Origin of the sequence: Asanoa ferruginea, from assembly GCF_003387075.1 — a bacterium.
Lineage (GTDB): Bacteria > Actinomycetota > Actinomycetes > Mycobacteriales > Micromonosporaceae > Asanoa > Asanoa ferruginea.
This window is the reverse complement of record NZ_QUMQ01000001.1, coordinates 1-226,573: the sequence shown is the minus strand read 5'-3', so window position 1 is coordinate 226,573 and position 226,573 is coordinate 1. Positions and strand designations below refer to the sequence as shown.

General features: G+C 71.1%; 215 protein-coding genes, 3 tRNA genes, 3 pseudogenes and 1 riboswitch (1 of these 222 cut by a window edge). Of the genes and pseudogenes, 116 read left to right on the top strand and 105 right to left on the bottom strand.

The annotated features are described in order from the left end of the window. Positions 1-122, top strand: partial view of a hypothetical protein gene (locus DFJ67_RS01075; RefSeq protein WP_147315374.1) — the end only. 397 nt of this gene lie to the left of the window's left edge; only the last 122 of its 519 coding nucleotides appear in the window; its start codon lies beyond the left edge, outside the window; it ends in the stop codon at positions 120-122. A gap of 5 nt (positions 123-127) precedes the next feature. Here DFJ67_RS01075 and DFJ67_RS01070 read toward each other — a convergent pair whose 3' ends face one another. Continuing rightward, positions 128-349: a DUF397 domain-containing protein gene (locus DFJ67_RS01070; protein WP_116066141.1), complete on the bottom strand. Its 222-nt coding sequence runs from the start codon at positions 347-349 to the stop codon at positions 128-130. 102 nt (positions 350-451) lie between these two features. Here DFJ67_RS01070 and pepN point away from each other — a divergent pair, with 102 nt between their 5' ends. The 12 genes and pseudogenes from pepN to DFJ67_RS01010 all read left to right on the top strand — a co-directional run bounded on the left by pepN (position 452) and on the right by DFJ67_RS01010 (position 14,804). After that, positions 452-2,935 (top strand): aminopeptidase N, encoded by a 2,484-nt coding sequence (gene pepN / locus DFJ67_RS01065; RefSeq protein ID WP_116066140.1) that lies wholly within the window; start codon positions 452-454, stop codon positions 2,933-2,935. Positions 2,936-2,953: 18 nt separating this feature from the next. Further along, positions 2,954-3,562 carry a nicotinate-nucleotide adenylyltransferase gene (gene nadD / locus DFJ67_RS01060; protein ID WP_275407700.1) on the top strand — a complete coding sequence of 203 codons (609 nt, stop codon included), beginning with the start codon at positions 2,954-2,956 and terminating at the stop codon, positions 3,560-3,562. A 77-nt stretch (positions 3,563-3,639) separates the two neighbouring features. After that, positions 3,640-4,059, top strand: coding sequence for a ribosome silencing factor (rsfS, locus tag DFJ67_RS01055; protein ID WP_116066139.1), 420 nt, complete (start codon positions 3,640-3,642; stop codon positions 4,057-4,059). Further along, the gene (locus tag DFJ67_RS01050) at positions 4,056-4,679 is read left to right on the top strand and encodes a histidine phosphatase family protein (protein WP_116066138.1); all 624 of its coding nucleotides are present in this window, start codon (positions 4,056-4,058) and stop codon (positions 4,677-4,679) included. The genes rsfS and DFJ67_RS01050 overlap by 4 nt, the downstream gene beginning before the upstream one ends. Positions 4,680-4,840: 161 nt before the next feature. Then, positions 4,841-7,390 carry a galactose oxidase family protein gene (locus DFJ67_RS01045; protein WP_203784401.1) on the top strand — a complete coding sequence of 850 codons (2,550 nt, stop codon included), beginning with the start codon at positions 4,841-4,843 and terminating at the stop codon, positions 7,388-7,390. A 56-nt stretch (positions 7,391-7,446) separates the two neighbouring features. Continuing rightward, a complete protein-coding gene (locus DFJ67_RS01040) occupies positions 7,447-8,289 on the top strand; it encodes a DegV family protein (RefSeq protein WP_116075448.1) in 843 nt (280 codons plus the stop codon). Positions 8,290-8,553: 264 nt separating this feature from the next. Further along, entirely contained in the window at positions 8,554-9,324 is a 771-nt protein-coding gene (locus tag DFJ67_RS01035; RefSeq protein ID WP_409362997.1) for a helix-hairpin-helix domain-containing protein, read from the top strand. Further along, the gene (locus tag DFJ67_RS01030; RefSeq protein ID WP_409362996.1) at positions 9,321-11,942 is read left to right on the top strand and encodes a ComEC/Rec2 family competence protein; all 2,622 of its coding nucleotides are present in this window, start codon (positions 9,321-9,323) and stop codon (positions 11,940-11,942) included. Before DFJ67_RS01035 ends, DFJ67_RS01030 begins: the two co-directional genes overlap by 4 nt. Positions 11,943-12,035: 93 nt before the next feature. Continuing rightward, positions 12,036-13,046: pseudogene (gene holA, locus DFJ67_RS01025) on the top strand (DNA polymerase III subunit delta); the annotation flags it as partial. Positions 13,047-13,192: 146 nt separating this feature from the next. Beyond that, on the top strand, positions 13,193-13,900 hold the full coding sequence (locus tag DFJ67_RS01020) for a hypothetical protein (protein ID WP_116066136.1): 708 nt from the start codon (positions 13,193-13,195) through the stop codon (positions 13,898-13,900). A gap of 83 nt (positions 13,901-13,983) precedes the next feature. Next, entirely contained in the window at positions 13,984-14,307 is a 324-nt protein-coding gene (locus DFJ67_RS01015; RefSeq protein ID WP_116066135.1) for a hypothetical protein, read from the top strand. Between the two features lie 35 nt (positions 14,308-14,342). Then, entirely contained in the window at positions 14,343-14,804 is a 462-nt protein-coding gene (locus DFJ67_RS01010; protein WP_116066134.1) for a heme-degrading domain-containing protein, read from the top strand. A gap of 43 nt (positions 14,805-14,847) precedes the next feature. Here the strand turns inward: DFJ67_RS01010 and DFJ67_RS01005 are convergent, their stop codons facing one another. The 7 genes from DFJ67_RS01005 to lepA form a co-directional block, all read right to left on the bottom strand. Beyond that, positions 14,848-15,072 (bottom strand): hypothetical protein, encoded by a 225-nt coding sequence (locus tag DFJ67_RS01005; RefSeq protein WP_116066133.1) that lies wholly within the window; start codon positions 15,070-15,072, stop codon positions 14,848-14,850. Between the two features lie 126 nt (positions 15,073-15,198). After that, on the bottom strand, positions 15,199-16,029 hold the full coding sequence (locus DFJ67_RS01000) for a carbohydrate ABC transporter permease (protein WP_116066132.1): 831 nt from the start codon (positions 16,027-16,029) through the stop codon (positions 15,199-15,201). After that, positions 16,026-17,018 (bottom strand): carbohydrate ABC transporter permease, encoded by a 993-nt coding sequence (locus DFJ67_RS00995; protein WP_239097606.1) that lies wholly within the window; start codon positions 17,016-17,018, stop codon positions 16,026-16,028. Before DFJ67_RS00995 ends, DFJ67_RS01000 begins: the two co-directional genes overlap by 4 nt. Then, positions 17,015-18,307: a sugar ABC transporter substrate-binding protein gene (locus DFJ67_RS00990; protein WP_116066130.1), complete on the bottom strand. Its 1,293-nt coding sequence runs from the start codon at positions 18,305-18,307 to the stop codon at positions 17,015-17,017. The genes DFJ67_RS00995 and DFJ67_RS00990 overlap by 4 nt, the downstream gene beginning before the upstream one ends. A 150-nt stretch (positions 18,308-18,457) precedes the next feature. Then, positions 18,458-18,745: a GlsB/YeaQ/YmgE family stress response membrane protein gene (locus DFJ67_RS00985; protein ID WP_116066129.1), complete on the bottom strand. Its 288-nt coding sequence runs from the start codon at positions 18,743-18,745 to the stop codon at positions 18,458-18,460. A 70-nt stretch (positions 18,746-18,815) separates the two neighbouring features. Beyond that, a complete protein-coding gene (locus DFJ67_RS00980) occupies positions 18,816-19,328 on the bottom strand; it encodes an NUDIX domain-containing protein (protein ID WP_116066128.1) in 513 nt (170 codons plus the stop codon). Then, positions 19,325-21,205, bottom strand: coding sequence for a translation elongation factor 4 (gene lepA, locus DFJ67_RS00975; RefSeq protein WP_116066127.1), 1,881 nt, complete (start codon positions 21,203-21,205; stop codon positions 19,325-19,327). Before lepA ends, DFJ67_RS00980 begins: the two co-directional genes overlap by 4 nt. Before the next feature lie 78 nt (positions 21,206-21,283). Here lepA and DFJ67_RS00970 point away from each other — a divergent pair, with 78 nt between their 5' ends. The 3 genes from DFJ67_RS00970 to DFJ67_RS00960 all read left to right on the top strand — a co-directional run bounded on the left by DFJ67_RS00970 (position 21,284) and on the right by DFJ67_RS00960 (position 23,372). Continuing rightward, on the top strand, positions 21,284-22,267 hold the full coding sequence (locus DFJ67_RS00970) for a phosphotransferase (protein WP_116075442.1): 984 nt from the start codon (positions 21,284-21,286) through the stop codon (positions 22,265-22,267). 137 nt (positions 22,268-22,404) lie between these two features. After that, the gene (gene rpsT / locus DFJ67_RS00965; protein ID WP_116066126.1) at positions 22,405-22,671 is read left to right on the top strand and encodes a 30S ribosomal protein S20; all 267 of its coding nucleotides are present in this window, start codon (positions 22,405-22,407) and stop codon (positions 22,669-22,671) included. A gap of 68 nt (positions 22,672-22,739) precedes the next feature. Next, positions 22,740-23,372 carry an MOSC domain-containing protein gene (locus tag DFJ67_RS00960; RefSeq protein ID WP_116066125.1) on the top strand — a complete coding sequence of 211 codons (633 nt, stop codon included), beginning with the start codon at positions 22,740-22,742 and terminating at the stop codon, positions 23,370-23,372. 1,044 nt (positions 23,373-24,416) lie between these two features. On the opposite strand, the gene DFJ67_RS00955 is transcribed toward DFJ67_RS00960, so the two are convergent. The 3 genes from DFJ67_RS00955 to DFJ67_RS00945 form a co-directional block, all read right to left on the bottom strand. Beyond that, a complete protein-coding gene (locus tag DFJ67_RS00955; RefSeq protein WP_116066124.1) occupies positions 24,417-25,325 on the bottom strand; it encodes a phytanoyl-CoA dioxygenase family protein in 909 nt (302 codons plus the stop codon). A 300-nt stretch (positions 25,326-25,625) separates the two neighbouring features. Continuing rightward, positions 25,626-26,483: a hypothetical protein gene (locus tag DFJ67_RS00950; RefSeq protein WP_116066123.1), complete on the bottom strand. Its 858-nt coding sequence runs from the start codon at positions 26,481-26,483 to the stop codon at positions 25,626-25,628. Positions 26,484-26,535: 52 nt separating this feature from the next. Next, positions 26,536-27,318 (bottom strand): enoyl-CoA hydratase family protein, encoded by a 783-nt coding sequence (locus DFJ67_RS00945; protein ID WP_116066122.1) that lies wholly within the window; start codon positions 27,316-27,318, stop codon positions 26,536-26,538. Positions 27,319-27,336: 18 nt separating this feature from the next. On the opposite strand from DFJ67_RS00945, the gene hemW reads away from it, so the two are divergent. Continuing rightward, positions 27,337-28,542 carry a radical SAM family heme chaperone HemW gene (gene hemW / locus DFJ67_RS00940; protein ID WP_116066121.1) on the top strand — a complete coding sequence of 402 codons (1,206 nt, stop codon included), beginning with the start codon at positions 27,337-27,339 and terminating at the stop codon, positions 28,540-28,542. A gap of 32 nt (positions 28,543-28,574) precedes the next feature. On the opposite strand, the gene DFJ67_RS00935 is transcribed toward hemW, so the two are convergent. Further along, positions 28,575-29,141 carry a DUF4870 domain-containing protein gene (locus DFJ67_RS00935; RefSeq protein ID WP_116066120.1) on the bottom strand — a complete coding sequence of 189 codons (567 nt, stop codon included), beginning with the start codon at positions 29,139-29,141 and terminating at the stop codon, positions 28,575-28,577. A 162-nt stretch (positions 29,142-29,303) separates the two neighbouring features. Here DFJ67_RS00935 and hrcA point away from each other — a divergent pair, with 162 nt between their 5' ends. The 3 genes from hrcA to DFJ67_RS00920 all read left to right on the top strand — a co-directional run bounded on the left by hrcA (position 29,304) and on the right by DFJ67_RS00920 (position 32,271). Further along, complete coding sequence (gene hrcA / locus DFJ67_RS00930) at positions 29,304-30,323, top strand: heat-inducible transcriptional repressor HrcA (RefSeq protein WP_116066119.1); 1,020 nt, start codon at positions 29,304-29,306, stop codon at positions 30,321-30,323. A 64-nt stretch (positions 30,324-30,387) separates the two neighbouring features. Continuing rightward, positions 30,388-31,524 carry a molecular chaperone DnaJ gene (dnaJ, locus tag DFJ67_RS00925; RefSeq protein ID WP_203784429.1) on the top strand — a complete coding sequence of 379 codons (1,137 nt, stop codon included), beginning with the start codon at positions 30,388-30,390 and terminating at the stop codon, positions 31,522-31,524. 3 nt (positions 31,525-31,527) lie between these two features. Continuing rightward, positions 31,528-32,271 (top strand): 16S rRNA (uracil(1498)-N(3))-methyltransferase, encoded by a 744-nt coding sequence (locus DFJ67_RS00920; protein ID WP_116066117.1) that lies wholly within the window; start codon positions 31,528-31,530, stop codon positions 32,269-32,271. A gap of 169 nt (positions 32,272-32,440) precedes the next feature. Here the strand turns inward: DFJ67_RS00920 and DFJ67_RS00915 are convergent, their stop codons facing one another. Beyond that, positions 32,441-34,849, bottom strand: coding sequence for a beta-glucosidase family protein (locus DFJ67_RS00915; protein WP_239097624.1), 2,409 nt, complete (start codon positions 34,847-34,849; stop codon positions 32,441-32,443). 43 nt (positions 34,850-34,892) lie between these two features. Between DFJ67_RS00915 and DFJ67_RS00910 the strand changes: the two genes are divergently transcribed. The 10 genes from DFJ67_RS00910 to DFJ67_RS44520 all read left to right on the top strand — a co-directional run bounded on the left by DFJ67_RS00910 (position 34,893) and on the right by DFJ67_RS44520 (position 43,472). Beyond that, entirely contained in the window at positions 34,893-35,240 is a 348-nt protein-coding gene (locus DFJ67_RS00910) for a histidine triad nucleotide-binding protein (protein WP_409363002.1), read from the top strand. Further along, positions 35,237-36,583, top strand: a complete 1,347-nt coding sequence (locus tag DFJ67_RS00905; protein ID WP_116066114.1) for a serine hydrolase domain-containing protein — start codon at positions 35,237-35,239, stop codon at positions 36,581-36,583. The genes DFJ67_RS00910 and DFJ67_RS00905 overlap by 4 nt, the downstream gene beginning before the upstream one ends. Positions 36,584-36,681: 98 nt before the next feature. Next, entirely contained in the window at positions 36,682-37,746 is a 1,065-nt protein-coding gene (locus tag DFJ67_RS00900) for a PhoH family protein (RefSeq protein ID WP_116066113.1), read from the top strand. An 18-nt stretch (positions 37,747-37,764) separates the two neighbouring features. Beyond that, positions 37,765-38,232, top strand: a complete 468-nt coding sequence (gene ybeY, locus DFJ67_RS00895; protein WP_116066112.1) for an rRNA maturation RNase YbeY — start codon at positions 37,765-37,767, stop codon at positions 38,230-38,232. Then, positions 38,232-39,581, top strand: a complete 1,350-nt coding sequence (locus DFJ67_RS00890; RefSeq protein ID WP_116075441.1) for a hemolysin family protein — start codon at positions 38,232-38,234, stop codon at positions 39,579-39,581. Before ybeY ends, DFJ67_RS00890 begins: the two co-directional genes overlap by 1 nt. Then, positions 39,574-39,939, top strand: a complete 366-nt coding sequence (locus DFJ67_RS00885) for a cytidine deaminase-like protein (RefSeq protein ID WP_116066111.1) — start codon at positions 39,574-39,576, stop codon at positions 39,937-39,939. Before DFJ67_RS00890 ends, DFJ67_RS00885 begins: the two co-directional genes overlap by 8 nt. Before the next feature lie 70 nt (positions 39,940-40,009). After that, entirely contained in the window at positions 40,010-40,891 is an 882-nt protein-coding gene (era, locus tag DFJ67_RS00880) for a GTPase Era (protein WP_116066110.1), read from the top strand. Between the two features lie 16 nt (positions 40,892-40,907). Then, positions 40,908-41,681, top strand: coding sequence for an NAD-dependent epimerase/dehydratase family protein (locus tag DFJ67_RS00875; protein ID WP_116066109.1), 774 nt, complete (start codon positions 40,908-40,910; stop codon positions 41,679-41,681). 65 nt (positions 41,682-41,746) lie between these two features. Then, the gene (locus DFJ67_RS00870; RefSeq protein WP_116066108.1) at positions 41,747-42,943 is read left to right on the top strand and encodes an acyltransferase family protein; all 1,197 of its coding nucleotides are present in this window, start codon (positions 41,747-41,749) and stop codon (positions 42,941-42,943) included. Between the two features lie 106 nt (positions 42,944-43,049). After that, complete coding sequence (locus tag DFJ67_RS44520) at positions 43,050-43,472, top strand: CsbD family protein (protein ID WP_308442589.1); 423 nt, start codon at positions 43,050-43,052, stop codon at positions 43,470-43,472. A 32-nt stretch (positions 43,473-43,504) separates the two neighbouring features. On the opposite strand, the gene DFJ67_RS44640 is transcribed toward DFJ67_RS44520, so the two are convergent. Further along, positions 43,505-44,128, bottom strand: coding sequence for a CPCC family cysteine-rich protein (locus DFJ67_RS44640; RefSeq protein WP_409363001.1), 624 nt, complete (start codon positions 44,126-44,128; stop codon positions 43,505-43,507). A 312-nt stretch (positions 44,129-44,440) separates the two neighbouring features. Further along, entirely contained in the window at positions 44,441-45,433 is a 993-nt protein-coding gene (locus DFJ67_RS00855; RefSeq protein WP_116066107.1) for an SMP-30/gluconolactonase/LRE family protein, read from the bottom strand. A gap of 78 nt (positions 45,434-45,511) precedes the next feature. On the opposite strand from DFJ67_RS00855, the gene recO reads away from it, so the two are divergent. The 3 genes from recO (at position 45,512) to DFJ67_RS42490 (ending at position 47,449) form a co-directional block, all read left to right on the top strand. Next, complete coding sequence (gene recO / locus DFJ67_RS00850) at positions 45,512-46,288, top strand: DNA repair protein RecO (protein WP_116066106.1); 777 nt, start codon at positions 45,512-45,514, stop codon at positions 46,286-46,288. Beyond that, entirely contained in the window at positions 46,285-47,100 is an 816-nt protein-coding gene (locus DFJ67_RS00845) for an isoprenyl transferase (RefSeq protein ID WP_116066105.1), read from the top strand. Before recO ends, DFJ67_RS00845 begins: the two co-directional genes overlap by 4 nt. Positions 47,101-47,281: 181 nt before the next feature. Further along, positions 47,282-47,449 (top strand): hypothetical protein, encoded by a 168-nt coding sequence (locus tag DFJ67_RS42490; protein ID WP_170215709.1) that lies wholly within the window; start codon positions 47,282-47,284, stop codon positions 47,447-47,449. A gap of 22 nt (positions 47,450-47,471) precedes the next feature. Here the strand turns inward: DFJ67_RS42490 and DFJ67_RS00840 are convergent, their stop codons facing one another. From DFJ67_RS00840 to DFJ67_RS00825, 4 genes are read right to left on the bottom strand one after another with little or no spacing between them, the layout of a single operon-like run. Beyond that, entirely contained in the window at positions 47,472-48,092 is a 621-nt protein-coding gene (locus DFJ67_RS00840) for a GNAT family N-acetyltransferase (RefSeq protein WP_116066104.1), read from the bottom strand. 36 nt (positions 48,093-48,128) lie between these two features. Continuing rightward, positions 48,129-48,917, bottom strand: coding sequence for an energy-coupling factor transporter transmembrane component T family protein (locus tag DFJ67_RS00835; protein WP_116066103.1), 789 nt, complete (start codon positions 48,915-48,917; stop codon positions 48,129-48,131). Next, positions 48,914-50,317 (bottom strand): ABC transporter ATP-binding protein, encoded by a 1,404-nt coding sequence (locus DFJ67_RS00830; protein WP_116066102.1) that lies wholly within the window; start codon positions 50,315-50,317, stop codon positions 48,914-48,916. The genes DFJ67_RS00835 and DFJ67_RS00830 overlap by 4 nt, the downstream gene beginning before the upstream one ends. Before the next feature lie 4 nt (positions 50,318-50,321). After that, positions 50,322-50,903: an ECF transporter S component gene (locus tag DFJ67_RS00825; RefSeq protein WP_116066101.1), complete on the bottom strand. Its 582-nt coding sequence runs from the start codon at positions 50,901-50,903 to the stop codon at positions 50,322-50,324. Positions 50,904-50,972: 69 nt separating this feature from the next. Further along, a riboswitch (TPP riboswitch) is annotated at positions 50,973-51,077 on the bottom strand. A 49-nt stretch (positions 51,078-51,126) separates the two neighbouring features. Here DFJ67_RS00825 and DFJ67_RS00820 point away from each other — a divergent pair. Together DFJ67_RS00820 and DFJ67_RS00815 are read left to right on the top strand one after the other, a co-directional pair. After that, positions 51,127-51,951, top strand: a complete 825-nt coding sequence (locus DFJ67_RS00820) for an alpha/beta fold hydrolase (protein ID WP_116066100.1) — start codon at positions 51,127-51,129, stop codon at positions 51,949-51,951. Beyond that, positions 51,948-52,757, top strand: a complete 810-nt coding sequence (locus DFJ67_RS00815) for an AAC(3) family N-acetyltransferase (protein WP_239097307.1) — start codon at positions 51,948-51,950, stop codon at positions 52,755-52,757. Before DFJ67_RS00820 ends, DFJ67_RS00815 begins: the two co-directional genes overlap by 4 nt. A gap of 109 nt (positions 52,758-52,866) precedes the next feature. On the opposite strand, the gene DFJ67_RS00810 is transcribed toward DFJ67_RS00815, so the two are convergent. Further along, positions 52,867-54,090, bottom strand: a complete 1,224-nt coding sequence (locus DFJ67_RS00810) for an FAD-dependent oxidoreductase (protein ID WP_116066099.1) — start codon at positions 54,088-54,090, stop codon at positions 52,867-52,869. Between the two features lie 64 nt (positions 54,091-54,154). Between DFJ67_RS00810 and DFJ67_RS00805 the strand changes: the two genes are divergently transcribed. The 3 genes from DFJ67_RS00805 to DFJ67_RS00795 all read left to right on the top strand — a co-directional run bounded on the left by DFJ67_RS00805 (position 54,155) and on the right by DFJ67_RS00795 (position 57,410). Beyond that, positions 54,155-54,757 carry a TetR/AcrR family transcriptional regulator gene (locus DFJ67_RS00805; protein WP_170215708.1) on the top strand — a complete coding sequence of 201 codons (603 nt, stop codon included), beginning with the start codon at positions 54,155-54,157 and terminating at the stop codon, positions 54,755-54,757. A 93-nt stretch (positions 54,758-54,850) separates the two neighbouring features. Further along, entirely contained in the window at positions 54,851-55,390 is a 540-nt protein-coding gene (locus tag DFJ67_RS00800) for a DUF6328 family protein (protein ID WP_116066097.1), read from the top strand. 55 nt (positions 55,391-55,445) lie between these two features. After that, positions 55,446-57,410, top strand: coding sequence for an acyl-CoA dehydrogenase family protein (locus DFJ67_RS00795; protein WP_116066096.1), 1,965 nt, complete (start codon positions 55,446-55,448; stop codon positions 57,408-57,410). 39 nt (positions 57,411-57,449) lie between these two features. On the opposite strand, the gene DFJ67_RS00790 is transcribed toward DFJ67_RS00795, so the two are convergent. From DFJ67_RS00790 to DFJ67_RS00755, 8 genes are all read right to left on the bottom strand, one after another. Next, positions 57,450-58,103: a DedA family protein gene (locus DFJ67_RS00790; protein ID WP_116066095.1), complete on the bottom strand. Its 654-nt coding sequence runs from the start codon at positions 58,101-58,103 to the stop codon at positions 57,450-57,452. A gap of 83 nt (positions 58,104-58,186) precedes the next feature. After that, positions 58,187-58,789: a hypothetical protein gene (locus DFJ67_RS00785; RefSeq protein WP_116066094.1), complete on the bottom strand. Its 603-nt coding sequence runs from the start codon at positions 58,787-58,789 to the stop codon at positions 58,187-58,189. Positions 58,790-58,826: 37 nt separating this feature from the next. Next, positions 58,827-59,219, bottom strand: a complete 393-nt coding sequence (locus DFJ67_RS00780) for a Fur family transcriptional regulator (protein WP_116066093.1) — start codon at positions 59,217-59,219, stop codon at positions 58,827-58,829. Beyond that, entirely contained in the window at positions 59,216-59,515 is a 300-nt protein-coding gene (locus tag DFJ67_RS00775) for an ArsR/SmtB family transcription factor (protein WP_116075433.1), read from the bottom strand. Before DFJ67_RS00775 ends, DFJ67_RS00780 begins: the two co-directional genes overlap by 4 nt. Before the next feature lie 25 nt (positions 59,516-59,540). Continuing rightward, positions 59,541-60,449: a metal ABC transporter permease gene (locus DFJ67_RS00770; protein ID WP_116066092.1), complete on the bottom strand. Its 909-nt coding sequence runs from the start codon at positions 60,447-60,449 to the stop codon at positions 59,541-59,543. Next, a complete protein-coding gene (locus DFJ67_RS00765) occupies positions 60,446-61,201 on the bottom strand; it encodes a metal ABC transporter ATP-binding protein (RefSeq protein ID WP_116066091.1) in 756 nt (251 codons plus the stop codon). The genes DFJ67_RS00770 and DFJ67_RS00765 overlap by 4 nt, the downstream gene beginning before the upstream one ends. Beyond that, positions 61,198-62,130, bottom strand: a complete 933-nt coding sequence (locus tag DFJ67_RS00760) for a metal ABC transporter substrate-binding protein (protein ID WP_116066090.1) — start codon at positions 62,128-62,130, stop codon at positions 61,198-61,200. The genes DFJ67_RS00765 and DFJ67_RS00760 overlap by 4 nt, the downstream gene beginning before the upstream one ends. A gap of 60 nt (positions 62,131-62,190) precedes the next feature. Then, on the bottom strand, positions 62,191-62,448 hold the full coding sequence (locus DFJ67_RS00755; protein WP_116066089.1) for a hypothetical protein: 258 nt from the start codon (positions 62,446-62,448) through the stop codon (positions 62,191-62,193). Between the two features lie 27 nt (positions 62,449-62,475). Between DFJ67_RS00755 and DFJ67_RS00750 the strand changes: the two genes are divergently transcribed. The 3 genes from DFJ67_RS00750 (at position 62,476) to DFJ67_RS00740 (ending at position 64,911) form a co-directional block, all read left to right on the top strand. Next, positions 62,476-62,817 (top strand): antibiotic biosynthesis monooxygenase family protein, encoded by a 342-nt coding sequence (locus DFJ67_RS00750; protein ID WP_116066088.1) that lies wholly within the window; start codon positions 62,476-62,478, stop codon positions 62,815-62,817. Positions 62,818-62,842: 25 nt separating this feature from the next. Beyond that, a complete protein-coding gene (locus tag DFJ67_RS00745) occupies positions 62,843-63,436 on the top strand; it encodes an Rv0361 family membrane protein (RefSeq protein ID WP_239097308.1) in 594 nt (197 codons plus the stop codon). A 104-nt stretch (positions 63,437-63,540) separates the two neighbouring features. After that, the gene (locus DFJ67_RS00740) at positions 63,541-64,911 is read left to right on the top strand and encodes a glycine--tRNA ligase (RefSeq protein ID WP_116066087.1); all 1,371 of its coding nucleotides are present in this window, start codon (positions 63,541-63,543) and stop codon (positions 64,909-64,911) included. 151 nt (positions 64,912-65,062) lie between these two features. Here the strand turns inward: DFJ67_RS00740 and DFJ67_RS00735 are convergent, their stop codons facing one another. Then, positions 65,063-65,899 carry an ArsR/SmtB family transcription factor gene (locus DFJ67_RS00735; protein WP_239097309.1) on the bottom strand — a complete coding sequence of 279 codons (837 nt, stop codon included), beginning with the start codon at positions 65,897-65,899 and terminating at the stop codon, positions 65,063-65,065. Positions 65,900-66,152: 253 nt separating this feature from the next. On the opposite strand from DFJ67_RS00735, the gene DFJ67_RS00730 reads away from it, so the two are divergent. The 3 genes from DFJ67_RS00730 to DFJ67_RS00720 all read left to right on the top strand — a co-directional run bounded on the left by DFJ67_RS00730 (position 66,153) and on the right by DFJ67_RS00720 (position 68,883). After that, positions 66,153-66,641: a tetratricopeptide repeat protein gene (locus DFJ67_RS00730; RefSeq protein WP_116066085.1), complete on the top strand. Its 489-nt coding sequence runs from the start codon at positions 66,153-66,155 to the stop codon at positions 66,639-66,641. A gap of 11 nt (positions 66,642-66,652) precedes the next feature. Next, positions 66,653-67,444: a class I SAM-dependent methyltransferase gene (locus DFJ67_RS00725; protein WP_116075429.1), complete on the top strand. Its 792-nt coding sequence runs from the start codon at positions 66,653-66,655 to the stop codon at positions 67,442-67,444. A gap of 128 nt (positions 67,445-67,572) precedes the next feature. Next, on the top strand, positions 67,573-68,883 hold the full coding sequence (locus DFJ67_RS00720) for a hypothetical protein (RefSeq protein WP_116066084.1): 1,311 nt from the start codon (positions 67,573-67,575) through the stop codon (positions 68,881-68,883). A gap of 4 nt (positions 68,884-68,887) precedes the next feature. Here the strand turns inward: DFJ67_RS00720 and DFJ67_RS00715 are convergent, their stop codons facing one another. The 3 genes from DFJ67_RS00715 to DFJ67_RS00705 are packed head-to-tail and all read right to left on the bottom strand — an operon-like array spanning position 68,888 to position 71,612. Further along, complete coding sequence (locus tag DFJ67_RS00715; RefSeq protein WP_116066083.1) at positions 68,888-70,051, bottom strand: DUF6236 family protein; 1,164 nt, start codon at positions 70,049-70,051, stop codon at positions 68,888-68,890. Next, positions 70,051-70,572: an XdhC family protein gene (locus DFJ67_RS00710; protein ID WP_239097310.1), complete on the bottom strand. Its 522-nt coding sequence runs from the start codon at positions 70,570-70,572 to the stop codon at positions 70,051-70,053. The genes DFJ67_RS00715 and DFJ67_RS00710 overlap by 1 nt, the downstream gene beginning before the upstream one ends. A 2-nt stretch (positions 70,573-70,574) precedes the next feature. Next, positions 70,575-71,612 (bottom strand): DNA glycosylase AlkZ-like family protein, encoded by a 1,038-nt coding sequence (locus DFJ67_RS00705; RefSeq protein ID WP_116066082.1) that lies wholly within the window; start codon positions 71,610-71,612, stop codon positions 70,575-70,577. A gap of 44 nt (positions 71,613-71,656) precedes the next feature. Here DFJ67_RS00705 and dusB point away from each other — a divergent pair, with 44 nt between their 5' ends. Beyond that, positions 71,657-72,775 carry a tRNA dihydrouridine synthase DusB gene (dusB, locus tag DFJ67_RS00700; RefSeq protein ID WP_275407671.1) on the top strand — a complete coding sequence of 373 codons (1,119 nt, stop codon included), beginning with the start codon at positions 71,657-71,659 and terminating at the stop codon, positions 72,773-72,775. A 201-nt stretch (positions 72,776-72,976) separates the two neighbouring features. After that, positions 72,977-74,659 (top strand): DUF262 domain-containing protein, encoded by a 1,683-nt coding sequence (locus DFJ67_RS00695; RefSeq protein ID WP_116066081.1) that lies wholly within the window; start codon positions 72,977-72,979, stop codon positions 74,657-74,659. An 80-nt stretch (positions 74,660-74,739) separates the two neighbouring features. Here DFJ67_RS00695 and DFJ67_RS00690 read toward each other — a convergent pair whose 3' ends face one another. Next, positions 74,740-75,426, bottom strand: coding sequence for a hypothetical protein (locus DFJ67_RS00690; RefSeq protein ID WP_116066080.1), 687 nt, complete (start codon positions 75,424-75,426; stop codon positions 74,740-74,742). A 122-nt stretch (positions 75,427-75,548) separates the two neighbouring features. On the opposite strand from DFJ67_RS00690, the gene DFJ67_RS00685 reads away from it, so the two are divergent. From DFJ67_RS00685 to ppdK, 4 genes are all read left to right on the top strand, one after another. Next, complete coding sequence (locus DFJ67_RS00685; protein ID WP_203783809.1) at positions 75,549-76,127, top strand: TetR/AcrR family transcriptional regulator; 579 nt, start codon at positions 75,549-75,551, stop codon at positions 76,125-76,127. A 68-nt stretch (positions 76,128-76,195) separates the two neighbouring features. Next, positions 76,196-77,902, top strand: coding sequence for a lysine--tRNA ligase (gene lysS / locus DFJ67_RS00680; RefSeq protein WP_116066078.1), 1,707 nt, complete (start codon positions 76,196-76,198; stop codon positions 77,900-77,902). A 52-nt stretch (positions 77,903-77,954) separates the two neighbouring features. After that, positions 77,955-78,332 (top strand): VOC family protein, encoded by a 378-nt coding sequence (locus tag DFJ67_RS00675; protein WP_116066077.1) that lies wholly within the window; start codon positions 77,955-77,957, stop codon positions 78,330-78,332. A gap of 180 nt (positions 78,333-78,512) precedes the next feature. Next, entirely contained in the window at positions 78,513-81,200 is a 2,688-nt protein-coding gene (ppdK, locus tag DFJ67_RS00670) for a pyruvate, phosphate dikinase (protein WP_116066076.1), read from the top strand. 54 nt (positions 81,201-81,254) lie between these two features. Here the strand turns inward: ppdK and DFJ67_RS00665 are convergent, their stop codons facing one another. The 4 genes from DFJ67_RS00665 to DFJ67_RS00650 form a co-directional block, all read right to left on the bottom strand. After that, positions 81,255-81,626 carry a hypothetical protein gene (locus tag DFJ67_RS00665; RefSeq protein ID WP_116066075.1) on the bottom strand — a complete coding sequence of 124 codons (372 nt, stop codon included), beginning with the start codon at positions 81,624-81,626 and terminating at the stop codon, positions 81,255-81,257. A 71-nt stretch (positions 81,627-81,697) separates the two neighbouring features. Then, a complete protein-coding gene (locus DFJ67_RS00660; RefSeq protein WP_170215707.1) occupies positions 81,698-82,192 on the bottom strand; it encodes a roadblock/LC7 domain-containing protein in 495 nt (164 codons plus the stop codon). 60 nt (positions 82,193-82,252) lie between these two features. Next, entirely contained in the window at positions 82,253-83,272 is a 1,020-nt protein-coding gene (locus DFJ67_RS00655; RefSeq protein ID WP_116066073.1) for an ADAM 12 protein, read from the bottom strand. Positions 83,273-83,376: 104 nt separating this feature from the next. After that, on the bottom strand, positions 83,377-83,757 hold the full coding sequence (locus DFJ67_RS00650; protein ID WP_116066072.1) for a hypothetical protein: 381 nt from the start codon (positions 83,755-83,757) through the stop codon (positions 83,377-83,379). Between the two features lie 335 nt (positions 83,758-84,092). On the opposite strand from DFJ67_RS00650, the gene DFJ67_RS00645 reads away from it, so the two are divergent. Then, positions 84,093-84,446: a VOC family protein gene (locus tag DFJ67_RS00645; RefSeq protein WP_116066071.1), complete on the top strand. Its 354-nt coding sequence runs from the start codon at positions 84,093-84,095 to the stop codon at positions 84,444-84,446. A gap of 10 nt (positions 84,447-84,456) precedes the next feature. Then, positions 84,457-85,668, top strand: coding sequence for a deoxyguanosinetriphosphate triphosphohydrolase (locus DFJ67_RS00640; RefSeq protein WP_116066070.1), 1,212 nt, complete (start codon positions 84,457-84,459; stop codon positions 85,666-85,668). A gap of 9 nt (positions 85,669-85,677) precedes the next feature. Here DFJ67_RS00640 and DFJ67_RS00635 read toward each other — a convergent pair whose 3' ends face one another. Both DFJ67_RS00635 and DFJ67_RS00630 read right to left on the bottom strand, forming a co-directional pair. Continuing rightward, on the bottom strand, positions 85,678-85,914 hold the full coding sequence (locus DFJ67_RS00635; RefSeq protein WP_116066069.1) for a hypothetical protein: 237 nt from the start codon (positions 85,912-85,914) through the stop codon (positions 85,678-85,680). Positions 85,915-86,043: 129 nt separating this feature from the next. Further along, positions 86,044-87,102 (bottom strand): SAM-dependent methyltransferase, encoded by a 1,059-nt coding sequence (locus DFJ67_RS00630; protein ID WP_116066068.1) that lies wholly within the window; start codon positions 87,100-87,102, stop codon positions 86,044-86,046. Between the two features lie 77 nt (positions 87,103-87,179). Here DFJ67_RS00630 and DFJ67_RS00625 point away from each other — a divergent pair, with 77 nt between their 5' ends. The 5 genes from DFJ67_RS00625 to DFJ67_RS00605 all read left to right on the top strand — a co-directional run bounded on the left by DFJ67_RS00625 (position 87,180) and on the right by DFJ67_RS00605 (position 93,476). Continuing rightward, positions 87,180-88,433, top strand: coding sequence for an NAD(P)/FAD-dependent oxidoreductase (locus DFJ67_RS00625; RefSeq protein ID WP_116066067.1), 1,254 nt, complete (start codon positions 87,180-87,182; stop codon positions 88,431-88,433). 84 nt (positions 88,434-88,517) lie between these two features. Then, positions 88,518-89,054: a (2Fe-2S)-binding protein gene (locus DFJ67_RS00620; protein WP_116066066.1), complete on the top strand. Its 537-nt coding sequence runs from the start codon at positions 88,518-88,520 to the stop codon at positions 89,052-89,054. Between the two features lies 1 nt (position 89,055). Further along, complete coding sequence (locus tag DFJ67_RS00615) at positions 89,056-90,042, top strand: FAD binding domain-containing protein (RefSeq protein WP_116066065.1); 987 nt, start codon at positions 89,056-89,058, stop codon at positions 90,040-90,042. Between the two features lie 70 nt (positions 90,043-90,112). Then, a complete protein-coding gene (locus DFJ67_RS00610; protein ID WP_116066064.1) occupies positions 90,113-92,356 on the top strand; it encodes a xanthine dehydrogenase family protein molybdopterin-binding subunit in 2,244 nt (747 codons plus the stop codon). A gap of 121 nt (positions 92,357-92,477) precedes the next feature. Further along, a complete protein-coding gene (locus DFJ67_RS00605; RefSeq protein ID WP_147315373.1) occupies positions 92,478-93,476 on the top strand; it encodes a hypothetical protein in 999 nt (332 codons plus the stop codon). Between the two features lie 107 nt (positions 93,477-93,583). Here DFJ67_RS00605 and DFJ67_RS00600 read toward each other — a convergent pair whose 3' ends face one another. After that, the gene (locus DFJ67_RS00600) at positions 93,584-94,132 is read right to left on the bottom strand and encodes a DUF6529 family protein (RefSeq protein ID WP_116066062.1); all 549 of its coding nucleotides are present in this window, start codon (positions 94,130-94,132) and stop codon (positions 93,584-93,586) included. 36 nt (positions 94,133-94,168) lie between these two features. After that, entirely contained in the window at positions 94,169-94,522 is a 354-nt protein-coding gene (locus tag DFJ67_RS00595; protein WP_116066061.1) for an MmcQ/YjbR family DNA-binding protein, read from the bottom strand. Positions 94,523-94,732: 210 nt separating this feature from the next. On the opposite strand from DFJ67_RS00595, the gene DFJ67_RS00590 reads away from it, so the two are divergent. Beyond that, on the top strand, positions 94,733-97,636 hold the full coding sequence (locus tag DFJ67_RS00590; RefSeq protein ID WP_116066060.1) for an AfsR/SARP family transcriptional regulator: 2,904 nt from the start codon (positions 94,733-94,735) through the stop codon (positions 97,634-97,636). Here DFJ67_RS00590 and DFJ67_RS00585 read toward each other — a convergent pair. Beyond that, a complete protein-coding gene (locus DFJ67_RS00585; RefSeq protein WP_116066059.1) occupies positions 97,599-98,498 on the bottom strand; it encodes a hypothetical protein in 900 nt (299 codons plus the stop codon). The two genes, DFJ67_RS00590 and DFJ67_RS00585, sit on opposite strands and share 38 nt — an antisense overlap. A gap of 114 nt (positions 98,499-98,612) precedes the next feature. Here DFJ67_RS00585 and DFJ67_RS00580 point away from each other — a divergent pair, with 114 nt between their 5' ends. Beyond that, the gene (locus DFJ67_RS00580) at positions 98,613-99,230 is read left to right on the top strand and encodes a VOC family protein (RefSeq protein ID WP_116075423.1); all 618 of its coding nucleotides are present in this window, start codon (positions 98,613-98,615) and stop codon (positions 99,228-99,230) included. Here DFJ67_RS00580 and DFJ67_RS00575 read toward each other — a convergent pair. From DFJ67_RS00575 to DFJ67_RS00555, 5 genes are all read right to left on the bottom strand, one after another. Next, complete coding sequence (locus DFJ67_RS00575) at positions 99,221-99,904, bottom strand: DUF4166 domain-containing protein (protein WP_116066058.1); 684 nt, start codon at positions 99,902-99,904, stop codon at positions 99,221-99,223. The genes DFJ67_RS00580 and DFJ67_RS00575 overlap by 10 nt on opposite strands. Beyond that, on the bottom strand, positions 99,901-100,545 hold the full coding sequence (locus DFJ67_RS00570) for a hypothetical protein (RefSeq protein ID WP_116066057.1): 645 nt from the start codon (positions 100,543-100,545) through the stop codon (positions 99,901-99,903). The genes DFJ67_RS00575 and DFJ67_RS00570 overlap by 4 nt, the downstream gene beginning before the upstream one ends. A 72-nt stretch (positions 100,546-100,617) precedes the next feature. After that, positions 100,618-101,097, bottom strand: a complete 480-nt coding sequence (locus tag DFJ67_RS00565) for an HIT family protein (RefSeq protein ID WP_203783811.1) — start codon at positions 101,095-101,097, stop codon at positions 100,618-100,620. Further along, positions 101,094-102,257, bottom strand: a complete 1,164-nt coding sequence (locus DFJ67_RS00560) for a hypothetical protein (RefSeq protein WP_116075419.1) — start codon at positions 102,255-102,257, stop codon at positions 101,094-101,096. Before DFJ67_RS00560 ends, DFJ67_RS00565 begins: the two co-directional genes overlap by 4 nt. A 26-nt stretch (positions 102,258-102,283) precedes the next feature. Further along, positions 102,284-103,315 (bottom strand): winged helix DNA-binding domain-containing protein, encoded by a 1,032-nt coding sequence (locus DFJ67_RS00555; RefSeq protein ID WP_116066056.1) that lies wholly within the window; start codon positions 103,313-103,315, stop codon positions 102,284-102,286. A gap of 732 nt (positions 103,316-104,047) precedes the next feature. Between DFJ67_RS00555 and DFJ67_RS00550 the strand changes: the two genes are divergently transcribed. After that, complete coding sequence (locus DFJ67_RS00550; protein WP_147315372.1) at positions 104,048-106,876, top strand: helix-turn-helix transcriptional regulator; 2,829 nt, start codon at positions 104,048-104,050, stop codon at positions 106,874-106,876. A gap of 1,335 nt (positions 106,877-108,211) precedes the next feature. On the opposite strand, the gene DFJ67_RS00545 is transcribed toward DFJ67_RS00550, so the two are convergent. Then, positions 108,212-108,466 (bottom strand): hypothetical protein, encoded by a 255-nt coding sequence (locus tag DFJ67_RS00545; RefSeq protein WP_147315371.1) that lies wholly within the window; start codon positions 108,464-108,466, stop codon positions 108,212-108,214. A gap of 393 nt (positions 108,467-108,859) precedes the next feature. Here DFJ67_RS00545 and dnaG point away from each other — a divergent pair, with 393 nt between their 5' ends. The 20 genes from dnaG (at position 108,860) to DFJ67_RS00445 (ending at position 134,689) form a co-directional block, all read left to right on the top strand. Continuing rightward, on the top strand, positions 108,860-110,713 hold the full coding sequence (gene dnaG, locus DFJ67_RS00540; RefSeq protein WP_116066053.1) for a DNA primase: 1,854 nt from the start codon (positions 108,860-108,862) through the stop codon (positions 110,711-110,713). Between the two features lie 10 nt (positions 110,714-110,723). Continuing rightward, positions 110,724-111,257: a hypothetical protein gene (locus DFJ67_RS00535; protein ID WP_116066052.1), complete on the top strand. Its 534-nt coding sequence runs from the start codon at positions 110,724-110,726 to the stop codon at positions 111,255-111,257. Positions 111,258-111,323: 66 nt separating this feature from the next. Continuing rightward, positions 111,324-112,256 (top strand): ABC transporter ATP-binding protein, encoded by a 933-nt coding sequence (locus DFJ67_RS00530; protein ID WP_116066051.1) that lies wholly within the window; start codon positions 111,324-111,326, stop codon positions 112,254-112,256. Continuing rightward, positions 112,256-113,017, top strand: a complete 762-nt coding sequence (locus DFJ67_RS00525) for an ABC transporter permease (RefSeq protein WP_116066050.1) — start codon at positions 112,256-112,258, stop codon at positions 113,015-113,017. Before DFJ67_RS00530 ends, DFJ67_RS00525 begins: the two co-directional genes overlap by 1 nt. Positions 113,018-113,042: 25 nt before the next feature. Next, positions 113,043-113,855 carry an ABC transporter permease gene (locus tag DFJ67_RS00520; RefSeq protein ID WP_116066049.1) on the top strand — a complete coding sequence of 271 codons (813 nt, stop codon included), beginning with the start codon at positions 113,043-113,045 and terminating at the stop codon, positions 113,853-113,855. Between the two features lie 222 nt (positions 113,856-114,077). Beyond that, positions 114,078-115,256 carry an ROK family protein gene (locus DFJ67_RS00515; protein WP_116075417.1) on the top strand — a complete coding sequence of 393 codons (1,179 nt, stop codon included), beginning with the start codon at positions 114,078-114,080 and terminating at the stop codon, positions 115,254-115,256. A gap of 620 nt (positions 115,257-115,876) precedes the next feature. Continuing rightward, positions 115,877-117,427, top strand: coding sequence for a sugar ABC transporter ATP-binding protein (locus DFJ67_RS00510; protein ID WP_203783820.1), 1,551 nt, complete (start codon positions 115,877-115,879; stop codon positions 117,425-117,427). Positions 117,428-117,461: 34 nt separating this feature from the next. Beyond that, positions 117,462-118,556 (top strand): ABC transporter permease, encoded by a 1,095-nt coding sequence (locus DFJ67_RS00505; RefSeq protein ID WP_116066048.1) that lies wholly within the window; start codon positions 117,462-117,464, stop codon positions 118,554-118,556. Positions 118,557-118,653: 97 nt separating this feature from the next. After that, on the top strand, positions 118,654-119,715 hold the full coding sequence (locus tag DFJ67_RS00500) for a substrate-binding domain-containing protein (protein WP_116066047.1): 1,062 nt from the start codon (positions 118,654-118,656) through the stop codon (positions 119,713-119,715). Between the two features lie 63 nt (positions 119,716-119,778). Continuing rightward, the gene (locus tag DFJ67_RS00495; RefSeq protein ID WP_116066046.1) at positions 119,779-120,957 is read left to right on the top strand and encodes a Gfo/Idh/MocA family protein; all 1,179 of its coding nucleotides are present in this window, start codon (positions 119,779-119,781) and stop codon (positions 120,955-120,957) included. Positions 120,958-121,523: 566 nt separating this feature from the next. Then, complete coding sequence (locus DFJ67_RS00490; RefSeq protein ID WP_116066045.1) at positions 121,524-122,663, top strand: inositol-3-phosphate synthase; 1,140 nt, start codon at positions 121,524-121,526, stop codon at positions 122,661-122,663. A gap of 9 nt (positions 122,664-122,672) precedes the next feature. Beyond that, entirely contained in the window at positions 122,673-123,524 is an 852-nt protein-coding gene (locus DFJ67_RS00485; protein WP_116066044.1) for an SCO3242 family prenyltransferase, read from the top strand. Further along, a complete protein-coding gene (locus DFJ67_RS00480; RefSeq protein ID WP_116066043.1) occupies positions 123,521-124,363 on the top strand; it encodes a sugar phosphate isomerase/epimerase family protein in 843 nt (280 codons plus the stop codon). The genes DFJ67_RS00485 and DFJ67_RS00480 overlap by 4 nt, the downstream gene beginning before the upstream one ends. Then, positions 124,360-124,956, top strand: a complete 597-nt coding sequence (locus DFJ67_RS00475) for an EboA domain-containing protein (protein WP_116075413.1) — start codon at positions 124,360-124,362, stop codon at positions 124,954-124,956. The genes DFJ67_RS00480 and DFJ67_RS00475 overlap by 4 nt, the downstream gene beginning before the upstream one ends. After that, a complete protein-coding gene (locus DFJ67_RS00470) occupies positions 124,956-125,804 on the top strand; it encodes a TatD family hydrolase (protein WP_116075411.1) in 849 nt (282 codons plus the stop codon). Before DFJ67_RS00475 ends, DFJ67_RS00470 begins: the two co-directional genes overlap by 1 nt. After that, entirely contained in the window at positions 125,804-127,000 is a 1,197-nt protein-coding gene (eboE, locus tag DFJ67_RS00465) for a metabolite traffic protein EboE (RefSeq protein ID WP_116066042.1), read from the top strand. The genes DFJ67_RS00470 and eboE overlap by 1 nt, the downstream gene beginning before the upstream one ends. After that, positions 126,997-128,442: an alkaline phosphatase family protein gene (locus DFJ67_RS00460; protein WP_116066041.1), complete on the top strand. Its 1,446-nt coding sequence runs from the start codon at positions 126,997-126,999 to the stop codon at positions 128,440-128,442. Before eboE ends, DFJ67_RS00460 begins: the two co-directional genes overlap by 4 nt. After that, the gene (locus DFJ67_RS00455; RefSeq protein ID WP_116066040.1) at positions 128,442-129,509 is read left to right on the top strand and encodes a polyprenyl synthetase family protein; all 1,068 of its coding nucleotides are present in this window, start codon (positions 128,442-128,444) and stop codon (positions 129,507-129,509) included. Before DFJ67_RS00460 ends, DFJ67_RS00455 begins: the two co-directional genes overlap by 1 nt. A 184-nt stretch (positions 129,510-129,693) precedes the next feature. Next, positions 129,694-132,522 (top strand): PQQ-dependent sugar dehydrogenase, encoded by a 2,829-nt coding sequence (locus tag DFJ67_RS00450; protein ID WP_409362943.1) that lies wholly within the window; start codon positions 129,694-129,696, stop codon positions 132,520-132,522. A gap of 55 nt (positions 132,523-132,577) precedes the next feature. Then, a complete protein-coding gene (locus DFJ67_RS00445; RefSeq protein WP_116066038.1) occupies positions 132,578-134,689 on the top strand; it encodes a ThuA domain-containing protein in 2,112 nt (703 codons plus the stop codon). Positions 134,690-135,257: 568 nt separating this feature from the next. Here the strand turns inward: DFJ67_RS00445 and DFJ67_RS00440 are convergent. The 3 genes and pseudogenes from DFJ67_RS00440 to DFJ67_RS43575 form a co-directional block, all read right to left on the bottom strand. Next, positions 135,258-136,196, bottom strand: coding sequence for an endonuclease domain-containing protein (locus DFJ67_RS00440; RefSeq protein ID WP_116066037.1), 939 nt, complete (start codon positions 136,194-136,196; stop codon positions 135,258-135,260). A 100-nt stretch (positions 136,197-136,296) separates the two neighbouring features. After that, positions 136,297-136,698, bottom strand: a complete 402-nt coding sequence (locus tag DFJ67_RS43580; protein WP_239097312.1) for a helix-turn-helix domain-containing protein — start codon at positions 136,696-136,698, stop codon at positions 136,297-136,299. 107 nt (positions 136,699-136,805) lie between these two features. Further along, positions 136,806-137,279, bottom strand: a pseudogene (locus DFJ67_RS43575) (GlxA family transcriptional regulator); the annotation flags it as partial. A 97-nt stretch (positions 137,280-137,376) separates the two neighbouring features. On the opposite strand from DFJ67_RS43575, the gene DFJ67_RS42170 reads away from it, so the two are divergent. The 5 genes from DFJ67_RS42170 (at position 137,377) to DFJ67_RS00420 (ending at position 139,870) form a co-directional block, all read left to right on the top strand. Then, the gene (locus tag DFJ67_RS42170) at positions 137,377-137,913 is read left to right on the top strand and encodes a hypothetical protein (protein WP_147315370.1); all 537 of its coding nucleotides are present in this window, start codon (positions 137,377-137,379) and stop codon (positions 137,911-137,913) included. Next, the gene (locus DFJ67_RS42485; protein WP_170215705.1) at positions 137,910-138,068 is read left to right on the top strand and encodes a hypothetical protein; all 159 of its coding nucleotides are present in this window, start codon (positions 137,910-137,912) and stop codon (positions 138,066-138,068) included. Before DFJ67_RS42170 ends, DFJ67_RS42485 begins: the two co-directional genes overlap by 4 nt. Continuing rightward, entirely contained in the window at positions 138,046-138,993 is a 948-nt protein-coding gene (locus tag DFJ67_RS00430; RefSeq protein WP_116066036.1) for an aldo/keto reductase, read from the top strand. The genes DFJ67_RS42485 and DFJ67_RS00430 overlap by 23 nt, the downstream gene beginning before the upstream one ends. A gap of 10 nt (positions 138,994-139,003) precedes the next feature. Next, positions 139,004-139,348, top strand: a complete 345-nt coding sequence (locus tag DFJ67_RS00425; protein WP_116066035.1) for a cupin domain-containing protein — start codon at positions 139,004-139,006, stop codon at positions 139,346-139,348. Between the two features lie 99 nt (positions 139,349-139,447). Continuing rightward, positions 139,448-139,870, top strand: a complete 423-nt coding sequence (locus DFJ67_RS00420; RefSeq protein WP_116066034.1) for a hypothetical protein — start codon at positions 139,448-139,450, stop codon at positions 139,868-139,870. Here the strand turns inward: DFJ67_RS00420 and DFJ67_RS00415 are convergent. The 3 genes from DFJ67_RS00415 to DFJ67_RS00405 form a co-directional block, all read right to left on the bottom strand. Further along, the gene (locus tag DFJ67_RS00415; RefSeq protein WP_116066033.1) at positions 139,867-141,147 is read right to left on the bottom strand and encodes an ATP-binding protein; all 1,281 of its coding nucleotides are present in this window, start codon (positions 141,145-141,147) and stop codon (positions 139,867-139,869) included. The genes DFJ67_RS00420 and DFJ67_RS00415 overlap by 4 nt on opposite strands. Positions 141,148-141,302: 155 nt before the next feature. Next, positions 141,303-142,259, bottom strand: a complete 957-nt coding sequence (locus tag DFJ67_RS00410; RefSeq protein WP_116066032.1) for a Gfo/Idh/MocA family protein — start codon at positions 142,257-142,259, stop codon at positions 141,303-141,305. Next, positions 142,256-142,675, bottom strand: coding sequence for an ester cyclase (locus tag DFJ67_RS00405; RefSeq protein WP_203783813.1), 420 nt, complete (start codon positions 142,673-142,675; stop codon positions 142,256-142,258). The genes DFJ67_RS00410 and DFJ67_RS00405 overlap by 4 nt, the downstream gene beginning before the upstream one ends. 114 nt (positions 142,676-142,789) lie before the next feature. On the opposite strand from DFJ67_RS00405, the gene DFJ67_RS00400 reads away from it, so the two are divergent. The 3 genes from DFJ67_RS00400 (at position 142,790) to DFJ67_RS00390 (ending at position 145,698) form a co-directional block, all read left to right on the top strand. Next, entirely contained in the window at positions 142,790-143,368 is a 579-nt protein-coding gene (locus tag DFJ67_RS00400) for a TetR/AcrR family transcriptional regulator (protein WP_116066030.1), read from the top strand. 1 nt (position 143,369) lies between these two features. Continuing rightward, on the top strand, positions 143,370-144,524 hold the full coding sequence (locus DFJ67_RS00395; protein WP_116066029.1) for a glycosyltransferase: 1,155 nt from the start codon (positions 143,370-143,372) through the stop codon (positions 144,522-144,524). Positions 144,525-144,690: 166 nt separating this feature from the next. Then, positions 144,691-145,698, top strand: a complete 1,008-nt coding sequence (locus tag DFJ67_RS00390; protein WP_116066028.1) for a sugar phosphate isomerase/epimerase family protein — start codon at positions 144,691-144,693, stop codon at positions 145,696-145,698. Positions 145,699-145,753: 55 nt separating this feature from the next. Here DFJ67_RS00390 and DFJ67_RS00385 read toward each other — a convergent pair whose 3' ends face one another. Further along, positions 145,754-146,065: a hypothetical protein gene (locus tag DFJ67_RS00385; protein ID WP_116066027.1), complete on the bottom strand. Its 312-nt coding sequence runs from the start codon at positions 146,063-146,065 to the stop codon at positions 145,754-145,756. 253 nt (positions 146,066-146,318) lie between these two features. Here DFJ67_RS00385 and DFJ67_RS00380 point away from each other — a divergent pair. Continuing rightward, positions 146,319-146,394: transfer RNA gene (locus DFJ67_RS00380), tRNA-Asn, on the top strand. A gap of 3 nt (positions 146,395-146,397) precedes the next feature. Here DFJ67_RS00380 and DFJ67_RS00375 read toward each other — a convergent pair. The 12 genes and pseudogenes from DFJ67_RS00375 to DFJ67_RS00325 form a co-directional block, all read right to left on the bottom strand. After that, positions 146,398-148,416, bottom strand: a complete 2,019-nt coding sequence (locus DFJ67_RS00375) for a 1-deoxy-D-xylulose-5-phosphate synthase (protein ID WP_116066026.1) — start codon at positions 148,414-148,416, stop codon at positions 146,398-146,400. Between the two features lie 4 nt (positions 148,417-148,420). Continuing rightward, positions 148,421-149,425 (bottom strand): adenosyl-hopene transferase HpnH, encoded by a 1,005-nt coding sequence (gene hpnH, locus DFJ67_RS00370; protein ID WP_116066025.1) that lies wholly within the window; start codon positions 149,423-149,425, stop codon positions 148,421-148,423. Positions 149,426-149,428: 3 nt separating this feature from the next. After that, the gene (ispH, locus tag DFJ67_RS44635) at positions 149,429-150,400 is read right to left on the bottom strand and encodes a 4-hydroxy-3-methylbut-2-enyl diphosphate reductase (RefSeq protein WP_459348958.1); all 972 of its coding nucleotides are present in this window, start codon (positions 150,398-150,400) and stop codon (positions 149,429-149,431) included. A 123-nt stretch (positions 150,401-150,523) separates the two neighbouring features. Then, positions 150,524-150,880: pseudogene (locus DFJ67_RS44630) on the bottom strand (phosphorylase family protein); the annotation flags it as partial. Between the two features lie 44 nt (positions 150,881-150,924). Beyond that, the gene (shc, locus tag DFJ67_RS00360) at positions 150,925-152,859 is read right to left on the bottom strand and encodes a squalene--hopene cyclase (protein ID WP_116066024.1); all 1,935 of its coding nucleotides are present in this window, start codon (positions 152,857-152,859) and stop codon (positions 150,925-150,927) included. Beyond that, positions 152,856-153,866: a polyprenyl synthetase family protein gene (locus tag DFJ67_RS00355; RefSeq protein ID WP_116066023.1), complete on the bottom strand. Its 1,011-nt coding sequence runs from the start codon at positions 153,864-153,866 to the stop codon at positions 152,856-152,858. The genes shc and DFJ67_RS00355 overlap by 4 nt, the downstream gene beginning before the upstream one ends. Further along, on the bottom strand, positions 153,863-155,251 hold the full coding sequence (gene hpnE, locus DFJ67_RS00350; protein WP_116066022.1) for a hydroxysqualene dehydroxylase HpnE: 1,389 nt from the start codon (positions 155,249-155,251) through the stop codon (positions 153,863-153,865). The genes DFJ67_RS00355 and hpnE overlap by 4 nt, the downstream gene beginning before the upstream one ends. Beyond that, a complete protein-coding gene (hpnD, locus tag DFJ67_RS00345) occupies positions 155,248-156,102 on the bottom strand; it encodes a presqualene diphosphate synthase HpnD (RefSeq protein WP_116066021.1) in 855 nt (284 codons plus the stop codon). The genes hpnE and hpnD overlap by 4 nt, the downstream gene beginning before the upstream one ends. Then, complete coding sequence (hpnC, locus tag DFJ67_RS00340; protein ID WP_116075407.1) at positions 156,099-156,962, bottom strand: squalene synthase HpnC; 864 nt, start codon at positions 156,960-156,962, stop codon at positions 156,099-156,101. The genes hpnD and hpnC overlap by 4 nt, the downstream gene beginning before the upstream one ends. Before the next feature lie 205 nt (positions 156,963-157,167). Next, a complete protein-coding gene (locus DFJ67_RS00335) occupies positions 157,168-159,237 on the bottom strand; it encodes a bifunctional phosphatase PAP2/O-acyltransferase family protein (RefSeq protein WP_170215704.1) in 2,070 nt (689 codons plus the stop codon). Positions 159,238-159,366: 129 nt separating this feature from the next. Further along, entirely contained in the window at positions 159,367-160,326 is a 960-nt protein-coding gene (locus DFJ67_RS00330; RefSeq protein WP_170215703.1) for a DMT family transporter, read from the bottom strand. Between the two features lie 36 nt (positions 160,327-160,362). Further along, the gene (locus DFJ67_RS00325) at positions 160,363-161,121 is read right to left on the bottom strand and encodes an SDR family NAD(P)-dependent oxidoreductase (RefSeq protein ID WP_116066019.1); all 759 of its coding nucleotides are present in this window, start codon (positions 161,119-161,121) and stop codon (positions 160,363-160,365) included. A gap of 122 nt (positions 161,122-161,243) precedes the next feature. On the opposite strand from DFJ67_RS00325, the gene DFJ67_RS00320 reads away from it, so the two are divergent. Then, a complete protein-coding gene (locus tag DFJ67_RS00320; RefSeq protein ID WP_116075405.1) occupies positions 161,244-162,476 on the top strand; it encodes an FAD-dependent oxidoreductase in 1,233 nt (410 codons plus the stop codon). 6 nt (positions 162,477-162,482) lie between these two features. On the opposite strand, the gene DFJ67_RS00315 is transcribed toward DFJ67_RS00320, so the two are convergent. From DFJ67_RS00315 to DFJ67_RS00305, 3 genes are read right to left on the bottom strand one after another with little or no spacing between them, the layout of a single operon-like run. After that, the gene (locus DFJ67_RS00315) at positions 162,483-165,044 is read right to left on the bottom strand and encodes a DUF4062 domain-containing protein (protein ID WP_116066018.1); all 2,562 of its coding nucleotides are present in this window, start codon (positions 165,042-165,044) and stop codon (positions 162,483-162,485) included. A gap of 11 nt (positions 165,045-165,055) precedes the next feature. Continuing rightward, a complete protein-coding gene (locus tag DFJ67_RS00310; RefSeq protein ID WP_147315369.1) occupies positions 165,056-167,587 on the bottom strand; it encodes an ATP-binding protein in 2,532 nt (843 codons plus the stop codon). Between the two features lie 5 nt (positions 167,588-167,592). Beyond that, the gene (locus DFJ67_RS00305) at positions 167,593-168,069 is read right to left on the bottom strand and encodes an MOSC domain-containing protein (protein ID WP_116066016.1); all 477 of its coding nucleotides are present in this window, start codon (positions 168,067-168,069) and stop codon (positions 167,593-167,595) included. Positions 168,070-168,141: 72 nt separating this feature from the next. On the opposite strand from DFJ67_RS00305, the gene DFJ67_RS00300 reads away from it, so the two are divergent. Further along, complete coding sequence (locus DFJ67_RS00300) at positions 168,142-168,504, top strand: ATP-binding protein (RefSeq protein WP_203784316.1); 363 nt, start codon at positions 168,142-168,144, stop codon at positions 168,502-168,504. Here DFJ67_RS00300 and DFJ67_RS00295 read toward each other — a convergent pair. Both DFJ67_RS00295 and DFJ67_RS00290 read right to left on the bottom strand, forming a co-directional pair. Next, entirely contained in the window at positions 168,501-168,881 is a 381-nt protein-coding gene (locus DFJ67_RS00295; RefSeq protein ID WP_116066015.1) for a VOC family protein, read from the bottom strand. The genes DFJ67_RS00300 and DFJ67_RS00295 overlap by 4 nt on opposite strands. A gap of 5 nt (positions 168,882-168,886) precedes the next feature. Further along, positions 168,887-169,453 (bottom strand): GNAT family N-acetyltransferase, encoded by a 567-nt coding sequence (locus DFJ67_RS00290; protein WP_116066014.1) that lies wholly within the window; start codon positions 169,451-169,453, stop codon positions 168,887-168,889. A 99-nt stretch (positions 169,454-169,552) separates the two neighbouring features. On the opposite strand from DFJ67_RS00290, the gene DFJ67_RS00285 reads away from it, so the two are divergent. Both DFJ67_RS00285 and DFJ67_RS00280 read left to right on the top strand, forming a co-directional pair. After that, positions 169,553-170,212, top strand: coding sequence for a DUF5995 family protein (locus DFJ67_RS00285; RefSeq protein WP_116066013.1), 660 nt, complete (start codon positions 169,553-169,555; stop codon positions 170,210-170,212). After that, positions 170,200-170,655, top strand: a complete 456-nt coding sequence (locus DFJ67_RS00280) for a hypothetical protein (protein ID WP_116066012.1) — start codon at positions 170,200-170,202, stop codon at positions 170,653-170,655. The genes DFJ67_RS00285 and DFJ67_RS00280 overlap by 13 nt, the downstream gene beginning before the upstream one ends. On the opposite strand, the gene DFJ67_RS00275 is transcribed toward DFJ67_RS00280, so the two are convergent. From DFJ67_RS00275 to DFJ67_RS00265, 3 genes are read right to left on the bottom strand one after another with little or no spacing between them, the layout of a single operon-like run. Beyond that, positions 170,615-170,947, bottom strand: a complete 333-nt coding sequence (locus tag DFJ67_RS00275) for a GNAT family N-acetyltransferase (RefSeq protein WP_342353845.1) — start codon at positions 170,945-170,947, stop codon at positions 170,615-170,617. The genes DFJ67_RS00280 and DFJ67_RS00275 overlap by 41 nt on opposite strands. Continuing rightward, entirely contained in the window at positions 170,878-171,681 is an 804-nt protein-coding gene (locus tag DFJ67_RS00270; protein WP_116066010.1) for an ABC transporter permease, read from the bottom strand. Before DFJ67_RS00270 ends, DFJ67_RS00275 begins: the two co-directional genes overlap by 70 nt. Then, on the bottom strand, positions 171,678-172,652 hold the full coding sequence (locus tag DFJ67_RS00265; RefSeq protein WP_116075401.1) for an ATP-binding cassette domain-containing protein: 975 nt from the start codon (positions 172,650-172,652) through the stop codon (positions 171,678-171,680). The genes DFJ67_RS00270 and DFJ67_RS00265 overlap by 4 nt, the downstream gene beginning before the upstream one ends. Before the next feature lie 123 nt (positions 172,653-172,775). On the opposite strand from DFJ67_RS00265, the gene DFJ67_RS00260 reads away from it, so the two are divergent. Beyond that, positions 172,776-173,444 (top strand): VOC family protein, encoded by a 669-nt coding sequence (locus DFJ67_RS00260; RefSeq protein ID WP_116066009.1) that lies wholly within the window; start codon positions 172,776-172,778, stop codon positions 173,442-173,444. Between the two features lie 31 nt (positions 173,445-173,475). Continuing rightward, on the top strand, positions 173,476-174,330 hold the full coding sequence (locus DFJ67_RS00255) for an NAD-dependent protein deacetylase (protein ID WP_116066008.1): 855 nt from the start codon (positions 173,476-173,478) through the stop codon (positions 174,328-174,330). On the opposite strand, the gene DFJ67_RS00250 is transcribed toward DFJ67_RS00255, so the two are convergent. Beyond that, positions 174,303-174,920, bottom strand: a complete 618-nt coding sequence (locus DFJ67_RS00250; protein ID WP_116066007.1) for a dihydrofolate reductase family protein — start codon at positions 174,918-174,920, stop codon at positions 174,303-174,305. The two genes, DFJ67_RS00255 and DFJ67_RS00250, sit on opposite strands and share 28 nt — an antisense overlap. Before the next feature lie 46 nt (positions 174,921-174,966). Beyond that, positions 174,967-175,494, bottom strand: a complete 528-nt coding sequence (locus tag DFJ67_RS00245; protein ID WP_170215702.1) for an excalibur calcium-binding domain-containing protein — start codon at positions 175,492-175,494, stop codon at positions 174,967-174,969. A gap of 186 nt (positions 175,495-175,680) precedes the next feature. Between DFJ67_RS00245 and DFJ67_RS00240 the strand changes: the two genes are divergently transcribed. Then, entirely contained in the window at positions 175,681-176,418 is a 738-nt protein-coding gene (locus DFJ67_RS00240; protein WP_116066005.1) for an SDR family oxidoreductase, read from the top strand. Here DFJ67_RS00240 and DFJ67_RS00235 read toward each other — a convergent pair. After that, positions 176,415-179,660 (bottom strand): hypothetical protein, encoded by a 3,246-nt coding sequence (locus DFJ67_RS00235; RefSeq protein ID WP_116066004.1) that lies wholly within the window; start codon positions 179,658-179,660, stop codon positions 176,415-176,417. The genes DFJ67_RS00240 and DFJ67_RS00235 overlap by 4 nt on opposite strands. A gap of 208 nt (positions 179,661-179,868) precedes the next feature. Here DFJ67_RS00235 and DFJ67_RS00230 point away from each other — a divergent pair, with 208 nt between their 5' ends. The 3 genes from DFJ67_RS00230 (at position 179,869) to DFJ67_RS00220 (ending at position 184,621) form a co-directional block, all read left to right on the top strand. Next, positions 179,869-180,591, top strand: coding sequence for a DUF6293 family protein (locus DFJ67_RS00230; RefSeq protein ID WP_116066003.1), 723 nt, complete (start codon positions 179,869-179,871; stop codon positions 180,589-180,591). A 4-nt stretch (positions 180,592-180,595) separates the two neighbouring features. After that, complete coding sequence (locus DFJ67_RS43570) at positions 180,596-184,267, top strand: helicase HerA domain-containing protein (RefSeq protein WP_116066002.1); 3,672 nt, start codon at positions 180,596-180,598, stop codon at positions 184,265-184,267. A gap of 280 nt (positions 184,268-184,547) precedes the next feature. Further along, positions 184,548-184,621, top strand: a tRNA-Leu gene (locus DFJ67_RS00220). A 114-nt stretch (positions 184,622-184,735) separates the two neighbouring features. On the opposite strand, the gene DFJ67_RS00215 is transcribed toward DFJ67_RS00220, so the two are convergent. Further along, the gene (locus tag DFJ67_RS00215; RefSeq protein WP_116066001.1) at positions 184,736-185,107 is read right to left on the bottom strand and encodes a hypothetical protein; all 372 of its coding nucleotides are present in this window, start codon (positions 185,105-185,107) and stop codon (positions 184,736-184,738) included. 114 nt (positions 185,108-185,221) lie between these two features. Here DFJ67_RS00215 and DFJ67_RS00210 point away from each other — a divergent pair. After that, a tRNA-Ile gene (locus DFJ67_RS00210) sits at positions 185,222-185,298 on the top strand. A 251-nt stretch (positions 185,299-185,549) separates the two neighbouring features. On the opposite strand, the gene DFJ67_RS00205 is transcribed toward DFJ67_RS00210, so the two are convergent. From DFJ67_RS00205 to dnaK, 7 genes are all read right to left on the bottom strand, one after another. After that, positions 185,550-186,665, bottom strand: coding sequence for a hypothetical protein (locus DFJ67_RS00205; protein ID WP_116066000.1), 1,116 nt, complete (start codon positions 186,663-186,665; stop codon positions 185,550-185,552). Between the two features lie 189 nt (positions 186,666-186,854). Beyond that, entirely contained in the window at positions 186,855-188,534 is a 1,680-nt protein-coding gene (locus DFJ67_RS00200) for an FAD-dependent oxidoreductase (protein WP_116065999.1), read from the bottom strand. After that, positions 188,531-191,164, bottom strand: a complete 2,634-nt coding sequence (gene clpB / locus DFJ67_RS00195) for an ATP-dependent chaperone ClpB (protein WP_116065998.1) — start codon at positions 191,162-191,164, stop codon at positions 188,531-188,533. Before clpB ends, DFJ67_RS00200 begins: the two co-directional genes overlap by 4 nt. Further along, positions 191,146-191,451 carry a chaperone modulator CbpM gene (locus DFJ67_RS00190; RefSeq protein WP_116065997.1) on the bottom strand — a complete coding sequence of 102 codons (306 nt, stop codon included), beginning with the start codon at positions 191,449-191,451 and terminating at the stop codon, positions 191,146-191,148. Before DFJ67_RS00190 ends, clpB begins: the two co-directional genes overlap by 19 nt. After that, on the bottom strand, positions 191,436-192,374 hold the full coding sequence (locus DFJ67_RS00185) for a DnaJ C-terminal domain-containing protein (protein ID WP_116065996.1): 939 nt from the start codon (positions 192,372-192,374) through the stop codon (positions 191,436-191,438). Before DFJ67_RS00185 ends, DFJ67_RS00190 begins: the two co-directional genes overlap by 16 nt. A 4-nt stretch (positions 192,375-192,378) precedes the next feature. Next, on the bottom strand, positions 192,379-192,906 hold the full coding sequence (locus DFJ67_RS00180) for a nucleotide exchange factor GrpE (RefSeq protein WP_116065995.1): 528 nt from the start codon (positions 192,904-192,906) through the stop codon (positions 192,379-192,381). A 7-nt stretch (positions 192,907-192,913) separates the two neighbouring features. Continuing rightward, the gene (gene dnaK / locus DFJ67_RS00175; RefSeq protein ID WP_116075399.1) at positions 192,914-194,830 is read right to left on the bottom strand and encodes a molecular chaperone DnaK; all 1,917 of its coding nucleotides are present in this window, start codon (positions 194,828-194,830) and stop codon (positions 192,914-192,916) included. Between the two features lie 194 nt (positions 194,831-195,024). Here dnaK and DFJ67_RS00170 point away from each other — a divergent pair, with 194 nt between their 5' ends. Beyond that, positions 195,025-197,523, top strand: coding sequence for a winged helix-turn-helix domain-containing protein (locus DFJ67_RS00170; protein ID WP_116065994.1), 2,499 nt, complete (start codon positions 195,025-195,027; stop codon positions 197,521-197,523). Positions 197,524-197,624: 101 nt separating this feature from the next. Then, the gene (locus tag DFJ67_RS00165) at positions 197,625-198,698 is read left to right on the top strand and encodes an FUSC family protein (protein ID WP_170215701.1); all 1,074 of its coding nucleotides are present in this window, start codon (positions 197,625-197,627) and stop codon (positions 198,696-198,698) included. 36 nt (positions 198,699-198,734) lie between these two features. On the opposite strand, the gene DFJ67_RS00160 is transcribed toward DFJ67_RS00165, so the two are convergent. Genes DFJ67_RS00160 through DFJ67_RS00145 form a run of 4 tightly spaced genes read right to left on the bottom strand, consistent with a single transcriptional unit; the run spans position 198,735 to position 200,453 of the window. Next, entirely contained in the window at positions 198,735-198,965 is a 231-nt protein-coding gene (locus tag DFJ67_RS00160) for a hypothetical protein (protein WP_147315368.1), read from the bottom strand. Positions 198,966-199,019: 54 nt separating this feature from the next. Then, positions 199,020-199,577, bottom strand: coding sequence for a type 1 glutamine amidotransferase domain-containing protein (locus DFJ67_RS00155; protein WP_116065991.1), 558 nt, complete (start codon positions 199,575-199,577; stop codon positions 199,020-199,022). Positions 199,578-199,615: 38 nt separating this feature from the next. Beyond that, positions 199,616-200,053, bottom strand: a complete 438-nt coding sequence (gene trxA, locus DFJ67_RS00150) for a thioredoxin (protein ID WP_116065990.1) — start codon at positions 200,051-200,053, stop codon at positions 199,616-199,618. Positions 200,054-200,102: 49 nt separating this feature from the next. After that, positions 200,103-200,453 (bottom strand): DUF2267 domain-containing protein, encoded by a 351-nt coding sequence (locus tag DFJ67_RS00145; protein ID WP_116065989.1) that lies wholly within the window; start codon positions 200,451-200,453, stop codon positions 200,103-200,105. Between the two features lie 211 nt (positions 200,454-200,664). Here DFJ67_RS00145 and DFJ67_RS00140 point away from each other — a divergent pair, with 211 nt between their 5' ends. The 4 genes from DFJ67_RS00140 (at position 200,665) to DFJ67_RS00130 (ending at position 203,207) form a co-directional block, all read left to right on the top strand. After that, a complete protein-coding gene (locus DFJ67_RS00140) occupies positions 200,665-201,093 on the top strand; it encodes a Rid family hydrolase (RefSeq protein ID WP_116065988.1) in 429 nt (142 codons plus the stop codon). 563 nt (positions 201,094-201,656) lie between these two features. Continuing rightward, entirely contained in the window at positions 201,657-202,418 is a 762-nt protein-coding gene (locus tag DFJ67_RS00135; protein WP_239097558.1) for an alpha/beta fold hydrolase, read from the top strand. A 77-nt stretch (positions 202,419-202,495) separates the two neighbouring features. After that, complete coding sequence (locus tag DFJ67_RS44310) at positions 202,496-202,627, top strand: hypothetical protein (RefSeq protein WP_275407695.1); 132 nt, start codon at positions 202,496-202,498, stop codon at positions 202,625-202,627. Positions 202,628-202,919: 292 nt separating this feature from the next. Further along, entirely contained in the window at positions 202,920-203,207 is a 288-nt protein-coding gene (locus tag DFJ67_RS00130) for a hypothetical protein (protein WP_116065987.1), read from the top strand. Positions 203,208-203,228: 21 nt separating this feature from the next. Here the strand turns inward: DFJ67_RS00130 and DFJ67_RS00125 are convergent, their stop codons facing one another. Continuing rightward, on the bottom strand, positions 203,229-203,696 hold the full coding sequence (locus tag DFJ67_RS00125; protein ID WP_116065986.1) for a nitroreductase/quinone reductase family protein: 468 nt from the start codon (positions 203,694-203,696) through the stop codon (positions 203,229-203,231). Between the two features lie 45 nt (positions 203,697-203,741). Here DFJ67_RS00125 and DFJ67_RS00120 point away from each other — a divergent pair, with 45 nt between their 5' ends. Together DFJ67_RS00120 and DFJ67_RS00115 are read left to right on the top strand one after the other, a co-directional pair. Continuing rightward, complete coding sequence (locus tag DFJ67_RS00120) at positions 203,742-204,191, top strand: winged helix-turn-helix transcriptional regulator (RefSeq protein WP_239097559.1); 450 nt, start codon at positions 203,742-203,744, stop codon at positions 204,189-204,191. 84 nt (positions 204,192-204,275) lie between these two features. Then, positions 204,276-204,410 carry an aquaporin gene (locus DFJ67_RS00115; RefSeq protein ID WP_116065985.1) on the top strand — a complete coding sequence of 45 codons (135 nt, stop codon included), beginning with the start codon at positions 204,276-204,278 and terminating at the stop codon, positions 204,408-204,410. A 3-nt stretch (positions 204,411-204,413) separates the two neighbouring features. Here DFJ67_RS00115 and DFJ67_RS00110 read toward each other — a convergent pair whose 3' ends face one another. The 7 genes from DFJ67_RS00110 to DFJ67_RS00080 all read right to left on the bottom strand — a co-directional run bounded on the left by DFJ67_RS00110 (position 204,414) and on the right by DFJ67_RS00080 (position 210,397). Continuing rightward, entirely contained in the window at positions 204,414-205,328 is a 915-nt protein-coding gene (locus tag DFJ67_RS00110) for a class I SAM-dependent methyltransferase (RefSeq protein WP_116065984.1), read from the bottom strand. A 9-nt stretch (positions 205,329-205,337) separates the two neighbouring features. Continuing rightward, positions 205,338-205,994, bottom strand: coding sequence for a response regulator (locus DFJ67_RS00105; protein ID WP_116065983.1), 657 nt, complete (start codon positions 205,992-205,994; stop codon positions 205,338-205,340). Then, positions 205,991-207,127: a sensor histidine kinase gene (locus DFJ67_RS00100; RefSeq protein ID WP_170215700.1), complete on the bottom strand. Its 1,137-nt coding sequence runs from the start codon at positions 207,125-207,127 to the stop codon at positions 205,991-205,993. The genes DFJ67_RS00105 and DFJ67_RS00100 overlap by 4 nt, the downstream gene beginning before the upstream one ends. A 5-nt stretch (positions 207,128-207,132) precedes the next feature. Continuing rightward, the gene (locus DFJ67_RS00095; protein ID WP_116065981.1) at positions 207,133-207,852 is read right to left on the bottom strand and encodes an ABC transporter permease; all 720 of its coding nucleotides are present in this window, start codon (positions 207,850-207,852) and stop codon (positions 207,133-207,135) included. Beyond that, positions 207,849-208,742, bottom strand: a complete 894-nt coding sequence (locus DFJ67_RS00090) for an ABC transporter ATP-binding protein (RefSeq protein WP_116065980.1) — start codon at positions 208,740-208,742, stop codon at positions 207,849-207,851. Before DFJ67_RS00090 ends, DFJ67_RS00095 begins: the two co-directional genes overlap by 4 nt. Positions 208,743-208,820: 78 nt before the next feature. Beyond that, on the bottom strand, positions 208,821-209,684 hold the full coding sequence (locus DFJ67_RS00085) for a haloalkane dehalogenase (RefSeq protein WP_116065979.1): 864 nt from the start codon (positions 209,682-209,684) through the stop codon (positions 208,821-208,823). Beyond that, positions 209,684-210,397, bottom strand: a complete 714-nt coding sequence (locus DFJ67_RS00080) for a hypothetical protein (RefSeq protein ID WP_116065978.1) — start codon at positions 210,395-210,397, stop codon at positions 209,684-209,686. The genes DFJ67_RS00085 and DFJ67_RS00080 overlap by 1 nt, the downstream gene beginning before the upstream one ends. 157 nt (positions 210,398-210,554) lie before the next feature. On the opposite strand from DFJ67_RS00080, the gene DFJ67_RS00075 reads away from it, so the two are divergent. Both DFJ67_RS00075 and DFJ67_RS00070 read left to right on the top strand, forming a co-directional pair. Beyond that, positions 210,555-211,007, top strand: a complete 453-nt coding sequence (locus DFJ67_RS00075; RefSeq protein ID WP_116065977.1) for a hypothetical protein — start codon at positions 210,555-210,557, stop codon at positions 211,005-211,007. A 62-nt stretch (positions 211,008-211,069) separates the two neighbouring features. Next, positions 211,070-211,909: an SAM-dependent methyltransferase gene (locus DFJ67_RS00070; RefSeq protein WP_116075393.1), complete on the top strand. Its 840-nt coding sequence runs from the start codon at positions 211,070-211,072 to the stop codon at positions 211,907-211,909. A 52-nt stretch (positions 211,910-211,961) separates the two neighbouring features. On the opposite strand, the gene DFJ67_RS00065 is transcribed toward DFJ67_RS00070, so the two are convergent. Continuing rightward, positions 211,962-213,044 (bottom strand): glycoside hydrolase family 19 protein, encoded by a 1,083-nt coding sequence (locus tag DFJ67_RS00065; protein WP_116065976.1) that lies wholly within the window; start codon positions 213,042-213,044, stop codon positions 211,962-211,964. A 214-nt stretch (positions 213,045-213,258) separates the two neighbouring features. Here DFJ67_RS00065 and DFJ67_RS44305 point away from each other — a divergent pair, with 214 nt between their 5' ends. Next, positions 213,259-215,499 (top strand): hypothetical protein, encoded by a 2,241-nt coding sequence (locus DFJ67_RS44305; protein ID WP_147315367.1) that lies wholly within the window; start codon positions 213,259-213,261, stop codon positions 215,497-215,499. 8 nt (positions 215,500-215,507) lie between these two features. Next, a complete protein-coding gene (locus tag DFJ67_RS00055; RefSeq protein WP_147315366.1) occupies positions 215,508-216,509 on the top strand; it encodes a hypothetical protein in 1,002 nt (333 codons plus the stop codon). 226 nt (positions 216,510-216,735) lie between these two features. On the opposite strand, the gene DFJ67_RS00050 is transcribed toward DFJ67_RS00055, so the two are convergent. Then, complete coding sequence (locus DFJ67_RS00050; RefSeq protein WP_116065973.1) at positions 216,736-217,683, bottom strand: patatin-like phospholipase family protein; 948 nt, start codon at positions 217,681-217,683, stop codon at positions 216,736-216,738. A 120-nt stretch (positions 217,684-217,803) separates the two neighbouring features. Between DFJ67_RS00050 and DFJ67_RS00045 the strand changes: the two genes are divergently transcribed. After that, the gene (locus DFJ67_RS00045; RefSeq protein WP_116065972.1) at positions 217,804-218,595 is read left to right on the top strand and encodes a helix-turn-helix domain-containing protein; all 792 of its coding nucleotides are present in this window, start codon (positions 217,804-217,806) and stop codon (positions 218,593-218,595) included. Positions 218,596-219,107: 512 nt separating this feature from the next. On the opposite strand, the gene DFJ67_RS00040 is transcribed toward DFJ67_RS00045, so the two are convergent. Both DFJ67_RS00040 and DFJ67_RS00035 read right to left on the bottom strand, forming a co-directional pair. After that, entirely contained in the window at positions 219,108-220,070 is a 963-nt protein-coding gene (locus tag DFJ67_RS00040) for a LysR family transcriptional regulator (protein ID WP_116065971.1), read from the bottom strand. Positions 220,071-220,077: 7 nt separating this feature from the next. Then, positions 220,078-220,659, bottom strand: a complete 582-nt coding sequence (locus tag DFJ67_RS00035; RefSeq protein WP_116065970.1) for a TetR/AcrR family transcriptional regulator — start codon at positions 220,657-220,659, stop codon at positions 220,078-220,080. A gap of 70 nt (positions 220,660-220,729) precedes the next feature. Here DFJ67_RS00035 and DFJ67_RS42480 point away from each other — a divergent pair, with 70 nt between their 5' ends. Together DFJ67_RS42480 and DFJ67_RS44300 are read left to right on the top strand one after the other, a co-directional pair. Beyond that, on the top strand, positions 220,730-221,065 hold the full coding sequence (locus tag DFJ67_RS42480) for a DUF2218 domain-containing protein (protein ID WP_170215699.1): 336 nt from the start codon (positions 220,730-220,732) through the stop codon (positions 221,063-221,065). A 4-nt stretch (positions 221,066-221,069) separates the two neighbouring features. Next, a complete protein-coding gene (locus DFJ67_RS44300; RefSeq protein WP_116065969.1) occupies positions 221,070-221,390 on the top strand; it encodes a cold shock domain-containing protein in 321 nt (106 codons plus the stop codon). Positions 221,391-221,398: 8 nt separating this feature from the next. Here the strand turns inward: DFJ67_RS44300 and DFJ67_RS00020 are convergent, their stop codons facing one another. After that, the gene (locus DFJ67_RS00020; RefSeq protein ID WP_116065968.1) at positions 221,399-222,157 is read right to left on the bottom strand and encodes a class I SAM-dependent methyltransferase; all 759 of its coding nucleotides are present in this window, start codon (positions 222,155-222,157) and stop codon (positions 221,399-221,401) included. Between the two features lie 53 nt (positions 222,158-222,210). Here DFJ67_RS00020 and DFJ67_RS00015 point away from each other — a divergent pair, with 53 nt between their 5' ends. Beyond that, positions 222,211-225,231 carry an ATP-binding protein gene (locus tag DFJ67_RS00015; RefSeq protein WP_116065967.1) on the top strand — a complete coding sequence of 1,007 codons (3,021 nt, stop codon included), beginning with the start codon at positions 222,211-222,213 and terminating at the stop codon, positions 225,229-225,231. Here DFJ67_RS00015 and DFJ67_RS00010 read toward each other — a convergent pair. Together DFJ67_RS00010 and DFJ67_RS00005 are read right to left on the bottom strand one after the other, a co-directional pair. Continuing rightward, positions 225,186-225,950, bottom strand: a complete 765-nt coding sequence (locus tag DFJ67_RS00010; RefSeq protein WP_116065966.1) for an ABC transporter permease — start codon at positions 225,948-225,950, stop codon at positions 225,186-225,188. The two genes, DFJ67_RS00015 and DFJ67_RS00010, sit on opposite strands and share 46 nt — an antisense overlap. Beyond that, positions 225,947-226,573 (bottom strand): ATP-binding cassette domain-containing protein (locus DFJ67_RS00005; protein WP_116065965.1); only part of this gene is annotated, 627 nt, incomplete at its 5' end. The genes DFJ67_RS00010 and DFJ67_RS00005, both read right to left, overlap by 4 nt.

Sequence of the window (226,573 nt, the reverse complement as noted above, 5' to 3'; positions counted from 1 at the left end):
GCTATGACCTGCCCGACGACGAGCCGATCCTGGCGGCCACCAACCTGGCGCTGCAACTGCGCGCGCTGGCGCCGCGGATCCAGCACATGCAGCTCATCCGCGACCTGCTGGCCGCGGCATGATCAGCTCAGGCGAGGTCAAACTCGCCGTCGCGGGCACCGGCCACGAACGCGTCCCACTCGCCCTGGGTGAAGACCAGCACCGCGCCCTGCGGGTCGGCCGAGTTGCGCAGCCCGATCAGGTCGTCGACGAACGCGACCTCGACCGCGCCGTGCTCGGCGGGCTCTTCGCCGACCCGCTGCCAAATGGCGCGCGACAGGTCGAAGTCTCCCTTGGGATGGTGTGCCATCGCGCTGCTCCTCGAATGCTCAAGCCGCGGGGGCGGACCGTCAGGCTATACCGCTTCGCGGGTGGGTCGACCTGTCCACTCCACTTCGTGCACGATAGGCGGATGCGCAGCCTGACCCAGAGGGAGGCGACCGACCGGGCCGCCGCGATCACCGTCGAGTCCTACGAGATCGATCTCGACGTCACCACCGCCGACCACTTCCGGTCGATGACCACCATCCGGTTCGGTGCTGCGCATCCCGGCTCGACCACGTTCGTCGAGGTCAAGCCCGTGCGCCTGCACGCGGTGTCGTTCAACGGCGCGCCACTCGACCCGGCCGCGCTCGACGGCAACCGGCTGGCCCTGGCCGACCTGCGCGCCGACAACGTGCTCACCGTCGAGGCCGACATGGCCTACTCCAACAGCTCCGAGGGGCTGCACCGGTTCGTCGACCCGGCCGACGGCGCCGTCTACCTGCACGCGACGTCCTTTCTCGACGAGGCGCAGCGCATCTTCGCCTGCTTCGACCAGCCCGACCTCAAGGCCCCGGTCACCATGCGGGTCACCGCGCCGGCCGACTGGGTGGTCGCGGCCAACGCCGCGGTCGCGTCGTCGACAGTGGTCGGTGACACGAGAACGTGGGCTTTCGCGACCAGCAAACCGCTGGCGACCTACTTCGTCACGGTGATCGCCGGGCCCTACCACGTCGTCGAGTCCACACACGACGGTCTGCCGCTGGCCGTCTATTGCCGGGCCTCGGTGGCGCAACACCTCGACAAGGACGCCGACGAGATCTTCGAGATCACCCGGCAGTGCCTCGACCGGTTCCACGAGCTCTTCGGCTTCCGCTACCCGTTCGGCAAATACGACCAGGCGTTCGTGCCCGAGTTCAACGCCGGCGCGATGGAAAACCCCGGCCTCGTGGTGATCCGTGACGACTACGTCTTCCGGTCGGCGGTCACCGACTCCGAGCGCGAGTTGCGCGCCATCACGATCGCGCACGAGATGGCACACATGTGGTTCGGCGACCTGGTCACCATGCGCTGGTGGGACGACCTGTGGCTCAACGAGTCGTTCGCCGAATACATGGGCACCCGGGTGCTGGCCGAGGCGACCCGGTTCCGCGACTCGTGGACCACGTTCGGCATGCGGCGCAAGGGTTGGGGTTACGAGACCGATCAGCGACCGTCGACCCACCCGGTGGCGCCCACCAGCGTTCCCGACTCGGCCGACGCGTTGGTCAACTTCGACGGCATCTCCTACGCGAAGGGCGCCTCAGCGCTGCGCCAACTCGTCGCCTGGGTCGGCGACGAGGCGTTCCTGGCCGGCATCCAGGCCCATTTCGCCGCGCACGCGTTCGGCAACGCGACGCTCGCCGACCTGCTCGGCGCGCTGACCACCGCGAGCGGCCGCGACCTGTCCACCTGGGCGGAGCTCTGGTTGCGCCGGGCCGGCGTCAACACGCTGCGGGTCTCGGTCGAGGGCGGCTACGACAGCGCCGCGGTGCTCCAGTCGGGCGACGTCCTGCGCCCGCACCGGGTCGCCTTCGGCCTTTACGACCGGGCCGACGGGGTGACCACGCTGCGGCGCCGGGTCGAGCTCGACGTCGACGGTCCGCGCACCGAGGTCACCGAGCTGCGTGGCGAGTCACCCGCCGACCTGCTGTTGCTCAACGACGGCGACCTGACCTTCGCCAAGATCAGGCTCGACCAGGCGTCCGCCGCGGCGGTGCCACACGTGCTTCCCACCCTGCGCGACCCGCTCACCCGCGCGGTGGTCTGGACCTCAACCATTGATGGCGTACGCGACGCGGAGCGCCCCGTCGTCGACCTCGTCGACCTGCTGGTGGCCGCCCTCCCGGCGGAGACCGAGGTGATCGTCGTCGAAGACGCGCTGCTCCAGGCCCGCAACCTGATCGACCGCTACCTGCCGCCGGCCGAGCGTTCGGCGGCGCTGGCCCGGGTCGCCGCGGTGTGCGAGACCCTGGTCGGCATGCCCGGCGCCGGTGCCTCGCGCCGCCTGGCCGCGATGCGCGCGCTGGTCGGCGCCAGCGTCGACGCGCCGCGGCTGCTGGGCTGGCTCGACGGCGCCGGCATCCCCGACGGCATCCAGGTCGACGAGGAGCTGCGTTGGCGGATCGTCTACCGGCTCGCGGTGCTGGGCGCGGTCGACGGCGACCGGATCACGGCGGAGTTGGCCGCCGACCGCAGCGCCTCGGGGGAGGAGTGGGCCGCCCGGGCCCAGGCCGCCCGCCCCGACGCGGCGGCGAAGGCGGCCGCCTGGGAAGCCGTGATCAACGACGACCGGCTGTCCAACCGACTGGTCGAGGCCAACGGGCGAGGGCTCTTCCAGCCCGAGCAGATCGAGCTGACCGCGCCCTATGTCGCGCGCTACTTCGACGAGATGCCGGCGGCCTCGCGACGGCGCACCCCCTATGCCGCCGAGCGCCTCGCCGGCCTGGCGTTTCCCCGCTACGCGGTCGAGCAGCGCACCCGGGATCTGGCCGCGGCGATGCTCGCCCGTGACGACCTGCCGCCCGTCCTGCGCCGGGCGGTGATCGACAACGACGATGACCTTCGTCTCGCTCTGGCTGCCCGGGCGAAGTGACGGGCATACGATCCGGTGATGAACGGTGACGACGATCTCGGCGTACGCCGGATCGGGATCATGGGTGGCACTTTCGACCCGATCCACCACGGCCACCTGATCGCGGCCAGCGAAGTCGCGGACAATTTCGCCCTCGACGAGGTCGTCTTCGTCCCGACGGGGCGCCCGTGGCAGAAAGAGGCGCGCGAGGTCTCGCCGGCTGAGGACCGCTACCTGATGACCGTGATCGCGACGGCCTCCAACCCGCGGTTCCACGTCAGCCGGGTCGACATCGACCGCGACGGCCCCACCTACACCGTCGACACCCTGCGTGACATCCGTTCCATGTACGGGCCGAAGACGCAACTCTTCTTCATCACCGGTGCCGACGCGCTGGAGCGCATCCTGTCGTGGAAAGACACCGACCAGATGTTCGAGTTGGCGCATTTCGTCGCGGTCACCCGCCCCGGCTTCACCCTGAGCAAGGCCCATCTGCCGGCTGACGCCGTATCGATGATCCAGGTTCCCGCGATGGCGATCTCGTCCACCGACTGCCGCACGCGGGTCGCGTCCGGCAAACCCGTCTGGTACCTGGTGCCCGACGGCGTGGTCCAATACATTGCGAAACGTCACCTTTACCGAGCGTGATTTCGCCTCTGCTGACCGCTGGCCACCGTGCGGCATGTGAGAGGCTTGTAGGGAATGCCGTCGACCAGAGGAGAACGGTGACCGCTTCCGACCGCACGCGCGAGCTGGCGCTCGCCGCCGCGCAGGCCGCAGCCGACAAGAAGGCGCAAGACATCGTCATCATCGACGTCGCCGAGCAATTGGTGATCACCGATGCCTTCCTGATCGCGTCCGCGCCCAACGAGCGGCAGGTCCTCGCCATCGTCGATGCGATCGAGGAGGCACTGCTCAAGCTGCCCGAGAAGGCCAAGCCCGTCCGCCGCGAAGGCGAGCGCGCCGGCCGCTGGGTGCTGCTCGACTACGTCGACCTGGTGGTGCACGTCCAGCACACCGAGGAGCGCGAGTTCTACTCGCTCGACCGGTTGTGGAAAGACTGCCCGGTGATCCCGTTCGTCGACCGTGATCTGGTGCCCGCGGCCCCCGCCGCCACCGGTGGCGAGGCGAGCCCGGCCGAATGACCAGACTGCTCGTCTGGCGGCACGGCAACACCGACTACAACGCGGGCGGCCGCGTCCAAGGCCAGACCGACGCGCCGCTCAACGCGCGTGGCCGGGACCAGGCTGCGGCCGCCGCCGCGCTGCTCGCCGCCTACCAGCCCGACGCGCTGGTCAGCAGTGACCTTTCCCGGGCGTACGACACAGCTTCTGCTCTCGCGTCCTTGACCGGTCTTTCGGTTTCGGTCGACACCCGCCTGCGCGAACGCCATTTCGGCGAGTGGCAGGGCATGCTGCTGTCCGACATCAAGACCGGGCACCCCGCTGAATACGCCCGCTGGCGGGCCGGCGACCCGTCGCCCGGTTGCGGCATCGAGAGCCTCGACGACCTGTCCAAGCGGGTGCTCGAAGCGCTCCAGGACGCCGCGGCCCTGGCGCCCGGCGGCACCGTGGTGGTGACCACCCACGGCGGCGCGGCCCGGCAGGGTTGCGGTGCGCTGCTCGGCTGGCCCAACGAGGCGACCCGCACGCTCGGCTCGCTGAGCAACTGCCACTGGACCGAGTTGCGCGACCGCACCCCGCGGGTCGGCGGCACGGGCTGGCAGTTGATGGCACACAACCGGGGCGTTCTCGGCCAAAGCTGAGCCGTTCTCACGAAAGTCGGATTTGTGAGGCGATTCGGGCGCCGCGAATTCGGGTGCCCGTTTTCGGCACTTTCGGCTGATGGTAACGATCTTGCCCGGTGGGAGCCTTATGCACCAACCCAGTTACTGGGAGTTATTCGGCGTGTGACGGGGTGTCGCCGATGGAAACTTTCAAACGTCCGTTCGCCCGCAGGCTGGTTCCGATCGGGGTCCTTCTGGTCGGTCTGATCGTGGTGCCGATGCCTGGCTATGCCCGCGATCCGGCTCCGGTCCGGCCTGCCTCGGGTGTCGACCCGCATGCCGCCCACCGCGTCGCGGCGGAGCCGACCCCCGGGCCCTCGATGCCCGGAATGGTGATGAGCGAACCACCCGCCGAGGCATACGTCGCCCGCGCCGCACCGCTGCCCGCGACCGGCTGGGTCGCCACCGCCAGCGACCAGCAGGGGACCTTCCCCGCCGGCAACGTGCTCGACCGCAAGCCGGCGACGATCTGGCATTCGCGCTTCACCGCGCCGGCCACGCCGCTGCCGCACAGCATCACGATCGACATGCGCGGCGCCACCAGCATCAAGGGGCTGACCTATCAGGGTCGGCAGGACGGCTCGAAGAACGGCAACGTGGGGCGCTACTCCATTTCGGTCAGCAACAACGGGACGGCGTGGGGCTCGCCGGTGACGACCGGCACGTGGGGCGACACGACGACGGTGAAGACCGCCGTCTTCGCGACCGTCAGCGCGCGCTACCTCCGGCTGACCGCGCTGACCGAGGCGGGCAACCGCGGGCCGTGGTCCTCGGCAGCCGAGCTAACCGTGATCGGCACGCCCGCCGTCGGGCCCGCGCTGCCCCGGGCCGGCTGGACCGCGAGCGCCGGCGACCAGGCGGTGGCCTACCCCGCAGGCAACGTGCTCGACGGCAACGCCACGACGATCTGGCACTCCCTGTTCTCGCCGGCCGTGCCGCTGCCGCACGCCATCACCATCGACATGAAGGCCACCAGGCGCATCGGCGGCCTGACCTACCTCCCGCGCGCCGACGCGTCGAGCAACGGCAACGTGGGCCGCTACTCCGTTTCGGTCAGCGTCGACGGCACCACCTGGCAGACGCCGATCGCCAACGCCGCCTGGCCCGACGACAAGAGCGCGAAGACCGTCGCCTTCGCCGCGGTCGACGCCCGCTACGTGCGACTGACCGCGACCACCGAGGCCGGCAACCGAGGCCCGTGGTCGTCGGCGTCCGAGGTCGAGGTGCACGGCTCGGCACCGGCTGCGGGCGTCGGCGGCCGGTGGGGCCCGCCGATCGGCTTCCCCGCCGTACCCGTGACCGCTGTCCTGCTGCCCAACAACAAGCTGCTCACCTTCGCCGCGAACACCGACCGGAGCTTCGACAAGGTCGCCGCCACGACGATCGTGTCCATCCTGGACCTGGCCACCGGCCTGGTCAGCGCGCCGTCGACCATCAACACCCAGCACCAGATGTTCTGCAGCGGGCTGGCCATCCTGGCCGACGGCCGGGTGCTCATCAACGGCGGCAGCACCAACGGCGCGACCACCATCTACAACCCGGCGAACAACACCTGGACCAAGGGGCCGCGGATGCAGATCCCGCGCGCCTACCACAGCAGCACGCTGCTCTCCGACCGGCGGGTTTTCGCCATCGGCGGTTCCTGGTTCGACTCCGCCGGCGGCAAGAACGGCGAGGTCTTCACACCGAGCGGCACGACGGGTACGTGGGCGAAGCTGACCGGCGTGCCGGCGACCAAGGTCCTCACCGCCGACCCGGGCGGGGTCTTCCGCGCCGACAACCACACGTGGCTGTTCGCCATCTCGGGCGGCGCGGTCTTCCAGGCGGGCCCGAGCAGGCAGATGAACTGGATCACGACGAGTGGGGCCGGCACCATCGTGGGCGCCGGCAACCGGGCCGACAGCGCCGACGCGATGAACGGCAGCGCGGTCATGTATGACGTCGGCCGGATCCTGACCTTCGGCGGTGCCACGGCCTACCAGGACGTCGGCACGGTCAAGAACGTCCAGGCCACCCGGCGGGCCTACACCGTTGACATCCGGGCCGGGCGCGGCCAGCCGGTCGTCACGAGCAGGGTCGGGGATCTGGCGTACGCACGTGCGTACACCAATGGCGTGGTCCTTCCGGACGGCAGCGTGCTGGCGCTCGGCGGCCAGCAGCACCCGCAGTCGTTCACCGACACCGGCGCCGCGCTGAGCCCGGAGCTGTGGAATCCGGAGACCGGCGAGTTCAGCCTGATGGCGCCGGAGGCGGAGCCGCGCACCTACCACGGCGTGGCGCTGCTGCTGCCCGACGGCCGGGTGTTCTCGGGCGGCGGCGGGCTCTGCGGCAACTGCGCAACCAACCACGCCAACGGCCAGATCTTCACGCCGCCCTACCTGCTGAATTCGGACGGGTCCGGACGGACCCGGCCGACGATCACCGCGGCGCCCGCGACGGCGCGGCCCGGCGCGACGATCACGGTGACCACGGGTGCGGCGGTTCCGCGGTTCGCGCTCGTGCGCACCTCGGCCGTGACGCACACGGTCAACACCGACCAGCGGCGGATCCCGCTGACTTCCGTCAGCGGCACCTCGCACAGTCTGCGGATCCCGGCCGACACGGGTGTCGTGCTGCCTGGCGACTACCTTCTCTTCGCGCTCGACGCGCACGGCACGCCGAGCGTCGCCAGGTTCATCCGGATCAACTGACGGCTTTCTTCCGGCCATCGCCCGCGTGGTTGGCTGATCTCGGCTACCGTGCCGGCATGTCCGTAGCGGTCGTCACCGACTCCACCTCCTACCTGCCGCCAAACGCGCCGGCGGCGATGTCGGTGGTGCCGTTGACAGTCGTGATCAACGGCGTCGAGGGGTCGGAGGGGGTCGACGTCACGCCGGCCGAGGTAGCCCGCGCGTTGGGCGGCCGGCGGGTCTCGGTGACCACGTCGCGCCCGTCGCCGGCGGCGTTCGCGTCGCTGTATCGCCAGTTGCTGTCCGGCGGGGCTTCTTCCGTGGTGTCAGTGCACCTTTCCGCTCAGCTCTCCGGGACGGTCGAGTCGGCCCGGCTCGCCGCTGCCGAAGTCGGGCCGCAAGTGTCGGTCGTCGACGCCAAGTCGACGGGGATGGGGCTCGGCTTCCCGGCGTTGGCGGCCAGCGCGGCGGCCGCCGCGGGTGGCTCGGCTTCGACGGTGGCCCTGGCGGCGGTCACGGCCGCCTCGCGCACGTCGACGCTGTTCTATGTGGACACGCTGGAGTTCCTCCGTCGCGGCGGCCGGATCAGCGCGGCGTCGGCGCTGCTGGGCACGGCCCTGTCGGTGAAGCCGATCCTGCACATGGTCGACGGCGGGATCGTGCTGCTCGACAAGGTACGCACGGCCAGCCGCGGTCTGGCCCGCCTGGTCGACCTCGCGGTGGAGGCGGCCGGGGATGCCGACGTGGACGTGGCGGTGCACCATCTCGACGGGGCTGAGCGGGCGTCGCAGCTCGCTTCCACGCTTTCCGCGCGGCTCGGGGAGCGCCTTCAGGACCTGTATGTCACGGAGATCGGCGCTGCGGTCGCCGCCCACGTCGGGCCGGGGCTGGCGTCGGTGGTCGTGCACCGGCGGGCGTAGGTCTTTTCCACAGCTTCTTGGTTGTCCACAGGCCGCCGTCGGTCTTGGTGTCGGCGCCTTAACGTCGCCGGCGTGTCTGATGACGAGACGCTCGCCCGCCAGCGCTTGGCACGCCTCAGTGCCGGGCCCGATCCTTATACGGCGCTAACGCGTCCGCTGCGGTCGCCCTTCGAGGGCCTCGACGACCCGGCGACGCTTGCCACGACGTTTCCGCGCTCTTCGTCCCCCGAGGCCCTGGCTTCTTCTGGGCCGCCGCCTTCGCGTCTGCTGGGTGGTGGCGGGCCGTTCGACCCTGAGCCCGGTGGGCCGTTGGCTTCTTCTGGGCCGCCGCCTTCGCGGTTGGTGGGTGGTGGGGGGCCGTTTGATCCTGAGCCTGGCGGATCGTTGGCTTCTTCTGGACCGCCGCCCTCGCGGTTGCTGGGTGGTGCGGGGCCGTTTGACCCTGGGCGGCGGGGGATCAAGGCCCTCGCGGCCGTGGCCGCGGTGGTGGTGTTGGTGGCGGCCTTCTTCGCCTACCGGGCCCGGCCCAAGGTGGAGCCGGTGGCGGCGGTTTCGGCGCCGCCTGTTGTGGATGCCGCGCCTGCGAGCAGCAGCCCCAGCGAGATCGTGGTGGCAGTGGCTGGCAAGGTCCGAAAGCCCGGCCTGGTGCGGTTGCCGGCCGGCGCGCGGGTAGCCGACGCGGTCGAGGCCGCCGGCGGCACGCTGCCCGGGATGGATCTGGCGTCGGTCAACCTCGCCCGCCGCCTCACCGATGGCGAACTGGTGCTGATCGGTGTGACACCGCCGCCGGGGTCGACCGGCGAGTCACCGGGTGCCGGGCCGGTTGCCGGCGGGGCGGGCGGCGGAAAGATCAACCTCAACAGCGCGACGCTGGCTGAGCTCGACAGCCTGCCCGGAGTCGGCCCGGTGCTGGCGCAGCGGATCCTCGACCACCGCACGGCCAAGGGCGGCTTCAAGTCGGTCGGCGACCTGCGCAACGTCGACGGCATCGGCGCCAGCCGGTTCGAGGAGCTCAAGGATCTGGTGACGGTATGACCGGCGCACCGGCTGAGGCCGCGCTCGATGCGGCGGCGCCGGCGGCCGTGGGCCGGCAGCCTCCGGACCTGCGGCTCGCCGGGATGGCGCTCGGCACGTGGCTGAGCGCGTTGGGGGCGCTGTTCGCGAGTGCGCGCACGGGTGGACTGGTCGCAGCTGGAGCGGGCGCGCTCGCGGTCCTCCTGCTCCTCGGACGTCGCGCAGCAGGCGGCCACCCGACGCCCGCGTCCGGTGGACTCGGCCCGGCGAGTGGTGCTCCGGTCGAGGGGAGGGTGGGACCTTCGGCGTCGGGACGTGCGAGCCAGGCCGTCGTGGTTGGTCCCGGCGGTCTCGTCCGGTCGTTCTTCGCGGGCGCGGCGGCCACTTGCGTTCGACGAGCGGGCCTCCGCCGGCCCCGCGCTTACGACATCATGCGGCGCCTACGCGCGGGCGCCGCCGGACCCGCGGCGCACCGCATCGCCGTTGTCGTCCTGCTCGGTGTCGTCTGTGGGGCCGGCGCGACGGCCGCCCGCGTAGCCGTGCGAGACGCGCCGGCCATCACCGCGCTCACCGAGCACCGGACGTCGGTCGTGGCGGAGCTCGTCGTCCGCGACGACCCGCGGCTCGTGGCCAGCTCGAGCCGGCCGATGCATGTCGTCGCCGCGGAGCTTCGCTGGCTCCGGCCGATCGACGCCGACCAGCAGCGGATCGACGCGCGGGTCCGGGTCCTCGTGCTCGCCACCCATCCGGCCTGGGGCGCGCCGCTGCCAGGCCAGCGGGTGCGGGTGGAGGGGCGGCTCGACCGGCCGCGCGGCGGTGACCTGACCGCCGCGGTCATCTCGTCCAGCGCCGCACCGGAACTGCTCGGCCGGTCGTCGTGGGCCCAGCGGGCGGCCGGCTCGCTGCGTGCCGGCCTCCAGCGCGCCTGCCGGAACCTGCCCCCGGAAGCCGGCGGCCTGCTGCCCGGCCTCGTCCTCGGCGACACGAGCCGGTTGGACCCGGCCGTGGTCGACGACTTCCAAACCACCGGCCTTACCCACTTAACGGCCGTATCGGGAGCAAATGTCGCGATTGTGATCGGCTTCGTCCTGCTCATCACCCGCTGGTGCCGCGCCGGCCGCTGGACCTCGGCGATCCTGTGCGGGCTCGCGCTGGTCGCGTTCGTGATCCTGGTCCGTCCGTCGCCGAGTGTCGTACGCGCCGCGACCATGGGCGCGATCGGCCTCATGGCGTTGGCGAGTGGCCGGTCGCGGGCCGCACTCCCGGCCCTGGCGGCCGCGATCGTCGTGCTGGTCGTCGTCGACCCGGAACTAGCCGGCGACGCCGGCTTCGCGTTGTCGGTGCTCGCGACCGGCGGCCTGCTCATGCTGGCGCCGAAGATCCGCGACTGGCTGCGCAGCCGGCGCGTGCCACCCGGCCTGGCCGAGGCGCTCGCGATCCCGGCGGCCGCTCAGGTGACCTGCGGTCCGGTCGTCGCCGCCCTCTCGGGCGCGGTGAGTCTCGTGTCGATCCCGGCCAACCTCCTCGCCGCCCCGGCCGTGGCGCCGGCGACCGTGCTCGGCGTCAGCGCCACGATCGTCTCCGCGGTGTGGCCGTCGGGCGCCGGCTTCCTCGCCTGGGTCGCGCACTGGCCGGCGCGGTGGCTGGTCCTGATCGCCCGCTACGGCGCTGACACCCCGATGGGCAGCGTGCCGTGGCCCGGCGGTGTCGGTGGCGGGCTGCTGCTGGGTGCGTTGACCGTGGTCCTGCTGGTCGCCATGCGGCGCCGCGTGGCGCGGCGGCTGGTCGCCGTCGTGAGCGTCGCGGTCGTCGTCGGTGCGCTGCCGGTGCGGATCCTGACCAGCACCTGGCCGCCACCGGGTTGGGTGATCGTGGCGTGCGACATCGGCCAGGGCGACATGGCGGTGCTCCGCGCCGGTCCCGCGAGCGCGGTGGTGATCGACACCGGGCCGGACCCGGGCGCGGCCGACGGCTGCCTCGACCGGCTCGGGGTCCGGACCGTGCTTCTCCTCGTCATCAGCCACTTCCACGCCGACCACGCGGGCGGCATCGAGGGTGTCGGCCGCGGCCGCCGGATCGTGGCTGTCGCCACCCCGCGGCATGCGGAGCCGGTCGACGGGCGGGATCTGGTCCTGCGGGCGGCCGCCGAGTCCGGTGCGGTCCTCACGGCCGTCGACGTGGGGTGGCGGTCAACGCTGGGCACGGTCGACCTCGTGGCGTTCGGGCCGCCGGTGGAGATGACCGGAACACGGTCGGACCCCAACAACAACTCACTCGTTCTCCGGGCGACCGTCGACGGGGTGGGGGTCATGCTTCCCGGCGACGCCGAAGAGGAGGAGCAGCGGGCCACCGTCGACCGCTTCGGCGCCTCCGCGTTGCGGGCCCAGGTGCTCAAGGTCGCCCACCACGGCTCGGCCTACCAGGAGCCGGCCTTCCTCGATGCCGTCGACCCGGTGGTGGCGTTGGTGTCGGTCGGTGTCGACAACGGGTACGGCCATCCGAACCCCGCCCTCCTGGCCCGGCTGGGGCGCGACGGCGCTCGGGTGCTGCGTACCGACCTGGCCGGTGACCTGGCCGTTGTCCGGAGAGGAGGTGGTCTCGCGGTCGTGACGTCGGGCGCTCCCGGTGCACGCGCATAATCCCGTGCACGGGATGATCGACCCATCGCGGCACAGCTGATGGCGGAATGTAATTTGTCGGGATTTACGGTTGATGAGTGATCGACAACTCATATGGGTGAGGACGTTCGATCAGTCAGAGGCGCGTGCGAGTATGGCCCGGTGACCGGCGGCCTTCCCACAACACAACTCGTGCTCGGCGACGAGGAACTGCTGGTGACGCGCGCCGTCGAGAAGGCCATCGAAGCCGCTCGGGCGGCCGACGCGTCCACCGACGTCCGGCAATACGAGGCCAACGCGCTCGCCGCCGGTGAGCTGTCCGAGATGATCAGCCCGTCGCTGTTCGGCGGTCGCCGCCTGGTGGTCATCCGCAACGGGCAAGACGCCCGCAAGGATCTCGTGGCCGCGCTGCTCGATTATGCGAAGCACCCCGATCCCGACGTGCTGTTGGTCGTCACCCACACCGGCGGCGGCCGGGCCAAGGCGCTCGCGGACGGCCTGCGCACCGCCGGCGCCGACGTGGTGACCGCCGCGAAGCTCAAGTCACACCGCGACCGCGTCGCGTTCGTCCGCGAAGAGCTCAAGCGCGGCAGCACCCGCGGCTCCGAAGAGGCCGCCGAGGCGTTGCTGGCCGCCGTCGGCAACGACCTGCGCGACCTGTCGGCCGCCTGCTCGCAACTACTGGCCGACGTCGAGGGCCGGATCGACGCCTCGACGGTGGCCCGCTACTACCGCGGCCGCGCCGAGGTCACCGGCTTCACGGTGGCCGACGCCGCGATGGTCGGCGACGTGCCGGCGGCGCTCGAGGCGTTGCGCTGGGCGCTACACGTCGGCGTCGACCCGGTCCCGATCGCCGACGCCATCGCCGACGGCGTCCGCACGGTCGCCCGGGTGGCGTCCGCGGGCCGTGGCAACGCCTACCAGATGGCGAGCAGCCTGGGCATGCCCGCGTGGAAGATCGAGCGCGCGCAGCGCCAGGGCCGCGGCTGGACCCCGGAGGGCCTTGTCGTCGCGATGCGCGCCGCCGCCGACTGCAACGCCGAGGTCAAGGGCGGTGCCGACGACCGGGGGTACGCCCTCGAACGCGCCGTCTTCGCCGTCGTCGCGGCGCGCGGCGGCGGCTCCGGCCCCGACGGCCCCTCGGGCGGTTCGTCCCGTCGCGCAGGATCGGCCGACGCCGGGTCGCCGATGGACGGCCGCGCCGCCGCTCGGGCGGCGGCCGCGGGCCGCGGAGGTTCCGCCGCGGGAGACCGCAGATCTGGTGGTGGCTGATGACAGCACGACGCCTCGCGGCTCCGTTCGCCTCAACCCCGGCGGTCAGCGGCCGCCCGTTCTACGCGCGGGTGCTGCGCCTCCAGCACCTCAACCCGAGCTCGACGCTGTGCTTCGTCTTCCTGGAAGGCGCGACCGCGCTCGCGATCATCCTGGCCCTGGCCGAGCTGATCCCCCTCTGGGGCACCGTCCTGCTGCCGCTATGCATCGCCGCGATGGTCAAAATCAACGACCTGGTCGCCGGCGCCGCCGTCCGCGCAGCCGCGACGGGCCCCGGCCGCCGCCCGATGCGGCCCCTGCGACCGTTCCGCACGATCGGCCGCGCCACCGTCCCGGGCGGCGCCGGCGCCGACAAGGTCGGCCGCGTCTACCGCTCGGCCCCGGCCGAAGCGGCCGCACCGGCCGCAACCAACAAGGCCACCAAGCCGACTGACCCGACCGACCCCGTCGACCCGCACCGCGACCAGACCGCGACGGCGGAGCACGCCGGTTGGTCCGACGGCGCGCCGCCCACCGGAGACGGCCACCGCGTCATCCACGGCGGCGCGACCCCGTCGGCCACCCGCGCCACGGCGGTCAATTCGCCCCCGGTCGACCTCCACCAGAGCAAGGCAGCCCGAACCCCCACAGCCCACGACTGGGCCGCCGACGTCTGTGACACCCCAGCGCAACGCGCACGCCACGCCGCGACCCGCCGCTACGAATAGCGCCCCAGGCGCCGCCCCCGGCCGGTCAGGAGAGGCATCGACATCGCTGGTGGTTGAGGTCGGCCGGATGCCAAGATCGGTCGGTGTCGTTCTGGCAGGTCCTCTGGCGCATCGGAATTCCACTCCTCGCCCTCGCCGCCGCGGTGGTCATGGTGTGGATCGCGTTCTCCGAGAACCCAGACGACTTCTCGCGGCCACGGGGCTGGCAGTGGATCTGGGTTTTGATCTGGCTCAGGACGGCCGGTGAGGCGGCGTTCGGCGACGACCGATGGTGGTTCGAGCGGACCTGGAAAGGCGCTGCCGCGCTGATCGTCGCCGTCGCGGTTGTTGTCGGCGCGTGGCGTCACTACCGGTGGCGCAGGCTGACCCGGGCCGCGACTCCGAGCGAACCAGGCCGCCCTGCTTAGATCGTTGAGACGATCCAGGAAAGGGACGGCCAACCATGACGCCAGAGCTTCAGGAGCAGGAAGAACGACTCCGGTTCGACCGCTTTGACCATGACGATGCCTGGGAGCTCGGAAGTCGTCTGGTCGGGATGGCCCGGGAGCGCGGGCACGCGGTCACCGTCGACATCCGCCTCGGTGACCAGCAGGTCTTCCACTGCGCGCTGGCCGGCACCACGCCCGACAACGACGACTGGATCGAGCGCAAGATCCGGGTCGTCCGGCGGTTCGGGCGCAGCTCCTACCGGATCGGCCAGTCCTACCGCGACCGCGGCACCACCTTCGAGGAGCAGGCCCACCTCGACCCCGCCTTGTACGCCGCGCACGGTGGCTGCTTCCCGATCATCCTCAAGGGAACCGGCCCGGTCGGCACCGTCACCGTCTCGGGCCTGCCGCAACTCGACGACCACCGCCTCGTCGTCGAGGCCCTCGGCCTCTTCCTGGAGTCCAAGGCCGGATAGGCAGGGCAGGCGCGGCGCTGAGCACCGCGCCTGCCGCCGGTCGCTACTTGGCGATGCGGGCGAGTTCGGCGATCGCCTGCGCGGCCGTCACGTACTTGTTGCCGGCCAGGTCGCCGATGGTGTTGATGTTGAACGCCTTCTTCAGCGCCTCGGCGTCGGCGTCACTGACGCCGGCAAGCGCGGACACGGGTGCGTTGGCCAGCTCGGTCAACGGGGTCGACTCGTAGGCCTTGTCCAGCACCGCGTCCAGGTTCATGGAGATCGGCATACCTGTGTTTCCTTCCCATGGCGAAGCCGCCGGACGGCTGCCGGCGGCGGCTGGGAGATTACCCCGTCCGCTTCGAAGGATGTCGGCGTCCGCGTCGTTCTTAGTAGACGAACAACACACGAACTCTCAGCCCTTCAACGCACCCGCCGACAGGCCGCCCACCATGCGTCGTTGCACGATCAGGAAGAAGATCAGCACCGGGAGGGTGAGCAGCGTCGACGCCGCCATGACCGGGCCCCACGCGGTGTCGTCGCGGCCGAAGAAGAAGGTCATCGCCACCGGCAGCGTGTAGCGGCTCTGGTCGTTGAGGAACGTCAGAGCGAAGATCAGCTCGTTCCAGGCCACGATGAACGAGAAGATGCTCGTCGCCACCAGGCCGGGGGCCACCAGCGGGAACAGGATGCGCCGGTAGATCTGCAAGCGGCTCGCGCCGTCGATCGCGGCCGCTTCCTCCAACTCCACCGGGACCGCGGCCACGAAACCGCGGAGCATCCAGACCGCGAACGGGAGCGAGAAGCCCACATAGGTCAGCACCAGGCTGCCCAGGGTGTCGTAGAGGCCCAGCCGCTGGATCATCAGGAACAGCGGGATGACCAGCGCCTCCAGCGGGATCATCTGGACCACCAGCAGCAGGACCAGGAAGGTGGTCCGCAACCGGAAACGGAACCGGGACACCGCCGTCGCCGCCAGCAACGCGATCACACCGCTGATCACGACGGTGCAAAAAGCGACCACGACGCTGTTGCGGAAGAAGTCCAGGAAGCTGACACCGGGGATCAGGTCGCCCGACAGGATCGCGCGGTAGTGCGCGAGCGTCGGATGCCGCGGGAACGGCACCGGGCCACCGGAGAAGATCTCCGGGGTGGTCTTGAACGAGGTGGCGACCATCCACACGACCGGGAAGACCGCGAACGCCGCGACCAGCAGGCCGGCCAGGTTGAGCGCGGACCGCTTCACAGCTCCTCCTGCTTCAGCAGGGTACGCACGTACACGCCGGTGACGATCAACAGGATGACCGTGAGCACGACGGCGATCGCGGCGCCCAGGCCGTATTTCGGCGGCGGTGAGAACGCGGTCGCGTACGAGTAGATGGACAGCATGAACGTCGGGCGGTCCTGGGTGCCGCCGGCCAGCACGTACTGCTGCGTGAAGACCTTGAAGTCCCAGATCGTGGAGAGCACCACGAGGATCCCGAAGACCGGGCGCAGCAGCGGGAACGTGATCGACCAGAACGACCGCCACGGGCCGGCGCCGTCGACCCGGGCCGCCTCCAGCAACTCCGACGGCAGGCTCTTGAGGCCGGCCAGCACCGACACCGCGATGAACGGGAACGAGTGCCACACGATGACCAGCGTCAGGATCGAGAAGAACGACAGCGGCGCGTTGAACCACCCGTAACCGGTCCAGTCGGAGCGGCCGAACAAAGCCGCCGAAAGACCGTCCGGCAGCGCGTTGAACAACCAGGTGACCAGGCCATTCGTGTCGTCGAAGATCCATTTCCAGGTGATCGTGCCGGTCAGCGCCGGCGTCGCCCAGGCGAGCAGGACGCAGCCGCCGACGAACGCCGCCATCCGCTTGCCGAGCCGGTGCAGCAGCAGGCCGACCAGCGTGCCGAGCACCATCGTCAGCGCGACGTTGGCCAGCGCGAACAGCACCGTGTTGCGCAGCACCATCTGGAAGAACGGGTCGGTCAGGATCTCGCGGTAGTTGGCCAGCCCGGCCCACGGCCATTCGCGCTGGCCACGGACCTGACGCACGCTGTCGAGGTCGTAGAGCGACATCACCACGATCTGCCCGAGCGGCCACAGCAACAAGGCCGTGATCACGAGCAGACAGGGCAGCATCAGCAGGTACGGGAGGCGGCCCGGCCCCCGGCTCCATGATCGGGCCGGCGGCGCGGGCCGCTCCGGTGTCACGTCGGGAACGACGCGGGTATCGGTGCTCACTTCGCGTTGAGGATGCTCTCGATCTCGGCGGCCGCGTCGGTCGTCGCCTGGTCGACCGTCTTCTGGCCCTTGATGATCGAGGTGTTCATCGCCTGTGTCACCGTCTTGGTGCGGCTGACCTCGACCCACTTCGGCGTCATCGGGGTGAGCTTGGTGGCCTTCATGGTCGCCGCGAAGGCCGCCATGATCTTGTCATCGTTGTAGCCCGCCGCGACCAGGTCGGTGTAGACCGGGAAGAACTTGAGGCTGTCGGCCCACTTCTTGTTGTTCTGCTTGTCGAGCAGCACGGTCATGTAGTCCCAGGCCACGTCCTTGACCTTGCTGTCTTCCCAGAGCGCGATGTCGGAGCCGCCCGCGAACGCGGGTGCCGCGTTGCCGGTCGGGCCGGGGATCGGGAAGGTGCCCCAGACCTTGTCGAGGTTGGGGTCGGCCTCCAGCATGGCGGCCTGCTGCCAGCTCCCGGCGAACGCCATCGCGGCCTTGCCGGTGGCGAACTGGGTGCGCGCGTCGACCTCGTTCCAGGCGGCCGCCGCGGGCGGTGCCACCTTGTGCACGGTGACCAGGTCGGTCCAGAACTTCACGGCCTGGCGGGACTCGGCCGAGGTGTAGCCGGACTTCCAGGTGCCGCCGTTGTCGGTCGCGATCTCACCGCCGGCGCCCCAGAGGAACGAGTAGAACGGCAGCTCGGAGTTGCCCGGCAGCGCGATGCCGTAGGTGCCCGGCTTCTTGGCCTGCACCGCCTTGGCCACCGAGACCAGCTCGTCCCAGGTCTTCGGCGGTGTCACGCCGGCCTCCTGGAACCAGTCGGTGCGGTAGTAGATCGCGCGCACCCCGGCGTACCAGGGAATGCCGTATTGCTTGCCGTCGAGCTGGGCGTTCTTCACCAGGTCGGGCAGGATGTCCTTGCCCGGTGCCCAGCCGCCGAGCCGGTCGGTCAGGTCGGCGAGGGCCTCCTGCTGCGCCCAGCCCTGCGTCTCGGTGTTGCCGAGCTCGGTGACGTCGGGGCCTTCGCCGCCGGCGAGCGCCGCCTGGAACTTCTTCGGCGCCTCGAGCCACGGGATGTATTGAACGACCACGTCGGTGCCGGGATGCTTCTTCTTGAACTCGGTCTCGACGCCATCGAGGAACGTGTTCTGTGCGTCGCCGCCTTCGCCCATCATCCAGACGGTGAGCTTGGCGGGGTCCGCCTGCTGTTCGTTGCCGCTATCGTCGCTGCCGCAGGCGCTGGCGAGCAGCGCGGCCGTAAGGACCACCGTGACAACCTGGAACGGTATCCGCCTCGTCTTCACCAGGCATTCCCTTCCGCGATGGGGGTTCGGGGGATGTAGGTAACCTTCCTCGCGGCAGACTAGTACGAAAATTTCTTTTACGACAGGCCCTCAGGTCACACATAGGAAACGGGCGCCCCGAAGGGCGCCCGTCTCGGTTTGTCGCTGGTGTCAGTAGCGGCTGACCCGGCGCCGGCCGCGGCCGTACATGCTGACCGTCAGCAGCACACCGACGGCGGCGAGAGCGATCTGCAGCAGCACCTCGCGCCAGTCGACGAAGCCGCCGGTGTCGGCGAAACCGCCGGCGCGGGCAATGGCGGAGCCCAGCAACGCGGCGACGACACCGATGACCAGGGTCAGCCAGATCGGGATGTTCTGGCGGCCGGGCACGACCAGTCGGCCCAGTGCACCAATGATCAGACCGATAATCAGTGCGGTGATGATTCCACCTGCGGTCATGGCCCTTCCTCCTCCTCGGGGGGTTTGTGACGCCGAGGAAAGTTCCCGAGGGGCGGAAGAGCCAAACCAATTATTTCGTCGATAGCAACGATCGTGTCGCGTCGACGAGGGCGGAGTCCATTGTCGAGAACGCCATCTTCGGCGGTTTGGCCAGGTCAAACCAGGTCAGCTCGGTCGCCTCGGCCGGGTCGAGCCGGATCGCGGCCGGGTCCAGTGACGCGAAGTAGAAACAGTCCAGGACCGGCAAGAGCTCGTTCTGGAACTCGTACGTGCCGACGTACATCCCGATGAAGTCCTTGATCTGAACCTCGCAGCCGAGTTCCTCACGGCCCTCGCGCGCCGCGGCGTCGCGCGGGTGCTCGAAGCCGTCGCAGAAGCCGCCGGGCACCTCCCAATGCCCGGCCATCGGGTCGATTGCCCGGCGCAGCGCGAGGAACCGGCCCGCGTCGTCGACCACCAGCAGGCTCGCGGTCGGGCGGGCGTTGAGGTAGTGCTGGTAACCGCATGCCGGGCAGACGGTCGCCGGCCGGCCCGCCAGCGCGGCGCCGCAGCGGCCACAGAAACCGGCGTCGGGCCCCGTCACTTCTTCGCGGCCTTGATGTCGGCGGGCGAGTCCGAGGTCGACAGCGCGGCGATGAACGCCTCCTGCGGCACCTCCACCCGGCCGACCATCTTCATCCGCTTCTTGCCTTCCTTCTGCTTCTCGAGCAGCTTGCGCTTACGGGTGATGTCACCGCCGTAGCACTTGGCCAGCACGTCCTTGCGGATCGCCCGGATCGTCTCGCGAGCGATCACCCGGCTGCCGATCGCGGCCTGGATCGGCACCTCGAACTGCTGCCGGGGGATCAGCTTCTGGAGCTTCGACGCGATGTTGACGCCGTAGTTGTAGGCCTTGTCCTTGTGGACGATCGCGCTGAACGCGTCGACCGGCTCGCCGTGCAGCAGGATGTCGACCTTGACCAGGTCGGCCTTCTGCTCGCCGGAGGGCTCGTAGTCGAGGCTGGCGTAGCCCTTGGTGCGGCTCTTCAACTGGTCGAAGAAGTCGTAGATGATCTCGGCGAGCGGCAGCGTGTAGCGCAGCTCGACCCGGTCGGCCGACAGGTAGTCCATGCCGAGCAGCGAGCCACGGCGGCCCTGGCACAGCTCCATCACGGCGCCGACGTAGTCGTTGGGCGTCAGCACGGTCGCCCGCACCACCGGCTCGTAGACCTCGGCGACCTTGCCGACCGGGAACTCGCTCGGGTTGGTCACCGTCAGCTCGCCGCCGTCGTCCATGGTCACGCGGTAGACCACGTTGGGCGCGGTGGAGATCAGGTCGAGGGCGAACTCGCGTTCCAGCCGCTCCCGGATGATCTCCAGGTGGAGCAGCCCGAGGAAGCCGACGCGGAAGCCGAAGCCGAGCGCGGCGCTGGTCTCCGGCTCGTAGACGAGCGCGGCGTCGTTGAGCTTGAGCCGGTCGAGCGCGTCGCGCAGCGCCGGGTAGTCGGAGCCGTCGATCGGGTAGAGGCCCGAGTAGACCATCGGCTTCGGGTCCTTGTAGCCGCCGAGCGCCTGGGTGGCGGCCCGCCCGTTGATGGTGACGGTGTCGCCGACCCGGGACTGCCGGACGTCTTTCACGCCGGTGATCAGGTAGCCGACCTCGCCGACACCGAGGGCACCCGCCTTGACCATCTCGGGCGAGATGACGCCGATCTCCAGCAACTCGTGCACGGCGCCGGTGGACATCATCTTGATCCGGTCGCGGGCCTCGATCTTCCCGTCGATCACCCGGACGTAGGTGATCACGCCGCGGTAGATGTCGTAGACCGAGTCGAAGATCATCGCTCGCGCGGGCGCCGCGGCGTCGCCGACCGGCGGCGTGAACTGCCGGACGATCTCATCGAGCAGGTGCGCCACGCCCTCGCCGGTCTTGCCGGAGACGCGCAGGCAGTCTTCCGGCCGGCCGCCGATCAGGTGGGCCAGCTCCTCGGCGTATTTGTCGGGCTGCGCCGCCGGCAGGTCGATCTTGTTGAGCACCGGGATGATGTGCAGGTCGTTTTCCAGCGCCAGGTAGAGGTTGGCCAGCGTCTGCGCCTCGATCCCCTGCGCGGCGTCGACCAGCAGCACCGCGCCCTCGCACGCGGCCAGGCTGCGGGACACCTCATAGGTGAAGTCGACGTGCCCGGGCGTATCGATCATGTTGAGCACGGCGCTCTCGCCGGCCTGCTCGCCCTCGCGCACGGTCCACGGCATCCGGACCGCCTGCGACTTGATCGTGATGCCGCGCTCGCGCTCGATGTCCATCCGGTCCAGGTATTGCGCGCGCATCTGCCGCGGGTCGACCACCTCCGTCAACTGCAACATCCGGTCGGCCAGCGTCGACTTGCCGTGGTCGATGTGGGCGATGATGCAGAAGTTGCGGATACGCGCCGGGTCGGTGGCACCGATCTGGTTGGTGCCGGGGTCGAGCGTCGGTGGCACGGTGGTCCGTTCTGGTCGGCGGTCGTCAAGGTCGCTCTCTATGCTCCCATGCCCGCGCGGTAGGGCAGGATGGCCGGCATGCTCGCGCCGCCTCCGTTCGCCTACGAGGCCACCGCGGTCCGCCCCTCCTGGGAGTCGCTCGCGCCTGACCTGCGCGCGGCCGTCGCGTCGCGGCTCGGTTCCCCGGTGGTCCGGGCGACCAGCGCCGGCGCCGGCTTCACCAGCGGCTTCGCCGCGGTGCTGGAGACCGCCGCGGGGGAGCGGGTGTTCGTCAAGGCCGCCCGCGCTTTCGACCAGAGACACCTATGCGACTGGTACGCCCATGAGGCGCGAATCGTCGCCGCGCTGCCGCCGGAGGTGGCGGTGCCGCGGCTCCGCTGGACGCTGGCCACGGCCGACTGGTTCGTGCTGTGCCTGGACGCGGTCGACGGGCACACCCCGGCGCTGCCCTGGTCGGCCGCGGACCTGGCGGCGGCGCTGGACGCCTGGGCCACCGCGGCGGCCGCGCTCGCCGACCCGCCGCCGGAGTTGGTCGATCTGCGGCTGCCTTCGCTGTCGACGATGCTCCGCGAGGACCTGGCCGAGTGGAGCGGCATCGCGGCCGGTCGGGTGCCGCTGCCGGCCGGGGCCGAGCCGGCCCGCGATCACCTGGCCGCGCTGGCCGCCCTGGAGGCGACCGCCCCGGCGCTGGCCGAGACGGCCGGTGCCGCACTGATCCACTGTGACCTCCGGGTCGACAACGTGCTGATCGACGCCGGTGGCCGGGCCTGGCTGTGCGACTGGAACTGGCTCTGCCACGGCCCGGCCTGGTTCGACACGGCGATCCTGCTCGTCACGGCGTACGCCGGCGGTCTGGACGCTGATTCTCTGTGGGCCGCGCACCCGACCGCCTTCGGGGCACCGGAGGGCGCGCTCGACGCCGCGCTCGCGTCGATGTCCGGCTACTACCTGACCCGGGCCGGCGCCCCACCCAACGACGCCTCGCCGCTGGTCCGCGCGCACCAGCGCTGGCACGGCGACATGGCCCTGTCCTGGCTCCTGCGCCGCAACGGCTGGGATTGATCAAGGGCGGCGGGGGGTCTGGGCGGCCAAGGGGCGTTTTGGCCCGTCAATGGGTCCCTGGTAGTCTGGCTTTTCGCGTGTGGCGAGTTGGCCCGCGCCCAGATACCACCCAACCAGGAGCAGGACGAGGCTGTCGCGTGGCGAACATCAAGTCCCAGATCAAGCGCAACCGGCAGAACGAGAAGGCCCGGTTGCGGAACAAGTCGGTCAAGTCGTCTCTCAAGACGGCCATCCGCAAGTTCAACGAGGCCACTGCGGCCGGTGACACCGAGAAGGCGACCGCGCTGATGCGTGAGGCGTCGCGCAAGCTCGACAAGGCCGTCAGCAAGGGCGTCATCCACAAGAACCAGGCGGCCAACCGCAAGTCGGCCATCGCCAAGCGGCTCAGCGCTCCCGCCGCCTGAGACTGCCTGTTCTTCGCCGAGGGTCGGCCGCGTCCGCGGCCCGGCCCTCGTTTGCGTAGGCTCGACCGGTGGCAGGACACGTTCTCTCGGTCAACCTGGGCACCCGCAAGGTCACTGATTACGCGGACGGGCCCGGCGGTCAGACCGGCATCGACAAGACCCCGACCAGCGACCGGGTCACCGTGTCCGACGCGGGCGTCGACGGCGACTACATCGGCAACCGGCGGGTGCACGGAAGCCCGGACCAGGCGGTCTACGCGTACGCCGTGGAAGACGCCCACTGGTGGTCCTCCGAGTTGGGCCGGGAGTTCGGCGCCGGCGCCTTCGGCGAGAACCTGACCACCCGCGGCGTCGACGTCACGGGCGCGGTGATCGGCGAGCGCTGGGCGATCGGTTCGGCCCTGATGCAGGTGACCTACCCCCGCCAGCCGTGCCAGACCTTCGCCGGCTTCTGGGGCGTCCCCGACCTGGTCAAGCGCTTCACCCAACACGCCGCCCCGGGCGCCTACCTGCGGGTGCTGACGCCGGGGGAGATCGGCGCCGACGACACCGTCGAGGTCGTCCACCGCCCCGACCACGGCGTGACGCTGGGCGAGACCTTCCGCGCCTTCAACGGCCACCCGGAGTTGCTGCCCAACCTGCTGGCCGCCACCGACCTACCCGCGCCCATGCTGGACAAGATCCGCCGCCGCGTCGGCTGATGACCCGGTCGAGCGCGCGCCAGCGGTTCCGCCCCTGGCAGGTCCGCAGCGGCAATCCCGCCTAGATTTCGGCCCCGGTTCGTCGGTCCCCCGACCGATTCCGCGTCGATCGAGCCGCGATCCCGCCGCCGGGCCGACGCAATCGCAGGCGCCGCCAAGGCCCGCGAGCCCGGCGCAGCCGGCAGGCCCCCGCCGCCGCGGTAATCCCGAGTCCCGGTTGTTGGCAATTGCTCGAAACACCCGGTTGGGAAGCCGCTTCCAGCGGCGGTTCTTCGAGATCTAGGAAAACGGATGTAGCTATAGCTACATCCGTTTTCCTAGATCTAGAGATGGCGTCGGTTATTCCGGATATTTCAGGCTCGACGACCCAGGGCGCGGCCCCGCGTCCTGCGGAGCGGCGGTCTTGACCCGCGGACGTGGCAGGGGCGGGCCCCCGAGGGCGCGGCGCGGTGAGCGGCGGTCTTGACCCGCGGACGTGGCAGGGGCGGGCGCCCGAGGGCCCGGGCCGGTGAGCGGCGGTCTTGACCCGCGGATCTGGCAGGGGCCGGGCCGCCGAGGGCGCGGCGCGGTGAGCGGCGGTCTTGACCCGCGGACGTGGCAGGGGCGGGCGCCCGAGGGCCCGGGCCGGTGAGCGGCGGTCTTGACCCGCGGATCTGGCAGGGGCCGGGCCGCCGAGGGCGCGGCGCGGTGTCCGGCGATCTTGACCCGCGGACCTGGCAGGGGCGGGCCCCCGAGGGCCCGGGCCGGTGAGCGGCGGTCTTGACCCGCGGACCTGGCAGGGCGGGCCGCCAAGGGCGCGGCGCGGTGTCCGGCGGTCTTGACCCGCGGACCTGGCAGGGGCGGGCCGCCAAGGGCCCGGCGCGGTGAGCGGCGGTCTTGACCCGCGGCCCTGGCAGGGCGGGCCGCCGAGGGCCCGGCGCGGTGAGCGGCGGTCTTGACCCGCGGACGTGGCAGGGGCGGGCCCCCAAGGGCCCGGCCCGGTGTCCGGCGGGAGCAACGGTCGTGCTCCCGGCGGACCCGGGCCGGATTGATGTTTCTAGAAGATCAGCGGAGCCACGGGACGCTACGGTCGAGCAGGCCCCGCGTCTTGAGCTCCTTGCGCAGCGGGATCTCGTCGTCGATGTAGCCGTCCCAGTTGATGCCCCAGTAGTTGGCCGTGTGGCCGCCCTCGCCCAGCAGCTGGCGCTGCACCGGCGTGCGGTTCTGCCACCACTGCGAGGCCAGGTCGGGGTGCAGCTCGTCGAGCGGGCGGATCCACCGATAGGTGTAGCCGACGAAGAGCATCTTGCGGGTGATGGTGGACAGGTTCGTCGAGCGCGAGTGCCACTGGCGGCGGTCGAAGATGAACGCGTCGCCCGGGTTGGCGGTGATCTCGACGGTGCCCTCGGGGTCGGGGTTCTGCACGGTCAGGTCGGCCGGGCGGGGCAGCGAGTTCCACAGGTGGCTGCCCGGGATGACCTTGGTCGCGCCGCGGCCCTTCTCAGAGAGGTCGGAGAGGACGTAGGCCACCTTCAGCGAGAACATCGGCCGCGGGAGGTTGGGGTCCATCGTCTCCGGGTCGGAGTTCTGCCGGTAGCCGTCCTGGTGCCAGCCCCAGTAGGGCTTCTCCGGCTCGAGCGCCGGCGGGGTGACGTCGAGGTGGTTGTGGTGCGTGTAGATGTTCCAGCCGGCCAGGCCCCACATGTAGGGGAACGCGATCGGGTGGGTCAGCAGCTCGCCGAACAGCTCGTCACGGTCGAGGAAGCCGAGCAGGTGCAGCGTGCCGTCCTTGGTCGTGTTGCCGGCGGCCTTCTCCTCGGCGTAGACCCGGTCGACGGCGGCTTCCAGCGCGGCGCGGTGGTCCTCGGTCAGGACGTTGCGCAGCAACATGAAGCCCTGCTCGTGGAACTCCTTCCGGTCGACCTCGCTGATCGGCTCGTAGCCTGTGCGGCCTGCGTAGTCGAACACGTGCATTCCTCCTCGTGACGTCGCCAGGGCCGTCACTCGACCGTCGTTCGGGCCGCGGGCGGCCCCGGATGCGGCGCTGAACCCGAAGGGATTTCGCGCACCCCGGCGATGCTAGAGGCAGTTGTTGTGCCGGAAAGACTCCGTTCGGCCGAAGATCGACGGCGATCGGCGGATCGGCACGATATGGAGGGGCATCACTACGGGCGGCGATCTTAGGTCGCCCTAAATGCCCACAACCCAGACACAAGATCATACAGAAAGTGAGATAAAACTCAGTCTTGGGCGATCGGGCGGTTCACGGTCACGTCATACGTCGGCGAAGACCTCGGCCTGGACCAGGCCCGCGCCCACGCCCTCGATCGGGGACCAGCGGCCGCCGTCGGCGGACCATTCCATGCCCGCGAAGCGGACGCTCTTCACGCCGTGGTCGGTGGCGTGGGAGACCAGCCAGTGCGCGTAGCGCCAACCGGCCGTCGCGTCGGTGGCCGCCACCGCGAAGCCGGCCGCCGCCGGCACCGTGTCGACCGTGCCCCAGTCGAGTTTGAGCACCTTGGCCAGCGACGTGGCCGCCGCCGTGCCGCGCATCAGCGGCTCGCCCGGCACCGTGCAGGCGACCGCGTTGGCGGACCGGCCCAGCAGCGCCGCCGCCAGCACGCCGGCCTCGTCGGCCCACTTCTCGTAGGCCTCCGGGTAGGCCGAGCGCTGCACCCGCTGCGCCGCCTCGGTCACCCGCATCTCCTGCCAGCCGCGCACCTTCTTCAGGCCCGCGTAGAACCGGGTCGCCGAATAGCGCGGGTCGCGGATCTGCTCCGGCGTGCCCCAGCCCTGGCTCGGCCGTTGCTGGAACAGGCCGAGCGAGTCTCGGTCGCCGCCGGGCAAATTCTCCAGCTTCGACTCCTGCAACGCCGTCGCCAGGGCGATCACCACACCGCGTTCCGGGACTTTCCGGCGTACGCCGACCGCCGTGATCGTGGCGGCATTGGCCATCTGTGCGGCGTCGAGGGTGACCGGCGGGCTGTCGTCTCCGGATTGGACGGTGCAGTCGCGGGTCGCCGAGGGGAGGCTGATCTTGGGTGTCTTGAAGTCACGTGAGCTGAGGAAAACCGCGAAAGCCGCGATCAGGAAGAGCGCGACGATGCCGACAATGGGCCCACGACTTCGCACCCGCCACCTCCTTGTCGCACAGGTTACGACGGCGGGGCGACCGTGCGGAACGTCATGGCGCCGGTACCCACGCCGGGTCGCGCTTTTCCCGGAACGCGGCAACGCCCTCGCGGCCCTCCTGCGAGAGGAAGTAGCCGACCGAATGGGCACCCAGCTCGGCCGCGTCTTCCCGGACCGACGGCAGCGGGGTGCGGACCAGCAACTCCTTCGTGCCGGCCAACGCGCCCGGTGCACCGCGCACCAGGGCCGCGCAGTAGGAGCGCACCGTCGCGTCCAGCTCCTCGACGCCGACGGCGGCGGTGACCAGGCCGACCTCGACCGCGCGGGCACCGTCGAACAGCTCGCCGGTCAGGTAGAGCGCCTGGGCCGCCCGCGGGCTCAGCCGGCGGAGCACGGTGGCGGAGATGACCGCCGGGATCACGCCGAGCCGGACCTCGGTGAACGCGAACGTCGCCTCGTTGGCGCAGATCGCGATGTCGGCCGCGGCGATCAGGCCGAGCCCGCCGGCCCGCGCCGGGCCGCCGATCCGGGCGACGACCGGCTTGGGGCACTCGGCCACCGCCGCGAGCACGTCGCCGAGCATTCCGACCGGGACCTTTCCCGAGGCGTACGCCGCCGCGGTCTCCTTCAGGTCGGCTCCTGAGCAGAACACCGGGCCGGTGTGCGAGAGCACCACCACCCGCACCGCGGGGTCGGCGGCGGCCGTCGCGAGGGCGGCGGTCAGCTCGGTCATCAGCGTCGTCGACAGCGCGTTGCGGTTGTGCGGGCTGTCCAGCGTGAGGGTGGCCACGCCGCGGTCGGTCTCGACCCGTACGAGAGGATCCCCGGATGTCATGTGGCGCACACTAGTGGAATGCCCGGTCCTCTTCCCGACGGCGAACCGATGCCGCCGGACGGCGCGTTGCCCGCGTCGGCCCTGAACACGGTCGGTGCGCGCGGCTTCGGCGTCTACGTGCACGTGCCGTTCTGCGCCAGCCGGTGCGGCTACTGCGACTTCAACACCTACGCACCGGGTGACCTGCCGGGCTGGCGGCCCGAGGGCTACGCCGACACCGTGCTGGCCGAGCTCGAGCTCGCCGCGCGGACGCTGGGCGACGCACCGGCCGTCGACACCGTCTTCGTCGGCGGCGGCACGCCCACGTTGCTGCCCACCGGCGACCTGGGCCGGATCATCGAGGCGATCGACAAGATCTGGGGGCTCGCGCCGGGCGCCGAGGTGACCACCGAGGCCAACCCCGAGTCGGTGACGCCGGCCAGCCTGCGGGCGCTGCGGTCCGCCGGCTACACCCGGGTCTCGCTGGGCATGCAGTCGGTGGCGCCGGGCGTGCTGCGGGTGCTCGACCGCAAGCACTCGCCGGGCCGGGCGGCGCAGGCCGCGACCGAGGCCCGGGAAGCCGGCTTCGACCACGTCAACCTCGACCTGATCTACGGCACGCCGGGTGAGTCGGCCGACGACTTCGCGGCCTCGCTGGCGGCCGCGATCGGTGCCGGCGTCGACCATGTCAGCGCCTACAGCCTGATCGTGGAGGACGGCACCCGGCTGGCCGCCCGGATCCGCCGCGGCGAGCTGCCGCAGCCCTCCGACGACGTCGCCGCCGACCGCTACCTGGCCGCGGAAGCCGCGCTGACCGCGGCCGGCTTCGGCTGGTATGAGGTGTCGAACTGGTCCACCACGGAGGCCGGGCGGTGCCGGCACAACCTGCTCTACTGGACCGGCGGCGACTGGTGGGGTGTGGGCCCCGGAGCGCACAGCCACGTCGGCGGCGTGCGGTGGTGGAACGTCAAGCACCCGGCCTCGTACGCACAGCGGCTGGCCGACGGCGTCTCGCCCGGCGCGGGCCGGGAGGTGCTCACCGCCGACGATCGGCTGACGGAAGACGTCATGCTGAGGATGCGGCTGGCCAGCGGCCTGCCGCTCGACGTGCTCGACCCGGCCGGCCGGGCCGCCGCGGAGCGGGCCCGAGCCGACGGGCTGCTGACGGTCGACGGCGACGCAGCGGTGCTGACCCTGCGGGGCCGGCTGCTCGCCGACGCCGTCGTCCGCGACCTCCTGCCGTAGGCGACCGCGAGCAGCCGCCTACGGCAGTCGGGTTACTTGATGATGCTGATGCTCAACGGGTAGCGGTAGAGCTGCCCCTCGTTGGCCTTGACGCCGGCGATGATGCCGAAGATCACGGCGATCAGCGTGGCGATCGGGAAGATGATGAAGCCGATGGCCAGGCAGGCCGTCGCCCAACCGATGATCGAGACGACCGACCACACGATCTGGAAGTTGAGCGCCGCGACGGCGTGTGCGCGGACCGCGGGCGAGGTGTTGCCCTTGGCCAGCATGGCAACCAGCGGCGCGACCCAGCCGAGCGTGCCCGTGCTGAAGAACGCGAGCGCCGCGCCACCGAGGTGGGCGACCAGCGCCCAGGTCTTCTCTTCACTGTTGGCGTAGCCCGAAGGGGCCGCGCCACCGTAGTAACCACCCTGCTGGGGCGGGTAGCCGCCACCCTGCGGAGGCGGATAGCCCCCCGGCGGCGGGTAGCCACCGGCGGGCGGATAGGCACCGGCACCCGAAGTGGGCGGCGGGTAGGCGCCGCCACCCGAGGTGGGAGGCGGTGCGGCGTTGGGATCCGGGTAACCCTCACCGGGTGGCCGGGGCGGCTCAGTCATGCCCGACACCGTAGGGGTATCGATCAACCCGCGCCAGATGCGAGTTCTGACTTGTTGTCGACAGCTTGGCCACGGCAAACAGCGATCATCGCTTGGTGGACCGGTGCGTCGTAGACTGGCACTCGCTACAGTCGAGTGCCAGAAGGCTGGAGGGGGTGACGCATGGCTCTCGATGACCGCAAGCTCGACGTGCTCCGCGCGATCGTCGAAGACTACGTGTCAACCCAAGAGCCGGTCGGAAGCAAGGCCCTCGTCGAGCGCCACCAACTGGGCGTTTCCCCGGCGACCGTGCGAAACGACATGGCTGTTCTCGAAGAAGAGGGCTACATCCGCCAGCCGCACACCAGCGCCGGCCGGGTGCCCACCGATCGTGGCTACCGGCTGTTCGTCGACCGGCTGTCGACCGTCAAGCCGCTGAGCCCGGCCGAGCGCCGGGCGATGGAGCGGTTCCTGGTCGGCGCCGTCGACCTCGATGACGTGGTGCACCGCACGGTGCGGCTGCTCGCCCAGCTCACCCGCCAGGTCGCGGTCGTGCAATATCCGAGCCTGGCCCGGTCGTCGGTGCGCCACCTGGAGCTGGTGCCGATCTCCACGACCCGGTTGATGGTGGTCATGATCGCCAACACCGGCCGGGTCGAGCAGCGGCAGGTCGAGTTGCCCACGCCGATCGACGAGAGCCAAGTCACCACCCTTCGCCGGCTGACCAACGAGAAGCTCTGCGGATGCAAGCTTTCCGACACTCCACCGCTGGTCCAGTCGTTGGTCGAAGAGTCGTCGCCCGAGTTGCGGGCGGCCACCGTCGCGCTCTCCACGGTGTTGCTGGAGACGCTGGTGGAGCGGCACGAGGAACGTGTGGCACTGGCTGGCACAGCCAACCTGACCCGCGGCGGTCTGCTCGACTTCCAGGGTTCGCTGCGCCCGATACTCGAGGCGCTCGAGGAAGAGGTCATCCTGCTCAAGCTGATCGGCGAGGTCGAGCCGATCACCCGGGTCCGGATCGGTGACGAGAACGAGATCGACAACCTGCGGTCGACCTCGATCGTGAGCACCGGATACGGACCAGGGGTTACCGTCGTCGGCGGGCTGGGTGTGCTCGGGCCGACCCGGATGGACTACCCCGGCACCATCGCCACCGTGCGCGCCGTGGCACGCTACGTAGGCGAGCTGCTGGCCCAGAACTGACACCCACCCCCACCTGATCATCGGCGGCCGGCACAAGCGAGACGACATGAGGACTCAGAACACAGTGGCCAGGGATTACTACGGGATTCTCGGCGTCGCCCGAGATGCCAGCGACGACGAGATCAAGCGCGCCTACCGCAAGCTGGCGCGTCAGTTCCACCCCGATGTGAACCCCGATCCGGCGGCCGCCGAGAAGTTCAAGGAGATCAACGCGGCCTACGAGGTCCTCTCCGACGACCAGAAGCGGCAGATCGTCGACCTCGGCGGCGACCCGCTCGCGCCGGGTGGTGGCGGTGGGCCGGGCGGCCCCGGTGGTGCCGGCCCGTTCGTCGGCTTCCAGGACATCATGGACGCGTTCTTCGGCGCCGCCGGCGCGGGCGCGCGCGGCCCCCGGCCGCGCACCCGCCCGGGCGCCGACGCGATCCTGCGGCTCGAGCTCGACCTGCTGGAGACCGCGTTCGGCGTCGAGGCGCCGATCACCGTCGACACCGCGGTGCTCTGCACCACCTGTTCCGGCGCCGGCACCGCGGCCGGCACCCACCTGGCCACCTGCGAGACCTGTGGCGGCCGGGGCGAGGTCCAGTCGGTCCAGCGCACCTTCCTCGGCCAGGTCGTCTCGTCCCGGCCGTGCACGGTCTGCCAGGGCTACGGCACGGTCATCCCGCACGCCTGCCCGACCTGCGCCGGTGACGGCCGGGTCCGCACCCGCCGCTCGCTGACCGTGAAGATCCCGGCCGGCGTCGAAGACGGCATGCGGATCCGCCTGGCCCAGCAGGGCGAGGTCGGCCCGGGTGGCGGCACCGCCGGTGACCTCTATGTCGAGATCCACGAGCGGCCGCACGACGTCTACTCCCGCAAGGGTGACGACCTGCACTGCCGGGTGACGGTGCCGATGACGGCGGCGGCGCTCGGCACCCGGCTGACGATCAAGACGCTCGACAGCGAGGAGACGGTCGACGTCAAGCCGGGCACCCAGCCCAACTCGACGCTGCGGCTGCGCGCGCGGGGCGTGCCCCACCTGCGCGGCGCCGGGCGCGGCGACCTCTACGTGCACCTCGACGTGCGCACCCCGACCAAGCTGTCCGGCGACCAGGAGAAGGCGCTCCGCGAGTTCTCCCGGTCCCGGGGCGAAGAGGTGGCCGAGCTGACCAAGCAGGGCGGCTTCTTCTCCCGGATGCGCGACGCGTTCAACGGGCACTGACGGTTGAGCCGGCCGCTCTTCCTCGTCGACGCACTACCCGAGGGCGACGAGCTGCTGCTCGACGGCCCCGAGGGGCGGCACGCGGCCACCGTGCAACGGATCGGCGCGGGCGAGGAGCTGCTGCTGGCCGACGGCCGGGGTGGCACGGCGGAGGCGGTGGTCACCGCCGCCGGCAAGAACGCGCTGACCCTGAGGATCCAATCGCGGGCGTACGAGCCGGCGCCCGACCCGCGGCTCGTCGTCGTGCAGGGCATCGCCAAGGGTGACCGGGGCGAGCTGGCCGTGCAGGCGATGACCGAGGTCGGCGTCGACGAGATCGTGCCCTGGGCGGCCGCCCGTTCGGTGGCCCGGTGGCGGGCCGAACGCGGTGGCAAGGCCCGCGACCGCTGGGTGGCGACCGCCCGCGAGGCGGCCAAGCAGTCGCGCCGGGCCTGGTGCCCGGCGATCGGCGGCGACCCCGACGAGTCGACCGCCGTGGTCGCCGGCCGCCTGGGCCGGGCCGCCGCCGCGTTGGTGTTGCACGAGGAGGCCGCGGCACCGCTGGCCACGGTCGCGCTGCCGGCCCGCGGCGACGTGGTGCTGGTGGTCGGGCCGGAGGGCGGAATCGCGCCCGAGGAGGTCGCCGCGTTCGAGAAGGCGGGCGCCACCGCGGTGCGGCTCGGGCCGACAGTCCTGCGCACCTCGACGGCCGGGGTGGCCGCGCTGTCGGTGCTCAGCGCCCGGCTGGGGCGCTGGGGCTCCACATAGGAAACTCACAGGAACATCGAAATAAGTTGACGGCCGGCGCCCACGGGGGAAGGCGCCGGCCGTCCCATATACGAGACCACATCACCCGGTCTTCAGCAAGTCCGGGTTCCCCGTTCGAGCGATTTTCGAGTGTGCGCCATTTGCCGACCTGGGCAAGATCGACGTTCAGTCACACATCGACCGTCGCCGTCAGTTTCGGGTCGTTCACGTTGGCCGAGGCCTCGACCCGGTAGCTGCCGGAGACCGTCTGCCAGCCGCCGTCCCAGACCTGGAACGTCCGCTCCGGCAGCGGGATGCGCACCGTCACCGACTCGCCCGGCTCGGAAGACACCCCGGCGAAGCCGGCGAGCCAGCGCCGCGGCCGCACCGGGCCGCCGTCGGCGGTCGGGGCCACGTAGACCTGGACCACCTCGCGGCCGGCGCGGTCGCCGGAGTTGCGCACGGTGACCACGGCTTCGCCGCCGTCGACGGCGAGCGACTCGTAGGACCAGGTCGTGTAACCGAGGCCGTGTCCGAAGGGGAACAGCGGCTCGGCCGTCCAACCCCGGTAGCCGATCAGCACGTCTTCGGCGTAGGTCAGCGTCCCGTCGGTGGGGGTGGTGGACAGGACGGGCAGGTCTTCCATCGCCCGGGGCCAGGTGGTCGGCAGCCGGCCGCCCGGCTCGGTCACGCCGAGCAGCACGTCGGCCAGCGCGGCACCCGCCTCCTGACCCGGGAACCAGGTCAGCAGCACCGCGGCGACGTCGTCGACCCACGGCATCAGCACCGGCGAGCCGGAGTTGACCACGACCACGGTGCGCGGGTTGGCCGCGGCCACCCGGGCCACCAACTCGTCCTGCCGGCCGGGCAGCGCCAGCGTGGTGCGGTCGAAGCCCTCGGACTCGACCTCCTCGGTGGTGCCCACGACGACGACCGCGACGTCGGCGTCGGCCGCCACCCGGGCGGCCTCGTCGAGCAGCGTCTCGTCGTCGGCGACCGGGCGGCCGTGCCCGAGCGTCAGCGTGACGAAGCCGTGCCGGCCCGGGTAGATCTTGTGGGTCAGCACCACCTCGACCGGCTTGCCGGCGACCGCCTCGACCGGGAACCGCTTCTCCACCGGGGTGAGGAACGCGGTGGTCAGCGGGTCGTCGTCGCCCGCGTAGACCGGCTCGTCGAGCAGCGTCTCGCCGCCGACCCGGAACACCACGTCGCCGAAGCCGTTGGCGGCCAGCAGGTGGGTGCCGGTGACCGACGGGGTGAACGTCGCCGAGATCTCCGCGGTGGCGGCCGTGGTCGGGTCGACACCGTCCGGCAACTCGCCCATCCAGCGGATGTCGGCTGCGTCGATCGACGCGGTGTAGAGCGCCTCGCCGGCGAGGTCGCGCAACGTGGTCGTGATCGGGGTCCACTCAATGCCGGTGGCGGGCGCGAGTTCCGGCCGCGGGTCGGCGCCGACGGCGTAGACGACCTCGGCGTCCGGGAGCGCGGCGGTCAGGCCGGCCAGCGGGGAGATGACGTGCCGGGGCAGCACCCGGGCCGAGCCGCCGCCCTGGATCCGGGCATCGTCGGCCAGCGCGCCGAGCACGGCGACCCGGCGCAGCGCACCGGCCTCGAGAGGAAGAACAGTGTTGCGGGCCAGCACGAACGAGCGGGTGGCGATCTCCCGCGCGGCGGCGTCGATGTCGAGGCCGGTGGTCACCGCGTCGGCCGGCACCGCGGGCGGCATCCGGTCCCAGGCACCCACCCGGCCGGCGAGCAGCAGGATCCGGCGTACCTTGTCATCGATCTGCTCTTCGGTGACGTCGCCGGCCCGGACGGCTGCGACCAGCTTGTCGCCCCACGGTCCGGCGAAGGCCGGCATCACGACATCGAGGCCGCCGGTCGCGGACGACACGGTGGTGCGCGCCGCCGTCCAGTCGGAGACGACCGCGCCGTCGAAGCCCCACTCGCCCTTGAGCAAACCCGTCACCAGGTCGGCCTGCTCGGTCATCGGCGAGCCGTTGACGCCGTTGTAGGCGGCCATCAGGCTCCACACGCCGGCCGCGACGATCTTCTCGAACGGCACCAGGTAGAGCTCGCGCAGCGCCCGCTCGGAGACCCGCACGTCGACGGTGAACCGCTCGGTCTCGGAGTCGTTGGCGACGTAGTGCTTGACCTGCGCGCCGACGCCCTGCTCCTGGAGGCCCGAGACATAGCCGATGCCGATCGCGGCGGTCAGCAGCGGGTCTTCGGAATAGCACTCGAAGTGCCGGCCGGCCAGCGGGCTGCGGTGCAGGTTGACCGTCGGCGCGAGCAGGATGTGGATGCCTCGGCTGCGACACTCCTGACCGAGCACGTGGCCCGCGAGCCGGGACAGCTCCGGGTCCCAGGTCGCCGCGAGCGCGGTCGGGCTCGGCAGTGCGACCGAGGGGTTGTCGGGCGACCATCGCACGCCGCGGACCCCTATCGGGCCGTCAGACATGGTCAGGTTGGCCAGCCCGATCTCCGGGATCGCGGGCAGCCGCCAATAGTCCTGACCAGTCAGAAGCCGGACCTTGGTGTCTAGGTCGAGGGTCGCGAGAGCGCTCTCTATCGCGGCCTGATGCGCTGTGTCCACCACGCCGGACATCATGCCCCATGAGAGCGCGCTTACGATCCCCCTCGTGAGCGACTGCCTCTTCTGCCGGATCGTGGCCGGCGACATCCCGGCGACCGTGGTCCGCGAGACCGACACCACCCTGGCGTTCCGTGACATCAGCCCGAAGGCGGAGGTGCACGTGCTGGTGGTGACGAAGGAGCACTACGTCGACGTCGCGACCCTGGCTCAGTCTGACCCCGGCCTCGCCGCCGAGTTGCTGGAGACCGCCGCCGTCGTGGCCGAGACCGAGGGCCTGCTCGCCGACGGCTTCCGGCTCATCTTCAACACCGGCGAGTACGGCGGCCAGGAGGTCGACCACGTGCACGGCCACGTCCTCGGCGGCGAGCCGCTCGGCCCGATGGTGTGCAAGTGAACGCGCTCGACCGGCTGGTCCGGGAGACCCAGGCCCAGGCCCGCATCCCCGCGCTGGCCGCCGCCGTGCACCGCGCCGACCGTCCGCTGTGGACCCTGTCGGTGGGCGCCGAGCCCGAGGCCGCCTTCCGGATCGGCTCGGTCACCAAGACGTTCACCGCGGTGCTCGTCATGCAGGCCCGCGACGAGGGGCTGCTCGACCTCGACGACCCGATCGGCCGGCACCTCGAGGTGCCCGCGCTCGGCGACCTGACCATCCGCCGGCTGCTCTCGCACACCAGCGGCATCCAGCGCGAGCCCTACGGCGACGTGTGGGACACGCTGGTCGCGCCGGACGCCGCGACCCTGGTCGCCGACCTGGAGCGGGCCGAGCGGGTGCTTCCGCCGGCCCGCCGCTTCCACTACTCCAACCTGGGTGTCGCGCTGCTCGGCCTGACCGTCGCCCGGATGCGCGGCGGCACCTGGGCCGAGGTGCTCGCCGACCGGGTGCTCGGCCCGCTCGGGCTCGCCGGCACCTCGGCCGTCCGGCCGGCCAGCGCGACCACCGGCTACCTGGTCGACGCCTACTCCGACGCCGCCTTCCCCGAGCCGCCGCTGGACTTCGGCGCGGTCGGCCCGGCCGCACAGCTCTGGAGCACGGCCGCCGACATGGCCAAGTGGGCGGCGTTCCTGGCCGACCCGGCCACCGTCGACCCGTCCGGCGCCGTGCTCGCGGAGGCCACCCTCGACGAGATGCGCTGGCCGTTGACCACCACCGACCAGGGGATCTGGGCGGCCGGGTTCGGGCTCGGCCTGATCCTGGTGCCGCGCGGCGACCGGGTGGTGCACGTCGGCCACGACGGCGCGATGCCCGGTTTCCTGGCCGGCGTCTACGGGCGGCCGCGCGCGCTGACCGGCGCACCCGGCCCGGCCGGGTTCGGTGCGGCGGTGCTGGGTGCCTCCGGGACCGCGCTGGAGACCGTCGACCTGCCGCACAAGCTGCTCACGGCAGCCATCGAGGCCGACCCGGCCGAGATCGTGCCGTGGACGCCGGGCGAGCCGGTGCCGGACCGCTACCGTTCGGTGATCGGCCGCTGGTGGAGCGAGGGCTTCGAGCAGGTGTTCGGCTGGTACGGCGGTGCCCTGCGGGCCCGGGGTGCGGCGGATCCGGCGGGTAAGCCACCGGCGATATTCCGCCCATCGGCTGACAATCCAGACATTCTTCGTACCGTATCCGGTCGTGAAGTTGGTGAGTTGCTCCGGTTGACCCGAGACGGCGAGGGACGCGTGGTGCGGATGCACTGGGCCACCTACCGGTTGACCCGCGACCAGCAGACGTTCGAGGGCCGTTCGTTCAGCGCGTAGGAAATGGGCGCGGTGGTCGTCAGGTTGAACCGATACGATTGGCGTCTACGTCCGCACCGAGATGAGAGCAGGTGGCGCAGGGCCCACGGGTCCGACTTATGACCGGCACCCCACCGCCCGGGCAGCCCCGGGTGCAGACCAAGATCACGGTCCCTGACCCGCAGATCATGGTCAACCTCCTCGGCGCAGGAGACGAGATCCTGCGGCTCGTCGAGCGCTCGGTCGCCAGCGACGTCCACGTGCGCGGCAACGAGATCACCATCACCGGCGCCCCGGCCGAAAACGCGCAGGCCGAGCGCCTGTTCACCGAGCTGCTCGAGCTGATCCAGAAGGGCGAGACGTTGACCACCGACGCCGTCCGCCGCACGGTCGGCATGCTGGAGCAGGGCACCGTCGAGCGCCCCGCCGACGTGCTCACGCTCAACATCCTGTCCCGGCGCGGGCGCACCATCCGCCCCAAGACGCTGGGCCAGCGGCGCTACGTCGACTCCATCGACGAGAACACGATCGTCTTCGGCATCGGCCCCGCCGGCACCGGCAAGACCTACCTGGCCATGGCCAAGGCCGTGCAGGCCCTCCAGGCCAAGCAGGTCAACCGGATCATCCTGACCCGGCCGGCGGTCGAGGCGGGGGAGCGGCTGGGCTTCCTGCCCGGCACCCTCTACGAGAAGATCGACCCCTACCTGCGCCCGCTCTACGACGCGCTGCACGACATGCTCGACCCCGAGTCGATCCCGAAGCTGATGGCGGCGGGCACGATCGAGGTCGCGCCGCTGGCCTACATGCGCGGCCGCACGCTCAACGACGCGTTCATCATCCTCGACGAGGCCCAGAACACGACGCCCGAGCAGATGAAGATGTTCCTGACCCGGCTCGGGTTCGGTTCCAAGGTCGTGGTCACCGGCGACATCACCCAGGTCGACCTGCCCGGCGGCACGACCAGCGGGCTGCGCCTGGTGCGCGAGATCCTCGACGGCCTCGACGACATCCACTTCGCGACGCTGAGCAGCAGCGACGTGGTCCGTCACCGGCTGGTCGGCGAGATCGTCGACGCCTACGGCAAGTGGGACGAAGAGCGCGAGGCCCGGCAGGCCCAGGGTGTGCACGCGGTGCCCGGCCGGGGTGCCGCGCAGGCGACCGGCCGAGCCGGCCGGCGCCGCTAGCTTTCGAAAGAGGAAGTCTTGTCCATCGAGATCGCCAACGAGTCCGGCGTCGCCGTCGACACCGACGCGGTGCTCGCCGTCGCCCGCCACGCCCTCGACGAGATGGGTGTCAACCCGCTCGCCGAGCTGTCCGTGCTGCTGGTCGACGTCGACTACATGACCGAGCTCAACCATCGCTGGATGGGCGGCGACGGTCCCACCGACGTGCTCGCCTTCCCGATGGACGAGGGCAGCGTTGACCACGGGCCCGGCGAGGTCAGCGGTTCCGAGCCGGCGCTGCTCGGCGACATCGTGCTGTGCCCGGAGGTGGCGGCCAAGCAGGCGGCGACCGCGGGCCACTCGGCCGGCGACGAGCTGCACCTGCTCACCGTGCACGGCGTGCTCCACCTGCTCGGCTATGACCACGCCGAGCCCGACGAGGAGCGGGAGATGTTCGAGCTTCAGTCGCGGCTGCTCTCCGGCTGGCGGGCGGCGCGGGCACGGTGATCCACTTAGCGGTCGACGCCGCTGCCATCCAACCGGGGCTGCCCGACATCCAGCTCCTGCTGATCGCCGCCGGCCTGGTCGTGCTCGGCGGCTTCTTCGCGATGACCGACGCCGCCCTCGGTGCGGTGTCGCCGGCCCGGGCCGGCGAGCTGGCCCGCGAGGGCGTGCGGGGTGCCCGCACCCTCCAGATCGTCGCCTCCGACGCGGTCCGCCACATCAACCTGCTGCTGCTCCTGCGGCTGATCTGCGAGCTCACCGCGACCACGCTGGTCGCGCTGGTCGCGGTCGACACCTGGGGCGCCGGCTGGCGGGCGGCGCTGGTCACCGCCAGCGCGATGACCGTGGTCAGCTTCGTCGTCGTCGGTGTCGCGCCCCGCACGATAGGCCGGCAGAACGCCTACGCCGTCGGCCGCGCGACCGCGCCGCTGGTCCGCTGGCTGGGCCGGGCGCTCAACCCGCTGGCCTCGCTGCTGATCCTGATCGGCAACGCGGTCACCCCCGGGCGCGGCTTCCGCGAGGGCCCGTTCGCCACCCAGGTCGAGCTGCGCGAGTTGGTCGACCTGGCCGAGCAGCGCGGCGTGGTGGAGAGCGGCGAGCGGCAGATGATCCACTCGGTGTTCGCGCTCGGCGACACCATCGCCCGCGAGGTGATGGTGCCGCGCACCGACATGGTGTGGATCGAGAGCAACAAGACCATGCGTCAGGCCCTCGCGCTGTTCATGCGCTCGGGCTTCTCCCGCATCCCGGTGATCGGCGAGAACGTCGACGACGTGCTCGGCATCCTCTACCTCAAAGACGTGATCCGCCGCGACCAGGGCGACCCCGACGGCGAAGACCTGCCGGTCGGCGAGATCATGCGCGACGCGACCTTCGTGCCCGAGTCCAAGCCGGTCGACGACCTGCTCTCGGAGATGCAGGCGGCGCGCACCCACCTGGTCGTCGTGGTCGACGAATACGGCGGCACCGCCGGCCTGGTGACCATCGAAGACATCCTGGAAGAGATCGTCGGCGAGATCACCGACGAATACGACAACGAGCGCCCACCGATCGAACACCTCGACAACGGCGCCGTCCGCGTCGCCGCGCGGGTGCCCGTCGAAGACCTCAGCGAGTTGTTCGACGTCGACCTGCCCACCGACGAGGTGGAGACGGTCGGCGGCCTGCTGGCCCAGGCGCTCGGCCGCGTGCCGATCCCCGGCGCCGAGGCGACCGTCGACGGCCTGCACATGGTCGCCGAGGGCGTGGTCGGGCGCCGCAACCGGATCGACTCCGTGCTGGTCCGCCGGGCCGACCGAGACAATGAGAACCAGACCGAAGACAGTGACGAGAGGCAATCCGCGGATGTTTGAGTCGCCCGAACTCGGGCCACCTGCTCACCTCGACGCAGAGGACACCAAGCTGGTCACGCTGGCGCGCGGCGCCCGTGCCCGGGTCGGTGCGGTCGAGGGCGCCGCGGTGCGTGACCAGGACGGCCGCACCTACGCGGCCGCGACCGTCGCCCTGCCCTCGCTGACCGTGACCGCCCTGCAACTCGCGGTCGCCTCGGCGGCCGCCGCCGGCGCGAGCAAGATCGAGGCGGCCGCGGTGGTCACCGAGGCCAGCACCCTCGACGGCGCCGGCCACGCCGTGGTCCGCGACCTGTCCGCCGACGCGCCGATCCACGTCGCCGCACCGGACGGCACCGTGCTCGGCACGGTCGTCGCATGAGCGAGCTTGCGGCCGGATCATTCGGCTCAGCAGCCGGGTCGTGCGTCACCGAGCGACGCGAGGTAGGCGCATGACCAATTACAAGGCCGGGTTCGCCTGCTTCGTCGGCCGCCCCAACGCCGGCAAGTCGACCCTGACCAACGCGATCGTCGGCCAGAAGATCGCGATCACGTCGAGCAAGCCGCAGACCACCCGGCACGTGATCCGCGCCGTGCTGCACCGCCCGGAGTCCCAGCTCGTGCTGGTCGACACCCCCGGTCTGCACCGGCCCCGCACGCTGCTCGGCGAGCGCCTCAACGACCTGGTCCGGTCGACCTGGAGCGAGGTCGACGTGATCGGCCTGTGCATGCCGGCCAACGAGCCGGTCGGCCGCGGCGACAAGTTCATCTCCGGCGAGCTGGCCGAGCTCAAGGCCACCGTGATCGCCGTGGTGACCAAGACCGACCTGGTCGACCGGGCCACCCTGGCCCGGCAGCTCGCCGCCGTCGGTGAGCTGGCCGAGTTCGCCGACGTGGTCCCGGTCAGCGCGGTCACCGGCGAGCAGGTCGAGACCCTGGTCGACGTCGTCACCGGCTTCCTGCCCGACTCGCCGCGGCTCTACCCCGACGACATGATCACCGACGAGCCCGAGCAGGTGCTGATCGCGGAACTGGTCCGCGAGGCCGCGCTCGAGGGCGTCCGCGACGAACTGCCCCACTCGATCGCCGTGGTCGTCGAGGAGATGTTCGACGAAGACAACATCACCAAGATCTATGCCGACGTGTACGTGGAACGCCAAAGTCAGAAAGCTATCGTGATCGGGGCCCGGGCGAGCCGGCTCAAGGAGATCGGCACCCGCTCGCGCCAGGAGATCGAGGCGCTCCTGGGTCGCCGGGTCTACCTCGACCTGCACGTCCGCGTCGCCAAGGAGTGGCAGCGCGACCCCCGGCAGCTCCGCAAGCTGGGGTTCTGACTCAACAGGAGGTCCGATGCGGCGGGTGCTGATCACTGGTGGCGCCGGCCGGATCGGAAGCCTCCTCACCGCGCGTCTCGCCGCTGACTACGCGGTGCGTTCCTTCGACGTCGCGCCCCAGCAGCCGGCCGACGGCGTCGAGACGATCCGGGGCCTGATCGGTGACCTCGACACGGTCACCGCGGCCTGCGCCGGCGTCGACGTGGTGATCCACCTGGCCGCCATCCCGAGCGAGTCGCTCTGGGAGGAGCTGGTCCGGGTCAACATCGAGGGCACCCGCACCGTGCTGGAGGCGGCGCGGCTGGCCGGCGTACCCAAGGTGATCCTGGCTTCGTCGATCCACGCGGCCGGTTTCCGGACGCGGACCGCAACCCCGCTCCCGGCGTCGTCCGCGCCGCGGCCGGACACCCTCTACGGCTGGACCAAGGCGGCCGTCGAGTCGCTCGGCAGCCTTTACAGCGACCGCTACGGCATGACGGTCTTTCCCGTCCGCATCGGAGCGTTCCAGGACACCCCGTGGTCCGAGGTCGACGTGCCGATCTGGCTGTCGCCCGACGATTGCGTACGCCTCATGTTGGCTCTGGTCGAAACGCCCGTGACCGGCTTCCGCGTGGTGTGGGGTGTGAGCGACAACTCGTCGGGCTGGCTCGAGCTCGACAGCGAGGTCGGCTACCAGCCACAGGACGACTCCGCGACCGTCGCCCACCTGGCCGCACCCAGCGACTCGGCCGCGCACGCACAGCTCGGCGGCACGTTCGCCGCGATCCCGCTCGGCATGCCTCGTTGGTGACTGTGGGAATGCTCACCAGCTTCTGAGGTTTGATCGTGAAACATCCCGGGGTACGGCTTGACCCGATGCGGGACCGTTACATAGACCTGCTGCGCGCACTGGCCATCGTGCGCGTCGTCGTCTACCACACGTCAGGGTGGACACTGCTCTCCTTTTTGCCGGCGATGTCGCTGATGTTCGCGCTCGGCGGCTCCCTGATGGCGTCCTCACTGGACCGTTCCGGCGTCGCCGCCATCGGCCGCCGCCTACGCCGCCTGCTCCCGTCACTGTGGGTGCTGTCAGCGATCTTCGTGCCGGCGATGCTGCTGACGGGCCTGGGCGCGCACTGGAAGCTGCTGCTCTGGCTGGTCCCGCTGAGCGACCCACCGGCCAACCACTGGGGCGCCCTGGCGCTGAGCACCATCTGGTACCTGCGCGACTACCTCTGGTTCGTCCTCGTCTCCCCGCTGGCGCTGTGGTTGTTCCGGCGCTACCCGGTGCCGACCCTCATCGCCCCGTACCTCCTCCTCTTGGTCTTCGAACTGGGTCTGCTCTCCGGCCCACCGGTGCTCCGCGACTTCGGCCTCTACCTGGGCGCCTGGATGCTCGGCTTCGCACACCACGACGGCCTGCTCCGCCGCTGGTCGAGGTCGGTGCTGACGGCCGTCGCCGGTGTCCTGTGCGCGACCGGGCTGGCGTGGATCCTGACCCACCCGGGCTTCCGCGGCTACGACCTCAACGACATCCCCCTCGGCAACGCCCTGTGGTCGGGCGGCCTGATCGTGGTCGCGCTGGGCTTCCTGCCGTCCACAGCCGACTGGATCACCCGTTGGTCGTGGTTCGACCGCTCCGTCACGGTCCTCAACGCCCGCGCCCTGACCATCTACCTCTGGCACATGCCGGTGGTCATCCTGATCGCCGCGATCGCGGCGCCGTTGGGTTACGAGGGCCTACAGGCCGACCGGGCGGCGGTCCGACTGGTCGGTGTGGCCGTGCTCGTGGCACTCGCGGTCGCGGCGTTCGGCTGGGTCGAAGACCTCGCGGCCCGCCGCCGCCCGACCCTGCTGCCCGGCGCCCGCCGCCGGCCCAGGCTGCCGGTCCCGGTCTCCCCGGCACCCGCGCCGCGCGAGCCGGTCCTGGCCACTACGGACCCATGGAAAGACCTGTCCCGCCCGATCCTGCTGTGGCGCTGGGACCGCGCGGGCGCACCGACCCAACTCGAGGAACGCCGCCACGACGCGGTCGTCTCCCGCTGGGCGGCCGCCCCCGGCCCACATGCCTAGAACCCGCTTTCGGTCCGAATGAGCGACATTTCCGGCATACTGGTCAAGAAGCGAAGAAGTGGACAGGGGTAGTAGTTGATACCCCACATCAGAAGGTTGGCCCGGGATGCAACCCATCGTTCCGCCGCCGCCGAGCAGTCCGCTCACTCAGACGCTCGGCCAACTCAACGACGCCGTCCGCCAACTACCCGCCGATGCCGAGCATTCAGCGCCGGCACGGTTGCGACGGGAGGCCATCGCCCTGGCCGAAGTCATCCATCGCGATGGCGATCGGCCCAGCGTCGCCCACACGGTCGAAGCGAATCGCCTACTGCGCCGTATCCACGGCTATCTCGACCAACCAGAAGGAGTCATCGTGGGTCTCGAAGACAAGATCAACAACAAGGCTGATGAGGTCAAGGGCAAGGTCAAGAAGGGCGTCGGCAAGGCCACCGGCGACGAAGAACTCGAGGCCGAAGGACGTCTCGACGAAGCGAAGTCCGATGTCAAGCAGGCCGGCGAGAAAATCAAAGACGCGTTCAAGAGCTGACGACGATGAGCGCGGTGATGTAGTAACCGTCTTCATCGATGCGGGTGGCAGCTTCGAGTTGGACCTGGGTCGCCGATATCCCGCGCGACACGTGCCGGTGATGCCGCCGGCTCCGCGACGCAGACAGCCGTGATCTGCCGGGCCGGATCGGGCCCGGTAGTCACGGTTACCTCACGGATTGACGGGCATCGACCCAAGTAGTAGTCGAAGTCGATCGACATGCCCGAGAGATTGTCCCGATCGGCGGGCGGCGCCAGGGCTGCGACCGCCCGGACCGCCTCGGCGAAGACGTTCCCGTCGGCGCCGTCCACCGGCGGCCCGGGCCGATCGGCGGCCGACACGTCGTCCCACCAGGCCCGCCCCCGGCGTCCCCGCCACCAGTACAAGGACAGTCCAATCGTCCGGCCAAGCGGCCAAGGCACGTGCGCCCGGCTCGAAACGGTCCCGCTGAGGGTCGATCGTCCGCCAGTGCGGTTCTCGGTCGTAGCGCCATGGGCGCCATACATCTCGAAGTCGCGTTGTGCCTCGATCAACGAGGATGTGTTCGCACCCCGCGCCCGGTGCGGCCAACGCAACTGATAGACATCGTCCTCCCACCGGCACACCGGACAGACGTCGTGCGAGCCCCGGCGCCTCCTCCAGGCTTCGGTAGCCACAACAGACACACGGGTATGTGGGACTCATGCCGCGTGAACCACCACCTCGCACGTTGGCAACGACGTCGGAAGCGGCACGGGTCGGTCCAGACCACGTCGGGCGTTCGCCTGTGGCGCGCTGCGCCCAGTCGCGCTCCATCGCACCCGCACCCGCTGGATGGTGATCACGCGCCACCCTGACTCACGGGCTGGTCGGCGCGCCAGGGGATTTTGGAGTGCTGCGGCGCGTACATGTTCTTTTATGTGCGTACATGTAAGAACATGTGCGGCTGAAAAGAGGACCCGTCCGCAGCCGCGACACGCCCGGCGGCGTCAGTGTGGCAAAGGGACTACCGCGACGGTTGGTTCCGTCAGGCTGCCCAGGTAGAGGTGGCCCGCGTGTTCCCGGACGCCCGTCACCATGTGGTAGCCGCCGTCCGCGGTTTGCAGGTCCGCCACTACCGAGCCGGACGCGTCGACCGCCATCACCCAGGTGGTGCGGGCCGGCGCCGGCTGGAATGCCTGCGGCAGCGCCCATACCGCCCGCCGCAAGACAGGGGGTCGGGCGTGCAGGCGGTCGAGCAGCGCGTTGCGTGGCGTGGCCAGCGCGATCCAGATGCGGCCGTCCGCGCCCGTCGACAGGTTGTCGGGGAATCCGGGCAGGTTGTCGACCAGGATGTCGCGCCGGCCGGCTTCGGGGCCCGTGAGTTGCACCCGCGAGATGCGGTAAGCGCCTGTCTCGGCCACCGCCACGAAGGACTCGTCGGCTGCCAAGGCGACGCCGTTGGCGAACTGCAAGCCGTCGAGCAGCACGTCGATTTCGCCCGTCGGGGAGCGGCGGAGCAGGCGGCCCGTACCCGTGTGTTCCATGATGTCGGCCCGCCAATGTTCCAGGCCGTAGCGTTGCGACGAGTCGCTGAAATAGATGGTGCCGTCGCAGGCTATCGCGGCGTTGTCGCACAGCCGGAAACCGTCCGCGAGGACCGTGGTTGTGCCGCTCGAGACCGACATCCGGAGCAGGCCCCGGTGTGCGTCGCAGATGACCAGGTCGCCGTCGGCGTCGACCTCTACGCCCAGTGGGCGGCCGCCTGTCTCGCCGACCACCTGCGGCGGGCCGCCGGCCAGAGCCAGGCGCAGCACCCGGCCGTCGGCCAGGCCCGTGTAGAGGTGGCCGTCGGGGTGCACCACCACGTCTTCCGGGCCCACGCCGTCGACCGGAAGGAAGGCCGGACGGGGCATCGGGGGGTCGCTGGCGCGCCGTTTCGCCCGCAGTGATGGCGTGGGTGGTTGCCAGACGACGGGGTCGATCCGTGGACGGCTGCTCATGTCCGTACACACTAATTCACATCGATCTTCACAGAACCCGCCGCGACAGCTGGTGAAAACAGGGACCACAATTGGCCGGTGCCCGGATTTCGCCGCCAGCTCTACCGCGATGACGCGGTGGTGTTGCGTGTGCAGAAGCTGGGCGAGTCCGATCGGATCATCACGTTTCTCAGCCGCCGGCACGGGCGGTTGCGGGCGGTGGCCCGGGGCGTGCGGCGGACGACGTCGCGGTTCGGGGCGCGGCTGGAGCCGTTCGGTCACGTCGATCTCCAGATCGCCGGTGATCCCAGCGGGGCCGGCGGTGGGCTGCACACGGTCAGCCAGGTCGAGGCGGTCGAGCTCTACGGGAAGCGGTTCCTCGACGACTACCCCCGCTACACCGCGGCCAGCGCGATCTCCGAGACCGCGGAGCGGTTGACGCCGGTCGAGCACGAGCCGTCGCTGCGGTTGTTTCTTCTCACACTCGGGGCCTTCCGGGCGCTGGCCCTGCGCGAGCACTCCGGGACCCTGGTCCTCGACGCCTACCTGCTGCGCGGGATGGGGATCGCCGGATGGGCGCCCGCGCTGACCGAGTGTGCGGTCTGCGGCACCGCCGGGCTGCACAAGGCGTTCTCGGTGCCCGCCGGTGGGGCCGTTTGTCCCGATTGCCGGCCGCCGGGTGCGGCCCATCCGGCGCCGGACACGCTGCGTCTGATGGTCGCGCTCGCGTCCGGTGACTGGCACGTCGCCGACTCCGCCGAGGCCGGGCCGCGCCGGGAGGCCAGTGGGCTGGTCGCCGCACACCTGCAGTGGCACCTCGAGCGCGGGTTACGCTCGCTGCCGCTGGTTGATCGCACAACGGGGGAACAGAAATGATCAGGTCACGGGCCGCGCGCCGCGCGGTGCGTCCGCCGACGCCGCACGTCTCGGGGGTTCGGCCGCCCGAGCTTCCGGCGGGGAGCCTGCCGAAGCACGTCGCGATCGTGATGGATGGCAACGGCCGCTGGGCCAAGGATCGCGGGCTGCCGCGCACCGCCGGCCACGAGCGCGGCGAGCACTCGCTGTTCGACACCATCGAGGGCGCGATCGAGATCGGCGTTCCCTACCTGACGGCGTACGCGTTCTCGACCGAGAACTGGCGGCGGTCGCCGGAAGAGGTCCGCTTCCTGATGGGCTTCAACCGCGACGTCATCCGGCGCCGTCGGGACATGCTGGTCGACCTCGGCGTGCGGGTGGTCTGGTCGGGTCGGGCCGGGCGGCTGTGGAAGAGCGTCATCTCCGAACTGCAGACCGCGGAGGAGATGTCCCGCGACAACACCAAGCTGACCCTCCAATTCTGCGTCAACTACGGCGGCCAGGCGGAGATCGCCGACGCGGCGGCCGCGATCGCGCGCGACGCGGCGGCGGGGAAGATCGACCCGTCGAAGGTCACCGAGAAGACCATCCAGCGCTACCTCTACCACCCGGAAGTGCCCGAGGTCGACATGTTCCTGCGGCCGTCGGGTGAGGAACGCATTTCCAACTTCATGCTCTGGCAATCGGCGTACGCGGAACTGGTCTTCCTCGACACCCTCTGGCCCGACTTCGACCGGCGTCACCTCTGGTATGCCTGCGAGTTGTTCGCCCAGCGCGACCGCCGCTTCGGTGGTGCGATCCCCAACCCGGTAGCGCCGCCGCCACCGGAATGACCTAGCGCGTCATGCGGCGGCGAGGTATCGTCGTCGCATGCGTTACTGATGTCCCCAGGGATTCTGTGTGCCGGTCCGCCCCATTGCTGGGCGGTCTTCGAGCGCCCGGGGCGTCACTCTCTTTTATCCAGCACGCCACCGGGCATCCGTCTGTTCTCCTTCTCCTTTCGGAGGCCTTCGCATGCCTGCAGCCAACGACAACTCCGCTGAACAGCCCGGCAACCGCGCGGCCCGCCGGGCGGCCAAGGCTGGCAAGCAGCCCGGCCGCGAGCTCGGCCGTTCGTCCACAAAGGGCGGTCGCAGCAAGCCCGCGGCGCAGCCGAAGAACTACGCCTTCCGGCGCGCTTAATACGAATCGCGGAGGGGCCTGCCTAGCGTGGGCCCCTTCCGCCTTCCAATCGCGGCCATGGGCGGCGCAGATCGAGTGCGTAAAGCACTTTGTCATAGCGCAGATGACCGACCGCGACGAAATCGATCAGCCGGCCATATTCGTTGAAGCCGAGCGTGCGATAAAGCGCCAGCGCACGCTCGTTGTCGCCGCGCGCGTCGAGCGTCAACACCTCGATGCCGGCCTTGCGGGCGCTGGCCACCAGTCCTTCGGTGATCGCCCGACCGATCCCGCGACCCTGATAGCCGGCCGGCACCGCGACCCGCTCCAGATCGGCGTGCGGCCGGTGGGTCTGCCGCGCGTAGCGGCGCCAGTAACCGATCCCGGCGAGCACGGTGCCGTCGGCCAGCGGCATCGGCGCGGCGTCGAGCCCCGCCGGCCCGACGACGTCGTCGTCCGACGCGTAGGCGACCAGCAGCGCCGCCTCGGACACCGCCGCGCCCTCGACAACGGTGGTCAGCAACTCGCGCACCTCGGCCTGGCTCGGTGGCACCGCCCAACCCAGCGCCGCCCCGGTGGAGACCATCTGGAAGATCCGCCAGACGTGCGGCACCAGCGCCTCGATCTCCGCCGGATCGGTCACTTCGGCCAGTCGTACGCTCATCGCCACCGCCTCGTTTCCACGCGTTGGAGCGAGACACTAGCCCAGAACGGGCCGGAACGTATCCGTGGTGATGCTCACGGTGAGGATCGCGACGGTGAGCAGCACCGAGCCGGCCACGAACAGCGTGTCGGCGCGGGTGAAGTGTTGCGCGCGGGCGTGCGTACGCGGAATGCTGCTGTCGAACCCCCGCGCGTCCATCGCCAATGCCAACCGGGTGCCCCGCCGGATGGCGCCGACCAGCAGCGCGAAGACCAGGGCGGCGAACACGACCGGGTTGTGGCCGGCGTCGATGCCGCGCGCCCGCCTGGCCATCCGCAGCGCCTGCCATTCCTGCCCGAGCAGCGGGATCAGCCGGAACGCGGCCAACGTGCCGATCGCGAACCGGGCCGGCGCCTTGGCGTTCTGCACCAGCGCGTCGGCGAGGTCGGTCGGGTCGGTCGTGGTGAACACCATGATGCCGGGCAGCGCGAGCGCGACCAGCCGCAGCGCCAGCCCGAGCGCGACGGTCAGCACGCCGGTGGTCACGTCGAGCGGGCCTATCGAGAACACCGTGTCGCCGCCGCGGTTGGCGCCGAACAGGATGGTGGTCAGCACGATGCCGAACACCGACAGCAGCAGCGGCCAGCCGCGGCGCAGCAGGGTGCCGTAGCGGACGCCGAAGAACGGCAGCAGCACCAACTCGGCCGCGATCGCCAGCGCCGGTGTCAGCGGGTCGAGGGTGGTCAGGATGCCGACGGCGAACACCGTGGCGGCGACCAGTTTCGCGACCGGGTTGCGCCGGGCCAGCGGTGCCGAGGAACGCACCATCACCGCGGTGAGCGTCATCGGGTCAGCTCCAGCCGCTGGTCGGCGAGCGCGTCGACGAACGCCGCGTCGTGCGTCACCGCGAGCACCCCGTGCCCCTCGTCGCGCAGGTCGGCCAGCAGCGCGACCAGCTCGATCCAGGTGCGCCGGTCCTGTCCGAAGGTCGGCTCGTCGAGCAGCAACAGGCGCGGGGCGGACGCCAGCGCCGTCGCGACGCTCAGCCGCCGCGCCTCACCACCACTGAGGGTGTACGGATTGGCCCGCGCGAGATGCTCGAGGCGCAGCCGGGCCAGCAACTCGTCGACGACCGCCAGCGATCTGCCCAGGCGGCGCGGGCCGACGGCCAGTTCGTCGCGGACGGTCGAGGCGACGAACTGGTGCTCCGGGTCCTGGAACACCGAGCCGATCCGGGCGGTCAGGTCGGTGGCCCGCCAGCGGTGCGGTGGCCGGGCCGCGTCGGCGCCGGCGAGCACCGACGACGCGACCACCCGGCCCGACGTGGGTTTGAGGAGCCCGCCGAGCAGCAGGGCCAGGGTCGACTTGCCGGCGCCGTTGGGCCCGAGCACGGCGAGCGCCTCGCCGGTGCGTACGGCCAGGTCGGTCGCTGCCAGCCGCGGCGCCAGCGCCACCTGGTCCGCCGTGATCAGCACGTCGCCGGGGGAGGAGACCGCCCGGCGGGGCGGCGGCAGCGGCCGGCCGGGCACCCAGATCCCGTCGGCGGCCAGGGCGGCGCCGTGCGAGCCGAACACCTCGGCCGGCGGACCGGACGCGACCACCCCGCCACCGGGCGCCAGCACGACGACCCGGTCGACGAACGGCACGATCGGCTCCAGCCGGTGCTCGACCATGATCACCGTGGTGTCCCGGGACACCGCACCGCGCAGCGACGCCCGCACCAGCTCGGCGCCGACCGGATCGAGGTTGGCGGTCGGCTCGTCGAGGAGCAGCAGGTCGGGGCGCAGCGCAAGGACGCCGGCCAGCGCCAGCCGCTGCTGCTCGCCGCCGGAGAGCGCGTGGGTGGGCCGGTCCAGCGGGTGGCCGAAGCCGACCGCGCCGAGCGCCTGGCGCACCCGCGGCCAGATCTCCTCGGCGGGCACGGCCCGGTTCTCCAGCCCGAAGGCCACGTCGTCGCCGACCCGCGACATCACGAGCTGGGTCGCCGGGTCCTGGAAGACGATGCCGACCCGCTCGCGGGCCTTGCGGGTGTCGAGGCCGTCGATCTCGGCGGTGCCCTCGCGCTCGCCGGAGTCGTCGGCGAGCAGGCCGGCCAGCGCGGCCAGCAGGGTGCTCTTGCCCGCCCCGGAGGGACCGAGCAGCAGCACCCGCTCGCCACGCTCGACGCGCAGGTCGACCCCGCGTACCGCCCACGCCTTGCGGCCGGCATGTCGCCAGCCGAAGCCGCGCAGTTCGACGGCGCTCAACGGCTCAGACCGCCGCGCGTTCCCGGCCGGCCGGGAACCGGTCGAGCGCCCCGGTGTTGACCAGGGCCCGGGTCAGCAGCCAACCCCCGATCCCGGCCACGACGGCCGAGCTGGCGGTGGTGATCGCCAGGTAGGGGAGCTGGAAGCTGCCCCAGCTCATGTCGGGGTAGTAGTAGACGACGTCGTAGACCGCGGCCACCAGGCCGGCGGCCGCGCCGGCGAGGATCGCCACCGGCAGCTTGTAGAGCCGGTAGGCGAACAGCGCGAACACGAGTTCGGCGCCGAGGCCTTCCAGCGGGCCCTGTAGCACGATCATCCAGCCCCAGACGGTGCCCAGGGCGACCGAGACCAGCGCGGCGACCGTCTCGGTGAACAGCGCGGCGCCGGGCTTGCGGATCACCAGCGCGCCGAGCACGGCGGGCAGCAGCCAGATGCCGTAGAGCAGGGTGCGCGCGGGCAGCGGGATCGCGTCGGCCGGTCCGTTGTAGAGCAGTCCCCAGGCCCAGAAGACGACGCCGAACGCGACGCCCAGAACGGCGCCGACCACGATGTCGACGGTTCGCCATCGGTTGACGGTGTTGGTCATGGTGGTGCCCTCCCAGTTCGGTGAACCAGGAGAAGACGCACGCCATGCCCAATGGATCGAACATGGCGCGGCTGGAGAAGACCGAACTCCCTGCGCTGGCATTACCCAGATCAGGTTCGAGGGTCTGCGGAAGATACCGCACTCTCAGCGCTGCGCGCTCCCCTGTCGGATGTGAAGTTGTTCCACCAGGCTAACACCGGGTTACGGCGGTACGCTCGCGCGCATGCGGATCGAGACGCGGGGGCTGACGTTCGAAGTCACCGAGGGTGGTCCGCCGGGCGGCCCGCCGGTGATCCTCCTGCACGGGTTCCCGGTCAACCGGCACAGCTGGGACGACGTCACGCCCTACCTCAACGCCGCCGGGCTGCGCACGTTCGCGGTCGACCAGCGCGGCTACACCGCCGGGGCGCGGCCCTCCGGCGTCGACGCCTACCGGATGGCCGAGTGCGTCGCCGACGCGGCCGCGTTCGTCGACGAGCTGGCCGGCGGCCGCGCCGACCTGGTCGGGCACGACTTCGGTGCGCTGGTCTCCTGGCAGTTGGCCGCCGAGCACCCGGAGCGGGTCCGCTCGCTGACCGCAGTTTCCGTGCCGCACCCGGCCGCGTTCGGTCAGGCCCTGCTCAGCGACCCCGAACAGCAGCGCCGCTCGTCATACATCGACCTGTTCCGGATGGCCGGGAAGGCCGAGCACGTGCTCTCCCGCGACGGCGGCGCCGGCCTGCGCAAGGTGCTCGACGGGGTCGGTGACCGGCTCGAGGTGTACGCCGCGGCGTTGCTCGAGCCGGGCGCGCTGACGGCGACGCTCAACTGGTATCGCGCGCTGGTGCTCGAAGACCTGGTCAAGGTCGGTCCGGTCGCCCGGCCGACGACGTTTGTGTGGGGCGACCGGGACACCGCGGTGGCCCCGGCCACGGCGGCCGCGGCCAGCGACCAGGTGACCGGCGACTACCGCTTCGTGCCGCTGCCCGGCGTCGACCACTGGGTCACCGACGCGCAGCCGGAGGTGCTCGCCCAGGCGATCCTGGCCCGCATCGCGGACGCCGCATGACCAACCACCCCGCCGACGCCGCCGAGCGGATGCCACACACGCGCGAGTCGCTCGCCGCCGACCTGGCCGCGCTCGGTGTGCGGCCCGGTTCGACGCTGCTGGTGCACGCCTCGCTCAAGCCGGTCGGTTTCGTGGCCGGCGGGCCGCACGCGATGGTGCTCGCGCTGCGCGACGCGCTCGGCCCCGACGGCACGCTGGTGGTGCCGACCCACACGCCCGACAACTCCGACCCGGCCGAGTGGCAGAACCCGCCCGTACCCCCTGGTTGGTGGTCGGTGATCCGGGAGAACATGCCCGGTTTCGACCCGGCGGTGACGCCGAGCCGCTGGATGGGCGCGATCGCCGAGGTGGTCCGCACCTGGCCGGGCGCGCAGCGCAGCGACCACCCGCAGGTCTCGTTCGCCGCGCTGGGCCGGCTGGCCCAGGAGGTCGTCTACGGCCAGCCGCGCGCCGCGATGCTCGGCCCGGACTCGCCGCTGGGCAAGATCTACGGCCTCGACGGCGACGTGCTGCTGCTCGGCGTCGGCCACGACTCCAACACGTCGCTGCACCTGGCCGAATACCGCCGGCCGGCGCCACCGGCAGCCCGGCTGGGCGCGGCGGTGCAGACCGCCGACGGCGGCCGCGAATGGGTCTGGTGGGACGACGTCGACCTCGACGAGGGCGACTTCGAGCTGCTCGGCGCCGACTTCGACGCGACCGGCGCGACCCGCACGGGCCGCGTCGGCGGCGCCCTGTCCCGCCTGATGTCACAACGCGCGGCGGTCGACTTCGCCGAACGCTGGATGACCGACAACCGCGACTAGCTCCCGCCCCGCCGGTCATGGCGCGGCGCCAGGAATCCCGGCTGCCGCGGCCCGCGGGTGTCGCGCGTTGCTCGCGGCGAAGGGCCGCGGGTGCCACGTTGCTCGCCGTTCAGTTGCCGAGATTTCGCGCCATGCTGCGGCGCATCGGCGGAACCGCGGCGGTCAGGCGCAGGACCGTGCGGAAGGCCGCCCGACCCAGCGTGGTTGAGTGCGCGGCCTGCTCGGCGTTGCGCAGCGACTGCCGCACCGCGGCGAAGCCGTAGCGGAGCATCTCGCGCTCATACCGGGAGATCGCCGCGACCACGTCCGCGGACCCGGCCGCGGCCAACTCGCGGCGCAGCAGGTCGGCGTCGCGCAGCGCGGTGTTGGCGCCGACCCCCGCCATCGGCGTCATGTTGTGGATCGCGTCGCCGAGCAGGGTGACCCGACCGCTGGGCCACGGGTCGACCGGAGCCGCACTCTTGACGCGTAACGCATTGACGGTCGAGACGTCGCTGCCCTCGACCAGCCGCCCGAAGTCCGGCGACCACCCTTCGAGACGGTCGACCACAAGCTGCCGCAACGCCGCGCCGTCCAGCTTGTCCACGTCGGACGGAAAGCGCTCGGCGGCGTCGGAGAAGCCCCAGATCGCGTAGTCGGTGCTGTCCCCAGCACCTCGCCGCCAGACCGAGGTGAACAGCGAGCCCCGCCCGCGCGGCACGACCAGGTTGGTGCGGTCGGTCAGGACAGCGGGAAGCGCCGACGAAGGGGTGAGCGGATGCCGCCCGGCCACCGCGACCACGCCGGTGTCGAGCCGGCGCGCGTGGGGGAGCAGTTGACCGCGAACCCGTGAATTGGCGCCGTCCGCGCCGATCAGCACGTCGGCGGTCGCCGTGCTGCCGTCGGCGAATCGGGCCGTGACGCGGTCGCCGGACAGGTCGTACCCGATGAAGGTTCTGCCCAGATGCACGACCTCGTCGAGGCCCGCGAGCAGGGTCTCGCGCAGCAGGATGCGGCTGACGCCGTAGTGCCGGTCGGGTGGTGCCGCGCTCGGGTCGTTGATCTCGGCGTCGGTGAAGGCGATCAGGTCGGTGCCGCGGTCGGTGAGGAAGCCGAAACCGCCGTCGCTGGTCGAGACCGTGTCCAGGAACGACTGCCAGTTTGCCGGTGGCAGGCAGTCGTGCAGGGCGCGGGCGCCGGCCGGGTTGATGTGGATGCGATAGCCCTGGAGCCAGTCGGTGCGTTCGAGAGTGCGCTCGTAGACGTCGACCTCGACGCCGGCCCGGCGCAGGCCGTGTGCGAGGGCGAGGCCGCCGATGCCGCCGCCGATGACCGCTACGGAGAAGTTCGTCATGCTCCCAGCGTCACTCGTACAAGTGACTCTGTCAACCATCTGTTTGATTGATACGCTCATCGGCATGGCTGAGACCACCGCCCGACGGTCCCCGTCCGGTGCCGAACGCAAGCGCGACGCCGAGCGCACCCGGGAACGGATCCTCGACGCGGCCCTGGTCGAGTTCGGCGAGCACGGGTTCGCCGGCGCCCGGGTCGGTGCGATCGCCCGCCGGGCCGGCGTCAACCAGCAGTTGATCTCCTACTACTTCGACGGGAAGGAAGGGCTCTATCGGGCCCTTACCGAGCGTTGGCGTGCCCTGAGCGCCGGCGTCAACCAGCCGGATGCCGCGCTCGCCGACGTGATCACCGCGTTCGCCGACGTGAGCCAGGCGCAGCGACACTGGGTCCGGCTGCTGGTCTGGCAGGCGCTCGAGGGCGACCAGGCCGAGGGGGAGCAGCAGTTCCGGCAGGCGATGGTCGATGACCTGCGCCAGCGCCAGGCGGCCGGCGAGATCGCGCCCGACCTGGACCCGGCGTTCCTGATGCTGCTGCTGTTCGGGGCGACCCTGGCGCCCACCCTGCTGGCCCACTTCGCCGCCGACTTCACCGGTCTGGCGGCCGACTCCCCGGAGTTCCGCGAGCGCTACGCCGACCAACTCAGAAAGGTCGTCGCCCGGCTGAGCTGATCGGATCTCGCGTTTCGTGCGGAGCCCGTGCGGGAAATGACCGCGGACCGGCCGGTCGACCCGCCACGATGAGACTCATCCGAAGGAGCCCGCATGGCGCACGAGCAACCCAAGGAGACACCGAAGCAGCGGTGGGACCGCAACTTCGGCGATCTGCTACAGGAGTTGCGGGTCGCGCAGACGGGCGTCCAGATCCTCTTCGCGTTCCTGCTCACGCTGCCGTTCAGCAACGGCTTCCCGAAGACGAGCGAGTTCCAGCGCGACGTCTACGTGGTCTCGCTGCTGTCGGCGGCGGCCGCCACCGCGATGATCATCGCGCCGGTCGCCTTCCATCAGGCCCTGTTCCGCCAGGGGCGCAAGCCGGAACTCGTGCGCTTCGGTCACCGGATGGCCACCGGCGGGCTGTTCTTCCTGTTCATCGCGATCGTCAGTTCGGTACTGCTGATCACCGACTTCGTGCTGTCGCGCACGATCGCGCTGACCCTCAGCGGCATCACCGCCCTCTTCTTTATCGCTTTCTGGGCGGCGCTGCCCTGGTCAAGGCGAGACTGGGGTGAGCCGGACGAGACGGAATCGGAGATGACCCGGCGCCGAGAGCATCCGGAGGACTTCGAGAAGCCTACCGACGAGTAACAAAGCGCGGTACCGTCAGTAACAGCACAGCCCAGCCCGGACAAAGGGGGAAGCCGTGACGACGACGCAGGACAGGCCTTCCGAGGCGGATGGCGCCGGGATGCTCCCCGAGGAGGCCGGCACGGTGTCCTACCAGGAGTCCCGTGAGGTCGCCGAGGCGTCCCGGGAAACCGACTGGACCAAGCCCAGCTTCGGCAAGGAACTCTTCCTCGGCCGGCTGCGGCTCGACCTGATCGACCCGTGGCCGCAGCCCGACCCGATCCGCACGGCCAAGGGCGAGGAATTCCTCAAGAAGCTCAACGCGTACGTGCGCAACGAGGTCGACGGGGCCGCGATCGAACGCGACAACCGGATCCCCGACGAGGTCTTCCACAACCTCGCCCGGCTCGGCGCGTTCGGCATGAAGATCGACGAGAAATACGGCGGTCTCGGCCTGACCAACCTCGACTACGGCCGCAGCCTGATGCTGGTCGGCTCGGTCAGCCCGGCGATCGGCGCGCTGCTCTCGGCGCACCAGTCGATCGGCGTGCCGCAGCCGCTCAAGCTGTTCGGCACCGCCGAGCAGAAGCGCCGCTACCTGCCCCGGCTCGCCGGCGGCGAGGTGTCCGCGTTCCTGCTCACCGAGCCCGACGTCGGCTCCGACCCGGCCCGCCTCGGCACCATCGCCGAGCCGGTCGAGGGCGGCTACCGGCTCAACGGCGTCAAGCTCTGGGCCACCAACGGCACGGTCGCGACGCTGCTCGTGGTGATGGCCCGGGTGCCCAAGTCGGAGGGCCGGCGCGGCGGCATCACGGCGTTCGTGGTCGAGGGCGACTCGCCCGGCATCACGGTCGAGCGGCGCAACAACTTCCTCGGCCTGCGCGGCCTGGAAAACAGCGTCACCCGCTTCCACGACGTGTTCGTGCCCGCGGATCAGATCATCGGCGGTGAGGGTCGCGGCCTGAAGATCGCGCTGACCACCCTCAACACCGGCCGGCTGTCGCTGCCCGCGATGTGCGTCGGCGCCGGCAAGTGGTCGCTCAACGTGGCCCGCGAGTGGTCCGCCGACCGCGTGCAGTGGGGCCGTCCGGTCGGTGACCACGAGGCGATCGCGTCGAAGCTGGCCTTCATGGCGGCGACCACCTACGGCATGGAGACGATGCTCAACCTGTGCTGCATGCTGGCCGACGACGACCGCAACGACATCCGCATCGAGGCGGCGCTGGTCAAGCTCTACGCGAGCGAGATGGCCTGGAAGATCGCCGACGAGTTGGTCCAGATCCGCGGCGGCCGCGGCTACGAGACCGCCGACTCGCTGGCGGCCCGGGGCGAGCGCCCGGCCGCGACCGAGCAGATCCTGCGCGACCTGCGGATCAACCGGATCTTCGAGGGCTCGACGGAGATCATGCACCTGCTGATCGCCCGCGAGGCCGTCGACGCCCACCTCTCGGTGGCCGGCGACATCATCGACCCCAAGGCCGATCTGGGCCGCAAGGCGAAGGCCGGCGCCCGGGCGACGGCGTTCTACGCCAAGTGGCTGCCCGGCCTCGCGGTCGGCAAGGGCCAGAACCCGAGTGCGTTCAACGAATACGGCCCGCTGGCGCACCACCTGCGCTACGTCGAGCGGGCGGCCCGCAAGCTGGCCCGGTCGACCTTCTACGGCATGTCGCGCTGGCAGGCCCGGATGGAGGACCGCGAGGTCTTCCTGGGCCGGATCGTCGACATCGGCGCGGAGTTGTTCGCGATGGCGTCGGTCTGCGTGCGGGCCACCGCCGAGAGCGATGACCGCCCCGAGGGCATGGAGTTGGCCGACCTGTTCTGCCGCCAGGCCCGGGTTCGCGCCGAGGCGCTGTTCACGGCGCTGTGGGACAACACCGACGCGGTCGACGTGAAGGCCGCGAAGCGCATCCTCGACGGCCGCTACGCGTGGCTGGAGGAGGGCGTGATGCACCCGAAGGGCGACCAGCCCTGGGTGGCCAACTGGAAGCCGGGCCCGTCGACGGCCGAAGACGTCCGCCGCCGGATCCCACCGATGTCCTAGTTCGTCGCGGCCCGGGCCTTCTGGCCCGGGCCGCACTCTTTACTCGCGATCGCTCCCGACGCCGACCTTCTCGGGCTCGGGCGGCGGAGTCCGCGGCGTCCGCCGGCGGTGCCGCAGCCACTGGATCAGCTCGGCGACCCCCGCGAGGACCAGTGCGATCCCGAACCCCAGCGCCAGCCCCTGCAGCGGATGGTCCTGGAAGGCCGACCCACCGACAAAGCCGAGCAGCGTGGTGTACGCGGCCCAGGAGAAGCAGGCCAGCGCGTCGAAGGCGGTGAACCGCCGCCGCGGATACCGGATCGCGCCGGTGGTCAGCGTGATCGCTGTGCGCCCGCCCGGGATGTAACGGGCGATCACCAGGGCGATCCCGCCGTGTGCGAAGAGCAGGTGCTGGACCCGCTCGAACGTCCTGGCCCGCCGGGTGCCCTCGGGTATCCGCCGGATGACGTTCTCGCCACCGGCCCGGCCGATGAGATACGAGATGTGATCGCCGAGCATCGCGCCCGCGCCGCCGGCCAGGATGATCAGCAGGACGTTGGGCTTGCCGCTGGCGGCGAACACCCCAGCGGTGATGAGGGTGGCTTCGCTGGGAACAATCGGAAGAAAAGCATCAAGAGCGGCGAGCGCGAACACCACGCCGTAGACCCACGGCGACGTGATGAACGGATCAAGCGAATCGAAAAAGCCATCCATGCCGAGACGATCGGGTAGCTGGAGCCGGGCTCTTGATCGTCAAAGCCTATCCGCGGATCTTCCGTTCACCCAGTCGCCGATGATCACCGTTGTCGCAGGCCAAGGGACTTGAGCTCCAGCGCCGCCAGGGCCTCCACAGTGGAGTCGTCGCTGGCGCGCCAGGATTCGGCGACGTCGGGGCCGAGCTTGGCGAGCTTGCTCAGCGGCTGCGTGGCCAGCGCGCGGAGCGCCAGCAGGTCGCGGCCGGCCGGCGACTTGCGGACCCGGGACGCCGCGCTGGCCCGGCGGATCCAGCGGACCCGCAGCGGGAGCCAGAGCAGCAGGACGAACAGGATCGGGACCACGGCGGTGATGATCGCGAGCGCCATCGCCAGGTCGCCGACCACGTCCTGCTGGGACTGGCCGGCCGCGGCGACCGCGCGGGCTGCGTCGGCGGCCTTTCCGAACGGCTCGGTGAGCTGGTCGCCGACCAGCGGGACGCGGCCGACCTTGCTGCCCGCGTCGGCCAGGTTGTCGGCCAGCGCGCTGCCGGCGCCTTCCAGCTTCTGGCCGGGCACGCCCAGCTTCTGGACCTGGTCCTGGAGCCACAGCGCGGCGCGGATCCAGGCGTAGACCCACGCGATCACGAGCAGGTCGCTGAAGACCTGGAGGAGAAACCGGGGGAAACGGTCGGCGTAAATCTTCACGCGCTCAGCGTCCCCTACCGGGGGCGCCGCCGCACGGTCAGCAGTTCTGGCAGGTCCCGAAGATTTCCAGGGTGTGGCTCACGTCGGTGAAGCCGTGTTTGGCCGCGACCCGGTCGGCCCAGTGCTCGACGGCCGGGCCCTCGACCTCGACGGTCGAGCCGCACGACCGGCAGACCAGGTGGTGGTGGTGTCCCTCGCTGCAGCGGCGGTAGAGGTGCTCGCCGCCGGGCGGGCGCATGACGTCGATCTCGCCGGCGTCGGCCAGGCCCTGCAAGGTGCGGTAGACGGTGGTCAGGCCGACCCGCTCACCCCGCTCGCGGAGCATCGAGTGCAGCTCCTGCGCGCTGTGGAAGCCTTCGACCGAACCCAGCAGCGAGCTGACCGCGCGCCGCTGGTGCGTGTTGCGCAACGCACCGGCCTCACTGGTCATGATGCCTCCCGGGCGTGGCTGACCGCGTCGGCCACGATGTGCGCGATGTGCTCGTCGACAAGGGAGTAGGCGATCTCCCGGCCGCGCCGGGAACCGCGGACGACGCCGGCGCCGCGCAGCACCCGCAGGTGCTGTGACACCAGGGGCTGGGCCGCGCCCAGCGACTCGACCAGCTCGTGGACGCAGCGTTCGCCGGTGCCGAGCTCGGTGACGATCGCAACCCGGATCGGTGCCGCCAGAGCGCGCAGGAGCTCCCCTGCCCGCTCGTACGACTCGTATCCGTTGCCCGCGGTCATGTGGGAACCGTAGCTCAGCACCGGATCAGCTCCGGTCCAGGACGACCTCGTGCGGTTCCGCGTCGGCGGGGACCGGCCGGCCCGGTCCACGGTCGGGCCGGCCGGAGCGCAGGGCCGCGCGTTTTCGCACCGCGCGGGTGGCGGCGACGGCGACGGCGACGATCAGGAAGCCGGCGATCGCCAGGATCACGATCGTCGCGCCGAGGGCGGTGTCGATCTCCCAGGCCAGCCAGACGCCGGAGCCGGCCGCCGCGACGCCGAGCACCATGGCCAGGCCCATCGTGGCGACGAAGCCCCGGGCCACCTGCTGCGCGGTCGCGACCGGCACCACCATCAGGGCGCTGACCAGCAGCAGGCCGACCGCCCGCATGGAGATCGTCACGGTGACCGCGGTGAGCACCGCGACCAGCAGGTTGAGGGCCCGCACCGGGAGGCCCGAGACCCGCGCGTATTCCTCGTCGTGGCTGGCCGCGAACAGCGCCGGGCGCAGGCCTAGGGCCAGGCCGAGCACCACCGCGCCGAGCACCACGATCACGATCAGGTCGGACCGCGACGTGGTGGCCAGCGACCCGAACAGGTAGGTCATCAGGTTGGCGTTGCTGCGGCTCCCGGACAGTCCCACCAGCATCACGCCGCCGGCGATGCCGCCGTAGAAGAGCAGGGCCAGGGCCACGTCGCCGGAGGTGCGGCCGCGTTCGCGGATCAGCTCGATGGCGATCGCGCCGATCGCCGAGACGATCACCGCCGTCAGGACGGGGGACTTGTCGAGCAGCAGGCCCACGCCGACGCCGGTCAGCGCGACGTGGCCGACCCCGTCACCGATCAGCGACATCCGCCGCTGCACCAGGTAGATGCCGAGCGCGGGCGCGGTCAGGCCGATCACGACGGCGCCGATGAACGCCCGGATCATGAACTCGTTGGCGAAGATGCTCATGCTCCCCACATCCCGGCCCGCTCCTCGTGTGCGTGCGGATGGACGTGGTCATGGCCGGGGTCGGCGTGGTGACCGGCCGGTTCCGGCACGGCACCCTGATGAGCGATCTCACCATGGTGTACGACGACGCAGCGCGTGATCAGCGGTTGGAGCGGGCCGAGCTCGTGCGCGACCAGCAGCACGGTGCCGCCGCCGGCCACGAAATCGCCGAGCGCGCCGGCGAACGCGGCCTGGCTGGTCGCGTCGACCCCGGCGGTCGGCTCGTCGAGGACCAGCAACTCGGGCCGGCCGGCCAGGGCCCGGGCGATCAGGGTGCGCTGCTGCTGGCCGCCGGAGAGGCTGGCGACCGGGTCGGCGGCGCGGTCGGCCAGGCCGACGGCCTCGAGCGCGGCGGTGACGGCGGCCCGGTCGGCGGCGCGCGGCGGGCGGAAGATGCCGCGGCGGGCGACCAGCCCTGAGCCGACCACCTCGGCGACGGTCGCCGGCACGCCGGAGCCGGCGCCGATCCGCTGCGGCACGTACCCGATGCGCTCCCAGCCCTTGAATTTGCGCTCGCCGAACAGGGCGATCTCGCCGGCGCTCAGCGGCACCAGCCGCAGGATCGACCGGACCAGCGTCGACTTGCCGGAGCCGTTGGCACCGAGGATGGCGACGACGTCGCCGCGCTGGACGGTGAGCGAGACGCCGCGCAGCACGATCCGCTCGTCGTAGCCGACGACGGCGTTGGTGACCTCGACGACAGGGGTGCTCATGTGCAGTCCAGGGCGGTGCGGATGGTTGTCAGGTTGTCGCGCATGATCGAAAAGTAGTCGCCCGTCGAGCCGGGTTGCAGGCCCTCGATCGGGTCGAGCACCGCGGTCTTGGCGCCGACCTCCTGCGCGATCGTGTCGGCGACCTTGGGGCTGACCAGGGTCTCGAAGAAGATCGTGGTGGCGCCGTGGGTGCGCGCCTCCTGTGCGACAGCGGCCAGCCGCTGCGGCGCAGGCTCGGTGTCGGGCGTCACTCCGGTCAGCCCGACCTGCTCCAGGTGGTAGCGGTCGGCGAGGTAACCGAACGCGGCGTGGCCGGTCACCAACTCGCGCCGCTGGCAGTTTTGCAGGCCGGCCGCGTATTGCTGGTCGAGGCCGGTCAACTCGGTGCGCAGCCGGTCGGCGTTGGCGGTGTAGTCGGCGGCGTGCTCCGGGTCGGCGGCGGCGAGCCGGGTGGCCACCTGCTGGCCGATCGTGGCGAGCCGGGTCGGGTCGAGCCAGACGTGCGGGTCGGTGCTGCCGCCGTCGTGGTCGGTCTCACCCTCGTGCACGTGATCGCTGGCGCCCGCGGACAGCAGCGGGACCGCGCTGCTCACGTCGAAGGCCCGGTCGCCGCCGACCTGGTCGACCGCATCGTCCATCGCCGGCTGGAAGCCCTTGAGGTAGACGATCACCTTGGCGTCGGAGACCCGGCCCACCTGGCGGGCGCTGAGCTCGAGGTCGTGCGGCTCGGCGCCGGGCTTCGCGAGGTTGGTCACCGCGACGTGGTCGCCGCCGACCTGCTGGCTGACGAACTGGAGGGGGTAGAACGCGGCCACCACGTCGACCTTGCCGGCTGCCGCGGCCGAGCCGGTGGTGCACGCCGCCAGGCCGGTCGCCGCGACGGCGGCAAGACCGGCGATAACCGCGGAGACGGTACGGCGGCGGCGCATGCGAACCACTGTCTCCGACAATGAAAATTATTGTCAAAAACGCATGGGTTCGGCGTACGCCTAAAGGATCTTGAAAGCCGCGATGCCGATGAGGGCCGTGAGCATCACGAGGCGCAGGAGGCGGGTCGGCGGCGTCTGCACCGCCCAGGTCATCCGGATCAGCACGATCAGGCCGACCGCCAGCGCGAGCAGCAGGACGCCGCCGAAGATCCCCGGCAGGAAGAGCCCGGCCAGCACGATCACCAGCGCGCCCAGGAACGCCCGGGTGGGGTTGACCCGGGCCAGGCGCTCGGCTCGGGCGGGCTGCGTAGGCTGCATGCCGACACTCTACGAGGAGGTTCGCCCGTGCTCGTCGTCAACCGGTTCGTGGTGGCCGAGGAGGCCGCCGACGGGTTCACCGAGCGGGCCCACGCCGCCCTCGCGGCGCTGGCCGCCTGCCGCGGTTACCGCTCTGGGCAACTCGCCCGCGGGCTCGACGAACCGACCGCCTGGTGCCTGGTCACCGAGTGGGAGTCGGTGGGGACCTACCGCCGGGCGCTGGGCAACTTCGACGTGAAGGTGCACGCGACCCCGCTGCTGGCCGAGTCGCTCGACGAGCCGTCGGCGTTCGAGCCGCTGGCCTGCGCCGAGCCGGGCGGTGCGGTGCAGACCCGGTCCAGCGACCGGTCGGTAGGCCCCGGCCGGTGAGCCCGGTCGCATTATTCTTACGAACATGAACCCGATGCCCGGCCCGCCGGAGATCCCGACCGGCCCGCCCTCGGGTTACGACACGCCGGCGCCCGACTCGCCGGCCCCGGCACCCGGTGGGTCGCCGCTGTTCCCCGGTCCGCCCGCCCCGCCGCCCGGTCCCGGTGTCGTGCCGCCGTTCGCGGCGCCGCCGACCGAGGGCCGCACCATGCGCCTGTGGCTGGGCCTCGGCGCGGCCGGCCTGGCCGTGCTGCTCTGCTGCGGCGGCGGCATCGTGGCGTTGAGCGGCCTGACCGTCTTCGGCGTCCGGGCGCTCGACGAGCGGGCCCGGGTCGGCGCCACCGACTACCTCTCGGCGCTGGAACGCTCCGAATACGCCCAGGCCTACGCGCTGCTCTGCGAAGACCAGCAGGCCCGGCAGACGGCGAGCGACTTCGCCCGGGAACAGGCCCGCTCGCCGCGGATCTCGTCGTTCCAGGTCCGCAAGACCGAGATGGTCACCTCGATCGTGGTGCCGGTCGACATCGTCTACGCGACCGGGTCGTCGTCGACGCTGAAGTTCGTCATGGAGCAGGACACCGCCACCGGCGATTTAGAGGTGTGCGGCACCACGGACTAATCTCGGTCTGGTCGCCCAGCGGGTAACCGTACCGTCGAGCGATCGTTTGTGTGTCTGTCCCTTGACCACCCCCGCCGACCGCCAGCCGGCGTAGGAGGAACCCCATGCCAGCCGATCGCATCGACGCCATCGTCAGCCTCGCCAAGCGCCGAGGCTTCGTCTTCCCCTCCAGCGAGATCTACGGAGGCACGCGGTCGGCGTGGGACTACGGCCCACTCGGCGTCGAGCTGAAGGAAAACGTCCGCCGGCAGTGGTGGCAGCGGATGGTGCAGGAGCGCGACGACATCGTCGGCCTCGACTCCGCGGTGGTGCTCTCCCGTGACGTGTGGGCGGCCTCCGGCCACCTCGGCGAGTTCGTCGACCCGCTGACCGAGTGCCAGTCGTGCCACAAGCGATTCCGGGCCGACCACCTCGAAGAGGCGTTCGAGGCCAAGCACGACCGCCCGCCGACCGGCCTGTCCGAGATCAACTGCCCCAACTGCGGCGTCAAGGGCGCGTTCACCGAGCCGAAGATGTTCAACGGCCTGATGAAGACCTACCTCGGCCCGGTGGAAAACGAGGAGGGCCTGCACTACCTGCGGCCCGAGACGGCGCAGGGCATCTTCATCAACTACAACAACGTGGCGACCGCGGCGCGCAAGAAGCCGCCGTTCGGCGTCGCCCAGGTCGGCAAGTCGTTCCGCAACGAGATCACGCCCGGCAACTTCATCTTCCGGACCCGCGAGTTCGAGCAGATGGAGATGGAGTTCTTCGTCGAGCCCGGCAGCGACGAGAAGTGGCACGAATACTGGCTCCAGGAGCGCTGGAACTGGTACCGCGACCTGGGCCTGTCCGAGGCCAACCTGCGGTTCTACGAGCACCCCAAAGAGAAGCTGTCGCACTATTCGAAGCGCACCGTCGACATCGAATACCGCTTCCAGTTCGGCGGCACCGAGTTCGCCGAGCTCGAGGGCATCGCCAACCGCACCGACTTCGACCTGACCACCCACTCCAAGCACTCCGGCGTCGATCTGTCCTACTTCGACCCCGAGAAGAAGGAACGCTGGGTGCCCTACGTGATCGAGCCCGCCGCCGGCCTGACCAGGGCCGTGCTGGCGTTCCTGCTCGAGGCCTACGACGAGGACGAGGCGCCCAACACCAAGGGCGGCGTCGACAAGCGCACGGTGATGCGCTTCGACAAGCGGCTCGCGCCGGTCAAGGTCGCCGTGCTGCCGCTGTCGCGCAACCCGGAGCTGTCGCCGAAGGCCCGCGACCTCGCGGCGCGGCTGCGCAAGCGCTGGGTGGTCGAGTTCGACGACTCGCAGGCGATCGGCCGCCGCTACCGGCGCCAGGACGAGATCGGCACGCCCTACTGCGTGACGGTCGACTTCGACACGCTGACCGACGACGCGGTGACCGTTCGCGACCGCGACACGATGACCCAGGAGCGGATCCCGCTCGAGGCGATCGAGCGCTACCTGCTCGACCGCCTCTGACACCCGGGAGAACCCGCTGCCACCGAGCCGACCGGGTGCGGCGGTAAATGCCCGAAGGCTTCGCTCGGTCGAGGTCACCGCAGCAGTTTGCCGTCGGCGGCCACCTGTTGTTTCAGCCCTGTGGATAACTGGCGGGGCCGGCCAGCGGGTCCTATTTCGACGCCGATCGGTCGACCGCCGCGCTGCCCAGCGGCGTACGCCGGTAGCGGATCTCGTGTCGGTGCCGTTCGCCGGCGACGAAGCCCGCGTCGCGCAGCACGGTCAGGTGTTGGGAGACGGTGGCCGGCGCGAGCGCGTGCCGGTGTGCGAGCGCCGTCGTCGTCGCGGGCTCGGTCAGGTCGATCAGCAGCGCCGCCCGGGTCCGCCCGATCAGCCGGCCCAGCGCGGCGTCGGGCGGGCCGCTGAGCTCCTGCCAGAGCGTGCCCGCGCCGCGGGCCGGATAGATCACGGTGGGCTGCCACGGCTCGTCGAGCACGACGACCACCTGGTCCCACTTGAACGCGCTGGGCATCAGCAACAGCCCCTCGCCGGCCAGGTCGCGATGGTCGTCGTCGCCGTGCAGCCGGGTGAGGGTGTTGCCGTGCCAGCGCAGGGTGGGGTGCAACTCCGCGAAGAGCCGGTCGAGCCCGCCCTCGGCGAGGCGCCGGCTCTGGAAGCTCACGTCGGCGTCGAGCAGCGTCCGTACCCGCGGCCAGACGGGCTCGACGAGGGCGTGCCACGCGGTGCGGATGAGGTCGGTCAGCATGGCCCGCACCTCGACCGGGTCACCCCGAAGGCGCCGGCCGATCTCGCTGTCCGCCGCACCCTTCGTGTCGTGCAGCGACCGGGTGATCTCGGCGGCGACCCGGTCGGGTGGGGTGCCGGCGATCCGGGCCAGGTCGTCGTCGAAGGTCGCCGACGCCTCGCTGGGCGGCGGTGACAGGAAATCGGGCGTGTAGCCGCGCCGGGGCTGCAACAGGGTGATCGGTCGCAGGTCGATCCCGTTCAAGTGATCGGAGACGGCGTCGAGCCACCGCTGGTGCTGCCCCGGTGACTCCTGCGGCCGGGTGAGCCGGATCGCCGCGAGTGTCTCGAAGGCCGGCGAGGTCGCGAACCGGCAGCGCAGCAGGTCAGCGGTGCTGAAGCGCAGGGTCGCGGCGATGGCTGGCTCCTCCGAAGATTCGTCCAGGGCCGAATCAGTGGTGCGCAGAGTAGCAACCTCCGCAGGATGATCGACACAAGCCGACCGAGGGAGATCAGCAATGAACGCCGACTGGGAGCGCCGCGTCGCCGAGACGTGGGCGGCGATGGACTCGTACGCCGAAGACGACTTCGTCGCCCGGATCGGCCAGCTCGCCGACGAACTGCCGGCCGGTCACGCGGTCGGTCTGTTCGAGCGGGCCGCGGCCCTCGACTCGACCGGGCACTCGGACCTCGCCGTGCCGCTCTACCGCCAGGCCCTCGCGCTCGGCCTCCCGGGCATCCGGCGCCGCCGGGCGACCATCCAGCTGGCCAGTTCACTGCGCAACCTCGGCCGGGCGGAGGAGAGCGTGGCGCTGCTGACCACGGAGCGCGCGGCCGGCAGCGACGAACTCGACGACGCGGTGGCCGGCTTCCTGGCGCTCGCCCTGGTCGACGTCGGCCGCGAGCGCGAGGCCGCGTCACTGGCGCTGGGTGCGCTGGCCCCACACCTGCCGCGCTATCAACGATCGATGGCCAATTACGCCCGCCTGCTCGTCGATGCCCACTAATGTCGTTGAGCGTGCAGGACTTTGTCGTAGACCCCGTTGCCCACAATCGGGCAGCGTGGGACAAGGAGGTCCAGAAAGGCAACGAGTGGTCGAGGCCGGTGAGTGCTGAGGATGTCGAGCGCGCCCGCCTGGGTGACTGGTCGATCGTTCTCATCGGGCGTGCGCCGGTCGACCGCTCCTGGCTGCCGACGGACCTGACCGGCAAGGACGTGTTGTGCCTGGCCTCCGGCGGTGGCCAGCAAGGTCCGATCCTCGCCGCCGCGGGGGCGCGGGTCACCGTATTCGACAACTCACCCGGCCAGCTCGGTCAGGACCAGATGGTGGCGGCGCGCGACGGTCTCGAGGTGCGCACCGTCCTTGGCGACATGCGCGACCTCAGCGTCTTCGGCGACGCGGCATTCGACGTCGTATTCCATCCGGTCTCCAACCTGTTCGCACCAGACTTGGCGCCGGTGTGGCGTGAGTGTTTCCGCGTCCTGCGACCGGGCGGAACTCTGCTCTCGGGTTTCCTCAACCCTGATGTGTACTTGTTCGACCACGAGGCGCTCGACGAACGCGGCGAGCTGATCGTCGTGCACAAGCTGCCCTACAGCGACGTGACGCATTACTCCGCCGAGGAACGCGCCACGAAGTTCGGCGCGGATGCTCCACTTGAATACAGCCACACCCTCACCGACCAGATCGGCGGGCAACTCGCCGCCGGCTTCGTCCTCACCGGCTTCGCGGAAGCGCCGCACCAATCCAACGCATCCGCTCAATACATGTCGAACTACTTTGCGACGCTGGCGGTCAAGCCGGGCTGACCCAGTCGTGGGGCTGGGCCGGCAAGCCAGCGACCGTGGCTGGCCAGGAAGGATCCGATCCCGAAACGGAATGAGAGGCCCATCAACATCGACAAAAACGATGGGCGGGCCAGCCGTACGGGACGCCGATGGCGGTGGACGAGCTGATCCAAGGGCGAATGTGGTGGCACGAGCTCAGCCGGTCGACCACGGTGGACGTGCGCCGCGACGGCCTCGTCGTGGGCCACGACCCGGAGGTCATCGGCGACCTGGTGGTGCGGGACCGGCTCAGCATCGTCGTACGGCTGACGCTTGATCCGGTTGTGATCGATGGGCCGTCCGCGGCGTGGTGGACTGGCGGTAAGGCAAGGCTGCGAACCGTCATGACGCATTTGTCGCGCGTAGGGCGCGCATTCGGCGCGATTGCGCCGCATCTCGCGCTTCGCCAAGCTGGCCAGGTGGTTGGACTCGAGTTCTTCGTCGACGTGGTGGTCAGCGGCACCGTGCTCGGCGTCGGGCTGGAAGAGTCCCCCGACGAGGTGGCCGACGTGTTGGGCAGCGATTTCGCCGAGAACCGCGACCGCGCCGGGCTCCTGCGTGATTACGGCCTCGTGGAGTTCGTGTGGACGCGACACCCCGGATCGCGCACCTGGCAGGCCAACGGGTTCACGGTCCAAGCGCATCGGCTGGGAAGCGTCACCTTCAACCAAGCGCTCGTGGATCGCTATGGAGAGTTCGGTCGGCGTTTGTCGTTCCGGGAGTTGGATGCCGCGGTGGGCGACCTCGGCTACGACCTGCGGGAGATCAGCGACTCTCAGCAGTTCTGGTTCGCCGAGGCGCAGACGTTGACCGTCGTCACCGATGGCGACGTCTGGTCGATCAGCGCACCGCATCCGGCCGAGCGGGTGGCGGCCGCGACGTTGAGCGGGCAGCGCCGGTCGGCCAGGGACGCGCTGGTTCATCTGCTCGATCTCGACGAGCACCAGCGCGGCCGGTGGTTGGATCGCCGCCAGCCGAGCCCGCGTGACGTCAACTGGTGGCTGTACCGCCTCTTGGTCATCCACCAGCACCTGCAGGACCCGTCCCCCAGGCGGGTCGACTGGGTCGAGCTGAAGCTCTGGATGATCCGCCAGGGACGCGATCGCGGCGTGTTCAGCGAAAGCGAGACCGCCATGAAGATCGCGTATTTCACGGGGGAGATGCGTGGCCTGGGCGTCGATCCGGCGGTGCTGCCGTCGGCTGACGAGGTCGTGCGGGCCTGTCTCGGCGCTATTCCCGTCAGTCTGCGCGAGGTGGCCACGGCAGACGACCTCAGTGGTCTCGACATCGGGCAGATGCGTCTGTCCCGGCGGGCGAAGAATCTGGTCAGCGCCGCCCAACGGCACCTGGATCACGTCGTTGACACCGACCTCGCCACGCGGTTGCGCGCGTGGATCGACATCAAGCCGAAGCTGGTCTGATGCGCTAGCGGGAGCGGATGCGGTCCAGCAGGGACCTGCCGGTCAGGTTGCGTTCCGCCGCGAGCAGGTAGGCGACCGGGGATGATCTCGCCCGCTCCCGGTGTGCGCTGATCCGGCCGGTGAGATAGGGCAGCACGGTCATCGCGACCGCCGTCGCCGCCACCGCGAGATGGCCGCCGGCGGCCGCCGCACCGCCGACCAGCGTGCCGGCCGCGGCCGGGACGTCGACCTTGAGGCCGAGGACGCCGACCGTCGACTCGATGCCCATGCCCCGCAGCGCGCCCCGGAGTTCGTCGAGCTGGGGCTGGGTCTTCGACCGGTAGAGCGCTTCGAGATGGGCGCGGGCCACGGCCGGACTCTCAACAGCGGCGATCGGCGCCAGCGATGGCGCGAGGCCGGCGATGTGCTCGCGGAACGCGGACAGCTCGGCGGCGTAGCGCTCCCGGAACCTGATCAGGTTCCCGACCGGCACCGCGTAGAGGCCGGTGGGTCGGAGCACGGCTTCCAGACCTATGTGGAGGTAGGCCAGGTCCGGGTCGTCGCGGGTCGCTCTCGGTGGCAGGTCGCCCAGGAGGAGGTCGACGGCCTGGTCGAGCGCCCCGACGGCGCGGTGCATGCGGGCGTCGTCGGTCGCCGGCGAGAGGAGGTTTTCGGTGGCGACCGCGTCGGCGAGGCAGGCGGTGTAGACGGCACCCACCGTCGGATGCAGGCCGAGCCAGGTTCCGTCCGTCCGGTCGCGTTCGATGCAGAGATCGGCGTCCACCAGCGCGGCGCGCAGGATGTCCGTGACCTTCGACAGGTGCGGGCCGGTGTAGATCCAGAACCGGGCGAAGTCGGCGTTGTCGTCCAGAGCGCCCGGCATCTGCGACGGCGGCATCCGGAACTCGGTCTGGAATGCCTGGCGGCCATAGCGTTCGGCGAGTTGGTCACGGTGGTCGGACACGATGTTGAGGAACCTGGTGGCGACGTGGTGGAGAGCCTCGCGCGACGGCTGCTCGTCGGTGAGGAAGTCGGTCTCAGCGGCGATCTGCCGCACCACGTCACTGTCCCGGTCCCAGATCGCGGTCGACCGGATCCGGACCATGCCGTCCCAGGTCAGCAGCGCGAGCTTGACCCAGTTGTCGTGCTGGAAGTGCATCCACGGGTAGTAGAGCGCCAGCGCGGCCATCAGAACTCGAAGCCACCCGGTCGGGCGTTGCGGTCGGCGATCAGCCCGGCGAGGGTGGCGATGGCGATCTCAGCCGGGGTACGCGAGCCGATGTTGAGCCCGATCGGCCGGTGCACGCGGCCGATCTCGTCGTCGCCGACACCCAGGTCGAGCAGCGCCTTGACGTGTGGACCCTCGTGGTGCGGGTTGCCCATCAGGCCGATCCACCGGGTCCTGCCGGCGAGCGCGTCGCGCAGCAACGTGCCCAGCTCGCCCCGGTGGTGGTCGCACACGACGACATCGGTGTTGCCGTCGAGGCCCGCCGCGTCCAGAGTGGCCACCGCGTCCTCGACGGTGGGGCCGAGCTTGGTCGGATCGGGCTCGACCAGCACCGTGCGGTAGCCGAGGTCGAGCGCATAGCGCAGCAGTTGCGCGGACATCGGCGAGGCGAAGATGGCGACCAGCGTCTTGGGCTCGTCGCGCGGTGCCGGCGCGTCGCCGTGGGCGACGGCGCAGGAGGCGTCATGCACGTGGTCGGTCACGCCTATGACTCTGCCACGACCACCTCGCCGTCGGTTGCCGCCGCGAGCCGCCGTCGGTGGGTCGCCGAGAGCGACCCGAACGGAGTCACCGTGACGGTGTCGGCGCGGCGCCGCCAGGTGCCGGCCACGGCGCCGTCGAGCAGCAGCGCGCCGGGGTTGGCGGTGGGCCGCCAGACCCGCTTGCGGTCGGTCGCGTCGGGCACCAGCAGCTCGCGGTCGCCGAGCTCGAGGATCGGGTCGTTGGGCGGCAGCAGCCACACGCCGTCGGCCGGCGGGGCGGAACGCGCCGCGGCCAGGTCGTCGGGATGCAGGAACAGCCGCCTTCCGTCGACCGAGACCGGGACCACGTCGGCCAGCGCCCACCACCGGCGGGCGGCCGCGGGGGAGAGGCCCAGCCAACCGGCGAGGCCGTCGCGGTTGGTCGGGCCGGCATAGCGCAGGAAACGCCGCACCAACTCGCGCCGGCCCGCTGAAACGTCGCCCACCGGCCCCAGCGCCCCGGTCGCGACGAAGTCGGCCGAGCCGTCGCCGTTGGGGATCAGCCGCAGCCCGGCGGGGAGCGACGCCAGCCGGAACAATGCGTCGTTGACATGATCGACCGCGCACCGGTCGCACCACGGACGGAGCCGGGCATCGACGGTGGCTCGCAGCGAGGTCGACAGCTCGCCCTTGCTCCGCCGCACGCCGTCGGCCATCACCGCGGCCATGGCGGTGGCCACCTCGTCGATGGCCGCTCCCACAGATCCGGACAGCCCGGCGAAGAACGGCCCGAATGACTGTTTGCGCAGGTCGGTCTCCTCCGACGGACGCAGCGCGGCGGCCAGGGCGGGCAGGTCGGCCGCCCGGTGCAGGTGCATCGCGCCCCGGGCGCCGTGCACCAGTGCGAGCCCGGCATCGCCCGACCCGCCGCGGAGGCGCAGGGCCTGGCGGGCGCTCGTACCCGCTGGCGTGTCCTGGATGCCGACCTCGAGAACGTCGGGGACGAGGCCACACACCCGGTGCGCGCGGACGGCGGCGGTGCTGAGCTGTGCGTCAGCCATGAGGGCAGGATGCCCTGCGGGTGTGACAACGTACCCTCGAAGGCGTGTCGCTCTTCCTTGGACCGCACCTGGTCGATCCGCCGGTGGTCCTGGCCCCGATGGCCGGGATCACCAACGTGGCGTTCCGGCAACTCTGCCGCGAGCAGGGCGGCGGCCTCTACGTCTGCGAAATGATCACCACGCGGGCGCTGGTCGAGCGCAACCCCAAGACGTTCAAGATGATCGCCTTCGCCGGTGACGAGCGCCCGCGCAGCCTCCAGCTCTATGGCGTCGACCCCGACGTGACGGCCGCGGCGGTGCGGATGGTCGTCGAGGAGGACCTGGCCGACCACATCGATCTCAACTTCGGCTGCCCGGTCCCGAAGGTCACCCGCAAGGGCGGCGGCGCGGCCCTGCCCTGGCGCCGGCACCTGTTCGCCCGCCTGGTCCGCGCGGCCGTCGACGCCGCCGGCGGTGCGGTGCCGGTCACGATCAAGATGCGCAAGGGCATTGACGACGATCATCTGACGTACGTCGAAGCCGGCCTGGCCGCCCAGGACGCCGGAGTGGCCGCGGTGGCGCTGCACGCGCGCACGGCCGCCCAGCGCTACTCGGGCACGGCCGACTGGGAAGCGATCGCCACCCTGAAGCAGGCACTCGACGTGCCGGTTCTCGGCAACGGCGACATCTGGGAAGCCGAAGACGCCCTGCGCATGGTGGCTGAGACCGGCGCCGACGGCGTCGTCGTCGGCCGCGGCTGCCTCGGCCGCCCGTGGCTGTTCGCCGACCTGGAGGCCGCGTTCGCCGGCCACCCGACCCGCAAGCTGCCGACGCTGGGCGAGGTCGCGGGCGTGCTGCGCCGGCACGCGGAGTTGCTCACGGAGACGTTCGGCAGCGAGCGCGACGCCTGCGTCGACATCCGCAAGCACGTCGCCTGGTATCTGAAGGGCTTCCCGGTCGGCGCGGAGTTGCGCCGGTCGCTGGCCATGGTCTCGAGCCTGGCCGAACTCGACGACCTGCTCGGCAAGCTCGAGGCCGACACACCGTTCCCGCTGGAGACGCTCGGCCAGCCCCGCGGCCGCACCAACGCCCCGGGCAAGGTCCACCTCCCGGACGGCTGGCTCGCCTCCCGCGACACCGACCTGGTCCCCGAGGGCGCCGAAATGGCCGACTCCGGCGGCTAGCCCACGCTCTGAAGCTGCATCGGGCCGGTCGTATGCGCAGTTGCCGGCCCGCCGGTGAAGGCCTGCGCGGTCGTCCGTCTCTCGGAAGGCTGCAGTGTTCAACGGGATTGGCCGACGGATCCATACACGACGGTCGGCTAAGGTGCCCCGTGCGCGGGATTCCTGCCTATGTCGTGTGTTAGCCCTTGAGGAGAGTGGTCGATGTCGTTGAAGGCGCACGAGCATCCGTTGAAAAAGATCTTCTCTGCCGACTTCGACTTCGCGATCCCTGATTACCAACGGCCGTACGCGTGGGGCACAGAGCAGGCTTTGCAGTTGCTCGACGATCTTGAGGACGCTCTCGACCAAGGCTCGACCGAACCCTACTTCCTCGGGTCTCTCGTGCTGGTCAAACCGGATGAAAACCAGCCGGCCGCGCAGGTCATCGACGGACAGCAGCGCCTGACGACACTCAGCATTCTGTTCGCCCTTCTCCGGGATCTGGCTGAGAAGCCCGACGCTCAGGTCGTTCTCGGCGACATGGTCCTGGAGCCGGGGGTTGCCCTGGACGGAATCCTCCCCAAGCCCCGCCTGCGGCTACGCCCCCAGGACTCCGGCTTCTTCGCCGCGCACGTTCAGACCCCAGGCAGGTTCGACGGCTTGCTGACGCTCAGCGATCACGCTCTGGCCACCGACAGCCAACGGGCTATCCGAGACAACGCCAAAGCGCTCCGAGGTCGACTGTCAGCCTGGACTGACGAGAAGCGCAGCGCCTTGGCCGGCCTCGCCCGGAATCGGACGTTCTTGGTCGTCGTCAGCACCCCCGACCTGGCCAGCGCTCACCGCATCTTCAGCGTGATGAACGCCCGAGGGCTCGACCTTGAGCCCTCGGACATCTTCAAGTCCGACGTGATCGGCGCCGTCGATCCAAGCCGTAAGGTGGAATACGCCAGAACGTGGGAAACAGCCGAGCAAAACCTGGGTCGTAAACCGTTTGCGGACCTGTTTCTGCATCTACGCACTATCGTTGCGAAGACTCGAGGTCAGCGGGAACTGCTCATCGAGTTTCCCCAACAGGTGCTCAATGCCTATCTTGAGTCCGGCAGAGCCACCGACTTCATCGACGACATGCTCATCCCATATGCCACTGCTTATTCACACGTGCTCAATCGAGACTACGATCAGCACGACCCCGCGTGGCGTAAGGTCAACAACTGGCTGCAGCGTCTGAGCCAACTTGACAACAACGACTGGCGTCCGCCGGCGATGTGGGCACTCAAGAACCATGATAACGACCCACAGTTCCTCGACGTATTCCTGCGTCGCTTAGAACGCCTAGCGGCAAGCATGCTCCTCCGGCGGGTCTACACGACGCCCCGTGTCACGCGATACATCGATCTGCTCAGACATCTCGATGGCGGAGCCGGGGTCAAAGCTGTCGCCTTCGACCTCAGTCCCGACGAACGACAGGAAACGCGGGAGCAGCTTGCCGGTGAGCTTTACAAGGCGCTCCCGGTGCGGAAGTACGTGCTCCTCAGGCTCGACGAGTTGCTGGCCAACGCTCCCGGGGTCTCCTACGAGCACAAGATCATCAGCATCGAGCACGTGCTGCCGCAGAAGCCGCGAAGTGACAGCCAATGGCTCAAGGATTTCAGCGACAACGAGCGCGCCTTCTGGACTCACCGGCTTGGCAACCTTCTGCTTCTCAACAGAAGCAAGAATGGCCAAGCCCAGAACTACGACTTCGCGACAAAGAAAGAGAAGTACTTCGGGGTTGCGGCCGGTGTCACTGGCTTCGCCCTGACAACCACGGTCGTTACCGAGCCCGTTTGGACGCCAGAGGTAGTCGAACGGCGCCAGACGGAGTTTACGGCAGCTCTGATCAAGGAATGGGAACTCGACTAGTGCGCGGGACTCGTTGATGGCGATGCTTCCCGCGCAACGAGAAGGTGCCCAGGGCGCGAACCCTGGGCACCCCAACCCCCTCAGGCGTACGCAGGTGCCCGGTCTGTGTGTCGGGCGGTGGCCTCCACCCGGCGGGCGCTGCGCAGGATGCTGATGCTCACCGCCAGCGTCCACAGGCTCCACACCGCGCCCATCGTGGCCGTCGTGCCCCAGCCCTGTGCGCTGTAGAAGTCGGCCGCGTCGTCGCCGAAGAAGATCGCCGGGACGAAGGCCAGGTTGATCACCGCCAGTACGTAGGCCGAGCGGCCCACCCATGACCGCAGGAAGCGCAGTCGGCCCACCGTGATGCCGAGGGTGATCAGGAACAGCGCCATCAGCAGGCGGGAGATGCCGCCCTGGAGCAGGTATTGCGCGGCCGCGAACGGGCCCTCCGTCGTCGTGTCGATGTTGTGGTCTACCGAGATCGCGGCGCCGACCTCCATCGACTGCGGCACGAAGACCATCGCCACCCACAGCACGCCCGCCGTCTGCAACACCGTCGCCAGCCAGTCGTAGCGCGGGTCGATGCCGCGGATCAGGTGGCGCAAGCCGGTGAAGAAGACGAGGTAGATCGTGCAGCCCACGCAGCCGATCAGGCTGCGGGTCAGGATGTTCGCGTCCGGCGGGGCGCCGGAGTAGAGGAAGTAGAGCGGCACCTGGCCGACGATGAACAGGCTGGCCACGATGCCGAAGATGCCGACTGACCTGCGGGTTGCTGCCTCGCTCACGGGCGAAGTCCTTCCATAGAAGTATGAGACGAGACGTATCGTCTCGCCGCAAGGAAACAGTAAGCCGACCCCGTGAGACGAGTCAAGACGTCTCGTCTCGCAGATTCGCTATGATCGGCGTCATGACCATGCCCAACCAGGAGAGACGCAGCGATCGGGCGCGGGCCGCGATCCTGGCGGCGGCGCTTGACCTGTGCCGGGAGCAGGGCCTGGCCCGCACGACGATGGAGGAGATCGCCAAGAAGGCGCAGGTCGGCAAGCAGACGATCTACCGCTGGTGGCCGTCGAAGGCGGCCGTGTTGCTGGAGGCCGTCAACGAGCTCGCCGGCCGGGCCACCGACTTCCCGGACACCGGCGATCTCTACGCCGACCTGCACACCCAGATGACCGGCGTGGCGACGCTGCTGTCCAGCCCGCGGCTCGTGCCCTACCTGAGCCTGATCGGGGCCGCCCAGGACGACCCGGACGTGTTGCGGTCGTTCCTCGACGCGATCATCCTGCCGCGCATCCGGGCCGCCGCCGAGCGCCTGCGCCAGGCCCAGAAACAGGGCCAACTCCGCGAAGACGTCGACGTCGACGACGTGATCGAGCTGCTCTACGGCCCGTTCTACTACCGGGCGCTGATCCGCACCCGGCCCGTCACGCTGGCCCAGGTCGACGAGGTGCTGCGGCTCGCCCTGAGCGGCGTCGAGCCCCGCTAACTGATTACTCGACGGCCACACCCGTGCGGTAATTTTGCCCGAGCACGAAAACGGGCGAAGGGGTAACTGTGGCGCAGGCAATCGAGTCGGACTGGGTGGCGCGGTTCGCCGACGAGGTGATCGCGGAAGCCGACCGTCGGGCGCCCGGCAAGCCGATCGTGTGCGCGAGCGGGCTGAGCCCCTCCGGGCCCGTGCACCTGGGCAACCAGCGCGAGCTGATGACACCGCACCTGGTGGCAGACGAGCTCCGCCGGCGCGGCCGCGAGGTGCGCCACGTGCTCTCCTGGGACGACTTCGACCGGTTCCGCAAGGTGCCCAACGCGCCGGGCGTCGACCCGTCGTGGGAAGAGCACATCGGCAAGCCGCTGACCGAGGTCCCGGCGCCGGCCGGCAGCGAATACCCCAACTGGGCCGAGCACTTCAAGGCTCCGCTGATCGCGGCGATGACCCGGCTCGGCATCGAGGTCACCCCGATCAGCCAGACCGCGATGTATACCTCCGGCGCCTACCGGGCGCAGATCCTGCACGCGATGAGCCAGCGGGCCAAGATCGATGAGGTGCTGGGGCGTTACCGCACGAAGAAGAAGCCCGGCAAGGCCGTGACCGACCCCGACGAGCTGGCGGCCGTCGAGGGCTCCGGTGCCGCGAGCGAGGAAGACGGCGGCACCGCGTCCGGCTACTACCCCTACAAGCCCTACTGCTCGAAGTGCGGCAAGGACACGACAACCGTCACGGCGTACGACGACGCGACCACCGCACTGACCTACACCAGCGCCTGCGGCCACAGCGAGACCGTTCTGCTGAGTGAGTTCAACTACGGCAAGCTGGTCTGGAAGGTCGACTGGCCGATGCGCTGGGCCTACGAGGGCGTGGTGTTCGAGCCCAGCGGCGTCGACCACAGCTCGCCCGGCTCCAGCTTCGTGGTCGGCAGCCAACTCGTGCGCGAGGTCTTCGGCGCCGAGCCGCCGATCGGCCCGATGTATGCCTTCGTCGGCATCAAGGGCATGGCCAAGATGAGCAGCTCGCGCGGCGGGGTGCCGACCGCCGCCGACGCGCTGGAGATCATGGAGCCGCCGTTGCTGCGCTGGCTCTACGCCCGGCGCCGGCCCAACCAGTCCTTCGACATCGCGTTCGACCAGGAGATCCAGCGGCTCTACGACGAGTGGGACGGGCTCACCGCGCGGGTCGAGAACGGCACGGCCACCAGCGGTGACGCCGCCGCCTACGGGCGCAGCGCGAGCACCGCCGCCGGTCCGCTGCCGCTGACCCCACGCCCGGTGCCCTACCGCACGCTGGCGTCCATCGTCGACATCACCACCGGCAACGACGATCAGACGCTGCGGATCCTGCGCGACCTCGACCCGGCCGACCCGGTCAAGGACCTCGACGAGACCCGGCCCCGGCTCGACTGCGCCAGCAACTGGGTGCGCACCCAGCTCACCCCCGACGAGCGCACCCGGGTGCGCGAAGAGCCCGACGCGGTGCTCCTCGACGGCCTCGACGACGATCAGCGCACGGCGCTGCGGATGCTCCGCGAGGGGCTCGCCGACCACTGGTCGCTCGACGGGCTGACGACCCTGGTCTACGGCGTACCCAAGAAGCTGCTCGGTCTGCCCCCCGACGTGAAGCCGACCCCCGAGCTCAAGGTCGCGCAGCGGTCGTTCTTCGCCCTGCTCTACCGGCTGCTGATCGGCAAGGAGACCGGGCCGCGGCTGCCCACGCTGCTGCTGGCCACTGGCGCCGACCGGGTCCGCCAACTGCTCGGCGGGTCGTAGGCTCGAAGCTGGGGGAACGCACCGCGCCGGCCGACCTGAGGAGGGTCGTCCGATGAAGGGCAGTGTGACCCATTTCGAGATTCCGGCCGACGACGTCGCGCGGGCCGAACGCTTCTACGCGGAGTCGTTCGAGTGGAACATCAAGGACATGCCCGAGATGTCGTACGCCATGCTGGGCACCACGCCGAGCGGGCAGGACGGGCGCCCGAAGGATCCCGGCGCGATCAACGGCGGGATGATGAAGCGCAGCGGCATGTTCACGGCGCCGGTCGTCACGATCGACGTCGACGACATCGACGCCGCGCTCGCCACGGTCGAGAAGAACGGCGGGAAGACCCGGATGGGCCGCCAGGCGGTCGGCGACATGGGCTTCACGGGCTACTTCTCCGACACCGAGGGCAACCTGATCGGACTGTGGCAATCGGCCTAGCCCGGCCGAGGCGTGCGCGCTTTTGCGCGGGAAAACGCTCCCACGACTGCCCGTGTGCGTAGCGTTGTGCTGATAGTCACCGAGGGCTACCAACCGGCCTGAAACTCCGCTTAACCTGCGCCCACGGTGGGAATGGGTAACTGAGTGGTCGTTCAGTGTTGAGCGCGCGGGAGGACTTCGGTGACAAAGTTCGTCTATGACTTCGCGGAAGGAAACAAGGATCTCCGCGACCTGCTCGGCGGCAAGGGCGCGAACCTGGCGGAGATGACCAACATCGGGTTGCCGGTGCCGCCCGGCTTCACGATCACCACGGAGGCCTGCCGGGCCTACCTCGACTCGGGGCGGGAGCCGGAGGGCCTGGCGGTGGAGATCGCCAAGCACCTCGACGGCCTCGAGTCGGCGATGGGGCGCAAGCTGGGCGAGCCCGGCGACCCGTTGCTGGTCTCCGTGCGCTCCGGCGCGGCCTTCTCGATGCCCGGCATGATGGAGACGGTCCTCAATGTCGGGCTCAACGACGCCTCGGTCGACGGGCTGTCCCGCCAGGCCGGTGGCAACGACCGCTTCGCCTGGGACTCCTACCGGCGGCTGATCCAGATGTTCGGCAAGACCGTCTGCGACGTGCCCGGCGACGAGTTCGAACACGCGATCGACGCGGCCAAGCAGGCCAAGAGCACCGACGACGATCTCGACCTGGACGCTGACGACCTGCGTACCCTGGTCGGCTCGTTCAAGAAGATCTTCGCCAAGCACACCGGGCGGGACTTCCCACAGGACCCGAAGGAACAGCTCGACCTGGCGATCCGCGCGGTCTTCGAGTCGTGGAACGCCGACCGCGCGGTGCTCTACCGCCGGCAGGAACGGATCCCGACCGACCTGGGCACGGCGGTCAACGTGGTGGCGATGGTGTTCGGCAACCTCGGCGCCGACTCCGGCACCGGCGTCGCCTTCACCCGCGACCCGGCCTCCGGCGCCCAGGGCACCTACGGCGACTATCTGGCGAACGCGCAGGGCGAAGACGTGGTGGCCGGCATCCGCAACACCATCCCGCTCCAGGATCTGGAAAAGCTCGACAAGACGTCGTACGCGGAACTGATGCGAATCATGGCCACGCTCGAGGAGCACTACAAAGACCTCTGCGACATCGAGTTCACCATCGAGCGCGGCAAGCTCTGGATGCTCCAGACCCGGGTGGGCAAGCGGACCGCGGCGGCCGCGTTCATCATCGCCGCCCAGCTTGTCGACGAGGGCGTGATCGACCTCGACGAGGCGCTGCACCGGGTCACCGGCGCCCAGCTCGGTCAGCTGATGTTCCCGCGCTTCGACCTGTCCGGCCGGCCGAGTCAGCTCGCCAAGGGCGTCGGCGCCTCGCCCGGTGCCGCGGTTGGCAAGGTGGTCTTCGACGCGCAGACGGCGAAGGACATGGCGGCCGGCGGTGATGACGTCATCCTGGTGCGGCGTGAGACCAACCCCGACGACCTGCCCGGGATGATCGCCGCGCAGGGCATCCTGACCTCCCGCGGCGGCAAGACCAGCCACGCGGCCGTGGTCGCCCGCGGGATGGGCAAGACCTGCGTCTGCGGCGCCGACACCGTCGTGGTCGACGTGCGGGGCAAGAAGTTCAGCGTCAACGGTACGACCGTCGCGGAGGGCGACGTGATCTCGATCGACGGCACCACCGGGAAGATCTACCTGGGCGAGGTGCCGGTGCAGCCCTCCGAGGTGGTCCGCTACTTCGAGGGCACGCTCGACCCCGCGCAGACGGATGACCACCTCGTCACCGCGGTGCACCGGATCATGTCGCACGCCGACGCGCGGCGCCGGCTGGCGGTGCGGGCCAACAGCGACACCGGCACGGACTCGGCCCGGGCCCGCCGGTTCGGCGCGCAGGGCATCGGGCTGTGCCGCACCGAGCACATGTTCCTCGGTGACCGGCGCGAGCTGGTCGAGCGGCTGATCCTGGCCAACACCCCGACCGAGCGGGACGCGGCGCTGGACGAGCTGCTCCCGTTGCAGCGGGCCGACTTTGTCGAGATCTTCCGCGAGATGGACGGGCTGCCGGTCACCGTCCGGTTGATCGACCCGCCGCTGCACGAGTTCCTGCCGCCGCTCGAGGAACTCGCGGTGCACGTGGCCGTCGCGCAGGAACGCGGCGAAGACGTCGGCCGCGACGAGAAGCTGCTCGCGGCCGTGCGCCGGATGCACGAGCAGAACCCGATGCTGGGGCTGCGCGGTGTGCGGCTCGGGCTGGTCATCCCGGGCCTGTTCGGGATGCAGGTGCGGGCGATCGTCGAGGCCGCGGTCGATCGGGCCAGGGCCGGCGGCACGCCGAAGCCGGAGATCATGGTGCCGCTGGTCGGCGCCGTGCAGGAGCTGGAGACGGTGCGCACCGAGGCCGAACGGATCATCGCCGAGGTGGTCGCCGACAGCGGCGTCGAGGTGTTGATCGGCACGATGATCGAGGTGCCGCGGGCGGCGTTGACGGCCGGCCAGATCGCCGAGGCCGCGCAGTTCTTCTCCTTCGGCACCAACGACCTGACCCAGATGTCGTGGGGCTTCAGCCGCGACGACGTCGAGGGCGCGTTCTTCTGGCGCTATCTGGAACTGGGCATCTTCGGCATCTCACCGTTTGAGTCGATCGACCGCGACGGGGTCGGCCGGCTGATCCGGATCGCGATAGAGGAGGGCCGCGCCGCCCGCCCCGATCTCAAGCTGGGCGTCTGCGGCGAGCACGGCGGCGACCCCGACTCGGTGCACTTCTTCCACGAGGTCGGGCTCGACTACGTGTCGTGTTCACCGTTCCGGGTGCCGATCGCCCGCCTCGAGGCGGGCCGCGCCGCCGTCGAAACCGACGGCTCCGACAGCCGTTAGTGGCCGGGTGCTCCGCGCCCAGCGAACTGGGCGCGGAGCAACGGGGAGCCTTCTTTAGAGCTCCATCTCCGCTTCGATCTTGCGGAGCTGGTGGCGGGCCATCGCCAGGTTGGCGCGGCTGCGCTGAAGTGCGATGTAGAGGAACAGGCCCTTGCCGGCTCGGCCGGTGAGCAGCCGGATCATGTGGTATTGCGTGTCGAGGCTGATCAGGATGTCTTCGATGCCCTCCTTGAGGCCGAGCATCTCGAGCGTGCGCAGCTTCGCCCGCACCACATCGGTGTTGCCGGCCGCCGCGACCGTCAGGTCGAGGTCCTTGCCGCCACCGACCACGCCCAGCGACATTCCGCTGGTGTAGTCGACGAGCGCGACACCGATCGCGCCTTCGATCGTCATGCACTCCTTGAGTGCGGTGTCCATGTCAGTCATGAGCCTGTCCTCCGTTGTGTTCGGGCCTACGGTCCGGGCCGCCGAAGCCGACGACGGTCTGGGCCGGTGTTTCAGGAACGGGCAGCGCTGGGTCGGCCCGATCCGGTGGGGCGGGTGTTGCGGCGGGGCAGCGGTTCTCGCGTCGGCGGCACCGGCGGCGGTGTGCCGCCGTTGGGTGCGCGCCCCGGGGGTTGGGCGGCGAGCGCCTCGACGAGAGTGCCGAGCCGTTGCGCCACGATGCGGGAGGTGCGGTGCACCAGGGCCAGGTTGGCCTGGGGCATGGCGACGACGGTCAACAGCGCGCCGGCACCGGCGACGTAGCTGACCAGGCAACCGCCGTCGGCCTGGATGACGGTCTCGCGGTGGAGGCCGAGGCCGACTGTTTCGGCGAAGCGCCGGCCGAGGCCGACCGTGGCCGCGGCCATCGCGGCGACCGTGTCGGGCTCGACCCGGTCGACGTCACTGGCGATGAGCAGCCCGTCGGGGCCGGCCAGGACCGACCCGACCACGTCTGGGACCTCGCGCAACGTGCGTAGCGCGGCGGCGATCGCGCGATCGGTGTCCACTGGCGGTGTGTCTCCTTCGGTCTGGGTGTCGGCGGCCGGCACGGGCCGGCGGACCGCGGGTCATCGCAGCGCCTTGAGCGCGGTGCGGATGCGCTTGAGCAGTGCCTCGTCGGCCGGGACGGGCGGTGGGGAAGTGCTCTCGGGCGGATCCGGGAGGACAGGGAGTCGTTCGCCCGGTGCGCGCCGGGGCAGTGCGGGCAGCGAACCCGGCGGTGCCGGCGCCGGGACCGAAGCGCGGATGGGCGGCGCGGGGCCGTCGGGCTCGACGGGGGTGCGCCGGCGGGGGACCTCGACCCTCGGCTTGGCCGCCGGCTCGGCAAGCGGGGGTGTGCTGCGCGACGGCCGCTCGTCGCGTCCACTGTGTATCGGCAGCGGCAGGGCGCCGGCCGGCAGCGCGACCAGGCCGTTGGCGGCGAGCCGACGGACCTCGGTGAGCACGGCGTAGCCGGCGCGGCCGAGTGCCCGGGCCAGGGCGGTCGGGGTGAGCGCGCCGTCGGCACGACCGACGATCTCCCATTGCAGGGCGGAGAGCACCACCCGCGGCGTTGGTGGCCGCCGGATCGGCAGCAGCGGGGCGTGGTCGAGCCCGGGCTCGGGGTAGATCTCGTCGAGCAGCTTGCGCCGCCGGGCCGACTCTTTGCCCAGGACGGCCGCGTCGACCGAGGTGACGGCGCCCATCCCGTGTGTCTCGCCGTCGACGAAGCGCAGCATCGCGCTGGCCGAGCCGAGCGCGAAGTAGGCGGCGTCGTAGATCGCGCCGAGCACGCACAGCTCGAGCTCGCCGTGGGTGAGGTGGCCCTGCTGCACCAGCCAGGCACCGGGTCGCACGTCGGCCTTGCCGGCCGCGCCGCCCCGGGCGAGCGCGGCCAGCCAGGTCTGCTCGGCCAGCCGGCCCGAAGCGGTGAGCAGGTCGCCGATGCCGGGGGAGCTGCCGGACTCGGCGAAGACCACCTCACCGGCGAACAGGTAGAGGCAGTCGTCGGTGCCGATGTGGAGCGCACCGGTCGCGCCGGCGGTGGCCAGTTGGGTCAGGGCGCGCCGCGGCGAGCCCGTGCGGGGGATCCGGACGGACTTGGCCAACGCTCCTCCTGACAGGTCGATTGCTACGGGCCTTCCGGATCTAGGGGACATGTCCTGGGCGGCCGAGGCCGCGTGTGGGTAGGTCACCGGGTGGGTGGCTGCGGCTAAGCCGCGACGAGGTCGTCGGCGAGGATGCGGATGCGCCGCTGTGCGACGGCCAAGTTGCCTTCGTGGCGGTCGAGCCACACGTAGAGCAGCAACCGGCTGTCGAAGTCGGTGCGGATCATCCGGAGCAGGTGGTAGCCACCATGCGTCGTGATGACCACGTCTTCGACCAGGTCATTGGGTCGCGTCGACGCGAAAGGTGCGCGGCTGGTCGCCGCGTGTATGACGTCGGACGAACCAGCGGCGGACGCGTCGGGGTCACCGGTGGGCGCATTGCCCGCCCAGGCGAGCGCGAAACCGGTCGTGTAATCGACCACGCTCGCCCCGATCGCGCCGGGGATGGTCATCGCCTGCCGGAGGCAGTCGTCTATGCCGGACACACGTGCTCCTCCACCCGGGTGGTGCCTCCCGCGTCCACTCCGGCCAGAGGGCGCACGAGAATCCCGGGTAACGGGTCGGGGCCGGGAAGTTAGCCGGCCATGACGATGTGCTTCCGCGAAACTACTCCCAGGCGAAGATCGTCCGCAGCTGTCTCACCCTCGGCGATCGGCCAGCAACTATGGACTGATCGGGTATTGCAAACCGGGTCGAGATGGGCATGTCTCACTCCCAGCCAGGTTGCCGACCGAACAGGGCGCACCGGCGATCGTGGGCGTAACCTGGCGGACACCTTCTCGTTCCCGTCCGTCCGCGCTGTCCGCATCGGAGGTACCTCATGGGCAATCGCTGGGAGAACCTGGTGGTGGACGCGCGCGACCCGGCCCGGCTGGCCCGGTGGTGGGCCGAGGCGCTCAACTACCAGATCACCTACGAGAAGCCCGACGAGGTGGAGATCCGGCGGTTGCCCGACGAGTTGCCCGGGCTGGTTTTCGTCCCGGTGCCCGAGGCCAAGCAGGTGAAAAACCGGCTGCACATCGACCTGCGCCCCGACGACCAGGAGGCCGAGGTCGAGCGCCTGGTCGACATGGGTGCGCGGCACGTCGACGTCGGGCAGCCGGCCAGCGGCGGCTGGATCGTGCTGGCCGATCCGGAGGGCAACGAGTTCTGCGTGCTGTCGCCGAAACAGTAGGTTTGACCATGTGACCACTGGCGACGCGGAGCGCTGGGTGCCCGAGCCGCCCAAGGACACCGGGGCGGGGCGCGGCCCCTACGAACGTGACCGGGCCCGGGTGCTGCACTCGGCGGCGTTTCGCCGGCTGGCCGCGAAGACCCAGGTGCACATGGCCGGCACCGACGACTTCCTGCGCACCCGGCTGACCCACTCGCTCGAGGTGGCCCAGATCGGCCGCGAGATGGGTGCCCGGCTCGGCTGTGACCCCGACGTGGTCGACGTGGCCGGGCTCGCGCACGATCTGGGGCATCCGCCCTTCGGGCACAACGGCGAGGCCGCCCTCGACGAGTTGGCCCGATCGTGCGGCGGCTTCGAGGGCAACGCGCAGACGCTGCGGGTGTTGACCCGGCTGGAGGCCAAGGTGCTCGGCGCCGGGCTCAACCTGACCCGGGCCTCGCTGGACGCGACCTGCAAATATCCGTGGCAGCGCGAGCCGGGACGGCGCAAGTTCGGCGTCTACGAAGACGACCTGCCGGTCTTCGGGTGGCTGCGGGAGGCGGCGCCGGAGCCGGAGCGGCGCAGCCTGGAGGCCCAGGTGATGGACTGGGCCGACGACGTCGCCTATTCGGTGCACGACGTCGAAGACGGCATTCACGGCGGCTATGTGCGGGTGCGCTCGCTGATCGACGACGCCGACGAGCGGGCGGCCGTGTGCCAGGCCGTGGCGGAGACCTATTCGCCGGAGCCGGTCGCGACGCTCGCGCCGGTGCTCGACGGGCTGCTCGCCGACCCGGCGCTGGTGGCGGTCGCCGACCACGACGGCAGCTATCGGGCGCAGGCCGCGCTCAAGGGCCTGACCAGCGTGTTGACCGGCCGGTTCGTCGCGGCCGCGGTGGAGGCGACCCGGGCCGCGCACGGCACCGGCGTGCTGAGCCGCTATGCCGCCGACCTGGTCGTGCCGCCGCTGATCAGGGCGCAGTGCGCGCTGCTCAAGGGCATCGCGCTGCGCTATGTGATGCGCCGGCCGGGCGCCCGCGACCGCTACGAGCGGCAGCGCGACGTGCTGGCCGAACTCGCGGCGGTGCTGCTCGACCGGGCACCCGAGGGTCTCGACCCGGCGTTCGCGGCGCAGTGGAAGGCCGCCGCCGACGACCCGGCGCGGCTGCGGGTCGTCATCGACCAGGTCGCGTCGCTGACCGACCCGTCAGCCGTTGAATGGCACTATCGGCTGACCCACTGACCCCGGCGGTCAGTGGGCCGGGCCGATGTCGCGCAGGGCCAGGGCGCCCACCGCCTGGGCGCGGACCGCGAAGGCGCCCGGCGTCAGCCGGACCCGTCTGGACGGCTCCTGGTCACCGCGATGACGGCCGCGGCCGTGCCGGCGCTTGTTGACCCGGTTGAACAGGCGCTTGCGGTCGGCGTCGGCGATCAGGTCGCGCTGGTGGTCGTGGGCGATGGTGAGCATGAGATCGGGGTGCTGATACATCGTGGGCTCCTGTCGGCTCTCGGTGATGTATCCATCCTGTTCGGACGGGCGCATCCCGACATCGGGAGCCGTTCCCTAACTTGCCGCCGCCACCCTCCTTAGCCGCACCCCGGCCGCGCCTAGGTATACCTAGTGGGTGAGGTGGTAGAAGCGGAAGAACGCGAAATCGTCGATCGGCAGCACCTCGAGATCGGCGAACCCGGCCTGTTGGGCATAGCCGCGCAGCACGTCGGGGCGCATCACGGTGCCGGTGGCGACCGAGCCCGGGTGCGACATGCTGTCGGGCAGGCAGACCAGCGTGCTGAAGCCGTACATCAGACGCTCGATGTCGTCGCCCGGCGCCAGGAACGCCTCGCCGACCGCCTCGTCCATCACCACGACCGGCGCACCGGGCCGCACCGCGCCGCGCATCGCCGCCAGCACCTCGACCGGTCGGGGCAGGTCGTGCACGCACTCGAACGCGAACGCCGCGTCGTAGTCGCCGGTGCCGGGCAGCCCAGCGCTGGCGTCGACCAGGTGGAACGCGACCCGGTCGCGCAGACCCGCCTCGCGGGCGTTGGCGGTGGCCATCGCCACCGACGGCTTGTCGACGTCGAACCCGTCGACCCGGGCGTCCGGGTAGGCCCGGGCCAGCGCGATCGACGACCAGCCCGCACCGCAGCCCACGTCGACGATCCGCGCGCCCGGCCGGCGCAGCGCCTCGTCGAGCGGGCCGACACCGGCCAGCGCCGCCGGCAACGCGTGCTCGAACCACGGCCGGTTGATGTCAGCCTGCGCCTCGCGCATTTCGGTGCCGAACGTCGACCAGCCCACCCCACCGCCGTCGCGGTAGGCGCTGACCAACGCCGGCAACTGGATCGCGGCCGCCGCGAAGGAACTGGCCAGCGGCGCGAGATAGTTGAGGCTGCCGGCGTCGGTGAGCACTTCCGCGGCACCCGGCGGCAGGGTGAACCGGCCGTCGGCCGACGCGGTGAGGATGCCGCACGACGCCTGCTGCTGGAGCCATTCGCGGGCGTAGCGCTCGACCCCGCCGGCCCGCTCGACCAGCTCGTGCGGGTTGGCCGGGCCGCCGTCGGCCAATGCCCGATACCAGCCGAGCCGGTCGCCGAGGTAGACCGAGAGGATCTCCGCCGTGCCCAGCGCCGAGCGGAACATGCGATCGGCGAACTCTTCCGTGGTCTGTGTCATCCGGTGGACGTTAGCCACCGGGCGAACATCGCACCGCGTAAAACGCTACAGAGTCTGGTTTCTGCGAGACTGTCCGGATGAGTGACCAGTTCGTGATCGTGGGTGCTTCGCTCGCCGGGGCGCGGGCCGCGTCGACCCTGCGCGAAGAGGGCTTCGACGGCGGCATCGTGCTGGTCGGGGCCGAGGATGACCTGCCTTACGAGCGTCCGCCACTGTCCAAGGGCTATCTGCTGGGCAAGAAGGAGCGGCAGAAGGCGTTCGTGCACGACGCCGCGTTCTACGAGCAGCAGCGGATCGAGCTGCGGCTCGGCACCCGCGCCACCGCGATCGACCCCGCCGGTCACCAGGTCACCCTCGACAGTGGCGAGTCGCTGCCCTACCGCAAGCTGCTGCTGGCCACCGGATCCTCGCCGCGCACCCTGGAGCTGCCCGGCGGTGAAGCGCGGCGGATCCACTACCTGCGCACGATCGAGCAGTCCGAGGCGCTCGGCGCCACGCTGCGCGCCGGCGACCCGGTGGTGGTGATCGGCGCCGGCTGGATCGGGCTGGAGATCGCCGCCGCGGCGCGCCACTACGGTTGCGACGTGACGGTGGTGGAGACCGACCGGGCGCCGTTGCGGCAGGTGCTCGGCGACGAGGTCGGCGCCGTCTTCCGCGCGCTGCACGAGGCGCACGGCGTCGAGTTCCACTTCGACACGCAGGTACGCGCGTTCGGCGCCCTCGGCGACCGCCTCACCCACGCCGTGCTCGACGACAACGTCGAGGTGCCGGCGTCGGCGGCGGTGATCGCGGTCGGCATCTCACCCAACGTCGAGTTGGCCCGCTCGGCGGGTCTTCGGGTCGACGACGGGGTGGTCACCGACGCCGCGTTGCGCACCAGCGACCCCGACATCCACGCCTGCGGCGACGTCGCGTCGTCCTACCACCCGCTGGCCCACGAGCACATCCGGGTGGAGCACTGGGCCAATGCCCTCAACGGCGGGCCGGCGGCCGCCCGGTCGATGCTCGGGCACGACGTCTCCTACGACCGGCTGCCCTACTTCTTCACCGACCAATACGACCTGGGCATGGAAATGGCCGGCTGGTTCCCGCGCGGCGGCTACGACCGGGTGGTGTTCCGTGGCGATCCATCCATCGTGGACGGCAAGGCGCCGGAGTTCGTGGCGTTCTGGACCCGGCGCGGGCACGTGCTGGCCGGGATGAACGTCAACGTATGGGACGTTCAGGACGATATCCAGAAACTCGTGCGTGCCGGCTACACCGGTAAAGACGTCGACCTGGACCGGCTCGCCGACCCCAGCGTGCCCCTCGACACGCTTCTCGACGGATAGCACGCCGGATTTCCTGATCGTCCGCACGCCCTCCGCCGCTTTGGCAATGCTGAGGTTCTGGCTGCTAGAGCCGAGGAGCGAGCGATGGCAATCAACCAGTCGACCGCGGCCGCGGTCACGGGTGTGCAAGGTCCGGAAAGCGTGCCGGTCAGTCTCAGCGTCAACGGCTCGACCTACGTGGTCGAGCTGGAACCGCGGGTCAGCCTGCTCGACGCGCTCCGCGAGCATCTCGACCTGACCGGCAGCAAGAAGGGTTGCGACCAGGGCACCTGTGGCGCCTGCACGGTCTGGCAGGACGGGCGGCGGGTGCTGGCCTGCCTGACCCTGGCGATGACCGCCGAAGGCCACGAGATCTCGACGATCGAGGGGGTCGCGCAGGACGGCGAGCTGCACCCGATGCAGCAGGCGTTCATCGACCACGACGCCTTCCAGTGCGGCTATTGCACGCCGGGGCAGATCATGTCGGCCATCGCGCTGATCCGCGAGGGCAACGCGACCACCGACGCCGACATCGCCGAGCACATGAGCGGCAACCTGTGCCGGTGCCAGGCCTACCCCAACATCCACGCCGCGATCCGCGAGGTGCGCGACGCCGACGACGACGGCGACGGGGGTCGGTGACATGCGGCCGTTGAGCTTCTTCCGGGCCGGTTCCATCGACGACGCGGTCGCCGCGGTCAGCGCCAACCCGGACAGCGCGTTCCTGGCCGGCGGCACGACCGAGATCGACCTGGTCCGGCTGGGCGTGATCGCGCCGTCGTTGCTCGTCGACGTCAACGACCTGCCGTTGACCTATCTCGAAGACACCGACAACGGAGGTGTACGCATCGGCGCGATGGCCCGGATGAGCGACGTCGCCCGGGCACCGCGGATCGTCGAGCGCTACCCGGGCATGTCGCAGGCATTGCTGCTGGGCGCGTCCGAGCAGTTGCGCAACATGGCGTCGATGGGCGGCAACATGTGCCAGCGCACCCGCTGCGCCTACTTCCGCGACGGCCAGTCGCCGTGCAACAAGCGCGAGCCGGGCAGTGGCTGCTCGGCGATGAACGGGGTCAACCGCGGCCACGCGATCCTGGGCACCTCCGACCAGTGCATCGCGACCCACCCGTCGGACGTGGCGGTGGCGCTGGTCGCGCTCGACGCCACGGTGCGCACCATCGGCCCGGACGGCACGCGGACGATCCCGATCGAGAGCTTCTTCCTGCGCCCTGAGGACACCCCGAGCGTCGAGCACCCGCTGGCGCACGGCGAGCTGATCGTGGCGATCGACGTGCCCGATCTGCCGGTCGCGCGCGCGTCCCGCTACGTCAAACACCGCGACCGCGTCTCCTACGAGTTCGCGCTGGTGTCGGTCTTCTCCGCGATGCGGGTCGACGAGGCCGGCCACGTCTCCGAACTGCGGCTCGCCCTCGGCGGCGTGGGCACCGTGCCGTGGCGGGCGCACCGCGCCGAGGAGGCGCTGATCGGCCGGCCCGCGACGGTCGAGAACTTCGCCGCCGCCGCCGACGCGGAACTGCGCGACGCCGTCACCCGGCCGATGAACGAGTTCAAGGTGACGTTCGCCAAGCGGGCGATCGTCCGCGAGCTGAGCGAGGTGATCTCCTCATGAGCGAGCGAAGCGAGCGCGGTCAACGCAGCCCCTGGGGCTCTTGCTCCGCCGACCGAAGGGAGGCGGCGGCATGAGCCCGGTCCTGGGCAAGCCGGTCAACCGGGTCGACGGGCCGGACAAGGTCACCGGCACCGGCCGCTACTGCGGCGAGATCGTGCTGCCCGGCCTCGCGTACGGGCTGATGGTCGGCTCCTCGATCGCCAACGGGCGGGTGGTGTCGATCGACACGACCGCGGCCGAGGAGGCCGGGGGCGTGCTCGCCATCATGACCCACGAGAACACGACCAAGATCGCCAACCAGCCGCACCTGCTGCCCTCGCTGGCCGGCCAGCCCGCGCCGGGTGAGAGCTTCTTCCCGCTCCAGGACGACGTTGTCCACTACTGGGGCCAGCCGGTCGCGCTGATGGTCGCCGAGTCGCAGGAGCAGGCCGCGCACGCCGCCCGGCTGCTCGACATCACCTACGACGTCGGGGTGCCGGTCGCCACGATCGAAGACGGGCGTTCCCAGGCGTACGAAGCCAAAATGCTCTTCGGTGGTCTGATGCCGGCCCGCGACGAGCGCGGTGATGTCGCCGGCGCCCTGGCCTCGGCCGAGGTGACCGTCGACGCGACCTACCACTTCGCGGCCAACCACCACAATCCGCTCGAGCCCTCGGTGACGACCGCGCAGTGGGACGGCGACCGGCTCACCCTCTGGGACTCCACCATGGGGGTACGCGCCAGCCAGCTCACCGTCGCGACGCTGCTCGGCATCCCGCTGTCCGACGTCCGGGTGATCACCCACTTCGTCGGCGGCGGCTTCGGCTCCAAGGCGATGGTCTGGCCGCACGTGACGCTGGCCGCGCTGGCCGCCCGGCACGTCCGGCGCCCGGTGCGGCTCACGCTCACCCGGCCGCAGACCTTCACCTCCAACGGCCACCGCGAGGAGCAGGAGCAGCGGATCACGCTCGGCGCCGGCCGGGACGGGATGCTGACCGCGATCCGGCACCAGAAGACCTCGGTCACCTCGCCGTTCGACGACTGGGCCGAGCCGGCCACCGGCACGTCGACGCAGATCTACGGCTGCGCCAACTATCTGGGCATGCACAGCCTGATCAAGGGCAACACGATGACGCCGACGTTCACCCGGGCGCCGGGTGAGTCGCTCGGGTCGTTCACGCTGGAGACCGGGATGGACCGGCTGGCGTACGAGCTGGATATGGATCCGGTCGAGTTGCGCATCATGAACCACCCGCCGGTCGACAACCACGGCAACACGTGGTCCAGCGACGGCTTGGCGGACTGCCTCCGGCGCGGGGCCTCGCTTTTCGGCTGGTCCTACCGTGACCCGCGGCCGGGCATCCGGCAGGAGGGCAACAACCTGATCGGCACCGGCGTGGCCAGCGCCGGCTATCCGGTGGCGTTCATGATGCCCGTGCAGCACGCCCGGGCCCGGATCTTCAACGACGGCAGCGTGGTCATCCAGACCAGCGCGCAGGAGTTCGGCATCGGCGTCACCACCTCGATGTCGCAGGTCGGCGCCGACGGGCTGGGCGTCGACATGGACGTGCTGCGCTTCGAGGCCGGCGACACCGACCTGCCCAACTCGACGTCGGCGGTCGGCTCGATGGGCGCCACGATGGCATCGTCGGCCGTGCACAACGCGGCCACGACGTTGCGCAACGACCTGATCGCCCACGCCGTCAACGACGACAAGTCGCCGCTGCACGGCCTGTCGCCGAGCTCGGTGCGGGTCGCCGATGGGCGGATGACGTCCACTCTGGACCCGTCGATCTCCGAGTCCTATTCGGACCTGCTGCAACGCAACCGGCTGCTCGACATGGAGGCGCTCGGCTCGTGGACGCCGCCGCCGCTGGACACCCCGCACGGGCTGCTCACGTTCGGCGCCCAGTTCGCTGAGGTGGCCGTCGACAAGGACCTGGGGCTGGTCCGGGTACGCCGGATGCTGGGCGTGTTCGCGCCCGGCCGGGTGCTCAACCCGAAGCTGGCCCGCAGTCAACTGCTCGGCGGGATGCTGTGGGGCCTCTCGCAGGCGCTGCTGGAGGGCAACCAGATCGACCGGCAGAGCGGCCGCTGGGCGCTCAACAACCTGGGCGAGTATCTGGTGCCGGTGCACGCCGACATCCCCGACATCCAGGTCGAGTTCGTTGAGGTCGAAGACGACGTGGTCGGCCCGCTGGGTGTGAAGGGCGTCGGCGAGGTGGGCCAGGTCGGCGCCGCGGCGGCGATCGCCAACGCGGTCTTCCACGCCACCGGCCGCCGGATGAACGAACTGCCGATGACCGCCGAGGTCGTGATGAACGGTGCCGGCTGAGGCGTTACCTGAACGGCCGGCCATCAGCGCTCCAACGCGGGAGCAGAGGCCGGCCGTCCGTTCGCTGATCGAACGCAGCGTCGCGCGCCAACCGTGGCTGGGCGCGGCCGGGCTGCTGTTGGTGATCCCGATCGCGGCGGCCCTGGCGTTCGCCCTGGACGGCCCGGCCCGGTCGTTGGTGGTGATCGGCCCGCTGGTCACCTACTCGCTGGTGCCGGTCGCCATCGTGGCGTTCTGGTGGGAGGACTGGCCCGGGACGGCACTCGCGCCGCGCTGGTTGGCCGGGTGGCTCAACACGCTGTTCATCGTGGCGTTCGGGGTCGGGCTCACGTTTCTCGGCCAACTGATAGCCGGCGGGGTCGATCCGCGGGGGGTGTTCGACCCGAACCCGGGCCCGGGCCACCTGCCGACGTTCCCGGCCACGTTGCCGCTGGCCGGCGCCGCTTTCGCGGCGATGCTCCAGTTCACGCTGGTGTGCGAGGGCTGGCCGCTGCGCAAGCTGCGGCGGCGGGTGCCGGCTGGGTTGCTCGCCGGGGTGCTCGCGTTCGGTGCCGCGCTGTTGGTCTACTACTTCGTCGCTGACGTGCGGCCACCGCCGTCGTCCGGCTTGCACACCCAGACGGGCCCGATGGCCGGTGCGTCGCTCGGTGCGCTGCTGGTGACGACCGGGGCGTGGCAGACGTGGCTCTACGTCACGTGGCGAGGCTGGCCGTTCAACCTGATCCAGCGCCGCTGGCTGCGGCTGTCGGTGGCCAATGTCTGCGTGATCGCGGGCGGCTGGGCCACGTACACCTTGATCCATCTCGCGGTCAGTCCTGGGTTGATCATCGCGGGCGCGGCGGCCTTCACCGCTGCGGCCCTGTCGGTCTCGATGCTGTTCGAGAACGCGGTCCGCCCCCACATCACGGCGACGATGGACAAGTGGCTGTCGGTGACGACGGTGTCGGCGGTGGCCGTGATCCTGTATGTGGTGCTGACCGCCTATGCGCACACGGTCAACTTCGGCCACTTCGAGCCGAGCGAGTTCGTGGTGCACGCCTGCCTCAACGCGCTGGCCTTCTCGGTCATCACCCACGTGGCCGTCGGCCGCCGCTGGCCGTTCGCCCGCGACCTAGCCTGAGCGGCTACGTGGGGGTCTGCGTCGACACGGCGTGCGGGACGGGTTCTGCGCGGAGGCGAGCGCGATCGCGGGGAGCCTGCTCCCCGAGAACGAGTGGCCAGCGCCGATCACTTAGGCAGCCCGAAGGTGGCGATGTAGTAGAGGGCGCTGCTCGTGATGACGCCGACGACCGTCGCGAGCAGCAGGCCGGCGACGGCTGGCAGCGCCCAGCCCGGCAGCCGCTTGCTGTGCAGGACCAGGATCTTGGCGACGAAGGCGCCGTAGAAGATGCAGCCGAGGATGCTGTGGGTCAGCACCCGGGCGCTGTAGGTCTGGAAACCGAGCGCCCACAGGCAGGCGGCCGCGACCGGCAGGCTCACGATGAAGGCCAGGAAGCCGCTGGTGCGGTGCACGGGCCCGACCCACGGCCGGCGGCGCAGGCCGAACTTCTCATACATCCACAGCGCGGTGACGAGTTGGACCGCGGCCAGCAGCAGGACGCCGAGGGCCAGCCAGACCTTGAACGCGTAGATCGACGGGAAGGGGTTGGCCCAGGGCACTTCGCCCGTCGGCGTGTGCACGCTGCCCCAGATGCCCAGCGCGACCGAGACGGCCGCGCCGATCAGCAGCGGGATCAGGATGAGGAAGGGTCGCGTTCTGGCTCGCTCGTACACCATCTCAGTATTGCGGTGATCCCGGCTAAATCGGGTCTTTCACGTGCCAGTCGGGCGCTCGCGCTTCGGTAGCTTGCTGACCACCGTGTCGTAGGAGGCGTCGATCGCCTCCAGGATCTCGTCGTCGGGGATGCCGGTGCCGACGGTCAGGGTGTTCCAGCCCGACCGTCCGATGTAGGCCATCACGCTGGCCGAGCCGGGATAGCGGGCCAGCCACTCGTCGGCGACCTCGCGGTTGGGGCCGCACTTGAGCCCGACGGTCGGCGGCGGCCCTTCACCGAGAAACGCGAAGATCTTTCCACCGACCTTGGCGACGGTGTCGCCCTCCCATGGCTGGTCGGGCCACGCACCCGGCTTGGCCAGGCAATACGCCACCAGCTCATCCCGGGTCATGCCGTCACCATAACGCCCGGCATGGATCCGGGGGAGCGGCCTCGGGAACCGCCACCCCCGTTGTGGCGGTTCCGCCGTGCCGCAATGCCAGAAACGTACGGTGTCGTTCTTGACATCGCCTTGACGCCGATCGCGAGTAGCCTCTGGACCGCGGGCGCGGAGCGCTTGACGCCGGCTTGACACTGGGCACGGCGCGAACGGGCTGGAGCGGTGTTGGACTTCCTCGTGCTGGGGCCGGTCGAAGCGTGGTCCGGCGGTCAGCCGGTCGCGTTGGGACGGCGTCACCAGCGTCGGCTTCTCGCGCTGCTGTTGCTCGAGGCGCCGCGGCCGATCCCGACCGAGCGCCTCCTGGACCTCGTCTGGGACGACGACCAGCCCTCCTCGGCGCGCGCCGTGCTGCACACCCACATCAGCCGGCTACGGTCGGTGCTGCGGCCGCACGGTGTCGGGCTGCTGTCCCGCGCCGACGGCTACCTCGTCGACGTCGACCCGAGCCACGTCGACGCGCACCGGTTCGTGACGATGGCGAGCCGGGCCCGGCAACTCACCGAGGCCGCGCCCCGGGCCGCTGCGCTGGCCGAGGCGCTCGCGTTGTGGCGCGGTCCGTTGATGTCCGACGCGGCCGACGACCGGTTGCGCCGGCGGGTCGGCGGTGCCATCGAAGAGCTACGGCTGACCACAATGGAATCACTCAATGCGGCCCGGCTCGCCGACGGGCAGCACGACCGCGTGGCGGTCGACCTCGTCGAGCTGGTGGATCGCCATCCGACCCGGGAGCGGTTCGTCGGCCTGCTGATGACGGCGCTCTACCGGGCGGGGCGGCAGATCGACGCGCTGGCCTCTTACGACCAGGCCCGTGCCCGGCTGCGCGCCGACTTCGGTGTCGATCCCGGGCCCGAGCTCGCCCAACTACACCTGCGGGTGCTCCAGAACGACCCGACGCTGGCTGTCGCACCGCGCAAACCGACGCCCGCGCACCACCTGCCCCGGGACCTGCCCGACTTCGTCGGTCGGCGCGCGGCAGTGGATCAGCTGACCGCTGCCGCGTCCAGGGTGCTCGCGATCGACGGCATGCCGGGCGTGGGGAAGACCGCGCTCGCGGTGCGCGCCGCCCACCTCGTCGCCGACCGCTACCCGGATGCCCAGCTCTATCTCGACCTGCACGGGCACAGCGAGCGCGCCCCGGTGGAACCCGCCACGGCGCTCGACGCGTTGTTGCGCCAACTCGGCGTCCCCGGTGAGCAGATCCCCGAGGGGCTCCCGGCGCGGGTCGCCCGCTGGCGGCGCGAACTGGCCGGGCGCCGGGTCCTGCTCCTGCTCGACAACGCCGCGACCAGCGCGCAGGTCGATCCGTTGCTGCCCGGCGCCGACGGCTGCCTGACCCTGATCACCAGCCGGCACCGGCTGGTCGGGCTCGACGGGGCCGCACCGCTGTCGCTGGACGTGCTGACCGAGGCGGAGGCCGCCGACCTTCAGCTCCGCATCGTCGGCGACCGGATCTCCGCCGATCCCGAGGGCGCGGCCGAGGTCGCCCGCCTCTGCGCGCACCTCGCCCTCGCGATCCGGTTGGCCGCCGCGCGGCTGGCCCACCGGCCCGCGTGGACGGTGCAGGATCTGGTGGCCCGGCTGCGGTCCGCCCGTCCCGCGCCCGCCGAGCTGACCGCCGAGGGGCGCAGCCTGCCGGCCGCGTTCGCGCTGTCCTACGACCATGTCACCGAGCCCGAGCGGCGGATGTTCCGGCTCCTCGGCCTGCACCCGGGGATGCGGTTCGACCTGCACGCCGCGGCGGCCCTGGCCGACCTCGACCTCGACGAGGCCGCCGGCGTGGTCGACGGGCTGGTCGACGCGCACATGCTGCACGAGCCCGCTGTCGGGCAATACCAACTGCATGACCTGATGCGGGCGTACGCCCGGAGCCTGCTCCAGACGCAGGAGACGCCCGACCAACGCCGCGCCGCGATCCACCGGCTGCTGGACAGCTACCTGCACACCGCCGTCGTCGCCGGCGCGCCTCAGGAGGTGACGCCGGTCGACTACGACCTCGGCCCGGCGCCGCGGTATGCCATGGCTCCCGGCGACGGCCGCCAGTGGTTCGCCGCCGAGCGGGCCAACCTGGTCGCGAGCATCCGGCTGGCCGAGGAGCTCGCCCTCGACGAGCAGGCGTGGAAGCTGACCCGGGCACTGTGGCGCCACGTCTACGAGACCGGCCACACCGACGACCTGCTCACCACCCACCTGATCGCGCTGCGCTGCACCCTGCGCTCGCGGGACCGCCGCGGCGAAGCCGTCACCCGCAACTTCCTCGCCTCCGGCTACAACCAGCTCGGCCAACTGGTCGAGGCAGAAGACCACCTGCGGGCCGTGCTGGCCTACAACGTCGACACCGGCGACCGATACCGCGAGGCCAACACCCAATACCTGCTCGCCGGGGTCGTGCACTGGCTCGGCCGCTACCCGGAGGCGATCGACCTGCTTCACCGCAGCAACAAGCTGCGCGGTGAGCTGGGCGACGAGGCCGGCACCGGATTCGGCTACACGATGCTCGGCGAGATCTGCACGACCTTGGGCCGCCTCGACGAGGGATTGGACTGGAACCAGCGCGGCCTCGACATCCTGCGCCGGCTCGGCCAGCCCTATCCCATGGCGATCGCGCACGCCCATCTGGGCGCGACCCTGCTGACGATGGACCGGCTCGACGAGGCCGAGCAGCACCTGCACCGTTCGATCGAGCTGAAACGGAGCGTCGGCGCGCTGATCGGCGAATCGGGGGTGCTCAACAACCTCGCCGTGCTCGACCGACTCCGAGGCCGGCACGACTCCGCGTCGGAACTGCACCTGCGCGCGTTGACGGCCGCGCAGGACGGCGGCGAACGCATCCACGAGTGCGTCATCCGCAACAGCTACGCGGTCACGCTCCGGCTGGCCGGCGACGTCGAGGCGGCCCGCTCCCAGCACCGGCAGGCCCTCGCGATGGCGGTCGAGATGCGCATCCCGGTCGAGGAGGGCCGAGCGCTGATCGGTCTGGCCGGCACGGATCCGGGCACCGCCGAGCAACGCGAGCAGGGCGTGCGGATCCTCAGTCGCCTGGGCGTGCCGATCGCGCCGGACGGCTGACGAACAGGGCGCCCAGCAGGGCTCCGGCGACCATGATTGCCAGCAGGGTGGGAATCCCGTACGTCGCACCCGGGAACATGCCGACGGTGGGGAACCGGAAGGCCAGCGCGCTGCCGTAGCCCGCGAGGACCCCGAGCACGAGGACGCCGGCGAGGTCGGCCCGCCGCCAGGTCCGCCGCTTCCAGGCGATGAGGGTGGCGGGCAGCAGCGTCGCCACCACCCCGAAGGTGATCGCGACGACCGTCAGCCACACCCGCGTGGGGTTCGGTCGCAGCGGCAACGCGGACTCGTAGAAACAGCAGCCTTCACCGGACGCCGGGAAACCCAGGCGTTGCCACGCGCCGCCGACGCCGCGGTAGAGCAGGCCGTCGCGGCCGTTGGCGACGAACACCACGTGGCCGCCGGCGACCTCGTGCACCACCAGGGAGCGCGAGGAAAGGTGCTCGGCCGGATCACCCACGTCGGGATAGGACTCGGCGAGCATCGCGTAGGGCTCGCCGGCGATCTCCCAGCTCGTGGCGTAGGTGGCGCCGCCGTCACCGCTCGCCTCGACCCGCAACGCCGTCTTCGCCGCGCGGTAGCACGTCGTGGCCACGCATTGATCCGCGTGGGGTGGCCCGGCCGAGGTGTGGTCGGCCCATTCGAGCACCGCACCGTCGTCGCCCACCAACCATGACCAGGTCTCGTCGTAACGAAGGGTCTGGACGAGGACGGTGCCGGGTCGCGGGCCGTCGACGACGGCCGACACCTCGCCGCGCTGGCGCAGGTTGAGCTGTCCGATGCCGTGGGTGACGAAGGACAGGCCGCCGCAGCAGACGACGGCGACGGCCAGCGACGCGTACGCCAGAGCCCGCCGTTTCATGTCTCCACGGTCCCGTCCCCAAGCCACAACCGAGGCACGGCCGGGCCACAATCCGGGTGATCCGGTCAGGAATGAAGAAGCAACCGGCGCCCGGTCGCCCATAGCGTTGTGGGCATGACAGCAATCGAATCCGTCACCCTCGAGGCCGCCGACGTCACGGCCGCCGACAGCTTCTACACCACCGCTTTCGGCCTCGACAGCACCCAGATCCGGGTGCGGGCCGCGCAGGCGCCGACGACCGGCTTTCGCGGTTTCACGCTCTCGCTCACCGTTTCGCAGCCGGCCACCGTCAACGCGTTGATCGACGCGGCGCTGGAGGCCGGTGCCACCTCGCTGAAGCCGGCTACCAAGTCGCTCTGGGGCTACGGCGGCGTCGTGCAGGCTCCGGACGGCGCGATCTGGAAGGTCGCGACGTCGGCGAAGAAGGACACCGGACCGGCCGACCGAAAGATCGACTCAATCGTGCTGCTGCTCGGCGTCGCCGACATCGCCGCGAGCAAGCGGTTCTACGTCGACCAGGGCCTGACCGTCGCGAAGAGCTTCGGTCGCGTGTACGTCGAGTTCGACGCGTCGTCCGGCCCCGTCAAGCTGGCCCTCTACCGGCGCCGCGCGCTGGCCAAGGACGCCGGCGTCGCGGCGGACGGCACCGGATCGCACCGCATCACCATCGGTGGCGACACCGGGCCCTTCACCGACCCCGACGGGTTCGCCTGGGAAGCCGGTCAGTCGTAGGGGTTCTCGCGCAGCGGGCGGACCGCGGCGGGCACGGGCGCGAGGGTCGTGTCGACATACCGTGTCGTGAAGCTCCCGTCGTACCCGAAGATCGGTCCGTAGCGTTTGTTGGTGACGTTGACGTGGATGCGCAGCCGCCCGATCGCGTCGTCATACCACTCGTGCAGTTCGGCGGTGCCGCTGATGGCCGCCGGCACCCGGCAGCGCAGCAGTCCCTCGGTGAACCGCTGGTCGCCGCTGCGGATGTGCAGGCCGCCGGTTTTGTCGACGCGCACCGAAAGGTCGACGGCGAGATGCTGATGGGTGCCGAGATAGTCGACGATCCCGCCGCGGGCGGCGCTGTAGACCATCGTGGCGTCGAACCTGCGGCGGCGGCCGGCGGCGACGTCGAAGGTGCGCACGAACGTCACCGTCTCGCGGCCGAACCGGTCGAGGTAGGCGTAGTTCTCGATGGTGAACGGGATGTCGGTGCCGGTGTCGGGGAAAAGGATGTGCCGCCCGGCGCCGAGCCGCAGGAAGGGCAGCACGTGCCGGCCGCCGCGCCAGATCCGGTCCATCACCCCGGTGCCGACACAGGCGGTCGTGGTGGCCATGGAAACGCCGAAGCGCTTCTGTAGCTCGGGGTGGAGCCGCTCGAAGTCGGCGCCGAGGGCGCGGCGGAAGATCGCGGTCATGCTGTTCTGCCTTTCGTGGCGGGTCGGCGGCGGCAGCGCCGCGCGGCGGGGGTTCGCGGGCCGGGCGGCACGGCGATCGCGAGCAGCAGGGGGACCGGGCCGAGCCACCAGGCGACGGTGACGAGCGCGACCCGGGCGGCGGCCTCGGCGAGCCAGAGCCGGCGGCTCGCGGCCGGGCTGATGCCGTGCTCGAGCCACAGCCGCAACCGGTCGAACGACCAGGCGGTGGCCCAGCCGAACAACGGCCGGAACGCCCGGTCGGCGAGCCGGCCCCAGCGGCCCCAGCGCGGCGCGTAGTCGTAGCCGGTGAGGAAGCGGACGCCGCCCGGGACCGGCACGTAGCGCCAGTAGCCGTCGCCCTGCTCGATGAGCGAGCGCCGGTCTGCTGATCCGAAGTGGAGGACGGAGACGGCGGTTCCGTCTGGTCGCTCGCGCTCGCCGGCGGTGACGCCGATCCCGTCGATGTGCACGCCGGGCAGCACGGTGGTCCGGTAGCGGAACCTGACCGGGCCACCCGGGGCTTCGGTCAGGCCGTCGATCCGGGTGAAGCGCACGTCCCAGCGGGCGTGCAGGGCCGGGTTGCGGGTGTGCCGCCACACCCGCGCGACGTCGGTGTGGATGACGGTCTCGACGTAGATCACAGCCGCCCCCGAGCATCGAGTTGAACACGTTCAAAACCTGAACGCGATGCTACGCCCGTGGTGTTCCGTCCATCAAGGGCGGATGGCCGACCGCAGCCTGGCGGCCAGGGCGGCCTGCTCCGCGTCGGTCACCGGCAGAATGCCGCGGCTGCTCCGCACCGCCTCGAACTGCTGCTCCGCGTAGGGGATGCCCGGCGGCAGTGGGGCGACGTGCCAGTGCACGTGTGCGTTGCCCTGGTGCGAGCCGAGCGACATCAGGTAGACCCGCTCGGTCGGCACGACCCGCTTGAGTGCCTCGGCCACGTCGTGCACCACGTCGGTGACGTGCCGGAACAGGGCGCGGTCGCCGGTCACGTCGACCACATGCGCGCGCGGCACCACGAGCGTGTAGCCGAGCAACGGCGGATAGCGGTTGAGGAACGCGATGCACAGCTCATCCGCGTACACGATGTGGTGTTGATAATCAGGGTCCCCGCGCAGCATCGCGCAGATGAAGCACGGCCCGCTGCGGACCCGCTCCTCATAGGCGGCCGCGTCGAAAGGGATCGTCACCGCTTCAGCGACGGGCCGCTCACCGTCGGCGGGCGGGCGCCCAGGAAGAAGATGCCCGGGAAGCCGCTGGTCTCGAAGCCGGCGCTCTTGTTGCCCTTCCAGGTCGTGTTCTCCACGCGCATCGTGCCGGTGCGGTCGTTGCTCACGAAGAACACCCCGCCGCCGCCCTCTTTGGCCGTGTTGTCCTGCACGACCGAGCCGGCGATGCGGAGCGTGAACAGGTTGCCGTCGAGGTAGATCGCGCCGCCGCTGCCGCCGCCCGGCGAGCCGTCGCGGGCCGGATTGGCGCCGTTGCCGATCGCCTTGTTGTTGCGGAAGACGCTGTTGAGCACCACCCACGACACGCCGATGCTGGAGAGCGCGGCGCCGTTGGAGCACACACCGCCCTGGAACGTGCTGCCGACGATGTAGACCGGCTCGCCGTGAAACTGGCTGAGCACCCGGATCGCCGCGCCGCCGAGGTCGGGGCCGCTCGCGTCGCAGCGGTTGTCGACGAACTTGGTGTTGACCGCCTTGAACCGGCCGCCGCGGACGAAGATGGCGCCGCCGCCACCGCCCTCGGTCTTGTCGCCGGTCGAGTTGCCGCCGGTGAACGTCAGGTTCTGCACGGTCAGCCGCGGACTGTCCTGATCCTGGCAGTGCGAGGTGAGGAAGCCCTGCGCCTCGTCGCACGTGTTCATGTAGAGGATCCGGCGCTTGCCGCCACCGCTGAGCGTGACCCGGCCGCCGCCGTCGAGCACGATCTTCGGACCGTTGGCATTCTTGATCTTCGCGGTGGCGGTCATCGTGATGGTGACCGGGTCGGGCCCACAGTTGAACGTGATGATCCCGCCGGCCGCGACCGCCTTCACGACGGCGTCGGACGTGCAGCTGGCCTTCGTACCCGTGCCGATCTTCCGGTTGGGTTTGCTGGTGTTCTCCGCGCGGGCCTCGGCCGGAATCGACGCCTTGCCGCCCGGGTTGCCGAAACTGGCCGGTTTGGCCGGCGGCTTCGGCGTGGGGCCGCGGCCGATGCCGTCCTTACCCGGGGTCGGCGTGGGCGCGGCGGCTGAGCCGGTCGGTGCCGGCTGTTGCCGGGCGGCCTGCGTCTGCTCCGGTTGGCCCTGCCCACAAGCAGAGATCAACAGCACGAGCAGCAGGGGTACGGCGGTCGCGCGGATCGTTCGCACCCGGTCGACCTTAGGGGTTAGGCGTGGAAATCGGCGAGCCGCTCGCCTTCCGCGTGCAGCCGCTCGCGCTCCGTCGTGGTGAGCGGGCGGAACTCGTCGTATTCGAGCTTGCCGTCGACCGCTTTCCAGGTGCCCGCGACGGCGCCGTCGACGAGGAACACCGCGAACGACTGCGGTGCCCGGACGTGGAAGATCCGGGGCCGGAACTCCTCCGGGAGGATGCCCGAGCGGCGGGCGTGCACCAGCAGCGATGCGTCCCAGTTGGGCAGGAATCGCGGTGGTGCGTCCGCGTCGCCGTCGGCGATCGGTCCGCCCGCGAGGTCGACCAGCTCGGTGCCGTCCTTCGCCTGGTAGCCGGTCGTGTCCAGCTCGGACAGCGCGGTGCCGACGGCGGCGACCGGCACGCCGGCCCAGGTGGCGATCTCCTTGCGGGTCGCGGGGCCGAATCCCGTCAGATATCGGCGCACCAGGTGGACGAGGCCCTCCTCGGCCGTGCCCTCCGGTGGCCCGACCCAGTCGTCGGCGAGGGTGTAGAGGTCGGCCCGGCGCCGCTCCCACGTGCCGCTCGGGGGTTGCCGCACCATGTCCAGCCACAGGCCGATCAGGCGACGGTGGTCGGCGCCGATCAGCTGGTCGATCTCGCGCTGCTTGAGCGGACCGTCGGCGAGGGCCGCGCGCAGGGTGGCGGCGACCTCTTCCAGTTCTTCGTGCGTCGGCGCCGGCTTGAACGACCGCAACGCCATGGCGCGGCGGGCCTCCCGGATGGCCAACGCCCAGGGCCAGTAGTCGCGCTTGCTGACCGCGTGGATGGTGGCCCGCAGCAGGGTGCCCTGGATGATCTCGCGGTCGTGCAGCAGTTGGGTCACGGCCGGTCGCTCGACGCCTTCGGCGCGGGACCAGAGGCCGAGGTAAATGGCGGGGGAGTACTGGGCCTGTAGGCCGGCCATCAGCTCCAGCACCTGGGGCAACGCGGCCTGGGAGCGGTCCAGCAGCAGCTGGCGGTGCAGGAGCGTCCGGTTGAGCTCCCGATCGGTCAGGGTGTGCGGCACGTGCCTTCGACCTTCATATCCGCCAGGTGGCTGATGTCTCGGTGGCGACTTGCGCGGAGGCTGGTTCCCGTGCCAACCGGCCGCCCCACAAAGCTGTGAGCGGCGGCAACCTTAGAACGATCGGCCTCCGCAGGCGCCGATTCGATCAAAGGTTGCCGCCGCCCATAGTAGATGGGGATTGGCCGGCCCTTACCCCTGTGTGGAACATGGTCAGCGGCTCGACCCCGCTGACGTCGATAAGACTCTTCCGGTGCAGGCGTGAGCGGTGCAGAATTACAGGTCGTGCCACATCTGGGAGATGTAGGAGGTGGTTGATCCTCCGGCGGAAAAGTGAGATGCCGCTGAGGTGGCAAATGCTCCACCGAAAGCCGCGGCGGCAAGGCCGACGACGATAGCTCCTGTGGCCAGGGCTCTGGCGAACAGGGCTGGGAGTCTGCGCTGTGCATTCATGGCAAGCTCCTAATAGGACAGTTAGCGCGCCCTGGCCAGGTAAGGAAGTATTGCTCGCGACTCAGTTCCGAGACAAGCTCACGGTGACGACTCAGTTACGGATAGTTGGCTCTTCGCCACCTAGCCGAAAGTCACCTGGATTGCCGCTTTGCTTATTTTTCATCGGTTTTGTCTTGTCATTCGACATGCAATCTGCAATTTCATGACCGTAATCACCAGAAACGGCTGATTTCTTGCTTGCCGACTAATGGGCCGAAACACGGCGCAGAGGGAGGGGTCGCGGTGACCGAGTTGCCGGTCCCGGCAAGTCCCATCGGTCGTCAACGGCAGATGGAGGTCATGCGACAGCTCGTCGATGACCTCAGCGCCGGCCGTGGCAAGGCAGTCCTGGTCGAGGGCGAGCCCGGCATCGGCAAGACCACATTGTTGCGCGCGGTGACCACCTACTCCCGCGCCGCCGGTGTCCAGGCCGTCTGGGCCCTCTGCGACGAGCTCAGCCAGGCGTTCCCGTTGCTGCCGCTGCTCGAGGCGCTCTCGTCCCGGGCGGGCGTTTCCGGCACCGACCACCAGCGGATCGCCGAGATGTTGCGCGCCGATCCCGGTGTCGGCACCCGCACCGACGTCATCCCGGCCGCCGCCGAGCAGATGCGCGATCTGATCCAGAGCCTCTGCGCCAGCTCGCCGGTCCTGCTCGTGGTCGACGACCTCCAGTGGGCAGACCCGGCCACCGTGATGACCCTCGGCCGTTTGATCCGTGGCGTCGACCAGCTCCCGTTGCTGCTGGTGGGCCTGACCCGCCCGGTGCCGCGCCGCGACGACCTGCTGGCCCTCCGCCGGGCGGTGGAGCCCAACCTGCTGAAGCTGACCCACCTCGACGCCGACGCGGTGGGCGAGTTCGTCACCCAGCTGGTCGAGGGCACGCCCGGCGCCCACCTGATGGACCTGGCGGCCAGCGCCGGCGGCAACCCGCTCTACCTCACCGAGCTGGTCGACGTGCTGGCGCGCAAAGGCACGCTGATCCGCACCGAAGACCTCGTCGAGGCGCCCGAGGAGACCACGCCGACCTCGCTGTCCGCCGCCATCTCCGACCGGCTCCAGTTCCTGTCGGCACCGGCGCGCGAGGTGTTGCGGGTCGCCGCGTTGCTCGGCCTCGACTTCTCCGTCCGCGAGCTGGCGGTCGTGTCCGGCCGAAGGCTCGCCGACCTGCTGCCGATCCTCGACGAGGCGATCCTGACCGGTGTCGTCGTCGAAGACGGCACCGAGATGGCCTTCCGCCACCCGCTGATCCGCGAGTGCCTCTACAACAGCATGCCGGTGCCGGTCCGGGCGGCGTGGCACCGCGACGCCGCCCGCGCGCTCTCCGAAGACGGCGCCCCGGCCGAACGCGTGGCCCGCCAGCTCCGCCCCACGATCGTGCAGGGCCATCGGCCCGCGCCGGTCGACGCCTGGGTCGTCAACTGGTTGGCGTCGTGCGCACCGCAGTTGGTGGGCCAGGCTCCGAAGGTCGCCATCCCGATGCTCCGCTGGGCCCTCGACGGCACACCGGCCGAGGCACCGCTGCACGACGTGCTGGCCTGCCGGCTCGCCGACGCGCTCTTCCGCGTCGGTGACCCAGCCGGCGCCGCCGAGGTCGCGACCAGCGCGCTGGTCAACGTCACCCGCCCCGAGATCCTGGTCGACCTGCACTGGACGCTGACCCAGTGCAACGCCGTCGCCGGCAAGTTCCAGGAGTCGCTCGAGCTGCTGAGCAGCGCGCTCCAGGCCCCGGGCCTGCGCGGCGCCAACCGCGCCCGGCTGCTCGTCCTGGTGGCGCGGGCCCAGTTCGCACTGGGCCACCTCGACCTGGCCGGCCCGGCAACCGACGAGGCGCTCGCGACCGGCACCGAGGCCGGCGACCGCTGGAGCATGGGCTGGGCGCTGTTCGTCCAGACGATCCTCTACGGCGTCAAGGGCGAGTCCCAGCGCGCGCTGCCACTCTACGAACGCGCCCTGGCGGTGGCCGAGGGCGACCCGTCCCTGATCGACCTGCGCTTGCTGTTGCAGATCAACCAGGCCAACGCGTTCGGCGTGCTCGACCGCTACGACGAGGCGATCCTGGTCGCCCAGAAGGTCCGCGAGTCCGCCGACCGCGCCGGCAACGCCTTCCGGCGGGCCCAGGCCCAGAGCATGCTGGGCGAGCTGCTATTCGAGTCGGGCCGCTGGGACGACGCGCTGGTGGAGATCGACCTGGCCCTCAACGTCTCGAAGAACCCGACCACCGACAGCGCCCAACACGCCTTCGCCGCAACCATCCAACTCCACCGCGGCGACGCGAGCAGCGACCGCAACCTACGCGCGGCGGAGCGCTACTTTGGCAAGGAAGAGGCCCGGATGTGCCGCGCCTTCGCGATCGCGAAGAGCCTGCACATGGAACGCGACGAAAAGCTCGACAGCGCGCTTGAGGTGCTGCTCAAGGGCCTGGCCGACGTGCCCGACAAGGAAGAGACGGTCGATCTGCTGGCCGACGCGGTGCGGTTGGCGATCGCCATCGGCGACGAGCACAACGCCAAATCCATCACCGAGCACGCGGTCGCCATGGGCACCGACTCCCCGGTCCCACACCGCCGCGCCGTGGCCGCACACTGCCTGAGCCTCCTGAACAACGACCCGGCAGGCCTGCTAGAGGCGGCAAACAGCTACCGCGCCGCAGGCCGCCCACTACCGCGCGCACAGGCCCTGGAGGCGGCCGCCCTGGTGCTGGCCGAACGCGGCGACATGGCCGAGGCGCGCAACCTGTTCACCGACGCCTACGCCCTTTATTCCAAGCTGGGCGCCGAGTGGGACCTCGCCCGCACCCAGGCAACCTTCCGCCAGTTCGGCATCCGCCGCGGCCCGCGAGTCCGGCACGCCCAGGCCCGCCGCGGTTGGGAAGCGCTGACGCCGACGGAAAACCGGGTGGCCGGCATGGTCGCGCAGGGCATGTCCAACCCCCAGATCGCCGACAAACTGTTCCTTTCCCGCCGCACGGTGCAGACCCACGTCTCCCACATCCTGGCGAAGCTCGAACTCCAGTCCCGCACCGACATCGCCCGCGAGGCCAGCCAACGCGACCTGACCCACGTCGTGAGCTGATCCCGCTTACCCGCGGGGGAGCGCTTCCCTTGCCAGCTCCGCGGTGCACGCGGCCAAACCCGAGCCCGCGCTCTGCGGGCCTCGGCGTCGATGAACGCCGGCGCGTTCCTTGCCACGCTCTGCCGGTGAGCCGCGCGGCATCAGTCGTCCAGTAGAGCGATCCGGGGCGGCACATCTGCTGATTTGATCTCCGATTCGACAGATCTGCCGCCCCAGATGCGCATCTGGCGCGGCATTGCCGGGCCCACCACCGCGATCCGACCCACGTCGTGAGCTGAAATCCATCCCAGAGGTCCGCGGGACCGACCGCGGTTCCGCGATGGATGCGCATTCGTCGCGCCCGCGCTCGCCGAGCTGCTTTGCGCGCTCTGGGGCGTCGTACGTGGGAGTTCGATCACCGATTCCCCATCTCTGCCGCCCCAGATCGCCGCGGCCAGAGACCCGGGCCGGGCGGCCCCGTAGGCCAAACGCTGTCGCGCGCTACGCGATCAACTGCCGAGCGCGGCGATCTGGGGCGGCATATCTGTAAGTTTGATCTTCGGTTCGACAGATCCGCCGCCCTGGATGCGCATCAGGAGCGGCATTGCCGGACCCACCGCGCGATCCGACCCAAGTCCTGAGCTGATTCCACAATCCATCCCTCGGGTCCGCCGGACCGATCCCGGTTCGCTATGGATGCGCACTCGTCGCGGCCGGGCGCTCGTGGAGCCTGCGTCGCCCGCTCTGGGGCGTCGTATGTGGGAGATTGATCTCCGATTCCCCATGTCTGTCGCCCCAGATCGCCGCGAGCAGCGCCCCGGGCCCGGCTAGTTGGGCGCGGGCCGCCGACCGTGTCCTCTGGCGAACGGGGCGCTCGTGGGCGGGGCTTCGGCGGAATCGCTGCGGGCGTTGGGTGCGGCAGTCGTGGTCGGCTTTCGCCGGATTCCGCCGGCGGCGCGGCTGGCGCGCGGTCTCTGGTTGGACCGCGGCGGGCCTGGCAGCGGAGCGGTCTCTCGCGGGAGGAGCGGTCCGGACCACCGCGGACCCGAGTGATCAGCTCAGGTTGGCCCCGCACATGGAGACGCCACACCGGGAGGAGGCGGCCCGGTGTGGCGTCAGTTCCATGTCCGTGGAGACCTGGTCAGAGGGGTGGTGCTCCCCGCTGCCCGGGGATGCCCGGCCGCGGTGGCCGGCAGGTGCAGATCCAGCCGCCGAAGCGGCGGTGGGTGCGGAGGGCGCCGAGGCGGGGTGGGCTTGCCCCACATGCGCAGCGGCGGCAGGCGCGCCCCGCGGTGGTGGATCGGCGCCGGCCGAGCCATCGCCCGACCGGCACCGATCCGTACCCGCGACCCAGAGTCAGCCGGCGCGGCATGACCTGGTGACCCGCGCCTCGGGGGTCGGCTTGGAGGCGCCTCGCTGTCGCGGGATATAGGCGCGCGGCAGGTCGATCTGGTCGACCTCGTCGCGTCCGCCCATGGTGAGCAGGTGACGACCCAGGTGGGCGCGGAGGCTCGCCTCCCAGACGCTCTGCTCGATGTGTGGTGGCGCCACCCAGCGATGTGAGGCGTCGCTGTAGTGCAGGTGCTCGTCGCCACGGCCCAGGATGCTCAATTGGGACACCTTCTCCGCCACGTCGGCGCTGGCGGCCCCAGCGCTCAACCAAAAGCTTCGTCTGCGCGGGTGGCGGAGATAACAGCCAGCGCGCGGACATTGGGGTGCACGTGCGCACCCTGAAATGGCGTACGTATGCAATTGGCTCTCCAGACATGCGCCACCTGGCGGATGTCCGGGTGGCATTCGGAGCGGAGGCTCTTTTATAACCGAGCGTGAAGTCCTCGCTGACGTACCGCCAAGGGGCTGCGGTGGTGGGAGACACAGGGGACGTGACCGACCCCCCGACGGTCACGCCCCCTGCTCGGGATAGCCGTGAAGCGGCGCACACCCACCCCCACCAAGATCCGCACGGCAGTGCAGGATGGAAGGGGACAGGTGTGAGGGGAGCGCATGGCAGGCCGGATCCGCGAGGAAGACATCGCGCTGGTTCGTGAGCGCACCGCGATCGCGGATGTCATCTCCGAGCACGTGACGCTGAAGAGCGCCGGTGGCGGCAACCTCAAGGGTTTGTGCCCGTTCCATGACGAAAAGACCCCTTCGTTCACGGTCGCGCCGGGGCGGAATGTCTTCTTCTGCCACGGTTGCGGCAAGGGTGGCGACGCGATCTCGTTTCTGATGGACGTCGATCACCTGACGTTCGTCGAGTCCGTCGAGCGGCTCGCCGGCCGGGCCGGGATCCAGCTCCGCTACATCGAGGGCGGGCCGGCCCCGATGCGGGCCCAGCAGCAAGGGGTCAAGCAGCGCCTGGTCGCCGCGCACGCCGCCGCCGCCGACTTCTACTCCGGCCAACTGACGACCCCCGGCGCCCGGCTGGCGCGCGAGTTCCTCGCGCAGCGCGGCTTCAACCGGGCCGCCGCGCAGGACTTCGGCTGCGGTTTCGCGCCCGAGGGCTGGGATCCGCTGACCCGCCACCTGCGGCAGAGCGGCTTCAGCGGCCAGGAATTGGTCGCCGCCGGGCTGGCCCGCGAAGCGCGCTCCGGCAACCTCATCGACCGGTTCCGCCGCCGGCTGGTCTGGCCGATCCGTGAGTTGTCCGGCGACATCATCGGCTTCGGCGCGCGCAAGCTCTTCGACGATGACGACGGCCCGAAATACCTGAACACCCCGGAGACGACGCTCTACAAGAAGTCGCACGTGCTTTATGGCATCGAGCACGCCAAACGGGAGATCGCCCGGCAGGGTCGCGCGGTGATCGTCGAGGGCTACACCGACGTGATGGCCTGTCACCTGGCCGGCGTCAAGACCGCGGTCGCGACCTGCGGCACCGCGTTCGGTGGCGACCACATCAGCGTGCTGCGCCGGCTGCTGATGGACACCGACTCGTTCGCCGGGGAGATCATCTTCACGTTCGACGGTGACGCGGCCGGGCAGAAGGCCGCGCTGCGGGCCTTCGAAGAAGATCAACGGTTCGTCGGCCGCACGTTCATCGCGGTCAGTCCGGACAATATGGACCCCTGCGAGCTCAGGCTGGCAAAGGGCGACCTGGCTGTTCGCGACCTGGTCGCGCGCCGCGAGCCGATGGTCGATTTCGCCCTGCGCCAGATCCTCCAGAAATACGATCTCGACACCGTCGACGGCCGGATCGAGGCCATGCGCCGGGCGGCACCACTCGTGGCCAAGATCAAAGACCGGGAGAAGCGTCCGGAGTACGTGCGAAAGCTCGCCGGCGACCTCGGGATGGAGATCGAGCCGGTGCAGCGGGCCGTGGCCAGCGCGGCCGCGCCGGCGGCGACCGCGACCGCCGCGGCCAACACCGCCATGGTGCGCACCGACAGCCCGCAGGCCCGGGTCGAGCGCGAGACGCTCAAGCTCGCGATCCAGGTGCCGGTGCTGGCCGGGCCGATGTTCGACGCGATCGGCGAAGAGGCCTACTCGACCGTCGAGTTGCGCACCGTGCGCGAGGCGATCGCCGAGGCCGGCGGCGCGGTCACCGGCACCAGCGGTGCGGTCTGGATCGAGCGGGTCCGCGACGCCTGTGGCGACCTGACCGGCAAGGCGCTGATCGGCGAGCTCGCCGTCGAGCCGCTGCTGCGCGACGCCGACCCCGACCCGCACTACGTCTCGGTGCTGCTGGCCCGCCTGCAATGGGGCGCCACCGACGCCCGGATCCGCGAGCTCAAGTCCAAGGTGCAGCGGATCAATCCGGTCACCAGCAAAGATCAATACCTGGCCCTGGCCGGCGAGCTGTTCTCCCTGGAGCAGCACGCCCGGGCCCTGCGCGAGCAGGCGGCGGGCGGGCTGTGAGGACGGCGCGATGAGTTTGTGGGACCTGTTCCGGCGCCAGCCCAAGCTGCCGGCCGACGCCGGAGTCACGCTCGACTCCGGCGAGCGGGTGATCGCGTGGGCGCGTACCCAATCCGGCCCTTATGTCGTCGCCACCGACCGCGGCCTGCGTGCGCCCGAGCGTGACCGGCTCGACTGGCACCAGATCCACAAGGCGGTCTGGTCGGGGCGGGAGCTGAGCGTGACGCCGGCCGAGGTGGTCGAGCAGCGTGCCGGCTATGACGTGGTGGCCGATCTGCCGCCGTGGTCGGTGCTGCTGGTCGAGCCGCGCGAGGTGCCGCAACAGGTGCGCGCCCGGGTGACCGGATCGGTGTCCTACAGCTCGCACCACGCGGTCGACGGCGGCGGCGTGCGGGTGGTGGCCCGCAAGGTCCGCGGCCGCGACGGTCTGGTGTGGTCGGTGCGCTACGACCACGGCACGCAGACGTCGACACCGGAGGTCGTCGAGGCCACCGGCAGCTTCGTCGCGGAGGCCAAGGCGGCGACCACGCCCCGCGACCTCTGACCGTTTCTCATCAGCGGGCGCCGATATCCGGTGTCGCTTGTCGTACCCCGTCGCTAGGGTCCCCCTGTGACTGACGGCAAGCCACTCATCGAGGCGACGGGGCTGGTCAAACGCTTCGGTGGGTTCACCGCGGTCGACGGCATCGACGTCGCCGTGCGGGCCGGTGAGGCGTTCGGCTTCCTCGGTCCCAACGGCGCCGGCAAGAGCTCGACCATGCGCATGATCGGCTGTGTCTCGCCGGTGACCGAGGGCTCGCTGCGCATCCTCGGGATGGATCCGGCCCGCGACGGCCCGGCGATCCGCGCGCGGCTCGGCGTCTGTCCACAGACCGACAACCTCGATCCCGAGCTGACGGTGGCCGAAAACCTGACCACCTATGCCCGGTTCTTCGGCATCCCGCGCAAGGTGGCCCGCGCCCGGGCCGCCGAGCTGCTCGAGTTCGTGCAGCTCACCGAGCGCGCCGGCAGCAAGGTCGAGCCGCTCTCCGGCGGCATGAAACGGCGGCTGACGATCGCCCGCGCGCTGGTCAACGAGCCCGAGGTGGTGCTGCTCGACGAGCCGACCACCGGCCTCGACCCGCAGGCCCGCCACCTGGTCTGGGAGCGGCTGTTCCGGCTCAAACGCCAGGGCGTGACGCTGGTGCTGACCACGCACTACATGGACGAGGCCGAGCAGCTCTGCGACCGGCTCGTGGTGATGGACGGCGGCCGCATCGTCGCCGAGGGCTCGCCACGTGACCTGATCTCCCAACACTCGACCCGCGAGGTCGTCGAGCTGCGCTTCGCCGCCGAGTCGCAGGAGCTGTTCGTCGACAAGCTGGCCGGCATCGGCGAGCGGGTCGAGCCGCTGCCCGACCGCGTCCTGCTCTATGTCGACGACGGTGACGCGGCGGTGGCCACGGTGCACGAGCGGGCGCTCCAGCCGGCCAGCGTGCTGGTGCGGCGCAGCACCCTCGAAGACGTCTTCCTGCACCTGACCGGCCGGACCCTGGTCGACTGATGACAACCGCGACGTTGGCCGTTTTCGAATACCACCTGGTCGGCTACCGGCGCACCTGGCGGGGCACCGTGCTGGGCTCGTTCCTGCTGCCGTTGCTGACCATGCTCGGCTTCGGGGTGGGCGTCGGGGCCTATGTCGACGGTGGCGTGGCGGGCGTGCCCTACCTCGACTACGTGGTGCCCGGCCTGGTCGCCTCGACCGCCCTCCAGGTCGCGGCCGGCGAGAGCAGTTGGCCGGTGCTGGGCAACTTCGCCTGGCACAAGATCTATTTCGCGCAGGCCGCGGCGCCACTGCGGGTCCGCGACGTGCTCGGTGGCCACCTGTTGTTCGTGCTGTTCCGGGTGGCGCTGTCGGCCGCCGCGTTCCTGCTGGTGGCCACCCTGTTCGGCGCGGTGCACTCGGTCTGGGCGGTGGCCGCGCTGCCGGTCGTCGTGCTGCTCGGCCTCGCGGTGGCGGCGCCGGTCTTCGCCTGGAGTTCCACGATCACCTCCGACAGCTACCTCGCCCTGCTGTTCCGCTTCCTGGTCCTGCCGATGTCGCTGTTCGCCGGTGTCTTCTTCCCGGTCGAGAGCATGCCGGTGGGGCTCCGCTGGGTGGCCTACGCGACGCCGCTGTGGCACGGGGTCGACCTGTGCCGGGCCGCGACGCTCGGTGTCGCTCCACAGTGGTCGATCGTCGGCCACCTCGCCTACCTGGCGTTCTGGGCCGGCGGCGGCTGGTGGCTGGCACACGTCCGGTTCCGCAAGCGCCTGGTGTTCTAGGCGTGTCCTGCCGAGGGGAGACGTCGTGGTCACGCTGATCCTGCCCCGCCTGGTCAGCTTCGAGGGTTCCGCACGGCGGTCCACCTCGGTCGCCGAGCGAAACGCGGCCGCGCTGCGCTCGGCCTACTGGCTGGTGATGATCTCCGGCTTCGCCGAGCCGGTGATCTACCTGCTGTCCATCGGCGTCGGTGTCGGGTCGCTGGTCGGTGACCTGACGCTGCCGAGCGGCGCGGTGGTCGGCTACGCGGCGTTCGTCGCGCCGGCGATGCTCGCCTCGGCCGCGATGTCCGGCGCGCTCTCGGAAACGACCTTCAACTTCTTCGGGAAGATGAAATACATGCGGCTCTACGAGGGGATGCTGGCGACCCCCGTGCGGCCGTTCGAGATCGCGCTCGGCGAGTTGGCGTGGGCGATGGTCCGCGGCTCGCTCTACTCGGCCGCGTTCCTGGTCGTGATGGTCGTGCTCGACCTGACCTCGGTCGGGCGGGCGCTGCTCGCGTTCCCCGCCGCGGTGCTGGCCGGCTTCGCGTTCGGCGCGCTCGGCATGGGGCTGACCACGTTCGCGCGCAGCTGGCAGGACTTCGACCTGATGGGGTCGATCCAGTTCGCGCTGTTCCTGTTCTCCGGCACGTTCGTTCCGGCGGAGAGCTACCACCCGGCGCTGCGCTGGTTGGTCGAGGTGACGCCGCTCTACCGCGCGGTCGACCTGATTCGGGGCATATCGATCGGCACCGAAGAGACGCTAGGCGTATTGATCGACGTCGGTTATCTTCTGGTCGTCACCGCCGTCGGCCTCGCGATCGCCGGCCGCCGCATGACCAAGCTTCTCTGTAAGTAGCGCATCACCGCACGTCAGGGCGTTTTGGCCGGACGAAACCGGCATCTCCGCAGCACTGCCGCGAAGATTCACCAGCCATGGCCACAGCTTTTGTTGCTCCCAGCAAAAGTTATCGTCAAGAGATCCGAAGCTCTTTACACCCACAGCGGAAGCTCTTACTGTGTCGTGCACAACACCCGGACATTGCGCCGGTGTGAACGGGCCGACCAAAGGATGGGTGCCGTGCGGGCGGTTGAGCCTCTGCACCTGCGGCTGTTAAGGCTGCTGCGCGACAACGGTGCGGTCTCCCGCGCCGAGCTCGCCGATCGCCTTGAGATGCCGCGGCCGCGGTTGCTCGCCGAGCTCGAACGCCTCGTCACGCTCGGCTACGTCGCCGAGGCCGGATTGGCCGCCTCCCGCGGCGGTCGCCGTTCGACCCTTGTGGAGCTGAGCCCCAAGCTGCGCTTCGCCGCCGTCGACCTGGGCGCCAGCTCGATCGACGTCGAGATCGTCAACGGCCGGCTGGAGCCGGTCGTCGCCTACGCCGAGCCGGCCGACATCCGCAGCGGCCCGAAAGGCACCCTGCTGCGGGTCAACGAGCTGCTGCACAAGGCCAAGGTGGACGGTGCCTACGAGCGGCTCGACGCCGTCGGCATCGGTGTGCCGGGCCCGGTCAGCTTCCGCGACGGTGTTCCGGTCTCGCCGCCGATCATGCCCGGCTGGGACCGCTTCCCGGTCCGCGAGCTGCTCACCCGCGAGCACGGCTGCCCGGCGGTGGTCGACAACGACGTCAACATCATGGCGATCGGCGAACGACACGGCGGCGTGGCCCACTCGGTCGACGACTTCCTGTTCGTCAAGATCGGCACGGGCGTCGGTTGCGGCATCTACCTCGCCGGCGAGGTCTACCGGGGCACCGACGGCTGCGCCGGCGACATCGGCCACATCCAGGTCGACTCGCACGGTCCAATGTGCTCCTGCGGCAACGTCGGGTGTCTGGAAGCGTTGTTCAGCGGCGCCGCGATCGCCAAGGACGCGATGGCCGCGGCCCGCGCGGGCGGCTCGCCGGCGTTGGCCGAGCGCCTGGCGGCGAACGGCGCGGTGACGGCCGTCGACGTGGCCGAAGGCGCGATCGAGGGCGACGTGGTCTGCATCCGCCTGATCCGCGACGGCGGCCGCCGCGTCGGCGGCGTGCTGGCCGGCCTGGTCAGCTTCGCCAACCCGTCAATGATCGTGATCGGCGGCGGCTTGGCCCAACTGGGCCACATCCTGCTGGCCGAAATCCGCAGCGTCGTCTACCGGCGCTCGCTTCCCCTGGCCACCGGCAACCTGCCCGTGGTCCTGTCCGAACTCGGCAGCCGCGCAGGCGTGACCGGCGCGGCGGTGCTGGCCAGTGACATGGCCTTCATGGAGGCGTCATGACCGAGAGCACCGCCCCGGAGACCGGCACGCCGTCCGGCGCTGCGGCGGATCCGAAGCCCAACGGGACCGCTCCCGAGCCGGCTGCGGCCGCGACCGAAGCGGCCGAGACCAAGGCGCCGGCGCGCAAGCGCGCACCGCGGGCGGCCAGCACCCGCACCCGGGCGGCGGCCAAGGCCGCGACGCCGGCGGAGGCCGAGGTTGTTCCGGTCACCGCCGACGGCGACGCTGCCAAGGCCGCGGAGGCTCCCGCAGCCAACGGCGCCGCTGCCGAGGCTGCGCAGAAGGCTGCTCCGGCGGAGCCGGAGGCTGTTGCGGTGACCGGCAACGGCGCGGCTAAGGCCCCTCCGGCAGAGCCGGAGGCCGTTCTGGTGACTGGCAACGGCGGCACCGCCGAGCCTGAGGTGGCGGAGGCCGCTCCAGCGGAGCCGGAGGCTGGTGCGGCCAACGCCGGCCCCGACGGCGATGGGGTCGGTATCCCGCAGAGTCGGCACGCGGCGCCGGACGACGCAGACGGTGGTTCCGTGTCCACCGCGGACGATGACCTCCCGACAGACGAAGCCGATGAAGCCGAAGGCGACATCGTGGACGTGCCGGTCGCCGGCGCGGCGCCCGCCGGCATCGTGCCGACCCAGCGGTCCGGCGACGGCGAAGAGCGCCCCGTCGTGCTGCGCCTGACCGACGTGGTCAAGACCTTCCCCGGCGTCCGCGCCCTCGACGGGGTGCAGCTGGAGGTCCGCGCCGGCGAGGTGCACTGCCTGCTCGGCCAGAACGGCGCCGGGAAGTCGACGCTGATCAAGGTGCTTTCGGGGGCGCACCGGCCTGACTCCGGATCCGTGGAATGGCTCGGGGAGCAGGTCACCTTCGCCAACCCCCAGGCCGCCAACAAGGCCGGCATCGCCACCATCTACCAGGAGCTCGACCTCGTCGACGATCTGTCGATCGGCGAGAACGCCTTCCTCGGCCACGAGCCGAAGATCGCCGGCTTCATGCGCCGGGGCACGATCAACCGGCGTACGCGGGAGATCCTGTCCCGGCTCGGGCATGGCGAGATCTCGCCGACCCGGATGGTGCGCACGTTGCCCGCCGCCGGCAAGCAGGTGGTCAGCATGGCCCGTGCGCTCTCGCACGAGGCGCGACTGATCATCATGGACGAGCCGAGCGCCGTGCTCGCGCACGACGAGGTCGAGAACCTCTTCCGGATCATCCGGGAGCTGACGGCGCAGGGCATCGCGGTCATCTACATCTCGCACCGGCTCGAGGAGATCCGCGAGATCGGTGACCGGGTCACCGTGCTCAAGGACGGCCGGACCACGGCGGCGAGCCTGCCGGCCCGGACCACGCCGACCCGCGACCTGGTCAGCCGGATGACCGGGCGGACCATCGAGTATGTCTTCCCCGAGCGCGTCAACGCGCCCACCGAGCCCGAGGAACTGCTCCGCGTCGACGGGCTGGGCCGGCAGGGCGAGTTCGAAGACATTTCGCTGACCGTCGGGAAGGGCGAGATCGTCGGCATCGCCGGGCTCGTCGGCTCCGGCCGGTCGGAGCTGCTGGAGACCATCTTCGGTGCGCGCCAGGCGGAGCAGGGCCGGATCTACGTCAAGGGCAAGCCGTTGCGACCCGGCGCGGTCGGTGCCGCCGTACGCGCCGGGATGGGCATGGCACCCGAGGAGCGCAAGGCCCAGGCGCTGCTGCTCGGCGAGCCGATCTACCGCAACATGACCCTCTCGACGTTCAGCCGGATCGCGAGGTTCGGCTTCACCGACACCGGCAAGGAGCGGGAAGAGGCGGCCAAGGTCGCCGACCGGCTCGAGTTGCGCCCGCGCGACGTACGCCGGCCGGTGCGCACCCTCTCCGGCGGCAACCAGCAGAAGGTCGTGGTCGGGCGCTGGCTGCTCGGCGACACCGACCTGCTGCTTCTTGACGAACCCACCCGCGGCGTCGACGTCGGCGCCCGGGCCGAGCTCTACCAGGTGATTCACGCGCTCGCGGCGCAAGGCGTCGGTGTGCTGCTGGTTTCCAGCGAAGTTCCTGAGGTTCTCGGTCTCAGCGACCGGGTGGTGGTCATGCGCGAGGGTCGGGTCGTCCGCCAGGCGCGCGCCGAGGATCTCGACGAAGACACAGTGCTCGACCTCGTCATGGCGGGGTCCTTGATGGAAGGTGCGCCCGCATGACCGAACAGATCAGCGGAGCGAGCGGAGTCCACCCATGACCGGGCTTCCCGCGCAGACAGCGCCGGCGGTCAAGGAGGCACTCGGCGGCGGCGGCCCGGGCCCGGAGCAGGAGGGCCCGAGCGGCAACGGCTGGTGGAGCAGTGACGCGGGCGAGTCGACGCGGCGCAACCTCGGCCTGATCGGCGTGCTGGCCGGTCTCATCGTGATCGGCATCATCACCCGGCCCGACCTCTACGGCCTCGACGGCTGGTGGATCGACAACGTCTGGGCGATCCTCAAGCTCGGCTCGACGGTCGGCGTGGTCGCGGTCGGCATGACCTTCGTGATCATCGGTGGCGGCATCGACCTGTCGGTCGGCGCGATCATCGCGCTCGCCGGTGTCTGGTGCACGACGGTGGCCACACAGGACTTCGGCGCCGGCGGCATGATCTTCACCGCGCTGGCGGTCGGGCTCGGCGTCGGGTTGGTCAACGGCTTCCTGATCTCCTACGGCCGGTTGGTGCCCTTCATCGCGACCCTCGCGATGCTGGTGGCCGCCCGGGGCCTGGCCGCGCAGATGTCCGACAAGAAGACCCAGCAGTCCGGGAACCAGACGATCAACAGCATCGCCGCGGACAGCTTCCTCGGCGTGCCGATCCTGGTCTGGATCCTCGCGGTCGTCGTGTTCCTCGGATGGGTCCTGCTCAACCGCACCACGTTCGGCCGGCGCACGGTGGCGATCGGCGGCAACGTCGAGGCCGCGCGGCTCGCCGGCATCAACGTGCGGTTGCACACCATGATGTTGTATGCCCTCGCCGGCCTGTGCTGCGGCATCGGCGCCGTCATGCTCACCTCGATCAGCACCTCCGCACAGGCGGCGATGGCCACCAACTACGAGCTAGACGCGATCGCCGCGGTCATCATCGGCGGCACGCTGCTCAGCGGCGGGCGGGGCACCATTGTCGGCTCCCTGCTCGGCGTCGTCATCTTCGCCACGATCACCAACCTGTTCGCCCTCAACGGACTGTCCACCGAGGCTCAGAACATGGTCAAGGGCGGCATCATCGTCGCCGCGGTTCTCATCCAGCAGTTCCGGTTCAAGTCGGTTACCCAGTTCTTCAAACGAAACAAGGTCACCGTAACCAGCTGACCGCTCCGCACCATCCATGGTGTCCGTCCGATCGGGACGGTCGCCGGGCCGAACACACCCGAAAACCCCCGCAAGTTGAGATTCCAGGAGGACGTCAATGACCCAGCACGACCCGGTCCGCCGGCGGTTCCTGCTCGGCGGCGCCGCGCTCGGCGCCGGTGCTCTCCTCGCCGCCTGCACGAGCAACGACAGTGGCGACGACAACAACGCTCAGACCACGGGCAACAACAACGCCTCGCCGAACGCCAACACGGCGCCCGGCAAGAAGGTCACCATCGGCTTCTCGGCGCCCGCGGCTGACCATGGCTGGATCGCGGCCATCACCACCAACGCCAAGGCCCAGGCGGCCGAATACTCCGACGTCACCTTCAACGCGGTCGAGGCCGGCGCCGACGCCGCCGCCCAGCGCAGCGCGCTCTCCACGCTGATCTCGCAGAAGCCGGACGTCATCGTCCTGCTTCCCTACGACGGCAAGGAGCTCAACGCGTTCGGCCTCGAGGCGATGAAGGCCGGCATCCCGGTCGTCAACCTCGACCGGGCCTTCCCCGACGCGCTGGCCTACCGCCTGCAGATCAAGGGCGACAACTACGGCATGGGCGTCGCGGCGGGCAACTACATCGCCGCGCAGATGAAGGCCAAGGGCGTCAGCAACCCGATCATCGGCGAGATCGCCGGCCTCGACAACCTGGAGCTGACCCAGGAGCGCTCGAAGGGCTTCAAGGACGCGCTGACCGCGGCCGGCCTGAAGATCGCCAACCGGCGCGCGGCGGGCTTCACCGTCGACACCGGCCAGGCCGAGATGAGCCAGTTGCTCCAGGCGCTGCCGAAGATGGACGCGCTCTGGAACCACGACGACGACCAGGGCATCGGTGTCCTGGCCGCGGCCACCCAGGCCAACCGCAAAGAGTTCCTGATGGTCGGCGGCGCCGGCTCCAAGGCCGCGATGGAGGCCATCCAGGCCGACAACTCGGTCCTGAAGTGCACGGTCACCTACAGCCCGTCGATGGCCTCCTCGGCCATCTCGCTCGCCCGGCTCATCGGCCAGGGCAAGGGGATGTCCGACCTGGTGGAGCTCCAGGTTCCCAAGGAGATCATCCTGTCCTCGGAGACCATCACCAAAGAGAACGTGAGCACCTACCTCCCGCTCGGGTTCAGCTAAAGGGGGAGACCCACCTTGTCCACTGATTCACTTTCGCCCGAGGACCGCGAGCTGCGGGTCGGCATGGTCGGCTACGCGTTCATGGGCGCCGCGCACTCCACCGCGTGGCGCACCGTGAACGTGGCGTTCGACCTGCCGGCACGCGCCCGGATGGCCCTGATTTGCGGCCGGGACGAGTCGAAGGTCGCAGCCGCGGCCCGCAAGCTCGGCTGGGACGCGACCACGACCGACTGGCGCGAGGTCGTCGAGCGTGACGACATCGACGTGGTCGACGTGTGCACACCGGGCGACAGCCACGCCGAGATCGCGATCGCGGCGCTGGCGGCGGGTAAGCACGTGCTGTGCGAGAAGCCGCTGGCCAACTCGGTCGACGAAGCCCGTGCCATGGTCGCCGCGGCAGCCAAGGCGCAGGCCAACGGCATCCGGTCGATGTGCGGGTTCAACTACCGCCGCGTCCCGGCCGTCGCGATGATGCGTCAGCTCATCGCGTCCGGCCGGATCGGGGTGATCCGCCACGTCCGCGCGGTCTACCTGCAGGACTGGATCGTCGACCCGCAGTTTCCGCTGGTCTGGCGGCTGCAGAAGGACAAGGCGGGCTCCGGTGCGCTCGGTGACATCGGGGCGCACATCATCGACCTGACCCAATTCGTCACCGGCCAGAAGATCACCGGGGTCAGCGCGCTGACCGAGACGTTCGTCAAGGAGCGCCCGCTGTCGAGCGAGTCGAGCGGCCTGGCCGCTTCGTCCGGCAACGGGGACGCTCCGGCCACGGGCCAGGTCACGGTCGACGACGCCGCGCTGTTCCTGGCCCGGCTCGACGGCGGGGCGATCGCCACCTACGAGGCGAGCCGCTTCGCGATCGGTCGCAAGAACGGCCTCCGGGTCGAGATCAACGGTTCGCTCGGCTCGCTGGTCTTCGACCTGGAGCGGCTCAACGAGCTGGAGTTCTACGACTCGGCGGCACCCACCGCCGAACAGGGCTTCAACCGGATCCTGATCACCGAAGCCGACCACCCTTACATGGCCGCCTGGTGGCCGCCCGGCCACATCATCGGCTACGAGCACTCCTTCACCCACGAGATGCGCGACTTCATCGAGGCCATCGCCACCGGCACCGACCCGACACCCTCGTTCCTCGACGCCCTCCAGGTCCAGCTCGTGCTGGACGCGGTGGCGCGCTCGGCGGAGCAGGGCACGGTCTGGACCGATGTCGAACCGGCCCTCGCCGAAGTAGCCGCCTGACCCCTCGGGCCGACCCGCGAGGGTCCCACCGCGGTTGCGCCCCGCGGCGGGACGGGTCGTCCGGAGGTATCCGGTCGTCCGGTGCGACCGGACCGGGATTCCCGGTCGCACCGGACACCGACCAGCACCAGCACCAGCACCAGCAAGACCCGCACAGCCGCTCCACGGCACCAAACCAGCACGGCCGCACGCGTCACACCCGTTCGCGCCCACGAGCAGGTGCCCTATGGCGCCCGCCCCCATGACCCCGGAGGGCACTATGAGCCGTCCGCCACACCCACCCGATGTCCCCGGCGCGATTGCCCGCGTCCCGGGTCCGCCAGGGTTCCGCCAGGCATGACGCGGGGGAGGCAGGGCCGCGACGCCGACCGGCCCTGCCTACCAAGCCCCGTCCGCCCGATCCGGCCGGGTCCGGATCCGGCGTCGTTGCCGCCGACTCCGACGCCGTTTCCGGGGTGCCATCCCGAGGTGGGCCGGGCGGGCGGGGCCCATGCCGAGCGAACCCACGAACAAACACCTGCATGCACGGGGGACCAGGACAACAAGCACAGAGCAGGAGGGACACCATGAGTACGGGTGTCTGGCTGGTAGGCGCGCGCGGATCCGTAGCGACCACCAGCATGGTCGGGGCCCTGGCGTTACGCGCCGGGCTCGCCGAGCCGACGGGGTGTGTGACCGAGCATCCCGATCTGCGCGGCTCCGCGCTGCCACCGATCGCCGAGCTGGTGTTCGGCGGCCACGATGTCGTCACCACATGCCTGGCCAAGAAGGCGGAGACCCTCGGCGAGGCGGGTGTCGTCCCGCCCCGGCTGGTCGCCGCCGTCGCCGAGGACCTGGCCGCCGTTGAGGAGAACCTGCGGACCGTACCCGTCGGTGGCACGCAGGCCGAGACGGCGGCCGCGCTGGCCGCCGACATCACCGCCTTCCGCGACCGGCTGGGCCTCGACCGGGTGGTGGTCATCAACGTCTCGACCACCGAGTCGCTGCCCGAACCGCGGCCGGCACACACCGAGCTCGACCTGCTCCGCGCGGAGCTCGCCGGCGGCGGATCGCCGCTGCCGGCCAGCTCGTTGGCCGCCTACGCGGCGTTCACCGCCGGAGCGTCCTACGTGGACTTCACGCCGTCGACGGGCGCCCGGCTCCCCGCGCTGGACGCCCTCGCCCGGGAAACCCACCTGCCCTACGCCGGCCACGACGGCAAGACCGGCGAGACGCTGGTCAAGTCGGTGCTGGCGCCGATGTTCGCGCACCGCAACCTCGCCGTCCGCAGCTGGTCCGGGCTCAACCTGCTCGGCGGCGGCGACGGCGCCAACCTGGCCTCGCCCGGCCCCAACGCGGCCAAGTCGGCCAGCAAGCAACGGGTGCTCGCCGAGACACTCGGCTACGAGCCACAGGGCAACACCCGCATCGAGTACGTCGACGACCTCGGCGACTTCAAGACCGCCTGGGACCTGGTCAGCTTCGCCGGCTTCCTCGGGGTGCGGATGCGGATGGAGTTCTCCTGGCACGGCTGCGACTCCGCCCTGGCGGCGCCGCTGGTCCTCGACCTGGCCCGGTTGGCCAGCGCCGCACACCGCGCCGGCCGGCACGGTCCGCTGACCGAGCTGGCCTTCTTCTTCAAGGACCCGATCGGCGACGTGCCGCACGGGCTCAGCGAACAGTGGGACCTGCTGCGCACCTTCGTCGCCGGGCTGCCGGAGGCCTAGGTGCCCAGCATGCGCGATTACGCGGAACTGGTCCGGGCGCCCGCCGGGCTCTCGGTGCCTGGTGACGTGGTGGCGGGCGCGGCCGCCGCGGGCGCGCTCGGCGCCCGCACGCCCGCGCTCGCCGGCGCCTCCGTGCTGCTCTACTGGGGCGGCATGGCGGCCAACGACTGGGCCGACCGGCACCTCGACGCGACCGAACGCCCGGAACGGCCGATCCCCAGCGGGCGGATCGCGCCCGGCCGGGCGTTCGCCGTCGCGGCCGCGCTGACCGCGGCGGGCGTCGCGGTCGCCGGGCTCACCGGCGGCCGGCGGGCGCTCACCGTCGCCGTCCCGCTGGCGGCCGCGGTCTGGGCCTACGACCTGAAAGCCAAGAACACCGCCACCGGCCCGGCCGTGATGGCCGCCTGCCGGGGTCTGGACGTGCTGCTCGGCGCCTCCGGCGGGCGGCCCGCCAAGGCCGTGCCGGCGGCGCTGGTGGTCGCCGCGCACACCTACACCGTCACCGCGCTGTCCCGCCGGGAGGTCTCCGGCGCCGACCGCACGCTGCCGGTCGCCACCCTGGTCGGCACCGCGGCGGTGACCGCGGCCGCCGTCAGACCGGGACGACACCGGGGCTGGCGTGCGCTGGTGCCGGCCGCGCTGGCCGCCTGGTACGCCACCCGCTACGGAGCCGCCCAGCTCCGGGCCGCGGCCGACCCGTCGGCCGGCGTGGTGCGCGCCGCGGTCGGAGCCGGCATCACCTCGCTGCCCGCGTTGCAGGGCGCGCTGGCCGCGGGCGCCGGGGCCCCGGCACCAGGCGCCCTGGTCGCGGCGGCCGCACCGCTGGCCCGCCGGCTGACCCGGAAGGTGGCGGCCACATGAGGTTCGGCTACGGCACCAACGGGTTCGCCAACCACCGCCTCGACGACGCGCTCTCGGTGATCGCCGACCTCGGCTACGTCGGTGTCGCGCTCACCCTCGACCACGACCACCTCGACCCGTTCGCGCCGGGCCTGCCCGCCCGGGTCGACGCCGTCGCCAACCGCCTCGGCGCGCTCGGCCTCGGCGTGGTGATCGAGACCGGGGCCCGTTACCTGCTCGACCCCTGGCACAAGCACGCACCGACGCTGCTGCACGACGACAACGCGCTGCGGCTGGAGTTCCTCCGGCTGGCCGTCGCGGTCGGCGCCGACCTGGGCGCCGAGGCGGTCTCGTTCTGGGCCGGGGTCCGCCCGGCCGGCGTCGACCCCGACACCGCCTGGCAACGCCTGGTCGACGGCTGCGCCGCCACCCTCAAGGCGGCCGAGGAACGCGGCGTCACGCTCGGCTTCGAACCCGAGCCGGGCATGCTGGTCGAAGACATCGCCGGCTGGCGCCGGCTGCACGCCGCGCTCGGCGAACCCGCCGGCTTCGGCATCACCCTCGACATCGGACACTGCCGGTGCCTGGAGCCCGACCCGGTGCCGGACTGCGTCGCCGCGGTCGCCGGCCACCTGGTCAACGTGCAGATCGACGACATGCGCCGGGGCACCCACGAGCACCTCGAGTTCGGCACCGGCGAGATCGACTTCCCACCGGTGCTGCGCGCCCTGGACGCGGCCGGCTACACCGGCCTGGTCGCCGTCGAGCTGCCCCGGCACTCGCACGCGGCGCCCGATGTCGCCGCGCGCTCGATCGACTTCCTCCGGAACGCCGCCGAGACGGGAAGGGAGTGGCGATGAGAACCGACGACCTCCATGCCGCACTGGCCCAGGCCGTACCCCCGATAGGTTGGGTGGACGACGCCGTCCGCCAGGTCTGGGCCGATCCCGGCGCGATCGCCCGGCTGTTTCCCCGCGCGGCCCGGGCCTGCGGCCGCGCGCCGCTGACCGACGGCTGGACCGCCGACGAGGCCGCCCGGGCCCTGCTGCTGGCGGCACTTCCGCAGGACCGGCTGGCCGAGGAACTCGAGCGGGTCTACCGCTACGGCGACGCCAGCGAGAAACGGGCCGTGCTGAAGGCGCTGCCGCTGCTGCCGATCGGCAACGCCGCGGTGCCGCTGCTGCGTGACGCGTTGCGCACCAACGACACCCGCCTGGTCGGGGCCGCGCTCGGCCCCTACGCCGCACACCTGGACGCGGCGACCTGGCGGCAGGGCGTACTCAAATGCGTGTTCATGGGTCTGCCCTTGTCCGGTGTGGACAGTCTCGACGAGCGCGCCGACGAGGAGCTGCGGGTGATGCTCGCCGGGCTGGCGGAGGAACGGGCGGCGGCGGGGAGACCGATGGCGGCGGACGCCACCGGACTGCTCAACAGGTTGCGGAAAGAGGCGTGATGCGAATCTTCGACCCACACATCCACATGACCTCGCGCACCACCGACGACTACGAGCGGATGGCGGCGGCGGGGGTGCGCGCCCTGGTCGAGCCCGCGTTCTGGCTCGGCCAGCCACGCACGTCGGTCGACTCGTTCACCGACTACTTCGACTCGCTGGTCGGCTGGGAGCCGTTCCGGGCCGGGCAGTTCGGCATCCGCCACCACGCCACCATCGCGCTGAACCCCAAAGAGGCCAACGACCCGCGCTGCGCCGGCGTCCTCGACGTGCTGCCCCGCTACCTCGAGAAAGACGGCGTGGTCGCGGTCGGCGAGATCGGCTACGACTCGATGACCGCCGAGGAGGACACCGCGTTCGCGGCCCAACTCGCGCTGGCCATCACGCACGAGCTGCCGGCGCTGGTGCACACGCCGCACCGCGACAAGGCCCGCGGCACCGAGCGCAGCGTCAAGGTGGTCGCCGAGTCCGGCATCGAGCCCGGCCGGGTGGTCATCGACCACCTCAACGAGGTGACGGTGGCGACCGTCAAGGATTCCGGCTGCTGGGCCGGCTTCTCCATCTATCCCGACACCAAGATGTCGCCGCCCCGGATGGTGGAGATCCTCCGGCAGTTCGGCACCGAGCGGGTGCTGGTCAACTCCGCCGCCGACTGGGGCCGGTCCGACCCGTTGCTCACCCGGGAGACGGCCGACCTGATGCTGGCCAGCGGGTTCACCGACGACGACGTCGACCTGGTGTTCTGGCGCAACCCGGTGGCCTTCTACGGCCAGTCCGGCAAGCTCGAGCTGGCGGAGACCGAGGCCGGCGCGTCCTTCGAGGGCAACTCGATCCTGCGCGGGGGCAGCTGATGCGCCTACGCCATCGCGACGGCCAGACCGTCCACCTGAGCTACTGCACCAACGTGCACCCGGCCGAAGACTTCGCCGGCATCGTCGCGCAACTCGACACCTATGCCTCCCGCGTACGCGAGAGCCTCGGCGCCGACCTGCTCGGCCTGGGCATGTGGCTGCCCGCACCGGTCGCGGCCGAGCTGGCCACCCGGGGCCGGTTGCGCCGCCAGCTGCGGGCCGAACTCGACGCCCGCGGGCTGGAAGTGGTGACGCTCAACGGTTTCCCCTACCGGTCGTTCCACGCGCCGGTGGTCAAGCAGGCCGTCTACCACCCCGACTGGACCACCCCGGAACGCCTCGACTACACCCTCGACCTGGCCCGGGTGCTGCTCGACCTGATGCCCGACGACGCGACCCGGGGCTCGATCTCGACGTTGCCGTTCGCCTGGCGCCAGCCCTGGGACCCGCCGCAGGCCGGCGCCGCCGAACGGGTGCTGGAGCGGCTGGCCACCGGCCTGACCCGGATGGCCTGGGAGACCGGCCGCGCGGTCCGGGTCGCGTTCGAGCCGGAACCCGGCTGCGTGGTGGAGTCCACCGAACAGGCGGTCCGCCACCTGGCCTCGGTCGACACCGACCGGATCGGCGTCTGCCTCGACCTGGCCCACCTCGCCTGCGCCTGGGAAGAACCGGCGGAGGCGGTCGGCCGGCTGCGCGCCGCCGGCATCCCGGTGGTCAAGGTGCAGGTCTCCGCGGCGCTGGAGGCCGCCGACCCGGCGGCCGCCGCCGACACCCTGCGCGAATACGTCGAGCCGCGGTTCCTGCACCAGACCCGGTCCGCCGCCACCGCGGGCGCCGCCGATCCCGCCGACCCGGCCTGCGCCGCCGACGACCTCGACGAGGCCCTCGACCGTGGCCTGTCCGGCGGCGCCTGGCGGGTGCACTACCACGTGCCGCTGCACGCGGCCCCGATGCCGCCGCTGACCTCGACCATCCCCGTCCTCCGCGCAGCGCTCGGCGAACTGGTCGGTGGCCCCCAAGCACTCTGCGACCACCTCGACGTGGAGACCTACACCTGGGGCGTGCTGCCGCCGGCCCGCCGGCCGGACGGCGACGCCGCGCTGGCCGACGGGATCGCCGCCGAGCTCGCCTTCGCCCGCGACACCCTGGTCGACCTGGGCCTTTCCGCGACCGCCCCGTCTGGAGCACGTACATGAGCGCCAAGCCCTTGGTTGTGATCAATGTCGTCGGCCTGACCCCGCGCCTGCTGACCCGGATGCCCCGCCTGCGCGGGCTCGCCGAGCGCGGTTTCCAGGCGGAGCTGGGCACCGTGCTCCCGGCGGTCACCTGCTCGGCGCAGGCCACCTTCCTGACCGGCGAGCCGCCGTCCGGGCACGGCATCGTCGGCAACGGCTGGTATTTCCGCGACCTCGGCGAGGTCTTCCTCTGGCGGCAGCACCACGCGCTGATGGGCGGCGAGAAGGTCTGGCAGGCCGCCCGCGCCGCCTTCCCCGGCTACACGGTGGCCAACGTCTGCTGGTGGTATGCGATGGGCGCCGACGTCGACTGGACCGTCACGCCCCGGCCGATCTACTACGCCGACGGCCGCAAGGAGCCCGACTGCTACACCGACCCGCCGGAGCTGCACGACGAGCTGACCGCCAAGCTCGGCGGGTTCCCGCTGTTCACCTACTGGGGACCCAACGCCGGCATCGCCTCGTCGCGGTGGATCCGCCGGGCGGCCGAGCAGATCCTCGACGAGCACTCGCCCGACCTGACCCTGGTCTACCTGCCGCACCTCGACTACGACCTCCAGCGGTTCGGTCCGGGCGCACCGCAGGCAGCGGCCGCCGCGTCGGCCCTCGACGCCGAGATCGGCCCGCTGCTCGACGCGGCGGAGCGGCGCGGCGCCACGGTCGTCGTGCTCTCGGAGTACGGCATCACCGACGTGTCCCGGCCGGTCGACGTCAACCGGTTGCTGCGCGCCGAAGGGCTGCTGCACGTCTACACCCAGGACGGGATGGAATACCTCGACCCATGGACGTCGAAGGCGTTCGCGGTGGCCGATCACCAGGTGGCCCACGTGTATGTCAGGGATAAAGCGGACATTGGCGCGGTGCAGAAGCTGTGCGCCAGCCTCCCGGGCGTCGCCGAGGTGCTCGACGAGGACGGCAAGCGGGCCGCCGGGCTCGACCACGAGCGGGCCGGCGAGCTGGTCCTGGTCGCCGAGCCCGACGCCTGGTTCACCTACTACTACTGGCTCGACGACGACCGGGCGCCCGACTTCGCCCGGCTCGTGGAGATCCACCGCAAGCCCGGCTACGACCCCGCGGAACTGCTCTTCGACCCGGAGAACCCGGGCAAGGCCAAGGGGCGCGCCGGGGTCGCGCTGGCCCGCAAGAAGCTCGGCATGCGCTACCTGATGAGCGTCGTCGGGCTCGACGCGGGTGCCCGCGCGGTGCGCGGCTCGCACGGCCGGCTGCCGGCGGACTCCGCCGACGCACCGGTGCTGCTCTGTTCGGACCCGGCGGCGGCGAGGGACCGGTTCGCCGCGACCGAGGTAAAAGATCTGCTGCTGAGGTTGGCCGGCATTAACGCCGGCGCCGGCCAGGGGCCGGCGGACGAGGAAGTCGGCCCCCGGGCCGCCAAGGAGGAGTGATGACGGTCGACGTCCGACCCATGGACGCCGCGGAGCTGCGCGCGCGGTTCGACGCCGAGCTGGCCGCGTTCCTGGAACGCCAGGACCCGGACTGGCCCGACGGCGCGCCGCGCGGCGTCTTCACGACGCTGCACCGCTTCGTGCTGGCCGGCGGAAAGCGGTTGCGGCCGCTGTTCTGCTACTGGGGTTGGCGTTCGGCCGGGGGCACCGACGGCGCCCCGATCATCGCGGCGTCCGCGGCGCTGGAGCTGTTCCACGCGTTCGCTCTCATCCACGACGACATCATGGACGGCAGCGACCGCCGGCGCGGCGAGCCGTCCGTACACCGGCTGTTCGCTGATCTGCACACCCGTTCCTCGTGGCGGGGCGATCCGGCCTCCTATGGCCGGAACACCGCCCTGCTGTGCGGCGACCTGTGCGCGGCCTGGGCCGACCAGATGTTCCACGAGTGCGGCCTGTCGGCGGAGCAGGTGCACAAGGGGTACGGCGTGTTCGCCATCATGCGCACCGAGGTGATCGCCGGCCAGTATCTCGACCTGGTCTCCGGTGTCGGCGACGGCTCGGTGGCCAGCGCCCTGACGGTGATCCGGATGAAGGCCGCCCGCTACACGGTGACCCGGCCGCTCCAGATCGGCGCCGCGCTGGCCGGCGCCAGCGAGGAGTCGCTCGCCGCGCTCGCGGCGTTCGGTGACCCGCTCGGCGACGCGTTCCAGCTCCGCGACGACGTGCTGGGCGTCTTCGGCGACCCGGCGGTGACCGGCAAGTCGATCCTCGACGACCTGCGCGAGGGCAAGCCGACGGTGATGATGGCGCTGGCGCGTGGCAGCGCCGACCGCGACCAGCAGCGCCGGCTCAAGGAGCTGTTCGGCAACCCCGACCTCGATCCCGAGGGGGCGGCCGAGCTGCGCCAGGTCATCATCGACACCGGTGCCCTGGACCGGATCGAACAGATGATCAAGGTACGCACGGACGCCGCACTGGGCGCGTTGGCGGACGCACCGGTTTCGGCGGAGGCTCTCCCGGTGCTCACCGCTCTGGCGGCGGAAGCAGTCGACCGGCAGCTCTGAACCTACTTTTCGCCGGATCGGCAAAAGTGGAGCCATCTGCGACAGAAGCTATAGACACATGTGCCTCAATTAATTTACTGTGTCGACCACCGCGGTTTACATCTTCGGAATCCGCTACGGCAACAGGCGCGACGGCGCGCGCCCTGCCTGGCAACACGTCAGGAAGGGACTGTCCATGTCTCTAATGGACAATCGTCGCGCGTTGCGCCGCCGAGCCGCCGGTGCGGCTCTGTTGCTCGTCACCGCGGCGCTCACCGGCACCGTCGCGGCCACTCCGGCCGCGCAGGCACACACCATCAACGCCACCGACTTCCAGCAGGTCACCCTGGCCAAGGGCGTCAACGAGGTCGGCGAGCCGATGTCGCTGGCCGTGCTGCCGGACCGCTCGGTCCTGCACACCGCCCGCAACGGCGTGCTGCGGCGCACCGACGCCAACGGCACCACCAGCGTGATCGCCACCATCCCCGTCTACAACCACGACGAGGAAGGGCTCCAGGGCGTCGGCATCGACCCCGGCTTCGCCAGCAACCGCTTCATCTACGTCTACTTCGCGCCGCCGCTGTCCACCCCGGCCGGCGACGCACCCGCCACCGGCACCAACTGGACCGCCTGGCAGGGCGTCAACCGGCTCGCCCGGTTCACCCTCAACGCCGACTTCACCGTCAACATGGCCAGCCAGGTCACCGTCCTGGACGTGCCGGCCGACCGGGGCATCTGCTGCCACGTCGGCGGCGACATCGACTTCGACGCGGCCGGCAACCTCTACCTGTCGACCGGTGACGACAGCAACCCGTTCGACTCGGCCGGCTTCGCCCCGATCGACGAGCGCACCGACCGCAACCCGGCCTACGACGCGCAGCGCTCCGCGGGCAACACCAACGACCTGCGCGGCAAACTCCTGCGGATCAAGGTGAACGCCAACGGGACCTACTCGATCCCGTCCGGCAACCTGTTCGCACCGGGCACGGCCCGGACCCGCCCCGAGATCTACGCGATGGGCTTCCGCAACCCGTTCCGGATCAGCGTCGACAAGGCCACCGGCGTGGTCTACGTCGGCGACTACGGCCCCGACAGCGGCAGCACCGACGCCAACCGCGGCCCGTCCGGCCAGGTCGAGTTCAACCGGGTCACCTCGGCCGGCAACTACGGCTGGCCCTACTGCACCGGCACCAACACCACCACCGAGACCTACAACGAGTGGAACTTCGCGACCAACAGCACCGGCGCGAAATACAACTGCTCCGGCGGCGCGACCAACAACTCGTTCCGCAACACCGGCCTGGCCACCCTGCCCGCCGCCCGGCCCGCCTGGATCAAGTACGGCGGCGACAGCGGCACCCCGACCGAGTTCGGCGGTGGCTCCGAGTCGCCGATGGGCGGCCCGGTCTACCGCTACAACGCGTCCAGCACCTCCACCACGAAGTTCCCGCAGAGCTTCGAGGGCCAGTTCTTCGCCACCGAGTTCGGCCGCGGCTGGATCAAGCCGATCCACGTCAACGCCGACGGTACCCGCGGCACCATCGACGCCTTCCCCTGGGTCGGCAAGCAGGTGATGGACTCGGCGTTCGGCCCCGACGGTGCCTACTACGTGCTCGACTACGGCACCGGCTACTTCAACGGCGACGCCAACTCGGCGCTCTACCGCTTCGACTACGTCGCCGGCGGCAACCGGGCACCGACCGCGGTCGCGACCGGTTCGCCCACCTCCGGCCAGGCACCGCTCACCGTCCAGTTCTCGTCGGCCGGCTCCACGGACCCCGACGGCGGCGCGCTGACCTACTCGTGGGCGTTCGGCGACGGCACCACGTCGACGGCGGCCAACCCGTCGAAGACCTACAGCACCAACGGCACCTACACCGCGACGCTGACCGTGCGTGACCCGCAGGGCGCGACCGGGACCGCCAGCGTGCAGGTCGGTGTCGGCAACACCGCACCGACGGTCAACATCAGCGTTCCGGGCAACGGCCAACTGTTCAACTTCGGCGACACGATCCCGTTCACCATCACGGCCAGTGACCCCGAAGACGGCACGATCAACTGCGCCCGGGCGAAGATGACCTACGTCCTCGGGCACGACCAGCACGGCCACCAGATCACGTCCGTCACCGGGTGCTCCGGGTCGATCACCGTCCCGACCGACGGGGAGCACGACGCGGCGGCGAACATCTTCGCGATCTTCGACGCCGAATACACCGACAACGGCGGGCTGGTCACGCACAAGCAGTTCACCTTGCAGCCCAAGCACCGCCAGGCCGAGCACTACAAGACGGCCGCCGGCGTCTCGCTGATCACCAAGACCGGTGCCGAGGGCGGCCGGACGGTCGGCGACGTCAACAACGGCGACTGGATCTCGTTCGACCCGTACAAGATCAATAACGCCACGTCGGTAACCGCCCGGGTCTCCTCCGGCGGCGTCGGCGGCACCCTCCAGGTGCGGGCGGGCTCGGCGACCGGCACCGTCCTCGGTTCGGTCGCGGTGGCCAACACCGGTAGCTGGGAGACGTTCACCAACGTCACCGCCAACCTGACCGGGGTCCCGGCCGGCACCACCACGCTCTACCTGACGTTCGCGGGTGGCACCGGCGCGCTCTTCGACGTCGACGCGTTCACGTTCAACACCAGCGGCGGCAGCAGCGGGACCGGCCCGGTCGTCGGGCTGGCCAACAAGTGCCTCGACGTGCGCAGCGGCGCCACGGCCGACGGCACCCAGATCCAGCTCTACACCTGCAACGGCACCGCGTCGCAGAGCTGGACCCGCACCGGCTCGACGCTGCGGGCGCTGGGCAAGTGCCTCGACGTCAGCGGCGCCGGCACGGCCGACGGCACCAAGATCCAGCTCTACACCTGCAACGGTACGGCGGCCCAGAACTGGTCCGTCGGCGCCAACAGCTCGCTGGTCAACGCCGGCTCCAACAAGTGCGCCGACGTGAGTGGCAACAACTCGGCCGACAGCACGCCCGTCAACCTGTGGACCTGCAACGGCGCCGCGAACCAGCGGTGGACCCTGCCCTAACCCCACCCCGCGGGGGCGCCCGCCCAGGCGCCCCCGCTCCTTCCTGGGAGAGCAGATGCGCAGACTCATCCGGACCGCCATCGGCGCGGTCACCGCCGCCCTGGCCGTCATCGCCTGCACCGCGCAAGCGGGGCCCGCCAGCGCCGCCGACGCCGCCTACGACGTGCTGGTCTTCTCGAAGACCGCGGGTTTCCGGCACGACTCCATCCCGGCCGGCATCCAGGCCATCCGCGACCTCGGCGCGGCCAACAACTTCACCGTCACCGCCACCGAGGACGCCAACACGTTCACCGCCGCCGGGCTCGCGCCCTACGAGGTGGTGGTCTTCCTGTCGACCACCGGCGACGTGCTCAACGCGACGCAGCAGACCGCGTTCGAGAACTTCATCCGGTCGGGTCGCGGCTACGTCGGCGTGCACGCCGCCGCCGACACCGAATACGACTGGCCCTGGTATGGCAACCTGGTCGGCGCCTGGTTCGCGTCGCACCCGGCGATCCAGCAGGCCAACGTCAAGGTGGAGAACCGGGCCACCGCGGCCACCGCCCACCTGCCGCAGACCTGGACCCGCACCGACGAGTGGTACAACTATCGCACCAACGTCCGCTCCAGCGCCCGGGTCCTGGCCACGCTCGACGAGGCCTCCTACTCCGGCGGCGGCATGGGTGCCGACCACCCGCACATCTGGTGCAAGGCCTACGACGGCGGCCGCTCGTTCTACACCGGCGGCGGCCACACCCAGGAGTCCTTCGCCGACTCGGCGTTCCGGGCGATGCTGCTCGGCGGCATCCGGTATGCCGCCTTGAGGACCAAGGCCGACTGCCGGCCGGAAACCGGCTACACCACGCTCTACAATGGATCGACTTCTGGTTGGTCGCAGGCCGGGCCGGGTTCGTTCACCAACTCCGACGCGACGCTGAAGTCGACCGGCGGCATGGGCCTGTTCTGGTACAGCGCCAAGCAGTTCAGCTCCTACTCCCTCAAGCTCGACTGGAAGATGGACGGCGACGACAACTCCGGCATCTTCATCGGCTTCCCGCCGTCGACCGACCCCTGGTCCGCGGTCGACAACGGCTACGAGATCCAGATCGACTCCACGGATGCGGCCGACCGCACCACCGGATCGGTCTACACGTTCAAGTCGGCCGACATCGCCGCGCGCGACGCCGCCCTGAACCCGCCGGGGGAGTGGAACACCTACGAACTGCTGGTCGAGGGCGAGCGGCTGCAACTCTTCCTCAACGGCACGAAGATCAATGACTTCACCAACACCAATCCGGTGCGGTCGCTCGCCGGCCACATTGGCATCCAGAACCATGGCACGGGCGACGACGTCTCGTTCCGTAACGTCCGGATCAAGGAACTGGGCACGCCGCCTCCGACTGGTTCCGACGTGACCGTGCAGGCCGAGTCGTTCTCGTCGGCGTCCGGCGTGCAGGCGTTCACCAAGGCGGGCGCCAACAACGGGCAGACACTGGGCTACATCGAGCCGGGCGACTGGGCGGCCTACAACGGCGTCAACGTCGGCGGTGCCACCACCTTCCGGGCCCGCGTGGTCTCCGGCGGCGCGGGTGGCACGATCCAGGTCCGCAACGGCTCGGCCACCGGGACGGTGCTCGGCTCGGTCGCGGTGCCGAACACGGGGTCGTGGGACACGTACGCCAATGTCCAAACGACCTTGACCGGTGTGCCCTCGGGCAATGCCAACGTCTACCTGACGTTCACCGGTTCCGGCACCGGACTGTTCGATGTGGACGACTTCACGTTCGTGAAGGGCTCTCCTCCCCCCACCGGCACTGGCCGCATCGTCGGCCTGGCCGGGAAGTGCCTGGATGTGCGCAGCGGCGGCACGGCCGACGGCACCCAGATCCAGCTCTACACGTGCAACGGCTCGACCGCGCAGACCTGGACCCGCACGGGTTCGACCTTGCGGGCGCTCGGCAAGTGCCTCGACGTCTCGGGCAGCGGCACGGCCGACGGCACGAAGATCCAGCTCTGGACCTGCAACGGCACCGGCGCCCAGAACTGGTCGGCGGGAGCCAACAGCTCGTTGGTCAACGCCACCTCGTCGAAGTGCCTCGACGTGAGCGGCAACAACTCGGCCGACAGCACGATCGTCCACTTGTGGACCTGCAACGGGGCCGCCAACCAGCGCTGGACCCTTCCCTAGCCGCGGGGGCCGGTACGGGACGCCCACAACCCGTGCCGGCCACCGCCCCCACCCGACGCACCCTCCGCGCCTGCCCTGCGGAGGGTGCGTCGCCACGTTTCTTGGGTTCCTGGTCGTCAGCACAGCGCGGGGCCGTTCGAGGATGTCGGCGCTGCCGCTCGAGCCGGTGGCAGCGCGGGGGTTCTGCCGCTCGAGCCGATGGCCGCCCGGGGCGCTCTGCCGCTCGAGCCGATGGTCCCCGGGGGCCGCTGCCGGTCGGGCCGGTGGTCGCGCGGGGTTGCCAGCCCCGGCTCAATCGGCGGCGCTGACGGGCGTCGCTTCGCTCAAGCCAAGGTCCTCGTGCTGCACGCGGCTCGGGACGTTCTTTGCCGGCTCGGAGGCCATAGAGTCGGCCGGCTGCGCGGTGGGTGGCGACGCACCCCCATGATCATGTGTGCTCTATCGGCACGGCGGAGGGGCTGAGCCGTGATCATGTGCATCAGATCTGCACGACACGCCGCGGTCTTTGCAGGTGGGGCACACATGATCATGGTGGCGACCGGGTGACGTGGCGATGGGATGCAAAGGATCAAGCCCGGTTTCGCAGGATCGCCAGAACCTCTCGCCGCACCGCCTCCGGTTCTTCGGTCAAGCGCGCGTGGCTGAGTCGGACGACGAGAATGCCGCGTGCCGCTAACTCCGCGTCCCGGCGAAGGTCGATCTCACGCTGACGGGACGTGCCGTGGACGCTGGCGCCATCAAGCTCGAAGTCGACGCGCGTCTCCGGGTGGTAGACGTCGAGATAGGCGGTGTAGCGGTCGAGCCGGATCGGCACTTGTCGGTTGAACGCCGGCATTCCTGGACTCGCGAAGACATGGTCGTCGCCCCAGATCTCAAGAGGGCTCCGACACCCGGCGGCGAGTTTCGCAAGCAAGCTGCGTAGCTCGCCACGACCGGTCAGCTTGGGCGCCGCCGTCAGCGCGTCACCGAGGCGCTGCGCCGTCGTGAGGCGATCGTTGACCGCGGCGATGACCGGTGCTCGCCGTCGCGCTGGCGGCAACCACGACCACGCATCGACCAAGGACTGCTCGAGCTGGGTAACGGCGAAGCCGTCTCGGACGACGACCTGCGGTGCCTCCAACGAATGATGAACCACGAGCCAGCCGCGCGACCGTGGCGTTGAGCCGTGGGCGACCGTAACGTGTTCGCGCTCCAACACCTGCCCGCTCACGAGCCCCCAAACCGCCAGCGCCGACGTGTGACTGAGGGCCCCACCCCCACCCTCCCCGCCCGGACCTGGCGGTTGGCGACTGTTGCCGCCGTTGGCATAGGTCAGCGCGGCGCGGCGGCGGACGGCTGCGTCGCCGGCGCGCGACGCGTCGGCGTAGACGCCTGGAAGCACTCGCACGAGGCGCTTCGACCTCACGCCATGATCGATCGCCCATCGGGGAACCGATGCCTCCCGCGCGGCGGCCCAGCACACCACGCCGCCCCCGGTGTGCAGTGCCTTGACGAGTCTCGGATCCACTGGCAACAGGATGGCCGCCGCGGGTGGGCGCGGGCAACGAGCTCCGGGCTGCCTGTGGATAACCGGAACGTGTGGAAAGCGACGCGTCCTCCGAGAACGGCTAGGCGGCGCCGCGGCGCATGCCGTACGTGTGGCGGTAGTGGGCTGGTGCGGCGCCGACCTGGCGGGTGAACTGGGCCCGCAGCGTGTCGACGCTGCCGAAGCCCGCCGTACGGGCCAGTGACTCGATTGTCTGGTCCGTCGTCTCCAGGAGTTCGCGGACCAGGTCGATGCGCTGGTTGGTGAGCCAGCGGTGCGGAGTCGTCCCGGTCGCGTCCCGGAAGAGCCTGGCGAACGTGCTCGGCGCCAGCCGGGCCTCGCGGGCCAGGTCGGCCACCGTGATCGGGTGGTCCAGCCGGCCCATTGCCCAGGTGATCGCGTCCTGTAGCGGGTCGGCGGCGGCCACGGCCGGCAGTGGGGCGCGCAGATACTGGGCCTGGCCGCCGTCGCGGTGTGGGGGCACACCATCCGGCGGGCGACCTCCGCCGCGACCGCCGCCCCGTGGGCCCGGCGGAGCAGGTGCAGGCCCAGGTCGATGCCGGCGGCGGTGCCGGCCGACGTCGAGATGCCGCCGGAGTCGACGTAGAGGACGCCGGGGTCGAGCTGGATCTTCGGATAACGGCTGGCCAACTCGGCCGTCCAGCGCCAGTGCGTCGTCGCCGGGAGGCCGTCGAGGAGGCCGGCCGCCGCCAGAACGAAGGCGCCCCGGCAGATGGCCATCAGGTGGGCGCCGCGGTCGCGGGCGGCGTAGAGATGGTCGACTAGCTTGGGGTCCGGCTCGGTCTCCACCCACGCGCCGGCCACCAGCACGATCAGGTCGGCTTCCGCCAGGCGGTCGAGCCCGGAAGAGGGGGCGACCTCGTAGCCGGCCGTCGTGCGGACCGGCCCGCCGGCCACCGACGCGAGCGCGAAGTCATAGCGGGGCAGGCCCTGGTCCGACCGGTCGAGCCCGAAGAGCTCACAGGCGATGCCCAGCTCGAACGGGGCGACCCCGTCCGCGACCGGCACGGCGACGTTCGTGATCTTCAACGGGGCAGTGGACATACCCCGAGCGTGACAGACCGGGAAAGAGCAGGAAATGCGGCCTGCCGAGTGGAATTGCCCCGGTAGTCTCCAGCCGCCCCGGCCACAGACTGGCGCAATGGGGCGAACTCTCAGCGCGACGCTGGCTGTCGCGACGGCGTACGGGATGCTGCTGCTGCACATCAAGGCGCTCGGCGGCACCGAGGCGACCTTCGGGCTGCTCACCGCCGTGGCCGCCGTTCCGGCCGCGGGTCTCCTCGGCACCCTGCTGAGCTTCCCCGACCGGATCCGGCCGCCCGTCCTGCTGGCAACGGCCTCGCTCGCCTATGCCGCGGCGGCCGCGTTGCAGCGGCGGCCGCGTTGCCGCGGCGGCCGCGTTGCTGGCGACGCTCGACAGCCTCGGCGCCGCGCTGGCGGTGCTGACGGTCGTGCTCGGATCGACCTGGTCGGTCGTCTACCCGGTCGGGCCGATGGTCGTCAGCGAGCACATCTCCGACGACGCGCGCGCCGCCCGGATCGGCTACCTGACCGGCACCATCCAATTAGGATGCGCGACCGCGACCGCGCTCGCTGCCACCGCCGCTGGACTGCTGATGTTCGCGCCGGCCAGCCGGTCGCCCCGAAAGTCACGACGCTCTACCCGGCCAGGTCGTGATCGTGGCCTTCCCGCTGGTCGCCGGCGCCGTGATCGCCGCCTTCAGCTATCAGACCGTCTTCGGCGTGCTGGTCGCCCTCGCCGTCGCATTGCTCGTCTTGAGCACCCGCCGTTCTACGTCAGGAGCATTGGATGTTGTACGCCCGACTCGGTAACTCCGGCCTGCGGGTCTCCCGGATCGCGCTGGGCATGATGAGTTACGGCGACCCCGCGACCGACTCCTGGGTGCTGCCCGAGGAGCGGGCCGAACCGATCGTGCGGCGGGCCGTCGAGGCCGGCGTGACGTTCTTCGACACGGCCGACATGTATTCCAACGGTGTCAGCGAGGAGGTCACCGGCCGGCTGCTCGCAAAGTTCTTCGCCCGCCGTGACGACTACGTGCTCGCGACCAAGGTGTTCTACCCGATGACGCCGGACCCCAACGGCCGTGGGCTGTCGCGCAAGCACATCATGGATGCCGTCGACGCCTCGCTGGCCCGGCTCGGCACCGATCACATCGACCTGTATCAGATTCATCGCTGGGACGACTTCACACCGATCGAAGAAACAATGTCGGCATTGCATGATGTCGTACGGGCTGGGAAGGTGCGCTATCTCGGTGCCTCGCTGATGCGCGCGTGGCAGTTCGCGACCGCCCAGTTCGTCGCGCCCACCCGGTTCGTCTCCATGCAGACCAGATACAACCTGGTCTACCGCGAGGAGGAGCGCGAGATGATTCCGTTCTGCGCCGACCGGGGCGTCGGTGTGCTGCCCTACAGCCCGTTGGCGCGGGGCGTGCTCGCCGCCCGGCCGCCGGGGACCGTGACGCCGCGGTTGCTCGCCGAGCCCCGCACCCCGGCCGGCAACGACGTCGACGTGCTGAACGCGCTGCGCGTCGTGGCCGAAGCGCGCGGTGTGCCAGCGGCTCAGGTGGCGCTCGCCTGGACGATGCGCAAGCCGGCCGTCGTCGCGCCCGTCGTCGGTGCGACCACGCTCGGCCAGGTCGACGACGCGGTCGCCTCCGTCGAGCTGGCACTGACCGACCAGGAATTGACCGCCCTCGAAGCGCCCTACCGTTCGCACGAGCTGCTCCCGTACTAGCGTCACCACTATGGCGCTACACATTGAGAACGGAGAACTTCCCGGAAACGAGATCTCGCGTACGTTCCTGGGCCGCGACCACGGCGGCGTGCCGATCTCGTTCTTCATCCAGGCGAGCCCGACCGGCCACGGGCCGGGGCCGCACACCCACCCGTACGCCGAAATCTTCGTTCTTCATGAGGGTTCGGGGTCGTTCCTGGCGGGTGACGAGACGATCGAGGCCACTGGCGGCTCGGTCGTCGTCGTGCCTGCCGGCGAGGTGCACGGGTTCACCGGGTCGTCGGCGGGGCCGCTGCGGATGACCTGCATCCACACCAACGACGAGATGATCACCGAGTGGGTCGAGCGGGGCTGATCGTCCGGGCCTGTCCGGGCCTGTCCGAAACGATTGCTGGACATCGACGGGCTTTGGCAGCGTCGGCGGCGAGGATCACTCCTACGAAGGGAGCCGCACGTGCGGAGAAAACTCGTCACCGCGTTGTCGACCCTGCTGCTCGCGCTGCCGGCAGCAGTCTTCTTCGGCGCACCGGCCGCGCAGGCGGCCCTGCAGCCACCCGCCGGATGCCGCTACTTCCACACCGTCAACCCCTACTACGGCGACACCTGCTTCGAATGGGCCGGCGACGACCAATGGGTGTACGACGGCGTCGGTGACGGCTGGAGCGCGCGGGTCGAGATCGAGACCCTTTACGGCAAGGTCCGCTGGTGCGCGAACACCGAGACGGCCGGGCACTGGGTCGAGTGCAAGTTCGACCACGAAGAAGCCTCGTGCGTGCACTTCCGGATGTACGAGCAGGACGGCGGCGACAACGGCCCGACCCGCTACTGGACCGACTGGACCGACTGGATCAGCACCAGCACCGGGGCTGACTGCTAGGCCACATGGAGGACCGGCGCGGGCCGGTCCTCCACGGACCGGGCCAGCTCGGCCGCATAGCAGCGCAGCAGCGGATGGAGCGCCGGGGACCGCCCGGTGACCAGCTGGGCGCGGACCAGCTCCCGCCCGGCCGCCCCGCCGATGACCGGCTCCGGGCCGGTGCCCAGCAGCCGGAACAGCCGCTGGGCACCGTCGGTCAGCCGCCGGTAGGACAGGAAGAACGACGTACGCAGGTTCGTCGCCGGGTCGTCCGTGCTCAGCGCGTCCAGCGGCGCCGCCCGGAGCTCCGCGGCGAGGGCGGCCGCGGACAGCCACGGCTGCTGTGCGAGGCGGGCCGCCGCCGCGGTCAACGCCAGCGGCAGCCCGGCGCACCGGTCGACCAGCCGCGCGGCGGCCGGCCCGGCACCGACGCGCCGTGCGGCGGCCGGTCCGGCGCCGAGCCGTTGGCTCAGCAGGAGCCCCGCGGCGGCGGAGGTGAGCACGTCGAGAGGCAGCGGCCGGGCACCCTCGCCGACGACCAGGCCGTCGAGCTGCACCCGGCTAGTGACCAGGCAGGTCGAGCTGGCCGGCAGCAGCGGACGGACCTGCTCGACCGAGGCCGCGTTGTCCAGGACGACCAGCACCCGGCGGGACGCGAGCACGCTGCGGTAAACGGCCGCGCGGGCGTCCGTTTCCGGCGGGATGCGCCAAGGCGGGACGTCGAGTGCGACGAGAAAGCCGTGCAGCACCGCGCCGGGGTCGAGCGGTGCCCGGGCCGGGTCGACACCGCGCAGGTTGACGTAGAGCTGGCCGTTGGGATGATCCCGGGCGGCCTGCCGCGCCCAGGCGGTGGCCAGGGCGGTCTTGCCGACACCCGGCATCCCGGTGACGACGACCGCGCCGGGCTCGTCGGCCAGCCGGTCGAGAAGCGCGAGCTCCCGGTCCCGGCCGACCAGGTGGGCCGGACCGCCCGGCAGCTGGCGGGGCACGACGGCGCGCTCCGCCGCGGCGGCGGACCCGGCGCCGTCCCTCGCATGGACCTCGCGCCACGCCGACCGCCAGGCCGCCGCCCGCTCGCCGGTCACACCGCACACGCCGACGTAGCGGAGCACCAGGTCGAGGGAGGGCAGCCGGTCGCGGCGCGGGCTCAGCAGGTCGCCGAGCGTGCTCCGGGCCAGCCCGCTGTCCCGGCTCAGCCGGCGCAGGGGAGGGTCGCCCGCCCAGATCTTCAGCAGCCGCAGCTCCTGGACGAACCCGCCGACGGAGGTGGCCCTGGCCGGGTCGGGTTCGGCGGTCACGTCGTCGCGACGGGCACGGCCACGGCCGCCAGGCCGGGCAGCACCGCTCCTGGCCCGCGCAGCATCCTGCGAGTCATGGGCAGGTCCCCTTTCACCAGAACTCGCCCACAACGCTGCGCCCGTCGCCTTGCCAACTCCCTTGCCAGCGCCGGCTGCTAGCCCGCCGCCAGCTCCAGGTCCTTGATCGCCCGCAGGCCGACCATGCCGTCGGCGGGCGGGCCGCCCTGACCGGCGATGGCGCCGAGGACCGCGGCGAGCTGCGGCACGAAGGGACTGCCCGGCGTGAAGTCCAGCCGCTCCCCGTTGAGCCGGACCTCGCCGCCGCCTTCCGGCCCGAGCGTGTCGGCGCAGACCGCGATGCCGCGATCGCCGAAGATCTCCACCCGGGTGTAGATCTCGAACTGCACCGAGCTCAGCACCTCGACCGTCGGCCCGGAGGCCAACTGCGCGGCGATGGCGGCCGACTCGTCGCGCGGTGCCTGCCACCTCGTGTTGCTGAGGACGGCGGTGAACTGCGCCCAGTCGTCGAGGTCGTCGGCGAACCAGCGGGCCAGGTCGAGGCAGTGCGTGCCGGTCGCCGACAGCGACCACCAGCGCGCGATGTCGCTGCGCGCACGCCAGTTGGATTCCGCGATCGGGAACGACCACATCACCCGCAGGTGCCGGATCGTGCCGAGCGCCCCGGCCCGGACGCGTTCCCGCAGTGCCACATGCCCGGGATGGCAGCGCAGGTGGTAGCCGCTGGCCAGCACCAGCCCCTGCGCCGAGGCGAGGTCGACCAGTGACCGCGCCTCGGCCTCGCTGACCGCGATGGGCTTCTCCACCAGCACGTGCTTGCCGGCGCGCAGGCTCGCGGCCGCCTGCGGGAAGTGCAGCCCGTCCGGCGAGGCGATGACGACCAGTTCGATCTCCGGGTCGGCGAGGAAGGCGTCGAGGTCGGAGTAGGGGCGTGCGTCGGACGCGTCGAACGTACGCAGAAAATCGCGCCCTCCGGCCTCGGACCGGGACAGCACCGCCGCCAGCCGGGCCGAAGGCGACGCCATCACCGCCGGCCCATGGCACGCGGTGGCGATGTAGCCGGTCCCGATGATCCCGACGCCGACCTGACTCATGCGAGGCCGACCTGCTTCATGAAGGTGGTCAGGTCGTAGAAGAGGTTCTCCTCGACGATCCTGCCGTCGACCCAGTGCGCGACGGTGCAGAAGTCGACGGAGAACGACCGGCCGGTGGGTGGGACGTCGCCCAGCGCGCCGGTCATGGTTCCGGTCCAGTGCGCGACCGAGCAGGTCCACTCGCCCGAGCCGAACAACACCTTGTAGGGGCGGTTGTCGAGGTGCTGGTCCGGGAACGCCGTGAAGAACGCGACCGCCTCGGCCTCGTGGTTGTGTCGCCCATGCGTCTCGGGCCGCCCAGGCCAGCGCACCACGACATCGTCCGCGTGGCGGCTGTTGAACGTATCGAGATCCTGACTGTTCCAGGCGTCGTCCAACGTCTGCATCAGTTCGAGGTTCTGCTGCTCGGCTCCCACCGCTCCGAAATTACTAGGCGGGAAGTGCCGGTGTAGCGCGATTGGGATCTCCCCAGATTTCATGTTAACGAGCATTGACATGAAATTGCGGGCCGGCCTAGCGTCGAGGGCGAGATGGAGAGCAGACGCGGTTACACGATGCGGGCCCGGAGCGACGCCAAGGCGGCGACCCGGCAGCGGATCCTGCGGTCGGTGCTCGAGCTGAGCGAGGAGAAGATGACGATCGAGATCACTCTCGACGAGGTCGCCGCGCGGGCCGGCACGAGCGTGCAGACCGTGCTGCGCCACTTCGGCAGCCGCGACGGCCTGCTCGACGAAGCGGTGGCCGCGGCCTCGGCCGAGGTGGTCGAGGAGCGCCGCGCGCCGGCCGGCGATCCGGCCGCCGCCGTGCGGGTGGTCGTCGCGCATTACGAGCGCCGCGGCGACTTCGTCCTGCGGATGCTCAGCCAGGAGCACGACCCGCGGATCGCCGCCGTCGTCGGCCCCGGCAAGCTGCTGCACCGCGCCTGGGTCGAGGAGATGTTCGGGCCGTTGCTCGCCCGCCCCGCCGACCGCGAGGCGCTGGTCGACCTGCTCGTCGTCGCCACCGACGTCTACGCCTGGAAACTGCTGCGCCGCGACCGCGGCCTCGACGCCGCCACCGTCGAGGCGCGGATGCTCGCGCTGGTCGACGCCATCCTCGGGAGGTCCTGAGATGCACGCGCTCTTCGTCACCGTCGACGGCGGCGGCAACCTGCCGCCGGCGCTCGGCATCGCCCGCGAGATCGTCCGCCGTGGCGGCACCGCACGGTTCCTCGGCCACGAGCCGCAACGCCGGGCGATCGAGGCCGCCGGCTTCGCGTTCGAGCCGGTGCGCGAGGGCCTTCCCTACGAGGCGGCCGCCCCACGCAGCACCCTCTCCGGCCTGCGCGACCTGACCGCGGTCTTCGCCGACGCCGGCATCGGCGCCGACGCGCTGCGTCTGGCCGCCGCCGCGCCGACCGACATCGTCGTCGTCGACTGCCTCCTGCTCGGCGCCATGCGGACGCTGATCGAGGCCGGCATCCCGACGGTCTCGCTGGTGCACACGCTGTGGAGCTACTTCGCGGGGCAGGCACGCGGCCCGGTCGGGGCGATCCTGCGGCTGCGCGGCATCCGGATGCGCCAGGTGCTGGAGTCGCCGGCGCTGAGCCTGGTCACCACCCGGCCGGAGTTCGAGCCGCCGGCCGCGAGCTTCCCGGCGCGGGTCCGCCACGTCGGTGTCGTCTGGCAGGACCCGCCGGCGCCGCCGCCGCCCCGGGCCGACCCGCCCCGGGTGCTGGTGAGCCTCAGCACGACCCGGTTCCCCGGGCAGGAACGCGCCCTTCGGTCCATAGTGGATGGCTTGGCCGACCTGCCCGCGGAAGTGGTCGTCACCACCGGGCCCGCGGTCGACCCGGCGATCCTGCGGAAACCCGCGAACACCACCATCCATCGGTACGCCGACCACAGCGCCCTGATGCCCGGCGCCGCGCTGGTGATCGGCCACGGCGGGCACGCCACGACCGCCCGGGCGCTGTCGCACGGCGTACCCCTGCTGGTCATGCCCATGCACCCGCTGATGGACCAGCCGGCGATCGGCGCGGCGGTGACCCGGCTCGGTGTCGGCCGGTCGATCAGCAAGACCGCCCGGCCGGCCGAGATCCGCGCCGCGGTCGTCGCGCTGCTCGACAGCGCCGCGCACCGGGCGGCCGCCATCAGGCTGGGTGCCGAGATCCGCGAACACGACGGCGCCGTCCGCGCCGTCGACCTGATCGAGACCGACGTCCACCCGCGTCCGGCGCCCGCCCAGCGGCGAGAGCTCTTCCCCGATCAAGGCCGCCCGATCTAGAGTGAGGTCGCTGCCGCGGAAGCGGCCGGCGGCCGGGCGGGAGGCGCAACCCGCCCGGGCGTAAAGGCACGTCGGCTTCCGACGTGGCGGCGACGGACCGTCGGACGGTCTCCTCGCGCCTGTCCACCACCAGGATCCCGGGTCACTCACAGGGAGAAGAAGGACAATGGCGCGACCCATCACGCTCTTCACCGGCCAGTGGGCCGATCTGCCGTTCGAAGAGGTGTGCCGGCTGGCCTCCGAGTGGGGCTATGACGGGCTCGAGATCGCCTGCTGGGGCGACCACTTCGACGTCGACAAGGCGGTCAACGAGGACGGCTACGTCGACCGCAAGCGGGAGACCCTCGCCAAATACAACCTCCAGGTCTTCGCGATCTCCAACCACCTGGTCGGCCAGGCGGTCTGCGACCACCCGATCGACGAGCGGCACCAGGACATCCTCCCGGCCCGGATCTGGGGCGACGGGGAGCCCGAGGGGGTCCGCCAGCGGGCCGCCGAGGAGATCAAGGACACCGCCCGCGCGGCCGCCAAGCTGGGGGTCAAGACCGTCGTGGGGTTCACCGGGTCGTCGATCTGGCACACGCTGGCGATGTTCCCGCCGGTGCCGCCGTCGATGATCGAGAAGGGCTACGAAGACTTCGCCAACCGGTTCAACCCCATCCTCGACGTGTTCGACGAGGTGGGTGTGCGGTTCGCGCACGAGGTGCACCCGAGCGAGATCGCGTACGACTACTACACGACCAAGCGCACCCTCGAAGCGATCGGCGACCGGCCGGCGTTCGGGCTCAACTGGGACCCGTCGCACTTCGTCTGGCAGGAGCTCGACCCGGTCAACTTCATCTTCGACTTCCAGGACCGGATCTACCACGTCGACTGCAAAGACGCGAAGGTACGCACCGGCGACGGCCGCCGCGGCCGGCTGAGCTCCCACCTGCCCTGGGCCGACATGCGCCGCGGCTGGGACTTCGTGTCGACCGGCCACGGTGACGTCCCCTGGGAAGACTGCTTCCGGGCGCTCAACGCGATCGGGTACGACGGCCCGATCTCGATCGAGTGGGAAGACGCGGGCATGGACCGGCTGGTCGGCGCCCCCGAGGCGCTCGAGTTCGTCCGCCGGCTGGCGTTCGACGCGCCCAGCGCGGCCTTCGACGCCGCGTTCTCCAGCAAGGACTAGGCGCGACGAAGGGCCCCTCGCCGGTTAGCGGCGAGGGGCCCTGTCACGGCCCATATCAGGGCATGGGCTTCGTGGGTGCCCCCGACGAGGACGACGTCGTCGACGAGGTGAGTTCGCTTCCGTTGGCGCCGTTGCCGGTGCCCGTGCTCATCTTCTCGCCGAGCTTGGTGTGGCTCAGCTTGTCCTTGCCCTCGGACACGAGGCGGTTGGCCTGGGCCTGGGCCGTGCCCTTGGCCTCCTGCACCGTCGGGTGGTCCATCATCTTGCGGGCCTGCTGGACGATCTCTTCGTACTTCTCCCGGCCCGCGCGGGCGCCCAGGACGAAGCCGGCGGCAAGTCCGCCGACGAACCAAAGCTTTCCGCGCATTGCGGCTCCTTCCGTGTGCCGGACGCGATGATCCACGTGCACGGCGACGTTTGTGGTCCCCGGTTACCTACCCATCGTGCAACCGACCCATGCGTCGGAAGCGCTATCTGACTAATTTGCCCTGTTTTCGGCGCCAGCGGGCGCGAACGCACCGCAGAGCGTGTCCTACCCCCACCCGATGCCCCCGAAACAGCCCGCATCCTGTACTCTCGTACCGGTCGCGCGGTGCGGGAAACCACGCCGCAACCAGCGATCCCCCGTAGCTCAATTGGCAGAGCAGCCGGCTGTTAACCGGCAGGTTTTTGGTTCGAGTCCAAACGGGGGAGCCACCTTCAGTTAGCCCGCGGCAGCTCTCGCCGCACCGCGTCCGCGATGCTCTCGGCGTCGAGCCCCCGCGCCTTCAAGATCGCGCTCCGCGAGCCGTGTGCCAGGAACCGCTGCGGCAGCGCCAGCGACCGCACCGGCACATGCGACCCGGCTCCCCGCAGCGCCCGCGACACCGCGTCGCCATACCCGCCGTGCGCCCCGTTGTCTTCGACGGTCACCACCAGCCGCTGCCCGGCCGCGGCCGCCACCAACTCCGGATCGACCGGCAACAGCCACCGCGGGTCCACGACGGTCACCGGCGCGTCCAGCCGATCGGCCGCCGCCAGCGCCGCCGCACCCAACGGACCCACAGCCAGCACGAGTACGCCCTCCGGCGCCGAATCCGGCCGCCCGGCCACGCCGGAGGCCGGTACCTGCCCGGCACCGCCAGAGGCCGGTACCTGCCCGGCACCGCCAGAGGCCGGTACCTGCCCGGCACCGCCAGAGGCCGGTACCTGCCCGGCACCGCCAGAGGCCGGTACCTGCCCGGCACCACCGGAGCCCGGTACCTGCCCGGCCCCGGCCGAGGCGGGAACGGCCCCGCCCGAGGCGGGAACGGCGCCACCCGGCCCGGCCGCCTGCCACGGGCCGCCGGGCGCCCACGAAGGCCGCTGGGCCGAACCCCAGCGCAGCACATCGGCGCTGCCCAGCCGCCCCACGGCGGGGAGCGCGGGCCCCACGTCGGCCTTGGGGAAGCGCAGCGCCGCCGGCCCGTCCCGGTGTGCCACCGCCTCGCGCAGCAGCAACCTGAGCTGCTCGCCGTCGCGCGGTGCCGCTACCCGCATCCCGGGCACCAGCCCGAGCAGCGACAGATCCCACATGCCGTGGTGGGACGGCCCGTCGCTGCCGGTGATCCCGGCCCGGTCGAGCACAAACGTGACCGGCAGCCGGTGCAGCGCGACATCCATCATGACCTGGTCGAACGCCCGGTTGAGGAACGTCGAGTAGACGCACACCACCGGGTGCAGGCCGCCCGTGGCCAGCCCGGCCGCCGAAGTGACCGCGTGCTGCTCGGCGATGCCCACGTCGAACGCCCGGTCGGGATAGCGGTCGGCGAACGCCTGGAGCCCGGTCGGCCCGAGCATCGCCGCGCTGATCGCGACCACATCGGGCCGAGAAGAACCCAGGGCCACCATCTCGTCGGAGAACACCGACGTCCAGCTCCGCGCACCAGAGGACGGGCCGGCCGGGCCGACCGTGTGCATCCGGTCGGCCTCGTCCTGCTCGGCCGGCGGGTGTCCGAGACCCTTTCGGGTCAGGCAGTGTACGACCGTCGGCGTGCCCAGCGACCGGGCCTTGCGCAGCGCCACCTCGACCTCGGCCGTGTTGTGCCCGTCGATCGGGCCGAGGTAGCCCAGCCCCAACTGTTCGAACACCGACGCCGCCGAGCCGTTGGCGGAGTGCAGTGACGCCAGGTGGGCCGAGACCGCACCGGCGGTCGGTGCGTAGGAGCGGCCGTTGTCGTTGAGCACGACCACCAGCGGCCGCTGCGGCGCGGCGCCGATGTTGTTGAGGGCCTCCCACGCCATGCCGCCGGTGAGCGAGCCGTCGCCGACGACCGCGACCACGAAGCGGTCGGGCCGGCCGCCGATCGCGAAGGCCTTGGCCAGGCCGTCGGCGTAGGACAACGCCGTCGAGGCGTGCGAGTTCTCGACGATGTCGTGCGCGCTCTCCGACCGCGACGGGTAGCCCGACAGCCCGCCCTCCTGGCGCAGGCTGTCGAGCGCCGCCCAGCGGCCGGTGAGCATCTTGTGCACGTACGCCTGGTGCCCGGTGTCCCACACGATGGCGTCGTGGGGCGAGTCGAACACCCGGTGCAGCGCGAGGGTCAGTTCGACCACGCCGAGATTCGGGCCGAGGTGGCCCCCGGTCCGCGACACCGACTCGATCAGCCGCGACCGGATCTCCGCAGCCAGCGCGGGCAGCGCCGACTCCGGCAGTGCCCGCAGGTCGGCCGGGCACTGGATGTGCGACAGGTAAACCATCAGGTCACCGCCCGACGGCCGCCCGCACGGACTCCTTGAGGGAGCCGAGAGTGGCGATCACCGCCGTCGGCTCGTATCCACAGTGGGCCATGCAGTTGGCGCAGCGCGGGTCCTTGCCCCGACCGAACGCGTCCCAGTCGGTCTCCTCGATGAGCTCCTTGTAGGTGGCCGCGTACCCGTCGTCGAGCAGGTAGCACGGGCGCTGCCAGCCGAGCAGCGAGTAGGACGGGATGCCCCACGCGGTGCAGGCCAGGTCGCGCTTGCCCTCCAGGAAGTCCAGGAAGATCGGCGAGTGGTTGAGCCGCCACTTGCGCCGCCGCCCGTTGGCGAAGGCCTTGGCGAACAGCTCGCGGGTCTCGGTGACGCCGAGCCAGTGCTCCTGGTCGGGTGCCTTCTGATAGGCGTACGCCGGTGAGATCTGCATGTTGTCGACCTCGACCACGTCGTTGAGGTAGTCGAGGACGCCGATCACGTTCTGCGGCGAGTCGTTGCTGAAGAACGTCGTGTTGGTCATCACCCGGAAGCCGGCCGCCTTGGCCATCTTGATGGCGTCGATCGCGCCCTCGAAGCCGCCCTCCTTGTTGACCGACAGGTCGTGCCGGTCCTTGAGGCCGTCGACGTGCACCATCCACGAGAAGTTGCGGTGCGGCTTGAACTTGTGGAGGTGTTTGGGCATCAGCAGCGCGTTGGTGCAGAGGAACACGATCTTGTTGCGGGCCAGCAACTGCCGGACGATCTCGTCGATCTCCTTGTGCATCAGCGGTTCACCGCCGGCGATGGAGACCATCGGCGCGCCGCTCTCCTCGATCGCGGCGACGGCCTGCTCGACCGGCATCCGCTTCTTGAGTAGCGCCGCCGGCTGTTCGATCTTGCCGCAACCCGCACACTTCAGGTTGCACGCGAACAGCGGCTCGAGCTCGACCAGCAGTGGGAACTTCTCCCTGCGGAGCAACTTCTGCTTCAACAGGTAGCGGCCCAGCCGAACGTTCTGCCGAAATGGCATCGCCATCGTTCAGCTCACCTCCTTGGGCAATGTGAAACGCAGGACTTCCGGATCCGCGGACGGCTCGTCCACGGTGAGGGGTCCGAGCCCGCCGAGGCAGCCGACCAGTTCGTCGACCAGGGTGGGCGGCGCGGACGCGCCGGCGGTGACGCCAATGCGGCGCATGCCGACGAGCGTGTGGAGGTCGAGGTCGGCGGCGTGGTCGACGAGCCGGGCCGGCACGCCTTCCCGCTGTGCGACCTCGACCAGGCGGAGCGAGTTCGACGAGTTGGGTGAGCCGACCACCAGCAGCAGGTCGCAGTCGGCGGCGATGTCACGCACGGCCCGCTGGCGGTTGGTGGTGGCGTAGCAGATGTCGTCGCTCTTGGGCGCCTGCAGCTCCGGAAACCGGGACCGCAGCACGTCGGCGATCTCGGTCGCCTCGTCGACGGCCAGGGTGGTCTGCATCGCGTAGGCGACGTTGCCGGCGTCGCGCGGCACCACCCGGGCGGCCGCGGCCACGTCTTCGACGACCACCACGTCGGCCGGCGCCTCACCGACCGTGCCCTCGACCTCTTCGTGGTCGGCGTGGCCGATCAGGAACACGGTCGCCTCGCGGGAGCTGTGCCGGCGCACCTCGGTGTGCACCTTGGTGACCAGCGGGCAGGTCGCGTCGACCACCCGCAGCCCGCGCGCCTCGGCCTCGGCCCGCACGGCGGGGGAGACCCCGTGTGCGGCGAAGACCAGCACGCTGCCCGGCGGCACCTCGTCGACCTCGCCAACGAAGATGGCGCCGCGCCGCTCCAGGTCGTGCACGACGTGGGTGTTGTGGACGATCTGCCGGCGTACGTAGACCGGCGCACCGAACCGCTCCAGCGCCCGGTCGACCACCTCGATGGCCCGCTCGACGCCGGCGCAGAACGAGCGCGGGTTGGCCAGCAGTACCTCGCGCGGCCCGGTCGCGGCGGCCCACGCGTCGATGGCCGGGACGGCCCGGCGCAGCAGGCGCAGGGCACGGATGCCGCGGCGGGCGGTGCCCGGGCGCAGCAACGGCTCGGTCGGGGTGTCGACGACGACCCGGACCACCGCGAACGGCGACTCGGTGGGCGCCAGCCAGATCGACTCGGTGTCGACGGCCAGCGCGCCGGTGGCGGCCAGCCGGGCGCGGGCGGCCCGCCCGGCGACCCGGTGCTCGGAGGCGATCGGGCCAAGATGGACGATCAGGCCCTGCCGGCGCAGTTCGGCGGCCAGCAGCGGGGCCGACGGGCACTGCCGCACGCTGCCGTCGGGGCCGCGCACCTCGGTGGCCACCACCACGTCACCGGGGCGCACACCCGGCCCGAGCCCGCCGCCGACGCCGGCGACCAGCACCGGCCGCCCGCCGAGGGCGCCGGAGGCATGGAAGGCCTTGGCCGCCCGGCGCGGACCCATGCCGACCCGCAGCACGGCCGTGCGCGCGCCGCGGAGCGCCCGGCGCTCCACACCCAGCGCGACACAGATGACCGGCGCCTGCCGGCGAGGGCTGGTCACGACGTGACGCCCAGGTAGCGGCCCAGCGCCGTGACGGGGAAGACCAGCCGGTAGAGGTGGTAGTTGATGTAGAAGTCGCCCGGGAACCCGGTGCCGGTGAAGTGCTCCTCGTCCCAGCCGCCGTCGCCGCGCTGGGTGGAGATCAGGTGGTCGACGCCGGCCCGGGTCGCCGGGTGGTCGGCCTCGCCCGCGGCCAGCAGCGCGAGCAGCGCCCACGCGGTCTGCGACGGTGTCGAGGCGCCCTTGCCGGCCCAGTTCTGCGGGTCGTCGTAGGAGCGCAGGTCTTCGCCCCAGCCGCCGTCCGGGTTCTGGTGTGCGACCAGCCAGTGCACGGCGGCGCGGACGGCCGGCGCGCCGGCGTCGACGCCGGCCTCGACCAGCGCCGGCACGGCCGCGCCGGTGCCGTAGACGTAGTTGGCGCCCCAGCGCCCGAACCACGAACCGTCGGACTCCTGGTTGCGCAGTAGCCAGGTGACCCCCCGCTGGGTCACCGGATCGCTGGCGCGGCCCTCGATCGCGAGCATCTCCACGACGTGCGCGGTGACGTCGGCCGACGGCGGGTCGATGACCTCACCGAAGTCGCAGAACGGCAGTTTGTTGGCCAGCGTGCGGGTGTTGTCGGCGTCGAACGCGCCCCATCCGCCGTCGCCGGACTGCATGCCGACGGTCCAGCCGACGCCGCGGTCGACCGCGCCCTCGATCCGCCCCCGCAGCGGATCGTCGGCGGCCAGCCCGGCGGCGACCCGGCGCAGCGCCAGCACGATCTCGGCGGTGTCGTCGGTGTCGGGGTAGAGGTCGTTGGCGAACTCGAACGCCCAGCCGCCCGGTGCCAGCCCGGGCCGGCGCACGGCCCAGTCGCCCGGCACCGCGATCTCCTCGTCGAGCAGCCAACTCGCCGCCCGGCGGACCGCCTCGTCGGTGGCCGGCACGCCCGCGTCGAGCAGCGCGACCAGGGCGAGCGCGGTGTCCCAGACCGGCGACTGGCAGGCCTCGAGCCGGCGTACCCACCCGTCGTCGGTCTCCTCGCGGATCGTGAACGCGTCGAGACCGGCGAAGCCGGCCTTCAGCGCCGGATGGTCCATCGAGTAGCCGAGCAGGTGCAGGGCCAGCAGCGAGTAGACCCACGGCGGCTGGATGCCGCCCCACGAGCCGTCGGCCTCCTGCCGGGCCAGGATCCATTCCGCCGCGCGCCGTTGCGACAGTTCGCGCAGCGGCTTGACCGCGTGCCGGCCGTAGAGCTTGAGCAGCCGGTCGGTGCGCTGGAAGAACCCGGTCCAGGTCCACGGCGGAGCCGCTTTGGGCGCCGACGCGCCGGTACGCAACTCGTCGATGTCGATCGGCAGCGGTCGCACCGGCCGGAGGCTGCCGACGATGGTCAGCGGCACCACGGTCTGCCGGGCCCAGCACGCCCAGTCGTAGACGTTGAGCGGGAACCACCGGGGCAGGAAGATCATTTCCGGTGGCAGCTCGGGCAGGTCGTCCCAGGACCAGAGCCCGAAGAGGGCCAGCCAGATCCGGGTGAACACCCGGGTGCGCTCCAGCCCGCCCATCTCCAGGGCGAACGCGCGGGCCCGCACCATGTGCGGCGCGTCCGGCGGATCGCCGGCCAGCTTGAGCACCACGTAGGCCTCGACGGTCGTCGACAGGTTGCCCGGGCCGCCGTGGAAGTTGGCCCAGGTGCCGTCGTCGCGCTGCTGCGACCGGATCCAGCGGGCCGCCTCTTCGGTCTGCTCGTCGGTGCGGATGCCGAGGAACTGCCGCAGCAGCAGGTCTTCGGCGTCCATCGTGACGTTGGTGGCCAGCTCGCCCTTCCACCAACCGGTCGGGTCCTGCCGCAGTCGCAGGTGGCCGATGGCAGCCGTCAGTGCCGCGGCGACCGACCGCGGCGGCTGGTCGAGCGACGGCGTCCCGACATCGACGGTGCTAGTCATGAATCCCGGTCCACAATGAATCTCCCGAGCGCCATCAGTTCGGTGCGTGCTTCCTCGTCGATGTCGACGGTGGACAGTGCCTTCTCGGCCAGCGACATCCGCTCCCGCGCCTCGGACAGCGCCCACTCGCGGCCACCGGCGTTTTCCACCAGGTCAGCGGCGCGGCGCAGGGCCGCGTCGTCGGGGTCTTCCGGCCGCGCCAGCCAGGCCGCCAGCTCCGGGCCGTGCCGCGGGTCGCCGAGCGTGTAGCTGACCGGCAGCGTCTTCTTCCGCGACCGCAGGTCGGAGAAGACCGGCTTGCCGGTCACCGCCGGGTCACCCCAGATGCCCAGCACGTCGTCGATGAGCTGGAACGCCAGCCCGACCTGGGCACCGAAGGTCTTGAGCGCGGTCTGCACCGGCTCGCCCGCGCCGGCCAGCACGGCGCCGATCGCGGCGCTGGCCGCCAGCAGCGACCCGGTCTTGCCGCTGGCCATCTCGATGCACTCGTCGAGGGTCACGTCGTCGCGTTCCTCGAACGCCACGTCCTGCACCTGGCCGCGGGTCAGCTCGCGGGTGGTCGCCGCGAGCAGCAGCCCGGCGCGCGCCGCGGCCGGCGTGCCGGCCTCGAGCACCACCTCGTGCGCGAGCGCGAGCAGCGCGTCACCGGTCAGGATCGCGGTGTCGGGACCCCAGATGGACCAGACCGTGCGCCGGTGCCGGCGCTCGACGTCGCCGTCCATCAGGTCGTCGTGCAGCAGCGAGAAGTTGTGCACCAGCTCGACCGCGACCGCGCCGGGCAGCCCGACGGCGGCCGGCGCGCCGACCGCCTCGGCCGACAGCAGGGCCAGTGCCGGCCGGATCGCCTTGCCTCCGTTGCTGTCGCCGGGCGTGCCGTCGGCCGCGCACCAGCCCAGGTGGTAGGAGGCGGCCAACCGGCTGGCCGGGTCGAGGCGGGCAACCGCGGTCCGCAGCGCGGACAGCAGATGCTCGCGGTTGCGGTCCAACGCGGGCAGCGTCTGTGTCATGCCGGCACCCCCTGACGCCTCTGTGGGCCGGCGCCGGCAGGACGCCCAGCCCTAATGTCTACAGTGGATGCACCGAGCGCGGCGTCTGCGGCGGTGTCGCCGCTACGCACGGCACCCTCCATAGTGGCCGGCCAGCCGGTGTCCGTCCATGCCCCGGCCAGGAAAAGATCGGTGACCGGGGTGCGCGCCGGCAACCGGAACTCCTGCGAGCCGGGCGAGCCGCGGAACGTGGCGGTCCGTTCCCGGGTGACGAAGAAGTCGACGACGGTGGCTTCCGGGAGCTCCGGGAACAGCGCCTCCAGGTCAGGGAACAGCAGGTCGCGCAGCTTGGCGACGGGCAGATCGACGAACTCCGCGGCGGCCGACAGCGACACCGCGAGATATTGCGCGCCCGGCCGGCTCGCGGCCAGGCCCGACGACTCGGTGCGGTCGAACACCCACTGGATCGGGGTGCCGACGCCGGCCACGAACGGCTCGTCGAGCACCGGACGGTCGACGACCAGGTGCACGTTGACGATCGGTGACGTGCCCAGGTGCTCCGGCCCGGAGCCGATCTCCGGCACCAGCTTGTGCGCGGCCGCCGGCGGCACCGCGAGCACCACCTGCGCCGCGGTCAGTTCCTCGTCGTCGCGTACCCGCAGCGTGAAACCGTTCTTGCCCGGGAGCACCGCGTCGACCCGGGTGCCGGTGCGCACGGTGGCACCGGCCCCGGCCAGCGCCCGCTCGCCGGCGTCGCCGTGCAGGCGCCGCAACGGGACCCGGGACCAGCCGATGTCGGCCGCGTCGTTGTCGGTCAGCAGCCCGACCTGGAACACCATCGCGGCCAGGGCCAGCGAGGCCTCGTCGGCCGGCACGTTGAGCGTCGCCAGACCCACCAGGTCCCACATCGCCCGCACGGTCTGCGCGTCCTGGCCCTGCTCGCGCAGCCAGTCGCCGAAGCTGCGCCCGTCGAGGGCCGGGTCGGCCCGGTCGAGGGCCTTCATCGCCAGCGCCGCCTTGGTGAACCGCAGCCGCTGCATCGGGTTGAGCAGGCCGTAGCCGAACAGCGCGCCGCCGAGGTGCAGCGGTGCCGGCAGGCCGTTGCGGCGCAGCCGGGCCGCGCCCGCGCCGGGCTGCCGGACCGCGATGTCGAGCCGCTCCTGGAGGTGGGTCTGCTCGGTCACGCCGAGCCGGTCGAGCAGCGACCGGTAGGCCGTGCAGCAGCGCAGGAAGACGTGTTGCCCGTTGTCGACGTCGAGCTCACCCCGGCGGAACGAGTGGGTGAGCCCGCCGAGCCAGGGCTTGGCCTCGAACAGGGTCACGGTGCGGCCGGCGTCGGCCAACCGCAGCGCGGCGGTGATGCCGGCGAGCCCGCCGCCGACCACCGCGACATCCTGGCGGGTCATGACACACCCGCCATCGCGCGGACCGCCACGGTCGCCTTCTGCCAGCCGGACAGGGACAGCCGCCGGTCGTACACCAGCCTGGGGTTGGCGGCGATCTGCTCGAGCAGGCGGCGGTAGATGCCGGACATGGCCGCAGCAGAGGCGGCGCTACGCCGGTCGAGCAGCGGCAGCAGGCGCAGGCCGCGCTCATACCAGAGGCGGGCGCGCTCGGCCGCGAACGCGATGAACCTGGCCAGCCCGCCGTCGCGGTCGACCAGGTTGCCCTTGGCGTCCAGCGAGAGCCGCACCCCGAACCGGTGCAGGTCTTCGCTGGGCAGGTAGATCCGGTTGTTGGTCAGGTCTTCACGGATGTCGCGCAGGATGTTGACCTGCTGGAGCGCGATGCCCAGAGCGTCGGCGTATTCACTGGCGTGCGGGTCGGCCCGGGACCCGAAGATGCCCAGGCAGAGCCGGCCCACCGAGCCGGCGACGCACCGGCAGTAGCCGACCAGCTCGTCGAACGTGTCGTAGCGGGTGCCGGTCAGGTCCATCTGCACGCCGTCGACCAACTCGCCGAACGCGCCGACCGGCAGCGGGAAGCGCCGGGCCGTGTCGGCGACCGCGAGCAGCACCGGGTCGGCGCTGCGGTCGATGTCGGACAGTTCGGCCTTGAGGCCGGCCAGCGCGGTGGTCTTGTCGGCCGGTGACAGGGTGCCGTCGCCGATGTCGTCGATCCGCCGGGCCAGCGCGTAGACCGCGCAGAGGCTGGTCCGCTTGGCCGGCGGCAGCAGGCGGATGCCGTAGTAGAAGTTGCGGGCCTCGGTGCGGGTGATGGTCTCGCACGTCTCGTAGGCGGCGGTCAGCGAGTTCATCGCGACATCACCCCCGAGCCCAGCGTCGCGGCGACGGCCTGCGCGAGAACGTCGCGTTTCGACGGTCGTGGAGTGTGACTCAGCACATCCCAGTCGGCCCGCCGCAGCGCGTAGAGCGTCGCCCGGCCGCCGGCGACATAGCCGGTGACGGCCAGCCGGGCCCAGCCGCGGAGCATCCGCAGCAGCGGCAGCCCCTGGTCGAGCAGGGTGCCGGCGCGGTTGGCCTCGAAGGCCACGAGGCGGCGCACCGCCGCGCTGGCCCGCGGCGCGTCGAGGTCGGTCGGGCGCACCTCGAACCGGTCGAGGTCTTCCAGCGGCAGGTAGATCCGGCCGTTGCGGCGGTCTTCGGCGACGTCCTGGCAGTGCTCGATGATCTGCAACGCGGTGCAGATCCGGTCGGAGAGCGGCAACCGCTCGGGCGTGCTCACCCCGAACACGCCCAGCACGATCCGGCCGACCGGGTCGGCCGACAGCCGGCAGTAGGCGACCAGGTCGTCGAACGTGCCGTACGCCGCCTTCTCCTGGTCCTGAAGGTTGGCCGCGACGAGGTCGTGGAACGGCTGTGCGTCGAGCCCGCAGGCCTGCACGGTCGGCCGCAGCCGCTGAAGAACGGGGTGGCGTGGGGTGCCGCCGCCGAAGAGGGCGTCGAGGTCTTCGTCGAACGCCCGCAGGGCCGGCCGGCGGTCGCCGTGGCCCTGGTCGCCGAGGTCGTCGACAACCCGCGCGACGTCGTAGACGGCGAGCAGGTGCTGCCGGTGCCGGCGCGGAAGGATCCGCAGTGCCACCGGAAAGTTCTCGGCCTGCTCCTTGGCGCGCAGGTATGCGTCGCCGGAGCCAGCCGGGTCAGGGAGGGAGGTCATGTCCGCAATGCTGCCTGGTGGGCCGCCGACCGCGCGCCCGGGCAGGTCGGACTCGACGACCATGACGGCCGCGACCTCGCTCGATTGATCCCCCTGTATCGAGCCCATCTCTTGGTGCTGCCCCCTTCGTCCGCGGCGCTCAGGGCCACGCGCGGCGACCTATCGATCGGACTCGTATCGCCGGCCCGTGGTTCTGGTGCGCCGGTTAGCTCACATCTTTACGGACAGGTATGCCTTCATCGCGGAAAACAGGCCAGAATGGTCCAAATTCCTCGCTGAATCGCGTTCGTGGACGCGCCCCCGCCGCGCCGGTTCGCTGTGACAACTCGTCGATGACCGCCACCATCGCGGCGGCGAGCCGATGCGCGTCGGCGCCGAGCGCGGGATCCGCGCTGATCCCGATGTCGAGGCACCGGTCCCAACCGATTATTCCGACGGCCAGCGGTGCCCCCGGTGCGAGCGGGACGACCGGATGCACCCAATGCACGTCGCCGCCGGCCAGCTGGTAGGCGCCCGTCGGGCCGACCATGTTGGAGACGATCGCCTCGAAGAAGCGCTTCCCGTAAACCACCTGGGCAAACCACCGTTGCAGCGGCGGCGGCAGGGCACCGGTGGCGGTGCCGATGATGAACCGCCCGCCCATCGCCCGGGTGCCGCTGCGCAACCGGCCGGAGCGCCGCGCCGTCTCCGCCAGCCGCTCGACCTCGTCGTCGGGGCCCATCGGCAGGTCCATCAGCACGGCGGCGGTGACGTTGCCGGCGGACTGATCGGTGGGGGAGCGCATCGTCAACGGCACGCTCACCCGCAGGTCACCGGTGCTGGCCGGGAGCAGCCGCTTCAGCGCGCCGGCACTGGCGGAAAGGATCAGGTCACTCACGCGTACGCCGTACGCCTTCGCGAGCTCGCGGGCCAGCGCGGTGGGCACGCGGGACATGCCGTAGTCACGGTCGCGCGGCGACCCCGACGGCAGCCGGCGGGTGGCGACGCCGTCCCCGGCGAGCTGGGCGATCCCGGTCACCGCCGCACCGATCCGCTTGAACAGCCCGAGCCTGGGCAGGTCGGCGCCGGCCGGGTCGGGCAGCGGCTCGAACAGCCGGGTCGCGGTGAAGATGGTGGCCATCCCGTCGGAGACCACGTGGTGCACCGTGAGCACCACGACCACCTCGCCGGCCGCGCTGCCGGTGACCGTGTAGAAGCGCCACAGCGGTCGGTCCCGGGGCAGCGGCGTGCGCTGGAGGTCGGCGACGAACGCCTCGAGCGCCGCCTGCCCGCCCGGCCGGCCGTCGGGACCGCGCAGGTCCTTGACCGGCAGGTGCCAGTCCCAGTCGATGTCACCGGCCGGCTCCCAGCGCGGTCGTCGCCAGAACGACCCCTCGGCGACCCGGTGTCGAAACCGCGGCATCCGGTCGAGGTTGCTGCGGAAGCGGCTGAGCAGCGCGGTGCGGAACGCGGCGCCGTCGCGCTGGTCGCGCATCACGATCACGCCGCCGACGTGTTGCGCGTCGCCGGAGACCGTCTCCGCGTGCAGGAAGAACGCGTCGGCCGGGTCGAGCCGTGGTCGCTTGGTGTTGGGCTTGTCGGTGACCAGCGTCATCACGCCGAGCGAGACCAGCACGACCAGCGCACCGCCGACCGCGTCGAGCACGTAGTGGTTGGCCGTCGCCATGATCACGATCGTGGTCATCGTGACGAGCAGGGCGCACAGCGCCTTCACCCACCAGCGCCCGGCGAAGATCGAGCTGACCACCACGCTGAACCACAGGGCCCACGCGACGTGCAGCGACGGCATGGCGGCCAGGTGGTTGGCGTCGGCCGTCAGCGGCGAGCCCCACGAGCCGAAGGTGCCACCGGCGGTGACGGTGTCGACGAAGCCCTCGCCGGGCAGCAGCCGCGGTGGCGCCGCCGGGAAGATCGCGAAGATCGAGATGCCGATCAGGTTAATCAGGGCGAACGAACTCCGTGCCCAGCGGTACCAGGGCGACTTGCGGAGGTAGAGCAGGATCAGCAGGCCGAACGAGGTGACCACATAGGTGAACGCGTAGTCGTAGTTGGCGACCACCGAGAGCGCACCGCGCGGCACCAGCCAGGCGTTGAGCGTGCGTTCGACGTCGATGTGCAGGAACCGCTCGAGGTCGAGCAGGCTGCGGCCGTGTGACAGGGCGAGCCCTTCGCGGAAGGGACCGCCGCCGCGGGAGACACCCGCGTAGAGCAGCACCACCGCCAGGTAGATGAACAGCTCGCGCCGCAGCGGGGGCCGCGGGCGATTCGCGCGCACATCAGCCGCGCCGTCCGGGCTTCCCCATGCGGGCGGTTGAGGCCCCCTCTTCAGGTGCACAGTTCCAGGTTGCGTCGCCGCCCCCGTTTCCGTGCGGAAACGCCAAGCTCCGCTCGCGCTTCTGCCCGGTTAGTGGCTCGTCTGGGGTGTTGGTCCGGGCGGGTGTCCGGAACGCACCCCTGTGTCATCTTGCCGGTCTTCCCGCACACTCGGGGAGTGCGCCAGGCCGATCGCTCCTGCCGATATCAACACGGCGGCGATCAAGAGTGCTGTGAGCTGCGTCGCACTATCCGGAAGTGTGACGTTGAACGCAAAGATGCCGATCAGGTAGCTCGCCACCGGATTGGTGATGTTCATCGCGGCGACCGCGGGAGGTAGCGAACCGGCCGCGAACGCGCCCTGTTCGAGCAGTAGCCCGGTGATCGTCGCGACCGCCAGTGCGTAGCCCGGCCAGTCGGTCGCGGTCGCCGCGATGCCGCGGTTGACCAGGTCGCCGACGGTCAGGCTGAGCGCCAGCGCGCTGTAGGCGAAGCAGAGCCCGGCGGCGATCGCGATCAGGAACGAGTGCTGAGCGGGCTTGCGACCGGTGGCCAGGCCGATGATCAGCACCACGGCGACGGCGGTGACCAGGCCGGCCAGGATCGCCCAGCCGCGGTTGGCCTCGTCGGCCCGCGGCGCCACGCCGCGCACGCTGAGGAACAGGGCCAGGCCGCCGCAGATCACGCCCGCCGAGACCAGGTCGCGCCAGTCGGGCCGCATGTGCCGCAACCGCAGCGACAGCGGGAGCGCGAACAGCAGTTGGGTCACCAGCACCGGCTGCACCAGCGCCACCGAGCCGAAGTGCAGCGCGGCGGCCTGCGCGCCGAAACCGAGCAGGTTGCAGCACCAGCCGACGACCCAGAGCGGATTGCGGAACAGCCGGCGGATCAGCCGGAGCAGGGAGATCACGACGACGCCGTGCTTGGGCGTGCCCGCCTCGCCCGGGTGGGCCGGTGCGTAGTCGGTCTGGCGTGCCGCGTGTTGCTGGAGAGCGGCCGACGTGCCGAAGAGAAGTGCCCCTAGCAGCGCGAAGACGATCGCCCAGCCCACGCGTTCAACCTTTACACAGCATCGACCGCAACCTCGTCAACTGCCACCGAACCGGCTGGCCAGGGCGCGGTAGGCGCCCGGAAGAGTGCCGCGGACGGCGACCGGGAGGCGCAGCCAGCCGGGTCGGTAGAGCTCCGCGCCGCCGGTCGCGATCAGCCGGACCAGGTCGCGGCCGACCGGGCCGGGATCGATCGGAGCCGGCCGCTGGCGGCCGTAGGGCCGGCCCCGGCGCTCGAAGAACCGGGTGTCGACCACGCCGGGCACCAGCACGCCCACCTCGACGCCGGTGGACCGCACCTCCAGCCGCAGGCTCTCGGCGAACCCGTCGAGCCCGGCCTTGGTGGCCGCGTAGACCGCCTCGCCCGCCACTCCGGTGCGGCCGGCGATCGACGTCACGTATGCGAGGTATCCGGCACCGCGTTCCCGCATGCCCGGCAGCAGCGCGCGGGTGAGTGCGATCGGCGCGGCCAGGTTGACGGCCAGCAGCCGCTCGGTGTCGGCCTCGGTCATCTCCTCGAACGGCCCGGCCCAGCCCGCACCGGCGTTGGCGACCAGGATGTCGACCCGCCCGCTGCGGTCCAGCGCGGCCTGGCCCAGCTTCTCCGCCTCGCCCGCGACGCCGAGGTCGGCGACCAGCGCGTGCCCGTCGAGCCGGGCGGCGAGCGCCTCCAGGGCCGGCCGGTCGCGGCCGTGCACGATCACGTTGGCGCCCTCCGCCGCGAGGGCCAGCGCGGTCGCCCGGCCGATGCCCGAGGACGCGCCGGTGACAAGAGCGACGGAGCCGGAAATCCGCATCACACCATCTTCGGGTACGAAGGTCCGTCGCGGACCGAAACGCTGCGCGGTCCCGTGGTGCGCCGGTAAGCTCCGTTGCGTCGATTGACTGCGTCGATCCAGGGAGACCGATGCCCGCGAGCCTGCCCGCCTCCGCCGACGTGGTCATCGTCGGTGGCGGCCTCGCGGGGCTGGCCGCGGCCCGCCGGCTCGATCGCGCGGGGCTCGACTGGGTGCTGCTGGAGTCGGCCGACCGGCTCGGCGGCCGGGTGGCCACCGACCTGGTCGACGGCTACCGCCTCGACCGCGGCTTCCAGGTGCTCAACACCGCCTACCCCCGGCTGGCCGCACTGGTCGACCTGGAAGCCCTCGACCTCTGCTTCTTCACCCCCGGCGTGCTGGTCCGGCGCGGTGCCGACCTGGTGCGGCTGGCCGCGTCGCTGCGCCCCGGCGTGCTCGGCGCGTCGCTGGGCGCCGCCAGCCGGCTCGGTTCCCGCCTCGACCTGGTGCGCTTCGCGGCGCTGGTGGCCCGCTACGCGTCGTTGCCGCCGAGCCGGCTGCTCGACGCGCCGGAGACCACCGCCGAGGCGGCACTGCGCCACGCCGGGCTCTCCCACGACTTCATCGAGGAACTGGTCCGGCCGTTCCTGTCCGGCGTGTTCGCCGACCGTTCGCTGGAGACCTCGAGCCACGTGCTCGCGATGATCGTGCGATCGTTCGCCCGCGGCCGGATCGCGGTGCCGACCACCGGGATGGCCGCCCTGCCCGCGGCCGTCGCCGCGCCGCTGCCCGCCGGCCGGTTGCACCTCTCGGCGCCGGTCGAGGCCGTCGCGCCGGGCACGGTGACGCTGGCCGACGGCGCGGTCGTGCGCTGCCGCGCGGTGCTGGTCGCGGCCGCGACGACGCTGCTGCCGGCCGTGCCGATGCCCCGGATGCACTCGCTCACGACCTACTACCACGGCAGCGACCAGCCGCCGCTGGACGAACCGACCCTGCTGCTCGACGGCGACCGCCGGGAGATCGTGGCCAGCACGGTGGTCATGTCGGCGGTGGCGCCGGCCTACGCGCCGGCCGGCCAATCGCTGATGGCCACTTCGGTGGTCGGCCCGGCCGCGCCGCCGGAGCCGGTGGTCCGGGCCGAGCTGGCCCGCCTCTATGGGCGGCCCGTCGCCGACTGGACCCACCTGACGACCGTGTCGATCCCGGCCGCGCTGCCGGCGGCACCACCGCCACAGGGCCGGCTACGGTTGCCCGTCTCGCTCGGCGAGGGCCTGTTCGCCGCCGGCGACCACCGCGACAGCCCGTCGATCCAGGGCGCCCTGGCCAGCGGCTGGCGCGCCGCCGGCGCCATCGTCCACGCCCTCCGCGCGGGTTAGGAACCGCTAGGCCGTCGTCGCCTCGGCGACCGCCTTTTCCGTGCCGAGCATCTCGCCCGCCTGCCAGGCGGCGGCGTAGCCGTCTTCGCCCAATTGGTTCCGCGCTGCCGGCGGGTCCAGGCCGATCGGGCGCCAGGGCGTCACGAAGGCCTGCATCCACATTTCGTTCGACGGGGTCCGTAGGGCGGACGCGGCGGCGCGCAGGCGGACCGACCGGGACAGGTCGCCGTGCCGGCTGTCGATGTCGGCGACCGCGCCGAGGAACGTGCCCAGAGCGGCCTCGTCGCCGGCCGCGGCGGCCAGCGACAGCCCTTCGACCAGGTGCTGGCGCGCGTCGACGTGGTAGTCCTGCGCGATCGCGCAGAACGCCCAGGCGTAGTGGGCGACGACCGCGGTGAACTGCTCCTGCCCCGCGTCGGAGAGGTTGAGCGCGATCTGCGCGTGCGAACGCGCCTGGTCGTGTTGGCCGTTGTCGACCGCGATCAGTGCGAGCCGGCTGTGCGCGAGGCTGACCTGCCAGTTCTCGCCCAGACCGGCGGCCCGGTCGGCGGCCTCGGTCAGGTAGTGGTCGGCCCGCTCCCAGTCGCCGCGTTTGGCGGCGAAGTGCCCGATCATGCCCACCGCGATCGACACGGCGGCCTCCTGGCCGGTCTCGCCGAGCAGGGGCAGCGCCTGCTGTAGGTCGTCCTCGGCCTCCTCGAGCTGCCCCGAGACGGACGCGTTGCCGCCGGCCGCGAGCAGCGCCAGGCCCAGGTCCGGCGGGCCCAGCAGCCGCCGTCGGTCGAGGATCCGGGCCAGATACCGGCCCGCCTCGTCGACGTGGCCGCGCCGCCACCAGAACGTCCACGTCGGCCAGAGCAGCCCCAGCGCCGACGCGGGATCCTCCCGCTCGATGAACCAGTCCAGCGCGGCGGTGAGGTTGCCGTGTTCGCGCTCCAGCCGGTGCAGCCATGGCGCGCCGGAGACCAGGTTGAGCTTGGGCTCAGCCGCACGCGCCAGCGCTCCGTAGTAGGCCGCGTGGGTGTCGTGCACCGCGGCCCACTCGTCGCCGCTCGCGAGCTGTTCGAGCGCGAAGTGCCGGATCGTCTCGAGCATCGAGAAGCGGGGCTGACCGTCCGGCAACGTGTCGAGGCAGACCAGCGTCGACCCGACCAGCGCGTCCAGCATGCTCAGTAGGTCACCGCCCGGTCCGGTGATCACCGCGAGCGCCTCGAGGTCCCACCCGCCGGCGAAGACGCCGAGCCGGTCGAACAGCGCCCGCTCGTCGGCGCTCAGCAGGTGGTAGCTCCAGGCGATCGTGTCGCGCATCGTGCGCTGCCGGTCGGGCAGGTCGCGGGCGCCGCCGGTGAGCAGGCCCAACTGGTCGCCGAGGTGCTCGACGATGGCGTCCGGCGGCAGCACCCGGACCTTCGCCGCGGCGAGCATGATGGCCAGCGGCAGGCCGTACAACCGGCGGGTGATCTCGATGACCGCGCCGACGTTGTCGGCGGTCAGCGCGAACCGGGGCGAGCTGGCCCGGGCGGTGTCGACGAACAGCCGTACGGCCTCGGAACCGGCCTGGATGACGACCGGGTCGCTGTGCGGGCCGGCCAGTTCCGGCGGCAACGACAGCCCCGGCACCACGTAGACCCGTTCGTCGGCCAGCCGCAGCGGCGCCCGGCTGGTGACCAGCGCGGTCACCCCCGGCGCGGTGCGCAGGATCTCGCCGATCACGGGGCCGGCCTCGGCGACCTGCTCGAAGTTGTCGACCACCAGCAGCATCCGCTTGGTGCGCAGCCACGACGACACGTCGACCTCGGCCGGCACGCCGCCCGAGGTGCGCACGCCCAGGCCGCGGGCCAGCGCCTCGCCGACCAGGGCGGGCGAGGTGACGCTGGACAGGTCGACGAAGCGGGCGCCGTCGGCGAAGAAGTGCGCGAGCCGTTGCGCGGTCGCCGCCGCGAGCCGGGTCTTGCCGATCCCGCCGGTGCCGATCAGCGTCACCAGCGGCACCGCGTCCTCGACCAGCATCGTCTGGAGGGCGGCCAGGTCGTCTTCGCGCCCGACCAGCGGCGTCCGCGCGGCCGGCAGCGACGTGGTGACCAGCTCGGCCTGCGGCTCGCGGGTCCGCTCGAAGCGCTCCGAGAGCAGCAGCGCGAGATCCTGCCCGACCTGGTCGCGCAGCTCGGCCGAGGTGCGGAAGCGGCGGAAGGAGACGTCGGCGGCGTGCTCGATGCCGTCGAGCATGGCGACCAGCCGCGGGTCGCGGTGGTCCGCGTCTTTCACGTAGATCAGCCGGGGCAGCAGCACGGCCATCCGGAACTCGTCCTCGAGACCGGAGATCTCCTCGCCGGGCGCCACCCAGCCGTAGCTCTCGCCGTACACCCCGATGAAGATCTGGCTCTGTTCGAGGTAGGCGCGGTAGACGTCGCGCGGCGCGTGCGGGCGGGCACCCTGGTCGAACATCACCGGCAGGAGCCGCACCTGACCGATGGCCTCCCGGACGGCCTGCCGTTCCTCGGTCAGCTCGGTCATCGACGAGCTGACGAAGACCCGGACCCGCTGGTCCGGTGTGAGGATCACCGACACCGCTTCGCCTCCTAGGTCTCGCCGGTCGTCGCGAGAGCGACCGCTCGGGGCACACCCAACGCCTCGCCGGCCTGCCAGGCGTCCGCGTAGGCGGCGCCGCCGAGCCGGGCCCGGGTGGCGTCCGGATCGAGGCCCACCCGCGGCCAGGGCGCCACGAACGCGCGCATCCACATCTCGTTGGACGGGGTACGCAGGGCCTGCGCGGCCGCGTCCAGCCGGACCGCTCGGGCCAGGTCGTCCTCTGGCCGGCTGTCGAGGTCGGCCACCGCACCGAGGAACTGGGCCACGGCGGGTTCGTCACCCGTGGCGGCGGCGAGCGAGAGCCCCTTGACGAGGTGCTCGCGGGCCTCGTCGCGGTCGCCCCGGGTGACCGACCAGACCGCCCAGGTGTATTGGGCGAGCAGCGCGACGAACTGGTCCTGCACCTGGCGGGAGACCTCGACCGCGAGGCGCAACTGCCGCAGGGCCTCGTCGTACGCCCCTTCCTCGATCTTCAGCCGCGCGACCCGGCTGTGGTAGAGGCCGACCTGCCACTGCTCGCCCTTCGCCTTCGCCTCGTCGAGCAGCCGGATGGCGAGTGGGCGGTCGCCGCGCAGCGCGGCGAACTGACCGAGCGGACCCAGGGCCAGCGAGACGCCCTGGTCATCGCCGGCCGCCCGCAGCAGCGGCACCGCCCGCCCGAAGAGGTCCTCGGCCCGCTCGTTCTGGCCGGACACGAACGCCAGCACGCCCGCCGCGAGCAACGCCCGGCCGGTGTCCGGCTCGTCGAGCAGGTCGCCGCGGTCGAGGATCCGGGCCACGTGCCGGTTCGCCTCGTCGATGTGCCCGCGCCGCCACCAGAACGCCCAGGTCGCCCAGACCAGCCGCAGCGCCCTCGCCGGGTCGTCCTGTTCGAGGAACCAGCCGAGCGCGGTGTTGACGTTCTCCCGCTCGAGCTCCAACCGGCGCAGCCAGAGCGGCCCGTCGGCACCGTTGAGGTGCGGTTCGGCGGCCTCGGCCAGCCGCAGGCAGTGCGCCGCGTGCGCGCGCCGGGCGGGCTCGGCCTGGCCGCCGTCGCGGAGCCGTTCGAGCGCGTAGTCGCGGATCGTGTCGAGCATGGTGAACCGCTCGTGGCCGTCGGGCGCCGCGTCCTGGCGGACCAGAGTGGACTCGACCAGCCCTTCCAGCAGGGTCAGCACATCGCTGTTCGGGTCGGCGACCGCTTCGGCGGCGCCGAGGTCCCAGCCGCCGGCGAAGACACCGAGCCGGTCGAACAGCGCCCGCTCCTCGGCCCGCAGCAGGTCGTAGCTCCAGGCGATGGTGTCGCGCAGCGTGCGCTGGCGGTCGGGCAGGTCGCGGGCGCCGCCGGTGAGCAGGCCGAGCTGGTTGTCGAGATGGCCGACGATCTCCGCCGGGCTGAGCAGCCGGACCTTCGCGGCGGCCAGGATGATGGCCAGCGGCAGGCCGTGCAGCCGGCGGATGATCAGGGCGACGTCGGCCGTGCTCGCCGGAGTCAGGCTGAAGCTCGGCACGGCCGCCCGCGCCGCGTCGACGAACAACCGCACCGCCGGCGACGCCGCGACGACCGCCGGGTCGTCGGAGTCCGGCGCGCCCAGCGGCGGCACCGGGTAGACCCGCTCGTCGGCCAGCCGCACCGGCGCCCGGCTGGTGACCAGCGCGGTCACCCCGGGCGCGGTGCGCAGGATCTCGCCGATCACCGGGCCGGCGTCGGCGACCTGCTCGAAGTTGTCGACCAGCAGCAGCAGCCGTTTCGTGCGCAGCCACGACGCCACGTCGGTGCTGGCCGGCACGGCGCCCGAGGTGCGCACCCCGAGCCCGCGGGCCAGTGCCTCGCCGACCAACTCGGTGGAGACGACGCTGGAGAGGTCGACGAACCGCAGGCCGTCGGGGAAGAACGGCGCGACCCGCTCGGCCGCGGCCATGGCCAGCCGGGTCTTGCCGATCCCGCCGGTGCCGGTCAGGGTCACCAGCGGCACGGCGTCGTCGGTGACCATCGTCGCGAGCGCGACCAGGTCGTCGTCGCGCCCGATCAGCGGGGTCGGCGCGGCCGGGAGCCGGCCGGCCGTCGGTTCGGGGTCCGGCGGGCCGGCCGTCGGGCTCTCGAAGCGCTCCGAGAGCAGCACGGCGACGTCGTCCTCGACCAGCTCGCGGAGCTCGGCCGGGCGGTCGAAGGTGCGGTAGGACAGGCCGTCGAGCATCGCCGCCAGCCGCGGGTCGCGGTGCTCCGCGTCCTTCACGTAGATCAGCCGGGGGAGCGTGCCGGCCAGCCGGAACTCGTCCTCCAGCCCCGAGAGGCGCTCGCCGGGTGCGACCCAGCCGTAGCTCTCGCCGTACACCCCGATGAAGATCTGGCTCTGTTCGAGGTAGGCCCGATAGACGTCGCGCGGCGGGTGCGCGCGGGCACCCTGCTCGAACATCACAGGCACCAACCGCAACCGGTGTACGGCATCGCGGACGGCCTGCCGTTCCGCCGCCAGCTCGGTCATCGACGAGCTGACGAAGACCCGGATCCGCTGGTCCGGGGTGAGGATCACCGGCTGCACCGGGATCACCCCGTTCCGATGCTGACCTCGACCGGGCCGACCCGCAGCGTGCCGTCGTCGAGCGGCCGGCAGCGCACCCCGCCGTGGCCGCGCAGCTTCTTCCAGGCGCCCGGCGCGATCGTCGCGTCGAGCCAGGCGCAGGGGTTGGCCCGGCGGGTGACCGCGAGCCGGACCGGGCCGCTGCCGGAGTCCATGCTGAGAATCTGACCGACCAGGTCATCGACGGCGATACCGGTCACCAGGACGTTCCGCCGCACCTGGGTCAGGCCGGCGCCCGGTGGCAGGAACTCGCGGGCGATCACGGTCACCGCGGCGTCGCGGTGTGCCGGGTGGTTGAAATAGCGGTCGCCGACGATGCCCAGGCCGGCCCGGATCTGGATCTGGTCGACCAGTTCGCCGCGAGGGGCGGGGGCGGGACCGTCGGCCGGGCGCCCTTCGAACCGGTGTACGGGTGACGCCAGCAGCTCCACGATCTCCGGCACCTAACCGAGTCTACGAACCCGCCGGGTGGCATGTGTCGGTTCATGGGTGGGTACAGAGGCACCGTGGACGCCATGCGGTTGAGATTCGAGCGGGGTGCCGCCGCGGGCTCAGCCCGTGGCGCGGTCCGCGACGCCCTGGACCGCTGGAAGCTGGCCCACCTGGCCGACGACGCGCTGCTGGTGACCACCGAGCTGGTGCAGAACGCGCTGCGGCACACCGGTGCCGGTGGGGTGCTGGTGGTCCGCCGCACCGCCGGCGCGCTGCGCATCGAGGTCGCCGACGGCAGCCGCGAGCAGCCCAGGGTCAAGGCGCCCGACCCGACCCGGGTGGGCGGCCGGGGCCTGTCCATCGTGGCGGCGGTGGCCCGCGCCTGGGGCACCCTGGCGCAGACCGGCCAGGCCGGCAAGATCGTCTGGGCGGAACTCGCCGTCTAGCTCTCCGGCTGCCAGAGGCAGAAGGGGTGACCGGCAGGGTCGATCATGACCCGCACGTCCTCCTGCGGCTGGAACGCGGCAACCGTCGCGCCCTGCTCCTGCGCCCACGCGACGGCCTCGGCGAGGTCGCGCACCTCCACGTCGAGGTGCACCTGCATGCGCGGGTCGCCGTCGTTGGCCGGCCACACCGGCGGCACGTGGTGGGGCTCGCCCTGGAACGACAGGCCGATGCCGCCGTCTGGCGGAATCAACGTGATCCAGTCGGGCTCGTCGGACCGGCGCTGCCAGCCGAGCAGTCGCTGGTAGAAGTCGGCCAACCCGCGCGGGTCGGCGGAGTCGAGCACCATGCCGTTGGGCCGAAGGTAAGGGCGATCCATGCCGTTCAGTGTGCCGCCCAGGCTTCGCGGGTCAGGGCGTAGGCGACGTCGCCCTGGTCGGAGCCCTCGATGACCTCGGGCCAGTCGATCGTGAACTGCCGCTCGAAGGTCAGGCCGGCCTTCTCCAGCACCCGGCGGGACCGCGCGTTGACCGTCATCGTGTCGGCCACGATCCGCCGCACGCCCAGGTCCCGGAATCCCTTGTCGACCAGGGCCCGGGCGCCTTCGGTGGCGTAGCCCCGGCCCCACGCGTCGCGGCGCAGCCGGTAGCCGAGGTCGGCCACGGTGGGGCTGTCGGGCCGCACCGGCCGCAGCGCGAACCAGCCGACGAACCGGTTGCCGTCGCGCTCCTGCGCCGCCCAGCAGGCCCGCCCGCCGCCGTAGGCCGGGAAGCCGGCCAGGAGTTGGGGCAGCGTGCGCGCCTTGATCGCCTCGCGGCTGGCCGGCTTGCCGCCGTTGATGAAGCGCATCACCTCGGGATCGTCGTGCAGCGCCACCAGCGCGTCGACGTCGGTCTCCGAGTCGGTGAAGTCGCGCAGCACCAGCCGCGCGGTCTCCAGAAACGCCGCCATCCGGCGATCGTGCGCGCTCCGGCCGGCACGGCGCGACGGATTTTCCGGGCTGTCGGCTTCGCGTCTGCTGTGGAGCGTCGTCGATGCGAACATCTGTTCGTGACCTCATCGCGGGCAGACCACGACACCGCGGACACGATCGCGGCGATGACCGCCCACTACCGCGACCCGGCGCTCGCACCGCAGAACCGGCCGTTCGCGCTGCTCTACCTGCGGACCACCGAGGGGATGCGGGACGCCAACGCCGCGGGCGAGTTCTCCGCGCCCGAGTTCTGGGACCGGTCGGTGATTCCCACGTTCGCCGACTACTACCTCGACGCCTACGCGGCCTGGCAGCGCGACGGTGCGGTCGACCCGGCCTGGCGGGTCGCGTTCGAGACCCTGCCGGCGGGGATCACCTGCACCCAGCTGATCTACCTGGGCATCAGCGCGCACATCAACAACGACCTGGCGTTCATGATCGAAGACATGGGACCGGGTTATCTCTACGCCGACCACAAGCACGTCGACGAGGTGCTGGCCGTCCGCGCCCGGCCGGTGGTCTATCCGGAGATCCAGCGCGACCTGTGCCCGGGCCTGTTCGGCGAGACCGTGCCGCCCACCGCCGACGTCGACATCTTCGGCTGGCGGGAAGTGGCCTGGCGGCAGGGGCAGGCGCTGGCCGGCGCCCCCGACCGGGCCGCGCGCGACGCGATCGCCGGGCAGATCCGCGACCACGCCCACGACAGGGCCCGCGAGATCATCGCGTGGCACCGGTGACCGACCTGCCGTTCGTCGACGAGCGGCGGGTGCACATCGCGGCGCCGGCCGAAGCGGTCTGGGCCGAACTCGTCGAGCAGGCCCGGCGGATCGGCGGCGGCGGGGCCGCCTGGTACGCGCCGCTGGTCGGCGCCGAGCCGCGCACCGCCTCCGGCCCACCGCTGACCGAGGGCGCGACGCTGCCCGGGTTCGCCGTGGTCGAGGCCGACCCCGGCCGCCGGCTGCTGCTGCGCGGCCGGCACCGGTTCTCCCGCTACGCGCTGACGGTGACGCTGACCTCAGGTGTCGGCGGCACCGACCTGGCCGCCCGCACCGACGCGGCCTTCCCGGGCGCGACCGGCTGGTGCTACCGCCAGCTCGTCATCGGCTCCGGCGCACACGCCGTGCTGGTCGGCCGCCTGCTCAGGACGATCCGCGACCGGGTGCTTCGTGGCCCCGGATGAGGCAGTCGTGCCACGTGTCGCGCTCGGCTTGCAGCGCTGACCAGTCGCGGCAGTGCCCGGCCAGGCGCTCTTCGAAGTCGTAGCCGACCTGCCGGGCCAGGCGCAGCGAGGGCTCGTTGAGCGGGTTGATCTCGAGCCAGAGCCGGGTGGCACCGAGGGTGTCGTGCGCCCACCCGGCGACGGCCCGCACCGCACGGGAGGCGATTCCCCGAGCGACATCGTCTATCGGCTGGCCGCCCGGCGGTAGCGGGCGATCGCCATCGGCATGAAGATCGCCAGGATCAGCACGCACCAGGCCAGTGCCAGCCAGATCGGGTGTCGGGCCGGGAAGCCGGTGCCGTTCGCGGCGCCCGCCGGGGTGTTGCCCCACAGCACGCGCAGGGCGAGCACGACCGACGAGATCGGGTTCCACTCGGCGACGGGTCTCAGCACCGACGGCAGCGACGACGTCGGCACGAACGCGTTCGACAGGAACGTCAGCGGGAACATCCAGATGAAGCCGGCGCTCTGCGCCACCTCGACCGACTTCACCGACAGCCCGATCACCGCGGAGATCCAGCTCATGGCGTAACCGAAGAGCAGCAGGATGGCGTACGCCGCGACGGCGCGGAGGAAGCCGTCGTGGATCCGCCAGCCGATGATCACGCCGGTGATCGACATGACGATCACGACGAAGACGTTGTTGAGCAGGTCGGAGGTGGTGCGGCCGAACAGCACCGCGCCGCGCGACATCGGCAGGGAGCGGAACCGGTCGACGATGCCCTTCTGGAGGTCGTCGGCGAGGCCGATCGCGGTGATGCCGGCGCCGAACGCGACCGTCTGCACGAAGATGCCGGGCATCAGGAACTCGCGGTAGCTGACGCCGGGCGTGGCGATCGCGCCGCCGAACACGTACGCGAACAGCAGCACGAACATGATCGGCTGGATGGTCGAGAAGATCACCAGGTCCGGGATCCGCTTGATCTTGAGCAGGTTGCGCTTGGTGACGACCCACCCGTCGCTCGCCGCTTCCGTCACCACGCTCACGCCGTACCCCCGTCGTCGACGCCCTGTTGTTCTTCGGGTGGCTGCCCGGTCAGCTTGAGGAACACGTCGTCCAGGGTCGGCTTGCGGATCTCCAGGTTGGTCGGGGTGATCTCGGCGGCGTCGAGCTTGCGCACGGCCTCGACCAGCGCGGCCGTGCCCCGGTCGATCGGCACCGTGACTTCGCGCGCCTCGTTGTCGACCTCGGGGTCGCCGACGCCGATCGAGCGCAGCACGTCGGCCGCGGCCGCCACCTCGCTCTGCTCGCCGACGGCGACCGCGAGCCGCTCGCCGCCGATCTGGCCCTTGAGCTGGCCGGCGGTGCCGCGCGCGATGGCCCGGCCGTGGTCCATCACCACGATGTCGTCGCAGAGTTGGTCGGCCTCCTCCAGATACTGCGTGGTGAGCAGCAGGGTCGAACCGGCCTTGACCAGGTCCCTGATCACGCCCCACATGCCGAGCCGGCTGCGCGGGTCGAGTCCCGTGGTCGGCTCGTCCAGGAAGATCACCGGAGGGTGTACGACCAGCGCCCCTGCCAGGTCGAGCCGGCGCCGCATGCCACCGGAGTAGGTCTTCGCCGGCCGGTCCGCGGCGTCGGCGAGGTCGAACTGCTCGAGCAGGTCCTTCGCCCGCTGCCGGGCCTTGCGCCGGCCGAGGTGGTAGAGCCGGCCGACCATCTCCAGGTTCTCGTAGCCGGTCAGGTAATCGTCGACGGCCGCGTACTGCCCGGAGACGCCGATGATCCGGCGCACCTGTTCGGGGTGGGCGCACACGTCGATGCCACCGACCTCGCAGTGTCCGGACGTCGGCGTGATCAACGTGGTGAGCATCCGCACGGTCGTGGTCTTGCCGGCGCCGTTGGGACCGAGGAGACCGAACACGGTGCCCTCGGGCACGGCCAGATCCAGGTCGGCGACGGCCGTCACGGACCCGTATGTCTTGCCCAGCCGCTCGGCGACGATCGCGTTCGCCATCTGCCCACCGTAGCCGGACGATTGCCGCATATTGCCCGCTCGGCCCCCAATTGAATGCGGAAGATCCGGGCTCAGGCAGGCAGAATGGCCGCCGTGGCTATCGCGGCGTTCAGGGATGTCTGTATGGATGCGACCGAGGCGCTGACCCTCGGCCGGTTCTGGTCGGCCGCCCTCGGCGGAGAGTTCGTCGACCTGGGCGACAAGTCGTCGCGGGTCGACCACGTCATGCCGGGCGACCAGTCGATCTGGATCGACCCGGTACCCGAGCCCCGGAGCGGGAAGAACCGGGTGCACCTCGACCTGCGGCTGCCCACGGCCGACCCGGCACCGCTGGTCGCGGCCGGCGCGGTCATGCTGCGCGAGCCCGACGACGAGATCAGTTGGTGGGTGCTCAGCGACCCCGACGGCAACGAGTTCTGCGCGTTCGGGCCCCGGCCCGGCCATAGCCCGGCGGCGACCGAGGTCTACGAGCTCGTGGTCGACTCGGCCAACCCGGCCGCGCAGGCCGCGTGGTGGGCGGCCGTCACCGGCGGCTGGGTCGAGACCAGCGGCGCCGACGCCTCAGTGGCCGGCGCCGCCGGGTTCCCCTGGGATCACTGGGTGTTCGGCACGGTGCCCGAGCCCAAGACGGCCAAGAACCGGGTGCACTGGGACGTCAACCTCACCGGCGCCGACCCGGGCGACCTGGTCGCCTCCGGCGCCCGGATCCTGCGCGAGCCCGACGACACCATCTCCTGGTGGATCATGGCCGACCCGGAGGGCAACGAGTTCTGCGCGTTCAAGCCCGCTTAGGCGGTCTCCGGCGCCAAGGCATCATGGACGGGTGCCTGACCCGTTGTCCGCGCTGATCGACCTGGTGGCCGAGGGTGGCGTCGCCGTGCTGAGCGGTGCCGGCCTGTCCACCGAATCCGGCATTCCCGACTACCGCGGCCCGACCGGGGCGGCGCGGAAGTTCGCGCCGATGACCTACCAGACCTTCACCCGCGACGCCGCGGCCCGGCAGCGCTACTGGGCCCGCAGCCACGTCGGCTGGCAGGTGATCGGCCGGGCCGAGCCCAACCCCGGCCACCTCGCCGTCGCCGGGCTACAGCGGGCCGGGCTGGTCTCGGCGATCCTGACCCAGAACGTCGACGGGTTGCACCAGGCCGCCGGCGCACGAGACGTGGTCGAGTTGCACGGCAGCATCGACCGGGTGGTCTGCCTCGACTGCGGCCAGACCACCCCGCGGACCGACCTCGACCGCCGGCTGCACGCCGCCAACCCGTCGTTCGAGGCGCTGGCCGCCGCCGTCAACCCCGACGGCGACGTCGACCTCGACGACGCCTCGGTCGCCGTGTTCCGCGGCGTCGACTGCGCCCGCTGCCAGGTCGGCATGCTCAAGCCCGACGTGGTCTTCTTCGGGGAGACGGTGCCGGCCGCGCGGGTCGACCTGTGCTTCGCCGCGGTTGGCGGCGCCCGGCTGCTGCTGGTGCTGGGCTCCTCGTTGACGGTGATGTCGGGGCGCCGGTTCGTGCTGCGCGCGGCCAAGCTCGGCATTCCGGTCGCGATCGTCAACCAGGGACCGACCCGCGGCGACCCTTACGCCAGTCTCAAGATCGACGCACCGCTGGGCACCGTGCTGCCGGACCTCGCGGCGGCGCTCTCGCTGGCTCAGTCGGGCAGCTCGAACGTGCCGTAGGTGGCGCGGCCCGTCGGCCGGTAGACGTTGATCAGGGTGCCGGCGTCGGTGATCCGGTGGTGCACCAGTTCCAGCCCGGTCGGCAGGCCCATCGCGTCGAAGAGCCGGGTCCCGTCGCCGACCACGACCGGGAAGATCAGCAGCCGGTACTCGTCGATCAGGTCGTGCGACATCAGATAGCGGGCGAGCTCGCCGCTGCCGTGCACCTGGAGCTCGCCGCCGGGCCGCTCCTTGAGCGCGGCGACAGCGTCGGCGACCTCGTCGACCAGCACCGTGGTCGGCTCCCACTCGGCGGCGGACAGCGAGCGCGACGCGACGAACTTCGGCAGCCGGTTGAGCCGGCCGGCGATCGGGTCGGCGGGATCGGTCACCTGCGGCCAGTAGGCGGCGAAGATCTCGTAGGTCCGCCGGCCGAGGAGGAACGCCTCCGCCCGGTCGAAGATCTCGACCATGAAGGCATTGAGGGACTCATCGGCGTACGGGACCAGCCAGCCACCCCGCGCGAACCCGCCGGTGGTGTCCTCGGTCGGTCCGCCTGGGCCCTGCATGACCCCGTCGACCGACAGGAACGTGGTCAGCGTGAGCTCCATGGCCGGGGTTCCTCTTCCGGTGGTGGGGTTTTCGTTCTCTTCGACCCTATTCGCAGACCACGCCGTCGTCGTCGGCATCGGGATACCAGCCGTACTCGGTCTCGCCCCGCCGGTAGGGCCCGTAGTGGTGCTGCCTGGCCTGCTGGCAGGTGCCGAAGCGGGGGTCGGTGAGCGACGTGTCGCCGGTCGTCGGCTTGTGGCCGAGGCGCGGCGCGACGGTGGCGGTCGCCTCCCGCTCGACCACCGCGCGGCCGGCGGTTTCGGTCGGTCCCGACGGGGCTGGTCGGCTGGTTGCTGGGCCTGATCCGGGCACCGCGACAGTCGCCTGCGGTAGGGCCGGTTCGCCGGCCTCGGTCGGCGCGGCGGTCGCGCCCGCGCGGTCCGTGCCGCTCGCGGCAGGCTGGACCAGCGTCGCCGGCCGGTGACCCGCGGCGTCGCCGGAAGGCAGCAGCGCGATGAATCCGGCGGCGCCGAGCAGGCACAGCACCAGGGCCGTGCCGAAGATCGCGCCGAGCCGCCGCAGCGGGGAGAGCCGGGTGAACCAGTTCGGCGCGGCCGGCTGCGGGTAGGACATCGCGCCAGTCTCCTCGCGGCACCTCGACACCGGCATGGGTCGACCCGGCCATCCACTGTGGCGAGCGGCCGGACCCCCGCGATGAACGTCCCGTGACCGGGACCATTTGGCGGTGGGACCGGCTGACAGCCGGTGGCATCGGGCGGACCGGGGCCCAGGTCGGGAGTTTTAGGGGACAATCCGGTCATGGGCGACGTTCTGGTGACCGGCGGCACCGGCAACCTCGGCCGGATCGTGGTCGCCAAGCTGCGCGAGGCCGGCCACGACGTCGTGGTGCTCAGCCGGCGCCCCCAGCCCGGCCACTCCGTCCGCGGTGACCTGCGCACCGGCCAGGGCATCCCGGCCGCCGTCGCCGGCGTCGACACGATCCTCCACCTGGCCACCGCGCCGCGCGGTGACGCCGAGGCCTGCTCCCGGCTGATCGCGGCGGCGATCGAGGCCGGCGGCGCGCACCTGGTCTTCACCTCGATCGTCGGGGTCGACCGGATCCCGCTGCGCTACTACGAGGCGAAGAAGGAGTGCGAGCGGCTGATCGAGACCTCCGGCCTGCCGTTCACGATCCAGCGCGCCACGCAGTTCCACGCGCTGGTGTTCCGCCTGTTCGCCGCCCAGCGCCGGATGCCGCTGCTGGTCGCGCCCACGTGCGACTTCCAGCCCGTGCACATGCGCGACGTCGCCGACCGCCTGGTCGAGCACGTTTCCGCCGGACCGCGCGAGCGGGTGCCGGAGATCGGCGGCCCGGAGGTCCGCTCGGCCCGGTCGCTGGCGCAGTCCTACCTCGCCGCGGCCAACCGGCGCCGCAAGATCGCCGCGATAGGCCTGCCGGGCCGGATCTTCGCCGGCTTCCGCGCCGGTGCCAACCTGACCCCGAACCACGCCGACGGCACGCTGACCTTCGAGGACTACCTGGACGAGCGCCTCTAGAAGCTCAGGGCCAGCAGGCCGCGATCGAGGCCGAGCACCAGCGTTCCGGCGACGGCGGCGCAGGCCAGGGCCCGGTGGTGCACCGGGATCGTGCGTACGCAGTCGCCGGTGGCCGGGTCCCAGAGCCGCACCGTGCGGTCGAGGCTGGCCGAGACGACCAACTCGCGGCCACCGCCGGCGGGCAGCGCGCACACTCCGGTCACCGCGGCCGTGTGCCCGCTGAGCACGTGCCCGGGCCGGCCGTCGGCGGGCTGCCAGAGCCGGACCGTGCGGTCGGCGCTGCCGGAGACCAGCAGGTCCCAGCCGTCGACGCTGACCGTGCACAGCGCGTTGACCGCGTCGGTGTGTGTCAACTGCTGCCAGAGCGTGCGGCCGTCCTGATCCCAGAGCCGCACGGTGCCGTCCTTGTCGGCGGAGGCCAGCACCGGCCGGTCGCCGACGGTCGCCGCGGTCAGCGCGGTCACCCAGTTGCGGTGGCCGAGCAGGACACCGCGCGGGCTCCCGTCGTGCGGGTTCCACAGCCGGACGGTGGCGTCGTCGGCGGCGCTCGCCAGCAGCATCCGGCCGCCACCGCCGACCGCGCAGACCGCGTTGACCCGCTCGTGGTGGTCGGCCAGTTCCGCGCCGCGCGAGCCGTCGCGCAGGTCGAACAGGCGCACGACGTGGTCGTCGCCGGCGGCCGCCACCAGTGGCACCGTCGCGTCGGGCAGTGCGCAGACCGCGCTGACCGGCCCCTCGCGGGCCGACAGTTCGGCGAGGGCGGCGCCGGTCGCCGGGTCCCAGAACCGCACCGACCCGTCGGCGCCGCCGGACGCGACCGCGGTGCGATCACCCCACGGCACCGCCTGGACGCTGACCACCGGGCCGAGCCGGCCACCGTCGAACACCGACTCGGCCTGCCGGGTGACCGGGTCCCACAGCCGCACGGTGCCGTCGTCGCCGGCGGTGGCGAGCAGGTCGCGGTCGCGTACCCGCAGCGCGCACAACGCCCGGATCCAGCTCACGTCGCCGTGCAGGCTCGGCCGCGGCTCGCCGCTGCGCGCCTCCCACAGGTGCAGCACGCCGGTCTCGTCGGTCGCGGCCAGCAGCACGGTGCCGTCGACCTCGACCGTGCACAGGTCGGTGAGCGGCCCGGCGTGCGGCTCGATCGCCCCGAGCAGCCCGCCGGTCAGCGGGTTCCACAGCCGGACCACGCCGTCGTAGCCGGCCGACGCCAGCGCCACCCCGCCGTCGACCCGCACCGCGCACAGGGTGGTCGCCCAGCCGTCGTGCGCGACGACCGCGTTCATGTTCTCGCCGGTCACCGGGTCCCAGAGCGCGATGACCCCCTCGAAGCCGGTCGACGCGACCAGGCCGTGCGGCCCGACCGGCAGGTGGGTGACCGCCGTGACCCAGCCGCCAAAACCGGTCAGGGTGTGCACCAGCGTCCCGTCGACAGGATTCCACAACCGCACCGTGCGGTCGTCGCCCGCGCTCGCCAGCAGCGTCGGACCGCCGGGCACGGGCACCGCGCACAGGTTGCGGACCCAACCGGAATGACCCGACAGGGTACGCAGGTGCGCGCCCGTGCCGGCGTTCCAGACGATGATCGCGCCGTCGTGGCCGGCCGTGGCGAGCAGCGTGCCGTCGTCGACCTCGATCGCCCACATCCCGCGGACGCAGTCGGTGTGCCCGTCGAGCACGCGTTCGACCCGGCCGGTGAGCGGGTCCCAGATGCGCACGGTGCCGTCGTCGCCACCGGAGGCCAGGAAATTGCGACCATCCAGGGGTACGGAGCAGACGTCGTACACCGCGTCGGAATGTCCCTCGAGGACCGTGCGCTCCAGCCGTGGCGGCGTGTGCGCCCAGCGCGCCCGGTAGGCGGCGTCGTCGGCCTGCATCCCGCTGCCCAGCCGGTCGATCCGGTCGACGACCGAGAACAGCGCCGCCCGCTCGGCCGGCGGCGCGGTCGCGGCCAGCGGCGTGCGCTGGAGCAGCCGCACCCGGGCCCGGCCCTCCGGGGTGTCGGCCGCCTCGGCCGCGACCAGCAGCCGGCCCAGGTCGGCGTTGAGCACGTAGGCGTCGTCGTTGAGCAGCGTGTCGACCAGACCGGCGCGGGCCGCGTGGCGGGCCAGCGAGCGGCGCAGGTAGTCGGGCACGACCGTCCACCCGGTCGCGTGGCCGTGCCGGATCCAGGCGTAGAGCAGGTCGCGCTCGTCGTCGGGCCGGGCGGTGGTCGTCGCGCGGGTCGCCAGCAGCGCCTCGTTGAGGGCCTGATGACAGAGCCGGTAGCCGGCCGGCGTGCTCTCCACCAGGAAGGCGGCGGCCGGGGTGCGGGCGAAGGCGCCCAGGTCGTCGTCGGTCACCCGGCCGCCGAGCGCCTCGACGGCCACCCGCCAGACCGAAAGCGGCAGACCCGGCGGCTCGGCGAAGGCCAACGCGGTCAGCGCCAGCCGCGCCGAGGTGGCGCCGGCCGGCGAGATGCCCGGCAGGTAGGTGTCGAGCGCGGCGGTCACCGTCGCGGTGAACGCCACCGTGCCCGGGTCGATGGGAACGCCGTCGTTGAGCCCGTGCCCGCGCGCGACCAGGCCGGCGACGAGGAAGTTGGCCTTGGCCAGCGCGGCGATCCGGCGCGCCACCGGGCCGGCGACGGCCACGTCCGCGTAGGGGTTGCCGGCGCGCTCGTCGCCGGCCTGCCACAGCGTGGCCAGCGCGTGGCCGGCCAGGTCGAGTTCGTTGAAGTAGTCGGGGTCGTCGAGGTCGACCACCTCGGCGCCGGCGCCGAACTCGCCGATCAGGTCACCCTGCTCGTCGGCCCGCCGGGTGCCGGCGACGACCCGCACCCCGTGCCCCGCGAGCGGCAGGATCACCTCGTGGATCAGCTCCCGGGCCTCCGCCGGGGTGACCGCCTCGTCGACCGCGTCGAGCACCAGGTCGAGCCGGCCGGCGGCCAGCCGCTCGCGCAGGTGCCGGAGCAGGTCGCCGGGGACGCGCGGGTCGGCGGTGCCCGCCGCGCGGGCGATCTCGGTCGCCACCTCGAGCGCGTCTTTGCCCCGGGCACTGACCAGGAGGCCCGCGTCGCTGTCGACCTGGCCGAGGACGGCCGACTTGCCGGCGCCGGGTGCGCCGGTCACCACCAGCGGGCGGCGGTCGGGTGCGGTCTGGTCGAGCCAGTCGCCGATCGCCCGCAGGGCGGCGCCGCGGCCCCGGAAGTGGGCGCCGCGTTCGGTCTCCGCCGCGAGGGTGGTCGGCGCGGCGCTCATGGATGGCAATCGTGCCCGCGCTGGGATTCTTAGGCAATATCGGTACCGCAACTCGTCCGAACGGTTGTCCGGGTGATGCGTTATGGGCAGGGCCAATGGAGATCCACACACGACAGTGGTGTCGGATATCGGAAAACCCACCCGGCACCTTGCCACCCTCGTCAGGGCCTCGGCAGAATCGGACTCCCCGCCCTGAGGAGTCGTCGGCATGGCCGAGAAGGACCTGACGTTCGCCCAACTCTGCCTGCTGATCACGCTCATGGGCGAGGCGCGTGAAGTCCCGCACGCCCACCTCACCAACGTCCGCAAGATCAAACTCGACACGAAATACCGCCGCGACCTCGAAGAGCGGAAGTTGATCACCGCGCGCAAGGCCGGTCGCGGGCTGTCGGTCGAGCTGACCGAGCAGGGGTGGGCGGTGGCCCGGGCCCAGTTCGGCAGCCCCACGCCCGAGCGCGGCGGCGCGGGTGGCGCGGCGCTCTACACGATGCTGGCCAGCATCGGGCGCTACTTCGACCGCTCCGACCTGGCGCCCGCCGAGTTCTTCCTGCCGCTGGACGTTGATGGGGCGGCCACCGAACTCGCGGTCGCTGACGGCGCGGCCGCCGACCGCGACGTCGTGGCCACCGGTCGGGGCGGCGCTGCCGGCCTCGATGCCGCGGCGGCCGGCGCTGACCTCGCGGTGCTGATTCGCGACGCGTACACGGAGATCGCTTTGAGGCCCGGTGAGATGGTGTCGCTCGCGGCGCTGCGCCCGCGACTGGCCGGCGCGGCCCGGCCCGATGTCGACGCGGCGCTGGTCGCGCTGAGCAGCGCACCCGACGTGCGGATCATTCCGGAGTCCAACCAGAAGACGCTCTCCCCGGCCCAGCGCGAGGCCGCCGTCAGCATCGGCAACCAGGACCGGCACCTGATCGCCATCGGCGTCTGAGCCCATGAACGAAGCCGAGCGGAAGGCACTCAAGGCACTCCGGTTCAACTGGGCGCCGACGCCCGACGACGTGTGGCGGCAGCCGCCGTTCCACGTCGAGGGGTTGCACCGCGAGGCGCTCCAGGTGATCCTCGACAGCTTCGACGACGCCGACCGCAGCGCCGACTCGAGCCCGGTCGGCGTCGCCGTGCTGGGGCAGCGGGGGAGTGGCAAGACCCACCTGCTCGGTTCCGTACGCCAGCACGTCCAGGCCGGCGGCGGCTACTTCTTCCTGGTCAGCCTGCTGGAGGCGAGCGCGTTCTGGCGCAGCGCCGCGCTGTCGATCCTCGACGGTCTCAACCGGGAGACCGCCGACCAGGAGAGCCAGCTCAAGACCTTCCTGCGCCGGCTGGCCGACCTGATCGGCGCACCCCGGGCACTGCGCCGCGCGGTGATCGGCGAGGCCGAGCTGTCCCGGCCGGTCCTCGACGCGTTCGTCGACCTGCTGCGCAAGCACAACAGGCAAGTCGGCATCGACTGCCAGGACACCGCCCGGGCGCTCGTGCTCCAGGCCGCCGAGAAGCTGGGTGACCAGGACGTCGGCTACGAGTTCCTGTGCTCCAACGACGAGCTCGAGCCGGGCCAGCGGGCCGCCTGGGGCATGCGCCGGGCGCGGCGTTCGGCGCAGGAGATCGTCCGCGACATCTCCCGCCTGCTCGCGCTGACCGGCCCGACGGTGATCGCCGTCGACCAGATCGACCTGCTGATCAACCAGGCCGCCAAGTCGCTCCAGGGCCGGGGTCAGCTGGAGTGGCGCGAGGCCCTCCTGCTGGAGCAGATCGCCGGCGGCCTGATGTCGCTGCGCGAGACCACCCGGCGCACCCTGTCGGTCGTCGCCTGCCTCGACGAGTCGTGGGCGCTGGTCAAGACCCAGGCCACCGACACGGTGCAGGACCGCTTCCGCGAGGCCGTGCAGCTCAAGCAGATCCCGACGGCGGAGCTGGGCCGCGAGCTGATCAGCCGGCGCTTCGCGACACCCTTCGCGGACCAGGGCTTCACCCCGCCCTACCCGACCTGGCCGGTGCGCCCACCGGCGTTCGCCGAGTCGATCCAGTTCACCCCGCGCGAGCTGCTGCGGGCCATCGACTCACACGTGCGGGCCTGCTTGCGCGACGGTGAGGTACGCGAGCTGAGCCGCCTGGTGCACACCGGCCCGTCGCCTGGCCCGGTGCTCGCGGAGCAGCCCCCGGCCGGCGAACTCGCTTCGCTGGACGCCCGCTTCGCGGCGCTGCTGGCCGCCGCGGACCCGGCGCCGGCCCTCGACCCGGCGACCGAGGACGCCGTCGTGCCAGCGTTGCTGGAGGCCGGTCTGACGGCATGGATCGGCGAGCGCGGCGCATCCGGCGAGCTGTTCGGCCTCGACCCGCTGCCGGGCAACAAGCCGGCGCTGCACGGTCGGCTGCGGCGCAGCCTCGACGAACGCACCGAAGACGAGGCGCACTGGGCGTTCCGGGCGATCGGGGCCCGGCACCACACGGCGGCCCTCAACCGGATCCGCAACGCCAGCACGGCGGCGGGCCTGACCGAGGGCGTGGCCAAACGCAAGCTCTTCGTGCTGCGCAACCTGCCGTGGTCGGGCGGCGCGCGGACGACCGAGGTGATCGAGACGTTCAGCCTCGCCGGCGGGCGCACGCTCGCGTTCCCGGAAAGCGACGTCGCCATCCTGGTGGCGTTGCGGGAGCTGCTCCGGGAGCGGGGCTACGAGACGCTCCGGCCGTGGTTCGCGGCCCGCCGCCCGACCGAGGCGATCGCCTTCCTGCGCGCGGCGCTGGGGGTCGACGGCGACGACGCTGCCCGCGAGTCTGAGCCGCCGTATCCGGCCGAGGGGGTCCTGCCCTTCTCGCCGGCCCGGGCAGGCGATTCGGGCCTGCCGGCTCGGGCAGGCGATTCCGGCCTGCCGGCTCGGGCAGGCGATTCCGCTCCGCCAGCTCGCGCGGGCGAGCCCGGCCTGTCAGATCGCGGCGAGCCGTTCCAGCCGGGTCGGGCGGGCGAGCCGGTCAGGTCGGTTGGGGCCGACCAGCCGTTCCGGCCGGATGGCCCGGGCGCGCCCGCCCAGCATTTCCAGCAGGGCGGACCAGCCGCACCCGGCGAGCCGTTCCAGCCGGGTCGGCCGGGCGCGCCCGCCCAGCATTTCCAGCAGGGCGGACCAGCCGCACCCGGCGAGCCGTTCCAGCCGGGTCGGCCGGGCGCGCCCGCCGAGCTTTTCCCGCCGGGTGGCCCGGGCGCACCCGCCCAGCTTTTCCCGCCGGATGGGCCGGGCGCACCCGCCCAGGCGTTCCCACCGGGTCGCCCGGGGCATCCGGCAGAGCCGGGTCGGCCAGGCGAGCAGGTCCGGTCGGTCGACGCGGACCAGGAGGCCCGGCCGTCTCGGCCGCTGCGGCTGGTCTCGCCACCTGCGGGCGTACCCGATGCGGATCTTGATGTTGTTCTTGGTTCGCATGACGGGCGGTCGGTCGGGGTTGGGCTGGAGGCGTTGCGGCGGCACGTGGCGATCTTCGCCGGGTCCGGGTCCGGGAAGACGGTGCTGATCCGGCGGCTGGTCGAGGAGTGCGCGCTGCGGGGTGTGTCGGCGATCGTGCTCGACCCCAACAACGACCTGGCGCGGCTCGGTGATCCGTGGCCGGAGCGGCCGGCGCACTGGGACGCGGCCGAGGCCGCCCGGGCCGACGAATACCTGCGCAACACCGACGTCGTGGTCTGGACCCCGCGGCGGGCGGCGGGCCGACCGTTGAGCTTCCAGCCGCTGCCCGACTTCGCTGCCATCGCCGACGACGCGGACGCGTTCGCCGCCGGCGTCGACGCGGCCATGGCGTCGCTCGCGCCGCGGGCCAAGGTCGACGGCGCGACCGCCAAGGCCCGGATCGGCAATGCGGTGCTGCGGGAGGCATTGACCGGGTACGCCCGAGCCAAGCGCAGCGACCTGCGCGAGTTCGTCAGCCATCTGACCCAGCTGCCGGAAGGCGCCAGCGAGCTCGACAACGCACCCCGGATCGCCAACGAGATCGGTCAGCTCCTGCGCGCGACGATGGTCAGCGACCCGCTCTTCGGCGGCGACGGCGCGCCGCTCGACCCGGGCGAGCTGTTGCGGCCGAAGCCGGGCTACCGGGCGCGGGTCTCGGTGATCAGCTTCGTCGGCCTGCCCGACGACGAGCAGCGGCAGAGCTTCGTCAACCAACTGCAACTCGCGCTCTTCGCCTGGATCAAGCGCCATCCGGCCGGCGACCGCCCGCTCGGCGGCCTGTTCGTGATGGACGAGGCGCAGACCCTCGCCCCGTCCGGCGTGATGACCGCGTGCACCCAGAGCACGCTGGCGCTGGCGTCGCAGGCCCGCAAATACGGGCTCGGCCTGGTCTTCGCCACCCAGGCGCCGAAGGGCCTGCACAACCGGATCCCCGGCAACGCCGCCACGCAGCTTTTCGGCCTGCTCAACAGCCCGGCCCAGATCGCCGCCGCGCGGGAGATGGCGCGCGCCAAGGGCAGCGACATCGCCGACGTGGCCCGGCTGCGCACCGGCCAGTTCTACGCCGCCATCGAGGGCGCCGAGTTCGTCAAACTCCAGGCCCCGCTGTGCCTGAGCCACCACCCGAAGAGCCCGCTCACCACCGAAGAGGTTCTGGCCCGCGCACATGGCGAATAAATAAAGCCATTGCATTGGTACGGCTGTTGGATCTACATTTATTGCTGTACTCGGAAGCCAACGACGAGGGAGAACGAGGAGACCATGAAGTTGTACGCGACAAAAGCTGACAACGGCCGACTCCTGTGCCCCGCCGTTGAGCTCGTGTGGGATAGGTGGCTCCACTAGGCGCTGACCAGCGTCAACGCCGCCCATCCCGGTCAGGGATAGGCGGCTTTTTCATTTCCTGACTTCTTTCCAGCTCGCCCATTTCTGTTTATGGGCCGAGCCGATTCCGCACGCCCGGGTAGCCCAATTGGAAGAGGCCGCCGGCTCAGAACCGGTGGGTTGCAGGTTCGACTCCTGTCCCGGGCACACGTGTGCCCAACTCTCTGTCCACCGTGCCCAGCCTTCAGAAAGGAGGCGTCATGTTCGTCATCATCCCGGCGCGTCCGGGCTGGCCCGACGGTCCGCAACGGGGCGCCTGACTCACCCGAGTTCGGCGCCCCACAGCCACCGCCAGCGGGCGAGTTGGCTGATGCTGGCCGCGACCACCAGCACGGCGACCAGCACCGCCACCCAGGCCGGCCACGCGAAGGCGGCGGCGACCACCGCGACGACAAACTGGAGCAGCGTGAGCAGGATCGTCCCGATCCCCGGCACGGCGACGATCACGTTGGTCTTGTCACCGGGCGTCGACAGCAAGGTCGGCAGCCCGATCAACACGACCACCGCACCGACGGCCGCCCACGGCGACCACCCCCAGAGCGCCCACGGTGCCGCCACCCAGGCCACGACCTCGGTCAGAAACCGCAGCGCCGTACCCAACGTCGGGTCCGGCGCCTTTTCTTGATCAACCACCGGTGGAGCCTCGCACGCGCCGCCGTCCGGCGTCGCACCGGCGGGTCGCGTGCGCCTGCTGTGGTCGCGGACAGGGCCCGCAGGATACGATCCCGGCGCCGGTCCCGCCGGCACGGGGCCGTAGCTCAGCCGGTTAGAGCAGGGGACTCATAATCCCTCGGTCGCGGGTTCGAGCCCCGCCGGCCCCACCAATGTGGCAGTGCGCGAACCGCAGTCGGACCGCCTGGCCGACTGCGCGAGCGTCTGCAGGCGACGAACAACGTCGTCTACTCCGCGACCCTGGGGTCTCGACGCCAAGACTCGGCTCGGGGCTGCGTGGGCTTCGAAGGCCGGGCTGGTTGACGGGTACTGCCTGTTCGTCTGGACCGTGACCGTCGGTGCGGCTAAGCGGGTAGCAACCTGACCGCAGTGGGCGACCTTGGCCGCGACGCACCATGGTGGGTTAGCCGTCCCTCTCGTCCCGCCAGCCTCCGGGTTCGGGATGGTAGCCGTACGCGGCGGCTCGCACAGTTTTCTCGTCCTCCAGACCGGAGCCGATCGCGCCGCCGACCGTGGCCAGAGAGCTGATGATCCAGGCCAGGTTCAGGTAGTCGACGATATGGACCGGCCGCTGCAGGGTTTGTTCCAGCACGGATGTGTCGATCAGCAGCGCCGCGGCGAGCACTGTTCCGGCGAAGAGCACGAGGTAGGACATTGCCGTGGCCAGGGTGAGGGTGAGGGTCGTACCCAGGTTGAACAGCCGGGCCAGCTCAGGTGAGGTCTCGTTGTCGGGTTTCTCCCAGAGGTCGTGGGCGACGATCAGCCAGGCCACCAGCGCGGCCAGTCCGAGCACCATGATCGCCGCCAGGCGGAGCGCGCCGAGCGCATCGCCCATCTGCCAGATGGTATTGGTGGTGAGCGCGAACGCGGCCGTGCCGAACGCGCCCACCAGCAGCTTGGACAGGCCGAGCAGAGCGCGCCCTGGGCGGTTGGCCCTGACCATCCCGGCCACCAGGCGCACCCGGCCGGCCAGCCGCGAGGCGACGTACCGCAGTTCCCCGGCGTCGCCGTCGCCCGTGTCAACCACCCGGCGGATGGCGGCGACCCGGATTGCCAGCTCCGCTGGCGACCAGCCGGCTGGCGGGATCCGCACATCGGGCGCGTTGGTGAGTAGCCGGCTGACCAGGTCCGGAACAACCGCCCGGACGGCTCGCAGTTGACGCAGTCCCAGCGCGGGCAGGCACACCACCGCCACCCGGCGGCGGACGGAGGTCTGTGCGACCAACGGCACCCGCTCGGTGTGCAGCGGCAGGTCAGTGAGGCAGATCGCAACGTCCCACCGGTCGTCGGTGCGCCGGCGCGCAAGATCGTCAAGCAGCGCCTCGACGCCGCCGGTGCGGCGCGGCGCCACCTCACCCCAGCCTTCCCGGACCGTCCACCGCACATCGGCGTCCACCCGCTCGGCGAGCCGGTCGGCAAGCTCGGTCGCCAACCGCGCGACGACTCGGGCGGGGTAGTCAGGCGGGGTTGCCACCAGTCCGACCACAATCTCCGGCCGGTGATGTTCACTGCGGGTCATCGGCGCTCCTACCGGTGGCCGGGCACAAGTTTCCGCATCGACGTGCCTGATCCGGACGCACGCGTGCCCCGGCTTGTCGGGGTCAGGATAGTGCCGCCCGGGCACCTGAAAGCCCGGCCGCTGCCAGTGTTGAACAGCGAAACCGACCCGCCCCGCGAAATGCGGTGGTGTTCGGCAATCGCGCCGGCGTTATCGAGTGGGCGACCCAGTTCCGCTGCGCTGGGCTACCGGGGGCGGGGCAGATCTGCCGCTGCGCAGCTCGTGGATCACGCGGACCGCCATCGCGCCTTCACCGACCGCGGACGCGACCCGCTTGATCGAGCCGCTGCGCACGTCGCCGACCGCCAGCACGCCGGGCCGGCTCGTCTCCAGAATCGTCGCCCCACCGCTCGCGTCCGGCCCGGTGCGCACGTACCCGCGTTCGTCGAGGGCCAGCGAGTCGGCCAGCCAACCCGTGCAGGGCTCGGCGCCGATGAACACGAACAACACCGAGACCGGCAGGGTACGCCGTTCGCCTTTGTTCTCGATCACCGCGGAGGCCAGCCGGCCGCGGTCGCCGTCCAGCTCGCGGACTTCGGCCTCGGTGACCACCTCTACATTGGGCAGCCGCGCGATCTGGTCGACCAGGTAGCGGGACATGTCCCGGCCGAGGTCGGCATGGCGGATCACTAGGTAGACCTTGGAGGCGTGCCTGGAGAGGAAGACTGTCGCCTGGCCCGCCGAGTTGCCGCCGCCGATGATCGCCACCTCCCGGCTGTCGCAGGCGCCGGCCTCGGTGATCGTCGCGGCGTAGTAGACGCTGGTCCCCTCGAACTCGGCAAGCCGGTCAACGTCCAGCCTCCGGTAGCGGGCACCGGTCGCCACGACCACGGCGCCGCAATGCAGGCGGGTGCCGTCGTCGAGGCGTACGACATGGTTGACGTCGCCGCTGTCCAGGCCGGCCGCCTCGGCCGGGACGGTGAACGTGGCACCGAACTTGCGGGCCTGCACCGCGGCGCGGTCGGCGAGTTCCGCGCCCGAGATGCCCGCGGGGAAGCCCAGATAGTTCTCGATCCGCGACGAGGTCGCCGCCTGGCCGCCGGTCGCCACCGCGTCGACCACCACGGTCCGCAGCCCTTCGGACGCGCCGTAGACCGCCGCCGCCAGCCCGGCCGGCCCAGCGCCCACGACGACGAGATCGCAGTGCGGCTCGTCGCCGTCGAACGCGCGCAGCCCGGCCAGCTCGGCCAGCTCCGCGTTCGACGGGTTGCGCAGCACCCGGTGTTGCCAGATCACCACCGGGGTGTCGTCCGGCGCGATCGACAGCTCCCGCAGCAGCCGCTCGGCCTGGGCATCCTCCTCCAGGTCGATCCAGGTGTGTGGGACCCGGTTGCGCGCGGCCAGTTCCCGCAGCCGCTTGGTGTCCGGGCTGAACCGGGAACTGATGATGGTGATCCCGGCGATGCTGCTCAGCAACCGCTCACGCCGGGCAACGAAGCCACTGAGCAGCAGGTCGCCGAGGCGGACGTCCTGCCGGGCCGCCTCGTGCAGCGCGGAGACCGGCACCTCGACCAGCTCGCCGTCCGCGGCGACCACCGCCGTCACGAACGACGGCTGGCCGGTGAGCAGGCCGAGCTCGTCGAGGAAGCGGCCGGCGCCGTGCATCTCGACCACCCGTTCCTGGTCGCCGCCGTAGTCTTCCACCACGGCGACCAGCCCAGAGGTGACCACGAAGAAGGGGCGGTTCCGCTGGCCTTCGCGGAACAGCACCTCGCCCGCGCTGGCGTGGCGGCGTCGTCCGAACCCGGCGAGGTGCTCGATCTGCTCCGGGGACAGCCGAGCGAAGGCCCCACCGTGGTCCGGGCTCTCGGCCACCCAGTCGCCGTTCACTGGGCGACCCCCTGTGCCTGGTGGGCGGTCACGAAGTCGACCAGCAACTCGCCGTCGCGGGCGTCCACCCGAACCGTTGGCTCCGGCGGCAGGTCGCCGGCGAGCAGTGCACGCCCGATCTGAGTCTCCACCTCGTGTGCGATGTACCGGCGCAACGGTCGGGCGCCGTACACGGGGTCGAAGCCGCGTTCGGCGATCAGCCGCCGGCCGGGTTCGGTGATCTCCAGTCCGAGACGCTGGTCGGCGAGGCGCTCTCGCAGGTCGGCGAACTGCAGGTCGACAATGTGCTCGATCTGGTCGAGGGTCAGCCGCTTGAACAGCACGATGTCATCAACCCGGTTGAGGAACTCCGGGCGGAAGTGGCCGCGCAGCTCGGCCATCACCTGGTCGCGGGTGGCCGGACCGATCTCGTTGGCGCCGGGGTCGGCGATCAAGAACTCGGCGCCGATGTTCGACGTCATGATCACTACGGTGTTTCGGAAGTCGACCCTGCGGCCCTGGGCATCGGTGATGCGGCCGTCGTCGAGGATCTGCAGCAATGTGTTGAACACGTCGGCGTGCGCCTTCTCGATCTCGTCGAACAGCACGACGGAGTACGGGTGGCGGCGCACCGCCTCGGTCAGCTGCCCGCCCTCCTCGTAGCCGACGTAGCCGGGCGGTGCGCCGACCAGTCGGCTGACCGTGTGCCGTTCCTGGTATTCGCTCATGTCCAGCCGGACAATGTTCTCGTCGCTGTCGAAGAGCGACCCGGCCAGCGCCCGCGCCAGCTCGGTCTTGCCGACGCCGGTGGGGCCAAGGAAGATGAACGACCCGATCGGGCGACGCGGGTCCTTGATGCCGGCACGCGCCCGGATGATCGCGTCGGCGACCGCCTGCACCGCCTCGTCCTGGCCAACGACCCGCTCGTGCAGCACCTCGTCGAGGCGCAGCAGCTTCTCCCGCTCGCCCTCCCGCAGCCGGGCCACCGGGATGCCGGTCCACACCGACACCACCTCGGCGATCTCCTCTTCGGTGACCACCTCACGCAGCAGCCGCTGGTCGCCCTGCTTGCCGGCGAGCCGCTCCTCCTCCGCCGCCAACCGGCGCTCCACCTCGGCGAGCCTGCCGTACCGCAGCTCGGCGGCACGGTTGAGGTCGTACTGCCGCTCCGCCTCCTCCACCTCGTGCCGGACCTGCTCCAGCTCGGCACGCAGTTCCTGCACCCGGCGGATGGCCTGCCGCTCGCCTTCCCATTGCGCCTTCTTCGCGTCGAGCTCGGCGCGCAGGTCGGCCAGTTCCCGGCGGAGCTGGTCGAGCCGGGCCAGCGACGCTGCGTCGTCCTCTTTGGACAGCGCGGCGTCCTCGATCTGCAGCCGCATCACCCGCCGGTTCAGCTCGTCGAGCTCAGCGGGCATCGAGTCGATCTCGGTACGGAGCCGAGCGCATGCCTCGTCAACCAGATCGATCGCCTTGTCGGGAAGGAACCGGTCGGAGATGTAGCGGTGGCTGAGGGTGGCCGCCGCCACGAGCGCGGCGTCGACGATCCGGACACCGTGGAACACCTCGAGGCGCTCCCTGAGCCCGCGCAGGATCGAGATGGTGTCCTCGACGGTCGGCTCGTCGACCATCACCGGCTGGAAGCGCCGCGCCAACGCGGCGTCCTTCTCGACATACCGACGGTACTCGTCGAGCGTCGTCGCGCCGATCATATGGAGCTCGCCGCGGGCCAGCATCGGCTTGAGCATGTTGCCGGCATCCATCCCGCCCTCGGCGGCACCCGCGCCGACGACAGTGTGGAGCTCGTCGATGAACAGCAGGATCTGCCCTGCCGCGGCGTCCACCTCGGAGAGAACCGCCTTGAGCCGCTCCTCGAACTCGCCGCGGTATTTGGCCCCGGCGACCAGGGAGCCCATGTCGAGCGCGAAGACGGTCTTGTCGCGCAGCCCGTCGGGCACGTCACCGTTGACGATCCGCTGGGCCAGGCCTTCCACGATCGCCGTCTTGCCGACGCCGGGATCGCCGATCAGGACCGGGTTGTTCTTCGACTTGCGGGACAGGATCTGCACGACCCGGCGGATTTCCCCGTCGCGCCCGGTGACGGGGTCGAGCCGGCCGGCGCGGGCATCGGCGATCAGGTCCCGGCCGTACTTGGCCAAGGCCTCGTAGGCCGCCTCCGGTGCCGGCGACGTGACACGCTGGTTGCCGCGGACGCGTTGCAGGGCGCCCAGCAGCGCGTCGCGGGTCGCGCCCCGGTCTGCCAGTAGCTTGCCGGCCGTGCCGGCATCCCCCTCGTCGACCAGAGCCAGCAGGAGGTGTTCGACGGAGACGTAGTCGTCCTTGAGACGTTTGGCCTCCGCGTCGGCCTGCTCCACCATCCGGGCCAGCCGTTGGGTGATGAAGACCTGTCCGGGTGCGCCTGCGGGTCCGGTCACCTTCGGCCGGCGGGAGAGCTCCTGTTCCAGCGCGTCACGCAGACCCACGACATCGGCGTCCAGACCGGACAGCAGCCGCGGTACGAGCCCATCGTTCTGATCGATGAGCGCCACCAACAGATGTTCGGCGTCTGCTTCGGTGTGCCCGTGCCGGGCAGCGACGCTCTGCGCCTCCTGGATCGCCTGCTGGGACCGTTCGGTCAGCCTGTTGGCGTCCACTGTGGTTCTCCTCCTTCATGCGCTGCTTCCAGCTCGTCGATACGGGCCAGCAGGTCGAGTACGACGCCGATCGCCGCGTAGTTAAGGGCCAGGCCCTCGTGTAGCCGTTGGACGCGGGCCATCGTGATTACCTCCGCCGGCGCCAGCCAAAGCCTCCCGGCCGCGTCGCGGTCGGCACGCAGCAGCCCGAGCGCCACAAACCGGCGCACCAGGTCCGGGTGCAGCCCACAGCGGGCAGCGAAGCCGTCGAGGCTGAGCATCGGACCGCGGATCAACGCGAATGCCATGCCGCACTCTCCCGTCGCGGATCGAAGGTGGACACCTTGGCCAGTTCTTCGAACAGGTCACGCTCACGCGGCGCCGGATCACGCGGGACCATCACCTTCACCACCGCGTAGAGGTCACCGGGCCGACCACCGGCGTTCGGCATGCCCTGGCCGCGCAGCCGCAGCCGGCGGCCCGAGGAACTGCCGGGTGGCACGGTCACCCTTGGCCGGCCACCGGGGCTGTCCACCGGCACCTCAGCGCCGAGCGCGCCCTCCCATGGCGCGATCGGCAGATCGACGATGACGTCGCGGCCGTCGAGCCGGAACCGCGGATCCGGCTCGATCCGCACGACCAGGTACAGGTCGCCGGCGGCACCCTGGCCGCGACCGGCCGCACCCTGGCCGGCCAGCCGGATCCGCTGACCGTCCACGACTCCGGCCGGGATGGTGACGTCGTACGAGCGCACGCCGCCCGGTCCGCGCAGGCTGATCGTCCGTCGCCCGCCCCGGTAGGCCTCTTCGACGGTCAAGGTCAGCTCGGCCTCGCGGTCGGCTCCGGCCGCGTCCGTCCACGATGGTCGGCGCCCGCTGCCCGCACGACCGCCGAAGAGATCGCCGAAGAGGTCGCCGATGTCGACGCCTCCGGTCTCGAAGGTCCACTCGCCATCCTCGCGCGACGGCCCGCCATCGCGTGGCCGCGCGGCGCCCTCGTACCCCTCCGGGATCTTTCGGAAGTCCGGGCCGAAGCGGTCGTAGCGTCGCCGGGTCTCGGGATCGGAGAGCACCTGGTACGCCTCGTTGATCTCCTTGAATCGGTCCTCGGCGTCCGGGGCCTTGCTGATGTCAGGGTGGTGGCGCCGGGCCAGCATCCGGAACGCCCGTTGCAGCTCGTCGGCGTCAGCGTCACGGTTCACGCCGAGGACGTCGTAGTAGTCCCGGGCCATCGGCTCACTCCCCGCCGGTTTGGGTGGCGACCGCGACGGTGGCGGGACGGAGCTGGCGGTCTCCGTCGCCGTAGCCCGGACGCAGGACCTCCACCACCGTGCCGGGCGGCACGTCCGGATCGGGCCGAGTCACCACCGCGTCGTGGCGGCGAGGGTCGAACGGCACACCGGTGTCGCCATAGCGCGGGAAGCCGAGCATGGCCAGCACGGCCACCGCCTGGTCACGGACCGCGCGCACACCCTGGATCACCGGGTCGTCGTCGTCGCTGGTGTGCCCGAGCGCGAGCTCGAGATTGTCGATCACCGGCAGCCACTGCGCGGACACCCGCGCCCGTTCCGCCTCGCGTTCGGCGGCCAGCTCCCGCGCATGCCGCTTGCGCACGTTGTCGAGGTCGGCCAGGGCCCGGCGCAACCGGTCCTCCAGGTCGAGCACCGCGGGATCGACGTGCTTCTCCGCAGGCGGCGCCGGCACGTCCACCGGATGTGCGCCGTTGCTGCCGTTCGGGGTGACGGGCTCATCGCCTGCGCGCATGGCTACCTCACCGTGGGGTGAAGTCGGCGTCGATCACGTCGTCGTCCGGACCCGGGCCACGGTCGTCGCCGGCCGCCTGCCCCGGTCCTGTACCCGGTCCGGCGTCGCCCGGTTCGGCACCGCCCTCGCCCGGCTGCCGGGCCATCAGGCCCTGCAACACCTGCTGCAGTTCGCCAGTCAACTCGCGGACCCGCTCCACCCCCGCCTCGTCTTGCAAGGCCTGCCGGGCGTCTGTGATCAACATCTCGGCGCGGGACCGTTCGTGGCTCGGTGCCGCGTCGCCCAGCTCGCCCAGCCGTCGTTCGGTCTGGTACGCCAGCGACTCCAGCATGTTGCGCGCGTCGACGAGCTCGCGAAGCTGGGCGTCCTCCTGCCGGTGCTGTTCGGCGTCGGTGACCATCCGCTCCACTTCGGACCGATCCAGGTTGCTGGTCTCGCTGATCGTGATCGTCTGCTCGGCACCGGTGTCCCGATCGCGGGCCGAGACGTTGAGGATCCCGTTCGCGTCGATGTCGAAGGTGACCTCGATCTGCGGCACGCCGCGCGGCGCCGGCCGGATGTTCTCCAGCCGGAACCGGCCGATCACCCGGTTGTCGGCGGCGCGCTCCCGTTCGCCCTGCAGCACCACGATGTCGACTGCGGTCTGGTTGTCCTCCGCGGTCGAGAAGGTCTCTGTCCGGCGTACCGGGATGGTGGTGTTTCGCTCGATCACCTTGCTCATCACACCGCCGAGCGTCTCCAGCCCTAGGGACAGCGGTGTGACGTCGAGCAGCAGCACGTCAGGCCCCGTACCGGTGAGCACGCTGGCCTGGACGGCGGCGCCGAGGGCGACCACCTCGTCCGGGTTGACCGACATGTTCGGCTCCTTGCCACCGGTGAGCCGGCGCACCAGTGCCTGCACGGCCGGAATCCTGGTCGAGCCGCCAACCAGGATGACCTCGTCGAGGTCGTTGTCGGTCACCTTCGCGTCGGCCATCGCCTGCCGTACCGGCTCCAACGTGCGCTCCACCAGGTCAGCGGTGAGCTGTTCGAACGTCGAGCGCGTCACGGTCGTCGTGAGGTGCTTGGGTCCGCCGGCGTCGGCCGTCAAGAAGGGGAGATTGACCTGCGTCTGGGTCACCGAGCTGAGCTCGACCTTGGCTTTCTCGGCCGCTTCGTAGAGCCGCTGCAGCGCCTGCGGATCTGTGCGTACGTCGATGCCCTGCTCTTGCTGGAACTGCCCCGCCAGGTGGTCGACCAGCCGCCGGTCGAAGTCGTCGCCGCCAAGGTGGGTGTCGCCCGAGGTGGCGCGAACTTCGACGACCCCGTCGCCGACATCGAGGATGCTCACGTCGAAGGTGCCGCCGCCGAGGTCGAAGACGAGAACCGTTTCGTGGCCCTTCTTGTCCAGACCGTAGGCGAGGGCAGCCGCGGTCGGCTCGTTGATGATCCGCAGAACCTCCAGGCCGGCGATCCGGCCGGCGTCCTTGGTAGCGGTGCGTTGCGCGTCGTTGAAGTAGGCGGGAACGGTGACCACCGCCTGGTTGACCTTCTCGCCGAGCGCCTTTGCCGCGTCGTCGACCAGCTTGCGCAGGATCTGCGCGCTGATCTCCTCCGGGGAGTACTGCTTGCCGCGCACGTCGAAGCGGGCTACGCCGTCGGGTCCGGCCACCACGTCGAAGGTGACGGTCCCCGCCTCTTGCTCCACCTCATCGAAGCGGCGCCCGATGAACCGCTTCGCCGAGTAGATGGTGCCCTTCGGGTTGAGAATCGCTTGCCGGCGGGCAAGCTGCCCGACCAGGCGTTCGCCGTTGTCGGTGAATGCGACCACCGAGGGGGTGGTCCGCGACCCTTCGGCATTGGGGATCACCGCCGGCTGTCCGCCTTCGAGCGCGGCGATCACCGAGTTGGTCGTGCCGAGATCGATTCCTACCGCCTTGGCCATCATGCGCTCCCGTTCGAGTTGGGTAGTTCACCTTCACCCTGCACGTGGCCCGGGTGAGTGCGTCTCCCCCGCAGTGGGCGACTCCCCGCACGACGACGCCCAGGTGCGTCGTTTGGGCGACGCGGAAGCGGGTAGCCACCCAACGGGTCCGGACGCCCGGGCCGGGCCCGTCGCTATGGGGCCGGAGGTCCGGCATGGTGTTGCTGCTGGCGAAGCTCGCGCCGCCGCCCAGGCCGGCCTATTTCTTGGAACGTCCCCATCTGCGCAAAGCGCTGGACCACGGCGCGGCGCGCACGCTCACCCTGCTGATCGCGCCGGCCGGATGGGGCAAGACCACGCTGCTGCGCTCGTGGGCCCGGACCCTGGCGGGTGAGCTGGGCACACCTGCCTGGCTGTCGGTGGAGCCGGGCGATCGCGGCAGCCAATTCCGGGCGTATCTGCACGCCGCGTTGCGTACCGCGTGCCCGGGCGCGGTCGCGGGGGTTCCGGCACCGGGCGCGGTCTCCGCCCGCACTTACTTCGAGCACCTCGCGGCGGGGCTCAGTCGCCTGTCCCGCCCCATCATCCTCATTCTCGACGACCTTCAAGAAGCGGACGAGGAGGCACTTGCGGGGTTGGAGTTCGCGGTCGGTCACGCATCCGGAAAACTGCACCTGGTCGCCGGCACCCAGGTGGAACCGACCCAGATGCTGCAACGCTGGCGGCTGAGCGGGGATCTGACCGAGCTGCGGGTCCGGGAGCTCGCGCTCACCCGCGACGAGACCGCCGAACTGCTACGGATGCACGGCGCGGCGGTAGCGACGGACGCTGTCGACGATGTCTGGGCACACACCGAGGGCTGGCCGGCCGGAGTGCGTCTCATCGCCCTCGACCTGCTGGACAGGCCTGGGCCCGCTGACTCGGCGGGAGAGGTCGCCGGTGCGCCGAACGCTGCGGTCGATTACCTGGTGACCGAGGTGTTGGAGAAACGGCTGTCCAGCATCCGCGAGGCGCTGCTCCGCAGCTCCGTGACCGACCAGCTCAGCGGGGGGTTGATCGACGCGCTCACCGGACGCACCGATGGCGCAGCCGTCCTCGCCGACCTCAACCGCTCGGACACCTATGTCGTGCCGACCGGGGCGACGCCGACCACCCACCGCTTCCACCGCATGTTTCGCGACGTGCTCCGCGCGGAGTTGGCGCGCCGCCACCCCGACCTGCTCGTTCCGCTGCACCGGCGGGCGGCGGCCTGGTTCGCGGCCAGCGGAATGCCTCGGCCGGCACTGCGGCACGCACTGCACGCCGGCGACCGGGACGCGGCCGTGGACCTGGTTCAGCGCTGCTGGCCCTGGCTGGGTGCGGCCGAGCATCCTGGCGAGACGGACGCCTGGGTCCCGGTTCCCACGGCCGCACCGGACGACGACCCGGCGCTGGCGCTGGCGTACGCAGCCGACCGGCTGGACCAGGACGAGCCCGGCCTGGGCGACGACGCACTGATGGCCGTCGCAGACCGATGCCCGCCACTGCGCCAGGCGGTGGACGCCTTCCAGATGTTCCGCGCCCAACGCAGCGGCGACCCGGTGGCCGTGTACGCGGCCGCGGGCTGGCTGCTCGACCAGATGGACTCGGCCGGCGAGCCTCACGGTCCCGGCGCGGATGCCGTCGCCGCGGTCGCGCTGACCGCGCGCGGCGCGGCCCAGCTCGAACTCGGCAGCGTCGCCGACGCCGAGGAGGACCTGTCGTCGGGCTGGTCAGCCGCCGAACAGGCCGGCCTGCACTGCCAGCAGATGATCTGCGCGAGTCGGCTCGCGCTGGTCCGAGCCGAACGCGGCGAACTGTCCGCGGCCCATCACGCGGCCGAGGCCGTGCGCCGTCTGGCACCCTGCCCGGGCCAGGCGCCGACCGTCCACTGCGCCCACGCCCACCTTGCGCTGGCGATCGTCGACGCGCAGCGCGATCTGGTCCCGGACGCCCTCGCCCACCTCGACGTCGCCGCCCGCGCCGGTGAACTCCTCCCGCCGCCGGACATCGCCGCACCAGCAGCGAGGCTCCGCGGCCAGCTTCACGACAGCGCCGCCATCCACGCAGCCCGCAGGCGCCCACCGGGGTATCGCCAGTCAGGGCCCGGAGATGACCAGCGCGAACCGGGCTCGGCCGTCAACGCGGCCCGGGCTCACCTCGACGACGGCGATCCCACCCGAGCGCTCGAGCTGCTACCGACCTGGGAATCCAGCCCGGACGGCGCGCTCGGGCTAGGGCTGCGGCTGGAGGCGGGCGTCGTCGCCGCTCTCGCGCACCGGGCAAGCGGCCACAGGAGAGAAGCGGCGCGGCTGCTGGAGAGCCTGCTGCGGATGGCCGAACCCGACGGCTACCGGCGGGTCTTCACCCGGGCCGGCCCACCACTGCGCGACCTGCTGCTGGACCACCTGGACTCCGGCACCGCGTACTGGACGACCGTGCACAGCCTGATCGGCGCGATGGGCGTGCCGGCGCGACCGCCGGCCCCACGACCGGCCATCTCCGTGCCGCTGACCGACCGCGAGCTCACAGTACTGCGTTACCTGCAGAGCATCCTGTCCAATGGGGAGATTGCCGCTGAGATGACCGTCTCCGTCAATACGGTCAAGACACACGTGCGCAGCATCTACCGCAAGCTCGACACCAATCACCGCCGCGAGGCCGTCCGCCGTGCCCGCGAGCTGCACCTGCTCTGAGGCTGCCCGTTGAGCACTGACCCTCACCCGGTGTGGGTGAACCGCATTCACCCATCTCCAGCGCACGTTGGCTTGGGCGGGAATGCGAACTGGGAGGAAATGTGTCCGACGGGTGGCTGCGGCAACGTCTGGCCGCCACGTGGGCCGACCGTTGGATCGTGTTACAGATCGGGGTCGCCGCGGGGCTGGCCTGGTTCGTAGCCGGTATCGCGATCAGCCAACCCAGCGCCTTCTTCGCGCCCGCCGCCGCGGTGCTCGTGGTCAGTAGCTCGATCGGCAAGCAACTACGGCAAACCATCGAGCTGGTCGCGGGCGTCACCGTCGGCCTCATACTGGCCGATGTGCTGGTGCACCTGCTGGGGCACGGCCCGCTGCAGCTGGCCCTGGTGGTGGTGCTGGCGGCCACCACGGCGCTGCTGGTCAGTGGCGGGAAGATGGTGCTCAATCAGGCCACCACCACCGCGATCCTGATCGTCGCGCTGTATCCGTCGGCAGGAAGCGGGCTCTATTACGAGCGCTGGGTGGGCGCACTGATCGGCGCGGGCGTGGCGCTCGGCGTGCGCCTGGTGGTCGTGCCGCTCCAACCGCTGTTCGTAGCGCGCCGGTCGGCCGACGCGGTACGCGAGCGGCTCGCGGAGGCGTTTGCCGGCGGGCGGAAGGGCCTGAGCACGGGCGACAGAGCGGTGACGCGGGCCGCGGCGGTACGGCTCGAGTCGGCGGAGGCACTGATACGACAGTTGACCCAGGATGCCGAGCGGGCCGCGAACGTGATCTCGATCGCGCTGCTGCACCGCGGCTCGCGGCAAACCTTGGCGCGGGCCCGGGCCGCTCTGCCCCACCTCGGCGGCGCGATCACCAACGCACGCGCCGTGCTACGGATCGAGGCCGAGGAACTCGTCGACGTGGCTCCGCACGACATGGTCGACGCGATGGCGACACTGGCACAGGCCATCGACGAGTTGCTGCAGACGCTGTTGCAGCCGGCCTCGGGTCCTACCGAGGCGGGATTGGCGGAGCAGGCGGCCACCCAGGCAGACAACATCTCCGACCCGCCAACGACGCCGGCCGTCGGCGATCACGTGCGCGCGGCAGCCGGTGAACTGCTCCTCGCCTCTCGAACAACTTGGCATGGTGCGGTTGGGGCGGTCGACCTTGACCAGCGGGCGCGAGGATAGCCTCCACGGCTGCCGCTACCGTTTTGCAGCAGGTTGCTACCGAGACGGGTCGAGGCCCGGGATGTCATTGACGTCGAGGTCGAGGAACTGCCGGACCATCCGTAGCGCGTATTCGAGCCCGGCCTTGTGCGCCGCAGCAACCTCGTCCAGCTCCTCCCCATAGGCCGCGACCGCGGCCTCCAAGGCGGCGATCAGCGTGTCACGGCGGTGAAAGAACGTCCGCAGCACATGTGTCAACGAACGGACCGTCTCATCCGAACCGGTCACCGCTGGCCCCCCGTCATCTAGAAGCCCCGCCGTCCGCCCAGCACGACGCTCTTTTCACGCGCGTTGCGGCGCCTTCGCGAACTGTTCGACGATCGCGGCGCAGAACGCCGGTAGGTCCTGCGGACTACGACTGGTGGTGAACTGGCCGTCGACAACGACGTCCTGGTCGACGACTTCCGCTCCGGCGTTGCGCAGATCGGTGCGCACGCTGGGCCAGGACGTCAGTCGGTGCCCGCGCACGACGTCGGCCTCGACCAGCGTCCAAGGGCCGTGGCAGATGCTGGCGACCGGCTTGCCCGTGGCCACGAAGGCCTTTACGAAGCCGAGCGCGTCGCTGCTGATGCGCAGCTGGTCGGGGTTGACCGTGCCGCCGGGCAGCAGCAGCGCGTCGTAGTCGTCAACTGACGCGTCCCGCACCTGCTTGTCGACCGGGAAGGTCCCGGCGGAGACGAGGTCGAATTGCCGCGCCTGGATCTCGCCGGGGTGGATGGAGAGCAGTTCGGTCGTGGCGCCGGCGCCGTGCAGCGCGCCTTGCGGCTGCTCGAGTTCGACGCGCTCGACGCCGTCGGCGGCGAGGATCGCGATCTTCTTGCCGTGCAGTGCCTGTGCCATGGAAAGCCTCCAGATTGGTTCGGGTACGGAACGGGCTGTTAGGACGCCGCGCCCCGCAGCGTCTGGTCCACCCAGCTACGCAGGACCGACGCCGGTGCGGCACCGGCCCGTCGGCTGATGACCTGACCGTCGCGCATCAGCATGAGCGTCGGCACGGCCTGGACTGAGAACCGTTGTGCCAGCGACGGTGCGGCATCGACGTCGACCTTCACGAGCTTGACCTTGCCCGCCAGATCCCGGGCCACCTGTTCCAGCGCCGGGCTCACCTGCCGGCACGGACCGCACCACGTCGCCCACATGTCCACCAGCACCAACGGCCGCGCGCGCTCGGCAACATCGCTGAAGTCGTCGTCACGCGCGTCTGTCACCCAGGGCAGCGGCTGATGGCAGTTCCCGCACCGCGGAATCCCGTCAGCGACGGCGGGCACCCTGTTCTTGCGCCCACAGTGGAGGCATTCGATCAGGCGGGTGTCCATCGCTTCCTCGTATCCTCGATGTCCACGTCGAATCCGCGGCTGCCCGGGCTTAGGCCGAGACGACGGCCGCCAGGTCGCTCGGCATGCCGCCCTCGACGTCGTACGAAAACTCCCGACGCACCCGCCCCATGAACTCGTCGCGATCCATTCGCTGCGGAACACGACTGGGATCCCAGCCGTCGTAATAGATGCCCCGGATCAACACCGGGAACTGGGCAGCCAGCTGTGCCGCCTCGTCGACGCTGAGCCGGTCACGCAGCGCGTGCAGCACAGCGCGCAGAGCGGCGTACGAGTGGTTGCGCCTTTCCTTCGGCCATCCGTAGGCCGACTCGATCTCCTTGAGCACCCGGTTCGTCCGATCCACCGTCGTACTGAAGGCCGCGAATCCGGTGTCGACCATCGTTCAACCTCCTGCCTTCAGGGTTCGAAGGTCTCATGTCGTGGGGTGAACGAGGCTCATCCCGCGAGGATGGCGGACCCGCCCGGAGTGCACGGCGGCACGAGCGCCGCTGGTCATCCCGTTCGCGGGGGACCGGCGCTCGCCTGCATCACTGGTCGTTCTCCACGTTGCTCCCGGCCAGCCGCCTTCTGCCCGGTATACGGTGAATTGTATGACTATTCAAAAAACCACCTTTGACTTCGGCGTGCCGTGGGAAGAGGCGGCCGGCTACACCCAGGCGGTGCTGGTCGACGACTGGCTGTACATCTCCGGACAGTTGGGACATCGACCTGACGGAACGCTGGTCTCGCCGGCCCTCGACGGCCAACAGGTCGTCGAGCAGTCGACGATGAAGGACCAGATGATCCAGACGTACGTGAACGCCCGCGCAGTGCTCGCACACTTCGACTGCACCTTCGACAACATCGTCGAGGAGGTTGTGTTCGCGGTCGACATCAAGGCGGCGCTCGCGGTGATGCGTGAGGTGCGCCAGCAGTTCTACCTCGGGCACAAGCCCAGGGTCACGAACACCACCGTCGGTACGCCGGCGCTTGCGCTGCCCGGGCAGGTCGTGGAGATCAAGTTCGTTGCCCGTCGCTGACCGGGAGATGACCCGGTCCGGACGAAGTTCAGTCCGGCGATGATTGGTGTCGTACAAAATGCCGCTGCGACCGCCACCGCGCCGCCGCAGCGTGCGGTCACAAACCAGCCCTGAGCTGCTGGAATGCGGTTCGGATTGTGCCACATTGGGTCCACGAGGGGCCAGGTCGAGGCTGTCGCGGACAGCCTCGACCTGGCCACTCGTCATGCTGATTCCGGGGGCGACCCCCGGAGCCCCGCGGTTCGGTGGGCGCGGTCCGCGGGTCGCGCGATTGCTGTGTCCACAGGCCAGCGGCATCTATCTCCATATATCCGTCAGCTGGCTGCGTGTGGCGCCGGTTGGTGGTGTAGGAGCAGGCCGTCCGGCCGCTTACGAAGTGTGACGAGACGATCACTGAGGCGTTATATGTTGTGGGCGGCACCAACCCGCAGTAACCGCTACATAGGAGGCTTTCGTTGAATGAGGCCAACTCGACGTTAGGGGTGCGCGGCGCCAGCCCGTGGCGGCGGCACCTGCTCCAAATGATCACCGTAGCGACACTGATAACACTGTCCTTCGCTTCCGTGGGCGCCGCCTCGGGCGTCAGCGACGGCGGCGGTAGCCCAGAAGAGCCCAAGCCGACAATCGTGCTCGTGCACGGCGCCTGGGCCGACGGCTCCTCCTGGAACGGCGTCACCGAACGGCTGTTGGATGCGGGCTTCGACGTCCGCGTGCCCCCGGACCCCCTGCGCAGCGTGAAAACCGACTCCGAGACGATCGCCGACTTCCTGTCCACGATCCCAGGACCGATCATCCTGGCTGGACACTCCTACGGCGGAGCGGTCATCACCAACGCGGCCCTGGGCAACGCCAACGTCAAGGCGCTGGTCTTCGTCGACGCGTTCGCACCCGCGCAGGGTGAGACGGTCTTCCAGCTCTCCGGACCCGACTCCGCGCTCTCCGGCGATCCCGCCACGACGTTCGACGCCGTCCCGTACCCCAACTCCCCGCCCGGCGACGTCGACCTCTACCTCAAGAAGAACGTGTTCCTGGAGTCGTTCGCCAACGGTGTGCCCGCCCAGATGGCGAACATCCTCTACACCATCCAGCGCCCGTTCGCGGAAAGCGCCGGCGCGGAGCCCTCGGGCCAGCCCGCCTGGGAGACCATCCCCTCGTGGTGGGTGCTCGGCACCGACGACAAGGTCATTCCGCCGGCACAGCAGGAATTCATGGCCAAGCGCGCCAACTCCAAGGTCACCGAGGTCGACTCCGGCCACCTGTCACTGGTCAGCCACCCCGACGTCGTGGCCGACGTCATCCTCGACGCCGTGCACGGCACCACCTGATCCAGCCGCCTGTCGATCCAACGTCGATCATGAGGTTGTTGCCAGCCTGAATCGGCAGCAACCTCATGATCGGCGCGGTGGCTTCGGGCCCAACCGCGGTCACGACCACGCCGCCGGTCGCGGTGCCGCTGCTGGCTCGCGGCTGTGATGTATCTGCTGGTGACGGCTCGCCGCAGATGACGGCGGACCTCGCGGTGCTGGGGTTGTGACCTGCCGATACGCCACCAGCTGGCCAAGAGCGTCATACGTGTCATACGCTGGCGGGGTGGCTGTGCTGCTGTGGCGGATGCCAAGGGCTGGTGAACCTGCAGCGAAGCTCTTGGAGGTGAGCGTCGCTGAGGTTGCCGAGGCCTTGGAGGCACCGCTTCATGACCAGCTGCGGATCACATAGGGCCGTTGGTGTGCTGCTCTTCCGGGACGACGACTCGTTCGGGTGGCGGGTGGCCCGGGCAAAGCCGATGAACGGTGCCGAGTTCGAGACCTGGCTCGGGAGGAATAGCGATGAGTGAACTACCGGACTTCACCGCCATGACCAAGGAAGAGATCGGCGACTGGTTCCTGAACCATGACACCAGCGGTCTGGTGGCGGCGGCCGATCGCCCCGCCGAACCGATGGCACAGGTGGACGAGCAGGGCATGCCCGTGATGCGGCCGGCTACCTTCCGCCTGCCACCCGCGATGCTTGAGTGGCTGGAGCAGGCCGCCGGCCGGGATCGCGAAGGCAAGTCGGGCATCGTTCGGCGGGCGTTGCAGGAATACCGCGAACGTCACCGCGGACACGCCGCCTGACCCCAAAGGCTGGGCGTCCGGTTAGCCTGTCTTTTGCGGTTGGGAGATGTGCATGCCCGAGGCGGGTGTGGGAACGCCGTCGAGGACGATGACAGGAAAGACCCGGTCGGTGTTCTTCGCGTACGCGTTGTCGTCGCCGGCGACCCTCCGGTAGAGCCGGTCGCGCTCTTCGCCCGTCGTCACGACGGCCCGGGCCTCGAAAGATCCGGCGCCCAGCTCGACCGTCACCGACTCGTTGGCCCGTAGGTTGTGGAACCACGCCGGGTGCTTCGGGCCGCCGGCCTTGGAAGCGACCACGTAGACCCGCCCGTCGTCGTCGACAGCGAAGCCGAGCGGCACGGTGGTGCGGCGCCCGGTGCGTGCCCCCGTCGTGGTCAACAGCAGGACCGGGAACGGCGGCTGGGTGACGACGCCGTGGTTGGCGCGGAACTCGTCGATGACGCCCCGGTTGTAGGTCAAGAACTCCTCGTCGGACGGCACACTGGGCATGACACCTCCACAGTCTCTTGAAGATACTTACTCTAGGGTGAGACAGTGCCGCCGCGTACCCTGTTCGAGACCATCGATTGTTCGATCGCCCGCACCATGGACGTGCTGGGCGAGCCGTGGACGCCGCTGATCCTGCGTGACCTGTTCATCGGCATCACCCGCTTCGACGCCTTGCACGCCCACCTCGGCGTATCCCGCAAGATCCTGGCCCTACGCCTTCGCCGCCTGGCCCGCGACGGGATCGTCGTCAAGCGCGCCTATGCCGAGCGGCCCGAGCGGTTCGACTATGTCCTCACCGACAAGGGCTGGCAGCTCTGCGACATCCTTCTGGCCATCAGCGCCTGGGGGGATACCTGGACAACGTCGCCGGCCGGGCCGCCCGCCCTGATCCGCCACCGCCGGTGCGACCACCTGACCATTGCCGAGATCCGTTGCTCTCACTGCGGTGAGCCCTTGCACGCCGCCGACGTCGAGGTCACACCGACGCGGGCATAGGAGCTTTCGGGGAATCCGCATTGTCCGAATCGGACGGGTAGTTGACTTGCGGGGCGGAGACGGCCGTCCTCGGAGTGGAGACAAGTGGCGGAACGGGGTACGGTCTCCGGCGCCCACCTCAACCCCGCGGTGACGCTGGCGTTCGCGATCCGCGGCAACCGGGCCGGCGCCTCGGCCGCGCAGGGGAGCCTCGGCGGCGACGACCCGGCCGCCTTGTGACGGCTACACCTTCTCGCCGAGGACCGAGACGTAGCGCAGCAGGCCGGACTCGCCGGCGGCCTTCGCCAGCAGGGCCACCTGGAACTGGTCCTTGGCCGCCTGGATGGCCACGCTGCCGTGGGTCGCGGTGACGGCGGCGAGGCGCAGGAGTTGGCCGAGTTTCACCGGCTCGGCCAGGGCGCGGAGCGCCGCCTGGTAGCCGCGTTCCCAGTTGGGCAGCACGTGTTCTGACAGGTCGTCGAGTTCGACGATGCGAAAGCCCGCGGCCTCGAACGACCGGCGGTAGCCCTCGGCGGTCTCCAGGTCGGCGATCGCCCAGTAGCGGCACAGTGGATCGAGGATCAGTTCGCGCTGCATCTTCGTCGCGCGCTCGGCGCGGCACCAGTCGACGAGCAGCAGCCGGCCGCCCGGGCGCAGCCGCCCGGCCAGGCCGCGCAGGGCCGACTTCCGGTCCGGCAGGTAGCAGGCCGCGTCGAGGCAGACCGCGGCGTCGAACGGGGGCTCGTCGACGTCGTCGAGGTGCATGATGTCGTGTTGGATGAAGCGCAGGTTGGATCGGTTGCCGTCGGCGAGCCAGCGGCGGGCGTGCGCGAGTTGGCTGTTGGACTGGTCGAGGCCGACCACCTCCGCGGTCGTGTGGTCGGCCAGCCACGCCGAGAGGGCGCCGCCGCCGCAGGCCACATCGATGATCCGCCGTGCTTCTGCGCCGCCGATCGCGTCGAGGTAGCGCCGGTGGGTCTTCTCGTAGGCGCTGACCAGGTCGAGCGGGTCGTCGCCCGGTTCGAACACGGCCAGGTGGAAGAACTCGCCCCAGTAGGTGTAGTAGAGCTCGACCAGGGCGTCGAATCCGGCCTGCATGTTCTCGCGATAGTTCTTGCGGCGGTCTCGCGCCGTGGCCACCGAGGGGATCTCACCCATCGGCTCAGTTTAAGTAACGACCCCGTTCGCAAAGGCGAAAAGCACCAGTTGTACGCGGTCCCGGGCGCCGACCTTGGCCAGTACGCGGCCGAGGTGGCTCTTCACGGTCGCCTCGGTGACCACGAGCTTCTCGGCGATCTCTCCGTTGGTCAGTCCGCCGGCGACGAGAACGAGCACCTCCCGTTCCCGCGGGGTCAGCGCGTCGAGCAGTGGCGAAGGGCGCGCGGGGACCGACGGGCGGGCGGCGAACTCCTGGATCAGTCGGCGCGTGACGGTGGGGGAGAGCAACGCGTCGCCGGCGTGGACGACCCGGATGGCCTCCAGGAGCCGGTCGCGTCGCGCGTCCTTGAGGAGGAAGCCGGCCGCGCCAGCGCGCAGCGCGCCGTACACGTACTCGTCGAGATCGAAGGTGGTGAGGATGAGCACCCGCGGCGTGTGCTCGCGTCCGGGCGCGGTGAGGCGCGCGGTCGCCGCGACGCCGTCGAGGATGGGCATCCGGATGTCCATGACGACCACGTCCGGGCGGAGTTCGGCGGCGCGGGCCACCGCCTCTTCGCCGTCCTGGGCCTCGCCGACGACCTCGATCCCGTCCTGGGTGTCGAGGAAGAGGCGGAGGCCGGTGCGGATCAGTTCCTGGTCGTCGGCCAGCAGCACCCGGATGCTCACGGGGCCACCGCGATCGGCACGTGTGCGGCGACCCGGAAGCCGCCGCCGGAACCGGGTCCGGCCGCGAACGTCCCGCCGAGCAGCCGGACGCGTTCGCGCATGCCGACGAGCCCGTGGCCGCCGGGCGCGGCCTGTCCCGATGGCCCCACGCCAGAGTCGGACACCGCGAGGTCGAGGTGGCCCGGCCCGGTCGTGACCCGGACGAGCGCGTGGTCGGTCCTGGCGTGCCGCAAAACGTTGGTCAGGGCTTCCTCGACGATCCGGTAGACCGACAGCGCGACCCCTTCGTCGAGCACCGGGGGCTCGCCGTCGATCTCCAGGGTGACCGCGAGGCCGACCGTGCGGAAGGTGGCCGCCAGTTCGGCGAGTTCGGCCAGACCCGGCAACGGCCGGTGTGGCGCCGTCGCGCCGGGCTTCTCCGAGCGCAGCAGGGCGAGGAGCCGGCGCAGTTCCACCATGCTCTGCTCGCCGCTGGCCTCCACCCGGCCCAGCACGTCGGCGGCGACCTCGGTCGAGGTCGGCAGGACATCCCGGGCGCCGCGTACGCCGACCAGCATCACCGTCACCGAGTGCGCGACGATGTCGTGGAGTTCGCGCGCGATCGCCGCTCGCTCCTCGTACGCCGCGATGGCCTTCTGTTGTTCGTGTTCCGCTCTTTCGGCAGCGGCGCGGGCCCGCAGGTCGTCGTGGTGCCGGCGGCGGCTCCGCAGCGCGGCGCCCACCGCCCACACGGCCACCGGCACGGGCACCGAACTCACCGAGAGCGCCACCAGGACGGCCGTGGCGCCGATCAGGGCCAGCACCGACACCTGGGCCGGGCAGAGGTCGGCGACGGTGAACAGCGCGACACAGACCAACATGCCGCCCGGGTATTCACCCATGGCGAACAGGAGACCGGTCGTGGCGAGCATGACCGCCAGCACCAGGACGGGATGGCGGCGCCGGCCGAACAGTGCGGTGCCGGCGCCCACCGTGAGGAGCACCGGCAGCACGTGGACCGGGGACGAGTCGTTGTAGAGCAGGGACAATTCGCCCGCGACGCCCACCAGGACCGCGAGGAGGTCGACCAGCACCCGCTCGGCGCGGGGACTGAGCCACCGACCGCGCAACCGGGGGGCTGCGTACCAGGTCATGGGCGTCATCGTAGATCTCGGCGCTGTTCGGCGAGCACGGCGAACACCGCCAGCCCGGCGGCCCAGGCCGCGAGCGCCGCGGCCGAGGCCGGTAGGGAGTGCGCCGAGCCGTGTACGCCCCGGGTGAGCACCTGGAGGCTGCCGAACGGGGTGTAGTCGACCGCCGAACTGCTGATCATGCCGATGAGTGACGGCGCGACGAAGTAGAAGACGATGCCGGCCACCACGGCCGCGATCTGGTTGCGGAGCAGGCCGCCGAGGGCGGCGCCGACCAGCACCGAGAGGGTTCCGGCGAGGACGCAGCCACCCCCCAATGAGATCAACTGTGCGGTGCTGAGGTCGGGGCCGGGTTGGTGCGAGGCGAGGATCGGCACGCCGACGGCGAATGACGCTCCGGTCGTGAGGGCGGCCAGCCCCAGCCCGACGACGAGGGTCGCGGCCAATCGGGCGGCGGTGACGGCGCCCCGGCCGCGGCCGGACACGAGCACCGTCGGCGCCGCGGTGTGGTGCCGGAACTCCGCCGTGACGGCCACCACGCCGAAGAACAGCAGGAGCAGCGGCATCCCGCCGAGCGCCTCCTCCTTCTCGGTGACTTCGTCGAGCGTCCCGGAGGCGAGCGCGACGATGACGACGTTGAGGACCGCGAGAGCGACGGACGCGAGCCCGAACCACAGTGCGGTGCGGATCGTGAGGAGTTTGCGCAGCTCACCGATGATCAAGGTCATGACCGGGCTCCCGTCAGCTCGAGGAACACGTCCTCCAGCGAGGTGGACTGTGGCGTCAGCTCGTGCAGATCGACCTGGGCGCGGCGGGCCAGGTCGGCGACCACGGGTGCGTCCAGGCCGTCGATCAGGTAGCGCCCGGTGGTCGCATCGGCGGTGATCCGGCCCCCGGCCCGGACGACCGCCTCGGTGAGCCGTCCGGGCTCGTCGGTGCGCACCCATACGCCGCCCGCCGGAGTCAGGTCGGCGATCGGTCCGGCGTGCACCATCCGGCCTTCCCGCACCACGACGACATCGTCGACGGTGTGTGCCGCTTCGCTGAGCAGGTGGCTGGACACGAGCACCGCCCGGCCCCGCGCGGCCCGCTCCCGCAGCAGCGTGCGGAGCCAGCGGATCCCCTCGGGGTCCAGGCCGTTGGCCGGTTCGTCGAGCAGCAGCACCTCGGGGTCGCCGAGCAGGGCGGCCGCGAGCCCGAGCCGCTGGCGCATGCCGAGCGAGAAGGTGCCGACCCGCCGGCCCGCCACGTCGGTGAGCCCCGAGAGCTCCAGCACCTCCTCGACGCGGGTGCGGGGGAGCCGGGCGAATCCGGCCAGGATCCGCAGGTGCTGGCGGGCCGAGCGGCCCGGGTGGGCGCCGCACGAGTCGATCGCCACGCCGATCGTGCGGGCCTGCGGCGGGCGTTCCCGCAGGGGCGTGCCGCCGAGCAGGACGCGGCCCGAGGTCGGGCGCACCAGGCCGGCCAGCATCGCCAGCATCGTGGTCTTGCCGGCACCGTTGGGCCCGAGGAAGCCGGTGACGACGCCAGGGCGGACGTCGAAGGAGACGTCGTCAACCGCGGTCAGCCGCCGGTAGCGCTTGGTGAGCCGCTCCGCTGTGAGGAGTCGTTGTGTCATGCCCACCACGGTCCCGTCCAGGGGCGGTCCGGGTCGTCAGCCCGCGGACCACACTTGATCTCCAACCCAGGTCGGAGCTCAGGGCAGCTCGCGCACCCATGCGGCGATCGCGGTGCCGATCTGGTCGGGGGAGTCCTCCTGCACGAAATGGATCCCCGGGACGGTGAGCTCGCGCTGGTTGGGCCAGGTGCGGCACTGCTCGCGGGGTGCGCCGACGAGGAACAGGCCCGGCTCGGCGTTGATGAACAGCTTCGGCACCGGCGTCGTGGCAAGCCACGCCCCACTGGCCTCGACGATGGCGGTGACGTCGGCGGGCTCACCGTCGAGCGGCAGCTCGCGCGGCCAGACGAGGAGCTGGCGGCGCGCTTCGCCGGGTTCGCGCCACGGGCGGCGGTAGACGTCGAGTTCCTCGGTGGTGAGCGCGCGCAAGACGCCACTCGGCAGGAAGCCTTCGATGAACACGTTCTCCTCGAGAACGAGCCGCTCGCCTTCCGGGCCCCGGACGCGCCCGATGAACTCACCGCCGTCAGCGAAATGCGCCGGCGTCAGCGGCGCCACGATCGCTTCCATGTAGGCGATCCCGCGCACCGCGTCGGCGTGCCGGCGGGCCCAGTCGAAGCCGAGCGCCGAGCCCCAGTCGTGCAGCACGAGCACGACCCGCTCACGGACGCCGAGCCGCTCCAGCAGGCGCTCCAGGAAGGCGGCGTGGTCGACAAACCGCATGGCAGGCCCGGGCAGCGGGTCGGAGTCGCCCATCCCGGCGAGATCGGGTGCCAGGCAGCGACCGAGCGGTGCGAGGTGGGGCAGCACCTCGCGCCAGAGGAAGGACGAGGTCGGGTTGCCGTGCAGAAAGACGATCGGGTCGCCTTCGCCGGCCTCGACGACCGCGATCCCGGTGCCATCCACGTCGACGCGTCGCTTGTCGCCAGCCATCGGGATCATCAGCGGAGGGTGATGCCGGCGACGTCGACGCTGATGGGCATGAACGAGCGGTCGGGCGCCCGGTCCTCGCCGCGGATGAAGATCTCGTGCTTCGTGGTGATCACCGCGCCGTCGACGGTCGCGCGCTCGGGCTGGTAGTGCGCCGTCGGCGCGCCTCCGTTGACCTCGGGCTCGTAGTCGAGCCGGACCAGATCCCCGGCGGCGTTGAAGTAGTAGAGCTGGGTGCCGCTGTGCGTGTCGATGGTCCGCGGGAACGTGACGCGCAGGACGCGCCAGCTCTCGCCGTCTTCGACCCACGGCTCGATCTCCGTGGCCTCGACGCCGGGGTAGGTGAAAGCGAAAACCTCGATCAGATAGATCCAGGTGGCGTACGCCTGGAAGTAGGCGCCTTGCAGAAGGTTCCACCGGCTCTCGAAGGTGAAGCCGGCGAAGCTGGCCCGCGGCTGCTCGAGCCGCTCGACGCTGCCGTCCGGGCCGGTCACGGTCACGACGTCGGAGTCCTTGTCGAACTCGATGACCCGGCCCGACGGCTGGGTCAGCCGGATGTGCTGGCGATGCACGTCGGCCACGACGTGATCGGTCGTGGCCAGCTCGGAGATGCCTTTTAATTCCCAGAACGGGCCACCGTACGTGACATCGGCCTCGACGGTGGTCGCTTGGCGCCAGCGCCGCAGGCCATGCGCCTCTTGAATCTGCTCAGCCAGCGAGGACATGCGAACGGCTCCCATCCGGGCGGCGACCACGACAGCCTAACGGGGCGAAAGCCGCCAATCCGGCGTAACCCGAAGATGCCGTTCGTGGGGCGGCGGGCGGCACCCTGGGTCGATTACTGTCAATGGCTCGTGGTCCAGGCCCAAAGGAGAGACTGCCGTGCGCCGGTTGCTGGTCGCCACATTCGCCATCGGTGCATTGGCGCTCGGGGCTTGCACCGCCACGGAGGCCGAGCCCGCCCCCGCCGGGGCCAGCCAAACGGGCGAGGATTTCAACGCCGCCATGTTCAAGGCCAACTGTGCCGAAGCGGCAAAGATCAACGACGACGGCGCGGCGGCCTTCAACGCCGGTGTCGACACCATGCTCGACCTCGCCGCCGACGGCGACCAGGCCGCGCTGGCCGCGGCCGAGCAGGACCTCCGCGCGATGCTGACCGCGTGGTCCGGCAAGCTGACCGAGATGTCCGGCCGACCTGTCGCACCGGGCGCCCTCGAGGAAGGCGCGGCGACCCTTGAGAAGATCGCCGACGGCAGTGCCGCGACCGGCGAGGCCAAGGAGCTCGTCGCCCATGTCGGCAACAAGATCCGGGCCGCTTGTGCGGGTTCGTCGTAGTCGCTCACCGGGGGCTGCGAAAATGTGCACCCCTGGTGCATAGTGGACGCCTACGGATGTCGATGATCCGACCGGAGGCTGGCCACGTGCTGCGAGAACCACAGGACCGCGCGTCGAAGCCGGCCACTGCGGCCCGCATCTACGACTACTTCCTTGGCGGCACCTACAACTTCGAGGCCGACCGGCAGGCGGCCCAGAAGATGATCGAGCTGTTTCCGATGGTGCGCGCCGGAGCCCGCAACAACCGGGCGTTCCTGCGGCGGGCCGTGCGACACATCGCCACCGCGGGGATCACCCAGTTCCTCGACATCGGCTCCGGCATCCCCACCGAGGGCAACGTCCACGATGCCGTCCAGAAGATCCAGCCCGGCGCCCGGGTGGCCTACGTCGACATCGATCCCGTCGCGGTCTCCGAAAGCCTCGACCTGCTGACCGGCAACGACGACGCCACCGCGATCCGGGCCGACCTGCGCGAGCCCCGGTCGATCCTCGACCACCCGGCCGTGCGCGGCATGCTCGACTTCGACCAGCCGATCGCGTTGCTGCTGTCGGCGGTGCTGCACTTCGTCCCCGACGACAAGCTCGCCACGGACATCGTCGAGACGCTGCTCGACGCGTTGCCCGCCGGCAGCTACCTGCTGCTCTCGCACGGGTCGGTCGAGGGCATGCCCGAGCGGGCGCAGCAGCTCGAGGGCGCCAAGGATCTCTACAAGCGCGACACCGCGAGCCTGCTCTCTCCCCGTACCCGTGAAGAGGTCCTGCGGTTCTTCGATGGCTTGCAACTCGTCGAGCCTGGCCTGGTGTGGGTGCCGCAGTGGCGCCCCGAGCCGGGCGATCCGACCGACTTCATCGACAACCCGACCATGAGCGCCAGCCTGGGTGGGGTCGCGGTCAAGAGCTGAGAGCCCGGGAGCGACGGCCTACGCGCGCCGCGCCCGGGCAGGCAACGCGTGCTCAGCAGGACAGGTTGTTTCCGGCGGGTACGCCGAGGATGCCGACGAACTGTTGATAGCGGGTGACGCGGCTCTGCACCTGGGCGGGGTTGCCGCCATTGCACTCGATCGACCCGTTGATGCTGCGGATGGTCTCGCCGAAGCCGGCGCCGTTGACCATCGCGTTGTGCGGTGTCATCGTGCCGGGACCGTTCTGCGTCATCCAATACCAGATGCCGGTCTTCCAGGCGACCGCCGCGTCGGTCTGCACCAGCCAGGGGTTGGTCAGCAGGGGCAGGCCGAGCGCGTTGCCGGCGGCGTTGTAGTTGAAGTTCCAGCTCAGCTGGATCGGACCACGGCCGTAGTAAGCGGCCTGGCCGGCCGGGCAGCCATAGGGCTGGTTCGGGTCGCAGTAGTGCGGGTAGTTCGCGGTGTTCTGCTCGACGATGTAGACGAGCCCGCCGGTCTCGTGGTGCACGTTGGCGAGGAAGGCCGCGGCCTCCTGGCGCTGCACCGTGGTGCTGCCCGACTTGGCGAACGCCGGGTAGGCGCTGAGCGCGGCGACCAGCCCGGAGTAGGTGTAGAAGGAGTTCCGACCCGGGAACATCTGGTTGAACTGCGCCTCGCTGACCACGAAACCGCCCGTCGGCGGCGGGTCGGTCGGGTTGCCGCCACCGCCGCAGGTGAACGGATCCCAATACCAGGTGCTGATGATCGGGTCGTAGCCCGGGTTGTCGTGCTCGGCGATGTAGTAGAGGCCGTTGGTGTAGCGGACGATCGCGCCGGTCGCATACCAGGTGCCGGCGACCCAGTTCGGGTAGTTGCAGCTTCCGCCGGGGTTGCCGGGGTTTCCGCCGCCGCCGTCGCAGGCGCCGAGGTCTTGCCACACGCCGGTGGTGCCGGGCGGGGCCTCGCCCTGCGTCCACCATTTCGCCTGGTAGTTGCGACCGTTGCGGGAGGCCTGGTTGCCTCCCCAGTAGACGGTCGAGGCCTGCCACGCGGCCGTGCAGGCCGCGGCCTGAGCCGCGGTCGCCGGGATGATCGCGACGACTCCGCCGGCGAGGACCATGGCGAGGGCTACGAGAAGGGCACGCAGTCTCGGCATCCGATCACTCCTTTCGGGAGGGGTGGGGATCGATGCGCGTGACTGTAGCATCTTCTGTTCACAATCTTTACTAATAGGCCTGTCCAGATATTGAAAACTGCGTCCAATCAGGATGTACGCGCGCGAATGCCTGCTGGCAATGAGTTGCGGGACAACAACTGTCGGAGGTCCTCCGTAGCCTCTCCTCCCAGACACATCGATGGATGGGAGTGTGATGGCCAGCCACGCACGGTTACGAACTCGGGTGCTCGCCGCCGCGGTCACTGCCGCGATGGCGGTGCAGCTCGGCTTTGCCAACGAGGCCTCAGCGGAGGGAACGCCTCGGTGGGAGCAAGAGGTCGCGAAGATACCGACCACCGACTACACCCATGACGCGCGCCAGTCGATCACCGACGCGATCGACGCGATCCGGCCCTTCCTCGGGGGCGACGCGCACGAGAGCCGGGTCGACGCGGTGGCGGCCGACGTCACCAACCGCTACTACGACGGCGCGCGCTTCAAGACCGTCGCCGACGCCGGCGCCGCCTACGACAACCTCAAGCACCTCGCGTCGTTCGTGAAGAGCCGGTTGAGCGGCTCGCACGACGCCGCCCAGGAGCAGGCCTTCACCACCGCCATCGTCAACCTGCTCACCGCGATCCGGCTGCTCGCCGACGCCGCGGTGCAAGACGCCGAGGCGACCATCGGGCCGTTCCGCGCCAACCCGCCACCGGCACCGGCGCCACCGGGCCTCAGCGGCGCGTTCGGCGACCTCGACAGCGCGAAGACCTGGCTCGACAAGACCGACAAGATGCTGGAGAAGGCCAACGTCACGTCGGCCACCGTGCACGCCGAGAAGGCCTGGCAAGACGGCTTCCACGTGCTGCCCCGGCTCGGCATCACCTACGACGGCGACCATGACGCCGACGGTGTGGTCGACGTGGTCGAGCTGCGGTTCGGTGCGAGCCCGCTGCTGGTCGACTCCGACAGCGACGGGCTGACCGACAAGTTCGAGATCAACGCCCTGGCCGGCTGGACGATGCCCAACCTGGCCGACACCGACCACGACGGGGTCAGCGACGCCAGCGAAGACGTCGACAACGACGGCCTGACCAACCTGCAGGAGCAGGAACTCGGCACCTCGCCCACCAACCCCGACACCGACGGTGACGGGGCCAGCGACGGTGCCGAGGTCGCCAAGGGCAGCAACCCGCTCGTCGCCGACCAGCCCCGGGCCCCGCCCGCCACCGGTGACCTGCCGCCGATCGTGCCCGCACCCAACCTCTCCGACACCGACGGCGACGGGCTGATCGACGTCGCCGAGGAAGACGCCGAGACCGATCCCAACAACGTCGACAGCGACGGTGACGGGCTGTCCGACGGCAACGAGGTCAACGAGCTGGCCATCGACCCGCTCAACGTCGACACCGACGGCGACACGCTGCGCGACGACTACGAGTCGGTCCACATGGAAGACCTCGGCCTCGACCCGGGCTTCCCCGACCAGCAGATCAGCAAGTGGACCTACGTCAGCGACTTCCTGCTCGGGATGTTCGCCGGCGACTTCCAACCGCGCGACTCGATGGCCTGGCTCGCGGGCAACCTGTGCTCAGGCGGCCTGAGCGCGATCCCGGTCGTCGGCTGGATCCTCGGTGGCCTGGCCGACCTGCGCGACACGATCGCCGGAGTGATCCACGGCGACTGGGTCAGCGCGGGGCTGAGCATTCTCGGTGTCGTGCCCTACGTGGGCGACGCGGTCGCGATTCCGGGCAAGGCGGCCCGCTTCGTCCTGCGTTACGTCCACCGGATGGGCGAGACCCTGCGGTTCGTCACCAAGTGGGACAAGATCCCCGACGCCGTCAAGGACGTGGCGCTCGAACTGATCCTGGGCGAGACCTACAACTTCCTCGTCGGCGACACCGGCGACTTCAACATCGCCGCGTTCCGGTTCAGCCGGGCCGACATCCGCAACCTGACCCGCGGAAGTCGCACCGACTGGGAGGAGATCGCCGACGCCATGCGGCACCCCCTCCACCGTGACGGCGTCTCGGTCCCGCCGCAGCGCAACGGGCCGGCCGGCGAGGTCGCGCTGAGGGACATCATTCTCAACGGCAACTGCCAACCCCAGCACGAGGTCTCCACGAGAGGCTTCCCGCGGCCCAGGTCGATCAAGCGCGTCGCCGACTGCGCCGAGGTCGACCCGGTCGATGGCGAGCTCGTCCTGCACGAGGTCAAGACCGGTGTCCCGACCTGGAGCAGCATGATCGACGAGTGCCGCAAGGACGCCTGGATGCTCACGCCCGAGGGCAAAGCCGTGCACGGGCAAGACGGCAGCACGCCGGGCAAGCCCAACATCAAGGGCGTGCACTGGCACTTCATCGCGCACGACCGCTACCACAGCATCGGCATCGCGCCCAACGTGCTCGAATGCCTGAAGCTCAACAACATTCCGTTCACGATTCACCCGATAAGCTAGCCAACACTGTGAGTCTGACCATGGGGGTGGTCCCGTCCGGGACCGAGCTGAGCAGGGCGACCACGGTCGCCCTGCTCAGCAGGCTGCTCGGCGACGATCCCGATCTGCACGCCCTGGTCCCGTCGGGTGAATACGCCGAGCTGTCCTGGGACGGCGAGCGCGTCGGCACGCAATGGTTCGTCTACCCCGGCCGCACGGGGGTCGGGCAGCTCGAGGTCTCGATCTGGGACAGCTTTCCCAACCGCCCGGCGGATGCCTACCGCGACGAGGCGGCGCCGGTCCTCGAAGTGCTGCGAGACCTGGCCAACGCCAGCGGCGGCCGGCTCATCATCGAAGAAGGCGACGTCACCGGGGCCCCGCTCGACGAGCTGCTCGACCTGATCTCGGTGCCTTCGGTCGGGGCGCCCCCCGCGACACGGGCGGAGTCCGATGAGGACTACCTGCACCGCTACCTGGCCGCCGGCGACGACCGGCTCGCCTGGCTGCGCGACCACGCCGCGGCGGCGGGAACCCCGTTGCGGCTCGACTTTTCCCGCGAGAGCCTGGTCCCGTTGTGGCAGTGGGCGACCGGTCGGCTCGAGCCCCGGGCCGCCGATGCTCCCAAGGAAAAGGTCTTCCTCGCCAACGGCAGCGCCTACCAACGCCCGACCGACGCCGACCTGCCGATGTGGTTCGGCCGCAGCCTCTTCCTAGCCCCACACGTCTGGTCCGACGAGTCACTCGCCCTGATCGACGCGATCTCCTTCTACGCCCTGGAGTGCCTGCGCCGCGCGGTGCCCGACCTGACCTGGCGCGTGGGACACGGCCCAGACCGCGGCTACCCGCACGAAGGCCAGCCGGTGCTGGCCGGGCGCGGCCCCGAACTCGAGCCGGTCACCGCGGTGATCCCGCTCGCGGCGAAGGTCTACCGGGTGCGCGTTCCCGACCCCACCCGTCCGGCCAAACCCCCGACCGCGGAAGACCTGCGCGACTGGTTCGACGTGGCCCTTCAGCGGGCCGAAGGCGCCTGACCGACTAAATCCCCGACCCGCCGAAAACCTCCGTGACTGGTTCGAACTGGCGTCCGCAGGCAGAAGGTGCCTGGGCGGTCAAACGCCGACCGCCGAAGACCTGCGTGACTGGCTCGACGTGGCGCTTCCGCGGGCGGAAGGTGCCTGGGCGGTCAAACCCCGACCGCCGAAGACCTGCGCGACTGGTTCGACCCGGCGCTTCCGCGGGCGGACGGCGCCTGAGGGGTCAACCCGGCGCGACGGTCATCGCGTCGTCGGTGCAACCCAGCGCGTTAAGCGCCGCCTGGCGGCCGGTTTCGACGGCCGCGCGCAGCGGGTCCGGGCGGCGTTCGGTGCGGCCGATGTTGGCGCTGCCGATCGGTGGGCGGATCTGCAGGGTCGCGGGGTGCGCGGCGAGAAGCCGCTCTTCCTCGGCCCGCAGGGTCGCGCGGCGCAGCCAGGTATCGGCGGCTCCTGGTGCGCGCCGGGCGAACCAGCGCGACAACAGCAGGCGTTCGCCGCGGGAGGGAGCCGAAGAGGTTTCGTCCGTGCGCCGGGTGCGCAGCGCGACGATGTGCGTGGCCTGCCCGGCGAGGGCCGTGCGCACCGGGACCGCCTCGCTCAGCCCGGCGTCGACGTACGTCCGCCCGTCGATCTCGACCGGTTCCCCGGCCAGCAGGGGCATCGCGGTCGACGCGCGCAGGGCGGCCTGAAGGCTGGCCTGGTCACGGATCTGGTCGTGCAGGTCGACGGCCCGGCCGGTGCGGGCGTCGGTGGCGACCGGGTGGAACTCGACGGTGCTGTCGAGGATCTCCTGGAAGCCCATCGGCATGATCTCGGTGTAGACGGTGTGGATCAAAAAACGGGTGTCCACGACCGGCCGGCGGCTCAGCGCGCGCCGGGGGTCGATGGTGGTCCGCATGACGATCGGGTCCCACCACGCGTGCTTCGTGCTCTCGGCCCTACCGCAGAGCAGCCAGGCCGCGTTCAGCGCGCCCGCGGAGCTGCCGTAGACCGCGTCGAACATCGGCAACAGCCCGAGTTGTTCGATGGCGATCGTCATGCCGCTCGAGTAGGCACCACGGGAGCTTCCCCCTTCGATCAGCAGCACCAGGCGGGCGTCGTCGCCGCGCTGGCCGGGAGTACTTCCCTGTTTCTTGCGGTCGCGCAGCAACTGGAGGACAGAAGCGGTCACCGTTTCCCCTTGCTCTCGTGTTCGTAGGCCCGTCGCCAGCGTGCCCGCTCGGGAGACGCGAATGCGAATACCTGGCAGGTACTCGTTCCGGCTCGCACCGGCCGGCTATGGTGACATAACGTGACAACAGCGAACGTCGGCGAGCTGATCCGCCAGCAACGGGGACTGGCCAGACGCAGCCAGTTGGACCTGGCCTACGAGATCGGCGTCTCACCCCGCCACCTGAGCTTTGTCGAACTGGGCAAGTCGAAGCCGAGCCCGGGCCTGCTGATCAAGATCGCCGAGCATCTCGACCTGCCGCTGCGGGAACGCAACGACTGGCTGCTGGCGGCCGGATACGCACCGCGCTATCCGGAGTCACCGCTGACCGGCCCGGCGCTTTCTCGCGTGCGCACCTCGTTGCAGGCGCTGCTGGACGCGCACGACCCGTTCCCCGGTCTCGCGATCGACGGGCACTGGAACGTGCTGCTCAGCAACCGCGCTGCGCGCCGGCTCGTCGCCGGCATCCCGGAAGACGTGCGCGGCGAGCCGGCCAACATCTTCCGGATGGCCCTGCACCCGGCGGGATTCGCGGGCCGCACCCGCAACTTTCCCGAATGGTCCGCCTACCTGCTGCGCCGCCTCGACCGCGCGGTCGTGCGCACCCAGGACCCCGGCCTCGCCGCCCTCGCTGACGAGGTCGCGACCTGGCCCGCCATTCCCGAACGCCAGACCTGGCGCCACCTGTCGTCGGACGAAGCCGACGACCCGGTCCTGTCCTGGCGACTGGAACACGCCGGCGCGGAACTGTCGATGTTCACCCTGCTGAGCACGTTCGGCACCCCGCTGGACGTCACCCTGTCGGACCTGTCAATCGAGCTGTTCTTCCCGGCCGACGAGCAGACCGAGGCGACCCTGCGCCGCCCGGCCTGACGGCTGCGCCGACGCTGGCTGGCGTGACGGCTGCGCCGACACCCGCCTGGCCGCACGGCTGCGCCGAGGCCGCTTGGCGTGACGGCTTCGCCCACGGCGCCTGGCGTGACGGCTTCGCCTGTACCGCGGTGGCGTGACGGCTGCGCCGACACCGCCTGGCCGCACGGCTGCGCCGAGGCCGCTTGGCGTGACGGCTTCGCCCACGGCGCCTGGCGTGACGGCTTCGCCTGTACCGCCTGGCGTGACGGCTGCGCCGACACCGCCTGGCCGCACGGCTGCGCCGAGGCCGCTTGGCGTGACGGCTTCGCCCACGGCGCCTGGCGTGACGGCTTCGCCTACACGGCCTGGCCTCACGGCTTCGCCCACGGCGCCTGGTGTGCTGGCTTCGCCTACACGGCCTGGCCTCACGGCTTCGCCCACGGCGCCTGGTGTGCTGGCTTCGCCTACACGGCCTGGCCTCACGGCTTCGCCCACGGCGCCTGGCGTGACGGCTTCGCCTGTACCGCCTGGCCTCACGGCTGCGCCGGCACCGCCGGGCTTGATGGCTGCGCCCACGTCGGCAGCCACACCTTCTCGTCGGCTGCTTCGACCCGTCGGGAGCCGAGGTGGTCGCGGAGCTTGCTCAGGCCTGGATGTGGGTTGTCGGCCCGCCAGATGAGCGACATCGGGTAGATCGGTGCCGGGTCGCGCACCGGGATGCGCCGCAGGTCGTAGCTGTCCGGCCATAGGTAGCGCGTGCGTTCGCCGGCCAGCGTCGCCAATTCCGCGGAGTCGGCGATCTCGGCCAGTAGTGCCTCGTTGCCGAAGACCGGGCCGACCAGGTCGATGGTGAGCCCGAACGCCGCGGCGAGTTCGTCGTAGTAGTCGGACCACTCGGTGCCGGTCGCCATCCCGGGCATCCAGATGCGGTGGTCGGCGAGTTGGGACGGCGTGACGGCGCGGGCGTTGGCCAGCGGATGGCGTGGGCCGACCAGCAACTCGTGGTGCTCGTCGATCACCCGGGCGGTCCTGATCAGGCCCGGCAGTTGCCGGGCGGGCACGGTGATCGCGCGGAAGCTGGCGTCGACCGATCCCGCGTCGACGGCCGCGATCGCGCCTTGCATGTCGGCGTCGAGGGTGACGACGTCGAGTTCGATCCGCGGGTGCGCGCGGTGGAAGTCTTGCAGCAGCACGGCCGGCGCTATCCGTCGACTGTGGACATCGACGCGTAGGGCCCGCCGGCCCGGGCGCACGGACGCGTCGGCGCGGGCTTCCACCCGGAGGAGTTCGCGGGCGTGTGGGAGGAACGTCTGGCCGTCGATCGTGAGCTGGGCGCCGCGGGCCGTGCGGGTGAACAGCCGCACGTCGAGATCTCGCTCCAGGGCCGCGATCCGCTTGGACACGGCCTGCTGTGTGATCGACAGCGCCGCGGCGGCGTCCTGGAACTGGCCGGCGTCGGCGGCGGCGACGAAGGTGCGCACGGCGTCGAGATCCACGGACCCACTATCCCCGGTCGTCGGCGCGGAGCCCGGCCAGGGTGGTCCGGACCAGCCGGCCGACTGCCGCCGGGCCGCGCAGGCCGGGCGCCGCTCCCAGGGCGTGCAGGCAGTAAAGAGTCAGTTCGTTGGCCGGGACATCCCGGGTGATGGCGCCCGCCGCGGCGGCGTCGACGATCAGCTCCCGGACGAGGTCGCTCAACTGGCGGTGTGCCGCGCTGACCCGCGCACCGCGGTGCAGCAGGTCGCCGAGCTCGTCGTGCGAGCCACGCCGGTGGGAGATCGCCTTCGCGTACGCCGCCAGCACCGCCTCCAGGCGTCGCGCGGCGCCGGTGGTGCGGTCGCGTACCTGGATCAGATCGCGTAGGTGCTCGGTGATCTGCCGGTCGTGCCAGGCGACCAGGATCGACTCGACATCGGGAAAGTATTTGTAGAGCGTCGCGCGGCCGATGCCGGTGTCCTTGGCGATCTGCGACATGGTCACGCCCGTCAGGCCCTGCGCGGCGACCAGGGCCGCGGTGGCGTCGATGGTGGCCTCCCGGACGGCGTCTCTATGCGCCTCGATCGTCTGGCTCCAGATCTTCGGCATGCGGCCGATCGTACTCGCACTCGTAGACAACTGCCTTGACGGCGACACTCTGTCTCGAAAAACTAGCGGCATGCCGACCGCCGAAGCGCGCATCCGCACCGACCGGGCCAACCGCTACCTCGACCAGTTGTGCGGCCACACCGCCCGGATCGGCGGCCACCACCACCACGGCGCCGACACCGCGACCGCGTTGGTTCCGCGCCGGGCCGAGGCGACCGGCACCGACGGGGTCATCGAGTTCGACCGCGGCCGCTGCACGCTGCGGGCCACCGCCGACGAACTCACGCTCAGAGCCGAGGCCGACGAAGCGCAGCACCTGGCCCTCATCCAGGACGCGCTGACCGACCGGCTCCGGCTGATCGGCCGCAGAGATCAGTTGACAGTCACCTGGACGCCAGCACACTGAGGCCGTGACGAGTTCTGGGGTGGTGCGGGCCTACACCGCCGACGAGGGTTGGGGAATCATCGACGGTCCGGACGTGCCCGGCGGCTGCTGGGTGCACTTCTCGGCGATCGCGGGCAACGGGCCGAAACAGCTCGCCGAAGGGCAGCGCGTCTCGTTCTGGGCCGAGGCCGAGGCCGAGGCCGAGGCCGCGGAGCAGGACGGGTTCGCCTACCGCGCGGTGAAGGTCTGGTCGGGCGACACCGAACCCGACGACCAGCGCCCCGACGAGACCGGCTCCGACGCCTACCGCAGCACCCTCACGCTGACCTTCGACGACGAAGCCTGACAAAGAGATCAGGGCGCCGTAGCGGTCGCGAACACCCGGCGGAGCGAATCGAACGACTCCAGCGACCGCCGCCCCTCGACCTGGAGCGACCGCACGGCCGGGTCGGAGTCCGGCGCCGCGAGCGCCGCCTCCCACAGCGTCCGTTCCGCCGCCCGCCACTCCGGCATCTCCCGCACCTCCACCTCGACGAAGCCCGCCGCGGGCAGATCGCGCCGCAGATCCATCGCGTGGATCCGCGCCGACACCCGCTCGTCGGCCGGGCTGGCGGCCTCCCAACTCGTCACCGCGAGCCGCCCGCCCGGCCGCAGGAGCCGACGAAACTCCAGCAGCCCGGCCAGCGGCGGCGCCGCGAACTGCACCGCGTCGACGCACATCACCCCGTCGGCGACCGCCGTGGGCAGACCGGCCTCGGTCAGCGTTCCGACCCGGAACTCGGCCCGGCCCGCCGGCAGCCGGCGCGCGGCGATCGACTCGGCGTGGGCGAGGGCCACGGCGGAGAAGTCCACGCCGACCAGGCGGGCGCCGGCCCGATGGGCGACCTCGATGCCATAGCCGCCGCGCCCGCAGCCGAGGTCGAGCAGCAGCCCGTCCGCCGGCAGCCGAAGCGCCGCGGCCACCTCGCCGAGAGCCGGCCAGGACAGGGCGCTGGCGAAGCCCAGTTCCGGAGGCAGCCCCAGGGTGCTGGCGACGATCGCGTCGCGAGCGGGTGAGGCGGCCATGTCGGCATACCACTGGTCGAAGTAAGCGGCGTCACGTGCGGCGGTCATCCGCCCATTGTCGCGGTCCCGGAAGACGACCCGACCGGGCTAGCCTGGCGGCAGTGACCATCGAGCTGACTCTGCTCTCGCGGGTGGCCTACCGAAACCAGGAGGTCACCGGCGCTGGCCCGCGTGGCCTGCTCGCGGTGCTGGCCGGTGACCTGCGCACGGGCAGTAGCACCGCCCGGCTGGTCGAAGCGCTCTGGCCCGACGAGCAACCCGAGCACCCCACCAAGGCGCTCCAGATCCTGGTCTCCCGCGCCCGGGCGCGGCTGGGTCCGGAGCTCATCGTCAGCACCCCCACCGGCTACCGCCTCGCGCTGCGCCCTGACCAGGTCGACGCCGAGGCCGTGCTGCTGGAGGCGGCGGCGAGCGAGCGGGCCACCGATGCACAAGCCGCCCTCGCGCACGCCGAATCCGGCCTCGCTCTCTGTGAAGGCGCCCAGGACCACGACGCCGCCGACCCGTTGAGCGCGTTGCGCAACGCGCGGGCGACGACCTACCGGTCGCTGGTCCGGTCCCGCGCGCTCGCGCTCTCCCGCCTGGGCCGCGCGACCGAGGCGATCGAGCCGCTGCGCGCGCTCGCCGCCGAGCACCCCCGCGACGAGACAATCCTCGCCGAACTGCTCCGCTCCGAAGCCGCCACCGCCGGCCCGGCCGAGGCCCTGACCAGGTACGACGCCTACCGCCGGACCCTGCGCGACGAGCTGGGCACGGAACCCGGGCCGGCGCTGCGGACGGCGTACCAGAAGCTGCTCCTGATCGATGCCCCTGTTGTCCGAAGCGGGGTGCGGCAGGAGCCCAACCCGATGCTCGGCCGCGACCGGGACGCCGCCGCCGTGGCCGACCTGCTGAAGACCGCAAGGGTCACCTCGATCGTCGGGCCCGGCGGCCTCGGCAAGACCCGGCTCGCGCACGCCGTGGCCCGGGCCGCCGACCAGCGGGTGGTGCACTTCGTCGCGCTGGCCGGTGCCACGGCCGACAGCGACGTGCTCGGCGAGGTCGCGGAAGCAATGGGCGTGCGGGGAGCCGACGCGATCGTCGACGCGCTCGGCCCCGGCCTGCTGGTGCTCGACAACTGCGAACACGTCGTACGCGGCACCGCCGCCCTGGTCCAGGCCCTGGTCTCACGCAGCGCCGACCTGCGGGTGCTCACCACCAGCCGGGCCCCGCTGGGCCTGTCCTCGGAGTCCGTCTACCCGCTGCCTGAGCTCGACCTGCCGACGATGGTCGACCTGTTCGGCCAGCGCGCCCGCGCGGTCCGGCCCGATGTCGACCTGCCACCGAGCGTCGTACGCCAGTTGTCCGCCCGTCTCGACGGCCTCCCGCTCGCCGCGGAGCTGGCCGCCGCGCGGGTCCGGGTGATGTCGGTCCCCGAGATCGCCAGCCGGCTCGACGACCGGTTCGCCGTGCTGCGCGGCAGCACCCGCGACGCGCCCGGCCGCCACCAGACCCTGCACGCCGTCATCGACTGGAGCTGGCACCTGCTGGAGCCCGCCGGGCAGGCGGCCATGCGCGCCCTCTCGGTGTTTCCGGGCGGGTTCACCGCGGCCGCCGCCCGCCGCCTGCTCGGCGACGACGCGATCCTGGAGCAGCTCGTCGACCAGTCGCTGCTGCGGGTCGGCGACGGCGGATCGGGCACCCGCTTCCGGATGCTGGAGACGGTGCGCGAGTTCAGCACCGCCCGCCGCGCGGAGGCCGGCGAGACCGACCGGGTCGTCGACGGCTTCCTGGCCTGGGCCGGCGACTACGGCGAGCAGTGGCAGGAGGCCGACCTCACCTCGGGCTCGCTGGCCGTCGGCGCGATCCGGGCCGAGCAGGACAACCTGGTGCAGGCCCTGCGCTACGGGCTCGAGCGGGCCGACGGCGCGACCGTCGCGGTTACGGCGGCCATGCTGGGCAGCCTGTGGATCACGGAGTCCAACTTCACCCGGCTGGCCGGCCTGGCCGAAGACACCGCCTGGGTGCTGTCGCACTTCCGGCCCGGGCCGGGCTTCGTCGAGGCGACCCGGACGGCCGCGGTGCTCGGCGCGATGGTCGGCTTCGTCACGCCGGAGCTGAGCCCGGCCCGCGCCCTGGTCACCCTGCGCCGCCTGCCGGCGGCCGAGCCCGACACGCTGATCCGCGCGGCACACATCGCCCTGTGCGCTAAGGATCTCGCCGCGCTGGAGGAATTGGCGACCGCCGACCGGACGATGCTCGCCGGCGTCGCCAACTACGTGCTGAGCTACGTGTGGGAGAACTCCGCCAACGACCTCGACCGCGCGCTGCTCGCGGCCCGGCGGATGCTCGCGTGCTTCGACGACGACGGCCCGCCGGTGCTGCGCGCGGTCGCACACGGCCGGGTCGGTGAGCTGTCGCTCCAGGTCGACCCGGGGGAGGAGGCACTGCGCCACCTCGACGCCGCCCTGGCCATCACGACGGAACTCGGCTGGTCGACCGCCACCCGCGGTCGTTGGGCGCTGGTGCTGGCCAACCTGCAACGCGGCGCGTTCGACGAGGCCGAGCGCGCGCTCGACGAGGAGGCGCCGGCCGGCGCCGAGGATCTGGCCGGGTTCGAACTCTGCGCCCGCGCCGAGATCCGCCTCGGCCGCGGCGACATCGACGGGGGCCTGCGACTCTGGCGGGAGGCCGCCGATCGGGTCCGCGGTGCCACCGGCGCCGGGCTGTGGCCCTTCGAGGTCGAGGCCGTGGCCGTGCTCACCCACGCCCGCTTCGGCCGGCTCGACCTGGTCGACGACCTCGTCACGTCGTTGCCCGGCATCCTGGCCCGCACGCTGCCGACCGCGACCGCCGCCGGTTTCCCGGTCTGCGGCACGCTGCTGCTGGCCCTCGCGATGACCGAGCTCGACACCGACCCCGCGCGGGCTGTGCGGATGATCGCGCTGGCGGAGCGGTTCGGGCTGCTGCGCGGATTCCAGCCGACCATGTCGCCCGAGCGGATCCGGGGCATCGCCCGGAAGACGGACGGACCGGCGTACGCCGACGCTGTCTCGGCGTACGCCAGTCTCGATCATGAAGGTCTTCGGTCCTGTGCTCAGCGGTTGGGGTCGCGCCTGAACAGCGCCCGCGCCCACCCGTAGCCGGCCACCGCGAGCCCGACGCACCAGGCGACGGCGACGATCCCGCCGTGTTCGGTCGGCAGCCCCAGCAACAGCGCCCGCAACGTGTCGATGATCGGCGTGAACGGCTCGTGCTCGGCGAACCAGCCCACCGCGCCACCCATCGAGTCCGGCGACACGAAGGCGCTGCTCAGAAACGGCAGCAGTTGCACGACCAGGGTGAACGGACCGGTGCCCTCGGCGGTCCGGGCCGCCAGGCCGACGGCGACGGCCAGCCAGGTGAGCGCGACCGCGAGCAGCGCGACCAGGCCGAACGCGGCGAGCAACCGGAGCGGGTCGCCGTCGGGCCGGAACCCGAGGAGCACGGCGACGAAGACCACGAGAACAGAGCTGACGAGGGTACGGGCGACCGAGCCGACCACGTGCCCGGTCAACACCGACGCTCGGGAGATCGCCATCGTGCGGAACCGGGCGATGATGCCCCCGGTGAGGTCGCGGTTGACCGCCATGGCCGTCGTGCTGGCCCCGTAGCCGACGGTCATCAGCAGGATTCCGGCCACCACGTAGTTGATGTAGTCGCCGTGCGTCGCGCTGCCCATGCCGGCGATCAGCGCGTCGCCGAACACCTCCACGAACACCAGCAGCAGCACGACCGGCAGCCCGATCGTCATGATCACTGTTCCCGGGTTGCGCAGCGTGTGTCGCAGGTTGCGCCGCAGCATGGTCCCCGCGTCGGTCATCGGACGGCCTCCTCGGTCGCGATGGGGTTGCCGGTGAGCGCGAAGAACACGTCGTCGAGGTCGGGTGTGTGCACCGACAACTCTTCGACCTCGATCGCCGCCTGATCCAACCGGTCGAGCAACCCGCGCAACGCGGCGACGCCGCCGTCACCGGGCACCAGCAGGGTGAGCGCCTCGTCATCCCTTGACCCGCCATCGAGTACGCGGGCCGCCGCGTCAAGCCCCGCCGGGTCGGCGAACCGCAGCCGCACGTGGCCGCCGGGCAGCCCACGCTTGAGCTCTTCGGCGGTCCCTTCGGCGACCAGCGTGCCCCGGTCGAGCACCGCGATCCGGTCGGCGAGGTGGTCGGCCTCCTCGAGATACTGCGTGGTCAGGAAGATCGTGACGCCGCCCGCCACCAGCCCGCGGATGGTCTGCCACATCATCCGGCGGCTGCGCGGGTCGAGCCCGGTGGTCGGCTCGTCCAGGAAGATCACGCGGGGCTCGCCGACCAGCGTCATGGCCAGGTCGAGGCGGCGCCGCATGCCACCGGAGTAGGTCGAGGCCAGCTTCCGGGCCGCTTCCGTGAGCTCGAACCGGTCGAGCAGGTCGGCGACCCGCCGCCGCCCCTCGACCCGGCCGAG

What these genes read in the sequence shown, in the direction of transcription:
- DFJ67_RS00810 (WP_116066099.1), bottom strand. Translation starts at nt 54,090, where the DNA reads ATGACGAACTTCTCCGTAGCGGTCATCGGCGGCGGCATCGGCGGCCTC.
- DFJ67_RS00145 (WP_116065989.1), bottom strand. Translation starts at nt 200,453, where the DNA reads ATGGTCGACACCGGATTCGCGGCCTTCAGTACGACGGTGGATCGGACG.
- DFJ67_RS00945 (WP_116066122.1), bottom strand. Translation starts at nt 27,318, where the DNA reads ATGACATCCGGGGATCCTCTCGTACGGGTCGAGACCGACCGCGGCGTG.
- DFJ67_RS00805 (WP_170215708.1), top strand. Translation starts at nt 54,155, where the DNA reads ATGGCTGAGACCACCGCCCGACGGTCCCCGTCCGGTGCCGAACGCAAG.
- hpnH (WP_116066025.1), bottom strand. Translation starts at nt 149,425, where the DNA reads ATGGCGATGCCATTTCGGCAGAACGTTCGGCTGGGCCGCTACCTGTTG.
- DFJ67_RS00580 (WP_116075423.1), top strand. Translation starts at nt 98,613, where the DNA reads ATGACAGCAATCGAATCCGTCACCCTCGAGGCCGCCGACGTCACGGCC.
- DFJ67_RS00695 (WP_116066081.1), top strand. Translation starts at nt 72,977, where the DNA reads ATGTCGTTGAAGGCGCACGAGCATCCGTTGAAAAAGATCTTCTCTGCC.
- DFJ67_RS00390 (WP_116066028.1), top strand. Translation starts at nt 144,691, where the DNA reads ATGGCGCGACCCATCACGCTCTTCACCGGCCAGTGGGCCGATCTGCCG.
- DFJ67_RS00705 (WP_116066082.1), bottom strand. Translation starts at nt 71,612, where the DNA reads ATGGCTGACGCACAGCTCAGCACCGCCGCCGTCCGCGCGCACCGGGTG.
- pepN (WP_116066140.1), top strand. Translation starts at nt 452, where the DNA reads ATGCGCAGCCTGACCCAGAGGGAGGCGACCGACCGGGCCGCCGCGATC.
- DFJ67_RS00845 (WP_116066105.1), top strand. Translation starts at nt 46,285, where the DNA reads ATGATCAGGTCACGGGCCGCGCGCCGCGCGGTGCGTCCGCCGACGCCG.
- DFJ67_RS00685 (WP_203783809.1), top strand. Translation starts at nt 75,549, where the DNA reads ATGACCATGCCCAACCAGGAGAGACGCAGCGATCGGGCGCGGGCCGCG.
- dnaK (WP_116075399.1), bottom strand. Translation starts at nt 194,830, where the DNA reads ATGGCCAAGGCGGTAGGAATCGATCTCGGCACGACCAACTCGGTGATC.
- DFJ67_RS00595 (WP_116066061.1), bottom strand. Translation starts at nt 94,522, where the DNA reads ATGACCCGGGATGAGCTGGTGGCGTATTGCCTGGCCAAGCCGGGTGCG.
- DFJ67_RS00450 (WP_409362943.1), top strand. Translation starts at nt 129,694, where the DNA reads ATGGACAATCGTCGCGCGTTGCGCCGCCGAGCCGCCGGTGCGGCTCTG.
- DFJ67_RS42170 (WP_147315370.1), top strand. Translation starts at nt 137,377, where the DNA reads ATGGGGCGAACTCTCAGCGCGACGCTGGCTGTCGCGACGGCGTACGGG.
- DFJ67_RS01070 (WP_116066141.1), bottom strand. Translation starts at nt 349, where the DNA reads ATGGCACACCATCCCAAGGGAGACTTCGACCTGTCGCGCGCCATTTGG.
- DFJ67_RS00470 (WP_116075411.1), top strand. Translation starts at nt 124,956, where the DNA reads ATGCGAATCTTCGACCCACACATCCACATGACCTCGCGCACCACCGAC.
- DFJ67_RS00730 (WP_116066085.1), top strand. Translation starts at nt 66,153, where the DNA reads ATGAACGCCGACTGGGAGCGCCGCGTCGCCGAGACGTGGGCGGCGATG.
- nadD (WP_275407700.1), top strand. Translation starts at nt 2,954, where the DNA reads ATGAACGGTGACGACGATCTCGGCGTACGCCGGATCGGGATCATGGGT.
- DFJ67_RS00770 (WP_116066092.1), bottom strand. Translation starts at nt 60,449, where the DNA reads ATGAGCATCTTCGCCAACGAGTTCATGATCCGGGCGTTCATCGGCGCC.
- DFJ67_RS00505 (WP_116066048.1), top strand. Translation starts at nt 117,462, where the DNA reads ATGACCGGGCTTCCCGCGCAGACAGCGCCGGCGGTCAAGGAGGCACTC.
- DFJ67_RS00620 (WP_116066066.1), top strand. Translation starts at nt 88,518, where the DNA reads ATGGCAATCAACCAGTCGACCGCGGCCGCGGTCACGGGTGTGCAAGGT.
- DFJ67_RS00185 (WP_116065996.1), bottom strand. Translation starts at nt 192,374, where the DNA reads ATGGCCCGGGACTACTACGACGTCCTCGGCGTGAACCGTGACGCTGAC.
- DFJ67_RS00260 (WP_116066009.1), top strand. Translation starts at nt 172,776, where the DNA reads ATGGATGCGACCGAGGCGCTGACCCTCGGCCGGTTCTGGTCGGCCGCC.
- DFJ67_RS00985 (WP_116066129.1), bottom strand. Translation starts at nt 18,745, where the DNA reads ATGACCGCAGGTGGAATCATCACCGCACTGATTATCGGTCTGATCATT.
- DFJ67_RS00245 (WP_170215702.1), bottom strand. Translation starts at nt 175,494, where the DNA reads ATGTCCTACCCGCAGCCGGCCGCGCCGAACTGGTTCACCCGGCTCTCC.
- DFJ67_RS00820 (WP_116066100.1), top strand. Translation starts at nt 51,127, where the DNA reads ATGCGGATCGAGACGCGGGGGCTGACGTTCGAAGTCACCGAGGGTGGT.
- DFJ67_RS00825 (WP_116066101.1), bottom strand. Translation starts at nt 50,903, where the DNA reads ATGACCAACACCGTCAACCGATGGCGAACCGTCGACATCGTGGTCGGC.
- DFJ67_RS00385 (WP_116066027.1), bottom strand. Translation starts at nt 146,065, where the DNA reads ATGCGCGGAAAGCTTTGGTTCGTCGGCGGACTTGCCGCCGGCTTCGTC.
- DFJ67_RS00800 (WP_116066097.1), top strand. Translation starts at nt 54,851, where the DNA reads ATGGCGCACGAGCAACCCAAGGAGACACCGAAGCAGCGGTGGGACCGC.
- DFJ67_RS00525 (WP_116066050.1), top strand. Translation starts at nt 112,256, where the DNA reads ATGACAACCGCGACGTTGGCCGTTTTCGAATACCACCTGGTCGGCTAC.
- DFJ67_RS00230 (WP_116066003.1), top strand. Translation starts at nt 179,869, where the DNA reads ATGGCCGAGAAGGACCTGACGTTCGCCCAACTCTGCCTGCTGATCACG.
- DFJ67_RS00840 (WP_116066104.1), bottom strand. Translation starts at nt 48,092, where the DNA reads ATGAGCGTACGACTGGCCGAAGTGACCGATCCGGCGGAGATCGAGGCG.
- DFJ67_RS00065 (WP_116065976.1), bottom strand. Translation starts at nt 213,044, where the DNA reads ATGCCGAGACTGCGTGCCCTTCTCGTAGCCCTCGCCATGGTCCTCGCC.
- DFJ67_RS00535 (WP_116066052.1), top strand. Translation starts at nt 110,724, where the DNA reads ATGAGTTTGTGGGACCTGTTCCGGCGCCAGCCCAAGCTGCCGGCCGAC.
- DFJ67_RS00425 (WP_116066035.1), top strand. Translation starts at nt 139,004, where the DNA reads ATGGCGCTACACATTGAGAACGGAGAACTTCCCGGAAACGAGATCTCG.
- DFJ67_RS00720 (WP_116066084.1), top strand. Translation starts at nt 67,573, where the DNA reads ATGGCGGTGGACGAGCTGATCCAAGGGCGAATGTGGTGGCACGAGCTC.
- DFJ67_RS00455 (WP_116066040.1), top strand. Translation starts at nt 128,442, where the DNA reads ATGACGGTCGACGTCCGACCCATGGACGCCGCGGAGCTGCGCGCGCGG.
- DFJ67_RS00325 (WP_116066019.1), bottom strand. Translation starts at nt 161,121, where the DNA reads ATGCGGATTTCCGGCTCCGTCGCTCTTGTCACCGGCGCGTCCTCGGGC.
- DFJ67_RS00250 (WP_116066007.1), bottom strand. Translation starts at nt 174,920, where the DNA reads ATGGAGCTCACGCTGACCACGTTCCTGTCGGTCGACGGGGTCATGCAG.
- DFJ67_RS00100 (WP_170215700.1), bottom strand. Translation starts at nt 207,127, where the DNA reads ATGACCTGGTACGCAGCCCCCCGGTTGCGCGGTCGGTGGCTCAGTCCC.
- DFJ67_RS00140 (WP_116065988.1), top strand. Translation starts at nt 200,665, where the DNA reads ATGACTATTCAAAAAACCACCTTTGACTTCGGCGTGCCGTGGGAAGAG.
- DFJ67_RS00625 (WP_116066067.1), top strand. Translation starts at nt 87,180, where the DNA reads ATGAGTGACCAGTTCGTGATCGTGGGTGCTTCGCTCGCCGGGGCGCGG.
- hpnC (WP_116075407.1), bottom strand. Translation starts at nt 156,962, where the DNA reads ATGACCTCCCTCCCTGACCCGGCTGGCTCCGGCGACGCATACCTGCGC.
- DFJ67_RS00970 (WP_116075442.1), top strand. Translation starts at nt 21,284, where the DNA reads ATGCTCGCGCCGCCTCCGTTCGCCTACGAGGCCACCGCGGTCCGCCCC.
- DFJ67_RS00355 (WP_116066023.1), bottom strand. Translation starts at nt 153,866, where the DNA reads ATGACACAGACGCTGCCCGCGTTGGACCGCAACCGCGAGCATCTGCTG.
- DFJ67_RS00645 (WP_116066071.1), top strand. Translation starts at nt 84,093, where the DNA reads ATGGGCAATCGCTGGGAGAACCTGGTGGTGGACGCGCGCGACCCGGCC.
- DFJ67_RS00600 (WP_116066062.1), bottom strand. Translation starts at nt 94,132, where the DNA reads ATGGTGTACGAGCGAGCCAGAACGCGACCCTTCCTCATCCTGATCCCG.
- DFJ67_RS00500 (WP_116066047.1), top strand. Translation starts at nt 118,654, where the DNA reads ATGACCCAGCACGACCCGGTCCGCCGGCGGTTCCTGCTCGGCGGCGCC.
- DFJ67_RS00935 (WP_116066120.1), bottom strand. Translation starts at nt 29,141, where the DNA reads ATGACTGAGCCGCCCCGGCCACCCGGTGAGGGTTACCCGGATCCCAAC.
- DFJ67_RS42490 (WP_170215709.1), top strand. Translation starts at nt 47,282, where the DNA reads ATGCCTGCAGCCAACGACAACTCCGCTGAACAGCCCGGCAACCGCGCG.
- DFJ67_RS00010 (WP_116065966.1), bottom strand. Translation starts at nt 225,950, where the DNA reads ATGACCGACGCGGGGACCATGCTGCGGCGCAACCTGCGACACACGCTG.
- DFJ67_RS00205 (WP_116066000.1), bottom strand. Translation starts at nt 186,665, where the DNA reads ATGACCCGCAGTGAACATCACCGGCCGGAGATTGTGGTCGGACTGGTG.
- shc (WP_116066024.1), bottom strand. Translation starts at nt 152,859, where the DNA reads ATGACTAGCACCGTCGATGTCGGGACGCCGTCGCTCGACCAGCCGCCG.
- DFJ67_RS00395 (WP_116066029.1), top strand. Translation starts at nt 143,370, where the DNA reads ATGCACGCGCTCTTCGTCACCGTCGACGGCGGCGGCAACCTGCCGCCG.
- DFJ67_RS00480 (WP_116066043.1), top strand. Translation starts at nt 123,521, where the DNA reads ATGAGGTTCGGCTACGGCACCAACGGGTTCGCCAACCACCGCCTCGAC.
- DFJ67_RS00110 (WP_116065984.1), bottom strand. Translation starts at nt 205,328, where the DNA reads ATGGGTGAGATCCCCTCGGTGGCCACGGCGCGAGACCGCCGCAAGAAC.
- DFJ67_RS00575 (WP_116066058.1), bottom strand. Translation starts at nt 99,904, where the DNA reads ATGACCGCGATCTTCCGCCGCGCCCTCGGCGCCGACTTCGAGCGGCTC.
- DFJ67_RS00715 (WP_116066083.1), bottom strand. Translation starts at nt 70,051, where the DNA reads ATGGCCGCGCTGGCGCTCTACTACCCGTGGATGCACTTCCAGCACGAC.
- DFJ67_RS00610 (WP_116066064.1), top strand. Translation starts at nt 90,113, where the DNA reads ATGAGCCCGGTCCTGGGCAAGCCGGTCAACCGGGTCGACGGGCCGGAC.
- DFJ67_RS00745 (WP_239097308.1), top strand. Translation starts at nt 62,843, where the DNA reads ATGAACCCGATGCCCGGCCCGCCGGAGATCCCGACCGGCCCGCCCTCG.
- DFJ67_RS00790 (WP_116066095.1), bottom strand. Translation starts at nt 58,103, where the DNA reads ATGGATGGCTTTTTCGATTCGCTTGATCCGTTCATCACGTCGCCGTGG.
- DFJ67_RS00665 (WP_116066075.1), bottom strand. Translation starts at nt 81,626, where the DNA reads ATGACTGACATGGACACCGCACTCAAGGAGTGCATGACGATCGAAGGC.
- hrcA (WP_116066119.1), top strand. Translation starts at nt 29,304, where the DNA reads ATGGCTCTCGATGACCGCAAGCTCGACGTGCTCCGCGCGATCGTCGAA.
- DFJ67_RS00765 (WP_116066091.1), bottom strand. Translation starts at nt 61,201, where the DNA reads ATGAGCACCCCTGTCGTCGAGGTCACCAACGCCGTCGTCGGCTACGAC.
- DFJ67_RS00870 (WP_116066108.1), top strand. Translation starts at nt 41,747, where the DNA reads ATGCGGGACCGTTACATAGACCTGCTGCGCGCACTGGCCATCGTGCGC.
- DFJ67_RS00085 (WP_116065979.1), bottom strand. Translation starts at nt 209,684, where the DNA reads ATGATCCCGATGGCTGGCGACAAGCGACGCGTCGACGTGGATGGCACC.
- DFJ67_RS00760 (WP_116066090.1), bottom strand. Translation starts at nt 62,130, where the DNA reads ATGCGCCGCCGCCGTACCGTCTCCGCGGTTATCGCCGGTCTTGCCGCC.
- DFJ67_RS01020 (WP_116066136.1), top strand. Translation starts at nt 13,193, where the DNA reads ATGACAGCACGACGCCTCGCGGCTCCGTTCGCCTCAACCCCGGCGGTC.
- DFJ67_RS44305 (WP_147315367.1), top strand. Translation starts at nt 213,259, where the DNA reads ATGGCCAGCCACGCACGGTTACGAACTCGGGTGCTCGCCGCCGCGGTC.
- DFJ67_RS00475 (WP_116075413.1), top strand. Translation starts at nt 124,360, where the DNA reads ATGAGAACCGACGACCTCCATGCCGCACTGGCCCAGGCCGTACCCCCG.
- DFJ67_RS00430 (WP_116066036.1), top strand. Translation starts at nt 138,046, where the DNA reads ATGTTGTACGCCCGACTCGGTAACTCCGGCCTGCGGGTCTCCCGGATC.
- DFJ67_RS01040 (WP_116075448.1), top strand. Translation starts at nt 7,447, where the DNA reads ATGTCCGTAGCGGTCGTCACCGACTCCACCTCCTACCTGCCGCCAAAC.
- DFJ67_RS00080 (WP_116065978.1), bottom strand. Translation starts at nt 210,397, where the DNA reads ATGTCCTCGCTGGCTGAGCAGATTCAAGAGGCGCATGGCCTGCGGCGC.
- DFJ67_RS44520 (WP_308442589.1), top strand. Translation starts at nt 43,050, where the DNA reads ATGCAACCCATCGTTCCGCCGCCGCCGAGCAGTCCGCTCACTCAGACG.
- DFJ67_RS43570 (WP_116066002.1), top strand. Translation starts at nt 180,596, where the DNA reads ATGAACGAAGCCGAGCGGAAGGCACTCAAGGCACTCCGGTTCAACTGG.
- DFJ67_RS00020 (WP_116065968.1), bottom strand. Translation starts at nt 222,157, where the DNA reads ATGACCGCCGCACGTGACGCCGCTTACTTCGACCAGTGGTATGCCGAC.
- DFJ67_RS00095 (WP_116065981.1), bottom strand. Translation starts at nt 207,852, where the DNA reads ATGACCTTGATCATCGGTGAGCTGCGCAAACTCCTCACGATCCGCACC.
- DFJ67_RS00180 (WP_116065995.1), bottom strand. Translation starts at nt 192,906, where the DNA reads ATGCGCGCAGGCGATGAGCCCGTCACCCCGAACGGCAGCAACGGCGCA.
- hpnD (WP_116066021.1), bottom strand. Translation starts at nt 156,102, where the DNA reads ATGAACTCGCTGACCGCCGCCTACGAGACGTGCGAGACCATCACCCGC.
- DFJ67_RS00190 (WP_116065997.1), bottom strand. Translation starts at nt 191,451, where the DNA reads ATGGCATTCGCGTTGATCCGCGGTCCGATGCTCAGCCTCGACGGCTTC.
- DFJ67_RS00170 (WP_116065994.1), top strand. Translation starts at nt 195,025, where the DNA reads ATGGTGTTGCTGCTGGCGAAGCTCGCGCCGCCGCCCAGGCCGGCCTAT.
- DFJ67_RS00815 (WP_239097307.1), top strand. Translation starts at nt 51,948, where the DNA reads ATGACCAACCACCCCGCCGACGCCGCCGAGCGGATGCCACACACGCGC.
- eboE (WP_116066042.1), top strand. Translation starts at nt 125,804, where the DNA reads ATGCGCCTACGCCATCGCGACGGCCAGACCGTCCACCTGAGCTACTGC.
- DFJ67_RS00155 (WP_116065991.1), bottom strand. Translation starts at nt 199,577, where the DNA reads ATGGCACAGGCACTGCACGGCAAGAAGATCGCGATCCTCGCCGCCGAC.
- DFJ67_RS00410 (WP_116066032.1), bottom strand. Translation starts at nt 142,259, where the DNA reads ATGAGTCAGGTCGGCGTCGGGATCATCGGGACCGGCTACATCGCCACC.
- hpnE (WP_116066022.1), bottom strand. Translation starts at nt 155,251, where the DNA reads ATGACCCGCCAGGATGTCGCGGTGGTCGGCGGCGGGCTCGCCGGCATC.
- DFJ67_RS00855 (WP_116066107.1), bottom strand. Translation starts at nt 45,433, where the DNA reads ATGAGCAGCCGTCCACGGATCGACCCCGTCGTCTGGCAACCACCCACG.
- DFJ67_RS42480 (WP_170215699.1), top strand. Translation starts at nt 220,730, where the DNA reads ATGCCGACCGCCGAAGCGCGCATCCGCACCGACCGGGCCAACCGCTAC.
- DFJ67_RS00300 (WP_203784316.1), top strand. Translation starts at nt 168,142, where the DNA reads ATGCGGTTGAGATTCGAGCGGGGTGCCGCCGCGGGCTCAGCCCGTGGC.
- DFJ67_RS01050 (WP_116066138.1), top strand. Translation starts at nt 4,056, where the DNA reads ATGACCAGACTGCTCGTCTGGCGGCACGGCAACACCGACTACAACGCG.
- DFJ67_RS00835 (WP_116066103.1), bottom strand. Translation starts at nt 48,917, where the DNA reads ATGACGCTCACCGCGGTGATGGTGCGTTCCTCGGCACCGCTGGCCCGG.
- DFJ67_RS00130 (WP_116065987.1), top strand. Translation starts at nt 202,920, where the DNA reads ATGAGTGAACTACCGGACTTCACCGCCATGACCAAGGAAGAGATCGGC.
- DFJ67_RS00775 (WP_116075433.1), bottom strand. Translation starts at nt 59,515, where the DNA reads ATGACCGCGGGCAACGGATACGAGTCGTACGAGCGGGCAGGGGAGCTC.
- DFJ67_RS00375 (WP_116066026.1), bottom strand. Translation starts at nt 148,416, where the DNA reads ATGGTTTACCTGTCGCACATCCAGTGCCCGGCCGACCTGCGGGCACTG.
- DFJ67_RS00240 (WP_116066005.1), top strand. Translation starts at nt 175,681, where the DNA reads ATGGGCGACGTTCTGGTGACCGGCGGCACCGGCAACCTCGGCCGGATC.
- DFJ67_RS01030 (WP_409362996.1), top strand. Translation starts at nt 9,321, where the DNA reads ATGACCGGCGCACCGGCTGAGGCCGCGCTCGATGCGGCGGCGCCGGCG.
- DFJ67_RS00445 (WP_116066038.1), top strand. Translation starts at nt 132,578, where the DNA reads ATGCGCAGACTCATCCGGACCGCCATCGGCGCGGTCACCGCCGCCCTG.
- DFJ67_RS00460 (WP_116066041.1), top strand. Translation starts at nt 126,997, where the DNA reads ATGAGCGCCAAGCCCTTGGTTGTGATCAATGTCGTCGGCCTGACCCCG.
- DFJ67_RS00780 (WP_116066093.1), bottom strand. Translation starts at nt 59,219, where the DNA reads ATGACCAGTGAGGCCGGTGCGTTGCGCAACACGCACCAGCGGCGCGCG.
- trxA (WP_116065990.1), bottom strand. Translation starts at nt 200,053, where the DNA reads ATGGACACCCGCCTGATCGAATGCCTCCACTGTGGGCGCAAGAACAGG.
- DFJ67_RS00290 (WP_116066014.1), bottom strand. Translation starts at nt 169,453, where the DNA reads ATGGCGGCGTTTCTGGAGACCGCGCGGCTGGTGCTGCGCGACTTCACC.
- DFJ67_RS00755 (WP_116066089.1), bottom strand. Translation starts at nt 62,448, where the DNA reads ATGCAGCCTACGCAGCCCGCCCGAGCCGAGCGCCTGGCCCGGGTCAAC.
- DFJ67_RS01005 (WP_116066133.1), bottom strand. Translation starts at nt 15,072, where the DNA reads ATGCCGATCTCCATGAACCTGGACGCGGTGCTGGACAAGGCCTACGAG.
- DFJ67_RS00885 (WP_116066111.1), top strand. Translation starts at nt 39,574, where the DNA reads ATGTTTGAGTCGCCCGAACTCGGGCCACCTGCTCACCTCGACGCAGAG.
- DFJ67_RS00495 (WP_116066046.1), top strand. Translation starts at nt 119,779, where the DNA reads ATGGTCGGCTACGCGTTCATGGGCGCCGCGCACTCCACCGCGTGGCGC.
- DFJ67_RS01045 (WP_203784401.1), top strand. Translation starts at nt 4,841, where the DNA reads ATGGAAACTTTCAAACGTCCGTTCGCCCGCAGGCTGGTTCCGATCGGG.
- DFJ67_RS00615 (WP_116066065.1), top strand. Translation starts at nt 89,056, where the DNA reads ATGCGGCCGTTGAGCTTCTTCCGGGCCGGTTCCATCGACGACGCGGTC.
- DFJ67_RS00585 (WP_116066059.1), bottom strand. Translation starts at nt 98,498, where the DNA reads ATGAAACGGCGGGCTCTGGCGTACGCGTCGCTGGCCGTCGCCGTCGTC.
- DFJ67_RS00900 (WP_116066113.1), top strand. Translation starts at nt 36,682, where the DNA reads ATGACCGGCACCCCACCGCCCGGGCAGCCCCGGGTGCAGACCAAGATC.
- DFJ67_RS01010 (WP_116066134.1), top strand. Translation starts at nt 14,343, where the DNA reads ATGACGCCAGAGCTTCAGGAGCAGGAAGAACGACTCCGGTTCGACCGC.
- dnaG (WP_116066053.1), top strand. Translation starts at nt 108,860, where the DNA reads ATGGCAGGCCGGATCCGCGAGGAAGACATCGCGCTGGTTCGTGAGCGC.
- DFJ67_RS00035 (WP_116065970.1), bottom strand. Translation starts at nt 220,659, where the DNA reads ATGCCGAAGATCTGGAGCCAGACGATCGAGGCGCATAGAGACGCCGTC.
- DFJ67_RS00485 (WP_116066044.1), top strand. Translation starts at nt 122,673, where the DNA reads ATGCGCGATTACGCGGAACTGGTCCGGGCGCCCGCCGGGCTCTCGGTG.
- DFJ67_RS00070 (WP_116075393.1), top strand. Translation starts at nt 211,070, where the DNA reads ATGATCCGACCGGAGGCTGGCCACGTGCTGCGAGAACCACAGGACCGC.
- DFJ67_RS00265 (WP_116075401.1), bottom strand. Translation starts at nt 172,652, where the DNA reads ATGGCGAACGCGATCGTCGCCGAGCGGCTGGGCAAGACATACGGGTCC.
- DFJ67_RS00400 (WP_116066030.1), top strand. Translation starts at nt 142,790, where the DNA reads ATGGAGAGCAGACGCGGTTACACGATGCGGGCCCGGAGCGACGCCAAG.
- DFJ67_RS00125 (WP_116065986.1), bottom strand. Translation starts at nt 203,696, where the DNA reads ATGCCCAGTGTGCCGTCCGACGAGGAGTTCTTGACCTACAACCGGGGC.
- DFJ67_RS00675 (WP_116066077.1), top strand. Translation starts at nt 77,955, where the DNA reads ATGAAGGGCAGTGTGACCCATTTCGAGATTCCGGCCGACGACGTCGCG.
- hemW (WP_116066121.1), top strand. Translation starts at nt 27,337, where the DNA reads ATGCCCGGTCCTCTTCCCGACGGCGAACCGATGCCGCCGGACGGCGCG.
- DFJ67_RS00740 (WP_116066087.1), top strand. Translation starts at nt 63,541, where the DNA reads ATGCCAGCCGATCGCATCGACGCCATCGTCAGCCTCGCCAAGCGCCGA.
- DFJ67_RS00235 (WP_116066004.1), bottom strand. Translation starts at nt 179,660, where the DNA reads ATGAGCGCCGCGCCGACCACCCTCGCGGCGGAGACCGAACGCGGCGCC.
- DFJ67_RS00630 (WP_116066068.1), bottom strand. Translation starts at nt 87,102, where the DNA reads ATGACACAGACCACGGAAGAGTTCGCCGATCGCATGTTCCGCTCGGCG.
- era (WP_116066110.1), top strand. Translation starts at nt 40,010, where the DNA reads ATGACCAATTACAAGGCCGGGTTCGCCTGCTTCGTCGGCCGCCCCAAC.
- DFJ67_RS00090 (WP_116065980.1), bottom strand. Translation starts at nt 208,742, where the DNA reads ATGACACAACGACTCCTCACAGCGGAGCGGCTCACCAAGCGCTACCGG.
- DFJ67_RS00490 (WP_116066045.1), top strand. Translation starts at nt 121,524, where the DNA reads ATGAGTACGGGTGTCTGGCTGGTAGGCGCGCGCGGATCCGTAGCGACC.
- DFJ67_RS00875 (WP_116066109.1), top strand. Translation starts at nt 40,908, where the DNA reads ATGCGGCGGGTGCTGATCACTGGTGGCGCCGGCCGGATCGGAAGCCTC.
- DFJ67_RS00955 (WP_116066124.1), bottom strand. Translation starts at nt 25,325, where the DNA reads ATGCACGTGTTCGACTACGCAGGCCGCACAGGCTACGAGCCGATCAGC.
- DFJ67_RS00635 (WP_116066069.1), bottom strand. Translation starts at nt 85,914, where the DNA reads ATGTATCAGCACCCCGATCTCATGCTCACCATCGCCCACGACCACCAG.
- DFJ67_RS00295 (WP_116066015.1), bottom strand. Translation starts at nt 168,881, where the DNA reads ATGGATCGCCCTTACCTTCGGCCCAACGGCATGGTGCTCGACTCCGCC.